The following is a 230,686-nucleotide window of genomic DNA, read 5'->3' as shown; positions in this document are numbered from 1 at the left end:
ATTGATCCGCATAGGCTAGAATGTGATAGTGAGTAGTGGTTGCTCCATCATCAATCAGTACAAAGTAACCTGTTTTAAGCTTACCTTGTTCATTTTCTAAATAGTATAGTTTATTGTTATTGATTGTGAAGTAAGTAGACGGAAGTCTAAGTCGTACACCTGGGTCTTCTAGATAAAGATCATTGCCAACTTTTTTGATTTCTGATCTAGTTGTCATCTCTGGAAGTGGTAATACTCTACGACCATCTGCTCCAAAGTAATATCGACCTGGCAGATTTTGGAAATTACGAATAACAGCTTTAGGATCAATTTCTTGTCCTTTTTCTTTATTATCCACTAAAGCTAAGGTTATATTTGCAACATGATCCCCATATTTGTCGGAAAACTTCTTGAACTCAGGTTTGACATACCAAGTGTTTTTAGCCACTATAACATCAGTAAATTTATTCCCATCATATTTTGCTTTAATCAGATATTCATATCCATCGCCTAAACGAACAATATCATCATGTTTATAAGGGCTATCTTGTAAAGTGAACATATGTCCATCCTTGCTGAGAATATAGCCTGTTCCATCACTAGAATTTACAACTCTATCAGAGGCCATTGCACCTGATTGTTCAAAATAATACCAATCACCATTTATGCACTCCCAACCTGTCATCATAGAACCACTAAAATGAAGATAGTACCATGTGTTGCCTTCTTTGTACCAGCCAGTACGCATAGCGCCACTATTAGCTAATGAGTACCAGGTGTTACCTTCCTTATACCAGCCAGTGCGCATGGCACCACTATTTGCGAGTGAGTACCAGGTATTGCCTTCCTTGTACCAGCCTGTGCGCATAGCACCACTATCTGCTAGTGAATACCAAGTATTGCCTTCTTTGAGCCAGCCTGTCTGCATTTTACCAGTGCTGTCAAAATGATACCATGAGCCAGCATTTTGTACCCATTTGTTTTTAGCGAGACTGCCATCTTGAGAAAGATTCCAGTCAGCACCATTTTTAACCCAAGTATCTGCAGCCTGTGCTTGGTTGATAGATAAAAGCAGACCAGCACCTATAAGCAAACCAAGAGTGAATAGTTTAGATTTTTTCATAGTTATTTCCTCCTGTTCTATAGTGAAATGAACATGACTTCCTAGTAAACAAAACTGTTCGCTTTTTTCTTTTTACTATGTCAGATAGTTTATTTCACAACAGAAACATTTCCTGTTGAACTGTCATATCTAACAGTTTCTCCATAAAAACCGGAAATTCCTTTTTCAATATAATCACGGAAATCATTAGGCAAAACTTTCATCTTCACGATTTCACCAGATTCATCTGCATAGCCCAAAATATGGTGATCTTTAGATAATAATCCGTCCATAAACATTGTAAAATATCCAGTTACAAGTTTACCATTATCATCATTGGCACCTCTTAGATAAAGTTTATTGTCATTAATTGTCAATCCAGATGAATCTAGACTAATAACTGGACTTGAGTTTTTAAGATAAAGTTCAGACCCAACTTTTTGAATAGGGAAGTGAGTAGTGAATTCTGGTAGATTCGCAACCTTACGTCCATCTGCTCCAAAGTAATACTTATTTGGTAAGTTTTGGAAATTCTTTATGACAGCTTTAGGATCAATTTCTTCCCCTGGTTTTTTATTATCAGTAATTGCATCTAAAGTATTTCGTTTTATATCGCCAATCTTTTGATAAGAAAAACGTTCATCAATAGGTTTGATATACCAGGCATTCTTTTCGATAACAACTCCATCTTTCTTATGAACAAGGTGATAGTCATAGCCATCAGACAAAGTAACGATATCTGTAATAACTGTATCATCAAAAGGATCTTGTTCAACCTGACTAGGGAGTTTGGTTAACATATAACCATCCTTACCAATGACATAACTTTCCCCATCGCTTGCTGGAACAGCTCTATCTGCTACCATAGCACCTGATTTTTCAAAGTAAGACCATTGACCATTTGCAGTTGCCCATCCTGTTGCCATAGCGCCACTGCCTTTGAGGTAGTACCAAGTAGACCCTTCTTTGTACCAACCAGTACGCATAGCCCCACTATTTGCGAGTGAGTACCATGTATTGCCTTCCTTGTACCAGCCAGTACGCATAGCCCCACTGTCTGCGAGCGAATACCATGTATTGCCTTCCTTGTACCAGCCTGTCTGCATTTTACCAGAACCGTCAAAGTGGTACCAAGAGCCAGCATTTTGCACCCATTTGTTTTTAGCTAGACTGCCATCTTGAGAAAGATTCCAGTCAGAACCATTTTTTACCCATGTATCTGCAGCCTGTGCTTGGTTGATAGATAAAAGTAGGCCAGCACCTGCAAGCAAACCAAGTGTAAGTAGTTTAGATTTTTTCATAGCCGTTTCCTCCAATTAGTAACAAATTATTTATGACATTTAAATTTTATTGTTACCAAACTCGTCTAGCTCCGTCAATAGATCCAATGTATTCATTGTTAGTTATGTTTACAAATTTTCTTACATAATTTGCGTGAACCACTTGGTTACCGCCAATATTAATTCCCACATGTTCAAGATTATTAAAGAAAATTAAATCTCCAGGTTTTTCATTACCAGTTACATCAATTCCTTGCTTAAATTGAGATCTAGTATCAGTTCCTAAGTAAATGTCAAAGTTTTTATATATGGCATGTGTAAATCCTGAGCAATCTACACCCTTATTCAAGTCTGCCCAACCCCCAACATATGGGATTTTATCTACAAATGTCTCTGCATACTCAGCAATTGCCTGACCTTTATTTTCTACGCAAACACCGTTAGATCTGAAGAAATAAGGTTTCCCATTAACTCTATTATAATCAGTTAGCATGGAACCGTCATTTGAAAGATAGTACCAATTACCATCTGGGTTAATCCACTCATTTGATTTCATCCAACCTTGATCATCAAAATAATACCATTTCTTATCTAAGAATTCCCAATGTTTAGCATACCCACCTGAAGTATATTTGAACCACCAGCGACCATCTGTTATCATCCAGGTTCCTTTATCATCTCTATTTTGATTAAATGCTATTTTTTCTTGATCGCCTTCTACTTGCGTTAATTCTCTAGGAGAAAATCCTACCAACTTAACTTGTTCTGCATCTTCAACCTTAATTTTACCTTCTTTAACAAGTTGATCAATTGCTTCTTTCTCGCTTGTATACTGTGAAGTTGTTTGTGATGTAGTCACTTTAGTGGTAGACGTTGTAGTTTCTGCATTAACTACATAAGTAGTTGATAACAAAGCTCCTGAAGTAAGTAATAAAGCTGCATAAGTAATATATTTTTTCATGACAAAAATCCTTTCTTCAAAATTCCTTAACGCTCTAGTGACCTTATTTTGATAATTTACGGAGACATGATTCTAACCTCCTTTTGGATTTTTTATATCCTTTGATAAATACTACATTACTTTAGTTATCTTTAGCTTCATTTTACTCCCCTATAAAATGAATGTCAACAAATAACATAAAACATTGTGAAAAAAATATTTTATCGTGCTAGAGGTACTTACTTCGCTTCTTTAATACTAAATTCAGCTACTTCTCCAATATTATTTTTACATAACTATTAAAAGTCTTCATGACCCACCAAGTGGTGCTGAAAGGCATAGACAGCCGCCTGGGTACGATCGCTGACTTCAAGTTTGGCTAGGATATTGGACACATGGGTCTTGACCGTCTTGAGAGAGATAAACAGTTCGTCTGCGATGCGCTGATTTTCATAGCCCTTGGCGATGAGTTGGAGCACATCTCGCTCACGCGCAGTCAACTCCTCATGAAGCTCCATATGATTGCGGTGGTATTCGACTTTTTTGCTGACCTCTTGCTCAATGACCAACTCTCCAGCAGCCACCTTACGAACAGCATGGAGTAGTTCGTCTGCACTAGAAGTCTTAAGCATATAGCCTCTAGCACCAGCGTTCAAGACCGGCATGATTTTTTCATTGTCCAAGTACGAAGTCACAATCAAAATCTTGGCTTCAGGCCATTCTTTGAGGATGGCCAAAGTCGCGTCAATCCCATTCATCTCAGGCATGACAATATCCATGACAATGACATCTGGACGCAATTCCAAGGCCAAGTCAATGCCTTGAGCCCCATTGGCCGCTTCCCCTACAACTTCCACATCATCTTGGAGGTCAAAGTAGCTTTTCAAGCCCAATCGGACCATTTCATGGTCATCTACTAGTAAAATTTTCATCTTTACTCCTTTATCATTCCTTATCTAGCAAGGGAATACGGATATCAACCGCCAGTCCTTGCTTTGGAGCTGTCAAGAGTTGAACCCTTCCTGCCATATCTTCAACCCGCTCCTTGATATTGCGTAGTCCATAACTCAAGTCATCTAAACTCCCTAACTGAAAACCAATTCCATTGTCCACCACCTTCAGCTGCAATTCAAGATCCGTCTGATAGAGGTAGACATCCAGACAAGAGGCCTGGGCATGACGGAGGGTATTGCTGATCAACTCCTGCAAAATGCGGAAGATATGCTCCTCAATCTTCTTAGGCAATTTCGTCACATTTTGCTTGAAACTAACCTTAAGATCACTCTTGTCCTCAAGCTCTTTTAGAAGAATTTGAATCCCTTCAACCAGACTCTTCTCTTCCAACTCAACTGGGCGCAAATGCAGGAGCAAGACCCGCAAATCCTTCTGAGCCGTTTCTAAAATTGCTGTGACACTCTGCAACTGGGTCTGCATCTTTTCTCTATCCAGTTTCAAAGCCTGCTGACTGATACCTGACAAAATCATGTGGGCCGCAAACAACTCCTGACTGACGGTATCGTGCAAATCCCGAGCAATCCGCTTTCGTTCCTTCTCAACGATTTCCTCTTCCTGAGTAAGACTGTGATTTTCAGCCTTTTGAAGCGCTTCTGTCAAGAGGTTAAGTTTCCCTGACAAGGACTTGAAACTGGCGTCCAAATCTGGATCTGAAACCTGAACCACTTCTTGCCCTGCCAATAAACGCTTGAGATTGGCCTGCATTTTTCTTAGAGAAAGCTCTTCCACACCTCGCCAAAACAGGGCTAAGAGACAGGTCATGGACATGCTGAATACTAACAACAAAAAGACAAATTTTTCTGTTTTTTCAACATCGTGCAAGAAAATTGACCAGTCAAAATCAAGGATTTCCAACAAACTATGAGACAGAAATAAGACAAACAGGAAGGAAGTGAGAGCAATAATTACATAGGCTTGTTTTTTCATCCTCTGACCACCTCCACATCCCCAATCATAGTAGTCAAGAAAATCTTGACACTCTTGTTACTCTTGAGATAGTCTCTTGTTTCTTGATGATAGTGTTCATTGCGGAGGGCTCGCTTGGGCTGGTTGAAAAAAGTCAAATCACCATAGAGACAATTAACGCTGAGACTGACTTCCACATCTACAGGTACAATGATTTTGGTTGTTCCTACCATCTTTCTGAGAATAATGACATTATCATGATTGGTTAGGATGACCCTCTCCAGATGAATGGTATCCTTGCCCATGAGACGAAAGAGATTGATATCATCAAACTGGCAAGTTTGATAACTTGAAAAATGATGGAGATTCCCAAACCAACGATTTTTCTCCTTCTTAACCGTCACCACCTCTTCAAACACCAAATTGGTCTGTTCTTTTTCCTGGTTCATCATCGGATAAATAAGAAAGAGGCTATAGATGACCGCAACAAAAATAGCTAGAATCACAAAAGGATTGAGCATGACGATGAAAAAGAAGAGAATGGTTGCCACCACCAAAAGAAGATTATTGCCCTCTTTACCAGTGTAATAGCGAATCAAAAGCAAAAAGAGGAATAAAATTAGCAGAAAACGCGAAAAATGCTCTGATACCATCAAAATCAGAGCTCCTGTCAGAAGACAGGCTTCGATAAATAAAAAGATTTTAAATTTTCTCATAGGTTCATCCTCTCCCTTCTATTTTATCACAATTCAAAAAAGTCACCTCAGTCTGAGGATGGAAAAAAAGGCGGTGGTTACGCCTTTTTCATCTGATCCTTTGCTTCTTTTAATTTTCCATAAAGAAGATAGTCTACTTTTTGTAGATCTGCTATGGTGGCACAGTTAAGGGCACACATGATCAAGCGTAGATCTGCTTTCCAGCCTTGGACAATGCCAATCACTTCTTCAATTGAATAGGTTTCAATCAATTCCAGAATTGTTCGAGACAGTCCTACAGCCTTGGCACCAAAGACCAAACACTTAATCATATCCAGCGGATTCCGAACGCCACCACTGACCAAGAGTTCAACCTTGTCTTTCCAGTCTTGGGCATTGATAAGGGCCTGCATAGTAGATTGCCCCCATTGATTGAGGTAGTCACGTTGACCACTGCGACGGTTTTCGATATAGGCAAAGCTGGTACCGCCACGACCTGATAGGTCAACAGTTCGAACACCCAATCCATAGGCTCTCTCGATGGTCTTCACATCCATTCCAAAGCCCACTTCCTTTAGGACAATAGGAACAGGGATTTGCTTGCTATAGTCTGCCAGATGCGATTGCCAGCTTCTGAACTTCCTTTCTCCCTCAAGCATGAGCAATTCCTGCATGACGTTGACATGGACTTGCAAGAGAAGAGGATTCATCTCTTCTACAGTCTGAAGTCCTAACTCGACAGGCTTGTCCAATCCAATATTGGTTCCAAGAAGGAGATTTGGATGGCTAGACTTGACAGAAAAAGAGTCATCTGTTGAATCTTTGAGAGCTGCGCTATAAGAACCCGTTACAAATAAAATTCCACAAGCTTCCGCCACTTGAGCCAGTTTTTGATTGATTTCTTTACCTTTTTCACTCCCACCTGTCATGGCATTGATATAAAAAGGAAAGTCCCACTTTCGACCAGCAAACTCTGTCGACAGATTGATTTCATCCAGGTCGTAAAGAGGCAAGGAAGAATGAATCAACTCCACCTCATCAAAGCTATTATAGGAACTTTTCTGCTCAAGGGCATAGCGGATGTGCTCATCCTTACGATTTGTCGTCATGTCCTATCCTTTCTTGATATAAGAGCTCAATCCCCAGATCGGCCCAACGGTTTTTTAGGGTTTCAGTTGATTGCTCATCAAAACTCAAGGCAATGCCACAATCACCACCACCAGCTCCGCTACTCTTAGCAACAGATTGCAAATCTTGACTAGCTTCTTTCAATTGTCTAAGCGAAGGAGTGTAAATATCTGTGCTCAAGCCTTCTAAAAGCTTGCTGGCTACTTCTACTTGCTCGATAATTTTTTCTGCTTTCCCCTGCTCCAAGGCTTCTACCAAAGAAACCACCATTTCTTTTGAGGAACTTAAAAAATTCTGATTGATATTTTGCTTGACTTGCTGGACCATGTGACTCGATACAGCCACTTCCTTGGTCCATCCCACTAGGAAATCACATTCTAAAGTTGGTTCCACTTGCGAAATTGAAAAGCCCCAATCACGCTCTAAAACAGTCGCCAAGTTTTCTTCTTCCAACCAAGCAGCCACCTTCTGGCGATCAAATGACTGGTAAAGAACCAATTCCTCTGCCACAATACAGGCAAGGTCCCCCATAGAACCATTGTCTCCGCGCTTGAGCAAGACCGCGCTAGCCAGCTTGAACAAGAGCTCCTGATCAACCAAAAGCTTATACAGAGCCAGCAAAGCCTTGACAACCAAGACAACGACGCTGCCACTAGAACCCAGACCAAACTTTTTCCCTTCTCGTTCCATTTTTCCTCGGATTTCCAAAGAAAAAGGTCGCAAGGTCTCCCCACGATAAACGAGGAAATCTTCCACTAAAGCAATTGTTTCTTGAATCAAGCTATAGTCAGGATTTGGCGTCAAATCCGCTGCGAAATCAAACATATCCGAATAGATACGATAACTATCAGAAAAAGCAATCTCGCCCTTCATATAGATGGGAATGGCCTTTATCAAGGCCAACTGCCCTGGCTCTAAAATAGCATATTCCCCTGCCCAATAGAGTTTTCCGCAAGTTTTAACAGCAATCATCTTGGCTCAAATCCTTTGTTTTTGACACAATCAAGCGATAACGCTGACCGAAGATTTCTGATAAATGCTCCAAGTCTTTCTCCTGACAGAGAACCTTGACATTGGGACCAGCATCCATGGTAAAGTAGCAAGCTTCTCCTTGCTCACGAAGCTGGCGGACAAAGTCCATGGCTTCATAGCTTGCATCCGTCAGATAAGAAAAGGCTGGTGATGCTGTTTTGGTCGTAGCGTGCATAGCCAGAGCATTTTCCTCCGTTAACTCCCCAACCTTGGCAAAGTCATTTTCTTTGAGGTAAACCAGCATATCCTGATAATCCTTCTCAGACTGACGTACCCAGTCGTCAAAGGTCGTCGAAGTTTCCACACAGAGTTTCATCCCGTCACGGCTAGAAATTGGTTTTTTCTTGTCCTCTAACACCAACATAATCATAGCTAGTTTCAAGTCTGTCTCTACAGGGTAAATTTCTCCGCTATCCTTATCCCAAGCACCTAGTGGTCCATAAAAACTCCGAGAGGAAGAGCCTGAGGCAAACTTAGCCTCCTGTGCCAACTGGATCCGAGTCAATCCAAGCTTGAAATAAGCATTACAAGCCTTGACCAAGGCAGACAAACCACTAGAACTTGATGACAAGCCCGCTGCCGTAGGCATATTATTTTGAGTATCAATTCGAACAAAGCCCTCACCAGCTGGACGGTAACGGTCAATAATCTTGCTCATCTTGACATGCTCCGCCTCACTCTGTAGCTGACCATTGATGTAAAAAACATCAGCAGTCGCATCCGTCGGTAGAGGCGACAGGGCCGTCTCTGTGTACATGTTTTCCAAAGTCAGAGAGATGCTGCTAGTAGCAGGCACCATCTCTTTTTCTTTTTTCTTTCCCCAATATTTGATAATAGCAATATTTGCGTAAGAACGTACTGTTACAGGCTCTCTATCCATGTCTGAACAGCTCCTTTCTCTTCTAATCTTTCTGCTAGTTCTTGAGCTTGAGTCAAATTGGTTGCCAAGGCTATGATACAGCCTCCTAGCCCACCACCGCTCATCTTGGCACCCAGAGCACCATGGCTAAGAGCCGTTTCAACTAGAGAATCCGCCTCAGGGCTACTAACACCAATTTCTTTTAGATGTAAATGCGCTTGACTAAGGATTTGTCCCAGTCCTTCAGCATCTTTTTGTGAAATCGCAACTTCTGCCTGCTGGGTCAATTCTCCCAAGGCATGCAAAAACGGTAGGGCATCCTTGCCCTTGTTTTGAACCACTTGAATAGCTTCACGAGTATGGCCATAAACACCCGTATCAGCAATCACCAAATAGGCAGATAAATCCATCTCAAGCTCTGTAAATCCTACATTCTTAATAAATCGAATAGGCTGGTCACTGAGACAGGTCTTAGCATCCAAACCACTAGGATTCATATGGGCAATCATTTCAGCCCGATTGACCAAGACTTCTAGTACATCATGAGGCAGTTCTGCCTGATAGTAGTCAAATACCGCACGAATGGCCGCTATGCTGATAGCTGCTGACGAACCCATTCCCCGCTTCTCAGGGATAGCTGAGTCAATCTCACAGCGAATGCAGGCTTCTGTGATATCCAAATACTCCAGTGAGGCATACACCGCCATGGACAAGGTATCCTCCTCATAAAGACGCCAAGGACTCGCTGCAGGAACTACCTTACAAGTCACCTCCACCTCCAAAAGAGGCAGGGAAATAGCCGGATAACCGTAAACGACTGCATGCTCCCCTATTAAAATAATCTTACTATGTGCCTGACCGACACCAATTTTTTTTGTCATTTTTTCCTTTTACTAGACGAAAAAGTCGTCTCATACTCAATGAAAATCAAAAAGCAAACTAGGAAGCTAGCCGCAGGCTGTACTTGAGTACGGTAAGGCGACGCTGACGTGGTTTGAATTTGATTTTCGAAGAGTATTATTTTTCCTACAAGTATTTATTCTCTCCTATCTATTTTATTATATTTTCACAAAAAAAGCGATTGTTTCCTTCACAATCGCCTCTTTCATTATTGAACCCATTCGCCATTATAATTGACAGAATAGCCATCTACAGTCGTATTCACTGCTAAAGCACCTGAGCTATAAGCGTAGTACCATTTACTGCCGACCTGGAACCAGCCAGTGACCATAGCTCCTGATGAACGAAGATAGTACCACTTGTTACCAAGGTATTGCCATCCAGTTTTCATATCACCATTTGACTGGTCTAAATAATACCAAGTTGAGCCTTCCTGATACCAACCAGTCACCATTGCTCCTGATGAACGAAGGTAGTACCACTTATTGCCAAGTTGTTTCCAACCAGTTTGCATGATACCAGTTTCTGAATCTAGATAGTACCAAGCTGAGTTATCATTGATCCAGCCTGTACGTCTTTCACCACCAAAGTAGTCTTTCCCTAAGTAAGCTGTTTTTACTAGGTAATACCAGTTGGATTGATCATAAAGCCAACCTGTTTTTAAAGAATGGTCTTGAGCAAAGTAATAATTTGCTAATTTAAGAACTTCTGGGCCTTCAAAGCCCTCACCATGTTTTTTACCAACATTTAACGAATCCTTAACTTCTAATTGTTTCCATCCAACAAATTCTTGTAGGACACCATCTTGTCCAAAGTAGTACCACTTCGGTTGAAGGGCAATTTCAAAAACTGGTCGATTATCAAATAAATCATCACGATAACCTGTCCCAGGGATTTCTAAGTATTGCCAACCAACTACCATTTCTCCACTATCACCAAAATAGTAGGTTTTACCGTCTATTTTATGCCAATAGATTGCTTTATGGTCATCTTTTATATAATATTTTCTATTATCTTTATCAACAAACTGTCCACCTATAGTATCCGCCAATACTGCACTTGTTGCCAGTAAGCTAAAGAAAAAAACTGATAATGCAATTTGCATCAATTTTTTTATGATTTTCATTAGACCTATCCTCCATAACTGATTGTAGCAAAGATTCAATTACATGTCAATATATAGAATTTCCTCAAAAAAGCAGTTACAAAACTGCAACTGCTTTTCTATTCTTGCATGGTGTAACCGACACCACGCACGGTTTTAATGTAGCTTTTCTGACCTTTTACATCCAGCTTGCTACGTAGATAACGGATATAGACATCCACGATATTCGTTTCGGTCGCACTTTCATACTTCCAGACACTTTCCAACAACTGCTCACGAGTCAGAACTTTCTTGCTTCCCATAAGAGTAGCCAAAAGGTCATACTCACGACGAGTCAGAGCAATCATCTCCTCGCCACGATAAACGGTATGATGTTCTACATCCATACGCAAATTGCGGTAAGATGTTGGAACCTTCATCTGACTACAGTGTTGGTCGATGAAGTCCCGACCTCGGAAAATCGCTGAAATACGAGCTACCAGATTATCAATAATTACTGGCTTATAGATGTAAGAAACGGCAAAGCGTTGGATTGTCTCAAGCTGGTCTTGCAATTCTTCACGATGATCCAAGACCATGATGACTGAAGCTGGCTTAGTCCGACTCAGCCTATCTGCAAAATCCTGGGCTGTCATATCCCCCAGACGAGCATTCAATAAAATCAAGTCATAGTCTGTCTGAAGAGCCATGGAGAGGGCTTTTTGCCCCTCCTCAACCTGATCAACTCGGTATTGCTCTTTTTGGAGTTCCAAACTTAAAAAATGAGCTAGATTTCGTTCTTTCTCAAGTAATAAAATCCGTTTCCCCATGGCAGACCTACTTATTTTTCGTCATACCAAGAGTAGTGGAAGGTTCCTTCTTTGTCTTTACGTTGGTAAGTGTGGGCACCAAAGTAGTCACGTTGCGCTTGGATCAAGTTAGCTGGAAGGTCAGCTGAACGGTAGCTATCATAGTAAGTAATAGCTGCTGAGAAGGTTGGCACTGGTACACCAGCTTGAACAGCAAGAGCTACGATATCACGCACTGCTTGTTGGTACTTAGCAGTAACATCCAAGAAGTATTCATCCAAAAGAAGGTTAGCAAGGTCTGCATCACGGTTGTAAGCATCTGTAATCTTTTGCAAGAAACGAGAACGGATGATACAGCCATCACGCCAGATAGATGCGATGTCTGCAAATGGCAAGTTCCAGTTATTTTCTTTAGAAGCTACACGCAATTGAGCAAAACCTTGTGCGTATGAAATGATTTTTGAGAAGTAAAGGGCTTGACGGATCTTTTCAATCAACTCAGCCTTGTCTCCTTCAAATTTGAAGGCAGCTGGTTTCGGAAGAACATTGCTAGCATGCACACGTTCTTCTTTGTAAGTAGAGATGTAACGTGCAAATACTGACTCAGTAATGAGTGACAATGGCACACCAAGGTCAAGTGATGATTGGCTAGTCCATTTACCAGTTCCCTTGTTACCTGCAGCATCAAGGATGTAGTCTACGATTGGTCCGTCTTGGCCTTCATCGTCTTTACGGCTCAAGATATCAGCTGTGATTTCGATCAAGTAGCTGTCCAATTCACCCTTGTTCCACTCAGTAAAGATTTCAGCCATATCTTCTGCAGAAAGGCCAAGCAAGTGTTGCATCAAGTCATAGCTTTCTGCGATCAATTGCATGTCACCATACTCGATACCGTTGTGAACCATTTTCACATAGTGACCAGCTCCATCAGGACCGATGTAAGTCACACATGGTTTGCCATCTTCTGGTGCTTTAGCTGAGATTTCTGCAAGAACATCCGCAACCAATTCGTAGGCTTCTTTTTGTCCACCAGGCATGATAGAAGGGCCTTCAAGGGCACCTTTTTCACCACCAGAAACCCCAGTACCGATAAAGTTGATACCTGAGTTTGCCAATTCTTCATTACGACGAATAGTATCTTTGTAGAAAGTGTTTCCTCCGTCGATCAAGATATCACCCTTATCAAGGTGTGGAAGAAGGGCTTGGATAGTAGCATCTGTACCAGGTCCAGCTTGAACCATGAGCATGATACGACGAGGTTTTTCGATTGAGTTTACAAAACTTTCAACGTCATAGCTTGGTACAAAGTTCTTTTCAGGATGGCAAGCAATTACATCTTCAGTTTTTTCTTTACTACGGTTGTAAATAGCAACTGTGTAACCACGAGATTCAATATTAAGGGCAAGGTTACGACCCATTACGGCCATACCTACGACACCAAAGTTAGCTTTTGTCATTTGACACTCCTCTTGTTTAATTTGTTTTATTTTATCATTTTTACTTTTGAAAAGAAAGAATTTTGTAACGACTGCTTAGTAGTCCAAGTCATCCGCATGTCCAGAACCATTTCCAACAAAGTATCCCGTCTTACAGTTAAGGGTAAAGAGATAGGTTCCATCTGGCTTGTAGAGGTTGTAATAACCATTGCCATTAACGATATTAACACGTTCAAGGATGTATTGGTTACCAGTGATATAACCACGTGAACGTGAAGTCGCTAGGATTTGTTCCAAGACGCCATCTGCAAAATCCCAGGCAGAGTTGTTACTGTCATCAATAGCAGACTGGTTATAAGAAACACGACTGGCACTTCTTTGAACAGCAACTCCTGCACTTGATACACCCATATTGACTTCACTGCGGGTACTTCTAGGTTCAGTTGATGCAGCATTTGAACTACTTGGGCTTGTTCCACTAGTAGTATTTTCACTTGCTTGACGAGAACTTGAGCTGCTAGATTCAGTTGAACTTGAGCTTGAACTTGAAGCACTTGTTTGTTGGCTCTTACCTAGACTAATAGCCTTATCTAGCAATTTATCTAGCTCCGTATTTCCAGTTTTAATGTCTGTAAATTTGGCATCCGATTTAGCTTTAGCATTGGTATCCAAGACACCATCCACAATAGCTGGCTTCTCAAATTGAGCATTGACATCTTGAATGGCCTTGATTTGAGTTGCTAGACTATCATACTTCGATTTGGCAAGGGTATGTTCGCGACTACCTTCTAGCTTATCAAGCAAAGTTTTAAGTTGGCTCAGTTTATCAAACTGGCTATTTTTCAAAGCCGTTTTGTTGCTATCTGTATAGAAGGCATCGTATTGGCTATTGAAATCTTCTAAAATCGGCTGAATATTCTGCTCACTAGACGATGATTGAGAAGTTTGAATTTCCTGTGTTGAGCGATTCACTTGACGGTAAACATAATAAGCAGTTCCAAGGATAAGAACCACTAAGGCTGCTAGAATAGCATACAGCACCCATTTCTTCTTACTGTTTCCATCTTCACTATCTGTAACTCGAGAACGTGTGAAGGCCTCTTCCGCTCCAACTAATTGTACCTCTTCCGCCTCAAATTCTTCAACAAGAGGAGCTTCTGAAACTCGTGTTAATTCTAAATCATCAAACTGATTCAATTCATCTTCTGGATCTGGAGAAGTTACTCCTGTTTCCTCACGAAGCTCTTGAAGCAAATTATCCAGAGTCTGAGTCTCCTCTACCTCTTCTTTTTCAACTAAATCATCCTTGCTAAACTGACGCGTTTCAAACTTATCTGCCTCAATTTCATCTTTATGTTGTTTCACATACTTGTCCAAGATAGAATCTCCAGGCAACACACCTGCTTCCACCTCTTCATTTTTTCGCATGGCTTCTCCAACTGTTAGCTCTTTAGCATCATCAAAATCAAATTGCGCTTCTTGGTGTTCTGCTTTATGACGATTCCGTCTTTTCTTACTCATGAGTTTTTCCTTCCTACTTTACTTCCTGACGTTTAACACGCTGACCAAAATATTGATACAAATCAACTTTTAAAGTTCCGTTGTACAACTTCCGTTTCTTATCCGCCTGACTACCGTACTTGGTCTCAAAGGCTTCATCACTGGTTAAGATAAACTTGCTCCACGTTTTCAGAGGAGCAAATACTTGACCCATCTCAGCATAAAGCTTGGTAACCCCTGCATCATCTGACAAGCGTTCACCATAAGGTGGGTTAGAGATAATCACTCCATTTATTTTATCAGAACGCAAATCCTGCAAGCGCATCTGCTTAAAGGTAATATCTCCTGCAACACCTGCTGCCTGAGCATTGGCCTTAGCAATTTCCACCATGCGTGCATCGATATCACAGCCCATGATATCCAGTTCCAGTTCACGATCCACTTTCTTAGCTGCTTCTGTGCGAACTTCTTGAATCAAGCGATCGCTAATCCAGTTCCATTCCTCAAAAGCAAAGGAGCGACGAAGACCAGGAGCCATCTTTCTAGCAATCATAACTGCCTCGATACAGAAAGTCCCCGAACCACATGTCGGATCAATCAGAGGCTTGTCTGGATACCAGTTAGAGAGTTGCAAAATAGCTGCTGCCATATTTTCCTTTATGGGAGCGCCACCTTTTTCCGTACGATAACCACGTTTAAATAGGCTAGTCCCTGTCGTATCAATCATGATAGTTGCTATATCTTTAAGAATAGAGACCTCAATTTTAAACTCAGGACCAGTTTCCATCAGAGGAACACCTTCTGGACGGGCATAGTATTTTTGCAATTTCTTGACAACGGCCTTCTTTGAAATAGCCTGAACACTGGGTTCATTGTGTAGTTTAGATTTCACACATTTAGCTTTTGAAATCGGAAATCGAGCTCCAAGTGGTAAATAATTTTCCCAATCTAGAGCAAAAACTCCCTGAAAGAGCTCTTCAAAAGTCTTAGCTGGGAACGTTCCTACGATAATTTTGATACGGTCTGCTGCCCGAAGCCAGAGGTTGGTTTCAATAATGGCTCTAACATCTCCTTGAAAACGAACACGTCCATTTTCAACCTGACAATCGTAACCCAACTCTCGCACTTCACGACCAACGACAGCTTCAAGACCTGCTGCCACAGTTGCAATTAAATTAAATTCTTTTTTCATGTTACAGTCTTGCAAGACCTTTCTATATGTCCACTTTAAAAAATGAGGTTGAGAAAATTTCTCAGCCCCAACCTATATGCAATTTTCTATAAGCCATGTTTTGTTCCAGAAGTGACTAGGACCACTTCCTTCGATAATCATCTGTCTACCACTAACAGCTCTAGCTGATAGCAGTCAGAATACTACGTTCGTTTCCGCGTACTCCATGCCCCGACCAAAATTTGGGTTGCTAGCTTGAGGGGTTTACCGCGTTCCACTCTCTCCGTTTCCAGAAAGACTCCGTCACTGTGGCACTTTCAAGCCTACTCTGGCCTATCCAAGGACTTAGCCATTTCAACTGCCGTAACGATTTCTCGTCCCTAGGCTTATGGTTTCGCCTAGCACAAACACTACAGGCATCACAGCCTGTGCTAGCATGGACTTTCCTCATGAGAAGCAACTCTCCTCACGCGATTATCCAAAAATTGCACACCTCAAATCACTACTTAGAAATCTGAGTTATCTAAAATTTGTTTACCAAACACTTCTTTTTCAAGACGATTCAAGCGTTTCAAAATATCAAAATTCGTCATAGAACTTGTAGTTGTCGCTTCAATAGGTTCTGCTTGAACTGGTGAAGGTTTCGGTTTACGAGCTAATTCTTCCTTCAAATCCGCAATTTCCTGACGAAGTGACTTGACCAAGGCAGCATAGGTTTCATAGTCCTTAATGACATCGTCTAAAAACTCATCAACTTCTACTTTACTATAGCCTCGGACTTCACGCCCAAACTCTTGTTCAAAAATATCTTTCGCTGAAAAAATAATACTTGCCATGTCTCTCTCCATTCTCGCTTGCTAGTATTATTATATAAAAAAAGCCAAACAAAAATCAAGGTCAAAGGCTTACTTTTCAGAAAAATTTTCTACTAGCTCATTTAAGTCTTCAAAGGTTAGCCTTTTTATGCGATAACCTTCCTGATTTTTCATCAAATTGTCCATAAATTTTAATTTGGTCTCATTTTCTGGATCATAGAAAAAATAAGCTAAGTCAGTATTTTCCAGCAAAAATCGTTGGTAGTCTCGTAGTTGCCCCATATGTTCATATTTAGGATAGGCATATTTGACAAAATCGACCTGCTTAAATTGGTCAAGTTTAAGCTGATTCGCTTCATTCCAATTTTCCCCGTGTGTTTCAAAATCAAAAATGGTCGCTAGGCTAAAATCATATTCGTCTTTCATTTCATTTGCGACATCAAACACCCAAGATTCAAATCCCAAGTTCCCTGTAAAGACCAGCCATTTAATCCCTTCTTCTGCTAAACTTTCTAAATCACGGCGAATGGCTTTCTTTATAATTTTTATCCTGATATCTTTTTCATTAAACAAACCCAAGTCAAAATTAGAATATCCCATAATTAAAGCTGTAGTCATTTTTACACCTTTCTTTCTATTTTTATGGTATAATAGAGTGATGTTATTGTACCAATAAGGAGAAATATGGTCAACTATCCTCATAAAATTTCATCAAAAAAAAGCCAAACATCCATTTCTCAACCAAAAAATTTCGCAAATCGAGGAATGACTTTTGAAAAGATGATTAACGCTACAAACGACTACTATCTGACGCATGGCATGGCAGTTATCCATAAAAAGCCAACGCCTGTTCAGATTGTTCGAGTAGACTATCCTCAACGTAGTCGAGCCAAAATTGTAGAAGCCTACTTTAGACAAGCTTCCACAACAGATTACTCTGGCGTATATAGAGGACATTACATTGACTTTGAAGCTAAGGAGACACGACAAAAGAATGCTATCCCAATGAAGAACTTCCATCTTCACCAGATTCAACATATGGAACAAGTTCTAGAACAGCAGGGCATTTGCTTCGTACTACTTCATTTTTCCTCTCAACAAGAAACTTATTTGTTGCCGGCACCTGATTTGATTCGCTTTTATCATCAAGATAAGGGGCAAAAATCAATGCCACTTGGATATATTCAAGAATACGGATATTTAGTAAAGCAAGGAGCTTTCCCTCAAATTCCCTATCTCGATATTATCAAAGAACATTTACTAGGTGGTAAAACAAGATGAATAAACAAACTATTCTGCGATTCTTAAAGTATATTGGAATCACATTCCTTACCTTATTTATCGCATTATTTCTATTAGGTGGAGGTGTCTTCCTCTACTTTGTTAGTAAGGCTCCAGCCTTATCTGAAAGTAAATTAGTTGCGACAACTTCTAGCAAGATTTATGACAATAAGAACGAACTGATTGCTGACCTTGGATCTGAACGTCGCGTAAATGCTCAAGCAAATGAAATTCCTACTGACTTAGTCAAGGCAATTGTGTCTATCGAAGACCACCGTTTCTTTGACCATAGAGGTGTTGATACTATTCGTATCATGGGAGCAGCATTAAGAAATCTACAAGGAGGAGGTCTACAAGGTGCCTCAACCTTGACACAACAATTAATTAAATTGACTTATTTTTCTACTTCAACTGCTGATCAAACCTTGTCACGTAAAGCTCAAGAAGCTTGGCTAGCCGTTCAACTAGAGCAAAAAGCAACCAAGCAAGAAATCCTAACCTATTACATCAATAAAGTCTACATGTCCAACGGTAACTATGGAATGCAAACCGCAGCCCAAAATTACTATGGAAAAGACTTGAAGGACTTAAGCTTGCCACAGTTAGCACTCTTGGCTGGAATGCCTCAAGCGCCAAACCAATATGATCCTTATTCCCATCCAGAGGCTGCTCTAGAGCGTCGTAACTTGGTACTTTCAGAAATGAAAGGGCAAAAATACATTAGTGCAGAAGATTATGAAAAAGCTATTAATACTCCCGTCACTGACGGTCTCCAAAGTTTGAAGTCAGCCAATAGTTATCCAGCTTATATGGACAACTACCTCAAAGAAGTAATCGACCAAGTTGAACAAGAAACTGGTTACAACCTTCTTACTACAGGCATGGAAGTCTATACTAATGTCGACAAAGATGTTCAGCAGCGACTTTGGGATGTTTATAACACAGATGAGTATGTCGCTTATCCAGATGATGAACTTCAAGTAGCTTCTACTATCGTTGATGTAACAAATGGTAAAGTCATTGCTCAGTTAGGTGCCCGTCACCAATCAAGTAATGTATCTTTCGGAATCAACCAAGCCGTTGAAACCAACCGTGACTGGGGTTCTACTATGAAACCAATCACTGACTATGCTCCCGCTTTAGAATATGGAGTCTATGACTCTACTGCAACTATTGTACATGATGTTCCTTATAACTATCCTGGTACTGATACTCCCGTCTACAACTGGGATAAAGGCTACTTTGGAAATATTACAATTCAGTATGCACTTCAACAGTCACGTAATGTCACAGCTGTTGAAACCCTAAATAAAGTTGGTTTAGATAGAGCGAAAACCTTCCTAAATGGCTTAGGTATCAATTATCCAAGCATCCACTATGCAAACGCCATTTCAAGTAATACAACTGAATCTAACAAACAATACGGTGCAAGCAGTGAAAAAATGGCTGCTGCTTATGCTGCCTTTGCCAACGGTGGAATTTACCACAAACCCATGTATATCAATAAGGTCGTCTTCAGTGACGGTAGTGAAAAAGAATTTTCAGATGCTGGTACACGAGCTATGAAAGAAACAACTGCTTACATGATGACCGAAATGATGAAAACTGTCTTAGCTTACGGAACAGGACGTGGAGCCTATCTCCCATGGTTAGCGCAAGCTGGTAAAACAGGTACTTCTAACTACACAGATGATGAAATTGAAAAACACATCAAGAACACTGGCTATGTAGCTCCAGATGAAATGTTTGTTGGTTATACTCGTAAGTATTCTATGGCTGTATGGACAGGTTATTCGAATCGTTTAACTCCTATCGTTGGAGATGGTTTCCTAGTTGCAGCTAAAGTTTATCGCTCAATGATAACGTATCTATCAGAAGATACTCATCCAGAAGACTGGACGATGCCAGACGGACTTTTCAGAAACGGGGAATTTGTATTCAAAAATGGAGCTCGCCCAATATGGACTGAACCCTCTACTCAACAATCCTCAACAGCTGAAAGTTCAACTACACAGGCAAGTACTACGGTAGGTCAACAACCCAATAATGCTCCAGCAACCGATCCTAATCAAGGACAAGCTGGTCAGACTGTTCAGCAAACACAACCAGTACAACCAACGCCACAAAATCCACCAGTTCAACAGCAACCACAACAGTAAGATAAAAGAAAATCCTGAGAATAAAGGCTCAGGATTTTTTCTTCAACAAAATAGGATCTGTCATATCTAAAAGCGGTGACCGGCACCAATTCATTTTCGATAAACCAAAAGAAGTTAGCGAACAACTAACTTCTTTTTATCTTATTTCACATGTTTTGCAAGTTCTTCTTGCGCTTTTTTATTGGATTCTGCTTTTTCTTTCATCCATTTATCTTGCGCTTTTTGATACTCATCAACTGTCACTGGTTTATCTTGTACATCAAGGTATTTATACAAGGTAGCTTCGGTCGTACCCTTGTTACCAGAGTATGCAAACGGAAGTGTAAATGGTACCATCTTAGACAACATTGGACGACCAGTTTTAGAAGTTGTTGGGATAATCAAAGCACTGTCGGTCAACCAAGCTTGGGCAGCAGCATATTTTTCATAACGTTTTGAAATGTCATTCACTTCTGCACCAGCTTCCACAACCATTTTTTCGTAGTCTTCCAAACCAACTTGCTTAGCCGCAGCGTTGTTTGTTCCAGAGTCAAATCCTAGGTAAGTCTTTGTACTTTCCCCTACAGATGGTTTGAGAATATCAAGGTAGGTAGATGGGTCAATGTAGTCTGGTCCCCATCCAACGTTATCTGAGACATCCCAATCTTGTCCAGCAGCCGTTTCAGCAAAGTAGGTAACATTGAGAACTTCATCTTTTTGAAGTTGTTGGATATCAATGACGACATTGTCAGTTCCTAATGTTTCTTCAAGTGATTGTTTAAAAGATTGGACACGTTGAACTTTTGTTGTATTGGTTTGGTCAACTGGCATATCCAAGTGGATTGGGAATTGAACGCCTTCTGCTTGGAGAGCTGTCTTAGCTTTAGCAAACTCTGCTTTCGCTTTTTCAGGATTGTAGAGTCCATCCTGAGCATCATCCAAGTTCACGTTGCTCCATTCGTCACCATAAGTCACCAATTTGTCTTTGACCATTTCGCCAAAGTTCTTTCCATCTGCCTGTACAAATGTAGGAGGAACAAACAAGTTACGAAGCAGTTTAGTTGCCCCATTCGCACCATTCACTTGAGAAGCATAGGCTTTTCTATCAAAACCAAAGGCAAGGGCTTGACGGAAATCTTTGTTTAGAAGAGCTTTCTTGGTTGAAGTCTTTTGTTCATCTGTAGTCTTAGAAGTGTACTTATAAGACTGGCGATCAATATTAGTACCTACTAAATAAGTAGTAGAATCTTGTGGTGTATAAACGATGTTGTCTTTAAACTCTTTTTCAAGTTCAGGATAACTTGCGCTTGTCGGGAAGAGACGAGCCATTGTAAAGCTTCCATCTTTGAAGTTTTCTGCAAGTTTTCCTGTATCTTGACCATCCCAGAATGAAAGTTTTACCTTATCAATGTGAACATTGTCCTTATCCCAGTAGTTTGGATTCTTTTCAAATTCTACTGAAGATTTAGCGACCAATGATTTCAACAAGAAAGGTCCGTTATAAAGGATACTGCTTGGATCTGTTGCTTTCCCAAAATCATCTCCTTTAGAGTTTAAAAACTCTTCATTAACTGGTGCTAAGACACCCATTGTTGTTTTAGAATTCCAAAAACTTTCAGGTTTGTTCAAAGTGTATTGAACTGTTTGATCGTCAATCGCTTTAATCCCAACTTGAGAGAAATCTTTAGTTTCCCCTTTAGCGTATGCATCCAAACCTTTAATTGAATCCTGTACCAAGTAAAGGGCTTCTGATTTCTTATCTGTCGCATACTTAAGTCCTGTTACAAAGTCTTGAGCTTTCACAGGCGCATACTCTTCTCCTTCAGATGTGTACCACTTGGCATCTTTACGGATTGTATAAGTGTAAGTCAAGCCGTCCTTAGATACAGACCAATCCTCAGCCATAGATGGCACAAAGTTACCATAGCGGTCATTTTCAAGCAATCCATCAATCACATTACTAGTAATGTCAGCAGTTGCTGCCTTACCAGTTGTCAAGTAGTTCAGGTTATCTGGATCTGTTTCGTAAACATAAGAAAAAGTTTTCTCACCTTTTGCACTAGACCCTGAGCCAGAGCAAGCAGCTAAAACACCTGTTGCTAATAAAGTTACTCCCGCAAGAGCCAATACTTTTCTTGTTTTCATAGTATTCTCCTTTGTTTTTCTATCCATTATAGACTATATTTAAAGTCCTGTCAATAGAATTTTCTGAATTTTAGAAAATTATTTTTTAAACAACAACTTTGCAATAATATGAATATTATCAAAAAAATCCCTCAACTACATTAGGTAGTCAAGGAATTATCGATCATATTTCTAAAAAGTAGCTGGTTAACAGTTCTAGGTGTTTAATCTAACTCATTTCTTACACACTGTAAAGCTGCTCCAATTACTTGGTGCATATCGTAATAACGATAATGTCCTAAACGACCACCAAAGATAACATTCCCTTGCTCATCAGCCAGTTTTTTATATGATTTATACAAATGATTATTACGATCATTATTTACTGGATAATAAGGCTCATCACCTTTTTCCCATGTTTTAGAATGTTCTTTAGTAATGATAGTCTTTTCTTGATTGCCAAACTCAAAATGTTTGTGTTCAATAATACGTGTATATGGAGTCTCTGCATCCGTATAGTTCACAACTGCATTTCCTTGGTAATTCTCCATATCCAAGGTCTCATTTTCAAAACGAAGACTACGATACTCTAGTTCACCCAACTTATAGTCAAAGAATTCATCAATCATACCCGTAAAGACAATCTTAGGAAACTCTTTTAGATATTGCTCTTTATTCGCAAAGAAATCAACATTTATTTCTACATCAATATTTTCATGATCCAACATTTTTTCAACTATTTGAGTGTAACCACCAATTGGAATCCCTTGATAGGTATCATTAAAATAGTTGTTATCGTAGGTCAGACGTACTGGCAAACGGCGAATGATAAAGGCTGGAAGTTCCGTAGTTGGCTTGCCCCACTGTTTTTCTGTATAATCTTTGATTAATTTTTCGTAGATGTCTGTACCTACAAGAGAAATAGCCTGTTCTTCCAAATTTTCAGGAGTTTTGCCATTTAAAACAGCACGTTGCTCATCAATCTTAGCCTGTGCTTCTGCTGGCGTTACAACTCCCCAAAGTTTATTGAAGGTATTCATATTAAAAGGAAGATTATAAATCTCTCCCTTATAATTTGCAACTGGAGAGTTTGTGTAACGGTTAAACTCTGCAAACTGATTTACATAATCCCAAATCTCCTTATCAGAAGTATGGAAAATATGAGCACCATACTGGTGAACTTGAATTCCTTCCTGTTCACGAGTATAGATATTACCCGCGATATGATTCCGTTTTTCAATGACTTTCACTTTTTTTCCTTTTAGGGCTGCTTCATGGGCAAATACTGCACCAAAAAGACCAGCACCAACGACAAGATAATCGTACATAACCCCCTCCTTTTATTTTTTAACAAACTGTTGTAGCAATTGTACAAGATGGATAACTTTAATCGATGTTACAATTGTATGTTTTACATCTCAAGTCCGTACTTCTTGTCCATAGGCTTCTGTCAAAAGAACCTTGCTTTCTTGCTTAGATTTTAAACCATCATCCACACCAAATACGATATGCGAATGAATATCAATCATTTTGTCTTATTTTCCTTCCATCACATCATTGATTGCAGCCTTGACTGACTCTAAACTGCTATCACTTATCTCCATCATGTAAAGGTTGCTATCAGGCATGGCATAGGATGGCAAATCCATACGCCCTGTTCCTTTAAGATCTTGCGAATTAATCTTATAAGTTCCACCACTCTCAAGTTGGGCATTGGCCATGTTCATCATGGTTTCAAGTGGCATATTAGTTTGCACGGAATCTTGTAGACCCTTTATAATACTGTCATAATTTTTCAAAGCTTCTGTCGAAGTTAACTTTTGCAGAATTGCAACAATGACTTTTTGCTGGTTACGACCACGATCTCGGTCTCCATCTGCCAATGAATAACGCTCACGTACAAAGCTAAGAGCTTGCTCCGAGTCAAGATGAACATTCCCTACAGGATAGAACTTCCCATTTGTATGAGCAGTAAATTCTTGATCATTATGAACATCAACTCCACCGAGAAGATCTATCAATTTCAAGAAAGAAGTGAAATTCAAACGAGCGTAATAGTTCAAGTCAATACCGTAGAGATTTTCCAGTGTATGAATGGAAGCATCTACTCCATAAATCCCCGCATGGGTCAACTTATCTTTTTGGTTGTTACCACCATCTGCAATTGGAACATAGGAATCACGAGGAGTCGTTGTCAAAAGAATCTTTTTCGTTTCGCGATTCACTGTCATAATGATATTGACATCCGAACGAGAAACCGAACTGATTGGACCGTAAGTATCAATTCCACTGATATAAACATTGAAACTGTCACCCTTGACATCTTTTGGAGTTTCAACCGTCTTGGTTAATTCTTTGGTATAGATTTTCTTAATTTTTGAAGCATAGTCAGGATATTCTGATTCGATAATGTTTTCAAAGACACTGTTTAGAATGATTGCCTTTGTATCGCCAGCTAACAAGCTCTTATAGGCCGCAAGATAGGATCTGCTTTCTTCGACTGTCAATTCCTTATTTTGACTAGCCTTAAGATCATTCATCAACTGTTGGATATTATCCTTATCCGTCCCAGTCGGCCCCGTTACACTGGTTACCTGACTGATATTATCAATTGAACTATCTGCTAATACCGCAATACTCATCGAATAATGTGAGTAGTTCGATGTCGCATTCAGGCGACTGGTAAATCCAATGAACTGCCCTACAGCAAAGAGAGAAGTTCCATTGATTAACACACCAAGCAGTAATAAAATCAGCGTTAGATTTTTAGCTTTCTTGGACCGAATTAAAAAGAAGCACAAGATGGCTAAGGCTACAATTAAGACAGCAACCACTATATTGAGATATCGGAAGGCTAGCATATTGTACTTGAAAATCAAAAACAATAAAAAGACTGCTAGTAATGCATAGATAGCTAGCAACCCCCAACTAATCAATATTTTTGTTTTACCCTTACGAGCTCGCTTCGAAGATCTACTCACGATATACCTCTATTATCAATTTTTATTTCATTTTATTATATCATAAAAAAATACACTTGCGGGGTAAATCCGCTTAGGTAAGGCATTTTAATCTTCTTTCCGAAACATTCTTTTTGACTTGCAACCAATTACATCAATAAATTTACTATATAAACATCAAAATAAGGTCCCTTACGGAACCTCGCTCATCTATTTGACATGATTTTCTGCTTCTTTTTGAGCTTTTTCGATTGCTTTTTTACTTTCTTGCTCCCATTTGGTCTTGGCTTCTTCATACTGTTTAGTTGTCACAGTATCTTTTTGCAGTTTCATGTACTTGTAGTTATTGCCATCACCCTTGATGCCGACCAGTGAATAGCCTCTTGTAAATGGCGTTACTTTGGTTACAGAAGCTGTTCCACCACTTGACATGGCTGACATAATCAGAGAATTGTCAATCATCCAAGCCTGTGCTTCAGCATATTTTTCATAGCGTTTGGCTACATCTTTATTTTCACTATCTGCATCTTTGAGCATCTTGGTGTAAGTATCAAGCCCCAAGCTAGCAATCTTAGCTTTATCTTCTTGAGCATCTAAACCAAAAATCTTGAGGTAGAATCCATCCTCTGCATTGAAAGGATTAAGATAAGTTGACGGATCTTGGTAGTCACCTACCCAACCATCAAAGTTCAAATCATAGTCACGATCAGCTGGTGTTGGCGCTAAAAAGGCTACATTATTAAAATCATCCGTTGAAAGTTGTTGAACATCAATGACAATGTTATCAGTACCCAAAACTGACTCAAGGGTCTGCTTAACTGAGTTCATTCCTGTCACAGCATTTTTACTTGTCTGATCAACAGCCACATCCAAGTGAATAGGGAAAGTCACACCTTGACTTGCCAATTCTTTTTTAGCTTCCGCAAATTTTGCTTGGGCTTTTTCTTTGTTGAAATAGGCATCCTGAGCATCTGCCAAGTTAATATATGACCATTCTGTGCCATAGTTGACCAATTTAGAAGCAACTACTTCTCCAAAAGTCTTGTCTCCAACTTGGACAAATGTAGGAGGCACTAGGGTGTTACGAAGGGTCTTGCTAGCTGCTTCTTCCCCATTTGACTGAGCAGAATAGGCTGTGCGGTCCAAGGCAAAGTTCACTGCTTGGCGGAAGTTTTTGTTCAAGACAGTTGTCTCAGTTGACTTCTTCTGTTCATCTGTCGTTTTAGCAGTGTGATTGTAGGCCTTACGGTTGACGTTGAAATTGAAATACCAAGAAGTCTTGTCCTGCAAGCTATAGACGATATTATCCTTATATTTCTCCTTGGTCTTAGCAAAGTTAGAACTATTCGGATAAACCCCAGCGATAGAATAAGCTCCACTTTCAAAGTTACGGATGGTCAATTCTTGGTCTGAACCATCAAAATAGGCCAATTTCACGTGTTCAATCGATACTTTGTCATGATCATAGTAATGCGGATTCTTCACATACTCGATAGATGATTTTGATGTGAAATCTTTTAACAAATAAGGTCCGCTGTAGAGAATGCTATCTGGAGATAGGGTACCAAAATCTTTCCCTTTTGAATTTAAAAACTCTTCATTTACCGGGAAAAGAATACTATTCGTTGTTTTTGAGTTCCAGTAAGGTTCTGGGCGTGCCAAAGTATACTCAACAGTCTGGTCGTCAATGGCCTTCACCCCAACCTTAGAGAAATCAGAATCCGCTCCTGTAATATAATCATTCAAGCCCTTAATCGAGTTTTGAATCAAGTCAATGGCCTGGGATTTATTGTCCACTGCATACTTGATACCTGTCACAAAATCTTGTGCCTTGACTGGGGCATATTCTTCACCATCAGCCGTGAACCATTTGGCATCTTTTCTCAATTTATAGGTATAAGTCAGACCGTCGCTCGAAACAGACCAGTCTTCTGCCAAAGATGGAACTAGGTTCCCATGGTTGTCATTTTCAAGCAAACCATCAACTAGGTTAGTAATAATAGCTGTATTATCAGCGTAGTAGTCTAATAAGTAGTTAAATGTAGTTGGGTTTCCACTAAAGGTTGATGAGTAAGTTTTTGTATCTGAACCTGATTGTCCGCAAGCAGTTAACAGCAAGGCAGCTGCAACAGTCAGACCTGCACTAAGGATACGCTTTTTTGTAGTCATCTTCTTTCTCCTTTATGTTAGTTTTTATAACATAGGTTTATTTTACCAAAATAGTGGGAATTTGTAAAGTTAATTGAATTTCTAGAATGAAAGTTTATAAACTTTAGTCATAAAAAAACAAAGGATTTCTGTCTTTCATACAGTCCTCCCTTGTTTTTATGCGATTTATCATTTAAATATCAATGAATTAACTGATAACCTAACGAAAGCAAGAATCTCATTCACGTTATTTTATGTGCTTTTCTAAATCCTTTTGATACTGAGCATTCGATTCCAGTTTTTCCTTTTGCCACTTTTTGAAGGCCGCATCATACTCTTTAGTTGTCACAATATCATTTTGAAGTTCCATTCCTTTAAAAATAAATGGATCCCCCTTAATACCGACCTGTGAATAAGCTTTGGTAAATGGAACAGTACGACTAACCATAGGAGAGCCCCCTGAAGAAGCAACTGGAATAAGAAGTGAACTATCAGTAACCCAAGCCTGTGCTTTAGCATACTTTTCGTATCGTTTATCAAGATTACTTGTCTCAGAAGCCGCATCATCCAAGAGCTTCTTGTATTCATCCAAGCCAACTTTTGCCACAACTTCAGGATCCTTGCCCTTTGTTATACCTAGATGTTTCAAGGCAGAACCCTTCTTAGCATCTAAAATATTGAGATAGGTTGCTGGATCTTGGTAATCTGGTCCCCAACCTGTTCCGTTCAAATCATAATCTTTTTGGGTTGGAACTTTAGCTTGAGAAGTAATACTTTCCTTCTCATTATCTGTCATTTGAAGAACATCTATAATCACATTCTCCGTTCCAAGCGTTTCTTCAATTGATTGTTTTAGCGAATTGGTTTGTTGCACCGCAACTACATCTGTCTGTTCTACTGGCACATCTAGATGAATCGGGAAACTCACTCCCTTAGCTTGCAATTCTGACTTCGCTTTTTCAAATGCAGACTTGGCCTTTGTTGGATTGTAAATTGTATCCTTACCATCTGTGAGAGTCACATCTTTCCACTGTTCTCCATATTTCAGTAGTTCATCCTGAGCCAACTGTCCGAAGGTCTTCCCAGCTACTTGAACGTAATTATCTGGCACTAGACTATTACGAATAATCTTATCCGCACCCTCTTCACCGTTTAATTGAGCTGTATAGGCGTGGCGATTGAAGGCAAAATTAATTGCTTGACGGAAATTTTTATTCAGCATGGCTTCTTTTGTAGAAAGCTTTTGTCCTTCATCTGTCTTGGCTGTTTTATTATATGATTGACGATTTACGTTAAAAGTAAAGTAATAACTAGTTGCTTCCTGAGGGCTATAAATAATCTGATCTCCATATTTCTCTTTGGTAGAAGCAAAACTTGAACTATTTGGGAAAAGTCTCGCTGTATTATATGCTCCTGTAGCGAAACTACGGATAAGGGATTCTTGATCTGATCCGTCATAGAATGTTAATTTTACATTATCAATCTTGACATTTTCCTTATCCCAATAGTTAGGATTTTTTTCATATTCAATCACAGATTTAGAAATCAAAGATTTCAAAAAATATGGACCATTGTAAAGAATACTTGATGGGGTTGGCGCTCCGTAATCCTTGCCTGTTGCATTCAAAAATTCTTCATTTACAGGGAGCATGGTTGCTGTTGTTACTTTAGAGTTCCAAAAACTTTCTGGTTTATTAAGGGTATATTCTACCGTATAATCATCAAGAGCTTTAACACCTACAGTTGAAAAATCATTGGTCTCACCACTAACATAAGCCTCCAAACCTTTGATTGATTTTTCAATCAAAGAAAGACCATCTGACTTAGCATCTGCTGCATGCTTCAGACCTGTAACAAAATCCTGCGCCTTAACTTCTGCATACTCCTCTCCTTCAGAAGTATACCACTTCACCCCCTTACGAAGTTTGTAAGTGTAAGTCAAACCATCGGTTGAAACAGTCCAATCCTCTGCTAAAGACGGAACAAGATTCCCATATTTATCATTCTCTAAAAGACCATCAACAACATTACCAATCACGTCAGAAGTAGAACTTTTACTCGTAACGCTATAATCCAAGGAAGACGGATCCACTGCATAAACATAAGAAAAGCTCCTCGGGGCATCTGCTTTCTTATCACTTTTACCACAAGCTGCCAAAAGAAGGGCCGCACTCAAGGTCACTCCCGCTCCTAAGAGCCACTTTTTCGATTGCATAAATAATCTCCTTCAAAATAGTATTTTCACTATTATACCCTATTTTATTATAAAAGCAAGAGCTTTTGACAGATTTTTTAGAAAATTCTAAAAAATCTATTTAAAAGAATTCTCTAAAAAACTTTTAGCAAAACCTCAAACTCTATAAGCTTGAGGTTCTCACTTTTTAGTCAGTCATTTCCACACAGAAAGCATCCCATGGAGCCAAGATTTGTCTTTCAAAGGCTTCCTGAACCGCGGTGTTTTCAATCAAAACAGATTTGACTTTTCCTTCTACGGTCAAGTCTTGCTCTTCATTGGACAAGTTAGCCACAACTAGAAAACGACGGTCTCCATCTTTACGGATATATGCAAAGACCTTGTCAGTTGTTTCCAAGAGTTCAAAGTCAGCTCGAATCAGCCAGCTATTGTCCTTACGGATTTGAACCAGTTTCTGATAAGTATAGAAAATAGAATCTGGATTTGCCAGTGCTTCTTGAACGTTGATTGCTTGATAGTTTGGATTCACTGCCAACCAAGGTTGACCTGTTGAGAAACCAGCGTTTTTGCTTTCATCCCATTGCATAGGGGTACGGGCATTGTCACGTCCAATGACACGGATACTGTCCATGATTTCTTCCATCGGAACGCCTTTTTCAAGAGCCTCACGCGCATAATTGAGGGACTCAATATCTTCTACTTGATCCAGTGTTTCAAAGGGATAGTTGGTCATCCCAATCTCCTCACCTTGGTAGATATAAGGAGTTCCTCTCATGAGATGAAGTAAGATTGCAAAGGCTTTGGCAGATTTTTCGCGGTATTCTTGGTCATTTCCCCAGATTGAGACAATACGAGGGAGGTCATGATTGTTCCAGAAGAGGGAATTCCAACCGTCCTCAACTCCTAACTCTGTCTGCCATTTGTTGAAAATCTCTTTTAACTTAGCGATATTCAGCTCTTTTTGATAGTGCCATTTAGGTTGCCCTTCCTGATACTGAAGACCGATATGTTCAAACTGGAAGACCATAGACAATTCTTGTCCCTTTGGATCTGAGTAGAACTTAGCAATCTCAGGCGTTGCTCCCCAAGTCTCCCCTACTGTCAAGAGATTCTTATCTCCAAAGGTCGCTTGATTCATTTCCTTGAGATAAGGGTGGAGCATAGGACCATTATTGACTACTTTCTCGTCAGGAATTTTCCCAATCATGTCAATGACATCCATGCGGAAACCGCCAATCCCTTTATCAATCCAAAAGTTCATCATCTCATAAATTTTCTGACGAAGTTTTTCATTTTCCCAGTTGAGATCTGGCTGTTTCTTACTGAAAAAGTGGAGATAGTACTGACCCGACTTTTCATCGTATTCCCAAGCAGATCCACTAAAGATAGAATCTAGGTCGTTGGGTTCATCTCGCCAAATATAGTAGTCACGTTCAGGGCTGTCAGGATTTTCACAGGCCTCGACAAACCAAGCATGCTCATCTGAAGTATGATTGACCACTAAGTCCATGATGATACGAATATCACGTTTCTTAGCTTCCGCGATCAGTTGGTCCATATCCTCCATGGTCCCGAAAATAGCCGCAATCGCTTGATAATCAGCAATATCATAGCCATTATCATCCATAGGACTGTCATAAACTGGAGAAAGCCAAATCGCTGTAATTCCTAACTTAGCTAGATAGTCTAACTTACTGGTAATACCTGGCAAATCGCCAATTCCATCTCCGTTGCTATCCATAAAGCTCTTAGGATAAACTTGATAGACTACGGCGTTGTGCCACCATTTTTCTTGCATCTTCTTACCTCATTATTTTAATAATCTATAGTCTATGATAGCGCTTTTCAGAGTTTTGTGCAAGCGTTTGCCTAATCTTTTTGATTCCTTTTTTAACTCCATAGTTTCCTAACTTCCAATTTTTTATTATAATAGAGGTCAGAGGTAAAAAAATGAAAAAACAAGCTTTTAGTTCTGAACAATATTTGAATCTACAGCGCGACCACATTTTGGAGCGCATTAACCAATTTGACGGCAAGCTCTACTTAGAGTTTGGTGGCAAAATGTTAGAAGATTTCCACGCCGCTCGTGTCCTTCCTGGTTATGAGCCTGACAACAAAATCAAGCTCTTACAAGAATTGAAAGAGCAAGTTGAGGTTGTGATTGCTATTAATGCTAGCAATATCGAGCATTCCAAAGCACGTGGTGACTTGGGCATTTCTTATGACCAAGAAGTTCTTCGTTTGATTGACAAATTCAATGAATTGGGAATTTTTGTTGGCTCTGTTGTCATCACACAGTACGCTGGCCAACCAGCTGCAGATACCTTCCGCAACCAACTTGAGAAAAACGGAATTGATTCTTATCTTCACTATCCAATCAAAGGATATCCGACGGATATGGATCATATCATTTCTCCAGAAGGCATGGGGAAAAATGACTACATCAAAACCAGTCGAAACCTGATTGTCGTAACCGCTCCTGGACCTGGTTCTGGAAAATTGGCAACCTGTATGTCCAATATGTACCACGACCAAATCAATGGTATCAAGTCTGGCTACGCGAAATTTGAAACCTTCCCAGTTTGGAATCTTCCCCTTCATCATCCAGTTAACTTGGCCTACGAGGCTGCCACAGCAGACCTTGATGATGTCAACATGATCGACCCCTTCCATCTCCAAACCTACGGAGAGACCACTGTCAACTACAACCGTGATATCGAGATTTTCCCAGTGCTCAAGCGCATGTTAGAACGTATCCTTGGTAAATCTCCATACGCTTCTCCGACAGATATGGGTGTCAACATGGTTGGTTTCGCTATTACAGATGATGAAGCTGCTGTCGAAGCTTCTAAACAAGAAATCATCCGCCGTTACTATCAAACTGTTCTTGATTTTAAAGCCGAAAAAGTTGGTGAAGCAGCTGTCAAGAAAATCGAGTTACTCATGAACGACCTCGGTATCACACCTGCAGACCGCAAGGTTGCTGTTGCTGCACGTCAAAAAGCAGAAGAAACTGGCGGACCAGCCCTAGCCCTTGAATTGCCAAATGGGGAAATCGTCACAGGTAAGAACTCAGAACTCTTTGGCCCTACAGCAGCTGCCTTGATTAACGCCATCAAGAAATCAGCTGACATTGTGAAAGAAGTAAAACTAATCGAACCTGAAGTGGTTAAGCCAATCCAAGGTCTTAAAATCGATCATCTCGGTAGCCGCAATCCACGCCTTCATTCAAATGAAATCCTGATTGCACTTGCTATCACAGCTACAGAAAATCCTGATGCTGCTCGTGCTATGGAAGAGCTTGGTAACCTCAAAGGAAGCGAAGCCCACTCAACCATCATCTTGACTGATGAAGACAAGAATGTCCTTCGCAAATTGGGTATCAACGTAACCTTTGACCCTTACTACCAATACGACCGCTTGTATCGTAAATAAAGATTTCAACCTCTCCACTCTTGGAGAGGTTTTCTCTCTATATCAGGAGCCAGCTTTGTGTTATAATGAAAGAAGAAAACTGAAAGGATTTACCATGTCAAAAGAAGTTATTGTTGAAAGTTTTGAACTTGACCACACCATTGTTAAAGCACCCTATGTTCGCTTGATTGGGGAAGAAACAGGACCAAAGGGAGACGTTATCTCCAATTATGATATTCGCTTGGTACAACCAAACGAAGACTCTATCCCTACCGCTGGCCTTCACACTATCGAGCACCTCTTAGCCAAACTCATCCGTACCCGAATTGACGGTATGATTGACTGTTCACCATTTGGTTGCCGCACAGGCTTCCACATGATTATGTGGGGACGTCACACTAGTGCTGAAATCGCAGCTGTTATCAAGGATTCGCTCAAGGAAATCGCTGAAACTACTACTTGGGAAGACGTCCCTGGTACAACCATCGAATCTTGCGGAAACTATAAGGACCACAGCCTCTTTTCTGCTAAAGAATGGGCAAAACTCATCCTAGAACAAGGGATTTCAGATGATGCCTTTGAACGCCATGTCATCTAAACACAAAAAAAGGAACCAGTTTTTTTCAGCTGGTTCCTTCTTTTTTATGCTCAAAATTCTGTCTTAAGCTTTCTCACGAATAACCAAACCACCGTCTTCCATATCTGCTTCTAGGTGTTTGGCATCTAGGTGATCCAAGTGGAAGTCTGTGACTTTGTCACGGATTTGTTGTTCAACCACACGACGGAGTGGACGAACACCCATGACTTCATCGTAGCCTTCTTCTGTGATATAGTCTTTAGCCGCTTGACTAACTGCTAAATCAATGTCTTTCTTAGCCAAGGTTTGGTTGACTTCAGCCAGCATCAAGTCCACAATTTTAGAAAGGTCTTCCTTAGTCAAGTGTGAGAACTCAATGACTGCGTTAAAGCGGTTGAGGAACTCTGGACGGAAGAATGGTTTCAAACGGTCCATCAATTCTGGTTTGTCCGCATCTTCTGTCAAGTTAGCTTCGTAACCAAAGCCTGCGTTTGAAGTTGCGATAATCACCGTATTCTTGAAGTTGACAGTGTTACCTTGACCATCTGTCAAACGACCATCGTCCAAAACTTGAAGGAGAAGGGTGATGACTTGAGGGTCAGCCTTTTCAATTTCGTCGAGAAGGACGATTGAGTATGGATTGCGACGGACGCGTTCTGTCAAGGTATTGTTGTTGTCATCGTAACCAACATAACCTGCAGTTGTACCAATCAATTTAGATACGGCTGTGCGGTCGCTGTATTCTGACATGTCCAAACGGATGATAGCATCTTTCGTTCCGAACATATCAAGAGCCAATTGTTTAGCCAACTCAGTCTTACCAACACCAGTAGGACCTACAAAGAGGAAGCTACCGATTGGACGGTTACCTTCATCAAAACCAGCACGGTTACGACGGATAGCTTTTGCTACTGCTTCAACGGCCTTATCTTGACCAATAACTTTCGTCTGCAAACGATGACCCATATCTTTCAAACGTTCGATGTCCGTAGCCCCCATTTGAGATACTGGAATACCCGTCATACGTTCTACAGATTCAGCCACATCGTTGACACTTGCAGTCACTTTCATATCTTCTGTATGGTTTTCGATTTTCTTTTCCAATTCTGCAATGCGTGTTTTATAGTTTAGAGCTGCTTCAAAATCTTCTGCCTCAACTGCTTTTTCTTGCTTGTCTTTTTCTGCCTCAATTTCACGTTCAACAGCATGAACATCTGTTACTGGATGCTGAGCTGCCAAGTGAGCCGCCGTAACATCGACAAGGTCGATAGCCTTATCTGGCAAACTACGTTGAGGAATATACTGAACAGAATAATCCACTGCTGCTTTTAAGACTTCATCTGGCAAAATAACATTGTGGTGTTGTTGATAGAGATCACGAATTCCTTGAAGGATTTTAAAAGTATCCTCTGCTGAAGGAGCATTGACCTTGACTTCGTTGAAACGACGAGCAAGGGCTGCATTTTTCAAGATAGTATTACGGTATTCGTCTTGAGTTGTTGCGCCAATCACTGTCAATTCTCCACGAGAAAGAGCTGGTTTCAAGATATCAGCAAGACCTTTAGATCCTTGACCATCACCTGTGCTACCAGCACCAAGAATTTGGTGAATTTCATCAAAGAAGAGGATGATATTCCCTGCTTCTTTTACTTCATTGACTAAGTTTTGAACGTTTTCTTCAAAGCTACCGCGGTATTGAGTACCAGCCTCAAGACCTGAGATATCAATGGAAATAATTTCTTTATTCTTAATGGCAGCTGGAACGTCACCGTTCACGATAGCTTGGGCCAATCCTTCTACTACTGCAGTTTTACCAACACCTGCGTCTCCAACTAAAACAGGATTGTTCTTGGTGCGACGAGAAAGAATTTCAGATGTTTCTTGAATTTCCTTGTTTCGTCCGATGACAGGATCCAACTTGCCCTCACGCGCTTCTGCAGTCAAGTTTCGACCCAGTTTAGCAAGGACACCATCTTGTTTCATACCTGAAGACTGTTGTTTCATTTGTCCATCAGTTTCTGCATTTCCTGGCAATTGACCAGTTGCACGATAGTGAGCAAATTCCTCAGGTGTGACTTCACGTCCATTAATCAAGTAACGGCGATTTTCAGAACTATATCCTCGCATACCACCCATCAATTGGTTAAATAAATCATCCATGTTGTTAAAATTATTAAAGTTGTTGTTCATATTCTTTACCTCTTTTTATTTACTTAGTTATGATTACTGATATTGACTATCTTTGACCTTTATCTTAAAAAATTTAGACTAGCTAGATTGCTACTCTACGTACTATTTCTGGTTTTTCTTTTTCAAGCAGGAGTAGACTATCTTTACTTCTGAAGATTTCTAGATTAAACATAGACCCCACCTCTTTCTATTTTACTTTAAACAAGTGTTTTAGTAAGGTTTTCATTTACCTTACGTTCATAATATACTACATTAGTCAGAAAAGGTCAAGGGTTTTGACTTTAATTGACCAATATTTTTTAAACAGCAAAAACACCCTGAAATATCAGGGTGCCATTCTTACATCAAATACAAAATTGCTAGGGTCAGGAGACTTGCTAGAAGCCCCACTCCCCAAAAGAAGAAGTCAACCTTCCACTCGCTCCAAGGATCTCCTTTACCAGACAATCCTCCAAGCTCAAAATGGTGATGCACAGGCGTCATACGGAAAATACGTTTACCACCAGTCATTTTGAAATAGCCGACTTGCATCATAACCGAAGTTGTTTCAAAGACATAAATAATTCCGATAATCAAGAGAGTCCATTCTTGGTGGAGAGCCATTGAAATAGCTGCCAGCATTCCACCGAGAGCCAAACTTCCCACATCTCCCATAAAGACCTTAGCAGGCTTATGGTTAAAGACAAAGAAACCGAGCAAACCACCAATCATGGCAAGAATCACTAGAAGGATATCCATCTGACCTTGCACATAGGCAATAACGCCATAGGCAGACAAACTAATCACAACGGAAATACTAGCCAGACCGTCAATACCATCTGTCAAGTTCACTGCGTTTGAAAAACCAACTAGCCAGAAAAGAGCGAAGACAATATAGAAAATCCCTAGATGTACTTGATAACCAAAGACAGAAAGCATATCGCCACCACGCTCATAGAAAAGGTAGAAAATGACGCCACCTAGAAGCTGAAGAGCCAATTTCTGTTTGGGATTAAGGCCCTCATTGATTTTACGGAAGACCTTGAGGAAGTCATCTAAAAATCCGATTAAACCATAAAGAACCAAGATAAATAAAATCATACCAACATTATTGCTGAGTTGATTACTAAATAGGGCGAAAAAGAAAGCAACTAAAACAGAAGCAATTAAGAAAACCAAACCTCCCATTGTAGGAGTCCCAGCTTTTGCCTGGTGCTGTTTAACATCCTCATGCATCTGCTGGCCTGTAATTTGCGCCTTTCTATAAAATTGGATAAAGGCTGGAATTCCTACCAAAGTTAGTAAAAATGTCACAATTCCAGCACTGATAGAAATAAACATATTAGTCTCCTAAAGTTAATTTAATTTTTTTAATGTTTTTGATAGCTGTATTAGTCCGAACATCTTGCTTCTGAACGACGGAACCTGAACCTTCAAATTCCAACTCAATATCCAACCATTTAGCAAAGGTTTCAGCAGTCTCTTTTTTCCAGCCATACATGTCTGGAATTTCTTCTACCTTATCCGATAAAAGGATAACTTGTTGGTTTGGTGCAAGATTGGTCCCTTCTTCTACAGAAGTCTCTTTAATCTTTGTTCCAGTACCTACAACGATTGGTTGCACAATATTTCGGCGTAAGGCTTCCGCCAAATCACCAGGTGAAATATCCTTAATGCTAGGCATTGCATAAGAAGATTCTGTCGTCACTTGATCTAAATTCTTGGCTGGAGATTGAAGATTCAGAGATTCTTTCATAGCTGAAGCTCTCTCAAGGATTGGATTAGTAAACTCCCCAAGCGGAATTCCTGAATAATGTTCAGGCTGTTGAACCGTTACATACAAGATAAAATCAGGATTTTCAGCAGGGTTCATAGCCACAACCGAGAAAATGTAGTTGGTAGAACCAACCAAGTAGCCTCCATTTTTCTCGTCAGCGATTTGAGCCGTACCAGACTTGAGGGCTACATTTTGTCCTGGAACATTGACAGTTGGTTTCCCTGTCTTATGATTATACATAGTTCCATATACTGGATCGGTACCGACTAAAACCATATGCGTTCGCGTCAAGCTCGCTGCATCTTTAGACACAGGATTTCCCACAACTTCTTTTTGTGATTTCCGAGCAGTTTGATCATTTGGATCATACAAGGCCGTAATAAATTTAGGCTCCAACATAACCCCATCATTGGCAATGGCTGTAAAAGCACGTAGCATCTGGGTCTGCGTTACAGAAATCCCCTGACCAAATGCACTCATGGCAATATTAACAATATTATCTGCAGGCAATTGACCTGAATACTCATCAGTCAGACCAAAACGCGTCGGAACCCCAAACTTAAAGCGGTTTAGATAATCCAACCAAGTAGCATCTCCCATTTTTTGTTCAAGTAGACTCATTCCAACATTACTGGAGTGAGCGAAACCTTGTAAGAAAGTCATCATCCCACCAGTCGTCAAACCATCATTAACATCCCAATCTCGAATTGTCGCATCCGCTATTTTTAATTCACTACTATTGAAGTATTCTCCACCTGGGAAGGTATTGTTATCAATAGAAGCTGCTAGCGTCATGACCTTCAGGGCTGATCCTGGTTCGTAATTACTTTGATAAAGAATATCACGCCAAACAAAGTCTTTGGTGATACCATCCTTAGTATCTGCATTAAAGGTAGGTCGTTGGGTGGTAGCAAGGATTTCACCGGTCTTTGCACTGACCAAGGTCGCGGTCATATACTTACCTTTTACTTTTTCTAGAAAGGCATCCATCTGAGTTTCCATGAAAGATTGGAGCGGGCTAGACAATGTTGTATAAACATCCTTGCCATCCACAGTTTGTTGCGACACCTGTTCTGTTCCTGGTACGATATTTCCTACACGGTCTTTTTCATAGGTAATAATACCGTCTGTCCCAGCAAGAATGGTATTTAACGAACTCTCCAGACCAAAAGTTCCTAATAAACTCTTACTGCCGTCCTCATTTTCATGAAGTTGGGCTAACCCAATAAAACTAGAAGCAAATTGTCCATTTGGGTAGCTTCTGTTAGGGCTAGTTGTAAAGTCTATTCCTTCCACACTAGCATCTTTCAAATCTTTTTTAATAGCCATCATATTGGCATAGGTAATCCCATTTCCTTTTGCACCAAAGGAAACCTGGGTCAGATTTGGTTGAGCCAATTGCTCTTTCACATAAGCTTCATCCATATCCAAATACTTATGGAAGACTTCAGCTACCTTATTAAACTGCGAATCCTCTACATAAAGAATTTTACCCGTTGCTGACTTGTATTTTTTATCAATAACAGCATAGACGTTATAAGAGGTCGCATCTTCAGCAATAGGCACTCCATTTCGGTCATAGATAGTCCCACGTTTGGCAGGAACTGTTCGGGTTGTTTGGTGAACCTTTTTAGCCTCTTTTACCAAGTCAGTACCAAATATATTACCTTTTGCGATAATATAAGCAAAATTGGCCAAAAAGAGGCCGAAAAGGGCAACAGCTAAAAAGCTGAGGTACTTGCCAACTATCCTACGGTTTTTTGCTGGAGACTTACGATTTTTTATCGCAAATCGGGTTATTTTTTCTGTCCATTTCATATCTTACTCCGCTGTTCGGATATTTTCATTATTCAATTTCAAATCTTTTTTATCTGCAATTTCTTTCAAGCGCTCGGAACGAATCAATTCATTCACTTCCTGCTTGGCATCGTCCAGCTCTGTCTTCTTCTCCTCTATCTGCGCATTGATTTTTGTCAAATCACTTTGCACTTGCAAGAGTCGTGTCTGCATAAAGATAATGCTCACTGCTAAAACGAGTGCCGTAAAAGCAATCGAAAGATAAAATGCCTTCTCTACACGTGAGAATTTTTTTATACGATTCTGCAAGAATTGACTGGTTGTTTCTTTCTTATCTACCATTTTTTCCTCTTACTTGTGAATTTTTCTTGCCACGCGCAACTTAGCTGAGTGCGAGCGGTTATTGGCTTCTAATTCTTCTGCACTTGGCAAGATTGGCTTACGGGATACCAATTCCATCTTGGGCTTGAGATCATCTGGGATGAAAGGCAAACCTTTGGGAACTTCCACTGTTGAAGCTTCCTTGAACAATTGCTTGGTCAAGCGGTCTTCTAATGAATGAAAGGTAATCACTGAAATTCTACCATCCAGAGCCAAGATCTCCATAGCCTGCTGGATGGACTCATCTGCAGCTCCCAGTTCATCATTGACTTCAATCCGAATAGCCTGGAAGATCTGCTTGGCAGGATGGCCCTTCTTCTTGAGCTCCTTAGCAGGCTTAGCCGACTTGATGATCTCTGCCAACTCAGTCGTTGTCTCGATTGGCTTGACTTCCCGAGCTTGTTCAATCTTACGGGCTATTTGTTTAGAGAATTTGTCCTCGCCATATTTGAAGAAAATACGAACCAAATCATGATAGTCATAGTGGTTCACCACTTCATAAGCTGTCAGACTAGCTTCCTGATTCATCCGCATGTCCAGTGGCGCATCCTTTTTATAAGAAAAACCACGCTCACGCTGGTCCAATTGAGGACTAGACACTCCCAAGTCATAACAAATTCCATCAATTTCCTGAACACCAGCTTCGCGCAAACGTGCCTGTAAATGACGGAAGTTATCCTTGATAAAGGTCACCATTCCCTTTTCAATGTAAGGTGCCAAACGTTTTTGCGCATTGTTAATGGCATTCTGGTCCTGATCAAAGGCATAGAGATGGCCTTTTTCACTCAATTTACTTAATAAATATTCGCTATGGCCTGCTCCACCCAAGGTCGCATCAACGTAAACACCGTCAGGTTTCACATCAAGCATATCAATGGTTTCGTGGAGTAAGACCGTTACATGATGAAATTCTTTTGTCATATCTTATCTATTTTACCACAAATCTGACTAGCTTGCACTAGTCAGACAAATAAGGCAAAAACAAGTAAGATTTCTTTAAGAAATATGTCAAATATGCTTGACATCCACTCCATAGAAGAATATAATATAGTCAAATATATACGACATGAATCAGAAAGGAGTCCAGATGAATCGTGTGAAAGAATTTCGCAAGGAACTGGGTATTTCCCAGCTCGAACTCGCCAAGGATATCGGTGTCTCGAGACAGACCATCAATATGATTGAAAACGACAAGTACAATCCAACCCTGGAACTCTGTCTCAATCTCGCCCGCAGCCTCCAAACTGACCTAAACAGTCTCTTTTGGGAGGATGATTTTTAAAAAAGGAGCCAACTCATGAAAAAAGAAACCTTCACTGAAAAACTCATCAAACGCACATACGGTATTTCTGGTCCCCTTGACGAATACAAACGGCGTGAGGCCGATCGTATCGGTAACCAAGTCTTTATCATCCTCTTTTATCTGATGATTTTCGGAAATCTTATTCCACTCCTTCTGGCCTATAAATACCCTCAAGAAGTGGCTCTAATCTATCCTCCTCTGATTCTAGTGATTGCCCTCATCGCTGCTGGCTATGTCACCTACCAAATGAAAAAAACAGGGATTACAGCTATTGATCCAGATATGCTGAATGAGAAAGAAAGCAAGCAACTATACTACCCAGGTCTTAAAGCAGGTTTGTTCTTTGGTCTATGGATGTTTTTTATAACTCCTCTTCTCAGTATACTCATAGGTGAAGGTCAGGACTATTTTCATTCTCTTCTCACTATAAGAAATGGTGTATCAAGCATTCTCGGTTCTATTTTCTTCGGAGCGAGCATACAGTTTCTCATCTCCCGTCGCATTGCAAAAACTAAGAAAGATCAAGATGAGGATTAGGAGGTGCCCTATGAAATCACTAGTAACTTTACTATTCAGTCATATTTTTGTCAGCATCTTTATTACCTTCGTCCTGTTTTCTGGACATATTACGCGTCCTTTCTTGATCATTTTCCTTTTATTTCTTCCTTTGCTGAACAAGGGACAAATACTTCAGAAAATCCAATCCAAAAAAATACGCCTTCTAAACGTATCTCTCTGTTTTATTCTCGTATCCTTCCCACAACTTTTAAGGCGTCCTGCAGATTGGAGATACCTAGTATTTATAACAACCTGTATCATTTTTAGCTTGATTTACTTCTATACTTTCTATCAACTCGTTAAAGAAGTCAATCAAAAACCACTCATTTAGGAGGTTACTAGCATGAAAAAAGAAGACTTAACCACTCGCCTACTTCGAAATCTCTTTCACATTCAGGGCCCTTTTGATGAATGCCGACAAGAGATTATCTACAAGGCTTGTGCCCGTTCTATGGTTCAAATCGTTTATTCTTCCTTCTTTCTCTTCTTGTTTTATCTGTTATTTGGACGCTTCATAGAAGTGGTTCGCTATGCTATGCCCTATGTTTACTCTGGACTCATTTTTTTCATTACTTTAAAAACCCAAAGAGCCGTCCAAGAGCTTCATCTTGAAAAGGATGACAAATCAGAAATCATCCTCAAGACCTACAGCAAAGCCCAAATCAAATTCCGAAGCTGGATTGTGTTTATCGGTATTCAGATCGGCTTCTTTACCTTACTCATCTTTCATAAAGTCTTCGTTCAGCAGATGTCCTTTTCAGATTTTGGGAAGTTGCTCATGCAATTCGATAAAAGTGGTCCTTTCCTAATGTATGGCCTGATTATCGGTAGCATTTTTGGAACTCTGACCTACGGATTTCTATCCCTACAGGAGGAGAAACCTCCTAAAAATACCAAACAGAAGGAGAAAAGCAAGCAATGACTTCACTATACGATTTTTCAGTCTTGAACCAAGACAAGCAAGAAACTTCACTAAATGCCTATCGTGGTAAAGTTCTCTTGATTGTCAACACTGCTACCGGATGTGGGTTAACCCCCCAGTACAAAGGGCTGCAAGAACTCTATGATCACTATCAAGATCAGGGGTTTGAAATCTTGGATTTCCCTTGCAATCAGTTTATGGGACAAGCACCAGGCAGCGCAGAGGAAATCAACACCTTCTGTAGCCTACATTATCAGACCACCTTCCCACGTTTTGCCAAGATCAAGGTCAACGGTAAGGAAGCAGATCCTCTCTATGTTTGGTTGAAAGAACAAAAATCTGGCCCACTGGGAAAACGAGTCGAATGGAATTTCGCTAAGTTTCTCATTGGTCGTGATGGGCAGGTCTTTGAACGCTTCTCTTCCAAAACAGACCCAAAACAAATTGAAGAGGCGATACAAAACCTACTATAATTCACAATCTCACTATGATTAGGTTTCCTTTAGCCTGATGAATAGTGAGATTTTTTGATGGGCTTTGACTTAAATAGAAAAACACCCCATGATATGAACCATGAAGTGTTGTAAAAATGATACATTCATAGCAGACAAGGCGCTACTGACTGCTATTCTTGACTCCTGAGTATGTATAGGTCCTATTTCTGGGACACGCTTTTTCCGTTACCACCCTAAAATAAAAGCTATGCTCCCGCCCATCCTTGGCATTTTCCTTGTTTAAGACAAAGTAGTTTTTCTGATTCATCGCCATGGTTCGTAGGATGTCATCAATCAAGAAAGTCAAGGGTACGTTCATGGCAGAGTATTTTTGAAAATCCTCTTCAAAACGAATATAGTCATCTGAAAAATAATTCATCTGCAGTTTGTTTTCATACAGCTCTTTTCTAGTCATAAACTTCCTCCTCCCACAGCCGAATTTCTAGGATATCTGCAACCTCTATCAACCTATATCCCTCGTTTGTCCTAATAGATAGAGTCTGATGTGATAACTCTCTCACCACACCGATGATAGTGATTTTCTGCTTCTTTTCCTTGACCACAAAGCATCCCTTAAGTTGGCCAACATAAATCTGAGAAAGCAAGTTCAGTTTCTCAATTGGGTTCAAATTTGTTGAAAAAACAACCCGATTTTTTTCTTCACTAAGCGAACTAGTATGTTCTGAAAGGTAAAACCCCATCCACTTCTGCATACCTGGATCTTGATAATCTCGCGCAGATTGAAAAGGTAAATAAGAACGATCAATCATTTTAATCCATCTAATCCTCCAGCAGAATGTCCCCCAATCAGCTTGCTTCTAGCAAGACTCCTAGAGGCTTCTTCCAGTGCATTGGCTCTTAAAAGGGAAGTGAAACCAAATTGTTCCCGAATGGAGTCAATGGCCGTCTGGAGCCTTTCTTCTTTTTCTAACTTGTCAACATCATCAAAGAGAGAGATCAATCCAAAGGACTCGTCTACAAAGCCTGAATAGTTTACTCCGACACTTCTGACTGCTCCAGAAGTGTATTTGTTATGAAATAGCTTCAAAACATAATCCGTTAAGACAGCTGTATTATTGGTCGGTTCGACCTTCATTTGTGTGTGAATAGACGGCCTAACCTCCTCTTTAGAGAAACCGACATAGATAGAGACAAGGGTTGTTTTCTTGCCAGACCTTCTCAGTCTAATAGCCACCTGCTCCGCCATTTCTCGGAGAATAATTTCAATATCCCGTAGCTTCACGTAGTCTCTCGGCAAGATTTGAGAATTCCCCAAGCCCTTGGATTTGGCTTTATAGGGCTTATGAACATTGCTCTCATCAATCCCATTGGCATGAAACCACAAACGCAGACCAGCCTGACCCAGAGCTTTCTTTAACTGGTCTGGATTGCTGGTTGCCAATTCCTTGATAGAAAAAATCCCCAGAGCATGCAAGCGTTTCTCCATCCGCCTGCCAATTCCCCAAAAGTCGGTCATCTTGGGAATGGACCAGACCTTCTCTTCCACATCCTGGTAAGACCAGTTGGCCCTCATGGTCGGAGTGTGCTTGGCCTCATTATCCAGAGCCAACTTGGCCAGTAAAGGATTGGCATTTGACATGCCTACTGTAGAGTAGATCCCTGTCTGCCTCCAAATATCCCTCTGAATACGAGCAGAAAGTATATCCAGCTTGTCTTTGCGAGAGAGACTCTTATCTGGGATGAAATAGTTGAGCGAACTAGTCAGGTCAATAAAGCCCTCATCGATAGAGTATGGATAAATATCATCTGGACTGCCATAATTCTGAAAGATTCGCTGAATTTCCATATTGACTGCGATGTACTCATCCATCCTGGGTGGCACAATCAAGGTCACTTGAGCCCAATCTTCGATGTAGCGAACATAGTCTGAGTCGGTAGGTAGCCCTTGCTTTCGAGCATTGTAATAGGAAAATTTGCGGGTCTTGATATCAAAAGGCAAATCATAGGCCCGACCAACATTTGACTTGCCAAAAATCTTCTTAAACAGGGGAGAGGAGGCTAGGATAAGACCAGTGGAATTATCCGCGCGACTCATGACACAAAGCGAGGTTTTCAGCGGATGCAATCCTCTTTTCACACACTCAACACTGGCATAAAAGGATTTCATATCGACAAAGGCAATGTCACTTTTGGGCTCTCTGGAATAATCAAAGTAGCCCATTGGCTATCCCTCCATCGGCACAAAGTTCCCAACGATAATCCCCACAATCCGAGGATCTTCCTCATAGGAGATGAAAATATCCTTGTATTTAGGATTGATAGAGACCAGACGCAATCCATTCTCCTCTCGATAGACCCGTTTGATATAGGTCTGGTTGTTGCAAACCACTGCATAAACCGCTCCATCATAGTCAAATCCTGTCTCTCGAATCAGAGCTACTGAACCATTTTGGTATTTAGGTTCCATGGAGTCCCCAGACACCCATGACGCAAAATCATGAGCCAACTCCTCATTAAAGTAAACCGTATCAAAATTCTGATCATCGTAGACTGAAGCCCCAATCCCTGCTGACATGCGTTCATAAACACGGTACTCGTAGAGACGCTCTGGCATAGCTGTTACTTTTTGAGCTTGCTCCTCTTGAGATAGGTTACGAGCATAGAGAACAACCTTCTCCTGCCCTTGCTTGGAGAGGCTATGGTAGAGACGGACAATCTCGATCTGAGTAAAATATCCTTTGGGTACTTTTAAAATGTTCTCTAGCTGGACTACCTTCTCCTTGGACGGTTCCTTGACTCCACGTTCCCAAGCTGAGTAAGCCTGGAAACTAATCCCAAGTTGCTCTGCAATTTCCCTCTGTGTCAGTTTTAACTCTTTCCTCCGAGCCTTTAATTTTTCTGGCTGATACATACTTCACCTCCTATTATGATGATTTAATGGACATTATCTCCCTTAGAAAGACTAATCGATGCTTGAATCCATATTTTTAAAACTCAACCAATTTGGTTTAGTTTTATTATATAAAAAAAGTAGACAAATGTCCACTAGGAAAAGCAGAAACATCGTGAGTTTTATACTCAATGAAAATCAAAGAGCAAACTAGGAAACTAGCCGCAGGCTGTACTTGAGTACGGCAAGGCGACGTTGACGCGGTTTGAATTTGATTTTCGAAGAGTATTAATCAAACTAAAAGGACCTAGCCCTATACAATACAGAACTAAATCCTTTGAATAAATAATTGATCTAGCTTTTAAAATCCCTACAGAAATTCCAGTTTTTCTCTATTTGATACCGGACATTAGTTTTTCAATACGTGGAACGTAGAAGAATAAGATAATACTGAATACAATCGTAATTCCTCCAACAATTCCATAGTAAGCGACTTCAGTTTCGCTTGTATAAAATTTTACAATTTGAGCATTGATAGCTTGAGCAGCAGCATTACTCAAGAACCAGATAGACATCATTTGTGCTTGGAAGGATTTTGGTGCTAGCTTAGTAGTGACTGATAGACCAATAGGCGAAATCAACATTTCCCCCACAATCACAATAGACCAACTCATAATCAACCAGAAAGGACTGACCTTAACATCTGTCCCAAAGAGCATCCCTGGTAACATCATCCACAAGAAGGATAAACCTGCTGCTAATAAACCGTAAGCAAATTTCTTAGAAGAGGACGGTTGCTTTTTACCCATTTTCCCCCACAACCATGCAAAAATCGGCACATAAATCATAATGAAAAGTGGAAGTTACGTTGAAAAATCACCTTTAAAAATTTGCTCTTGTTTAGTTTAAAAATGTTTCAAACCTTGAAACATACTTATCATATCCTCTCCTCTTCAATAAACAAAAAAACATCCCTATACCAAGCTTGTAGCTACTGCAATACAAGCCAATAAGCATAGAGATGTAAAACTGTTACACATTAAAAAATAATAATTAGCAATTAAAGAATAGAAATTGTGTACGAAATTTCTCAATTAGTTTTCGCTAGTAAATATCATTTCCAACAAACGCCCTCTCAATTCCTTATCCTGATGATGCAAGATATTCATTAAGTCATGAGAATTTTTGGCATTGATGAATTGATTTAACAATCTATCTTTTAATTCATATGGCAGAGAAGCCGTCTTTAGTAGTCTAAAAACTTCATCATTTAGGGATGTTGTTTTATTATCTTTACATTCAAATCTAGCTGTATCATTCTTATTTGGCAATTCAATCATCGACACATTCGTTCCTTTAAAATGAATTCTATGCCTTCTATTGCTTGGAACGATACTAGAATCGCCTTGTAATGCTAACTCTACCATGCCCATTTCCCAGTCGATTGATAATCTTGTTTTATATCTTTGACCATTTTGATCTTCAATCATTTCAAAAGAATGTTGTTTTCCTGGGAATACATACCAATCTACAACTTCAGGTAAATCAACACCCATATCTATCTCAGAACCAACCAAGGGAATGATTGCACCACTTTTTGCAAACACAGGAATAGTCGAAATGTCTCTATAAACACTTAAGTTCACACCACCTGTATATTTTTTTTCTGAAAAGAAGTCATACCATTCACCTTCAGGGAACCATACATCTACTTTTGCAGATTGGAACGCCAAATCCATCTTTTCTACAATGGGAGCCACCATCAGTTCTGTTCCAAAAAAGTATTGATTTGGAACATTATAACTCTCATCATTCTCTGGGTAGAAATAATACATTGGGCTGATTAATGGGGCACCTTCCTCGTGTGTCTTTACATTCATGGTATATAGATATGGAATCATCTGATGTCTCAAACGAAGGTATTTCTTCATAATCTTAGATGTTGTTTCTGAAAAAAACCAAGGTTCCTTACTATTAAAGGGACTTCTAGAACTATGTAATCGAGTTATCGGACTAAAAATACCAAACTGTAGCCATCTAGTTTGTAACTCTTCGTCATAATCCCCCAGCATGTGCCCACCGATATCATGGCTCCACCAACTATAACCGATATTTGATGCTGTCGCTGTAAAATAAGGTTGAAATCTTAACGAATCCCAACTAATAATGGTATCTCCTGAAAAACCAACAGGGTAGCGGTGACTACCCGGCCCTGCATATCTTGATAAAATCAAACCACCTTCTGCATTTTTACAACTATCCTGATAGTGATAATGGTTTAAAAGCCATAGTGGATCTAGCATACCTTGTGTCCCTTGTTGCCAGTCAATCCACCAAAAATCTACTCCTTGCTTTTCTAGCTCATAATGAACATCTTTAAAGTAGGATTCCCTAAAAGAGGGATTAAAAAAATCAAAAATGGCAGGTTCTTCTAATTCTACATTTAACCCCAATCGTTTGGCAACTCGAGGATAAGCTTCTTCATAAGCCCGTATACCATCAGCAGGATGGACATTTAAGGAGAGTTTTAACTTTTTATCATGAAGTTGTTGCAATAACTGTTCTGGATTTGGTATTAAGTTTTTATTCCAACTATATCCTGTCCACCCACTTCCAAAACGGGCTGGAATTTCAGTTATATGCCAATCCATATCTAACACACCGATAGATAATGGAATTTTCTCTGTTTCAAATCTGTCTATTAAATCCAAGTATTCATCCGACGTATAAGGCCAATACCTACTCCACCAATTCCCTAAAGCATATCTTGGCAATAAGGGTGTTGAACCAGTCAAATGGTAAAAGTCTCTGATTGCTCCTCTATAATCATGCCCATAGGCAAAGAAATAGAGGTCAATTTGATTTTCTCTCTCCATATAACCAGACTGTTCATCCCAAATAAATCCTTGAGAATCATCCAATAAGGCTATACCATTTCGGCTAATAATTCCATCTTCTAATGGGATTGCTCCATCTGCCTTATCCAGAGTCCGAGCTGTTCCTTTTAACGTTTCAATAGATTCACCAAAATACCAGCGACTACCATATACGGCAAAATTTCCTTTTAATTCTATAAATAGATTTTCGGCGTTAAATTCTCCTTTATTAAAGTGCAGATGAAAATAGTCCGTCATAATATCTAGTACGTTTGATGTCTCGATATAATCTAACGAAACTTGACCAAAATCTCTATTATAGATAAGTTGTGTAGTTCTATCCTCAAAACTTCCAGTTTGAGAGTATTCTAACCTTACTAACTTGTCTGTTAATACAGAGATTCGATAAAGCTCTCCCTTAAAAATTTTCAATTTGTTTCCCTCCTTTTAGTAAATTTCTTTACCTTATCAAACATTTTATTTGTTATCGTTACATTCATCAATCCGCAAAAAGCAAATCCCCCAAATGTAAATACGTAAATAGCTGTTAAAACTCGTTCTGGACTACTAAAACTCATATACAGTACAGAAATATTAAATAAAACCAACATGATAGCTTGTATTGGATTTAAAATACAAATTAATACGCTATTTACAATACTATTTTTTAGATTATCTTTAAATAAACCAATATAGGGAAAAACAACACTCATAAAAAGTATTATAACAAATAAAAAGGGCAACACTAACAATAAACTATACTCTGAAAGTAAACTTGAATAGCCCCAAAGACAATAGTTCACATATAAAAGTAATTCTATTAGGAGGATAAACAACCAAATAAAAGTTGATTGTTTAAAATTTTGTCTAAAGATCCGAAAATAATGATAAGCAATATCGGTATCTTTACCTTTTAAAATACGATACCACATTGTCGTAAGAGAAGTTAGTGATGCCCCAATTGTAACTATTGGAATACAACTAACAATAAATAGAGTATTTAAAATAATTAAATCTGTCAAAAAAGTTAAAATTCTAACCAGTTTTCCATCTAATGAAAATAATTTTTGCATAATAGATATCTCCATAAAATCGATTGCCTTAACTCTATATTTTATAATGTCAGTTGTACAAAAATATTACCTAAATTATTTAAAAAACATTTCCAAATTTCTTTAAAAATTAGAATAAAGGAAGCGAGATAATCTGATGTTATCAGTCTCGCTTCCTATAATTAGCTAGTCTCTTGTTCATACAACCAAGAGTTCATATAAAATATTACTCTTTTACTTCTTTTTGGTAACGATTATATGCTTCCTGTTGAATCTTCATAAATTCGTCCAATCCCATATTCTTAAGAGTTTCTTTGTATGAGTCCCATTCTTTTTCTATGCCGCCTTCAACTACCCATTTAGATGCTTGTTGTTTGACATAAGATTCAATACTCACATAGATTGATGATAATTTGTTAAGTTCTTCTTGTGAATAAATCACATTAGGGTAAGCTGGCAACGCAAATTGTTTCAAATCTTGGTCCATCTTCAATTTCAATCCATCACCTTGTGTTTGATCGATTTCTACGCGACTATTGATATCATCGCTTACGTATTTAGGACCAAAATCTCGAAGTGAATTAATCCATGCCCATTCATCAGCTGATTTACCATCTTTAGGAGGTAACACTTTAAACTTATCACCATTCTTTTCAGTAGCTATTCCAAATGATCCATAGAAATTTTGAATACTTGCTTCATCTGTATATAATTTATCCAACCATTTCAATAATTTAGCAGGGTTTTTGCTCTTATTTGTAATCAAAATTTCATTTCGACCATAGTTGTAATGATCTGGATCAGAAAAGACATATTGTTTACCATCCATACCTTTTAAAGCAGGTAGAGCAATATATTCACTTGAGTGTAATCCAAACGTTGCATCTGCTGTCCAACCACTAGAGACACCTACTCTAGATACTCCCTTATCCATACGTTTTGCTACACTCATAGAGGTATCTTCTGTAAAGATTTCCGGATCAATCAAACCTTTTTTATAAGATTCGTGCATTGCTGCAATCCCTTGTTTATAGCTTTCTTCTGTACGAAGGTAGACTGGTTTTCCATCTTTTACAGACATTTCATATGTATTATCTGCCCCTAAACGATTATTGAACGGAAGAATATATGAGAATGTTGGATCAAAGTTTCCTGCTCCGAATGGAATTTCATCAGAAGTGTCTCCATTTCCGTTCGCATCTTTATCCTTAAATTCTTGTAGTACTTTTACTAAATCATCATAAGTTTCTGGAACCTTTAATCCTAAATTATCCAGCCACTTTTTATTAATAAATAGCTGATTAGCTACAGTAGGACGCATCGGTAATTTTTTAGGTAGACTGTAGATATGACCATCTGGTGAAGTAATCATAGCTTTAATCTTAGGTTCTTTCTCCATAGCCTTAGTTAAATTTGGCATGTTTTCTTTGATTAAATCTTCCAATGGAATAAATAAAGATTGGTTCTGAGCAATTTCTGAATCTGTAAAAGCATTTGAACCTAAAAATGCATCTGGTAAATCTCCACTAGCAACCAACACAGATTTCTTATCTGCCCAATCTGCAGCTACAAGTGTATCCCATTTAACATCGATACCTGATTCTTTGGCAGAATCAGTTAGAAAACCTTTATGATAATCTTCCCCCCAGTCAGACCAACGAACAGTTGTGATTTTATAAGAATCTTCTCCAGACTTATCATCCTTATTCGCATTATTAGAATTTGCACAGGCTGTTAAGCCAGCAAGTGTAACTGTTCCTAAGAACAAATATGTAAATGATTTATTTTTCATGTTTTTCTCCTATTCTTTCAACGCGCCAATCATTACGCCTTGATTAAAATATTTTTGAACAAAGGGATATAGCAACATTATCGGAGCGGTTGAAATAACAATTGCTGCATATTTCATCATATCGGCTTTGATACGAAGATCTGATGCAACTTCTCCTGTTGCTTGCGATTGTAACATTTGATTACTAATTAGTAAACGTCGTAAAATTAATTGCAATGGTTGTAAATTTTCATTCGTTAAATAAATTAAAGCATTAAACCACGAATTCCAAATACCAACTGCGGTCCAAAGTCCAATAACTGCTATAATAGCTTTTGATAAAGGAACGACTATCTTAATAAAATAACGAATTGTACCACATCCATCAATTTGCGCAGCCTCCCACATCCCGTCTGGAATACTATTATTAAAGAAAGTTCTAGCAACAATAATATTGTATGATGAAACCGCAAAAGGTATTACCATTACCCAAAATGTATCAATTAGGCCAACATTCTTTACTGTTAAGTAGGTAGGAATCAAGCCACCTGATACGAACATAGGGATTATGTATAGAATACTCATCCATTTTCTACCAACTAATTCTTTTCTAGATAAAGCATAACCAGCTGGAATATTGACTACTAAAGCAACTAAGGTACCAACAACAGTATATAAAATGGTATTTAGATAGCTACGTAAGAATAAAGGTTGTTGAATAAGACGTAAATATCCATCTAATTTCCATTCTCTAGGAATAAACCATACCTTTCCATTTGCAACATCTGAAGGATTACTAAAAGATGCAATCACTACAAACCATAACGGATAAACAATTAACAGGATAAGGAAAATTGCTAAACCATAGGTAACTATATCAAATAATAATTCAGAGTTTGTTTTTCTTGATTTATGAAACCATTTCACCTTGAGCACTCCTTCCTTTAAAAAAGACCCGTTCTAGTATATCTTTTCGAGAACCAGTTAACAGATAACAAAATTATTAGATTGACTACGGTGTTAAATAACCCTATAGCTGTCGAATAACTATACTGAAAGTTCACCATACCAACTTTATAAACATAGGTCGAAATTATCTCACTTCCTGCTAAATTAAGTGGATTCTGTAGTAGTAACACTTTCTCAAAACCTACACTTAATAAACTACCTGCTCTTAATATTAGTAAAATCATAGCAGTTGGCAAAAGTAATGGTAATTCTATATGCCTAATTTTTTGTAATCTAGAGGCACCATCCATAGTTGCAGCCTCATAATATGTAGGATCAATTGCAGAAAGCGCTGCTAGATAAATAATACTATCCCAACCAATATGTTGCCATACATCACTCCAAACATAAACACCTGCAAAATTACTAGGTTTTGATAAAAAATCTGGAATAGTAATTCCAACAGACTTAAATACATTCGCTAACAAACCACTAGTAGGAGATAAAAATAATATAATCATCCCACACATAACCATTGTAGAGATAAAATGGGGTAAGTAAGTTGTCACTTGAAATATTTTTCTAAATTTCCCAACTCTTAACTGATTACTAATTATAGCTAGTATAATAGGCAAGGGGAATCCTACTACAATACTATAAAGTGAAATTTTTAATGTATTGAACATAGTTGTCCCGAATTGGAATGATGAGAAAAACTGAGTAAAGTACTTAAATCCTACCCACTGACTAGCAAATATCCCATTGGCTGGTGAATAGTCTTTAAATGCAATAATTAGTCCCAACATGGGAATATAGGAAAACAAAATTAATAGCAATATTGAAGGAAAAAGCAATATATATAACTGAACTGCCCCCCAAAAGTTAGACAGAAAAAATCTAACTTTTGGGGGGCTTTTATTATGAAATTAACTTATGATGATAAAGTTCAGATCTATGAACTTAGAAAACAAGGATATAGCTTAGAGAAGCTTTCAAATAAATTTGGGATAAACAATTCTAATATTAGGTACATGATTAAATTGATTGATCGTTATGGAATAGAGTTCGTCAAAAAAGAAAAAAATCGTTACTATTCTCCTGAATTAAAACAAGAAATGATTGATAAAGTCCTACATGAAAACTGGTCTCAAGATAGAGTTTCTCTCGAATATGCTCTCCCAAATCGTGGTATGCTTCCAAATTGGATGGCACAATACAAGAAAAACGGGTATACTATTGTTGAGAAAACAAAAGGGAGACCATCTAAAATGGGACGTAAACCAAAGAAGAAACCCGAAGAGATGACAGAGTTAGAACGACTTCAAGCAGAAAACGAGTATCTGAGAGCGGAGAATGCTGTCCTAAAAAAGTTGAGAGAACTCCGCTTGAAGGAGGAAAAAGAGAAAGAAGAAAGACAGAAATTGTTCAAGAATTAATCACTGATTTTTCGTTAGATATTCTTCTAAAAACCATTAAACTCGCTCGTTCGACCTACTACTATCATTTGAAACAGCTAGACAAACCAGATAAGGATCAAAAGCTTAAAGCTGAAATTCAAGCTATTTTTACCGAACAAAAAGGAAATTACGGATATCGTCGAATCCATTTAGAATTAAGAAATCGTGGTTATGTGGTCAATCATAAAAGAGTTCAACGCTTTATGAAAGTGCTCAATTTACAAGCTAGAATCCGCAAGAAACGCAAGTATTCTTCTCATAAAGGAGATGTTGGCAAGAAAGCAGACAACCTTATTCAACGCCAATTTGAAGCAGCTAAACCAATGGAAAAGTGTTATACGGACGTGACAGAATTTGCCATTCCAGCAAGCGCTCAAAAGCTTTACTTATCACCAGTTTTAGATGGCTTTAATAGCGAAATTATCGCCTATAATCTTTCAACTTCACCCAACTTAGAACAAGTAAAAACAATGTTGGAACAAGCATTCACAGAGAAGCGCTACGAGAATACGATTCTCCATAGTGACCAAGGCTGGCAATATCAACACGATTCTTATCATCAGTTTCTAGAGGGTAAGGGAATTCAAGCATCCATGTCACGTAAAGGTAACAGCCCAGACAACGGCATGATGGAATCTTTCTTTGGCATTATGAAATCGGAGATGTTTTATGGTTATGAGAAGTCATTTGAGTCGCTCAACCAATTGGAACAAGCCATTGTAGACTATATTGATTACTACAACAATAAACGAATTAAGGTAAAACTAAAAGGACTCAGTCCTGTGCAATACAGAACTAAATCCTTCGGATAAATTAATTGTCTAACTTTTTGGGGTCAGTACAAACGGAATACTATGCTTTAATTTTATTTTATGAAGTTGAGATACTACTTTCATTTTTTTCCTCCTATCTGATTTTCTACGATTATTTTACACCGTATAGAATTCCCTTAATATAACTTTTTGGACTAGGTTTATCAATTTTTCAGTTTATCATTTCTAAGAACTATTACTTTTCCGACATCTCGATAAAACATATCTGTTTTGTACATGATATCGTATTTTCAAAGTGATATAATTTAAATACGAGGCTAGTATATGAAATTAAATCGCGAGTTATCAAAAAAACATTCTATTCATTTTTTCTTTAAACTCCTACTTGTACTACTATTGATAAATATTTTAATCAATATTGCTATGAGTAACATAACCAGAAATTTTATTAAAAACCAAAATATAGTACACCTACGTAGTTCAATTGAAATTTATGCTGATTCTGTTAATGAGAAATTGCATTCTGTAGAACGCTTTATGTACTCAACAATAACGCATAATGAATCTTTAGAGAAATTAAATCATGTACAAACGTTTCTTGAGTATCAAGAAAATCTTAAAAAAGTTCAAACTAGCTTTACAGAGTTTGAATATCAAAATGAAACTCATATGACATTCTTATTAGAAACCGATAGTACTGATCATTTTATAAATGTCTCCAATCTTTATATTCCATATGAAGATTATCTACTGTTAAAATCAAATCTAAAATCATTGCGTAGTGATATAAGTGACCGTAAATGGAAAAATGTAACTACTAAAAACAGCGAATACTTAGTTAAATCTGTTCATTACGAAGGAAAAATCATTTATGCCGTCATATCTTCAGAAGATATCCTAAAACCTCTCAATAAACTTAATATTGGTAATAATGGCAAACTCTCCCTAAAAGAGCCTAACAATATACCGTCCGCTAATTACCTAATTCATGCCCAAAATGAAAAAACGCATTTACCCTTCGATATTTATGTTTTAGTCGATTATGCCGAAGTCTTTAGAAATATCACACTCTTAGAAGTATTTTTATCAGCCGTTCCTATCATTATCACAATTTTATCAATCATCATTATCCTGTATATTCGTCAGTGGATGATTAAACCTATAACAAGACTCACTGAACGGCTCTCTCAATTTGGGGGCTCCATCCCCCCTTCTGAATTTTTTATATCTGAAGGTATACTAGAAATTGATAAGGCAAATGATAAACTTAATAAAGTAATATTTGACATGCAAGAATTAAAAATACGGGAATACCATTCACAACTAGAACTTAAGAAGATAGAACTTAATTATCTTAAGAACCAAATTCGTCCGCATTTCTACTTAAATATGTTATCAATGATTCATAGTATGCTTCAAACAAAAAACTATAAGGAAATTGAAGAGTTAACTATCCTAACTTCAAATTATCTCCGTCATTTATTTATGGCTAATCAAGATTTTTCAGAACTTAAAGATGAAGTTCAGCATATTAGAGATTATTTAGAAATACAACGAATTCGATATGGAAATAGCATCTACTTTTCACTAGACTACAATGATGACCTACAAAATACTCTTGTTCCATCGTTACTGTTACAAACATTTATTGAAAACACAATCAAACACGGTTTTTCATTTCAGGATTTATTTACAATTTTGCTATCGATAAAAAAAGTAAAAACTGAGAACTCAGATTATATTCAGATTTGTATCGAGGATAATGGTCCAGGTTTCTCTGAAGAAATTTTATCAAAACTAAATCAGAAACAGTCTCTAATAACAGAAGATGGACATCATATCGGGATCACAAACACCATCGAACGTTTAAATCTTCTCTATCCCAACGACTATACTATTACATTTAAAAATAATGAAGAAGGTGGGGCTAAAATTCTTTTACTCATTCCATACAAGATTATAGACGGAGGTTATAATGAACATCTTATTAGTTGATGACGATCGTTTTATCATTGAAGCTTTACGAGAGAAAATAAATTGGGATAAACTACACATTGACATTGTTTATGTTGCCTATAGCCTCTCTCAAGCTCAAAATATTATTAGAGAGCATCCTATTGATCTCATGATAAGCGATATAGAAATGCCTCAAGGCAGCGGCCTCGAACTCTTATCTTGGATTAGAAATGAAAAATATGATATAAAAACAATTTTTTTAACTAATTACGCCGACTTCAACTATGCTCAAAAAGCAATTGAATTGCAAAGCTTCGAATACTATCTAAAACCCATTAACTTTGAAAAATTAGAATTTATTATTCAAAAAGCCATTAGTAAAATTGAGAATCATAACTTAAATGGAAAAAATGATTCGCTTTTACAAATAGAAGATAATTTCTGGTATGATTACCTTAGAAAACCTCAAATTTCTCGCATTGATGAACTAGAAAACATAGCGAGCAAACAAGATTTTATTCTTAAAAAACACCAGTATTTTTTCCTTGCAGTTTTAACAATTAATCTTAATGAAGAAGATTATTCTATAGAAACTCCATCATGGACTTCTCAACTAAAAAGAGAACTTCAAAGAATTTCACAACCTTCTTATAAACTGATAAGTTTGTTTAAGATGGAAAGCCAGGTTGATCAATATGTTTGTCTTTTTAGAGTAGACTCATCAAAACGTAGTGACAAATTAGCATGTGAGATTCATTCTCAAATTTCTAATAACTTTAGTAAATGCTCCAACATTATATATAAGAGTTGCCATAAAATATCCGATGTTTTATTTCATACTAAAGAACTCTACACTTATAATGAACAATATGTTTCTTATTGGGATACTATTACATGTGTTCCACATAGTTTTCCAACTTCTTTCAAAACAGAAACTCTTTCAATTGCGTTTTTAGATAGCTTAAGCGAATATGAATTAAGAGAAAAAATTAATTCACTCGTCTATAATTCTCAAATCCCTACTTTCACGCTACAACAAATTTTACTAGATTGGACTCAACAAATAGGAATATATCTAGATCAAAAAGGAATTTCGGCACATAAATTGTTCCAAAACAGCACTCATGATTTCTTATTCCAACGACGCTTTCATTCAATTGAATCTTTTCAGGATTACTTTGATTATTACTGGTCACATGCTAAGAAATTTGCAACAAACATTGAAAACCAGAAAAATAGTATTCAACGCATTGTCGAATACATAGATCATCACTACTATGAGGATATAAATCGTTCTATATTAGCAGATATGGTTTACCTCAGTGCAGATCATTTAGCTAGAATTTTTAAAAAAGAAACTGGAGAAACTCTTGTTAAATATATAACGGATAAGCGCATTAATGCTGCTAAATCTCTCCTATCTCAAACCAATATCTCGATATCACAAGTATCTTGTCAAGTAGGGTATGATAATTATTCTTACTTTACTAAAATTTTTAAACAAAGGACTGGACTTTCTCCTGGAGATTACCGTAAAACATATCAAAATAAAGTGTAAGCAATCTAAATCATTGAAATGATAAGTAAAATTCAAGGTCTATAGTAATTTTTGAAATTCTACAGTTTTTCCAAAGATAAGTTAAATGATAATTTTTTAGATTATCATCAGCACAATATCTTTCAGTCCAACATAGCTCCAAAAATTTCTTTAAAATTGTTGATAAGGCAACTTCTTAAAAAGAGCAACAAAAATATGAACTAGCAAAGTTTGGCATCATCAGTAATCCAGAATAATTTGTTTTTACATATATCGACACAAAAGGAAACATCAACAAGGCTTTACATGCTGACTATCTAAACAATAAAATGAAAAATATCAGAAAGCGATATAAAGAACTAGCACATGTTGTACCTCATAAACTGCAACATACAGGAGCGACACTTGCAAAACAAGCAGGACTCTCACTCGAAGCTATTTCAGAAGCTTTAACTCACAGTGATAAAGAAGTAACTAAGACTTATGTCAACACTTCAAATGTCATTCCAATGGCTGTTGGAGAGATTGCTTATCGCAATCTTAAAAAGTAATGGTGTGAACTTTACTAAAAATCATCAAAAAAACACCCCATGGTGTGAACCATGAAGTGTTGTAAATGCTGTATTGTAGCTGGTTCTTAACGTTTTGAGAACTGGCTAGCTTTACTAGCTTTCTTAAGATCTGGTTTTTCTACATTATGATATTTATGGTAAATTATCACTAAAATCAAGTTCTTTTAAGAGATAAATCCTCAATTTTTACATATATAATCCTTTTAAAAATCAAGAGGTTATTACTTTTTAGTTTTCGGAGCTTATGTAGTTGAGAAAGAAATACAATAAAATTAATAATACAACATCCCCTAACAATTACTGACCGTTAGGGGATATTTCTATTCACCGAATATATTTTACATTCTTGTATTCATTAACTCCGTCAAAGATCATTCTTCGTCTTCTTTTTTACTTAAAATGAAGAAGCCTAATCCAAAAAGAATTGAACTTGTTGCTACAGATAAGAGTCCTAAACTATTTGCCGTACCAGTTTTCGGCAAGGTTGTTTGAGTTTCTTTCTGTTTCACTTCATCTTTTTCTGGTTGAGCATGTGTTTCATTTGTAGGAACATGAAGAGCATCTGGAGTCTGTTCAGGTTTCACATTATCATTTGTTTGAGTTACTCCTGAAGAGGTAACTTTTCTAAAGATATGTGTAACTACTTCTCCATTTTCATCTACTTCAGTTCTTACAAATTCATAACCTTCGATTTCACCATGTTCAAATGCTTCATTTTCCTCACCTAATACTTTAGGAGTTTTCGCATCTGCTGGTTTCAACTCATTACCGTTTTCATCAAGCCATTTAGTAATAATCAGTTTAACTTTTGGTAATTGAGCTGGTTCTGGAAGTTCACCATTTATAGCAATGTTTCCATTAAACTCTGAGAACTCATGAGTTGGTGCATCCGGTGTACTTGTTCCACCCATAAACTCAGGAATATCTACACTTGGTGGTATGATGAGGTTTCCATTTTCATCTACACCAGTCGATCCAATTGGGTCTGTGTATTCTGGCACTTCACTTATTGGTGCATCCGGTGCGTTTACACCTCCTGTGAAGTCTGGTGCTTCTACTATTGGTGGTACGATGAGATTTCCATTTTCATCTACTCCAGTTGAACCAATTGGGTCCGTATAGTCTGGAATTTCGTTTGTCGGTGCATCCGGTGTGTTTACGCCTCCTGTGAAGTCTGGTGCTTCTGGTTGTATTTCTGGTGTGCCGTTAGCATTTATTTGACGGACATTGACTTTCACTTCAACTTCTTCGCTGGTGCCATCTGGGTAAGTTACGAGTACTGTTCCTGGATGATCGCCTTTTTCTGTTGTTGATGGTGCTCCATTTTTCCATTCGAATCTTGTGTTTGGTGGTAACTTATCGATATTGCCGATGCTATTTCTTGCTTCTGGCACTGTTCCGTTATCCACTGTTTGTGCTTTTGGTTGTGGATCGTATTCATCTTTTTGTGGCGTTACTTCGACTGTTACTGTCACTTCTTCCGTACTCTTATCTGGGTAAGTGATTAATACTTTTCCTGTCTTACTTCCTGGTTTACTTGTATCTGGTTGTTCTGACCAGCTATATTTTGTTCCTTTTGGTAAGTCATTTGTATTAATACTTTTCTCTGGATCTGGTACTTCGTTATGTCTTACTTTTTGGTTCGGTTGTTTTGCCGTTGGGTTAAACGTTTCTTTTTGTTCTTTGACCCTTACTGGTACTTCGACTTCATCTTCCGTTCCATCTGGATAATGCACTAACGCTACTCCTGGATGACTTCCTGGTGTACTTACATCTGGCGTTGTCTTCCATGTAACAGTTGTTCCATCTGGTAAGCCTGTTTTGTTTACACTTGTTTCTGGATCTGGCACATGACCATTGTCCACTTCTTGCGCGATAGCTGTTGGTGTGTATTCATCTTTTTGTGGCGTTACTTCGACTGTTACTGTCACTTCTTCCGTACTCTTATCTGGGTAAGTGATTAATACTTTTCCTGTCTTACTTCCTGGTTTACTTGTATCTGGTTGTTCTGACCAGCTATATTTTGTTCCTTTTGGTAAGTCATTTGTATTAATACTTTTCTCTGGATCTGGTACTTCGTTATGTCTTACTTTTTGGTTCGGTTGTTTTGCCGTTGGGTTAAACGTTTCTTTTTGTTCTTTGACCCTTACTGGTACTTCGACTTCATCTTCCGTTCCATCTGGATAATGCACTAACGCTACTCCTGGATGACTTCCTGGTGTACTTACATCTGGCGTTGTCTTCCATGTAACAGTTGTTCCATCTGGTAAGCCTGTTTTGTTTACACTTGTTTCTGGATCTGGCACATGACCATTGTCCACTTCTTGCGCGATAGCTGTTGGTGTGTATTCATCTTTTTGTGGCGTTACTTCGACTGTTACTGTCACTTCTTCCGTACTCTTATCTGGGTAAGTGATTAATACTTTTCCTGTCTTACTTCCTGGTTTACTTGTATCTGGTTGTTCTGACCAGCTATATTTTGTTCCTTTTGGTAAGTCATTTGTATTAATACTTTTCTCTGGATCTGGTACTTCGTTATGTCTTACTTTTTGGTTCGGTTGTTTTGCCGTTGGGTTAAACGTTTCTTTTTGTTCTTTGACCCTTACTGGTACTTCGACTTCATCTTCCGTTCCATCTGGATAATGCACTAACGCTACTCCTGGATGACTTCCTGGTGTACTTACATCTGGCGTTGTCTTCCATGTAACAGTTGTTCCATCTGGTAAGCCTGTTTTGTTTACACTTGTTTCTGGATCTGGCACATGACCATTGTCCACTTCTTGCGCGATAGCTGTTGGTGTGTATTCATCTTTTTGTGGCGTTACTTCGACTGTTACTGTCACTTCTTCCGTACTCTTATCTGGGTAAGTGATTAATACTTTTCCTGTCTTACTTCCTGGTTTACTTGTATCTGGTTGTTCTGACCAGCTATATTTTGTTCCTTTTGGTAAGTCATTTGTATTAATACTTTTCTCTGGATCTGGTACTTCGTTATGTCTTACTTTTTGGTTCGGTTGTTTTGCCGTTGGGTTAAACGTTTCTTTTTGTTCTTTGACCCTTACTGGTACTTCGACTTCATCTTCCGTTCCATCTGGATAATGCACTAACGCTACTCCTGGATGACTTCCTGGTGTACTTACATCTGGCGTTGTCTTCCATGTAACAGTTGTTCCATCTGGTAAGCCTGTTTTGTTTACACTTGTTTCTGGATCTGGCACATGACCATTGTCCACTTCTTGCGCGATAGCTGTTGGTGTGTATTCATCTTTTTGTGGCGTTACTTCGACTGTTACTGTCACTTCTTCCGTACTCTTATCTGGGTAAGTGATTAATACTTTTCCTGTCTTACTTCCTGGTTTACTTGTATCTGGTTGTTCTGACCAGCTATATTTTGTTCCTTTTGGTAAGTCATTTGTATTAATACTTTTCTCTGGATCTGGTACTTCGTTATGTCTTACTTTTTGGTTCGGTTGTTTTGCCGTTGGGTTAAACGTTTCTTTTTGTTCTTTGACCCTTACTGGTACTTCGACTTCATCTTCCGTTCCATCTGGATAATGCACTAACGCTACTCCTGGATGACTTCCTGGTGTACTTACATCTGGCGTTGTCTTCCATGTAACAGTTGTTCCATCTGGTAAGCCTGTTTTGTTTACACTTGTTTCTGGATCTGGCACATGACCATTGTCCACTTCTTGCGCGATAGCTGTTGGTGTGTATTCATCTTTTTGTGGCGTTACTTCGACTGTTACTGTCACTTCTTCCGTACTCTTATCTGGGTAAGTGATTAATACTTTTCCTGTCTTACTTCCTGGTTTACTTGTATCTGGTTGTTCTGACCAGCTATATTTTGTTCCTTTTGGTAAGTCATTTGTATTAATACTTTTCTCTGGATCTGGTACTTCGTTATGTCTTACTTTTTGGTTCGGTTGTTTTGCCGTTGGGTTAAACGTTTCTTTTTGTTCTTTGACCCTTACTGGTACTTCGACTTCATCTTCCGTTCCATCTGGATAATGCACTAACGCTACTCCTGGATGACTTCCTGGTGTACTTACATCTGGCGTTGTCTTCCATGTAACAGTTGTTCCATCTGGTAAGCCTGTTTTGTTTACACTTGTTTCTGGATCTGGCACATGACCATTGTCCACTTCTTGCGCGATAGCTGTTGGTGTGTATTCATCTTTTTGTGGCGTTACTTCGACTGTTACTGTCACTTCTTCCGTACTCTTATCTGGGTAAGTGATTAATACTTTTCCTGTCTTACTTCCTGGTTTACTTGTATCTGGTTGTTCTGACCAGCTATATTTTGTTCCTTTTGGTAAGTCATTTGTATTAATACTTTTCTCTGGATCTGGTACTTCGTTATGTCTTACTTTTTGGTTCGGTTGTTTTGCCGTTGGGTTAAACGTTTCTTTTTGTTCTTTGACCCTTACTGGTACTTCGACTTCATCTTCCGTTCCATCTGGATAATGCACTAACGCTACTCCTGGATGACTTCCTGGTGTACTTACATCTGGCGTTGTCTTCCATGTAACAGTTGTTCCATCTGGTAAGCCTGTTTTGTTTACACTTGTTTCTGGATCTGGCACATGACCATTGTCCACTTCTTGCGCGATAGCTGTTGGTGTGTATTCATCTTTTTGTGCACGAACATTTACAGTTACATTCACTGTATCTTTTGAGCCATCAGGATATGTTACAGTTACTACTCCTGCTTTATCTCCAGGTCCTGTTGTTGTACTTGGAGTTGTTGCCCATGTATAGGTTGTTCCTGCTGGTAATCCATTTTTATTAACACTTGTTCCTGCATCTGGTTTTACATCATAACTCACCGTTTGTTTTTGCACATTAGGAGTTGCAGTATATTTCGTTGTCATTGATTTGACGGTAATCGTAAATTGTCTTTGACTAGGATTGTCTGCATTATCTGTTACTTGAATAGTTGCAGTATAAGTTTTACTATCTTGTCCAACAGGTAATTTTGTTACTTCTTGAACTCCATTTTTAAATTTAATTGTCTTAGTCGCATTGTCATATACTAAGAAATCTGGTAAGCCCGTTACCGTTGTTGATTTAACACCAGTTCCTCCTGTATTATCAGTAGCTGCAACTTTTATAGAAGGTAATGTTCTATCCAATGCAATTAAATCCCAATTTTGTCTATCACTTGGTGTTGTGATCGTTGGAGCTGTTATGTCTTTTACTTCTAAAGGTATGTCAACTGGATCTGTCGTATTATCTAAATAAGTAACAGTCGCTTTAATCGTTTGAGTTCCTGCATTTGCTGTACTAATCGTTCCAGCAGTAACGGATTTCACCTTACTATTACCGTTATTACTAATAGCAACTGCTGCTTTTAAGTCATTATTTGTAATCGGAACATTTTGATTTCTAACGATTTTATTTCCTGTAGGAGCATATTCATCGCTTAACTTACGAACACTTACAGTTACATTCACAGTATCTTTTGAAGTATCTGGATAAGTGACTTCTACTACCCCAGATTTGTTACCAGGGCTTGATGTATCTGGTTTTGTTTTCCAAGCATATGTTGTCCCTGATGGTAATCCTGTTTTATTGATATTTGCTTCTGCGCTTGGTTCATCTTTATAGCTAACTGTTTGTGTTTGAGAATTTGCAGTTGCTGTATATTTGAAAGTTTGTGGTTTCCATACAAAACGAATACGTCCTGGTGCTCCATTATCATTCGCATGACCTACATGTTCATAGTTCGCATTTCCAGCCGGATCTTCGGTGTATAAATAACGAGTAATTGATTTTTCACCGGTAAATGGTTGATTATTAATATTCCCACTCACCGTAATTGTCGCCGGTTGTGCATCTGAACCTGTAGTTTCAGATTTAATCTTAGTTGCTGTTAGATATAAACCATCTGGGCTTCCTCCACCTAAATAGCTACTATCTTCTTGTCCTAATCCCTGTCTATTATCTGCTGCAAATGCTAAGTAAACTTTAGAAACTTTTCCATTATTATCTTTTGCTTTTAAAGTAATATTATTGTTTTCATGTGAATATAGATAAATTTCTTGATTACCAGGATTATCATACGGAATTTCTACTGTCGGTCTAATATTATCAACAATCTCAACAGGAATATCGACTGTTTTCATCGTCGTATTTCCACGAAGAATTTCAATTTGTTTATGATGAACCGTTGGTCTTGAAGTATCTACAGTAGATCCACCTTTCCAACGAATCGTCAGATCGGTCGCAGGTGCTGTTCCATTTGATAAAGTGATATAACTTCTAGCATCACCAAGTTCACCACTTTGATGTTGATTAATACGTTTGTCTTGTTTTCCTACAAAATCTAGCACTGTATATGGTGTCGATACATCTTTAACGGCTCCATTTTGATAAGTTACTGTAACAACAGCATTTCGTGTTCCCGATTGTTGTAAATTAAATGGTGTTTTCCATGTTACATCAACAGTTGATGGAAGTTCATTTCCTGTTTTTGACTTCACTAGATTTCTAGGATTTTTGTAAAAATCGTGTGGGTCACCGTATAATGCCGTAATACTTTGATGTTTTGCTATTGCATCATTCTGTGCATTTGTTTGGATTGTTTTAGGTGCAAATCCATCTTTAAAGTGAATCGTCATTGTTGCACCGTCAGCAGAAACTTCAGCATGATCATAGTCTACATGCACTGGTCTTTTAACTACTCCCGGGTGTGCAGCCTCAAACTTTTTAATTAAATCCGTTTTTTCGGCTTCCGTTAAGTGACGGACATCATCTACATAAGTTGGTGTTGCCAAATCATTAACCGTATTACGCTCACTTTGAGCTTTTACATGAAATGTATAAGTAATACTATTTTCTGGGTTCTTTCTTCCTGCAGCGATAGTTACTCTATAATCACCCGGTTCAACAGCTTCTCCCGTTTTATCATAACGCCCAAGCCACCCTCTGATTACCGCTTTAACTTCAGGATTATTAACAGGCCATGCACCAGATGTAATATCCTGAAAGTCTTCCTTTCCAGTACGAGGATTTTTATAAGCAACTCTCAATGTTATACCTTTAAGCTTATCTAAACCACTAATAACACCTACAGTTTTTAAATAATATGGTGTTCCATCTTCCTCTCCTCTCTTTTCTCCATATTGATACTTATATAAAGGTTCTCCTGGACCTCTTTGACCTAAAACTCTCATAAATGAGTATATCTCATCAGAATTATAATACGTCAAATCAGTTCTATTTTCTTTAACTAACCCAGCTTCTCCTCTTCCATGCTGATTTTGCGTAGGTAAAAAGTATACCGCCCTAAACCCACTCTCACCATTCCCAGCAATCGGTTGTCCATTTCGTGGGTCACGTTTACCAGAATGAGCTCTTGTCATTCGGTTGGCTACTTTATTTCGAAGGCGTGTGACTTCTTTTAGGAGCGACTCTACCTCGTCCTCCCTGTTACTATCTTCAGAAAGTTTTTCAGCTGTTTTAACTAATTCTTTCTCAGTATCGCTGAACTCATAATTTATTTGATTAGCTAAACTATGAATTTCATTTACAGTTTCTGTTACTTTTGTTATTTTTTCTTTGCTTAAATCTGATTTCTCTTCTTTTTGAGGCTCAGCTTTTTCTCTAGACTCTGAGGCTTTTTCTTTTTCAGGTTTATCCTCTAATTTTTCAAAAGATTCTTTAAGAGCTTTCTCTTCTTTATCTACCTCTTCTTGACTTACTGTCGGACTTTCCATCAGTTGTTGTACGCGCGACAAAGAAAGATTCAATTTCTCTACTGAATCTATAGTTTTTTTGCTTAAGTCTATATTCTTAATTTTTTCTATTAATTCGATTAAAGATCGTTTATTAACCTCTGTTTTAGCTACATCCTCTTTTTTATCGAGCTCATCAGATTTTTTTGATAATGGAGAAGTGACTCCCAAATTAATCTCATTATCTTCCTGCTTAATTACTTCCTCTTTAGATGTTTTACCTTTATCCCTATCTTCTCCATCTTCTGCCGAGTTCATTGATGTAACAACTGAAGATGCCACTTCATCTGCTCTGACAACTTGTGTTTGTTGCAATCCTATTGCACCAGTTGCTAAAAAAAGAGTACAGCCAAAAAGAAAATGCTTCCCTTTTTTTACCATTCTCCAATTCTTTTGATTTATTCCTTTACGATTAAATAACATAACAGAAACCCCTTAATAAAGCATTAATTAATACAGTTCATTATATCAAATTATTCAAAATTACTCTACCCTTTTCTTCCATATTTTATTTTAATGGATTGAATCTAGAGTGGTAAACTGCAACTTCTAAAATATTGCTAGAAATTTATTTGAATTTCCCAATCAGTTTATTCATATTTTACTTCATTCCACTATAATTCTGTAGAGTATCTAGTATTGATACCGAAGCAGAGTCACAAAGTATTAATTAAATATATTTTTAAGTATAACTTAACATTACTCAAACCCACTATGAATACATTAAATTTATAAAATGTAAACTAGGTCCCCACTCCCAAATCTCTCCTCTAAAGAAACACCTTTTTACGTATACCGCTTAGCATAATTATTGAAAAATTCTATACTATTTATCGATTTAATACTTTATGAAATATTCAGAACCTAGATTGTCAAATTAAGTTAGATTTTGTACTGACCCCAAAAAGTTAGATAATTAATTTATCCAAAGGATTTAGTTCTGTATTGTACAGGGCTAAGTCCTTTTAGTTTTACCTTAATTCGTTTATTGTTGTAGTAATCAATATAGTCTACAATGGCTTGTTCCAATTGCTTAAGCGACTGAAACGACTTCTCATAACCATAAAACATTTCGGATTTTAAAATGCCAAAGAAGGACTCCATCATACCATTATCTGGGCTATTGCCCTTACGCGACATAGATGCTTTAATTCCCTTACCCTCTAGGAACCGATGATACGAATCGTGTTGGTATTGCCATCCTTGGTCACTATGAAGAACAGTATTCTCGTAGTGTTTCTCTGTGAAGGCCTGTTCCAACATCGTTTTTACTTGTTCTAAATTAGGAGAACAAGAAAGATTAAAAGCAATAATTTCGCTGTTAAAGCCATCTAAAACAGGCGATAAATACAATTTCTGCGTGCTATTTGGAATGGCAAATTCTGTCACATCTGTGTAGCACTTTTCCATTGGTCTCGATGCTTCAAACTGGCGTTGAATGAGATTCTCTGCTTTCTTGCCAATCTCTCCTTGGTAGGAAGAATACTTTCGTCTCCGACGAATTCGAGCTATTAAACCAAGGAGCTTCATCAGACGTTGAACTTTCTTATGATTCACTACAAAACCACGATTTCTTAGTTCAAGAGTAACTCTCCGATAGCCATAATTTCCTTTATGGTCATTATAAATGGCATGAATTTCGGTTTTAAGCTCTTTATCTTTGTCAAGTCCATCTAGTTTCTTCAACTGATAGTAGTAAGTTGAGCGAGGTAAACGAGCCGCTTCAAGAAGTAAATCTAGTCGAAATCCTCCTGAAGCCATTTCTCTAATTGTCTCTGCCTTTCTTGCTGTATGGCTTCGTCCCTGTCTTCCAGCTCTTTTAACTTTTTTAAGTAAGCAACCTCGGTACGTAAGCGTTCATTCTCCTCTTGGAGTCGCTCTAGTTCTGTCATTTCCTTCCAAGTTTTCTTCCGTTTACGTCCCATTTTAGGTACTCTCCCTCTTGTTTTCTCAACAATAGTATACCCGTTTTTCCTGTATTGTGCTAGCCAATTAAGAAGTATCGTACGACTTGGGAGGCCGTATTCAAGAGAAACTCTATCTTTAGTCCAGCCTTCATGTAAGACTTTATGAATCATTTCTTGTTTTAAATCAGGAGAATAGTAACGATTTTTCCCTTTTTTGACGAACTCTATTCCGTAACGATCAATCAATTTAATCATGTACCTAATATTAGAATTGTTTATCCCAAATTTATTTGAAAGCTTCTCCAAGCTATAGCCTTGTTTTCTAAGTTCATAGATCTGAACTTTATCATCATAAGTTAATTTCATAATAAAAACACCCCAAAAGTTAGATTTTTTCTGTCTAACTTTTGGGGTGCAGTTCAAAAATTTTTAACAGCGTTTCCTTATTTTAAAATTCTCATATGTCTTTCTTTTTTATGGTTAGCATCATAGTATTCCAGCATCGCATGATACAAACGAGCCTTCGTTTTATCTTGTTGTTTAATTCCATGAAGAAATAATTCTGCTCGCTTTAATTTCAATATGTATTCACATATCTGATCAAAATCCTTATCCATATTACTTTTGAAAATAAACATCTTTTTCCTCCATCACATCAACTATTTTTTGCATCAAAATAGACATATCCATTTTGTTTTCATAGCTTATTCTCCCAACTACAGTTGCAAGACGGGCTATAGAATTGATATTCTTTCCGACTTGTTCCAACTCTTCTGTTAAAGGAACTAAACCTTCAAAAGAGACTTTTTGGATGTTCAAATCTGTTCGTATTAATTTTTGTCTAGCAAACTCAGAAAAATTACGAATATTTTCCTTCCTCATACAATCATTTAATTTTTTATTTTCTTCTTCCGTCAAAAACACCTGTTTCAACACAGATTTTATTCTCATGGTCCTATCACCTCGTTTTCTTATTTAGTCGTTTTACAAGTTCTTTCACTTGTTTACTTGTCTTCTTTTCATATTCTATCATCAGCTCAACGCAGTAGTGAAATATCCTTACATTATCCAAATCCTCACTTTGTTCTGCTATTCTTTCTAACTGACGTAAGTTATTGATAATTCTTCTAACTTGAAATATAAAGTCATGATAAGATTCAAAATCAAATTGAAGATAAATAGGCGAGCTCTTAAATAACATTTTTCTGGCATAAGAGGAAAAACTTAGATGATTTGTCATTTCAATCAAGTTATTCACTATTTCATTTTGCTCCTCAGTGATGTAACATTTCTTTAGAACAGTCCTATATCTACTCATTTATCATATACTTCTTTCGGGCATTTTCATGGGCAATAGCTTTGCACTCCAGCATACGTTCCTGCTTTAAATTCTCCATAGACTTAAATAAATACGCCAAAGGAGACGTCGCATCCTCAGGAATCCGTTCAATCATGCTAATGACTTCATCACTAGTTACATACCCACTAGCCAAATACTTGCCTATCTTCATCTTCTGAGCATGTGTTAAAGTGTAATTGTTAGGATACAAAAATCTATCATTGTACTTATAAGAAATGGATTCTAACAAAGAATAATATTTGGGTGGAATATAAGTTTCAGGCTTTCTAGAACTATTATCCAGTATATTCTCAATCTCTTTCTTATTCTTACTCTTGTTCTTAATCTCTTGCGTTACATTATCATTTTCATCCGTTACTGTAACGTTACAGTCTAAAACGAGTTGTGGCTCGCCTGTAATTAGTGCTTTTTGTTTTTGTCTATGACGAGCAACACGTTCCCTAGTTTGTTTTCTAATCTTTTCTAGTCCATCTATATTCTGATGTTTCTCCCATTTTGGAATGGTAATAGCGCCATCTATGATTTCTATCATGCCAAATTCTTCAAACATGCTGAGAGCTAATTTTACAGATGTAGCCTTTCGCCTAAACACTGTTGAAAGCATCTCTTCTGTGTAATAAACCTTGTTCCCTAGACTTAATATGCCACTATTATTTTGCTTTCCTGCAAGCACCAGAATTTTAAACCATATTACAATAAGAGTATCTCCTTCTGGCATTGATTCTATTAGCTGAATTTTTTCATCATCAAATATATCTGTTGTTATCTTGATCCACTGAACACCATTCATACGAGTACCTATCTTTCATATTGCTTCAACCATCGTGTTACTGCTCTTTTATCGTATAAAGTCACTCCATCAATCACCATGGTTGGCATTCCTTCTTTCGTCCATTTTTGGATTGTTGTCGTAGATACATCTAACCACCTAGACAAACCTGACATACGAACCATAGGTTTATAAAGTTCTTTATCTTCAAATACTCTTGCTACAGCATTTGAAATCATCTCATCATAGTGAGCACGTAATTGCTTCTCTAATTCTTTAGGAAGCTGGACAACTAAAGTAGTTTCCGACATAAATTCACACCTCATTTCTAAATTAAATAAGCTCCGAAACCATTTAATTTGTTATTCATTTTGAATTATATATCCTTTTTGAATTTTTGTCAAGCTTTTTTATTCAAAAAGAATAAAATGTGTTATAATGATAAAAAGGAGGTTCTTATGACGAATCATATTACTAAACTGATAGAAAATAGCGGAAAAAAATTGACAGAAATTAGCGAAGCTACAAATATAGCCTATCCTACACTTTCTGGATACAATCAAGGAATCCGCAAACCTAAAAAAGATAATGCTGAAAAATTGGCAAAATACTTTAATGTTTCCGTCGCTTACATTATGGGACTTGATAGCAACCCACACGCTCCATCAAATCTTAAAATTGTTACAGATAGTTTCAAAACATCTAAAATTGGTTCTGTGACACCTTTTAAAAGCGATATGGAGAAGTTAAAGAAGAGCATCGAATTTGGCGAAAGGGCATTAACACTACCACTTGATGATAGTTTTTCAGATGAATTTCGTCATATATTCTCAGAATATCTAGCTGAGAAAAACAAACGTTTTATGTCTGAGTTTATAGATTATATGAATCACCAAAATAAAGATTCTAAAGTTTGGCAGAGCTGGATTAAAACAGACGAATACGCTATCCGCCAAGAAGATAGAAAAAATAGATAGACACTCATTTCTCAATTACATAAGCTCCGAAAACTTAGATACGGAGAAAAAATGTCTATACACAAATACAAAACAAAAAAAGGAATCCTATACTATGTCAGCTTTTACATTGGCTTAGATGCTTATGGAAAGAAAAAAAGGCACTTAAAGAGAGGGTTCAAAACCAAAAAAGAGGCAAAATTGTACGAAGCTCGTTTAGAAGCTGGTGTCGTTGCCCCCACAGTAAGTACCGACAAACCTAACCCCAAAGTCACTTATAAAGAACTTTATCAAGAATGGTTTAATGCCTATGTTGGTACCGTTGAAGAAACAACTTCTTCCCAAACTAAGAATATCTATCGAATACATATTCTACCAATATTTGGCGATAAATTTATTGACCAAATCAGTCCTTTAGACTGTCAAAACTTTATTACACAAAAATCTCAGACTTTCAAAAATATCAAACAGATAAAATCCTATACCTCAAAAATTTTTGATTTTGCAATCAACATGAACTACATTGATCGAAATCCAATGAAGAATGTTATCATGCCTAAAATCAAAAAAACTAGATCAGATAATTTTTGGTCACTGGAGGAATTACATCATTTCCTTGATATAGTGAAAGAAACCGAGCCATTTAAACATTTTGCTTTATTTAGACTGCTTGCATTTAGTGGACTACGAAAAGGGGAGTTATACGCTTTAAAATGGGCTGATATTAACTTTGACAGCAATCTATTGAACATAGATAAAAGTCTAGGAAGAATTGACGGTAAAGCGATTGAAAAGAGCACAAAGAATGAATCTTCAGTTCGTACAATCTATCTTGATGATGAGACAATCGATATTATTAAGCAATGGAGAAATTTCTATCTGAAAGAACAATCTCAGCTTCCTCTTACAAAGCTGAATATTAGTGATGAATATATGTTCTCTTACATATCAAGTAATGACAAAATTGAACCTTTGCATGCTGATTACATTAATAACGTACTGAATCGAATTATTAAAAAGCATAAATTAAAACCAATTAGCCCACATGGGTTTAGACATACACATGCAACACTTATGTCTGAAATTGGAATCGATCCTTCTAATACATCAAAACGTCTCGGTCATGCAAGCAGTCAGGTGACATTAGATGTCTATACTCACACCACAAAAACTGGTGAGAAAAACTCTATTGACAAATTTGCAGACTATCTCAATAAAGCAAAATAAATCATGATTTTAAAAATTTAGAAGAGGTTATCAGAAGGTTATCACAAAGCTATTTGAGCTCAAAAATCGACAAAAAAGCACTTTGCAAAATTTTTGCAAAGTGCTTTGAAACGTTGATATAATCGTGTTGATTAACGTTTTGAGAATTGTGATGCTTTACGAGCTTTCTTAAGACCTGGTTTCTTACGTTCAACTTTACGTGAGTCACGTGTAAGAAGTCCTGCGCGTTTCAATGAATCGCGGAAGTCTGGGTCTACTTGAAGAAGGGCACGAGCGATACCGTGACGGATAGCTCCTGATTGACCAGCGTATCCACCACCTACAACGTTAACGAAAACGTCGTATGAACCTACAGTTGAAGTAACTGCGAACGGTTGGTTGATGACAAGACGAAGGTCAGCGTGTGGGATGTACTCTTCAACATCTTTTTTGTTAACAGTGATTTTACCAGTTCCTGGAACAAGGCGAACGCGTGCAACAGCGTTTTTACGACGTCCAGTACCTGCATATTGTGCTTGTGACATACTTTATTGTTCCTTTCCTTAGATAAGTCCTGAAATATCAAGAACTTCTGGTTGTTGTGCAGCGTGAGTGTGCTCAGCTCCAACAAATACTTTCAACTTCATACCTTGAGCGCGTCCAAGAGTATTGTGTGGAAGCATACCTTTAACTGATTTCTCAATCAAACGTACTGCATTTTTAGAACGAAGTTCACCTGCAGAGATTTGTTTCAATCCACCTGGGTGGTTTGAGTGAGTGTAGTAGATTTTATCAGTTGCTTTTTTACCAGTCAATTTAACTTTTTCAGCATTGATAACAATTACAAAGTCACCTGTATCAGTGTGTGGTGTAAATGTTGGTTTGTTTTTTCCGCGAAGTACGCTAGCAACTACTGCAGAAAGACGTCCAAGTGGTACATCAGTTGCGTCAACTACGTACCATTTACGTTCAACTTGGCCTGGTTTAGCCATAAATGTTGTTTTGTTCATGATTTCTCCTATATATAGTTCGATTTTTGTTTACGGTGATGGGTGTTCCTTCCCATCGAAAAGTATTTGGAAGGTTCCGGGGCCTTTCAAATGGGGTAAACAATACCGCCTACTATCATACCAAATTTCACCCCTAAAAGTCAATAGATATGAAAAATATTTTTCTAAATTCCACTCTTTTTGTCTCTAAAAAACCTCGCTTTCGCGAGGCTCTTCTATTTATAAGATAAGGCACGTTTAAAGGTTTTCCAAGGACCTAAATCATCTGTCTGCAAAACGAGACTAGCATACATACGTCCGATAAAGACTGTTGCAGTTACTGCAAAAGCAATCGTAATCGCAAGCGAAATCCAAGCTTCTAACCCATTTGCATAGCCATTAATGGCTCTAAATGGCATGAAGAAGGTCGAAATAAAGGGAATATATGAACCAATCTTCAAGATGAGATTGTCACCAGCTGCACCTAGAGCTGTCACTCCAAAAAAACCACCTATAATCAAAATCATCAAAGGCGACAAGGCTTTTCCTGAGTCCTCAGGACGAGAAACCATAGAACCTAGGAAGGCTGCTAAAACAACGTACATAAAGAGGCTAACCAAGACAAACAATAAGGTGTTGAGCGAGAAAGCCTCTCCTATATGGTTTAAAATACCAGATTGTGCCAAGATTGGTAGGTCTTTAAAGAGAAGAATGGCAGCAAGTCCACCCACGACGTAAATGCCAATATGGGTCAAAATCACAAGAAGCAGAGCCAGCATGCGAGCGTAGAAATAATGACTAGCTCGGATACTAGAGAAGACCACCTCCATGATTTTGGTTCCTTTCTCGCTAGCCACTTCCTGAGCAGTGACACTAGCATAGGTAATCAAAATCATATAAAGGAAGAAACCAAGCCCTGCGGCCGCAATGGTTTGAACAATTTTTTTATTTTCCTTAGATTCATCAATCTTCTCAGTAAAATCAACGGTTTGACTCAGGCGTTTTTCCTGTTCTTGAGACAAATTAGCTGCCGAACGATTGAGTTGGTATTGCAGTTCGTTGAGCTTATTGGTTACTGCTAGCTTGATGCCTGTTTCAAGAGAAGTTTCACCATGATAGACGGCCTTGAGGACACTGTCCTCTTGGTCAATGGTTAGGTATCCCTTGATTTTCTCATCTTTGATAGCAGCTTGGGCACTGGCTTCATCCTGATAATCAAAATTGAGACCATTGCTACCCTTGAGCCCATCTTCCACAGATGGCACAGTTGTTACTACTGCTATCTTACTATTCTTGGCCATAGAAGACCCTTGGAGATAACCAATTCCTACAGATAAGGCTAAAAAGAGGAACGGCGAAATCACCATAAAGAAGAAACTCCACGATTTGACATGTCGAAGATAGGTTTCCTTGATTACAACCCACATATTTCTCATACTTCCACCCCTGATTCTAGTTTAAAGATTTCATCGATTGTTGGCGCTTGCTGGTCAAAGGTTGCGATATATTGCCCTTGAGTCAAGATTGGGAAAAGTTCCCTTCCAGCACTCTCATCCTCTAAGATCAATTTCCAACTGCCTTGCTTGGTCAAGCTCACCTGTTTGACATGAGGAAGTTTTTCCAATTCTTCCTTGCTTCGTTCACTTGAAACAAAGAGACGCGTTTTCCCGTATTGGTTGCGGACATCCTGAACTGGTCCATGCAAGACCACACGACCATCTCGAATCATCAAAATATCATCACAAAGTTCCTCGACATTGGTCATGACATGATCAGAAAAGATAATGGTTGCCCCACGTTCTTTTTCTTGAAAAATGACTTGCTTGAGCAATTCTGTATTGACTGGGTCCAATCCACTGAAAGGCTCATCCAAGATAATCAAGTCTGGTTCATGAATCAGAGTAATGATGAGCTGAATCTTCTGTTGATTTCCTTTTGACAGACTCTTGATTTTATCTGTCAGCTTCCCTTTCACTTCCAACCTCTTCATCCATTGAGGGAGTTTTTCCTTGATTTCCTTAGCATCCATGCCCTTTAGAGTCGCCAAATAACGAACTTGTTCAAGGACTGTCAATTTAGGCATGAGACTGCGTTCTTCAGGTAGATAGCCAATCCGAGCGTAGGTCTCCTGACGAATATCCTGACCATCCAGACTAATTTCTCCTTGATATTCTAAAAACTTCAAAATACTGTGGAAAATCGTTGTTTTCCCAGCACCGTTTTTCCCGACTAATCCCAAAATACGACCTGGTCGCGCTTGAAAGTCAATACCAAACAAAACTTGCTTGGGTCCAAAACTTTTCTCTAGACTTCTTACTTCTAGCATCTTTCACCTCCGAAATGTCTTGCACTCATTATACTCCTTTTTGATAGCCTTTACAATGATTTTTGTCCATTTTATCATCCTCATTTTAGTAAAAAATCTTAGGGTACTTTGAGTTATGAATACATTATACACTGGTAAACTCCAATTTATCTTCTCTGTTCCTCAACTGTCTATTTTTGATCCTGAATTGTTATTTGAAAAGCAAAAATCCACCCCGAAGGATGGATTGATAAGTTAACGCATTTCTGCATTGACTTTTTCTTCAAGAGACGCTTGGATTTTTTCCATGTAGCGTGCGACTTCTTCGTCCGTTAAGCTGTCTTCTGGATTTTGGAAGGTCAAGCTATAGGCCATTGACTTCATACCAAGTCCCAATTTTTCACCTGAGAAGACGTCAAAGAGTTTGATATCTGTCAAACGTTTCACGCCGGCAGCTTGGATAGCGTCCACAACTTCTTGGTGAGTCACTTCTGCCTTAAGGAGAAGGGCAACGTCACGGCTAACTGCTGGGAATTTGGTGATTTCCACAAATGGAGTAGCAGGTTGAAGGACCACTTCGATTGCTGAAAGGTTGAGCTCAGCTACATACGTTTCTGGAATATCGTAAGCCTTAGCAGTGACTGGATGCACTTGGCCAAGGAAACCAAGAACTTGGTCACCGAGTAAAATCATAGCTGTACGTCCTGGGTGGAGGCTAGCGATTTCAGATGTTGCCGTATAGGTTACTTGGAGGCCCAAACGAGCAAAGAGGGCCTCAAGGATTCCTTTAGCATAGAAGAAATCAACTGGAACTGCTGCTGTTTGGAAATCTTTTTCAGCAACCAAGCCTGTCAAGGCAAAGGCAAAGCTATTAATCTCATTTGGAAGTTCTTCTTTTGGATTGCCTGTTTGTTCAAAGACTTTTCCGATCTCGTAAAGGGCCAAGTTTTTGTTCTTACGAGCCACGTTGTAGGCAACAGTATCAAGAATACCTGAGATCATATTTTGACGGAGGACAGAACGGTCCACTGTCATTGGCCACATGAGTTCAGTAAGGTTACTTGGTTGAGCCGTAAACTCAACTGCTTTTTCAGGCGTTGTCAGAGCGTAGGTGATGATTTCTGTCAAACCTGCCCCTTCAGCAATGGTACGAACTTGACGGCGGAGTTTTTGTGTCGCAGTCAATTCACCAGCTGTTCCATCATCTTTTGGAAGACTAGTTGGCAAGCGGTCATAGCCATAGATACGAGCGATTTCTTCAAAGAGGTCTGCCTCGATAGTGATATCCCAGCGACGACGTGGGACGCTGACTGTAAAGCTGTCTGCATTGCCAGAAAGACCAAAGCCAAGACGACGGAAGACGTCTTCTACATCAGCGTATGAAAGCTCAGTTCCGAGGACACGGTTAACATCAGCAAGAGTTGAAGAAACTTCCACATCAGAAGTATCAAGTTCGCCCGCTGAAACGATACCTTTACGCACCGTCGCACCTGCAAGCTCTGCAATCATGCTAGCTGCCGCATCAAGAGCTTCGTTAACAGTTGCCACATTGATACCTTTTTCAAAGCGAGAAGATGACTCAGAACGAAGGTTGAGACGACCGCTTGTCTTACGGATAGATTTGCCATTGAATACTGCCGCTTCAAGGACAACACGACTAGACTTTTCAGAGATTTCTGTAGTTTGTCCACCCATGACACCTGCAAGAGCTACTGGTTTGTCTGCGACAGTGATGACTAGGTCATTCACGTCCAAGTCACGTTCTTCACCATCCAAGGTCACCAATTTTTCACCAGCACGCGCTTCACGCACACGGATGTCAGTCCCTTCAAAGGTATCCAAGTCAAAAGCATGCATTGGTTGACCAAAGTAAAGCAGGATGTAGTTGGTCACGTCCACTACGTTATTGATTGGACGGATTCCTTCATTCATGAGAAGGTTTTGCAACCATTGTGGACTTGGTGCGATAGTCACATTATCCAAGATACGAGCGGCATAGTAAGGCGCTTTGTCTGTCTCAATGCCCACAGAAAGAGCATCTGCTGCAGCTTGGTCAGTTTCTGAAAGAGTAAATTCTTTAAAGTTGACTGCCTTGTCATAGATAGCTGCCACTTCGTGAGTCACTCCACGCATAGAAAGGGCATCCGCACGGTTGGGTGTAATAGAAAGTTCGATGATTTCATCATCCAAGTCTAGATATGAGAAGACTTCCTCACCTGGAACGGCATTTTCTGGCAAGATTTGGATGCCATCTCCGAATTCCTTAGGTACAACTGAGTCAGAAATTCCCAATTCACCAAGTGAACAGATCATCCCAAGTGACTCAAGACCGCGGATTTTCCCTTTTTTGATCTTGTAATTGTCAGCGATGCGAGCTCCTGGAAGAGCCACCATAACCTTGATACCAGCACGCACATTTGGGGCACCACAAACGATTTGACGGGCTTCTTCTTCGCCAACGTTAACCTGACAAACATGGAGGTGAGTTTCTGGCACATCTTCGCAAGACAAGACCTCACCGACGACAATTTTTGAGAGACCAGCAGCAGGTGATTCGACACCTTCTACCTCGATCCCTGTAGTTGACATTTTTTCAGCCAACTCTTGTGATGGCACAGCAATGTCCACCAATTCTTTTAACCATTTATAAGATACAAGCATAATTTAGTTCTCCAGAATGACAGTTGCCACTCTGGTTCTTTTCCTTTCCTATCATTTCAATAGAAGAATCATCTTCTTACCTTAATTTCTTTCTCAGTAACCAATCTGTATCTACTTTTTGACCAACCATAAAATGATGTTGGCTAAATTTTTCAAAACCATATCGATTATAAAACGCTTGAGCTTTTGTATTATGCTCCCAAACACCTAGCCAAGCCCAAGAAAAACTATTTTTGGTAGCAAGTTCAAGAGCGAATTCAAACAGTTGCTTACCTAGTCCAAATCCTTGGAATTTTTGTAGCACATAGAGGCGTTGAATTTCAAAAGCATCCTCTAATTCTCTCTCAGTCTGAGCACTTCCCCAGTTGACTTTGAGAAAACCAGCTATCTCCTCTTCATGCATAATGAAATAGGTTTCGGATTCTGGCTTTTCCAACTCAGTTGACAAAACTCTCAGACTATAAGCCTCTTCAAAGTATTCCTGTAACTGCTCTTCTGTATTATCATGAGCAAATGTTTCACGAAAGGTTTGTTTGGCAATTTTGGCCAACACCCCAACATCTGCCAGTTCTACTTTTTTAATCATTATTTAAACTGTTCTGAGAAGCGGACATCTCCTTGGTAGAATCCACGGATATCGTTGATTCCGTAACGGAGCATAGCTACACGCTCTTGTCCAAGACCAAAGGCAAATCCAGAGTAGACCGTTGCATCAATTCCACTCATTTCGAGAACACGTGGGTGAACCATACCAGCACCCATGATTTCAATCCAACCAGTTTTCTTACATACGTTACATCCTTCACCACCACATTTGAAGCACGAAACATCCACCTCAACAGATGGTTCTGTGAATGGGAAGTAAGAGGGGCGCAAACGAATTTGACGCTCTTCGCCAAACATTTTTTGCACAATCAACTGAAGGGTTCCTTGAAGGTCTGCCATAGAAATGTTCTTCCCAACAACCAAACCTTCGATTTGGTGGAATTGGTGACTGTGGGTCGCATCGTCTGTGTCACGACGGAAGACACGCCCTGGTGAGATCATTTTCAAAGGGCCTTTAGAGAAATCATGAGCATCCATAGCACGCGCCTGCACAGGAGATGTATGAGTACGGAGCAAGATTTCTTCAGTGATATAGAATGTGTCCTGCATATCGCGGGCTGGATGATCTTTCGGAAGGTTCATACGTTCAAAGTTATAGTAGTCTTGCTCCACTTCAAAACCATCCACGACTTGGTAACCCATACCAATGAAAATATCTTCGATTTCTTCACTGGTTTGTGTCAAAACGTGGCGGTGACCCGTCGCAACAGGGCGACCTGGAAGTGTCACATCGATACTCTCGCTAGCCAGTTGAGCTGCGACTTTCTTTTCTTCCAATAGTTTAGCTGTTTCTTCAAAGGCTGCTGTCAAGACATCACGAGCTTCATTGACGTGTTTCCCGATAATCGGACGCATCTCAGCAGAGACATCTTTCATCCCTTTGAGGATTTCAGTAAGTGAACCCTTTTTCCCAAGGACAGAAACACGCAAATCTTGCATCTCTTTTTTATTTTCAGCAGTAATCTGCTTCAAGCTAGCCAGCGTTTCTTCACGAAGCGCTTTTAATTGTTCTTCAATAGTTGACATAATTCCTCCATCAGTCTCTCGTAGATAAAAAGAAAACCACATGCCAAAAACTCCACTCGGAGCGTTGACACGCGGTACCATCCGTTTTTATCTGACAAGTCAGACCTTCATTTCTAAATCCATGCACAAGTGAATTCACCCAGCTTTCATATAGAGAGCTTGCAGTCACGGCTCTCCTCCCTGATATACTTCCCTTGAGTTACTAGTCTTGCAGATTTCTATTCAATTACTACATAGTTTATCAGATTTTGAGTTAAAAAACAAGTTAGATTAGATTAATTTCAATACAAAACTCATTCCTTTTTCTGTTGCTCCATTTTCCACAAATCCAAGCGACTTGAAACACCTCCTAGAAGCATGATTGTAGGTGTAGATTTCCTTGACTCTCAATTCTTTCCATCCTTTTACTCGAGCCAATTCAATCAAAGCACTTAGAATCTTTTTTCCAAGTCCTCGATGTTGGTAAGCGGAATTCCCAATCACAATGGGGAGATTATCCTGAGATAGTGTAACATCCCCAATTGGAAACCATTCTCCCTTCTCCTTGACTTCAATCCAAAAAAGTTCACCATGCTGATCCAAATGGGAATACATAGCTTCCAAAGTTTCTTGACTATAAGGTTTCTTCACACCATCTACGAGGTGAACTAAGTTCACATCCTGATACCAAGCAAAAGCTTCTTCACAATGATTGACCTTATAATAAGGAACAAGACGCAGTGCATTATCTATTTGTAAAATCCGTTTCATCTGCTTTCCTTTTCAACAAAAGAGTTGCTGCTTGATTAAAACCATCACACCAGTTATACCATTTTGCTTCATACTCATCTTGAGCTAAGATATGATTTTTTAAATCCAGAACAGAGTAAATTTTTCTTTCTTCGCAGGCTTGCGCATAGAGATGATATAGTTCATCACCACCATCTCTATCCCACTCAGCAGAAATCGTATCCCGACCTGCCAATAAAGCCTGATAAGCCCTGTGATGCCCATCTGTAATCAACAAGCAATCTCCAAAGGCAAGAATACTGATTGGATCGACTTGGATTCTTTCTGCCGACTGGTAAAGCATCTGAATATCTTGTAACTTCTTTTCTGATAAGTATAGTTGAGTCGGATGAAGATCTGCTATATTGACTTTCATTTCTTTCTCCTCAAAGGAATTTGATACTCACTTCTGCTTGCCTTTAAATCGCAATTGGAAGCGGAACTTATCATAAAAGGGAAACTCGATAAACAAGACTCCCAAGCCCACACAGAGACTGGCAAGGACGTCTGATGGGTAATGAACTCCCAGATAGACCCTTGATACCAACACACTGACTAGGTAGAGGCCAAGGACGATTTGTACGATTTTTCTCCAGACCGGATCTTTAATCCGCTGACTAAGAATAACAATCAGAGAGCCGACCATCAAGGTTACAGCCAGAGAATGGCCGCTTGGGAAGGAAAATCCCTTCTCCTCAACCAAGTGTAAGATATCTGGCCGTGGGCGCTGGTAGATATTTTTAAAGGTCACGATTAAAAGACCTGCCAAAGCCAGATTTCCCAGCATGAAGAAACTTTCTATCTTCCACCGCTTACGATAAAAGACAAAAGCTGTAATGACAACCCAAGTGACAATCACTGGAATATCAATCAAGCGTGTGATGGCCCTAAAAAGAATAGTCAAGTAATCTGGCAAGTCTCCTCGAACAGCAGTCTGTATCGGTTGGTCAAAACCGACCAGCGTTTCAGGGTAAAATTTGACCATATAGCCAAGAATAACGAAAAGTAAAAGGGCAAAACTGCCCTTCATCAAAAATGTTTGTTTATCTTTCATAATGTTTTAAGGTTGGTTTCAAGAGGACATACAACAACCAGAATGAAACGGCAAAGATAACACCTTCAATCAAGTTAAAAGGCAACACCATAGTCATTAGGTAGTTGGAAAGTCCCAAAATTTTTCCAATATCAAAGTTAGCAAACTTAGCGTACAAAGGAACAGCATAAACATAGTTGAGAACCAACATAGCCACGGTTAAACCAATAGTCCCAGCTAGAGAGCCTAGTAGGAAACGAAGGGTTGTCCGTTCCTTTTTCCAAATCAAAGCAAAGACGATGACAAAAACTCCCAAAGCTACGATATTCATTGGCAAACCAATGTAAGTATTCACTCCCTGGCTGTTAAGAAGCAACTTCAAGAGTGAGCGAAGCAAGAGAATTCCTAGAGCAGCAGGCAAATCCATGACCACCAGACCCACAAGGACTGGCAAGATACTAAATTCGATCTTGAGGAAGGACGCCGCTGGCAAAAGCGGAAAGTCAAAGTACATCAGCACAAATGAGATGGCTGATAAAATCGCAATGGTCGAAAGTCGACGTGTGTTTGTCATAACAGGTTCCTCCAATTTTCTATAAAATCAGAAGAAGTTAGAAAGGATTTCTCTATCTATTCTCACTTTTTATATCCCAAAAGTTCCCTCTCACTCTATTAAAGAAAATAAAAGCAAGCGGTTACAATCTAGCTATAAATCTATCAGAACAGACAAAGCTATTCTTTCGTCTTCTCCCATCCAGACTATACTGTCGGTTGTGGAATCTCACCACATCAGCTTGCGCTCGCGGACTTATTTAACTAAGATATTTTAGATTTATCTAGGCGTCGCAGTCGAAGATAATACTTAAAGTATATCGAGACAAGACAACGACGAGAAAGCTAAAATAGATCGTCAAATTTACCGCCGGTCGGGAATTTCACCCTGCCCTGAAGACTCTTTTATCATAACAAAAAACGCTTGCAAGCGCAAGCATTTTGTTCATTTCATTTTCATTTTTTATTTCAATTTATCCACTTCATAGGTATGAACAAGCTCAAGACCTGCAAAGTTCTGCTGGCGGAGAGCCTCATAGACAATCATGCAGACGGTATTAGACACATTGAGACTGCGGACATGTTCATCATTCATAGGAATACGGAGAGCTTTCTCAGGATGTTCTCGCATAAAGTCCTCAGGCAAGCCCTTGTCTTCACGTCCAAATAGAAAATAATGGTCTTCGTTAATCGATAAATCCACATCAGAATACACTTTCTCAGCAAATTTAGAAATCAGATAAAGTTTGCCCTTCATCTGAGACATGAAATCCTCCAAACTCTCGTAAAAATAAATTTCTAGCTTATCCCAATAATCCAATCCAGCTCGCTTCATCTTGCGGTCGTCAATAGGAAAGCCCATTGGCTTGATGATGTGGAGGGGAGAATTGGTCGCAGCGCAAGTACGCGCGATATTGCCTGTATTTTGTGGAATTTGTGGTTCAAATAATACAATGTGATTTGTCATGACTTGCTTCCTTTCACCATTGCAAAAAAATAGCCACACTGCCCGGAGTCAAGCTCAGCAAACAGCGTGGTTAAGGCATCGTTAACTTACCTCACAACAGGTTTGAAGTAAATCAGCGAAACTACTTTCTTAGTATAACACTTTCAGAATCATTGTCAATAGAAACGACTTGATTTTTTCAATTTTTTCAAGCTATTTCTTGGGGTTTCTAGGAGAAAATTCTTAAATATCTGCAAAAATTGCTTACTCTTTTATACCTATCTGTGGACTGGGAATGATGATATTATGACCTCGTTATTTCAAATACTGCTGTATGAAGCCACTCATTATGAATTTGTAAGTCATTTTCTATAACCCTACTAAAGATGAAGCCATTTTTTAAAAGCACCCTCTGAGAGGCTAGATTACCTGTTGCCGTTCCTGCAATGATTCTATTGAAACCATAAGTCGTGAAGGCTTTTTCTAAAACGAGTTTAACCGCTTCGCTGGCATAACCTAAATTGCTAACATTTTCCCCAATCCTATACCCAAGCTCTGCTGTTTTTCGATTATTCTCTAAAACACTCAAATTGATTCTTCCGACCATAACTCCTTGTGCATCTCTAATAAGATGCATGTAGACATCATGATTCTCTTGTTCCCTTAACAATTCCCTCGTAATTTCTTTAAAACCTTCTAAATCAAAATAGTTAGCTGGTCTAGGAGGTAAATTCCGCTCAAAATACTCTTGATTCTCTTTTTCAAAAAAATAGACGTCTAAACTATTTTCTTCAGACAACAGCTCTAAACTTATCATTGTAAATCATCTCCCGTCATTATATACATTCAATATTTTCCCATGTTTATACAAAATGAAATTAACACGATTTAAATTAAATACTTTTACTATTTTATATCGTCTCTACATTGTGACACTGAACTTAGTTAAAAATGATTATATTTGAATAACTTTGATTTTGTAGTGTAAATTCTACTGTAAAATATACAAACTAATTCATATTTTGTCAAAAAGTTTCAAGCATACAATTATTAACTTTATTTCTCATACAATCTATCAATAAAAAGTTATAGAATAATTTCTCTTTACTTATCTAATGAAAACTTTGACAATACTATTTCCAAGGGTTGTAAAATCGTCCGTGATTCTGCAAGATAAATAGTAAACTAGCTACTAAAAACAAGGCTGCCAAGAACAAGGTAAGATAGTCTCCTTTTTTCAAGGCCTGATAACTATACCAAGTGCGTTTTTTCTCTTTCCCAAAGCGGCGAAGTTCCATGGCGGTCGCAATGGTATCAATGCGTTCTAGCGAGCTAAAAATCAAGGGAGTGATAATGCGCAGATTGCCTTTGATTCGTTGCATAAGAGAAGCTTTCTTGGATAATTCCATCCCACGCGCTTCCTGAGACATCTTGATAGTAAAGAATTCTTCCTGCAAATCTGGAATATAGCGCAAGGTCAGGCTGACTGAATAGGCAATCTTGTAAGGCACACCAATTTGATTTAAACTAGAAGCAAACTGACTAGGATGAGTTGTCATCAAAAAGATAATAGCCAGAGGAATGGTGCAAAGGTACTTAATGGCCAGATTTAGCAGATAAAAGAGCTCTTGACTGGTCAGAGTGTAGGCACCGATTCCCTGCCAAATCACACTTCTCTCTCCGTAAAGTCCAACCCCATACTCGGGAGAAAAGAGATAGACCATCAAAACGTTTAAAACGGCAAATACCGTCGCAAAAACGGCTACAAAGGAAACATCTTTAAAACGGATTTCTGACAAATAGAGGAGAAATACCGAAAAGATGGCAATCAGAACAAGCAATCTGGTATCATAGCTAATCATGGCCGCCAATGACACGAGAATGAAAAAGAGGAGTTTCCCAGCTCCTGACAAGCGATGAATCACAGTATCTCTATGCTGGTAACCGATTAATTTAGCTTGCATCCTTCTCTCCTTTCTTTGTAAAATGCCGTTAAAGCAAGTGGATCCACGTCGAGTTTCTTAGCCAAGTTGAAGATTGAAGTTTCTTTTAGGTTGGCTTTTACTAACAACTCAGGATTACTCAAAAGACTAGCTGGATCAGTATCGGCAATCAATTCCCCATCCACCATGACAAGAGCTCGGTCTGAATAATCCAGCATCAATTGCATATCATGCGTAATCATGACAATGGTATGACCTTTTTGATGCAACTCTTCGAGAAATTCCATAATCTCAGTATAATTCTTCTGGTCTTGACCTGCTGTCGGTTCATCTAAGAGGATAATTTCAGCTCCCAAGACCAAAATCGATGCAATAGTAACACGTTTTTTCTGACCAAATGACAGGGCAGAAATAGGCCAATTACGGAATTCATAGAGACCACAGATTTTCAAGGTTTCATAGACTCTCGTTTCAATTTCCTGCTCGTCCACACCTCGCAAACGAAGTCCCAGAGCCACCTCATCAAAAATCATATTGGTTGAAATCATTTGATTAGGATTTTGCAGCACATAGCCTACTCGTTCCGCCCGCTCTGCAACAGAATCTCCTTTGATATCCTGTCCTTCCCAAAGATAGCGGCCTTCAGTCTGAATAAAGCTACTTAAGGCCTTGGCAAGGGTTGATTTCCCAGCCCCATTTTTCCCGACAACGGCAATCTTTTCACCCTTTTTAATATCTAAATGAATGGACTTTAAAATCGGTCTATCATCATAAGAAAACGACACGTCCTCTAGTCTAAAGAGCGACTGCAATTCTGGGGTTTCTTTTGCCAGTTCATTCTGCAACTGAACCTGACCTTTTGAGATAGACAAGTTATCCAGATTTGCTAACTGTTCTTCCTTGGCTAAATCCACACCCAATTGACGGAGAGTGGTTAGATAAAGGGGTTCGCGAATTCCATTTTGGGTCAATAAATCAGTCGCTAGTAACTGATCAGGACTCCCATTAAAGAGGATACGGCCATCATTTATCAAGACAATCCGATCCACAGGACGATGCAGAACGTCCTCCAAACGGTGCTCAATAATAAGGGTCGTCGTCCCCTCTTCCTTATGAATATGGTCAATCAATTCGATAATATCCTGACCTGACTTGGGATCCAGATTGGCGAGTGGCTCATCAAACAAGAGAATCGGACTCTCATCAATCAAGACACCAGCCAGACTGACTCGCTGCTTTTGTCCACCTGACAAATCCTGGGGACGCTGAGCTAGTAAAGGGATAAGGTTCAGCTTTTCAGCCCATTTATGAACACGACTTTTCATGTCCTCTAGAGCTGTTACATCATTTTCCAGAGCAAAAGCCAAATCCTCTGCCACAGATAAACCGATAAACTGCCCATCTGTATCCTGCAAAACCGTGCTGACCAGATGAGACTTATCATAGATACTCATATCAAAGGCCGCTTGCCCCTTGATCAAAAATTCTCCAGACGTCTGACCCTTGTAAATATTGGGAATAATTCCATTCAAACATTGACCCAAGGTCGACTTACCTGACCCAGATGGCCCAACAATTAAGACTTTCTCTCCCTTATAAATAGTCAAATCCACCCCTTGCAAGGTTGGTTCTTGTTGTGTTTCATACTGGAAAGAGAAATCCTTCCACTCAATTATAGCTTCTTTCATCTTACTCTCTTCATTCGCTTCTTAGACTTCTATTTTATCATAAATCGAACCCTTCTTGCAGACTCTTCTCTTAAAATCTTAGTGCCAAAAAGATTCCTATCCTAGCTTGCTTGCCTGACTAGTCTATAAACATCGAAAAAGACCGGTTGCCCAGCCTTTTCCCTTATATTAATCCTTTTTCAAACTTCCTGAACGAGTCTGCGTACGTGAATAAGCTAGCAAGAGAAGAGTCCCCGCGATAGCAATAGTCACAGCGTTTGCAATACCTGCAACAATCCCTTGGGCAAATACTTTTTCTGCTGCTTCTTGATAAATCACAACATCTCCAAGTGGTGCTAAGACACCCCAAACAAGAGCATTTGCAACAATCTGAATGAGGTTAAAGAAGACAATATCCTTCAACTCAAAAACACCCTGTGTTACTCGAATGTATTTTCTAAAGAGACCTACAGCTAGACCAAAGAGACCACTAGCAATAATCCAAGTCCACCAAAGACCGTAGCCAGCAAGAGAGTCCTTCACTGCATGACCAATTAAACCAACAAGTAATCCCACTAGAGGGCCAAAAATGATAGACAAGAGGCTCTGTACCGCATACTGAAGCTGGATGCTTGTATTTGGAACAGGTGTCGGAATGCTGATCATCCCGATGACAACAAAGAGCGCAGCTCCAACACCGATAGCAACAACTTGTTTAATTGATTGATTTTTCATCTATATTCTCCTATTTTATGATTCTATTTTCTTTATTTCAATGGTCCAAGATGAACCGACACCCACATTGTAAGCTTTGGCAAAGGAACCTTGGTTGATAGCCAGACCTAAACGATAGAGAGAGTTGATGTAAAGGATGGGTTGCCCAATTCTCACATCTGCAAATGATTTGCCATAGACAACCTGATTTTGATAAACCAGCATATCTGCATGATAGATAGTCACTTCAAAACGGTCACCAAATTCTGGTTCCAGTTTGTAAAATTCTTCTCGCGTGATAGAGGTCCAAAGCGAACCAAAACGCACATCCAGAATATCAATAGCTCCCTTCACCAGATGATCTTCAATGATGGTTTCTACGACTGGAAGCTCCACAATCTGATCCACACTGAGCTCTGGTCCCACTTCCTCAAAAGAAATGTGACCACTGGCCAGTTTAGCACCAGTATAGGCATAGACATCACGACCGTGGAAGGTATAAGAATGCTCTGTATTTTGACGTCTATTGGCCACTTCAGAAATCTCACGAATAGCTACAATGCCAACGTGTTTCTTGATAAAAGAAAGAGTCCCATTGTCTGGCGTAACAATATATTGATTTTTTGCAGTCTTGGCAACCACACTCTTACGTTTCGAGCCGACACCTGGATCGACAACCGATACAAAAGTCGTTCCCTCAGGCCAGTAATCCACCGTCTGAAAGAGACGGTAACTCCCCTCAAAAATATTATAAGGCGTAATATCGTGCGTCAAGTGATGAATTTTTAAGGTTGGAGACTCTTCTAAAGCCACTCCAATCATAGCCGATACCGCACCATCTACCAAACCAAAGTCTGATTGTAATACCAGTAAATTATTATTCATTTTGTCTCCCCGTATGTCCTTTATCATACCATATTTTCTAGAAAGTAGCTAATAGCTATTTCAATTGGTTAGGGTATAGTTTTACCTTATAGCAAATTTCCTACTAAAAACTCTGGTGATTAGCTAGTAGGTGCATTTTTTCTTGAAAAAAGGTATGATAGTTACATAATGAAGAAGTAGGTTTTATTATGAAAATTATCCTTGTCGGAGGGGGAAAAGTTGGTTCTGCCCTCTGTCGCTCCTTGGTTGCAGAAAAGCATGATGTTTTGCTGATTGAGCAAGACGAAGCTGTCCTCAATCATATTGTTAATCGCTTTGATATCATGGGTATCCTTGGTAACGGGGCCGATTTTACCATCCTTGAACAAGCCAGTGTCCAGGATTGTGATATCTTTATCGCCCTGACTGAATACGATGAAGTGAACATGATTGCAGCCGTTCTAGCCAAAAAAATGGGAGCTAAAGAGACCATCGTTCGGGTGCGGAACCCTGAATATTCTAACTCTTATTTCAAGGAAAAGAATATTCTCGGTTTTTCTCTTATCGTTAACCCTGAGCTCTTGGCTGCCCGCGCCATTGCCAATATTATCGACTTCCCAAATGCCCTGTCTGTCGAACGTTTCTTTGGAGGACGGGTCAGCTTGATGGAATTCACTGTTAAATCTTCCAGCGGTCTTTGCCAAATGCCCATTTCTGATTTTCGGAAAAAATTCGGTAATGTCATTGTCTGTGCGATAGAGAGGGATCATCAAATTATCATTCCAAGCGGTGACATGACTGTACAGGATAAAGATAGAATCTTTGTCACTGGTAACCGTGTTGATATGATGCTCTTCCATAATTATTTCAAATCACGTGCCGTGAAGAGTCTTCTTATTGTTGGAGCTGGTAGAATTGCCTATTATCTACTAGGTATCCTCAAAGACAGTCGTATCGATACCAAGGTTATTGAAATCAATCCTGAAATCGCTAGCTTCTTTAGCGAGAAATTCCCAAATCTCTACATCGTTCAAGGAGATGGTACCGCAAAAGATATCCTGCTGGAAGAAAGTGCTCAAAACTATGATGCCGTTGCGACTCTAACAGGAGTCGATGAGGAAAATCTGATTACCTCTATGTTCCTTGACAGGGTAGGTGTACAAAAAAATATCACCAAGGTCAATCGTACCAGTCTCCTCGAAATTATCAATGCGCCTGATTTTTCAAGTATCATCACACCTAAAAGCATCGCTGTAGATACAATCATGCACTTTATTCGTGGTCGGGTTAATGCCCAGTATTCAGACCTTCAGGCTATGCACCATCTAGCCAATGGCCAAATCGAAACCCTGCAATTCCATATCAAGGAAGCTAATAAGATGACTGCCAAACCTCTTTCTCAACTCAAACTGAAAAAAGGGATTCTTATTGCGGCCATCATTCGAAAGGGCAAGACTATTTTCCCTACTGGGGAGGATATGTTGGAAGTTGGAGACAAGCTCCTAGTAACAACTTTATTGCCAAACATCACCAAGATTTATGACTTGATCGCGAGGTAAGAAATGAATAAAAGTATGATTCGCTACCTCCTTTCAAAATTACTTTTGATCGAAGCTGTTCTTCTTTTAGTTCCTGTGTCTGTCGCTGTCTATTACCGTGAATCGAGTCAAGTCTTTACGGCCCTCTTTTCAACAATAGGGATTCTCGTATTACTAGGCGGTTCAGGAATCTTACAAAAGCCAAAAAATCAACGGATTTATGCCAAGGAGGGAATCTTGATTGTTGCCCTCTGTTGGATCCTTTGGTCCTTCTTTGGTGGTCTCCCCTTTGTCTTTGCTAGACAAATTCCCAGCGTTATCGATGCCTTTTTTGAGATTAGCTCTGGCTTTACAACTACTGGAGCAACTATTCTGAATGATGTTTCAGTTCTCAGCCGTTCCCTCCTCTTTTGGCGAAGTTTTACCCACTTAATTGGAGGAATGGGAGTGCTTGTTTTTGCACTTGCTATTATGGATAATGCCAAGAATAGCCACCTAGAAGTGATGAAGGCTGAGGTTCCTGGCCCTGTTTTCGGTAAGGTTGTATCCAAACTCAAAAATACTGCCCAGATTCTCTATCTCCTCTACCTTGCTCTCTTTTCCCTCTTTGTCATCATCTATTATCTAGCCGGCATGCCCCTTTTTGATAGTTTTGTCATCGCTATGGGGACAGCGGGTACAGGAGGCTTTACCGTCTATAACGATGGAATCGCCCACTATGGTAGCTCACTGATTACTTATCTGGTTAGTATAGGAGTTTTGGTTTTTGGGGTAAATTTCAATCTCTACTACTACCTCATGCTCCGTCGCGTCAAAGCCTTCTTTGGTGACGAAGAACTTCGTGCTTACTTGGTCATCGTGCTGGTTTCTACAGGCTTGATTAGCCTCAATACCCTCTATCTCTACCCAGGATTTTCCAAGAGCTTTGAAATGGCCTTCTTCCAGGTTTCCAATATTATTACAACGACTGGTTTTGGTTACGGAGACATTACCAACTGGCCCCTCTTCTCCCAGTTTATCCTTCTCTTCCTCATGGGAATCGGTGGTTCTGCTGGTTCAACCGCAGGTGGACTCAAGGTTATTCGAGGCCTCATCCTTTCAAAAATTGCCAAAAACCAAATTTTGTCAATTCTATCGCCCCACCGTGTTTTGACCCTCCATGTTAATAAAACGGTGATTGACAAAGATACCCAGCATAAGATTCTCAAGTACTTTGTCATCTATTCTATGATTTTGCTATCCCTTATCTTTATTGTCAGCCTAGATAGCAATGATTTTCTAGTCGTTACCAGTGCTGTCTTTAGCTGTTTCAATAATATCGGACCTATTCTAGGAACCACTTCTAGTTTCTCAATCTTTAGTCCTATCTCAAAAATTCTCCTCTCCTTTGCAATGATTGCAGGGCGCTTGGAGATTTATCCAATCCTACTTCTCTTTATGAAGAGAACTTGGTCTAAGAGATAAAATACAACCACACCTTGTATCTAACAAAGTGTGGTGTTTTTATTATGTGACTATTAGTCCGTCTCGCTCCGTTAGGTGAGAGACAAAAAAACCACCCGCTATGCGGGTGCGAGTCGAAGGTTATACCAAAAAAACTCCGAACGCGATACAATAAAGGTGTTCAAGCCAATTGTAAAGCGAAAGGAGAAAAATATGGCACAAAAGGCTCATAGTTTATCGCACACAAAGTGGCACTGTAAGAATCACATTGTGTTCACCCCTAAGTATAGACGAAAAGTTATATATAATCAATATCGAAGTAGTTTAGGCGAAATATTTCATCGCTTGTGTAGTTATAAAGGAGTTGAAATTATCGAGGGTCACTTAATGCCAGACCATGTACACATGTTAGTAAGTATTCCACCAAGGATAAGTGTTTCGAGTTTCATGGGTTATTTAAAAGGAAAAAGTGCACTCATGATGTTTGACAAACACGCCAATCTCAAGTACAAGTTTGGGAATCGACATTTCTGGGCGGAAGGTTATTATGTAAGTACAGTAGGGCTTAATGAAGCCACAATTAAGAAATATATACAAGAACAGGAAAAGCATGATATAGCACTAGATAAATTAAGTGTAAAAGAATATGAGGATCCCTTTAGGGATAGTGGTAAGTAATACTAAAGCCTCTTTGAGAGGCAAGTGACGAGTCAAGAGCAATAAGGCTTGAACAAAGTGAAAGCCAGCGTCTTTAGGCGCTGGCTGGTAATTTGGGCTTATAGCCCTGGGACAAACCACCCGTTTGACGGGTGGTCATGATTTTTAAATACTCCTCGCAACTCAACAAGTATCTTTGAATCTCGGTCAGATATTTTAGTGCCTGACTTATACTCAATGAAAATCAAAAAGCAAACTAGGAAGCTAGCCGCGGGTTGCTCAAAGCACCGCTTTGAGATTGCAGATAAAACTGACGTGCTTTGAAGAGATTTTACCCAAAAACCCTCAGTCGACTGACCGAGGGTTCCTTATTTCATTATTCAAGAACTTGATTAGCTCAACGCATCCAAGGCATCATCCATTGAAAGAACTTCGTGGAAGACACGTTGTGTCAATTCAGTTTTTTGTTCTGGAGTGAGGTATTTAGTGTTTACACAGTATCCAGAGATACGTACGATAACGTCTTCACCTGACATGATCTTTTCGTAAACATCGTTCAAGTCCATAACGTTCAAGTTAACGTGTTGTCCACCGTTTTCGAAGTAACCATCAAGGATTGTTACCAAGTTATCAACTTGTTCGTCACGAGTCTTACCAAGAGCGCGTGGAGAAACTTGAGTTGTCAATGAGATACCGTCAGCTGCATAACCAAAGTCAAGGCTAGCAAGTGAGTTCAAGTTTTGCAACCATCCACCTTTAGCTTTGTTAGATGGGTTAGCACCTGGTGAGAAGAATTCAAGTTTAGACAAGTTCACAGAACCATCTTCGTTGAGGTATACACCTTTGTGGACTGGTGAGTTACCAGTTTGTTTAGAGTAAGCAACGTTAGATGTGATTGTCAAAAGTGATACAGTAGCTTCTGCGTCTTTGTAAAGTTTGTGGCTACGTAGACGAGTTGTGTAAGCTTCAATCAACCATTCTGCCAATTCGTTTGAACGAGGATCATCTTCACCCCAACGTGGGTATTCACCGATTGTTTCGTAATCGTAGATGTAGCCATTTTCGTCACGGATTGGTTTAACTGTAGCGTATTTGATAGCTGACAATGTATCAACAGTGTTAGCAAATCCACAGATACCGAATCCCATGTTTGCACGTTGTTTAGTTGGCAAGAAGGCCATTTGAACAGCTTCGTAGTTGTACTTATCAGTCATGTAGTGGATGATGTTCAAAGCATCTACGTAAGTGTCAGTCAACCAGTCAAGAGATTTTTCAAAGTTTTCTTTAACTGATTCGAATTCAAGAACTTCGTCACGAATTGGTTCGATGTCAAATACTTTGTAGTCTTTGTGAACATCGTCGTAACCACCGTTCAAACCAGTAAGAAGAGCTTTCAATACGTTTACACGCGCACCGAAGTACTGGATGTTGTGGCGTTGTTCTTCATTTTCTGGGTCAAGTGGAGACACACAGCATGAGATACAGCTCATTTCACCATATCCGTCTTTGGCCATTGTTGTTACACCTTCGTATTGGATAGAAGAGTGTTTGTGGCTCATGTGCATACAGTAGCGACGGAAGTTGTATGGCAATTTATCAGTCCAAAGAACTGTCAAGTTTGGTTCTGGAGAGTTACCGATGTTGTCAAGAGTGTTCAAGAAACGGTAGTCCATCTTAGTAACACGGTGACGACCGTCGTTACCCATACCAGCCATAGAAGTTGTGATGAAAGTTGGGTCACCTGAGTACAATTGGTCATAAGCTTTTGTACGAGCAAATTTAACTGTACGAAGTTTCATAACGAAATCATCAACGAATTCTTGGATTTCTGATTCAGTAAATGTACCACGAGCAAGGTCACGTTCTGCAAAGATGTCCAATACGATTGGCACACGTCCTAGAGATGTAGCAGCACCGTTGATAACACGGCAGACAGACATGAAGGCGATGTTAACCCATTGGATTGCTTCTTTAACGTTCATCGCTGGTTTGCGAACGTCAACTCCATAAAGATCACCCAAGCGAACAACTTGTTGCAATGCTTGATATTGAAGATTGATTTCTTCACGAAGACGGATTGTTTCTTCATCAATTTCTTCGATTGCATTCCAGTCGTTTACTTTTTCTTGCATCAAGTAGTCTGCACCGTAAAGAGCAAGACGTGCGTAAACACCGATGATACGTCCGCGTGAGTATGCATCTGGAAGACCAGTTACAGTGTGAGCGTGACGAGCGCGACGGATGTTTGAAGTGTAAGCACGGAAGATACCGTCGTTAACTGTTGTTACGTATTTTGTAAAGATTTCGTGAACAGCTGGATCTGGTTCGTATCCATTTTCTTTCAAAGTAGTTTCAGCCATACGGATACCACCTTTTGGCATGAAGTTCAATTTGAAGAGTTCGTCATTTTGGATACCAAAGATAACTTCATTTTCTTTATCGATAAATCCTGCTGGAATGTCAGCAATAGATGTTGGACGAGTGTCCATTGGGAAACGAGTTTCTTCGTAGTGAGCCTTAGTTTCTTCTACAATTTTTTTGATGTGAAGTGAACGTTCTGTTGGTCCTGCAAGGAAGCTTTCGTCTCCATCGTAAGGTGTGTAGTTAGCTTGTACGAAGCGTGATACACTTGCTTTTTCTTTCCAATCTACGCCTTTGAAGCCTTCCCAAGCTTTATCAAAAATATCTTGTGCTTCAACAACTGTCTTAACAACCATGTTAATGTCCTCTTTTTTCTTTCTAGTAACAGTCATCTGTTACATTCATGAGACAAGTATACCATACAGTAACCGATTTCAACAAGCGAAAAATCCCTGTTTTTACACTTTCTTTTCTAAAACAGTCTATATTTTGCCCCAAACTGTATTATATTTTTGAAAAAATAAAGTCCTTTTTTCTTTTTTTCAGAAAAAAGGGTATAATAAAAGAAAATAAGTAGTAAAAAGGTGCTAGGTATGTTGATTTTTCCTTTGTTAAATGATTTGTCAAGAAAAATCATCCATATTGACATGGACGCCTTTTTTGCTGCGGTAGAAATCAGGGATAATCCTAAACTCAGAGGAAAACCTGTCATTATCGGCAGTGACCCTCGGCAAACAGGTGGGCGTGGTGTCGTTTCCACTTGTAGCTATGAGGCACGAGCTTTTGGTGTCCATTCTGCCATGAGTTCCAAGGAAGCCTATGAACGTTGTCCTCAGGCTGTCTTTATCTCAGGGAATTATGAGAAATACAAAGCTGTGGGACTCCAGATTCGAGATATTTTTAAGCGCTATACAGATTTGATTGAACCTATGAGTATTGACGAAGCCTATTTGGATGTAACAGAAAATAAACTCGGTATCAAGTCAGCAGTCAAAATCGCTAGCCTCATTCAAGAGGATATCTGGCAAGAACTCCATCTAACTGCTTCTGCTGGCGTTTCTTACAATAAATTCTTAGCTAAAATGGCTAGTGATTATCAAAAACCACATGGTCTGACAGTGATTCTACCTGACCAGGCTGAGGACTTTCTAAAACAAATGGATATTTCCAAGTTTCATGGAGTAGGAAAAAAGACAGTGGAAAGACTTCATCAAATGGGTGTTTTTACCGGCGCTGATCTACTTGAAGTTCCTGAAGTGACCCTAATAGACCGTTTTGGAAGACTGGGCTATGACCTTTATCGAAAGGCTCGAGGTATCCACAATTCCCCCGTCAAATCCAATCGTATTCGTAAATCAATCGGCAAGGAAAAAACCTATGGAAAGATTCTCCGTGCCGAAGAAGACATCAAAAAAGAGCTGACTCTCCTATCAGAAAGAGTCGCTCTCAATCTCAGTCAACAAGAAAAAGCTGGAAAAATTGTCATTTTGAAAATCCGCTACGAGGACTTTTCAACTCTTACTAAACGAAAAAGTCTGACCCAAAAAACACAGGATGCTAGCCAGATAAGCCAAATAGCCCTGCAACTCTATGAAGAGTTAAGCGAGAAAGAAAGAGGTGTCCGTCTGTTGGGAATTACCGTGACTGGATTTTAAAACCTTGAAGAGTTGCCCCTTCAAGGTTTTTCTTATACAAATAAACGGACAAAGCTATAAAGCAATAAGATGCTACCAAGTACGATGCGGTATTTACCAAAAAGGGTAAAGTCGTGTTTTTTTACATAGCTTGTCAAGAAGCGAATAGCCACCATGCTAACTGCAAAAGCTACTCCCATAGCGACCAAGAGCAAAAACAATTGCCCAAAACTCAAGAGCTGTCCTGCTTTTATAAATTTGAAAATCTTTAAGGCACTGGCTCCAAACATAACAGGAATTCCAAGATAGAAGGTAAATTCTGTCACAACAGAACGACTAGTTCCATTCAACAAACCACCGACAATCGTTGCTCCAGAACGGCTTGTCCCTGGTAAAAGGGCAAGAACTTGGAAGAGTCCGATATAGAAAGCTGTCGTATAAGGAAGCTTGTCCAACTCTGTCACACTTGGCTCTATAGCACGCGCTTTATTGCGCTTTTCCAAATAGATAAAGGCAATCCCATAGATAATCAACATGAGAGCAACTGAAACCATATTATGGAAGTGAGTATCAAACCAATCATCAAATTTAAAGACGGCAAGTAAAGGCAAAGTGGCAACCAAGACCTTCAACCACAGTCTCCAAGTCTTACGAACTTCCTGCTTGTCTTTACCCGGTTTAAAGGGATTGAGCTTATTAAAGTAAATCACCATAACCGCCAAAATCGCACCAAGCTGAATCACGACATTAAACATGGACATAAAGACTTCATTTTGATTTTGGTATTGGATAAATTCCTCTGCTAAAATCAAGTGACCTGTACTGGAAATCGGCAGCCATTCCGTAATTCCTTCAACAATCCCAAAGAAGATAGATTTTAAAATTTCAATAAGATACATAGATTACTCCTTTTTCTATCTTCCATTATAGCATATTTTTTCAGCCAGTGATAGCTCTCTTTAAAAGGCGCCGATACTGCCACCGCCTCCGCCTCCAGAGAAGCCTCCGCCAGAACTTCCACTTCCAGAAGATACGGAGTAGGTACTTGCTGTATTTGCGACACTGGCATAATGGCTCATTTGCGCGCTTGAATGATAAAACATACTATGCCAACCATAAGCTACATATAGATTGATATCTGGATTTTCCACTTGGATATGATGAACCTTCATCAAATGGCTGACCTTGTCCGCATAGCCAAATAAGGTTGCATAGACCAAGAGGCGATTCCAGACCACAATACTTTCCAATTCAGCCTGATCCAATCGTGCAATCTCACGCAACATATTTTCAAAACTGGTCCAGAGATAGTATACTTCTGCTCCTGCTTCATTTAGGACACCATCACGATTATCTAGTCGAAGCTTCCAATAATAGAAAACAGCCAAAACCAAACCTAGAAAACCAAGTATTGGCAAGGGAATGTAAAGATAGCCATAAACATCCAAACTGTACAAGAACAAACCAAATCCAATAAATAGGGGCAAGATAGTCAAGACCCCCATACCCACTTGCAAGGCCTTTTCCCCACCAGTCAAAGGACGATAGTAATTCGGAAGCCCCCAGAAGGTAACCCGATTTCTCACTCCTTCTTGCATCTGGTTCAATACTTCTTCAAAAGAAGATTTGAGCTGACGCCCCTTTGCTTGAATCCGTTTTTCATCAGAGACTTTTGCTCTACGATAAAGACTATCAGATACCTTGTAATCCGCAAACAAATTGGAAAGAATCTCTTCTTTTTTGCCTGAAAAGGCCAGATTTAGGCAGTCTTTCTCAAAACTTGACAAACCATCTTCTTTTACTAGCCTCAAACCAACTGCATCTCCTTCTGAAATGATAGAGACATTCCCACGGTCTATCACATCTAGCAAGGTAGCTTGAATAAGTTGGTCAAAGGTGAATTTTCCAGCTCCCTTGACCAAGGGACTCACTTCCTCCAAGGAGGTCGAGTAGACTGCCTCTGATAAAACCATAGGCTCTAATTCCATTGGTGGTTCATAGATACGATGATTTTTGGCATATTTGACCGAAGGAGTGGTCTTTCTTCTATAAATAAAATAAAAGCAAATACTCAATAACAAGGAGATAGAAAGTATCGAAGGGAAGACCCAATTAACGAGTTGTTTACTTTGCTCTTTTTCTTTAAAAATCGAGTCTTCTATCTTATTAAACTCTTCTAAACGATTCCCTTTCAATCCCTGATCCCTAGCGCTAGCAAAATCGGTCCGAGGCCAATAGGCATGTAACTCAACTCCACGTTTAGCCGGAAGATTGTCTAAACGGATAGTATAATCAAGGTTACTCTTTTCAACCGTTCCCTCTCTAAAAAGTTTCCCTGTATGGAAAAAGAGTTTTTCAGCCCCCTTGTCTCCCCTTACATGAAATTCAAACTTCCCAATAGCCCCTGAACTATCTGTCAGAGGTTGCCAATTTAATTCAGCGATATCATCATAAAGGAAAAGCAAATTCTTTAAGTTCCAGATAAGGTCAATTTCAACTGTGTCGCCTTCCTGGCCTGGATTATAGACTTTAACAGTATAACCATCTGCTCCTTCTATCACTTCGCTAGTAACGTCTGCTAGTTCAGCACCATTTTTCGCAGCCTGAACCTTTGGATGAGGATCAATGTCAAATCCACTAGGCATCTTGCCTGCACGTCCAAGTCCCACGATTTGACCCTTAAAGTCCTCCTCAAACTGGTAAACTATCTTCTGTCTAAATTCTGCTGTATTGTCTGCATGAATATACAAATCACCTTGATAAGAGTTTATCTTGAAATCAATGGCAAAAACAGAGAATGGCAGAAGACAAAACAAGCCTAACACCAGTAAGAAAAAAGTTTTTTTCATCAACTAAGCCCCCTTTTTATCTTTGCTATCATTATATCATTTTTTCTCAAGTAAGGGCTTACCTATATTGAAAAATAGAGTTTTTTTCGATAAAATAGGAGACAGTTATTTTTTAATAGATTAGAAATAGGAGAAATCATGAGAAAAATATACTTATCTATTTTCACAAGTCTCTTGCTGATGCTGGGACTTGTCAATGTTGCCCAAGCCGATGAATATTTACGCATCGGGATGGAAGCAGCATATGCTCCCTTTAACTGGACTCAGGACGATGATAGCAATGGAGCTGTCAAAATCGATGGGACTAACCAGTATGCTAACGGATACGATGTTCAAATCGCCAAGAAAATCGCTAAGGACTTAGGTAAAGAACCTTTAGTTGTTAAAACCAAGTGGGAAGGTCTAGTCCCTGCCCTTACTTCTGGTAAGATTGACATGATTATCGCAGGTATGAGTCCAACTGCAGAACGCAAACAAGAAATTGCCTTTTCAAGCAGTTACTACACTAGTGAACCAGTTCTACTAGTCAAAAAAGATTCTGCCTACGCAAGTGCTAAATCTTTGGATGACTTTAACAGTGCGAAAATCACTTCTCAACAAGGTGTCTACCTTTATGACTTGATTGCACAAATCCCAGGTGCTAAAAAAGAAACAGCCATGGGAGACTTCGCTCAAATGCGCCAAGCTCTTGAGGCCGGTGTCATCGATGCTTATGTTTCTGAACGCCCAGAAGCTCTGACTGCCGAAGCTGCTAACTCTAAGTTTAAAATGGTTCAAGTAGAACCAGGTTTTAAAACTGGAGAAGAAGATACAGCTATTGCCATTGGACTTCGTAAAGATGACAATCGTATTAGCCAAATCAATGCCAGCATTGAAACCATTTCAAAAGACGATCAAGTTGCCTTGATGGATCGTATGATCAAGGAACAACCTGCCGAAGCTACAACAACTGAAGAGACTAGCAGTAGTTTCTTTAGCCAAGTCGCTAAAATTCTTTCTGAAAACTGGCAACAACTTTTGCGTGGTGCTGGTGTCACTCTTTTAATCTCTATCGTCGGAACTATCATAGGTCTCATTATCGGCCTTGCCATTGGTGTTTTCCGTACTGCTCCTCTATCTGAGAATAAAGCCATTTATGGCCTACAAAAACTAGTCAGCTGGATCCTCAATGTCTATATCGAAATTTTCCGTGGTACACCAATGATCGTTCAATCGATGGTTATCTACTATGGAACTGCCCAAGCTTTCGGTATCAACCTTGACCGTACACTGGCTGCTATCTTCATCGTTTCGATCAACACCGGTGCCTACATGACTGAAATTGTTCGTGGTGGTATCCTAGCAGTTGACAAGGGACAATTTGAAGCCGCAACTGCTCTTGGTATGACTCATAACCAAACCATGCGTAAGATTGTTCTACCTCAGGTAGTCCGTAACATCCTACCAGCAACTGGTAATGAATTTGTCATCAATATCAAAGATACATCTGTATTGAACGTTATCTCTGTTGTCGAACTTTATTTCTCAGGAAATACCGTGGCAACACAAACCTATCAATACTTCCAGACATTTACAATCATCGCCGTGATTTACTTTGTCCTCACCTTCACCGTAACACGTATCCTACGCTTCATCGAACGCCGCATGGACATGGATACCTATACTACAGGTGCTAACCAAATGCAAACGGAGGATTTGAAATAATGCCACAAGCAATCCTTGAAATTAAACACCTCAAAAAATCCTATGGACAAAACGAAGTGCTAAAAGACATTTCTCTCACTGTCCACAAGGGAGAAGTTATCTCTATCATCGGAAGCTCTGGAAGCGGAAAATCAACCTTCCTACGCTCCATTAACCTCCTTGAAACGCCAACTGATGGACAAATCCTTTATCATGGACAAAACGTCCTCGAAAAAGGCTATGACCTCACGCAATACCGTGAAAAGTTGGGGATGGTGTTCCAATCCTTTAACCTCTTTGAAAATCTTAACGTACTTGAAAACACAATTGTCGCTCAGACAACTGTCCTTAAACGCGAACGTACAGAAGCTGAAAAGATTGCCAAAGAAAACCTAGAAAAGGTCGGCATGGGAGAACGCTACTGGCAAGCCAAACCAAAACAACTCTCAGGTGGTCAAAAACAACGTGTAGCCATCGCTCGTGCCCTTTCAATGAATCCGGACGCCATTCTCTTTGATGAACCAACATCAGCTCTCGATCCAGAAATGGTTGGAGAAGTCCTCAAAATCATGCAAGATCTGGCTCAGGAAGGCTTGACTATGATTGTCGTAACCCACGAAATGGAATTCGCCCGTGACGTCTCTCACCGTGTTATCTTTATGGATAAGGGTGTGATTGCTGAAGAAGGCAAACCAGAAGACCTCTTCACCAATCCTAAAGAAGACCGTACAAAAGAATTCCTTCAACGCTATCTCAAATAAAAAGAAAAGGCTGCATCAACCGTGCAGTCTTTTTACTAGCCAAAAAATGAAAAGGCAGACCCTATTCAAGAATCCGCCATTATCCAAAGATTAATCTTCAAATTTTTCATGATTTTTTTCATAGAAATCAATTAAACCTAGAGCCGTTTCAAACGAAATATTTTTTACTTTTGCACGCCCCTGCGCTAGAGCAATGATAGACATTTCACGCGCATTCGTTTCTTTAGAGATACGGTAGCCTGTGATTTTCTTATCACGAACCCAGCCAACAACTGATTCTACTTTTTCAAAGTTTGACTTAGCCATGTCTTTCTCCTATTTTCTTATTTACGATATTTAATTGTATACGCTTTTATGCTTTTTGTCAATAAAAAAACATATATTCAATAAAATAAACGCCCTTATTTTTACTTGCTATCTTATTAAAGCTTATAATATATAGGTTTTTCATTGTCGAAAACAATTTTTATAGTTCTTTAAAACAACTGTATTATTAAATCTTATTTATGTGATAATATTCATATTTGACAGATGCTGATTCTCGATAATCTAGACATATTCTAATCTTATTTCATATTATTTATTCCACTGTAAAACAAAAAAATTTGACAAAATAATCTTCTGCTCTAAACCATTTCTAACGAGTATTTTTCTCCTTTTAGACTTTTTCATGTCTGCACCAGCATTCAATCATTTGGTCAACTTGTACTATTTATTTACTTTATCAAGTTTACTTTTTATTTCTCCTACCCATTAAAAGGCGAGTAGCTAGGAAACCGTAGTATTCTATGTTTCATTTTTTCTACGGTCTTCATCTTACGAGTATCCCGTCACTCTTCTCAGTTAACTCAGTATAAGGCTTCTCATTAGTATTGATTATTTTTTCTAATCCCTATTATATTTAGCCAAATTTCAGATTAGCTATATATAAAATAGTAGATTTCAAAAAACTCCTTACATATAACAAGTAATTTTACTCCCTTACTATAAACTGAATCAAAAAACATAGGTACTATAATGAGTTATGATAGAAATAGCGTAATCGATTTCCTAAGTCCATAGGAATCGCCCCCTTTCTTCATCTTCATTATAGCACCTATACATCAATTGTGCAAATAATATGATATTTTTTTATTAGTCCTCAGACAAGCATATTATAGAGCGTTTCGTTACCATTTAAGTTAATATAAGCTGGATCAAAACCTTCCATTCGACGAATCAAGCCTGCATAATCATGCTTATCTGCCAAGGCAATCCCAATCAATACTGGGCCTGTCCCCTTGCTAGCTCGCTTAATATACTCAAAACGTGTGATATCATCATTTGGCCCCAAGATATCATTTACAAACTCACGCAAAGCCCCCGGACGCTGTGGAAAATTAACCACAAAGTAATGCTTGATCCCATCATAAATCAAGGCACGCTCTTCCATTTCCGGCATACGGTTGATATCATTATTTCCTCCAGAAATGATACAACAAATGGTTTTCCCCTTGATATATTCAGCCAAAACCTCTAAAGAAGCGATACTAGCCGCTCCAGCAGGCTCAGCTACAATCCCTTGCTTAGAGTAGAGGTCAATCAAGGTTTCAGAAATCAATCCCTCATCGACACCTACTAAGGTTTGAACATGTTGACGAGTTGCTTCATAGGTCAACTGACCTACCTTTTGTACAGCAATCCCATCTGCAAATTTGTCAATTTCTTTGAGCTTAACAGGTCCACCAGCTTCAAAGGCAGCCTTCATAGAACGCGCTCCATTAGCCTCTACCCCAATGACTTCAATCTCTGGACTTGTTTCCTTGATATAGGTAGAAACCCCAGCAATGAGACCACCGCCGCCAACAGGAACCAAGACAGCATCAAAATCAATCGATTCTTTTCGAGCTTCTTCTAAAATCTCATAAGCAACTGTCCCTTGACCTGCCTGAACATGGGCATCATCAAAAGGATCAATAAAGGTACGATTTTCAGAAACTGTAAATTCTTGAGCTGCTTTGGCTGAGGCATCAAAGGTATCTCCAACTAATTTAATAGTCACGAAGTCCCCACCAAAAAAGCGAACTTGACCAATCTTTTGTTGCGGAGTAGTAATGGGCATAAAGATAGTAGCAGGAATCTTCATTTCATTACAAGTATAGGCAACTCCCTGCGCATGATTTCCCGCAGAAGCACAGACTACCCCACGCTCACGTTCTTCCTTGCTGAGCTGGGAAATGGCATAATAGGCACCACGGATCTTAAAAGAACGAACACGTTGTGCATTTTCTTTTTTCAAATAAATCTTAGCACCATACTTCTCCGATAAATAATGGTCATAATCAAGCGGTGTATTAACGACCACACCATTCAAGACCTTATGAGCCTTGATGATATCTTTTGAACTTAACATCTTTTTCTCCTAGACTATTTCATACTATCACAATTCATCCTCTTAAAAGAGAGATGAATTGATTATAAAAGCGAGTTAGTCCCCCAACTCGCCTTCACCTTAATTTCTATCAATTAGTTATAGATTTTGAATGCATCATCGTCATTTTTACCAACAAATGGCATTGCTTTACGCAATTCTGCACCAACTTTTTCAATTTCAAGGTTAGCTGCTTGTTCACGGTAAGCAGTCAATTTTGGACGTCCAGCTTTATAGTCATTTACAAAGTCATTTGCAAATTTACCATTTTGGATGTCTGCCAAGACAGCTTTCATATTTTCTTTAACTTGCTCAGTAATCACACGTGGACCTGATACATAGTCACCGTACTCAGCAGTATTTGAAATAGATTGACGCATTTTCTTGAATCCACCTTCGTAGATCAAGTCAACGATCAATTTCATTTCGTGAAGAACTTCAAAGTAAGCCAATTCTGGAGCGTAACCTGCTTCTGTCAAGACTTCGAAACCTGCTTCGATAAGGGCAGTCAAACCACCACAAAGTACAGCTTGTTCACCAAACAAATCTTCTTCAGTTTCTTCTTTGTAAGTTGTTTCAAGAAGACCTACACGGGCTGCTCCAACACCTTTACACCAGTCCATAGCAATGTTTTTCGCATTTCCTGTTGCATCTTGGTATACTGCATAAAGAGCTGGAACACCAAATCCTTCTTCATAAGTACGACGCACCAAGTGTCCTGGTCCTTTAGGAGCACACATAAAGACATCTACATCCGCAGGAACTTTGATAAACTCAAAGTGGATATTGAAACCATGAGCAAATCCAACTGCATTTCCAGCTTCCAAGTTTGGAGCGATTTCTGCTTCGTACAATTCTTGTTGGATTTCGTCTGGTGCCAAAATCATGATAACGTCAGCCAATTTAGTAGCTTCTGCTACTGTGTAAGTGTCAAATCCATCTTCTTTTGCTTTGTCAAAAGATTTACCTGGACGTACACCGATGATGACATCGCGACCTGAATCACGCAAGTTTTGAGCATGCGCATGTCCTTGCGAACCATAACCAATAACGGCGATTTTTTTACCGTCAAGTGCTGCTACTTTAACATCTTTTTCATATTCCATTTGAACTGCCATAGTTTTTCTCTCTTTTCTATTATTTATTGCCTTTTAGGCTGGTTTAACAAATTTAAAATATTTTTATACTCAATGAAAATCAAAGAGCAAATTAGGAAGCTAGCCGCAGGCTGTACTTGAGTACGGCAAGGCAAAGCTGACGTGATTTGAAGAGATTTTCGAAGAGTATTAATCGCGGGTAAATCCAGTTGCACCAGTTCGAGCAATATTGCGAATACCGTATGGTCGAATAACTCGCAACAGAGCTTCACTCTTTTCAGCATTTCCTGTCATCTGAATGGTAATCGAGCTTGGTGCTACATCTACAACTGTTGCACGGAAAGGTTGAATAATCGCTAGAATCTCAGCTCGCTTCTCAGCTGGCGCTGACATCTTAACCAAAATTACCTCGCGCTCCAAATGAGGCTTGTCTGTAATATCACGAATGCGAATCACATCAATCTGACGATTGAGCTGTTTGATAATTTGCTCCACCTCATCATGTGAAGCAACATCAATAATAATGGTGATACGCGATACATTCGGATCTTCTGTTGCTCCAACAGAGATACTTTCGATATTAACCTGACGACGAGACAGGACACCGGTAAAGCGATTGAGGACTCCTGATCGATTCTGTAGTTTTGCTGTTAACATTCTACGCATGGAACTTCACCCCCAACATCTCATGATTACTCTTACCAGCTGGTACCATTGGTAACACCTGTTCCTTACGAGAAATATCTACCTCGATTAGCATAGGAACATTCTCAGTGATCACTTCAAGGTCTTGAGCCAAGGTCTCAGGATTGTCAAACTTATAGTTTTTAATGCCATAAGCTTGTGCCATCAATTGGAAATCAGGAAGGGTATCAAAGACTGACTCAGATGTTCTACCTTCATAGAAGGATTCCTGCCATTGGCGAACCATTCCAAGTGAGTGGTTATTCAGCATAACCACCTTGATTGGCACCTTGTAAATGTTCAAAATAGCCAATTCCTGGTTAGTCATTTGGAAACCGCCATCCCCAACAAACAAGACTACTTCCTTATCTGGGTTAGCAATTTTAGCCCCGATTGCTGCTGGAATTCCAAATCCCATCGTTCCCAAACCACCTGAAGTCACTAACTGACGTTCATTTTGGTAAGGATAATACTGGGCTGTCCACATTTGGTGTTGACCAACGTCTGTTACCACAATGGCATCTCCATTCGTCAACTCACCGATGCGTTCAATAACGGCTTGTGGTTGAACCACACGCTCTTTCTTGTCATAAGAACGAACACGGTTCTTGTCTTTAGTGACTTTCTCAATCCATTTCTCAGTATTATTATGAATTGTTGGTTCGGCCAGCAACATTTGCAAGGCTTTCTTAGCGTCTCCAACTACAGGAATATCCGCACTGATAATCTTGCCAATCTCAGCTGGGTCAATATCAATGTGAGCAACCTTAGCATTCTTAGCGAAGGTCTTAGGATTCCCCGTCAAGCGGTCATCGAAACGGCAACCAATACTAATCATAAAGTCCGCTTCTGTCATGGCAATATTAGCTGCGAATGACCCGTGCATGCCTCCCATTCCAAGGAAGAGTGGATGACTCGTTGCAATCGTTCCTTGTCCCAAAAGACTGGTTACCACTGGAATTTGATAGCGTTCTGCAAATTCATTTAATTCTGCAGCTGCTTCAGCATAACTAATTCCACCACCAGCTAGCAAGACTGGCTTTTTAGCCTTGGATAATTGCTTCAAGATTTTCTTGATTTGCATATCATTTGGCTCAAGAGTCGGTTGATAGCTTGGTAGGTTCACTTCTGGTGAATAGATGAAGTCCGTTTCTAAAGCAGATACGTCTTTAGGTAGGTCAATGACAACTGGCCCTGGTCGACCTGTAGTTGCGATATGGACAGCTTCCGTAATGATTCGAGGGATATCAGCTGTCTCACGAACTTGATAATTGTACTTAGTGATTGGCATGGTAATTCCCACGATGTCTGCCTCTTGAAAGGCATCCTTCCCAATCCCCGCTCGCGCCACCTGACCTGTAAAGACCAAAAGGGGAACGCTATCGCTCATGGCATCTGCAATTCCTGTAATGGCATTTGTTGCTCCCGGTCCGCTAGTGACGACGGCAACACCCAACTTTCCAGTTGATTTAGCATAACCTTCAGCTTCATGCAGACAGCCTTGCTCATGGCGTCCCAGAATGTGGCGAATGCCTTTAAAATTATATATCGCATCATAAAAAGGCAAGACTGCACCACCAGGATAACCAAAGATGGTATCAATTCCTAAATCACGAAGTGTTTCCAAAACTAGGTCCGACCCCGTCTTAGGAGATTCTAAACTGATTTTCTCCATTGTTCCCCTTTCTCTTCTCTTAAAAATAACTTGTTACTATCATACCATTTTTTCAAAAATTTTCAAGACAAAAGAAGAAATTTTCTGAATTTTCTATTTTAACGTTTATTTATGAATGTTATTTTTGTTTTTATTAAAAAGATACCGATTTCATTATTCAAAAAGAAAAAAGAACTGATTTCTCAGTTCTTCATTAATCTTATTCCACACTAAATAGGTATGGGTAAACAGGTTGTTGACCTTGATGAATCTCGACTTCAACATCTTCGAACTCTTCTGCGATTTCTTGAGCAATTTCATTGGCAAGTTCTTCGCTTCCGTCTTCACCGACATAGAAGGTTACGATTTCACTATCTTCATCCAACATATGTTTCAATGTTTCTGTCAAGGTTTGGTGCATGTCAGGGTTTGACACAAGAATTTTCCCATCAACCATACCAAGATTATCGTTTTCATGGATTTCTAAACCATCAATGGTTGTATCACGAACGGCTGTTGTGACGCTTCCGCTAACGACATCTCTAAGGGCTGCAGTCATACGCTCTTGATTTTCTTCAATTGACTTGCTTGGATCAAAGGCAAGAAGACTTGTCAAACCTTGAGGAAGAGTACGAGTCTCTACCACTACTGCTGGTTGCTCCAAAACTTCTGCTGCAGATTGAGCTGCCATGAAGATGTTTTTGTTGTTTGGCAGGAAGATGATGTTACGAGCGTTGACCTGTTCAACAGCCTTGATAAAGTCTTCTGTTGAAGGGTTCATGGTTTGACCGCCTTCGATAACATAATCCACACCTTGAGAACGGAAGATATCTGCTAGACCTTTACCAGCAACGACAGCAATCAAAGCATATTCTTTTTCTTCAGCTGGTTTGCTAACTTGAGCAGCTTCTTTTTCAACCTGTGCTTCGTGTTGGTTCCGCATATTGTCAACTTTCACCTTGACCAAGCTACCATATTTGAGACCTTCTTGCATAACAAGTCCTGGATCTTCTGTATGGACATGGACTTTGACGATTTCATCATCATTGACAACAAGGAGAGAGTCCCCGAGTTCATTCAAGTAGTTACGGAATTCGTCGTAGTCAAAATCTTTGGCATAGGTTGGACCTTGCTTAAGAGCTACCATGATTTCAGTACAGTAACCAAACGTGATATCCTCAGTCGCTACGTGACCAGCTACAGACTTATGATGTTCAGCATTAATCATTTCACTCATGTTAGCCGGAGTCGCTACAAAGTCCTCAGATGCAATATATTCACCAGTAAGGGCTGAAAGGAAACCTTCGTAGATGAAGACCAGTCCTTGACCACCTGAATCCACAACGCCAACTTCTTTCAATACTGGAAGCATGTCTGGCGTTTTAGCTAGTGCTGTTTTAGCACCTTCCAAGGCTGCGCGCATGACTTCAACAGCGTCATCTGTTTGCTCAGCTTTTTTCTTAGCACCGATAGCAGCACCGCGAGAAACTGTCAAAATCGTTCCTTCAACTGGTTTCATAACTGCCTTATAAGCAACTTCCACACCTGATTGGAAGGCAAGGGCCAAGTCTTGACCTGTTAACTCGTCTTTATCCTTGATGGCTTGTGAAAATCCACGGAAAAGCTGAGACGTAATAACTCCTGAGTTTCCACGCGCACCCATCAAAAGACCTTTGGCAAGAATGCTCGCTACCTCGCCAACTGTAGAAGCTGGCTTGTCTGCAACTTCTTTAGCTCCATTTTCAATGGTCATTCCCATGTTTGTTCCAGTATCTCCATCTGGAACTGGAAAGACGTTTAATGAATTGACATATTCAGCTTGCTTATTCAAACGAGTTGATGCAGCCTGCACCATTTCTTGAAATAAGCTAGTAGTAATTTTTGACACGGTTATTCTCCTACAACTTTGATATTTTGAATGTAGACATTTACAGTCTGAGCGGTAATTCCAAGTTGATTTTCCAAACTAAACCGAACACGCTCTTGAATGTTTTTTGACACTTCGCTAATCTTTGTTCCGTAGCTCAACACGGTATATACATCAACTGCAATACTGCCATCTTCGGCTGCCTTCACGACGACACCTTTGGAATAATTTTCCTTACCTAGAAGGGCTTGGAAATTATCTTTGAGGGCATTTTTACTAGCCATACCGACCACACCAAAAATCTCAGTTGCTGCTCCACCTACGACGGTTGCAATCACTTCATCTGTTAGTTCGATTTGACCATCTTTTGTATTAATTTTTACAGTCATCCTTTTTACCTCAACTAGTTGATACTCTATTTTATCATATTTCAGCCCAAGTGTAAAAGCAGAATACTGTATCAGCGGATATTTACTCTATTTTTCAAATGATTTTATACCTGCAGTAAAAGAAAAAAGACCCTAAGGTCTCCTTACTTTTATTATTAAACGCGTTCAACTTTACCTGATTTCAAAGCACGAGCTGAAGCCCAAACTTTTTTAGGTTTACCATCGATAAGAACAGTAACTTTTTGAAGGTTTGGTTTTACGGCACGTTTTGTTTGGTTCATCGCGTGTGAACGGTTGTTTCCTGATACAGTCTTACGACCTGTAAAGTAACATACTTTAGCCATTTGTGTTTTCCTCCTATTAGATCTAATATAGCGGATGTGCTAGCACCACATACTGTACTATGTTATCACACTTTCTCTGTTTTGGCAAGGGGATTGAAAGATTTTTTTATTTAACGTAAACAACTCCTAATTTCCCAAAAGCCACATCTCCACGGATAATCAAGGTTTTGCTGGTTGGCGCTAGAGGAGTATCTGCCTTGGCTACGCCACAGAAAGTTTCTACCTTTAAATCAACTCCCCAATGTTTAGGAACATAGATAACTGCATTCCCAAAACCGACTTCCACTTTCAGAGTTGCGCTATCTCCTAAAATCTCTGCATTGTCATAATAGATTTTGGCATTTCCAAAACCAACTTCTACTTGGTCGTCTACCAATTCTTGATTTTGCTTGTAGAAAGTCCCAGTCCCAAAAGCAACTTCCTTATCTGTAAGAATGGTCTTTTTACCATCATACCACCATTTTTTCCCATTCCAAGTTCTGTTAGAATGAGTGAGTGCGCTGACACCCATTACGATTAAAATACTTGCCCAGAACAATGACTGATTAGGAATTGGTAAAATGCCATAAAAGTGGTTAGCAATCATTAAGGCTACTAGAGCTGTAAAAGAGGCTGAAGTTAAGTGACGACGCAACAAAGCTCCAACTGATTGATAGGCAAAAAATGCAATACCAAGCAAGGGCCAAATTTGCCCACCGAATGAAGGGATTCCAAAATTTCCTTGTAATAATATTAAAGCTGCCAATACTAGCAACACAATACCAAATGCTTTCTTTTTCATGTTCTTACCTCATGTTTCTTAGATTTTCTTTTAGGAGGGATTGGTAATGTCGTGAGACATGAACCTCCTTATGGGTCTGATAAAAGGAAATGGTGCCCGTTCCTGAAAAGGACTTGTCCACCGAGTAAACCTGACGGATATTTGCGATAGTTGACTTGGATACTCGACTAAAATAGCGAGGCAGGATCGACTCTAACTCATAGAGTTTGAGCCGAACTTCGTAGGCATCTTTCTGGGTATGGGCATAAATCTTGCTACCTTCCGTCTCAAAGAAGAGAATTTCCGACAAATCCAGATAATATTCACCTGTTCCCTTATAAAAAATCAACCGAGGAGACTTGGATTCTTGCAAGAGCCGCTGTAAATCCGCAATCTCATCTGTCAAAGCCGCTGCCTTGATGACAATTTCAGTTTCCTCTAAATTGCTGTCAATTTCGATTCGTAACTTCATTCCATCTCCTTTCTGACTCTACTATATCAAAGCTAAAATAAGAAAACAAGAGCAAAAAAGCAAGTGGTTACTTTAGACCCGTAAGTGGTTGTAAGGCTACCCTAACTTACAGGTCAACATAGAAAGAAAATCACCCCCCACACAAGAGCACACATATAGCCAACCACTACATCCTTGGGATAATGCACGCCACCTAGAACTCGCACAAGGCCGAGGAGGGCTGACAAGACCAACAAGATAACCCCTACAGATAAACTAGCATGTAAGCAAGCCATGGAGATAATGGTTGCTGAAAAGACATGACGGCTGGGCATAGACTGACCAGGACTATCTCTGTCAAGCAAGGGTTTAATATCCCATTCCTCATAAGGCCTAGGAGTATTGATTTTCTTACGAAGAAGGGACAAAATAACAAAGCCTGATGCAGGGACAAACACATAGATCCAGACCTGTTTCTCAAGTCCTTGTTGGAGATAGACAGTTGCTAACAAGGTTAGATAAATTATAGGCATAACTACCGTCATAAAGCGATTGAAAGTTCTTAACAAGCTCAGAAGAAAGGGCCTATTTTCAATGTTAGCAGCAATGTAGTCATACCATTCTTGATAATTTTTCATATATTTTCTCATCACTTACTCAAATTTTGCTTACAGGGAAGCACTTGTCTTCTAGTATAGTGCAGAAAAAGAAGGCCGTCAAGCCTTCTTTCGATTTATTCTTCTGCTTCGTCTTCTGTAAATTGACTGTTGTAGAGGTCAGCGTAGAAACCAGCTTGCGCCATCAGCTCATCATGATTTCCTTGCTCGATGATATTTCCATCTTTCATAACCAGAATAAGATCAGCATTTCGGATAGTAGACAAGCGGTGGGCGATGACAAAGGAAGTTCTTCCCTCCATCAAACGGTCCATGGCTTTCTGGATTAATTCTTCCGTCCGTGTATCAACCGAAGAGGTCGCTTCATCTAGGATTAGGAGTGGTGCATCTTTCAGCAAAGCGCGAGCAATGGTCAAGAGTTGCTTTTGTCCGACAGACAAGGTCACTGTATCGTCCAAGACGGTATCGTAACCATCTGGGAGGGTCATAATAAAGTGATGAATCCCTACAGCCTTGCTGGCTTCAATCACGCGCTCATCGCTAATATCCTTTTGGTTATAGATAAGATTGTCTCGGATAGTGCCTTCAAAGAGCCAAGTGTCCTGCAAGACCATTGAAAAGGCATCATGCACTTCCGAACGCTTCATCTCCTTGGTATCCACACCATCGATACGGATGCTTCCCTTATCAATCTCATAGAACTTCATCAAAAGATTGACAATAGTTGTCTTCCCAGCTCCGGTCGGTCCGACAATGGCAACCTTTTGACCTGCATGAGCAGTCGCAGAAAAGTCATTAATGATGGTTCGCTCTGGTGTATAACCAAAGGAAACTCGATCAAAGACCACTTGCCCTTTCATATCGCTCAGCTGTCTTTCTTTATGAGATTCATCTTCCATTTCCTCTTCACCTAAGAATTCGAAGACACGTCCCATGGCTGCGCAAGTTTGCTGAAGACTGGTAATCCCTTGAGCAATTTGGGAAAGGGGCTGAGAAAAGATACGAACGTAGGCCATAAAGGCAACGATAATCCCGATACTAATCTGCCCATTCAGAGCCAAAGCTGCACCAACAATAATCACCAAGGCATAGCTAAAGTTCCCAATAAACATCATAATCGGCATCATAATCCCTGAAATAAACTGAGATTTCCAGATACTATCATACAGACGATGGTTTAATTTCGCAAACTCTTCTTTCGTGCTCTCGATAGCATTGTAGCTGGTCACCACATTATGACCAGAGTACATTTCTTCCACATAACCATTGACAGCTGCCAAATCCTGTTGCTGACTTTTAAAGAATCCCTGTGATTTGCCCATAAAGACAGACACGAAAGCAAAACCAATAAGAGTTGAAACAACCGTCACCAAAGCTAAAATCCAGTTCATACCAAACATGGTTACTAAGACAGCCACGACCAGTAAGCTAGATGAAAGAACTGTTCCTAGACTTTGATTGAGGGATTGGGCTGCAGTGTCAACGTCATTAGTCACACGAGACAAGGTATCTCCTTGAGAATGCCCATCAAAATATCCTAATGGAAGGCGATTGATTTTCTCTGCAATAGCTCTTCTCAAACGCTCTGAAAAACGTTGAATAGCTGTTGTAAACAGAAAGGCCTGCAAATAATTTGATAAAAGTCCAATCACATAGATGACGGCCAAAAAACCACCAATAGCTGCAACCGCCGCGACATCCACACTTGTTTCCAAACCACTGGCAATAATATTAGTCATTTCCTTGATACGGGTTGGACCATATACAGTAATGATATTGGATAAGATTGTTGCTAGAAAGGCGATTAGAAGGGCAAACTGGAGGCCTGCAAGATAGGGTTTACTCTGTTTCCAGAGAGACATTTTCTTATTTTCCATGTTCCAATTCCTCCTTCGATAGTTGTGAATAGGCAATTTCTTGGTAAACTTCGTTATTAGCTAGAAGTTCCTTGTGGGTGCCTTGTCCCACGACTTTTCCTTGATCCAAGACCAAAATCAAATCTGCATCCATAATCGTTGAAATACGCTGTGCAACGATAAGCTTGGTCATAGACTTGGTTTTCTCTGCTAGCTCTTGGCGTAGGACACGGTCTGTCTTGTAGTCCAAAGCTGAGAAGGAGTCATCAAAGATGAGGATTTCTGGCTTCCGAGCTAAGGCACGCGCAATTGCCAGACGCTGTCTTTGACCACCTGAGAAGTTGGTTCCTCCTTGGGCCACTTCTGACGATAAGCCCGCTTCCTTGTCTTCGATAAAGTTCTTAGACTGGGCCAACTCCAAAGCCTGCCACATAGCCTGTTCACTAAGTGGTGTTTCTTGACTGTGTCCAAAGTCCAAATTGCCCTTAACATCACCTGAAAAGAGAACCGCTTTCTGAGGAATATAACCAACCTTGTTGCGCAAATCTTTCAAGTCATAGTCTTGAACATTGACACCATCCACCAGAATTTCTCCTTCTGACACATCGTAGAAACGTGGAATCAGATTGACCAGAGTTGATTTACCAGAACCTGTTGACCCAATAAAGGCCACTGTTTGACCAGCTTCTGCTTTAAAGCTGACATGCTCGATAACCGCCTCCGAATTTGCCGCATAGCGGAAGGTCACATCCTTAAACTCGACCTGACCTTTGAGATTTTCATCAGCCAGCTGCGCTTGAGCAGGATTTTGGATAGAAGAATGTAAATCTAGAACCTGGTTAATCCGCTTGGCAGAGACCATGGTTCGGGGAAGAACGATGAAGAGCGCCCCCATGAGAAGGAAGCCCATGACAACCTGCATGGCATAAGACATGAAAACAACCATATCACTAAAGAGAGGCAGGCGCGCCGTCGGAGCAGCATCGTTGATTACATAGGCTCCAATCCAGTATATCGCCACACTCAAACCACTTGAAATTCCCATCATGATAGGATTCAAAATGGCCATGAGACGGTTGACAAACAAATTCAAGCGTGTCAATTCATCATTTGCTGCTGCAAATTTTTCATTTTGGTAATCCTCTGCATTGTAGGCACGAACGACGCGAATACCTGTTAAACTCTCACGAGTGATACTGTTCAGTTTATCTGTCAACCCCTGAATCAAGGACTGTTTTGGAAAGGCTAGCGTCATCAAAACAGTCGTCATCAGGACGTTGACAATCACTGCCACAAGTACGGCCCAGAGCCAGTATTCTGAATGGCCTAAAATCTTCCCGATAGCCCAGATAGCCATAATCGGACCACGCGTAACTACTTGCAAGCCCATGGTAATCAACATTTGAACTTGAGTAATGTCATTGGTAGTACGCGTCAAGAGGCTAGGAATAGAGAATTTCTTAATCTCTGTCTGCGAGTAATCCAAAACTCGGTTAAAAATATCACTTCTCAGCCTACTAGTATAAGAAGCGGCCACTCTGGACGAAAAAAATCCAACTGCAACTGCGGATAAGAAGGCTAGAAAGGACATTCCCACCATCATACCTGCTGGTTGCCATAACTCATCCAAGTTGGTTCTTTGACTTCCTAGTAAATTCGTAATTTTCGAGATATAGGTCGGCACTTCTAACTCTAGATAGACCGAAAAGCAGGTAAAGAGAATGGCTAGTAAAATCATCCCCCATTCTTTCCTACTAATTCGTTTGGCTAATTTCTTCATTCTCTCCTCCTATTCCCTTGATATTTGCCTGTAGTTGACCGAGAACTTTCTCAAAAATCAGTAATTCATCTTCATCAATGTCTGCCATCAACTGGTTGTCAATGCGTTCAAAGAAGGCTTTAACCTGCTTCATTTGAGAACGCGATTTGTCCGTCAGACGAACAAACTTAGCCCGCTTATCGCTAGAACTCGCTTCCAATTCCACCAAACCATTTTGCACCATACGCTTGACTAGATTACTAGCAACAGACTTGGTAATATTGAGTTCTTGTTCAATATCCTTGATGAGCGTTAATTCTTGTTCATGCTCACGCCAACCTAAAAAACGCAGAACTTGTCCTTGAGGTCCACCCATAAATTCAATACCACAACGTTTGGCTTCCTTTTGTACCATCAGATGTACCTGGTGGCCGAAACGTTTTAAAACTAACATCGGTTTATCCATACTAACTCCTTTCTAACTATCACATTTAGTTCTCCTAGGAACTAAACAAGTTTCCATGAGAACTATTTTACCACTTTGAAAAGGGATGTCAAGAAAAAGTTTCCTAGAGAACTATTTTTCTTGATTCAAAAAATCCCAAGTGATTTTTTCACTTAGGATCATGTTCACTAGGTTAAATTAGAATCCGTCTACGTTTGTGTAGATCTTTTGTACGTCTTCGTCGTCTTCAAGAACGCTGTAAAGTTTTTCAAAGGTTTCAAGGTCATCGCCTGACAATTCCACTTCTGACTGAGGAATCATTTCCAATTCGGTCACTTGGAATTCTTCAATACCTGACTCACGAAGGGCAACGATAGCCTTGTGAAGGTCAGTTGGAGCTGTGTAAACTGTGATTGTACCTTCTTCTGCTTCTACATCATCCACATCCACATCTGCTTCAAGCAATTGCTCAAAGACTGCATCGGCATCTTCACCTGCAAATACGATAACACCCTTGTTGTCGAAGAGATAAGAAACCGAACCTGAAGCACCCATGTTTCCGCCGTTTTTACCAAAGGCTGCACGGACATTAGCCGCTGTACGGTTAACGTTTGAAGTCAAAGTATCAACAATCAGCATAGAACCATTTGGTCCAAAACCTTCGTAACGTCCTTCTGTAAAGGTTTCGTCTGTGTTTCCTTTAGCCTTGTCCAAAGCTTTATCGATAACGTGTTTTGGCACTTGGGCTTGTTTAGCACGGTCGATAACGAATTTCAAAGCTGAGTTTGATTCTGGATCTGGATCACCTTTTTTAGCTGCTACATAGATTTCTACACCAAATTTTGCATATACTTTAGAGTTAGCTCCATCTTTAGCCGTTTTCTTGGCTACGATATTGGCCCATTTACGTCCCATTAGGAATCTCCTTTTTTCACATTTTAATCTTTCTTATTATAACACAAGTTTTTTCGATTTTCACTAGAGGAAATGGATTTTATTCAGCAAATCGAGCTATGATGACACTTTTGTTGCCAAGATGGCCTTACCTTCTTTTATCAAGGGGTGACGAAACAGTGAGAAATACAGTTGGATAGTCATGGCAACCCAGATAAGGGGTTCGCAAAGGATAACTCCCTTATAGCCCGCCCAAGGGATAATCAAGCACACAAAAGCAATTTTCCCAATTAGTTCGATAAAGCTAGAAACCAGAGGAAGGATTTTTTGCCCCAAGCCCTGCAAACAATTGCGATAAATTAACAAGAGACTCAAAATAGGATAAAAAGCTGAGCTGATTTGCAGATAGAGACTGCCATTTCCTACCAAGTAGCTATCCGTCGAACTAGCTAAGAAGGAAACCAAGGCTGGACTGGCAAAAAAGAGGAAGATACAAACAAAAACTGCCCAGGATATACTTAAACGACTGCCGATTCTAAGACCTTGGACAATGCGGTCTGGGCTCTTAGCACCTAAATTCTGCGAAGCAAAGGTCGTCATCGAAGCGGAAATAGCGGTCATGGGAAGAAGGGCGAAGGCCATAATGCGTCGAGCTGCTGTTTGAGCACTAATAATCACGGCTCCAAAGGTATTAACAGAAGACTGTAAAATCACACTACCAATGGACACAATTGAACTCATCAAGCCCATAGCCAAACCTTGCTCCAAGAGATCGGCGTATAAGGCCTTGTCCCATTTGAAATGCTTGAGTTGAGGGAGTAGCTCAGGCACACTCTTACGGATATAATAAAAGCAAAGAACCGCTGATAAACCCTGCGAAATGATGGTAGCAAGTCCCGCCGATTGAACTCCAAGATGCAATTGCGTAATAAAATAGAGATCCAGAACCACATTGACCAGAGCAGAGAAAATCAAAAAACCAAGCGCAGCCAGACTGTCCCCAATAGACCGCAACAAGCCTGCAAAAAGATTATAAGCAAAGCTGACACCAACACAGGTTACAATCATAGAAATATATTGATAAGACTGAGGAAGGATTTCTGCAGGAGTATCTAGGTATTGCAAGAGAGGATACAAACCAAGAAAGCCCAGCAGCATAACTACAACACTCAAAAGAGCACCTAAAATCCAGGTGGCTGCTACTGCTTCCTTAATTTTTATAAAATTCCGAGCCCCGTAATAACGGGCAATGACAATTCCCATGCCATTACCAACACCAAGAGTAAAACCTACAATCAGGTCAAAAATCGCTGTCGTCGCTCCTACTGCAGCCAAGGATTCTTGACCAAGAAATCGCCCAACAATCAAGACATCAGCAGTATTATAGAGCTGTTGAAAAATATTTGATAGCAAGATTGGAAAGGCAAAACTCAAAAGCGAGGGAAGAATCGGACCATGTATCAGGTCCACTGTTCGTTTTTTATTCATAAGGCTATTATATCAGCTTTCTAGAGGAGCGACAAGAAACAGCAAACTATAAATGATCTAAAAACTTGAATCAAAAACCAAAAAAGCAGTGGATTCCTCCACTACTTTGACAGCTTATTCTTCAATTTCGATTTCAAGCTCATCGCCTAGGTCAAGAGTTACTTCTTCATTCACAGAATCTGCTTGAACTGCTTCATCTTTTTTAGTTTCAACACCTTCTACAGAAGCTTCCTCTCCATCAATCAAACCAAATTGAACACGGACTTGATGGTCAATCTCATCAAAGACTTCTGGATTATCTGCCAAGTATTTCTTAGCATTTTCAGAACCTTGCCCAATTTTCTCATCCTTATAAGAATACCAAGCTCCTGCTTTTTTGATGATATCCAAATCGCTTGCGATCTTCAAAAGTTCACCAGTCTTAGAAATCCCTTCTCCGTACATGATTTCCACGAAGGCTTCCTTAAATGGTGGAGCCACCTTGTTTTTCACGACCTTAATCTTAGTTTCTTTACCGACGTTGGTGTCTTTTTGGTCACCAGTTCCCTTGATTTGCGTACTTCCACGAACATCCAAACGGACTGATGCGTAAAATTTCAGAGCACGTCCACCAGGAGTTGTTTCTGGATTTCCAAACATGACCCCAACTTTTTCACGTAATTGGTTGATAAAGATGGCAATTGTTTTGGTTTTATTGATAGAAGCACCTAGCTTACGCATGGCCTGGCTCATCATACGAGCCTGCAAACCAACGTGGCTATCTCCGATATCTCCATCAATTTCTGCACGAGGTACAAGGGCAGCAACTGAGTCGACCACGACAAGATCTACAGCACCTGAGTCAATCAATTTTCCTGCAATCTCAAGACCTTGCTCTCCTGAATCTGGTTGAGACAAGAGCAATTCGTCAATGTTGACACCAAGGGCCGCAGCATAAGCTGGATCGAGGGCATGTTCCGCATCGATAAAGGCTGCAATTCCACCTTCTTTTTGCGCTTGCGCAACTGCATGAAGAGCAACCGTTGTCTTACCAGATGACTCTGGTCCGTAGATTTCGATGATACGTCCCTTAGGATAACCACCTGAACCAAGGGCAATATCAAGAGCCAAGGAACCGGAGCTCATCACTTGCACCTTTTGCTCAGCACGTTCACCCAAACGCATGATTGAACCCTTACCAAAGTCTTTCTCAATCAATTTAAGAGCGTCATTCAAGGCTTTTTCACGTTCTGCCCCGAATTTTTTTGAAATTTCATCTAATTTTTTTGGTTTTTTCGCCATTCTATTCTCCTACATTCTAATGGTCCTCAGACCTATCTACTATTATATCAAAAGTTAGTCACTTAATAAAGCCTTGCGAACTAGGTTAAAGGCATGCATAACCGCAATGTGACGTACATCTGCTCGACTTCTACCTCCAATATTAACCTTGATGACCTTAGTTCCATGCTCCTGTGCCAAGCCTATGAAGACTGTTCCAGCCGGGTGTCCTTCGAGGCTATCTGGTCCTGCCACTCCAGTCAAACTAAGGCCAAAATCTGACTGGGTCTTGCTTCGTGCCTGCTCAGCCATCTTCTGAGCTGTAAATTCAGATACCACACCCTGTTCTTCCAAGTCCTTGACAGGAATATCCAACATCTTTGATTTTTCCTCCAGGCTATAGGTCACGAAACCACCCTTAAATATACTTGAAGCTCCTGAAAAATCCGCCACAGTAGCTTGGAAAAGCCCTGCCGTCAAACTCTCTGCAGCCGTGATAGTTTTCCCTTGTTTTTTCAGTTCTTCTACCACAATGCTGGCCAAGCTAGCCTCCTCTCCATAACCATAACAGAGGTCTCGTAAAGAAATTCCTTCGAAAGTCTGGCAGTCCAAGATTTGATTTCCCAAGATATCCAGCGCTTGATTCGCCTCTTCTTGACTGCTAGCCTTTGTTGACAGACGCAGAGTGACTTCTCCTGTCTTAGCATAAGGGGCCAAGGTCGGATCTGTTTGATTATCAATCAAATCAGCCAAAATCGTCACCAGCTGACTTTCGCCAATTCCAAAGAAACGAAGAACTCGGGAATACAACTTGCTCCCTGTCATCAACTTGGGTAGAAGTTGGTTTAAGACCATAGGTTTCATTTCACTTGGTGGACCTGGAAGGACGACATAGGTCACTCCATCGACTTCCAATATTCCTCCCACAGCCAGTCCTGTTTCGTTGGGCAGCGGAGTCGCTCCTTCTACAATTTGAGCTTGTCTTTCGTTATTCGATGTTCGGGCATAGTCTGGTCGCTGGGCAAAAAAGACATCCAACTTCTCCTGTGCCTGAGGATCGAAGACTAATGCTTTCCCTAAGAATTTAGCCAAAGTTTGTTTGGTCAAATCGTCCTCAGTTGGCCCCAAACCACCTGTTAAAATCACCAGATTGCTCCGTTGACTGGCAATTTCGAGCAAAGACAAGAGACGAGCTTCATTGTCTCCTACAGCCGTCTGAAAATATACGTCTACCCCAATCTCTGCTAGTTTTTCCGATAAAAACTGAGCATTGGTATTGACAATCTGCCCTGTCAAAATCTCTGTTCCAACAGCAATGATTTCTGCTTTCATGTTTCCTCCTACCTATCTATTCGTATTTTTTTGAAAAAATCGCAGGAAATTTCCCACGATTAATTTTTTATTTGTATTAAAAAACGAACTATTCTACTTCATTTGTTACAAAAACACCTTGTTGTTGATTCTCCCCATCACCAACAGGCACCCGTCCAAACAAATCTTCAAATAAGACAACATTTGTTTCAAGCTGAGTGACTTCTTCTTGCCCCAAAGAACGTCGCAGTATATTCTGCATTTCCAACATATGCTCTCTTGAAACAATCTGATAAGAAATACCTTGCAACATCTCTCCTTCGCCCTTTAATTGTTGAGATTCAATGGTTTTAAATGAATCTTTATAGCCCAACAAGCTTGGAATACTTTTCGCAGATAAATCAATATTAGTCTGCATATTAGTGCTTAAAGCTTTTAAGATAGACTGATAGTGACTAACGCTATTCAAACTAAGAACTTTTTCAACAACCTTTTGAATGACTTCACGCTGACGCTTCTGACGTCCGTAGTCTCCTTCTGGGTCTTGATAACGCATGCGGGAATAAACAAGCGCTTCTTCTCCATTTATTGTCTGTTCTCCAACACCAATAGAAATGGTGTTAAATTCTTCTTGGTCACTGATAGAAATTGGGAAACCTAGTGTATTATTAACCGTAATCCCCCCCACTGCATCTACCAATTGTTGCAATCCTTGCATATTAACCATAATGTAGCGATCGATATGGATATTCATCATCTTTTGAATGGTTGAAATAGCTAACTCTGCACCACCACCAGCATAGGCAGCGTTTAACTTCGCTTCCTCAATCTGGCCATCTTTATGCTGAATTTTAGTCAGGATGTCACGTTCCAAACTCAACATCATGGTTTTCTTAGTATGTGGATTCACCGTCAAGAGAATCATGGAATCACTATTTCCCTCCCAAGGGTCCGTTCGTTCCACGTTTCCAGTATCAACCCCCATCAAAAGAATCGTTAATGGTTCAGTCGCCTCAATAACATTGGTTTCTTCTCCAATTTTTTTATAGGTTTTTGATAAGGTTTGTGTACCTTGCTGATAAATAGTATAAGCAAAAACACCCACACCCAAAACCGTCACAGCTAGAAAAGCTAGCACCATTCCAATAATTTTTTTAACCATATTTCTATTAATCTATCAGCCTACCCATCAGGTAAACATCGATAAATTCCCCTTCTTCTATGTACGCACCGCGCTCTTGTCTACCTTCAATTACAAAGCCATGTTTTTGATATAGATAAACTGCAGCCTGATTACGAGTTTGGACAGTAAGTTGAAGTCGACGAAGAATGCCACTAGCCTGTGCCCATTCTATGACTTCTTCAAGTAACAAACTCCCCAGTCCATTATTCCAATACTTCTTACCAATCACAATAAAGAGATCTCCAATATGACGAACTCTCTTGCGTTGATCAGCTGTGATATTTACAAGACCAGCAATTTCATCATTCAGCAAGGCCAGTAAAGTGATTTGATTTTCCGAGTGAGCCTGTTTATCCAAAAACAACTCCATCTCAGTATCTGTCATCAAAATGCCATTCCTGTCCAGACTGGTAAAATCTGTTTCTACACTGACACGATTTAAAAATGTCACTAATTCAGCCGCATCACTAGGTTCTGCTTCTCTAATGAGCAATTCATACTCCATGTTGAAGCTCCTCTAAGAGTTTTTCTGCACGCAAACCCTTTGCTTGGAAATGTAATCTGCGACCGTCTTCTTCTTTTAGAATTTCCAATTCTAAATAATTATCTGGCAAGGCATCACCTAAAAGATGTCCCCACTCGATGACAGTTACCCCACCACCAAAGAGAAACTCATCCAAATCAATAGAATCCGCATCTCCCTCAATACGATAAACATCTAGGTGGTAAAGCGGAAGACGACCTTCATACTCTCTTACGATAGTGTAGGTTGGACTCTTAATCATCTGGAAAATCTGTAACCCTTTAGCTAGACCTTTTGTAAAGGTCGTTTTGCCTGCTCCAAGTTCTCCAGTTAGAATTAAAACATCATTCTTTTCTAATAAGTAGCCCAAACGTTCACCTAAGGACTGTAACTCTTCTTCGTTTTTAGTGTACATGTTTCTATTATACCAAAAAGTTGTTCTTTGTCGAGATATTATCTGTGAATTCCATATTATGAATTGTAAAAACTTCGGTCAGTTCTTATTTTGATTTTAAAATAGAAATAGTAAGAAGACAACTAATAAGATATCTCTCATCAAATGGCTGTAAAACGAAACTTCCCAGCGAATGACTTTTGGCACCAACAGTCCTAAAAATAGCATTCCCAAGGTAATATAAAACGTCATGGATAATAGCATCCAAGGATTTCTGAGAAAGATTAGAATAGCTAGTCCACTAATAAAACAGATTTCCTTCTTACCCAAAATCTTTTTCAATCCATTTACATACTTCTGAATCGGTAGAAAAACTAACAAATCAATACCAAATAAGAAAAAGAAACTTGGTAGAAAGGCTTCCACAAACCCTTCTACGGATGTATTTCCTGCAAGGATATGGTCTATGACAATTAAAGCTAAACCCAAAATGTTTACTAAGAGCAAGAGACTATACAAGAATTGTTGCTTATCTTCCTTAAAAACTGAATAAGATTGATTTCGCTGTCCACTATAGTAGTTTAGCCCTGCACCAATACTGGCAAGGAGCAACATGCCAACTAAATAATAGAAGCAGTTTTGATTTAACATCAAAGCCCAAGTCGATAAACTTAAACAAGAACAGCTACTAAGACCAAAAAACGTCAGCAATAACAAAACACGAATTTGCTTTTTCATTTTTTCCATCATTCTTCCTCCCTTACTTGCTCTTATTATAAGCTAGAAATTCTCATCATTGCTAGAATATTTCTCAACTGTCAGTTTTCTACTCTAAAATGCAAAAAAGTTTGATGCAAGTAACCCTTACATCAAACTTTTACTACTTTCCGTCAAACCAAAGAGCAATTTCTCGCTTAGCTGACTCTTCTGAATCTGAACCATGTACAACATTTTGGATAGGTTGATTTTCACTAGCAGCTTTTGCAAAATCACCTCGAATCGTTCCTGGTAAAGCTTCTTCTGGACGAGTCGCACCCATCATAGTCCGCCAAGTTTCGATTACTTTGGGACCAGAAATGATACCTACAAGAACCGGTCCTGAAGTCATAAATTCACGAATCGGTGGGTAAAAACCTTGACCAACCAAGTCCTGATAGTGCTGGTCAATTAACTCTTCTGAAATCTTTGAACGCAACTCCAATTTTTCGATTGTCAATCCACGTTGTTCGATGCGTTTCAACACCTCACCCACTAATCCTCTTTTTACACCATCTGGTTTAATGATAAAAAATGTTTGTTCCATACTTGTCTCCTTTGTCAGCTTCTTTCTTTTATACTCTTCGAAAATCTCTTCAAACCACGTCAACGTCGCCTTGCCGTAGGTATGGTTACTGACTTCGTCAGTTCTATCCACAACCTCAAAGCAGTGCTTTGAGCAACCTGCGGCTAGTTTCCTAGTTTGCTCTTTGATTTTCATTGAGTATTATTTTACCACATTTCATGGAAAAATTGAGAAAGTTTTCAGAAAAGAGAAAGAGAACCCGAAGGCTCTCTCATTCTCTTTTATTCTACTGTTTCTTCCACAGTTTCAACGGCAGTATCCACAACTACTTCTGTTGTTTCTTCATTCCCTTCTTCCTCTACTGGAGGATTAAGGTATTCTTCTTCGTTGATAGCTTGTGGTTCAAGGTTACGGTAACGGGCCATACCAGTACCAGCTGGGATGATCTTACCGATGATAACATTTTCTTTAAGTCCAAGGAGATGGTCTTTCTTACCACGGATAGCCGCGTCAGTAAGGACACGAGTTGTTTCCTGGAAGGAAGCCGCTGACAAGAAACTATTTGTTTCAAGTGAGGCTTTGGTAATTCCCATAAGAACTGGGCGACCTGTCGCTGGAACTCCACCTGCTATAAGGACATCTTTGTTAGCATCTGTAAAGTCATTGATATCCATAAGGGTACCCATGAGAAGGTCTGTGTCACCTGGATCCATGACACGGACTTTACGGATCATTTGACGAACCATTACCTCGATGTGTTTGTCACCGATTTCTACCCCTTGGCTACGGTAAACTTTTTGTACTTCACCGAGAAGGTAAGTTTCAACTGACAAGACATCACGGACTGCAAGGAGACGTTTTGGTTGGATAGAACCTTCTGTAAGAGCAGCACCACGCGCTACTTGGTCTCCAACTTCGACACGCATACGAGCTGTAAATGGAACGACGTATTCACCTTCGCCAGTTTCACCCTTAACAAAGACTTTCTTAGTACGAGTTGATGCATCTTCTTCGATAGCAGTAACTTGTCCTTTAACCTCTGTGATAACCGCTTCCCCTTTAGGATTGCGGGCTTCAAAGATTTCTTGGACACGAGGAAGACCCTGAGTGATATCGGTATTTGAGGCAACCCCACCCGTGTGGAAGGTACGCATTGTAAGCTGTGTACCAGGTTCCCCGATAGATTGGGCAGCGATTGTACCAACTGCTTCACCAACTTCAACCGCATCACCAGTCGCCAAGTTGATACCGTAACAATGACGGCAGACACCATGACGAGTGTTACATGTAAATACAGAGCGGATAGTCACTTCTTCCACACCAGCGTTGACAATTTCACGCGCCTTGTCTTCTGTAATCAACTCATTTGGACCGATAATAACTGCACCAGTTTCTGGATGTTTAACAGTTTTCTTAGTGTAACGACCGTTGAGACGTTCTTCAAGAGACTCGATCATCTCTTTTCCTTCTGCGATAGAGCGGATCAAGAGACCACGATCTGTTCCACAGTCGTCCTCACGGATGATAACGTCTTGGGCAACGTCAACCAAACGACGAGTCAAGTAACCTGAGTCGGCTGTCTTAAGGGCCGTATCGGTCATACCTTTACGGGCACCGTGAGTTGAGAAGAACATTTCGAGTACTGACAAACCTTCACGGAAGTTTGAAAGGATTGGCAATTCCATGATACGTCCGTTCGGAGCAGCCATCAGACCACGCATACCGGCAAGCTGTGAGAAGTTTGAGATATTACCACGGGCTCCAGAGTCCATCATCATAACGATTGGGTTCTTAGGATCTTGGTTGGCAATCAAACGTTTCTCAAGTTTTTCACGGGCAGCACGCCATTCAGCTGTAACAGCATTGTAACGCTCGTCGTCTGTAATCATACCACGACGGAATTGTTTTGTGATTTGTTCTACACGTTTGTGTGATTCTTCAATGATTTCAGCCTTGTCATCAACGACTGGGATATCGGCAATACCCACTGTCAATCCTGCAAGAGTTGAGTGGTGGTAACCGAGGTTCTTCATACGGTCAAGTAGGGCAGAAGTTTCTGTCGTACGGAAACGTTTGAAGATTTCAGCGATGATATTTCCAAGGTTTTTCTTCTTGAATGGAGGGTTAAGTTCAAGATTGCTGATAGCTTCCTTGATATCTCCACCAAGTGGCAAGAAATATTTAGCTGGAACGCCTTCTGTCAAGTTGGCATTGTTTGGTTCTTGCAAGTATGGTAGACCCTCTGGCATGATGTCGTTGAAGAGGATTTTACCAACTGTTGTAAGCAAGACCTTGTGTCTTTGCTCTTCTGTCCATGGTTTGTTGAGGCTGTCTGTTGCGATACCAACACGTGAGTGGAGGTGAACATAACCATTACGGTAAGCCATAACGGCTTCGTCACGGTCTTTGAAGACCATTCCTTCACCTTCACGGCCAGCTTCTTCCATAGTCAAGTAGTAGTTACCCAAAACCATATCCTGAGATGGGGTAACAACTGGTTTACCATCTTTCGGGTTCAAGATGTGCTCAGCAGCGAGCATGAGGATACGAGCTTCTGCTTGGGCTTCTTCTGAAAGCGGTACGTGGATGGCCATTTGGTCCCCGTCAAAGTCGGCATTGTAGGCTTCACAGACAAGTGGGTGCAAGCGAAGGGCCTTACCATCAATCAAGACTGGCTCGAAGGCTTGGATACCCAAACGGTGAAGGGTCGGTGCGCGGTTAAGAAGTACTGGGTGTTCTTTGATTACTTCTTCAAGGATATCCCAGATACGCTCGTCTCCACGTTCCACCAAGCGTTTAGCCGCTTTGACGTTTTGCACGATATCACGTGCAACGATTTCTCGCATAACGAATGGTTTAAAGAGCTCAATCGCCATTTCACGTGGCACACCACATTGGTACATCTTAAGCGTTGGACCAACGGCGATAACGGAACGTCCTGAGAAGTCAACACGTTTACCGAGCAAGTTTTGACGGAAGCGTCCTTGTTTACCTTTAAGCATATGGCTCAATGATTTCAATGGACGGCTACCTGGTCCTGTGATTGGACGACCACGACGACCATTGTCAATCAAAGCGTCAACCGCTTCTTGAAGCATACGCTTCTCATTTTGAACAATAATACCTGGTGCATTCAACTCAAGCAAACGAGCCAAACGGTTGTTACGGTTGATAACACGGCGGTAAAGGTCATTCAAGTCAGATGAGGCAAAACGGCCACCATCCAACTGCAACATTGGACGAAGATCTGGTGGAATAACCGGAAGGATGTTGAGAATCATCCATTCAGGTTTGTTTCCAGACTTGTAAAAGGCATCCAAAACATCCAAACGACGGATAGCTTTGACACGTTTTTGTCCAGTAGCTGTTTTCAACTCTTCTTTGAGTTCAGCAATTTCTTTTTCAAGATCTACTTGTTTTAGAAGGTCTTGGATAGCTTCGGCACCCATCTTGGCAACGAATGATCCATAACCATACTCACGCAAGCGCTCACGGTATTCGCGCTCTGTCATGATAGACTTGTGCTCAAGTGGTGTATCCTTAGGATCAATCACCACATAAGCCGCAAAGTAGATAACTTCCTCGAGGGCACGAGGGCTCATATCAAGGGTCAAGCCCATACGGCTTGGAATCCCCTTGAAGTACCAGATGTGAGATACAGGGGCTTTCAACTCAATGTGCCCCATGCGCTCACGACGAACTTTCGTACGCGTTACTTCAACCCCACAACGGTCACAAACAATCCCTCTGTAACGAATGCGTTTGTACTTACCACAAGCACATTCCCAGTCTTTTGTAGGACCAAAGATAACTTCATCAAATAGTCCTTCACGTTCTGGTTTCAAGGTACGGTAATTGATTGTTTCAGGTTTTTTGACTTCTCCATAAGACCATGAACGGACTTTACTTGGAGAAGCTAGGGTTATTTGCATACTTTTAAAACGATTTACATCAACCACTATTTCTTCCCTTTCTATTCTAAGTGAACTGCTTATTCTTGTTCAGCAGCTTCTTCTGTTGCTTCCGCTTTTGTTGCTTTTTCAGCTTCTTCAGCTTCAAAGGCTGCTTTAGCCTCTTGTGCTGCTTTTTCGCGGGCTTTTTCAAGGTCATCTACGTGGATGACATCTTCGTCCATTCCTTCATCCAAGTCACGAAGTTCCACTTCTTGGTCATCTTCATCTAGGACACGCATGTCAAGACCAAGAGATTGCAATTCTTTGACAAGAACTCGGAAGGATTCTGGAACACCTGGTTTTGGAATTGGTTTTCCTTTTGTAATGGCTTCATAAGCTTTCAGACGTCCATTGATATCGTCAGACTTGTAAGTCAAGATTTCTTGAAGGACATTTGAGGCACCGTAGGCTTCAAGAGCCCAAACCTCCATCTCACCGAAACGTTGTCCACCAAACTGAGCTTTCCCTCCGAGTGGTTGTTGGGTAACGGTTGAGTAAGGTCCGACTGAACGCGCGTGCAATTTATCATCAACCATGTGGTGGAGTTTGATCATGTACATGACTCCGACAGAAACACGGTTATCAAATGGTTCACCAGTACGTCCATCGTAAAGGATCGTTTTGGCATCGCTATCCATACCTGCTTCTTTAACAGTTGACCAAAGGTCTTCAGAACTTGCTCCGTCAAAGACTGGTGTTGCGATGTGAATACCAAGAGTACGAGCAGCCATACCAAGGTGAAGCTCCATAACCTGACCGATATTCATACGTGATGGCACCCCAAGTGGGTTCAACATGATATCGACTGGAGTTCCATCTGGAAGGTAAGGCATGTCTTCTACAGGAACGATACGAGAGACAACCCCTTTATTTCCGTGACGTCCGGCCATCTTATCTCCGACCTTGATCTTACGTTTTTGAGCGATGTAGACGCGAACCAGCATATTAACACCTGATTGCAATTCATCTCCATTTGCACGTGTAAAGATCTTAACATCACGAACGACACCATCAGCACCGTGTGGTACACGAAGAGAAGTATCACGCACTTCACGAGATTTATCTCCGAAAATAGCGTGCAAGAGACGTTCTTCAGCTGAAAGGTCTTTCTCACCCTTAGGTGTTACTTTACCTACAAGGATATCACCTTCTTTAACCTCAGCACCGATACGGATAATACCCATTTCGTCAAGGTCTTTAAGGGCATCTTCACCAACGTTTGGAATTTCGCGAGTGATTTCTTCAGGCCCAAGCTTTGTATCGCGTGTTTCTGATTCGTATTCTTCAAGGTGAACAGATGTGTAGACATCGTCTTTCACCAAGCGTTCGCTCATGATAACGGCATCCTCGAAGTTGTAACCTTCCCAAGTCATGTAGGCAACGATTGGGTTTTGTCCAAGCGCCATTTCTCCATTTTCCATAGAAGGTCCGTCAGCAATGAAATCGCCTTTTTCAACGACATCGCCAACTTTTACGAGAGTGCGTTGGTTGTATGCAGTACCTGAGTTTGAACGACGGAATTTTTGGATGTGGTAAACGTCCAATGAACCATCTTCACGACGAACTTCTACCTTGTCAGCATCTGCATAGGTAACTTTGCCGTCATACTGAGCAATCACAGCAGCTCCTGAATCGTGGGCTGCTTGGTATTCCATACCAGTACCAACGTAAGGTGCTTTTGGATTAATCAATGGCACAGCCTGACGTTGCATGTTGGCTCCCATGAGGGCACGGTTGGAGTCATCGTTTTCCAAGAAAGGAATACATGCTGTCGCAACGGCAACTACCTGTTTTGGTGATACGTCCATGTAGTCAACAACATTAGCTGGATACTCTTGGTTGACCCCTTGGTGACGTCCCATGACAACTTTCTCAGCAAATGTTCCATCTTCATTCAGACGAGAATTAGCCTGTGCTACAGTAAATTCATCTTCTTCATCGGCTGTCAACCAAACGATTTCGTTCGTAACAACACCTGTTTCACGGTCAACCTTACGGTATGGTGTTTGAACAAAACCATACTTATTCAAGTGCCCGTAAGATGACAAGTTATTGATCAAACCGATGTTAGGTCCTTCAGGTGTCTCGATTGGACACATACGACCGTAGTGAGTGTAGTGCACGTCACGCACTTCATATCCAGCACGGTCACGTGTCAAACCACCAGGTCCTAAGGCTGATAAACGGCGTTTGTGAGACAACTCAGAAAGCGGGTTGTGTTGGTCCATGAACTGTGACAACTGTGATGAACCAAAGAATTCTTTAACCGCAGCTGTTACAGGACGGATATTGATAATTTGTTGTGGTGTCAAGACTTCGTTATCTTGAACAGACATACGTTCACGGACATTACGTTCCATACGAGAAAGTCCAAGACGTACTTGGTTAGCAAGCAATTCACCAACCGCACGGATACGACGGTTCCCAAGGTGGTCGATATCATCTACACGGCCAAGCCCTTCAGCCAAGTTGAGGAAGTAGCTCATCTCGGCAAGAATATCTGCAGGAGTGACGATACGAACCTTGTCATCTGGATTAGCATTACCAATAATAGTTACAACACGGTCTGGATCAGTTGGAGCAACAACCTTGAATTTTTGAAGAACAACTGGCTCAGTCACAACGGCTGCATCATTTGGAATGTAGACAATCTTGTTCAAGTCGCCATCCAAATGGCTTTCAATACTTTCAATCACGCTACGAGTCATGACTGTTCCAGCTTCTACCAAGATTTCGCCTGTTTCAGGGTCTACCAATGGCTCAGCAATAGTTTGGTTAAGCAAACGTGTTTTAACATTGAGTTTTTTATTGATTTTGTAACGACCGACAGCTGCCAAGTCATAACGACGTGGGTCAAAGAAACGAGCTACAAGCAAGCTACGTGAGCTTTCAGCAGTCTTAGGCTCACCTGGACGAAGGCGTTCGTAAATTTCTTTCAAGGCTTCGTCTGTACGAGAGTCCATTGGGTTCTTGTGGATATCTTTTTCAACAGTGTTGCGAACCAATTCGCTATCACCAAAGATATCAAAGATTTCATCATCACCTGAGAAACCAAGCGCACGAACCAATGTCGTAAATGGAATCTTACGAGTACGGTCGATACGAGTGTAGGCGATATCTTTTGAGTCGCTTTCAAGTTCCAACCAAGCTCCACGGTTAGGGATAACAGTTGAACCGTAGCCCACTTTACCGTTTTTATCAACTTTATCGTTAAAGTAAACACCTGGTGAGCGGACCAACTGAGATACGATGATACGTTCACCACCATTGATGATGAAAGTACCCATTTCAGTCATGATTGGGAAATCACCAAAGAAAACTTCTTGGGTTTTGATTTCGCCTGTTTCTTTATTGATCAAGCGGAAGGTTACAAAAATTGGTGCTGAGTAGCTAGCATCGTGAATACGAGCTTCTTCTAGCGTATATTTTGGTTCCTTGATTTCATATCCAACAAATTCCAACTCCATTGTGTCTGTGAAGTTTGAAATTGGCAATACATCTTCAAACACTTCCTTCAGACCATGGTCTAGGAAATCTTTGAATGAGTCAGTTTGAATTTCAATCAAATTTGGTAAGTCAAGAACTTCTTTGATTCTTGAAAAACTACGACGGGTACGATGTTTCCCGTATTGAACGTCATGTCCTGCCAAGATGATTCTCCTTTGTAAATAAGTTCCAAGCCTTGTCAATCAGGCTTTTCTAATCGTCATATGGTTTTAAAAACCCCTATCACCGTGTCCTCTTGATGAATTTTCAGAATCTTTAAGTCTTTGTTACAAGTACTCAAAATCCTGAAAAAAAGCACAAAAAGAGCAGCTAAATCTGACTTTTTCAGAAGATTTAACTGCTGTGAGCCTTGTCTGGACAATATTTCAGACAAAACCTACGACAAATGATTATTCATATTATACCCTATTTAGCTAGATTTTTCAAGGGGATTGACGATTTTTTGACAAAATCTTTTCCTATAAAAAAGATTGGCTGAATCGTAACAAAATTTGTTGCGATTTTTCTTTTAGTTTAATTTTAGGAAAACGCTTGCATCTTATTTTACTAAGTGCTATACTGATAAAGAAATTCATTTATAGGAGATTGATTATGAAAAGAACACCATCTCACACTGAGAAAAAAATGGTTTACAGCATCCGTTCTCTCAAGAATGGAACTGGTTCTGTCCTTATTGGAGCAAGCCTTGTTCTGCTTGCCATGGTTACACCAACTATCTCAGCCAACGAAAATACTACAAGCAATAAGGGAACTAGTAATGAAACTACTACTGCCCTTGCACAACCTCTTACTGATGCAACAAACATCGCTGGCAAGAACGAAAGCGATTTTTCTTCACCTGATAGTGCAAACGCTTCCCTAGAGAAAAAAGAAGAAAAACCTGAAACAGAGGCAACCACTCCTGCTGCAACCCCAGCCGATTCAGCACCACAAACCGGACAAGATCGTTCAAGTGAACCAACTACTTCTACGAGTCCAGTAACGACTGAAACTAAGACAGAAGAGCCAATCGAAGACAACTACTTCCGCATCCATGTCAAAAAACTCCCTGAAGAAAACAAGGATAGTCAAGGACTATGGACTTGGGACGATGTTGAAAAACCATCTGAAAATTGGCCTAACGGAGCCTTGTCCTTCAAGGATGCCAAAAAAGATGACTATGGCTACTACCTAGATGTCAAATTAAAGGGAGAACAAGCCAAGAAAATTAGCTTCCTCATCAATAATACAGCTGGGAAAAATCTAACCGGCGATAAATCGGTAGAAAAACTGACACCAAAGATGAATGAGGCTTGGTTGGACCAAGATCACAAGGTTTTCTCTTACGAGCCACAACCTGCAGGAACTATTCGCGTCAACTACTACCGTACAGATGGCAACTATGACAAAAAATCTCTCTGGTACTGGGGAGATGTGAAAAATCCAAGTAGTGGTGAATGGCCTAACGGAACAGACTTTACGGCTACAGGCAAATATGGTCGCTATATCGATATTCCACTCAAAGATGCAGCTAAAGACCTTGGATTTTTATTACTAGACAGAAACAAACAAGGAGACGATGTGAAAATCCGTAAAGAAGATTATAAGTTCACAGATTTAAAAAATCATAGCCAAATTTTCCTAAAAGACGATGATGAATCGATTTACACAAATCCATACTATGTCCATGATATCCGTATGACAGGAGCCCAACACGTAGGCACTTCTAGCATTGAGAGTAGTTTTTCAACACTTGTCGGTGCTAAAAAAGAGGATATCCTCAAACACTCCAACATCACTAATCACCTAGGAAATAAAGTAGCTATCACCGATGTTGCAATCGATGAAGCTGGTAAGAAAGTGACCTACAGTGGAGATTTCTCGGACACAAAACATCCATATACTGTTAGCTACAATTCCGACCAATTCACTACCAAAACAAGCTGGCGACTTAAAGATGAGACATACAGCTATGATGGCAAACTTGGAGCTGACCTAAAAGAAGAAGGAAAACAAGTTGATTTAACCCTTTGGTCACCAAGTGCTGATAAGGTTTCTGTCGTTGTCTACGACAAGAATAACCCTGAAAAAGTGGTTGGAACTGTCGCTCTTGAAAAAGGGGAAAGAGGAACTTGGAAACAAACTCTAGATAGCACAAACAAACTCGGAATCACAGATTTCACTGGATACTATTATCAATACCAAATCGAACGTCAAGGTAAAACTGTTCTTGCACTCGATCCTTACGCTAAGTCCCTCGCTGCTTGGAATAGTAACGATGCTAAGATTGACGATGCCCATAAAGTGGCTAAAGCCGCCTTTGTAGATCCAGCCAAACTCGGACCTCAAGACTTGACTTATGGTAAGATTCACAATTTCAAGACTCGTGAAGATGCCGTTATCTACGAAGCTCATGTGCGGGACTTTACTTCAGATCCTGCCATTGCAAAAGACTTAACCAAACCATTTGGTACCTTTGAAGCCTTTATTGAAAAACTAGACTATCTCAAAGACTTGGGTGTAACCCACATCCAGCTCCTTCCAGTCTTGTCTTACTACTTTGTCAACGAATTGAAAAACCATGAACGCTTGTCTGACTATGCTTCAAGCAACAGCAACTATAACTGGGGATATGATCCTCAAAACTACTTCTCCTTGACTGGTATGTATTCAAGCGATCCTAAAAATCCAGAAAAACGAATCGCAGAATTTAAAAACCTCATCAACGAGATCCACAAACGTGGTATGGGAGCTATCCTAGATGTAGTGTATAACCATACAGCCAAGGTCGATATCTTTGAAGATTTAGAGCCAAACTACTACCACTTTATGGATGCTGATGGGACACCTCGAACTAGCTTTGGTGGTGGACGTTTGGGGACAACCCACCATATGACCAAACGGCTCCTAGTTGATTCCATCAAATATCTAGTTGATACCTACAAAGTGGATGGATTCCGTTTCGATATGATGGGAGACCATGATGCCGCTTCTATCGAAGAAGCGTACAAGGCCGCACGCGCCCTCAATCCACACTTAATCATGCTTGGTGAAGGTTGGAGAACCTATGCAGGTGATGAGAACATGCCTACTAAAGCTGCTGACCAAGATTGGATGAAACATACCGATACAGTCGCTGTCTTTTCAGATGACATTCGTAACAACCTCAAGTCTGGTTATCCAAACGAAGGTCAACCTGCCTTTATCACAGGTGGCAAGCGTGATATCAACACCATCTTCAAAAATATCATTGCTCAACCAACCAACTTTGAAGCTGACAGCCCTGGAGATGTTATCCAATACATCGCAGCCCATGATAACTTAACCCTCTTTGACATCATTGCCCAGTCTATCAAAAAAGACCCAAGCAAGGCTGAGAACTATGCCGAAATCCACCGTCGTTTGCGACTTGGAAACCTCATGGTCTTGACAGCTCAAGGAACTCCGTTTATCCACTCTGGTCAGGAATACGGACGTACTAAACAATTCCGTGACCCAGCCTACAAGACTCCAGTATCGGAGGATAAGGTTCCAAACAAATCTCACTTGTTGCGTGATAAGGACGGCAATCCATTTGACTATCCTTACTTCATCCATGACTCTTACGATTCGAGTGATGCTATTAACAAGTTTGACTGGACTAAGGCTACAGATGGAAAAGCATATCCTGAAAATGTCAAGAGCCGTGACTATATGAAAGGGTTGATTGCTCTTCGTCAATCTACAGATGCCTTCCGACTTAAGAGTCTCCAAGATATCAAAGACCGTGTCCACCTCATCACTGTCCCAGGCCAAAATGGTGTGGCAAAAGAGGACGTAGTAATTGGCTACCAAATCACTGCTCCAAATGGAGACATCTACGCAGTCTTTGTCAATGCGGACGAAAAAGCTCGCGAATTTAATTTGGGAACTGCCTTTGCCCACCTCAGAAATGCTGAAGTTTTAGCAGATGAAAACCAAGCAGGGCCAGTAGGAATTGCCAACCCGAAAGGACTTGAGTGGACTGAAAAAGGCTTGAAATTAAATGCCCTTACAGCTACTGTTCTTAGAATCTCTCAAGGCGGTGCCATCGTTGCCCCAGCTGTGGAAGAAAAACCAGAATTTGACCTTTCTAGCTTAAAACAAGAACAAGGGCAAAATAATAGCCAAGGCCATATTTCAAACCCAGTAATCAAATCTGAACATCAAGAACCAGCTCCACAAACTAAACCTGATTCTGCAAAACCAGATGCAAAAGTAGCCGATGCGGAAAATAAACCTAGCCAAGCTACAACTGATTCACAAACTTCACAACCAACACAAGAAGCACAAGCATCATCTGTAAAAGAGGCGGTTCAAAACGAATCGGTAGAAAACTCTAGCAAGGAAAATAAACCTGCCCCCCTAGCTAAACAAGCTGAACTTCCAAATACAGGAACCAAAAACGATCACAAACTCCTGTTTGCAGGAATTAGTCTCCTCACCCTTCTAGGTCTCGGTTTCTTACTAAAAAACAAAAAAGAGAACTAAACTAGCCCTCCTATAGAACAATCCCCCAAGCCTTAACGCTCGGGGGATTGATTTTTGCCCTGATAAGCCTATCTATCAAATCATATATTCTACACTATAGGTCGCATCCGAAAGAATTCGTGCCAAAAATTGCTTGGTTCGTTCTTCCTGTGGGCGACTAAAGAAATCATGGGCATTATTTTCTTCAACAATTTTCCCGCCATCCATAAAAATGACATGATTGGCTACATCTCTAGCAAAACCCATCTCATGTGTCACTACTACCATAGTAACTCCTTCTTTAGCTAACTGTTTTAAAACATCTAAAACATCCCCTACCAACTCTGGATCCAAGGCTGACGTTGGCTCATCTAATAAAATGACCTCTGGTTTCACAGCGATGGCACGCGCAATGCCGATTCGTTGTTGCTGGCCTCCAGAAAGCTGAGAGGGATAGTAATCTTTATAAGCTAGTAAACCAACTTTTTCTAAGGCAGCTTCCGCACGTTTGGTTGCTTCTTCCTTAGGAATTTTCCGAGCAATAATCAAGCCCTCCAAAATATTTTCCAAGGCCGTTTTATTAGCAAATAAATTATAATGTTGAAAAACAAAGGCAGTCTTCTGGCGAATTTCTAAAATATCTTTTTTGGTCAATTTGCCAAGATCGTATTCTTTATCAGCAAGCTTCAAAGAGCCACTATCGGCTTTTTCTAAATGATTGAGACATCTGAGAAAAGTCGTTTTACCTGATCCAGATGGCCCCAATATTACAACCACATCCCCTTGGTTGACCTTGAGATTAACATCTTCTAGGACTTGTCTGTCTCCAAATTTTTTTGCAACATGTTCTACTTGTAACATTGTCTCCTCCTATGCTAAACCTGTACGGGGCACCACTTGTCCCTGTTCTCTTCGAATATAGCGTTTCTCTAAGATTGAAAAGCCCCATTGAATCAATCCGCAAATAAGAATGTACTGTAAAAAGATCACAAAATAGGATTCAAAATACTGATAACCATAAGATGCTTCAACACGGGCAATAGCTGTAATATCCTTAATGGTCATCACAAAGACCAAAGAGGTTCCTTTTACAATATTTATAACTAGATTAGCCAGATTGGGCAGGGCTGATCGCAAGGCCTGTGGAAAAATAATCCTCACATAAGCTTGACTAGTGGTTAAGCCAATCGCTTGTGCAGCTTCTAATTGTCCCTTATCCACAGTCAAAATAGCCGAACGTAAGATTTCTGATAAACTACCTGTCGTCATCAAACTATAGATAATAAAAGCATAATAGATCGGATTGAGTTTAAAGATATCAACATCACTTCCTATGCTTTTGAGAAATTGATTGAGCAAACTCGGAAACAAACTATAAAAGAAAAGAATCAGCAAAATCGGAGGTGTTGCTCTTATAAAAGCTAGATACACGAGAGAGAAAGTTCGAACACCTTTGACTTTATATATTTGTCCCAGAGCTAAAAACAAGGCTGGTAGAAAACTTAAGACCATGGCTACAATCATGATAATCAAGGTGGTCGGTACCCCTTTTAAGGTCTCTAAAAAGGTTTTTGCAATATAGTCTAAATCCATATCCTATCTCCCTTTCGTTTCCAAAGATTTTTCTAACAAGCGACTCAAGAAGGAAACAGCCAAGGCTACACCCCAATAAAGAATGGCAACCGCTGTATAGGTTTCAAGAGAGTAATTCCCCAAATTACGACTGATTAAGAGATTCCCAGCCCCCATGACATCTACAAAACCAATCGTATATGCTAGGGCAGCATCCCGCATCAAATTTAGAATAGCGGTCGTCATATTTGGAAGAGCCACTTGAAAAGCCTGAGGAAAAATGATTCTCCAAAATGTCTGACTGGGTGTCAGACCAATACTGACTCCAGCCTCCATCTGACCTTTGGGGATTGCCTGATAAGACGCCTTAAATACTTCTGCAATGATAGCCGCAAATAGCAAGACCATGGTGAATAAGACGAAGACCGTCTTAGACCAGTTGTTGATATCTAAATTCAGCCACCATTTTAAAAATTCAGGTAAACCATAAAAAACTAAAAACAGTAAGACAATGGGGGGAGTACAGCGAAGAGTGAAAATATAGCCCTTAGAAAGACCTGCAAAAGTCTTATCTTCTCCCACTTGAGCCCAAGCCAATAAGCCACCGAAAAGGGAACCAAGAATTGTAGTAAAAAAGAGAATGGACAAGGTCATAGGAAGAGCCTGCCATAAGGTGGGTAAAAATTGGAACACTCTTGAAAAATCATATGAAACCATGTAAACCTCTTTCTAACATGCCTGCTTGCTTATCTAATCTTTATCAACGTAACTAAAGACATCTTCTTTAAAGTATTTTTGAGAAAGTTTAGCTAGAGTGCCGTCTTCTTTTAATTCTTTAATAGCTTTTTCATACTCTTTAGCAAACTTCTCGCCCTTTTCATCACGGTGAATCAATGGATAGGTTGGGATTCCTTTATAAGGGAACCAGCTAAGTTTGTCCGCATATTGGTGGTAAGAACCATCCTCTGCTGTCACTGCTTTTTCAAAAGACAACTTGATGTCAAAGAAAGCATCATAACGTCCTTCTAAAACCCAAGCATAAGCATCTGCCACTTTGAAGGATTCAGCAGCTGTCAACTCAATTGATGTATCTTTATGCTTGTCATTATAGCTATTGATAACATTCCACTGGGCATTTTGAGGAGAGATGGGTACTAATTTTCCTTTGTTTTTGGCGAAATCATCAATATTCTTGTATTTGGCTTCATCTTCTTTTCTGACAGTAAAACCAATAATGCTGGCTCCTACTGGCTCAGATGGAATAATGAATTTCTTAGCCCGTTCATCTGTATACCAAGCACCTTTAGTTCCAATATCGTACTTGCCAGACTCAAGTCCAATCAAGAGATCATCATCACTAGTTCCAGTATACTCAAATTTATAATCTGCTAATTTCTCATCAACCGCCTTTAAAACAGCGACTTCATAACCATCTGATCCCCCTTTTTCGTCAATAAAATCATAAGGGACATAGTTTTGAGTATGGGCAACTTTTAAAGTTGTTACTTGTCCAGACGAAGCTGCATCTGCACCTTTAGCAGATGCTCCCGCCAAAGTTCTACCAACAATCGTTGCTCCAAGAACTGCCACAACTGCAACTCCACCAATAATCCATGTTTTCTTACTCATATTCTTCTCCTTTATTTAGCTAATGCTTCTCTCACCCACTGGATACGCTCAACTGCAATATCGCTCGGAATGGTACAATCTGCCCCAAGTATGAGGCCATCTTTACCTGTTTCTTCTATCAAGCGTTTGGTTTCAGCTTGAATTTCTTCCTTACTGCCTCGATAGAGAAGGCCATCTTTACCATTTTCAAATCCTCCCAGAACAGCACGACCCTTGAAAATCTCACGACCTTCTTTTAGGCTAATTCCTTCTGGACCAACTGCCCAGTTAAAAACATGAGCTGGATAGTCGGCAAAGATATGAATATCGTTTCGAGCTCCTTCATAGCCACAGATATGAAGGATATTTACCCCACCAACCGACTTAGCTGCATTTAAAACAGTCAGTTCACTCGGCGCAATAATCTCCTGATAGTCTTCAACAGAAACACGCGCATCCTGAATACTTTGCACACTGAGATAGATACCGTCTGCTCCTGCATCTTTAATAATAGCTTGACTCAAGCTAGCGATATCTTGCGCAATTACATCAAGTACTTTTTTCAATTTCTGAGAATCTTGAACTAAGAAATCTGCAATGAGATCATCTCCGCCAGACACTTCTCCAAGTAACCATTTGAGGTAGGTCACAGGCGCAAATATATTGTAAATGGCAACAATATCTTCCGTAAACTCCTGCTTAATCTTCTTCACTAATTCTACCTGCTCTCTAATCCACGGATGATCTTCACCCAGAGGTTCAATCTCTGCCAACTCTTGGAGTGACTTTCCTTTGGCAATAACTGGATTTGGATAAGCAAAATAGCCATCACTCATCAACTTGATAAAGTCTGGATGTAGGTCACGGATAAAACGTTTGTGACCTTGTATATTCTTTTCAATAATCACTGGATTTGAAAATCCCTTTAACCATTCCTCTTCTGATGTAAAGTGGTGCCAAAAACCTACAGGTACACGGTCAACCACTTCTCCTCTAAATGCTTTTAAAACCCATTCTCTTTTTTCTGACATCTCTATTCTCCATTTCTTTCTTTTTCGACTAATAAAACACTGGCAATATCATTGGTTTGAATAAAGGGAAGACTTCCCTTCTGAAAATCCTGAATTCCATGACATCTTGGCCCTTCCTTACAAGCAAGTCCCTTTGTAAGACTGATCGCAAGTAAGATGACAAAGCCGAGGGCCGTCCCTACCAATAGCCACTTTTTTCTTTTCATAAGGTCCTCCTATTATAAAACAGCAGCCTGACGAATCCAGTCCAATCTTTCTAATTCAAAGTCATCTGGAACTGTGCAATCCGCTCCAAGAAGAACTCCTCTACTTCCAGCCTCAGCTAACAAGCGTTTGGTTTCCTCTTGTAGTTCAGCCTTGCTACCTCCATAAAGCAGGCTCTGCTTCCCATTTTCAAAACCACCCAGGACCGCTTTACCATGAAATAGCTCCTGACCTTGAGGCAAATTGACTGCTTCATGGTGGGTTGCCCAGTTGAAAACCTGGGCCGGATAATCTTTGAAAATAGTCACATCGTTACTGGCACCTTGGAAACCGCAGATATGCAGGATATTGACCCCACCTGCCTGATTGGCAGCTTCTAAAACCTTTATGTTGCTTGGCTCAATATAGGTTTGATACAATTCTGCTGTGATGCGTTGATCCTGAATTTCTTGTGTACTGAGGTAAATCCCATCTGCTCCACCATCCTGAATGATTGCCTTGGTTAGGATAGCGATATCCTCAGCTATTACATCTAAAATCTCCCTGAATAGCTCTGGATTTTCAAGTAATAGATCAGCAACCTCCTTATCACCTCTAGAAGTTTCTGTACGAAACCACCGTTTCAGGTAGGAAATCGGAGAAAAGATATTGTAGAATGAAGCAATCTCCTCAGTGAAGGTTGCTCGAATGGCTTGTACTACTTCTACTTGTTGCTGAATCCAAGGATGATTTTCATCAATTGACTCAATAGAAGCCAACTCCTGAATACTTGTAACAGAAGGACTATAGACATTACTTGGATAAATGAAAAAACCGTCACTCATTATTTTGACAAAATCAGGATGAATTCTATCAACGTACTTCCGATGTCCCTCTACACTTTTTTGAAAGATGCGTGGATTATTTAAACCTTGTCCTTTTTCCTCCAGCGTTACAAAATGGAACCAAAAGCCAACAGGAACCCGTTCCACTTCTTCTCCTCGGATGGCTCTAAAAACTAGTTCTCTTTTACTTGTCATACTTTACTCCTCCCATTTGGATTGAAACCATCTTACCACTCCTTTTGACCTTTTCCCAATATATATTGACTATCGACTTGATTGATATTGTTTATATCAATAACGAAAAAATCTCTGGAAAGCTTGATTTTACTAGCTTTTCAGAGATTCTTTTTTGTTTATTGCTTTTTTAAAATAGTTGTTATATAGATTTTTTATCAGCCTGATTAGGATTTTTTATTAAGCCTCTTTCATGGCAAAGTATTCCCGTACTTTGGGTGCCACTTGCATTCCGAATAGTTCAATAGCTCTCAGAACCTGGTCATGGGGCATGGAACCAAGCGGTAGATGGAGCATGAAGCGGTCCAAACCTAAGTCTTCAATCATACGAATCAATTTTTCGGCCACCTGATCTGGATTGCCCACAAACATAGCACCATTTGGCCCAACTTGCTCCAAATATTGCTCATAACGCAATTCCTGCCAGTGCGGACGATCTTTAGAAATAGCATCCACCACTTGCTTGGTCGGATGGAAATAATATTTCACCGCCTGCTTGCCATCCTCAGCAATCCATCCCCAAGAATGAGCTCCAACCTTTAGTTCCTGACTGGCATAGCCCGCTTCGCTCCCAATCTCACGATAAGCCTGAATCAACTTTTTAAAATAACGCGGATTGCCACCAATAATAGCATAAACAATCGGTAGACCAGCCTGAGCAATCTTCACAGTTGATTCGACATGACCACCTGTCGCTATCCACAAGGGCAATTTGTCCTGAACTGGACGAGGATAAACTTCTTTGCCAGAGATTGTTTGGGTCAATCGACCTTGCCAATCTAGTTTTGTCTTTTCATTGACTAATTGAAGCAAGTCTAATTTCTCATCAAAAAGAGCTTCGTAGTCTTTCAAATCATAGCCAAACAAGGGAAAAGATTCCGTGAAAGAACCCCTTCCGGCCATAATCTCCGCACGTCCATTTGACAAAGCATCAATAGTGGCATACTGTTGGAACAAACGAATCGGATCCATGCTCGAGAGAATGCTGACTGCACTGGTCAAACGGATTTTCTTGGTATTGACTGCCCCAGCTGCCAGAACAATCTCTGGAGCAGATATCGCAAAATCCGCTCGATGGTGCTCACCAATCCCATACACATCCAAACCAACCTTGTCAGCCAGTTCAATCTCTGCCAGCAACTGGCGAATGCGTTCGGCATGACTGTAAGTCTGTCCAGTCCCTTCAAGCTCCGTTGTTTCCCCAAATGTTGAAATTCCCAATTCTACCACAGTAATTCTCCTTGTCTATTTCGGTCCTTCATTTTGACAAATTATTCTAACACTCAATGAAAATCAAAGAGCAAACTAGGAAGCTAGCCGCAGGCTGCTCAAAACAGTGTTTTGAGGTTGCAGATGGAAGCTGACGTGGTTTGAATTTGATTTTCGAAGAGTATAACACGAATCTTGAGTACAAGCAACCAATTTGCTCACAAGAAAAAGCCTAGATAACTAGACTTTTTTAGCTTATTCTACCGTTACTGACTTAGCAAGATTACGTGGTTTATCCACATCGAGGCCACGGTGGAGTGTTGCAAAGTAAGCGACTAATTGCGTTGGCACAACCATTGAAATTGGTGAGAGGTAAGGGTGTACGGTCGTAAGGACGATATCGTCTGTCTCTTTAGCAACATTTTCTTCTGCGATAGTGAGGACTTTGGCACCACGGGCTGCCACCTCTTGGATATTTCCACGAGTGTGGTTGGCAAGGACTGGATCTGACAAGAGAGCCAAGACAGGCGTTCCTTCTTCAATCAAGGCAATAGTTCCGTGCTTGAGTTCTCCTGCCGCAAAGCCTTCACACTGGATATAAGAAATCTCTTTGAGTTTAAGGCTTGCTTCCATGGCTACGTAGTAATCTTGACCACGTCCGATGTAAAAGGCGTTACGAGTTGTTTCAAGTAGCTCACGAACCTTGGCTTCAATGGTTTCTTTCTCTGAAAGAGTTGATTCGATAGACTGAGCTACAATTGACAATTCATGAACCAAATCAAAGGCTTGCGCTTTGGCATTGCCATTTGCTTCTCCTACTGCTTTTGCAAGGAAGGCAAGGACTGCGATTTGCGCTGTATAGGCCTTTGTTGATGCCACGGCAATTTCAGGACCTGCATGAAGGAGCATGGTATGGTTGGCTTCACGTGAAAGAGTTGAACCTGGTACGTTTGTTACTGTCAAGCTTGGGATTCCCATTTCATTAGCCTTAACCAAAACCTGACGACTATCCGCTGTTTCACCAGACTGGCTGATAAAGATGAAGAGTGGTTTCTTGCTGAGAAGTGGCATACCGTAGCCCCACTCAGATGAGATTCCAAGTTCAACTGGTGTATCTGTCAATTCTTCCAGCATCTTCTTAGAAGCAAATCCTGCGTGGTAAGATGTTCCAGCTGCAAGGATGTAAATACGGTCTGCCTCTTGAACGGCCTGGATGATAGCAGGATCTACCACTACTTGACCAGCCTCATCTGTGTAGGCTTGGATGAGTTTACGCATAACAGTTGGTTGCTCATCAATTTCCTTGAGCATGTAGTAAGGATAAGTTCCCTTACCGATATCAGATAAGTCTAGCTCAGCAGTGTAGCTAGCACGCTCACGACTATTACCTTCATAGTCTTGAACTTCCACGCTATCCGCCTTGACGATTACCAACTCTTGGTCATGAATTTCCATGTATTGGTTGGTCTCACGAATCATAGCCATAGCATCTGAGCAGACCATGTTATAGCCTTCTCCAAGACCAATCAAAAGTGGTGATTTATTTTTAGCTACGTAGATGACTTCAGGATCTTGTGAGTCAACCAAGGCAAAAGCATAAGAACCACGTATGATATGAAGAGCTTTTTTGAAGGCTTCAAGAACTGAGAGACCTTCTTCTTCCGCAAATTTTCCAATCAAGTGAACGGCTATTTCCGTATCTGTTTGCCCTTTGAAGTGGTGACCTGCAAGGTATTCTTCCTTGATTTCAAGGTAGTTCTCAATCACCCCATTGTGCACCAAAACAAAACGTTCTGTCTCAGAGCGGTGTGGGTGAGCATTATCTTCCGTTGGTTTCCCATGAGTTGCCCAACGAGTATGTCCGATACCAGTTGTTCCCTCAACACCAGCTGTTTTAGCAGACAATTCTGCGATACGACCTACAGCCTTGACTAGGTGATTTTCAGCACCACCTAGGACAAAAATTCCCGCAGAATCATAGCCACGGTATTCGAGCTTTTCAAGCCCTTGAATCAAAATATCAGTTGCATTTGTGTTTCCAACAACACCAACAATTCCACACATAGTATATACGACACAGACCAGCTGTGCTTTCTCCTTAAAATTGGTATAGTCTAATTCCTCTTTTATAGAATCAGCAAAAACAGTATATACTTGTTTCTTTCACTTGTCAAGAGTAAAAATTGGTATAGTTCAAATTACTCTCCTGTAAGCAAAAGACTCTGACCAATTAGGATAATCAGTCAGAGTCCTTTTTAAAATCCATTATTATCGCTTAATTCCTTGAACCAGTGCCCTGATTTCTTCAGACGACGTTCTTGCGTTTCCAAGTCTAATTCGACCAAGCCATAGCGATTTTTATAACTATTGAGCCATGACCAACAGTCAATAAAGGTCCAGATTAAGTATCCTTTACAGTTGGCTCCATCTTCAATAGCACGGTGAAGTTCACGAAGATGACCTTTTACAAAGTCAATACGGTAATCATCTTGAATCATTCCATCTTGACGGAATTTTTCTTCCCCTTCAACACCCATACCATTCTCTGTCAACATCCACTCAATATTGCCATAATTTTCCTTGATATTTTGGGCAATGTCATAAATCCCTTGCTCATAAATCTCCCAGCCACGATGAGGATTGATTTTACGTCCAGGCATCACATAAGGCTCGTAAAAATGTTCTGGCAAGAGTGGACTCTCTGGATGCTTAGCAAATCGAGGTGCCATAACACGCAAAGGTTGATAGTAGTTGACACCAAGGAAGTCCACCGTATTGTCACGAATAAGATCCAACTCCTCCTCTGTAGCATCAGGCAAGAGACCGTATTCATGCAAGATTTCTACTAACTCCTGTGGATAAGTACCCAAAACGGACGGATCTAAGAAAGATTGGGCCTGAAAGAGGTCCGCAATACGAGCTGCCTTGACATCAGCAGGATGCTGGCTACGTGGATAAGCCGGTGTCAAGTTGAGGACAATCCCAATCTTGGAATCAGGCAAGAGTTCATGACAAGCCTTAACCGTCCGACTGCTAGCCAATTGTGTATGATAAGCTACTTTAACGGCTGCCTCTGCATCCACCTTATGTGGATAATGGGCATCGTAAAAATAGCCAAATTCTACTGGAACGATTGGCTCGTTAAAGGTAATCCATTGATCCACTAAATCTCCATAAGTCTCAAAACAAAAACGAGCATAGTCTTCATAGGCTGAGACAGTCGCCTTATTTTCCCAACCATCACCATCCTCTTGAAGGGCAAAAGGCAAATCAAAATGATAAAGATTCACTAAAAGACGAATCCCTTTGGCCTTAATAGCCTCAAAAACCTTACGGTAAAAGTCTACACCTTGAGGATTGACTTCCCCACGCCCTTGTGGAAAAATCCGTGACCACTGAATAGAAGTCCGAAAGGCCGTGTGACCAGTTTCTAACAGTAGCTCAATATCCTTTTCCCAGTTTTCATAAAAGGTTGATGTTTTATCTGGACCAATCCCATTATAATAACGATTTGGCTCCACTTGGTACCAATAATCCCATAGATTATCTCCCTTACCGTCACCAGCTACACGTCCTTCTGTTTGTGGTCCAGAAGTAGAGGATCCCCAGACAAAATCCTTTGGAAATCTTAGCATACATTTACCTCTTTATCTACTCATTTTTCCCATTATATAGAAAAAACAAGGTAAAAACTAGTTACATTTTTTCCTTGTTTTTCTTCTGATTATAGTTTTTATTTCTTGCTGAGAATTTCAAGCGTTTCAAGCAAGTTATCTGCATGAACTTCGATGGTATCACCAGTCGCTTTAATCTTCACTTCTACGATACCATCAGCTGCTTTCTTCCCAACAGTGATACGGATTGGCAATCCAATCAAGTCACTATCGCTGAATTTAACACCAACACGTTCGTTACGGTCATCTGTCAAGACTTCGTAACCAGCTCCCATCAAGCTTGCTTCAAGCTTTTCTGTCAAGGCTTGCGCTTCATCATCCTTGACATTGACAGTGATCAAGTGCACATCAAATGGTGCCAATTCTTTAGGGAAGTTGATTCCCCAAGCGTAACGGTATTCACCTTTTGGCGTTTTGTTAACAAAGAGGCGAGCGTGTTGCTCCATCACTGCTGAAAGGAGACGGCTGACACCGATACCGTAACATCCCATGATAATTGGCACAGCACGGCCATTTTCGTCCAAAACATCTGCTCCCATACTTGCTGAATAGCGAGTGCCGAGTTTGAAGATGTGACCAATTTCGATACCACGCGCAAAGTTAAGGACACCTTGTCCGTCTGGAGAAATTTCACCCTCACGAACTTCACGGATATCCACATATTCTGCAGTAAAATCACGGCCTGGGTTCACACCAGTCAAGTGGTAGCCATCTTCGTTAGCACCGACAACTGCATTGCGAACATCTTGCACTTTACGATCTGCAATAATTTTAATATTCTCTGGCAAAGCAACTGGGCCAAGTGAACCAAATCCTGCTTGAACAACATTTGCCACTTCTTCTTCGCTAGCAACGTCAAAGAAATCTGCTCCCAAGTGGTTTTTCAACTTAACTTCATTAAGCTGATCATTTCCAACTAGAAGGGCGGCAACAAGCTCACCGTCTGCCATGTAGAAGAGGGTTTTAATCGTTTGTTCTTCTGGAACGTTGAGGAAGGCGGCAACTTCATCGATTGTTTTAACATCTGGTGTTGCAACACGAGTCACTTCTTCTTCAGCAACGACACGGTTGCTTGGTTTGTACTCGTTTGTTGCCATTTCCAAGTTAGCAGCATAGCTAGACTCACTTGAGTAAGCAATGGTATCTTCACCAGAAACCATCCATTTAAGCAATTCTGCCTTGATTTCTTCTTGCACTTCTGCAGGAATTTCATCAAATGAGGTAACTGACTTGTCCAAAACAACCCATCGGTCAAGGTCTGTACGAGCAGGTGTAATAGCCATAAATTCTTGGCTGTCCTTACCACCCATGGCTCCACCGTCACCGATGATAGCCTTGAAATCTAAACCACTACGAGTGAAAATACGCTCATAAGCAGCCTTGTACTCATCGTAAACACTGTCCAAGCTATCATAGTTAGCGTGGAAACTGTAAGCATCTTTCATGATAAACTCACGTGTACGGAGTAGTCCATTACGTGGGCGTTTTTCATCACGATACTTAGGCTGGATTTGGTAAAGGTTAAGTGGCAATTGCTTGTAAGACTTAACAGAATCACGGACAATAGCTGTAAAGGTTTCTTCGTGAGTTGGACCTAGGATAAAGTCTGATTTTTCACGGTTTTTTAGTTTGTAAAGATCCTCACCATAAGTTTCGTAACGACCTGATTCGCGCCACAATTCTGCACTGAGAAGGGCAGGAGCCAACATCTCAACGGCACCAATCTTATCAAATTCTTGGCGCATGATATTTTTGGCTTTTTCAATCACACGGTTGGCAAGTGGTAAGTAAGAATAAACACCTGCTGAAACTTGGCGAACATAACCAGCTCGTAACATAAGAGCATGGCTGATAACTTGAGCATCGCTTGGCATTTCGCGAAGCGTTGGGATAGGCATTTTACTTTGTTTCATAATATTCCTCGATTATCTAAAAAAGAGTCGCATAATGTCATTCCAGGTCACAGCAATCATCAAGACAACCATGATGACCACTCCGGCCAAGGTGACATAGGTTTCAATTTCTTGTTTTAATGGTTTGCGGCGAATGGCTTCCAGGATATTGAGCACAATCTTACCACCATCCAGGGCTGGAATCGGAATAAGATTAAAAATCCCAATATTGATGGAAATAATTGCCAAGAAGTACAAGACATTCTCAATTCCATTTTTAGCAGCATCACTACTTGCCTTAAAGATGGCAACAGGTCCACCTAGCTTGTTCAAATCCGGTTGGAAAATCAGATTTTTCAGAGCTGATAAAATTCGGAGGGCCGAGTCAGCAGCAGTTGTAAAACCACCTACAAACATAGATACAAAATCTGACTTAATCCCCGGTTGAACACCTAGAAGGTAACGGCCTTGACTTTCTTCCGGAGTAACCGTAACTTGTTTGTCACTCCCCTTTTCAGAAATAGTCACATCCAAGGTCGGGGCCGTCTTATCTTTGGTTTCTGATTCCACAGCCTGAATCAAGCTTTCCCAGTTGCTAACCTCATGTGAGCCAATCTTGGTAATTTGTGCCGTTTCTGGTACTCCCACCTTAGCCAAGGCCCCTTGGGGCATGACATGGAACTGGTTGGTATCAACATCTCTGACACCACCCTGCATAAAGATTAAAATCCAAAAAACAACGACACCTAAGATAAAGTTGTTCATAGGACCTGCAAAGTTGGTAATCAGTTTCCCCCAGATAGTCGCATTTTGATATTGAACATCTAAAGGTGCAATCCGAACCTCAGTACCATCTGCTTCCACAACCGTTGCATCGTGATCCACTCCAAATGTTTTTTCTTCTTCCAGAACCAAACCCTTGATAAAGAGCTTGTCTTCAAAGTCAAACTGGGTCACCTGCATAGGAAGAGCTGTTTGATCCAATTTTTTACCTGAGAGATTGATGCGTTTAACCTTACCATCATCAGTAAGCGTCAAACTGACAGGAGTTCCTGTCTTGATTTCAGTCGTATCATCACCCCAACCGGCCATGCGAACATAGCCACCCAGAGGCAAGATTCGGATGGTATAGGCTGTTCCATCCTTGCCAATATGAGCAAAGATCTTGGGTCCCATGCCAATGGCAAATTCACGCACTAGAATCCCTGATTTCTTGGCAAAGTAGAAGTGTCCGAACTCGTGCACCACTACAATAATCCCAAAAACCAGAATAAAGGTTAAAATTCCGAGCATAGTATTTCCTCCGTCTTTTGATTAAAAGAGTCCAAACAAGTGCATGATTGGAAATACAAGCAACATACTATCGAAACGATCCAAAACACCACCATGTCCAGGGATAAATTTCCCAGAATCCTTGACACCAAAGTGACGCTTGATCGAACTTTCTAGTAAATCACCAAATTGTCCAGCAATACTAAAGAAAATAGCAAAGACTGACATCTTGTAAATTCCATACGGAAGAGCAACTGTACTGTCAACTATCATAAAGATAATAGTTACTAAAATCGCACCTAAAATACCACCCAAGGCACCCTCAAAGGTTTTATTTGGAGAAACTGTCGGAGCTAACTTTCGTTTACCATAGTTCATCCCAACAAGATAGGCACCACTGTCTGTCGCCCAGACGATGCACAAGGCCAATAGAGCCTTATCTAAACCTGCAACGCGAGCATCTAGTAAAGCATTAAATCCAAAGCCAACATAGAAACTCATAGCAAGAGGGAAAACAGCATCCTCAATCGTATAAGACTTGCTAAATACAGTCGTTCCTAACATGATTGAAATCAATACACTATAAGCCACCACATTCCCATCAACTGGCAAAAAAGTCAGGTAATTCTCCAAGGGAATGGTCAAGGCAAAGGTTGCAAAGAGGGTCAAGAGGCCCTCCATCGTCATGGTCTCTAGACCTCTCATCTTCAAAAGTTCATGCATGGCTAGCATGGCTATGATTCCAATTGCTATCTGAAGCAAGAGGCCACCAATCATTAAAATTGGTAGGAAAATAGCCAGGGCAATCCCTGCAAACAAGGTTCTTTTCTGTAAATCCTGTGTCATATTTCCTCCTAAACTCCTCCAAATCGGCGATGACGACGATTGTAGGCAAGAATGGCTTCCTGCAAGGCCGCCTCGTCAAAATCAGGCCACAAGGTATCCGTAAAATAGAGCTCACTGTAGGCTCCCTGCCATGGAAGGAAATTACTCAAACGCAATTCTCCACTAGTACGGATAATCAAGTCTGGGTCTCGTAACTCCTTAGGCAAATGCTGGGTGAAGAGATAGTTGCCAATCAATTCCTCTGTGATGTCACCTGGGTTGATTTTGGCATCTAACACATCCTGGGAAATCAACTTAAGAGCCTGTGTAATCTCAGCACGTCCACCATAGTTGAGGGCAAAATTAAGAATCAAACCTGTGTTGTTCTTAGTCAATCCCTCAGCCTTGGTCAGAGCTTCAAAGGTTTGCTTAGGCAGGCGGTCCGTTTCCCCAATCATTTGAATCTTAACATTATTCGCATGCAATTCTGGGACATAATTATCATAAAACTCTACTGGCAAGTTCATGATAAACTTAACTTCCTGATCTGGACGGGTCCAGTTTTCTGTAGAAAAAGCATAGACCGTAATAACTTTAACTCCTAGTTTGTTGGCTGCCTTGGTCACAGTTTGCAATGCTTCCATGCCCGCCTTGTGTCCAAAAACTCGCGGTTGCATACGTTTTTTAGCCCAACGGCCATTGCCATCCATGATGATGCCGATATGAGCAGGAACCTGTGTCGGAACCTCTACTTCCACAGCCTTATCTTTCTTAAAAAATCCAAACATGATCTTATTCCTATTCAAAAATCTATCGTTTCATTATACCATATTTCCCTATTTTCTTCTATCACTAAGCTATTTATACTCTTCGAAAATCTCTTCAAACCACGTCAGCTTCACCTTGCCGTACTCAAGTACAGCCTGCGGCTAGCTTCCTAGTTTGCTCTTTGATTTTCATTGAGTATTATTCTCAGGCACCAAGCCCATTTTTCAAAAAAATAAGCCGCCTGATTGGGCGACTCTATTTTTTATAGGGAGATTATTATGAAAAAGTTTTAGGAGTTTAAGTTAAGGTCTTCTTAACTTATGGACTTAGTATACACTTCCTAGCTTAAAGTTTCCTTAAGTATTTTTAAAAATCAAATTTTTCCATTTTTCCTGCCAATTTTTCTTGGATAATCGTGTTTGATAGAGAGCCATTCGGTCTTCATTTTCTAAGAAATGAGGAGTGGGACGAACTTGAAAATTCAAAATATCCTCCAAACCATAAGGTGCATAGAGTTCAAAATCAGATTCTTCATTCAAGCGTAGTCCAACAGCCGTACATCGTTCTGGATACTTACTCATAGCATCACAAGAGCTGCTATAGGGAGCAGTATGAGGGCTGTGCTGGTGCATATAGACCTGATTTTTCAATTCCCACTGGTACTGAGGAAAGTCCTCTCGCAGTTTTTTCTCTAGGGACAGGGTTTCCTCATAAGAAATATCCGGATCAAAGAAAATCACATCTACATCTGTTTCACAGTCAAAAGGGGATTTGTCTGACAAGAGATTCCAGATAAAATTTCTGACAGAACCTGCTGCCAACCACGAGTCTTTTAAGCCAAGATCTCGAATGATAGTCAGAATAGCCATCATATCTGGATTTTTTCTAAAAGCCTCTAGAATTTCTTGCTTATTTTTCATTGTACTCATACCCCAAATGCTCATATGCCTTAGCAGTCGCCACCCGTCCAGACCGTGTCCGCATGATAAAACCTTTTTGAATCAAGTAGGGCTCATACATGTCTTCAACGGTCTCACGCTCTTCTGCTATGTTAACAGAAAGAGTTCCTAGACCAACAGGGCCACCACCGTACATCTCAATCATGGTCTGAAGGATTTTCTGGTCCACATAGTCCAGACCTTCATGGTCAACATCCAGCATAGTCAAAGCCTTATCGGTAATAAGATCATCGATAACCCCATTCCCCATAATCTGGGCAAAATCGCGCACGCGCTTGAGGAGACGATTGGCAATACGAGGGGTTCCACGACTACGCAAGGCCAGCTCGGATGCTGCCTCATGAGTGATTTCCATCTCAAAAATATCTGCCGTCCGCTCAACAATTTCTGTCAAGTCAGCATGAGCATAATACTCCATATGCCCCGTAATCCCAAAACGTGCCCGTAGTGGATTTGAGAGCATACCAGCCCGAGTCGTCGCACCAATCAAGGTAAAAGGTGGTAACTCCAAATGAACACTGCGACTGCCTTCACCAGCCCCAATCATGATATCAATGTAGAAGTCCTCCATGGCACTATAAAGCACCTCTTCCACCGACATGGGCAAACGATGAATCTCATCAATAAAAAGGACATCCCCAGGCTCTAAGTCATTCAAAATCGCTACCAGATCACCGGCTTTTTCAATGACTGGACCCGAAGTCTGCTTGAGATTGACACCTAGTTCGTTGGCAATAACAAAAGCCATGGTTGTTTTTCCCAAGCCTGGAGGCCCGAATAAGAGCACATGATCCAGCGCTTCATCCCGCATTTTGGCGGCTTCGATAAAGATTTGGAGCTGGTCCTTGACCTTGTCCTGCCCAATATATTCACGTAAGTACTGAGGACGTAGCGTGCGTTCTACTAACTCCTCATCCCCTATTATCTCATTATCTAAAATTCTACTCATGGCTCTATTATATCAAAAAACCAAGCCACAAACAAAAAAGCCACCCGATTGGGTGACTCCCGACTTTAGCACTTTATTCTACATCACTGCTTCATCGCCTGCCATAGGAAGTAAGATAGTCCATGATGGAATTAGTACTCAAAACTATCATCGGACCAATTGTGGTCGGTGTCGTTCTTCGATTAGTCGATAAATGGCTAAACAAGGATAAATAGTGTCAAAAAAGACCTCAAGCTTATTTGGACGTGAGCTTGGGGTCTTTTCTAGCCTATGATATAGAACTAGTACTCAATTCCTTTTTATTATCCCATAGTTCACAAAATTTGTCAAAACTTTACATTCTCAGCTTCTCAAGCTTTAACCGCTTTACAACAAGACTTTCAAGTTTAAGAGAAAGTTAGGGATTCTATCAATTTCATAGAAATTTTGATTTAGTAAACGAAGAGACAATCTTACATGTCACTCCTCATTTAATACGCCACTACTGGACAAGCAAAATCATTATTACAGCAGTTCCAGTCCTTCAATTAACAGTCACTTACAAGCAAATTGAGTTTGAAGTAGCTGAAGTAACAACAAACCTATTTCTTAGTCATATTTCCTAAAAAAGTCCCCGCCAATTCCCCGACCAAAATCCGAAAATACCGGAAATTATCGGAAAATTATTTTTAGAATAGTCCTCAAAATCCTGAAATAGAGCCAAAAAACTCCACCTGATTGGGTGGAGTTAAGGGAGATTATTATGAAAAAGAAAAGTTTAGGATTTTATTAAATAAAGTTAGGAGGTCTTTATTTAATAACCATATGGTACAAGACGAAGCTTAAAACTAGCTTAACTTTTCTCAAATTCTACCATTTTGCAAAAAATTTCTATCAGCATCTATCCACCCCACAAAAAAAGCCACCTGATTGGGTGACTTCATTAGGAGATTATGATGAAAAAAAGTTTTAGGATTTCATTAAATAAAGTTAGGAGGTCTTTATTTAATGGTTATATAATACTAGACCATCCTTAAACTTTGCTTAAGAAAAACAAGTTTTGTTATTTTTCTCTATTCACCCAAGTCATCCCTATACAATTATAGGTGGATAAGATTTCAAAGCCCATAGAACGATAGAATCTCAAGGTTCTTTCTGTCTGTTCTGTCACCAGCTGGACTTGATAGACATCTTTGTAAGCCTCTAAAGCCTCTTTCATTAGGGCACTACCAATCCCTTGACGCTGATAGATAGGTAAAACGATTAAATCTTGAACCAATACTGATGAGAATCCATCTCCAACCAAACGAATCAAGCCCACCACAGTATCATCATCAAGCGCCACATAAATCGCTAATGAATGAGATAAGGCCTGCTCCAGCATCTCTGGTTGATGGGTATAATTTGTCCAACCGACAGCCTGATAGAGATGCAAAACATCCTCTAACTTGACAATTTCTTGCTTTTTAATAGTGATCATGTCAACACCTATTAAAGCTCTCTTAAGCTCTTGTACTGTCGTCCATTTTTATCAAAATTTTCAGGAGCCAACCATGCTTCCAATCGAGCTTTGACTTTGGGCCAGTCCTTATCAATCATAGACAACCAATCCGTATCACGAGTACGCCCCTTATATACGACTGCCTGGCGGAAGGTCCCTTCATAGACAAATCCCAAACGCTCCGCAGCTCGTCTGGATGGCAGATTAAGAGAATCACATTTCCATTCGTAGCGACGATAGTTAAGCTCCTCAAAAACATAGCGCGCCAAGAGATAGTGAGCTTCTGTCCCTATTCGTGTTCCCCTGAGCTCTGGAGAAAAAGTGACCGCTCCCACTTCTATCACTCGGTTATTTTGGTCAATGCGCATGAGAGAAAAAGTTCCCAAAGTCTTACCAGTTTCCTTGTCTACAATCGCATAGTAAAAGCGATCCTTACGAGCCAACATCTGGTTTAAAAGGCTAAGCAGCTCCTCCATATCTGCCACTGGTTCCTGAAAGAGGTAGGTCCACATCTCCCGAGGAGTATCTGGACCATAAACAGCTAATAAATCCTCTACATGCTTTTCCACCGAAAGAGCCTCTACCCTAGCATAACGCCCTTCTAAGAAATCAATAGAAGGCAGTGCACCGGGTGTATAACCTTCCATTGACTCACCAATCATCTGACCATATTCATTTACTGGCATAGCTTTCTCCTTATTTTTATACTGAAAATACTATATCATAAATTACTCTAAATGGAAACTAGCACTCTCCTCTAACTTCATACTAAACACTACACTATTTATCCGTCTTCTTTCTTTTATCCTCCAAGGCTTGATTAATTTGTTGTGTGAGTTTATGAGTCCGCCAGATTTGATACAGCCATATCAATCCATAAATTAACAAGAAAAAGAACCAAAGCAAAGGGCTCCATAAAACTGAACCCCAGCCAAAAAATAGAGAGGTCAATACTAAGACAGTAGCTGTAACTAATAAATGAACTCCTACACGTATACTAAAAGCAAGAAACTCTAGCTTTTCAAGTATTAAAGTCAATACCCCCATAATTCCACCCATTAAAAACAGAGCTAGAATATTTTTTACCATTGGTGTAGGATAGGTAACGCTTGGATAACACTGCGCTAATAACATCATACTCAAATAAAAGAAGGAAGCCGTGCGCATTCCCGATACAAAATAATCAATTAATCGTTTCATGATTTTCTCCTATAAACCTAGATAATTCATTAAGGACTTAACGTATTTCCGACTCACACTAGATTTGATGCCCCGAGTCATTTTAGCCATCATGTTCCCTGAAAAACTATCTGATAACGATTCTAAGTGGTCAATGTTTATAATTGAATGACGTGATATCTGTATAAAGTTACGCCGATTAATCCGATTCTGAAAGTTTATCAATGTTTCCTTCGTTTTATAAATCCCGTCTACCGTATAAATGGTTAATAAATTCTTATCAATATCAGCTAGAATAATATCCTCAATCTTAACCATAACCAGATAATCATCCGCTCGAATAGGAATGGCCACCTGATTGGTCGTTGAAAATTGTTCTAAATACTCCATAACTTCCCTTGCTTGGTCAGTTAACTGAGCTGCCTGAATTACAATATGTGGGTCCTTTTCTGAAAACTCTGTCTTCATTTCAAAACGAATCTTCATTTTCTCTCCAATATACCTTTATTTTCTCTTGCTAAACACTTTAACAAATAAAAGCCAAAGAAGAATAGCGACGAAACTGATAATAACCACTATAAAGTATGTCTCTTCCTTTGTCAATAGTTCTTGCCAGTTGATTTGGATTCCCATTTTTTCTTGAAATTCCTGTAACAGACTGCTATTTCCTGTAAATGCAGTTTCTAAACGCTCTTTCATTAAAATTTGTCGATAGAGAGAAGCAATATAAGTTGCAGGGGTACACTTCATGATAATTTGTGCAAAATCAGGTAATACTCCAATGGGGATATAAGTTCCTACCAAAAATCCAGAAGCAGTCCCCACTATAGTTGCCAGTTTGCCAAGACTATCTACAGATTGAAAACGGTAAATCAAAAGAATATTTACCACACTTGAAAGCAGACTGCTTAACAGCATAATCAAAGTAATTTCCGGTAAATAACTGATAACTGGACTTTCTCTAAAATAAAGGCTCATAACAGCAAACATAAACACCTGCATGACAAAAGAAATGATAATACTGCTGATTAGATAGGACACCTGTAAGCCCCAGCTACCTAAATCTGTCAAGAAAAGATCTTGATCTACTTGATTTTCACGATCCTGTACCATTTGTGTAAGAGCCGTAAAACTGGTTGTAATCCCAGTCACAGCCAAGGTCCCACCCATCAGCCAGTTATTTAAAAGCTTCGTATTTTCAGGGAGTTGGGTCCAAGCATCCGTCAAGTTCTTCTGCAAAAAAATGATATAAAGCAGGAAGGAAATCAATGCCCCCAATAATGAGAAAAATACTCCTGAACGATTACGAAAATATAAGATAAAATTCCGTTTCAATAAAGCTAACATTAGCGAACCTCTCTTCCTGTAAGTGCAATAAAGGCATCATCCATGGTACCTGGGCGAAACTCAAAATAATCAATTTCTTCTCGAACTTTTGCCAAAAATTCAATAGCTTCCAGTGACGTTCTTGGATAAAAAAGATATTCCAACTTATTTTCTTTCTCTACTACCATTCCAGTCCGTAGCAATTTTTCTAAATCGGTTATTTCTTTAAAACGAATTTTTAGGATATTAGATGCATACTGACTTTTAATCTTAGTCGCAGAACCTTGCGCAATCACTTTCCCATGATCAACGATATAGATCTGATCCGCTTCATCCGCTTCATCCAAATAATGAGTCGTTAAGATAATAGTCATCCCTTCATCCTTTTGTAGTCGATACAGAAGATCCCAGATGGATTTGCGAGTCTGAATATCAAGACCTGTCGTTGGTTCATCCAAGAAAAGAATATCTGGTCGCGAAAGAAGAGCACGCGCAATATCAACCCGACGTTTTTGTCCACCTGACAAAGTCCCATATAGTTGTTTCTGGAAAGCAGTCAAGCCCAGTTGATGGATCAAATCATCCACACGACTTGCTGCAATCTCCTTATACTGTTGAGCACGAATCGTGAGATTTTCCCTAACCGTCAACATCTCATCCAGTACACTAGCTTGAAAAACAACTCCGATTTTCGTATTTGGCGCATAGCGAATCTGACCTTGTGTCGGCTTTTTCAAACCGATTAACATGGAAATGGTGGTTGATTTTCCTGCACCATTGGGTCCCAAAATAGCATTGAAACTTCCTTTTTCAAACTCTAACTGAATATCATCGACAGCCATATGAGTACCGTACCGTTTAGTCAAATGTTTAGCTTGTAAAATCATATTTCTTCCCTCCTTTTATCTCACTAGTTTAACAAAAATAATGACAGAAAAATCGACTTTTGAGATAAGTGGTTAAAATGAAAGGTTAAGTGGTGAGATGATTAGGGTTAAGTTAAAGTAGAGAAGGCTACAGCCATTTTTCTCCTACCGAATTGCTAAATGAAGCTTAAAAACACTTACAAGAACACATTATATTTTTAAATATGCGCTATAAAAGAGATGTTTTACCGCATCTGGCCGAAAAATTCAAGAATCGGTAGTATTATTCTCGCCAAATCAAACAATAAAAAATTAACTAGAAATCATGACACACAATCCCTTCTATCAAAATGAAACTGCTGAATATGATATGATTGAATTTGAAGCAAGTAAGTATTGTCTTGAATTTGAAACTTCCATTAGCCAAATTTTTAACGACAAGTAAATCCATTAGGAAATAATCTATGAAAAGAATTTTCAATACAAGCAAAAAACAGCTCTTTTTATCCGAGAAGAGCTGTTCTATTTTATGAAAGAGAAAGTCACTAGTAACTCTTGTACTTCTCTCTACGTTTTTACTGTTTGAGTTCAAATTTATCTTGTTTGAGCAATTACTTTTGTAGACTGGACTACCAACCAGAACTGTGTTTTTATCTTAGTTGGGACTATTATAGTACGGTTCAACACTGTCTACAAATTTTTCAGATGTATATCAAAAAAATTTATCGTAGTAAACCACGAGTCTACACTTTCTTTCATTAATAAGTGCCAATCTTTTCGATAACGATGATTCGGTTGATAAGCAACCGTCAACATATGCCCTGTTTCATGGTATTTTTTAAACAAAATGGATTCCCCTTTATAATGTGAAATGATATCATCTATCGCGGATGATGCATTCCATATTTCATCAACATCGCTTCCTAGTAATAATAAAGGGGAGGAAATTTTACTCAAATCAATCTGAGCCCTACTATCTTCAGGAATATGTTTTCCAAAAAACTTGTTTAACAAATAATCTCCTAACTGAAATTTTTGATAAGGAAGTTCCTTTTGTAAATATGTCCAAGAAGATGAATTAGAATTGAGTTTTCCCTTTATTCCCTCAAATATTACATTTGAGGGAGAATTGAGTACTAAACATTGCACATCATCCAAAATACTTTGTCCAGCCAGAACAAGCTCTGCTCCTTTAGAGCGACCATATATTCCTATTTTTGTATTATCAACTTGAGGATGATGGTATAGAAAATCTTTCGCTTCTTCCAGACATTCTATTGGAATTCGTTCTAAATTTTGGGGTAATCCCTCTAAACCAAAATAAGCTATTGCAAGACAAATATAGCCTCTTGAAGATAAAAGTTGGGCAATATTCTGAGCTTTTTCAATTCTTCCCTCACTACCGCTAACAATAATCACGGCTGGCGCCCTTCTTAATTTTTCATCATAAAATAATCGACCTTGAAAATGCTTATCATAAATATCTTGATACCTTATTCCCAGATTCATATAACGCCTTACAAAACTTTGCTTCGCGACCACATCTTTCCCCAGCCTGATTTTAATTTCAACACCAAAACAATCTCGTAATGGAATTCTATCAAGAGAACTCGGTAATCTCCTTTTCCTATTCTTCAACGGTTTCGCATTAAAGAATAATCCCATTTCTGAAACTCCTTTATAAGATCCCGAAATAGATGCTGTCTGAGAGGTATCAATCATACCGTCCTGATCAGATAAAAAAATTGCGGTTGATTTCCATATAACATCATGATCTAAAAGCAAGGGAGCATTTATACAGTAATAATCAGACAGGTACATTTCTACACAATACATTGCCCTTGGTTCTAAACCATTAATAGCAATATAAAAAGATTCATCCGCTAAATCTGTTTGTGAAATCAGTTCTATGTTTACAGTCATATCTTCTCCTTTTTGTTAATTCACTTAACAATTATATTTGAAATTTACCGTGACTTTTACCACGGTAATTCTCCCCACACCTTTTCAATATCATCCATCAATTTCACAACTGTTTTAAGTTCCACCTCGCTATAGTTGTTTAAAACTAAAAAGATTGATTTTTCAATATATGCTTGTTGCTCCTTATGGATTTTAAAAATTTCGATGCCTTTTTCAGATAATCTCAAATATTTATTTTTCCCATTATTCGGATCAAAATCAAAAACAACTAAATTTTTTTGAATCAATCTCCTAACACTTTGAGTTATTGCACTTCTTGAAACTTCTAATAATTCAGATAATTTTACTAGATTTAAGGGCTGATTTTCCCCAATCACAACAATCAAATGTACCTCATTCAAAGTAATGGATTTGTCAACACCACTTTTATGTTGATTTTTTTTTAACTGGTCAAACGCTAAAATAAATCTATTGAAACGATTATTAAATGCAATAAATTCTTTTTTATCCATAATCTCTCTTTTCTTTGTTAATCATATTAACAAAACAGAAACTTCCTGTCAAATAAAAAATCCTCCAGATTCTACTCTGAAGGATTCTTATCTTATTTCACAACAATATTAACCAATTTATTCGGTACCGCAATTACTTTTACGATGTCCTTACCGTCAATTTCTGCTTTGACTTTTTCATCAGCTAGAGCAATCTCTTGCAATTCTTCTCGTGATAGGTCTTTAGCGACCATGAGTTTGGCACGGACTTTACCTTTGATTTGGACGACAATTTCGATTTCGTCTTCAACCAATTTGCTTTCGTCCCAAGTTGGCCAAGCCACATAAGAGATTGACTCACCTGTTGCTGCAACTGTTTGCCAGAGCTCTTCTGCCAAGTGAGGCGCAAATGGTGCAATCAATTGGATAAAGCCTTTGGCGTAGTCTGCATAAAGCTTGTCTTCCTTGTTAGCTGCATTGACAAAGACCATAAGTTGGGCAATGGCTGTGTTGAATTTGAGGGATTCGATTTGTTCTGTGACAGCTTTAACAGTTTCGTTGTAAACTTTGTCAAGAGCGCCATTGTTTTCCGCAGCTATTTCTTTACTTGTAATCAAGCGGTAAACACGGTCAAGGAACTTACGGCTTCCTTCCAGACCTTCTTCTGACCAAGCAATCGAAGCATCAAGTGGTCCCATAAACATTTCATAAACACGAAGGGTATCGGCACCGTATTGTTCCACCACATCGTCAGGGTTAACCACGTTCTTGAGCGATTTAGACATCTTAGCTGGCGCTTGCTCTAACTCTTCACCTGTTTCTACATGGAAGAAGGAACCGTCACGTTTTTCAACCTTGTCAGTCGCCACAAGAGCCCCACGGTGGTCACGGTAGCTGGTTCCCAAAATCATCCCTTGGTTAAAGAGTTTTTGGAATGGTTCCTTAGTTGGAACAACACCGAGGTCATAGAGGAATTTGTGCCAGAAACGAGCATAAAGCAAGTGAAGAACGGCATGCTCTGCACCACCCACGTAGATATCTACTGGCAACCATTGTTTGAGGAGCTCCTCATCGGCCAATTTCTCAGTATTGTGCGGGTCAATATAGCGGAGGTAGTACCAGCTTGAACCTGCCCATTGTGGCATGGTGTTGGTTTCACGACGACCCTTGACACCATCTTCACGAGTCACTTCAAGCCAATCTGTCAAATTAGCTAGTGGACTTTCACCAGTACCTGAAGGACGGATATCCTTGGTTACTGGCAAGACAAGTGGCAATTCATTTTCAGGAACAGCTGTTGAAGTTCCGTCTTCCCAATGAATGATAGGAATTGGCTCACCCCAGTAACGTTGACGGCTAAAGAGCCAGTCGCGGAGACGGTAGGTCACCTTCTCTTGACCACAGCCTTTTTCTTCCAACCAAGCCACAATCTTAGCAATTGCGTCTTCTTTGTTGAGTCCATCTAGGAAGTCTGAATTAACGTGAAGGCCATCTTCTGTGTAGGCAGCTTCTGCTACATTTCCACCTTCAAGTACTTCTACGATTGGAAGGTCAAATTGTTTGGCAAATTCCCAGTCACGTTGATCGTGGGCAGGCACAGCCATAACGGCACCTGTTCCGTAACTAGCAAGAACATAGTCGGCAATCCAGATTGGAATTTCCTTACCATTGACAGGGTTGATGGCATAAGCACCAGTCCAAACACCAGTTTTTTCTTTGGCAAGGTCTGTACGAGCCAAGTCAGACTTAAGGCTAGCTTGGTGTTTATAGTCTGCTACTGCCTCTGCTTGCTCTGGACTTGTGATAGCGTCAACCAAATCATGTTCAGGAGCCAAAACAGTGAAAGTCGCACCGAAAAGGGTGTCCGGACGAGTGGTAAAGACTGTGAATTCCTTGTCTGTTCCCTTAACTTTAAAAGTTACATTAGCACCAGTTGATTTCCCAATCCAGTTGCGTTGCATGTCCTTGATAGACTCCGGCCAATCTAGTTCATCTAAATCATTGAGCAAGCGCTCTGCGTAAGCCGTGATTTTGAGCATCCATTGGCGCATTGGCTTGCGGACAACTGGATAGCCTCCACGCTCAGAAGTTCCGTCAGGAAGAACCTCTTCGTTGGCGATGGCTGTTCCCAATTCCTCAACCCAGTTTACTGGCACTTCCGCTTCATAGGCCAAGCCTTTTTCGTAAAGCTTAGTGAAAATCCATTGGGTCCACTTGTAGTAGTTTGGATCTGTTGTATTGACTTCACGATCCCAGTCATAAGAAAATCCAAGCGCATTGATTTGGCGTTTGAAGTTGGCAATGTTCTCAGCTGTAAATTCTGCTGGGTCATTACCTGTATCCATAGCGTATTGCTCTGCAGGCAAACCAAAAGCATCCCAACCCATTGGGTGAAGGACATTGTATCCTTGCGCACGTTTGAAACGGCTGAGGATATCCGTTGCGGTATAACCTTCTGGATGTCCTACGTGCAGACCCGCTCCAGACGGATAAGGAAACATATCAAGAGCATAAAACTTAGGTTTTGATGCATCTGTTCCTGTCTTAAATGTATGATGTTCTGCCCAGTAGCCCTGCCACTTAGGCTCAATTTCTTTATGATTGTAAAAACTCATGGTCTCTCTCCAATTTTGTGATGTTACTATTATACCATTTTTGAGGGAATTTGAAAGACGAGAAATGTTCTTTTGGGCTTGTATGCCAAGAAAGACTGAATCGCAAATCCAGCTTATTTAGCAGTATAAAAAATTAGCTAGCACTTGAAATTAACTTATATCGATTATTTGTCTCTTCCATCTTTTTCCCCCTAACGCCTTTGACTCATATTCCCCGTTTTAGATTTCTTTAAGGTTTTTATTATATCCTGTAGAACTCTACAATTTAAAAACATTAACAATCTAGGTAGAGAAAATGTTCGTAAAAAGGAGATTCTTATGAAAAAACTACTATTCTTTCTCTCTTGTGGATGGATATTTCTTACTTTATCAGGATGTTCTTCAACAACAGAAGCGGAAACTAGCACTGAAAAAGATTCAGATAGCACTTTGGTTGTCTACTCGCCTAACCCTGAAGACCTTATCGAAGAAACAGTCCCAGCCTTCGAAGAAAAATATGGTATTAAGGTTGACTTAGTACAAGCCAGCACGGGTGAATTGTTCAAAAAAGCTGAGGCCGAAAAAGAATCCCCAGTAGCCGATGTCATTTTCGGAGGCTCCTACGCCCTCTTCTCTTCTAACGAAAATCTTTTTGAACCTTATATTTCCCAAGAAAATGACCAGATAATCCCTGAATATCAAAATAAAACAGGATTCTACACACCTTATACACTTGATGTTAGTGTTATCATTGCCAATTCAGCTCTTACAAAAGATATTAAAATTGAAGGCTACAATGATCTACTCAATCCTAAATTAAAAGGAAAAATCGCAACTGCTGATCCAAGTAATGCTTCTAGCGCTTTTGCTCAATTAACAAACATGCTTGTAGACCAAGGTGGATACGAAAATGAACAAGCTTGGACCTATGTGAAAAATCTATTTACCCTAGTAGATGGAAAAATTGCATCTAGCTCTTCAAATGTTTACAAAGCTGTCGCCGATGGGGAAATGGCTGTTGGACTCACCTATGAAGACCCTGCCTTAAAACTCTTAAATGATGGGGTTGATGTAAAAGTCATTTATCCAAAAGAAGGAACCGTCTTTTTACCTGGTAACGCAGCTATCATCAAAAATGCCAAACACATGGAAAATGCCAAGAAATTTATCGATTTCCTCCTTTCTCAAGAAATCCAAGATAAGCTAGGAACTGAAACAACAATCAGACCCATTCGTAAAAATGCTAGAACCAATAAAAATATGAAGGCTATGACAGAAATCAATATTGCCACTGAAGATTCCGATTATGTCATTAAAAACAAATCTGCTATTCTTAAAAAGTACAATGATATTTTTACAGATATCCAATCTAAACAGTAAAAGAGGTTCACTATGAGTGAGATCAAAATTATTAACGCCAAAAAAATCTACCACGATGTTCCTGTTATTGATAATTTAAATATTACAGTTCCCAAAGGAAGTCTCTTTACCATCCTTGGTCCTTCAGGGTGTGGGAAAACGACCCTTCTTCGTATGATTGCAGGTTTCAACAGTATCGAAGGCGGAGAATTTTACTTCGATGATACAAAAATCAATAATATGGAACCCAGCAAACGCAATATCGGCATGGTTTTCCAAAACTACGCTATTTTCCCACATTTGACTGTTCGAGACAATGTTGCTTTTGGTCTCAAGCAAAAGAAAGTCCCTAAAGAAGAATTGGTACAACAGACCAATAAATATCTTGAACTCATGCAAATTGCTCAATATGCGGATCGAAAGCCCGATAAACTTAGTGGTGGACAACAACAACGTGTCGCCTTGGCACGTGCCTTAGCTGTTAATCCAAGTGTTCTCCTCATGGACGAGCCACTTAGTAACCTAGATGCCAAACTTCGCTTGGATATGCGTCAAGCTATTCGAGAAATCCAACACGAAGTGGGTATTACAACTGTTTATGTGACCCACGACCAAGAAGAAGCTATGGCTATTTCAGACCAAATTGCTGTTATGAAAGACGGAGTCATCCAACAAATCGGTCGACCAAAAGAACTCTATCATAAACCAGCTAATGAGTTTGTGGCTACCTTTATCGGACGCACAAATATTATCCCTGCCACTCTTGAAAAACGGAGCGACGGCGCTTATATCGTCTTTTCAGATGGCTATGCTCTTCGAATGCCAGCTCTTGATCAGGCTGAGGCACAAGCTATTCATGTAAGTATTCGTCCTGAAGAGTTTATCAAAGATGAATCTGGAGATATTGAAGGAACTATTAGCGATAGCGTCTATCTTGGACTGAATACTGAATACTTCATCGAGACAGGTTTTGCCTCAAAAATTCAAGTTAGCGAAGAATCAACTTTTGAAGAAGATCTACAAAAAGGCGATCGTATTCGTCTACGAATCAATACTCAAAAATTAAACGTCTTTTCTGCAGATGGTTCACAAAACCTGATAAAAGGAGTCAACCATGGAACGTAAAAAACTAAATATTTGGACAGCCTCCTCTTTCTTCATCTTTCTTACCTATCTTGTCTTTCTGGTTTATCCTATCGTTACCGTGCTCAAGCAAGCACTCATACATGAGGGACAATTTTCACTAGCTAATTTTGTCACTTTCTTTAGTAAAGCCTACTACTCTGAGACACTTGTCAACAGTTTCAAGGTTTCCATTACCGCTACTGTCACTTCCTTAGTTGTAGGAACCCTATTAGCTTATCTCTTTTCCATGTATGACTTCAAGGGAAAGAAATTTCTACAAATATTGATTATCATTGCTTCCATGTCAGCTCCTTTCGTGGGAGCCTACTCCTGGATTCTCTTGCTGGGACGAAATGGGGTCATCACAAAATTCATGACAAATACTCTTCATCTTCCAGCTATTGATATTTATGGATTCAAAGGAATTGTACTTGTCTTTACACTGCAACTATTCCCACTGGTATTTCTATACGTTGCTGGGACAATGAAAAGTATTGACAATTCTCTACTTGAAGCTGCTGAAAGCATGGGTTCCTTCGGATTTAAGCGTATCGTAACGGTTGTTTTGCCTCTCCTAGTTCCAACCTTACTAGCAGCTGCCCTACTTGTATTTATGAGAGCATTCTCAGACTTTGGAACGCCTATGTTGATTGGTGAAGGATATCGGACTTTCCCGGTCTTGATTTATACCCAATTCATTAGCGAGGTTGGAGGAAATTCTGCTTTTGCATCTGCTTTAGCAATTATGGCGATTATCATTGCCTTAGCAATTTTCCTTATCCAAAAATACATTTCAAATCGCTACAGTTTCAGTATGAATTCGCTCCATCCAATTGAGCCTAAAAAAACTACAAAAGGAAAAATGGCTGCCATTTATGCGACAGTCTACGGAATTATCTTGTTCTCTGTTCTACCTCAAGTCTACTTGATTTATACTTCTTTCCTAAAAACATCAGGTATGGTATTTGTCAAAGGCTATTCTCTAAACAGTTACAAGGTAGCTTTCAATCGTATGGGATCTGCTATTTTCAATACTATTCGTATCCCTTTGATTGCCTTAGTTCTAGTTGTCCTATTCGCAACATTTATCTCCTACCTAGCCGTTAGAAAACGGAATGTGTTTACAAACTTAATTGACAGCCTCAGTATGGTACCTTATATTGTACCAGGAACCGTTCTAGGGATTGCCTTCATTTCTTCTTTCAATACCGGTCTATTTGGAAGTGGATTTCTTATGATTACAGGGACTGCTTTCATCTTAATTATGTCTCTATCTGTCAGAAGATTACCGTATACTATTCGCTCATCTGTTGCTAGCTTGCAACAAATAGCACCAAGTATTGAAGAAGCCGCTGAAAGTTTAGGAAGTAGCCGTCTCAATACCTTTGCCAAGATTACAACTCCAATGATGCTATCTGGTATTATTTCTGGAGCTATCCTATCTTGGGTCACAATGATTTCAGAGCTCTCTACCTCTATCCTCCTCTACAATGTCAAAACAAGAACAATGACTGTAGCTATTTATACAGAGGTTCTTAGAGGAAATTACGGTGTTGCGGCAGCCTTGTCAACTATCCTGACTATTCTAACAGTGAGTTCATTACTCTTATTTATGAAAATCTCTAAAAGCAATAGCATTACACTTTAGTTTTCCCCATCAAAAACAGCCGAAAGGATTACCCTCGGCTGTTTTTTCTTATCTTGATATTCCTATCAAATCCTCAGTTCCTAGCAAGCAAGTCCAGACTGATTAAATAGAGGCTTCCTCCATCTTCTGCTGGCCTAACTCCCGGTAACTACGGTCGCCGACGACTTCAACGCTAAACTGCCCATCCTCATATTCAAGGATCGTCACGCTACCATTATCTAGACCATGCGGATGCATACCATTAATCAGATAAACAATGGTTCCAATGGTCATTCCGTGGCTCACGACAAGAGCATTGCCCCCACCTTGTTCTTCCATTTCTTTAGCAATCGCTTCAAAACCTTCCTTAATTCGGCCACTGAGTTTTTCCCAGCCTTCAGCCCAACCAGCTGTATCGACCTCTACCAAACCCTCAGCCAGTTCAGCATAAGATAATTGGTGAACGTGGTCCACATTAAAGATACGAGGAATAATGCCCATGAAAAGATCACCATCATAAGCTCCGTCAAAGCTACCAAAACACCATTCTCTGATACGCTTGTCCATACGATAAGGGATTTTCTCCTGCAGGCCAAGTTCTTCAAGAATGATTCCCATTGTCTGAATGGTGCGGCCAGAATCACTGGAATAAGCGCGCTCAAACTGTAGACCAGATTCTCGCAAACCGATTCCTAATTCTTGAATCCCTCGTTCACCTTCAGCTGTTAAGGGAGTATCGCTCCAACCTTGCGCGCGACCAATCGTGTTAAACATGGTCTTGCCATGACGTACCAAATACAATCGTACTTTTACCATTTTCCGTCCTCCATTTGCTTCTATTATATCATGGATGATAAAACAAAAGCCACCCTTACAGGCGACTTTTGCAGGAGATTATTATGAAAAAGTTTAGGAGTTCTATTAAATAAAGATATTAGATGAAAGTCAAATTCAAACTAAATCAGTGTTATCTGTTTCAAATAATATTAGGAGGTCTTTATTTAATGATTATAGTATACACATCAAACCTTAAATAGAGCTTAAAATTTCTCCTATTTTCTTAATTTTTAAAACTATGAATTGGTGCTGGGATTTGTCCTCCACGAGAAATGAAATCGACAGACGAAGCCCCATTGACTTTCATAACAGGTGCAGTTCCTAATAGGCCACCAAACTCAATCATGTCGCCTTCTTTTCCTTTAGGAATGATACGAACAGCTGTTGTTTTCATGTTAATGACACCAATTGCAGCTTCATCTGCAATCATAGCCGCAATGGTTTCAGCAGGTGTATCCTCCGGAATGGCAATCATATCCAATCCAACGGAACAGATAGCCGTCATAGCTTCTAGTTTTTCCAGATTAAGAGAGCCATTTTGCACTGCAGCAATCATTCCTTCATCCTCTGAAACAGGGATAAAGGCACCAGACAAACCACCAACTTGGTTGCAGGCCATAACTCCGCCCTTCTTAACTTGGTCATTCAAGAGAGCCAAGGCAGCCGTCGTTCCATGCGTACCAACTGTTTCTAGTCCCATTTCCTCAAGAACACGTGCTACAGAATCTCCAACCGCAGGAGTTGGCGCCAAACTCAAGTCCACAATACCAAACTCCACACCCAGTCTCTCACTAGCCATCTGACCAACCAATTGACCGATACGAGTGATTTTAAAGGCAGTCTTCTTGACCGTTTCTGCTACTACGTCAAAGCTCTCTCCACGAACTTTTTCCAAGGCACGTTTCACCACACCAGGACCAGAAACTCCGACATTGATAATAACATCTGCTTCACCAATACCATGGAAGGCACCCGCCATAAATGGATTATCCTCAACAGCATTAGCAAATACAACCAGCTTAGCAGCCCCCATATCAGAAAGATTTGCCGTTTCCTTGATAACTTGTCCCATATCTGCAACAGCGGTCATATTGATACCAGACTTGGTTGAGCCGATATTGACTGACGAGCAGACCTTGTCCGTTTCAGCCAAAGCGCGAGGAATAGAATTGATAAGAATCTCATCTCCCTTTTGATAACCTTTTTGTACCAAGGCAGAGAAACCACCAATAAAGTCCACTCCAATCTCTTTCGCAGCCTTATCAAGCGCTTTTGCCAGAACCACATAGTCTGTCGCATCTGTCGCTGCTCCAATCAGAGAAATAGGAGTCACCGATACACGCTTATTAACGATAGGAATTCCCAACTCAGCCGCAATTTCATCACCAACAGCCGCTAAATTAGCTGCCTTGCTCGTAATCTTTTGATAAATTTTCTCCGCAGCACGATTGATATCTGGATCAATACAGTCTAATAGGGAAATCCCCATGGTAATAGTTCTGATATCGAAGTTTTGCTCCTCAATCATGGCGATGGTTTCAGTAACTTGTCTAATATCCATGATAACCTCCTAGATATTAAACATAGCTTCGAAAATCGCTGCACTCTGAATATTGATTTTTACATTCAAAGTTTGCCCAAAGCTTTCAAATTCATTACGAAGATAGGTAAAATCTTGCTTTTCATCGCTAGAGACGACAGCCATCATCGTGAAATATTCATCCAAAACAGTTTGAGAGATATCATCAATATTTAAACCCAATTCTGCAATTTTACCAGAAACACCTGCAACAATTCCAGACTTATCTTTACCAACAACAGTTATAATCGCTTTCATAAGCAAACTCCAATTCTTCTTTTAATAGGAAACCTGAACATTAAACAGGATTCTTTTCAATAGTATAGCATAATTCTAACTAAAATACTCAAAAACGCCTGCTTACGAAGTTGTTCTTAAGAAAAAAACAATTTCGTAAACAAGCGTCTACTATCCCAACTTATGATGAGTGTTCCCGCTAGGACCGAAATCCTAGCGGTAGACCAGAGCTAGACTAAGAGCACAAGACTCCATCATCATAACACTCAACAAAATTGATGATTTTATACTAATTCGATGATCGCCATTGGCGCTGCATCACCACGACGTGGTTCAGTTTTAAGGATACGAGTGTATCCACCGTTACGTTCAGCATAACGAGGTGCGATTTCTGAGAACAATTTTTGAAGTGCTGTAGTAGAAGTGTACTTATCAGTTGCTTCATCATAGTTTTCAGATGCGATTTCATTACGTACGAAAGCAGCTGCTTGACGACGTGCATGCAAATCACCACGTTTACCTAGAGTAATCATTTTTTCAACAGTTTTACGGATTTCTTTAGCACGAGCTTCAGTTGTCACGATTGATTCGTTGATCAAAAGGTCAGTTGTCAAATCGCGAAGCATTGCTTTACGTTGTGAGCTAGTGCGTCCTAGTTTACGGTAAGCCATGTATTCCTCCTTTATTTATCTTTTAATCCAAGACCCAAATCAATGAGTTTGAGTTTCACTTCTTCCAAACTCTTGCGTCCAAGATTTCGTACTTTCATCATCTCTGCTTCAGATTTTTCTGTCAAATCATGCACAGTATTGATACCGGCACGTTTCAAACAGTTGTATGAACGCACAGACAAGTCCAGTTCCTCAATCGTACGATCCAAAATACGGTCGTCAGATTCAGTATCAGCTTCTTTCATCACTTCAGTTGACTTAGCAATCTCAGTAAGATTTGTAAACAAATCAAGATGTTCTGTCAAAATACGTGCTGAAAGCCCTAAAGCATCTTCTGGAATAATTGTTCCATTTGTCAAGATTTCAAGGGTTAATTTGTCAAATCCATCATTGCTACCTACACGAGCAGGTTCCACTTGATAGTTGACTTTTGTAACTGGTGTATAAATAGAATCTACAGCAAGTGTTCCAACTGGTGCATTATCCTTTTTATTTTCATCAGCAGGTACATATCCACGACCACTGTTAACAGTCATAGTCGCTTTTAGAGAAGAACCTTCACCGATTGTAAAGAGATAATGATCTGGATTTACAATTTCAATATCGCTATCTGTCAAAATGTCACCAGCTGTTACTTCAGCAGGACCTTCAACATCTAGTTCGATGATTTTTTCGTCTTCAACGTACGATTTCACTGCAATTCCTTTAATGTTCAGAATGATTTGCATCACGTCTTCACGAACACCTGGAACTGTGTCAAACTCATGTAACACACCATCAATGTTGATAGATGTCACAGCTGCTCCTGGTAGAGAAGCTAGAAGTACACGACGAAGAGAGTTACCAAGAGTTGTACCGTAGCCACGTTCAAGTGGTTCGATTACAAACTTGCCATAATCTTTATTTTCATCAATTTTTGTTATATTTGGTTTTTCAAACTCGATCATTTAGTTACTCCCTCTTAAACGAAAAGCAGTGTAATGCGATGATTATACACGGCGACGTTTTGGAGGACGAGCACCATTGTGTGGCACTGGAGTCACATCACGAATTGCTGTTACTTCAAGACCAGCGGCAGCAAGCGCACGAATAGCTGACTCGCGACCAGAACCTGGACCTTTTACAGTAACTTCAACTGATTTAAGACCGTGTTCTTGTGCAGATTTAGCAGCAGCTTCAGAAGCCATTTGAGCAGCGAATGGTGTAGATTTACGAGAACCTTTGAAACCAAGAGCACCAGCTGATGACCAAGCAATTGCATTACCATGCACATCAGTAATCATAACAATAGTGTTATTAAATGTAGCGTGAATATGAGCAATACCAGATTCGATATTCTTTTTCACACGACGTTTACGTGTTGGTTTAGCCAAGACTTTTACCTCCTATATTATTTTTTCTTACCAGCGATCGCGACAGCTTTACCTTTACGAGTGCGAGCGTTGTTTTTAGTGTTTTGTCCACGGACAGGAAGTCCACGACGGTGACGGATACCACGGTATGAACCGATTTCCATCAAACGTTTGATGTTCAAGTTTACTTCACGACGAAGGTCACCTTCAACTTTGATTGCATCCACTTCACGACGGATAGCATCTTCTTGATCTGATGTAAGATCACGTACACGAACATCTTCTGAGATTCCAGCAGCAGCCAAAATTTTCTTAGATGTTGCAAGTCCGATACCATAAACATAAGTCAATGAGATTACTACGCGTTTGTCATTTGGAATGTCAACTCCAGCAATACGAGCCATGTTTTCTCCTTTCTATCTTATCCTTGACGTTGTTTGTGTTTTGGATTTGCTGGGCAAATTACCATAACACGACCATTACGACGAATAACTTTACAGTATTCGCAAATTGGTTTGACCGATGGTCTTACTTTCATTTCTTATCCCTCCAAGTTTTTCGATTATTTAAAGCGGTAAGTGATACGTCCACGTGTCAAGTCATATGGACTCATTTCGACAGTAACACGATCTCCCGCTAAAATACGAATATAGTTTTTACGAATTTTACCAGAAACTGTTGCTAAAATCTGATGTCCATTTTCAAGTTCAACCGTAAACATTGCATTCGGCATTGTATCAACTACTTTGCCTTCAACTTCAATCACATCGTCTTTTGCCACGCAAAAGCACCTCCATAAATTTCGATTCGATGCCTCTAGACACAGAGACAACAATTATAAGTCAGACTATCTCAGTATAACATTTGTAGCGGATTTTTGCAAGTGTGAAAAACGCTTTATTTCAAATTTGTCAATACTTTTTCGATATCTGAGAAGACATCATTGATATCTTGATTACCTTCGATGTCATGAACCAAACCTTTGGCACGGTAGTGAGCAATGATTGGTTCCCCTTGAGCAATATTCACATCCAAACGACGTTTCACTGTCTCAGGTTTGTCATCTTCACGTTGGTAGTAATCTTCTTCTTTATAGTCAACTGGTGGGTTAAAGACCTTGTGGAAAGTTTCTCCAGTTACGCGGTGGATAATACGACCACTCAAACGTTCCAAGAGGCTGTCTGGATTTACTTCAATGTTGATGACACCTTCTAGTTCAATGCCAAGTTCAGCCAATGTTTTGTCCAAGGCATGAGCTTGTTCAATTGTACGTGGGTAACCATCCAACAAGAATCCTGTTTCTTTAATATCATCTTGTGAAAGACGTTCTTTTACGATCCCATTTGTAACTTCGTCAGGAACCAATTCACCCTTGTCAATGTATGACTTGGCAAGAACACCCATTTCAGTTTGATTTGCCATAGCAGCACGGAACATATCACCTGTTGAGATATGTGCAACATGGAATTGTTCTACGATTTTTGCTGCTTGAGTTCCCTTACCTGCACCAGGTAAGCCCATAATCAAAAGATTCATGATTAGATCTCCTTATTTTATTTTTAAATAGAAGCAAAAAGTCTTTTCACCCCTATTTAAAAACAAAATAGAAGAGGGGAGACCAAACTCTCACTAATGTTAGAGTTAAACCTCCACTCCCTCAGCATTTACTGATTCTGTAAATACTTTTATTCTGTTCTGTCCATGAAACCAACATACTTACGTTTCAATAGGTAACCTTCCAATTGTTTGATTCCTTCAATACCTGTAGAGATAATGATCAAAAGACTGGTTCCTCCAAAAGCAACTGCTTCTGAAAGTCCGAAAACATCTTTTGCTACAATCGGTAAAATGGAAATCACACCAAGGAAGAGGGAACCAACCGTTGCAAGACGACGAAGAAGCTTAGACATATATTCTTCTGTACCTTTACCAGGACGAACTCCGTGGATATAGGCACCGCTCTTTTGTAGGTTCTCTGCTGCTTTTTCAGGATTAATCTGTACAAACGTATAGAAGAATGTAAAGAGAATAATCAACAAAGCATACATGGCAATCCCAGTTGGTGAAGTTGTTGCCAGCATTTCTTGTGCTGTTCTTACCCAAGCCCAATCATGACCTGTAGCGCTCAAAAACTGAAGAATAGCCGCAGGCGCTGCAGTAATCGAACTTGCAAAGATAACAGGGATAACTCCAGCAGGGTTTACCTTCAAAGGAAGGTAAGAGCTAGATGGAGCACCTTGTGCAACCTTAGTATATTGGATTGGAATTTTGTATTCTGCTTGTTGAACATAAGTTGTAAAATAAATGATCAACAATACAGTAATAATCAAAATGATTACGAAAATGATAGATGAGTTGATACGGCTACTTGGGACATTCACAAAGTAGTCCACATAGATGCCCTGAATCATCTCTGGAATTGAGGCAACAATCCCGGCAAAGATAATCATAGAAACACCATTCCCGTATCCCTTATCTGTAATTTGCTCTCCCAACCAAGTCACAATCATACTACCAGCTGTTAAGATGATACCAATCATGATAAAGACTTGTGGAGTAAGAGCTGTTTTCAACAATTGAGCTCCAGCCAAAGTATTAAAACCAGCTGTAATCCCGATAGATTGCACAAAGGCTAGAACAAGAGCAATATAACGAGTAGCTTGATTTAATTTTCTTCGACCTACTTCCCCTTGTTTACCCCACTCTACAAACTTGGGTAAAATATCCATTTGCAAGAGTTGGACAACGATAGAAGCCGTAATGTAGGGACTAACACCAAGAGCAAAAACTGAGAAGTTTTTCATGGCATTCCCTGAGACCAAACTCAACATGTTTAAGAAGGATAATCCACTTAAAGCATTCAAGCTATTGGCATTCACACCAGGAACTGTAATGCTAGTTCCGATACGAAAGACCAAAACGATAAAAATTGTAAATAAAATTTTTGATCGAACCTGCTTAACTTTAAGAGCTTCTCTTAATAATTTAAAAAACATAGGTCACCTCTCTTAGATGACTTCTACTGAACCACCTTTAGCAGTGATAGCTTCTTCAGCTGATTTAGAGAATTTAGCTGCTTTCACAGTCAATTTCTTAGTCAACTCACCGTTACCAAGAACTTTAACACCTGATTTTTCAGCTTTAACAATTCCTGCTTCGATAAGAACAACTGGAGTAACTTCAGCACCATCTTCAAAGACGTTCAATTGGTCAAGGTTCACAATTGCGTATTCTTTAGCGTTGATGTTAGTGAATCCACGTTTTGGAAGACGACGGAACAATGGAGTTTGTCCACCTTCAAAACCAAGGCGAACTCCGCCACCGCTACGAGCTTTTTGACCTTTTTGACCACGACCAGATGTTTTACCGTTACCTGATGAAGTACCACGACCAACGCGGTTACGTACTTTACGAGAACCTTCTGCAGGTTTCAATTCATGAAGTTTCATTTTTATTTTCTCCTCTTTTGTAAAATGCTAGCGCCGATAAGGGAGAAAAGGTTGTCTCCCCCATCAACTCGCCTATACGACGTCATCATAGATGACTATATCTAGTTTTAGGGGATGGTATAGTGCACATCCCCTAAAAATTCATTAGTTTACTTCTTCAACTGTTACCAAGTGAGATACTGCTGTGATCATACCACGGATAGCAGCGTTATCTTCTTTAATAACAGAGCTGTTCAATTTGCCAAGTCCAAGTGCTACAACAGTTTTACGTTGTGATGGAATGCGTCCGATTGGAGACTTAGTCAAAGTAATTTTAATTTGAGCCATTTTATCCCCTTTCTTATGCCAAATCAGAAACTGAAATACCACGAAGGGCAGCAACTTCTTCAGCGCGTTTCAATTGTTTCAAACCTTCAACAGTTGCACGAACAATGTTGATTGGAGTGTTAGAACCAAGTGATTTAGATGTAATATCTGCCACACCTGCCAATTCCACAACGGCACGAACTGCACCACCAGCGGCAACTCCAGAACCTTCTACAGCAGGTTTCAACAATACTTTAGCTCCACCGAATTCTGAAAGAACTTCGTGTGGGATTGTTGTTCCAACCATAGGAACTTCGATCAAGTTTTTCTTAGCATCATCTACTGCTTTACGGATTGCTTCTGGAACTTCTTGAGCTTTACCAGTACCAAATCCTACGCGACCGTTGTGGTCACCAACAACAACAAGAGCTGCGAAACGAAGACGACGTCCACCTTTAACAACTTTTGTAACACGGTTGACAGCAACTACGCGTTCTTCTAATTCAACTGCATTGTCTTTAAATGCCATTTTCTAGTGTCCTCCTATTAGAATTTCAATCCGTTTTCACGAGCTGCATCAGCCAAAGCTTTCACACGTCCGTGATATAGATATCCACCGCGGTCGAACACCACTTCTGAAATACCTTTAGCGTTTGCACGTTCTGCAACGAGTTTACCGACAGCAACGGCTTGTTCAGTTTTAGTTCCTTTTGAAACTTCTTTGTCAAGAGTTGAAGCACTTGCGAGCGTTACACCCGCTACGTCATCAATCACTTGAGCGTAGATGCCTGTATTAGAACGGAATACGTTCAAACGTGGGCGATCAGCAGTTCCAGAGAGTTTTCCGCGAACGCGACGGTGGCGTTTTTGGCGGAGTTTGTTTTTATCTGGTTTTGAAATCACAGTTTTCACCTCTTTAGTTTTAAATCGTGTGCTATGCACAAAGTTGGAAAATAGGTTGGTGGTTGAGAATCAACCACTCAACATTATTTACCTGTTTTACCTTCTTTACGGCGAACGAATTCACCAACGTAACGGATACCTTTACCTTTATATGGTTCTGGTGAACGAAGGCTACGTACGTAAGCAGCTGTTTGACCAACTACTTCTTTTGAAATTCCGCTAACAACGATTGTTGTTGGGTTTGGAAGTTCAAAAGTAATTCCTTCTGGAGCTTCAACTTCGTCTGGATGAGATTTACCAACAGCCAAAACAAGTTTAGATCCTTGAAGTTGTGCACGGTAACCAACCCCGCGCATTTCAAGTTCTTTCTTGAATCCTTCTGATACACCAATAACCATGTTGTTCAAAAGGGCACGAGTAGTTCCGTGGATAGTTTTCATCTCTTTTGAATCGTTTGGACGGTGAAGAGTTACTTCAGTACCTTCCACACGGATTTCAATATCTTTTGAGAACTCACGAGTAAGTTCTCCTTTAGGTCCTTTTACAGTTACAACGTTGTCATTGTTAGTGATTTCAACACCAGCAGGCAACACGATAACTTTATTACCAATACGTGACATGTTTATTTTCTCCTGTTAGATTGTCAGGCCAGAACGGCCAGTTTTCACGGGGGCTAAATCGATTTCTCGATTTAAAGGAACATTTAGGTTTCAATTTCAAAGTGAATCTAGGCATCGTCTCGCAGGCATAACTTTAGGTTAGGCAAGAGACGATAACGAAGAGTCACAAAGAAATTGAGAGCTAAATATTACCAAACGTAAGCGATAACTTCTCCACCAACATTCTTTTGGCGTGCTTCTTTATCAGTAAGCAAACCTTCAGAAGTTGAAAGGATAGCAATTCCAAGTCCGTTAAGAACTTTTGGAAGGTCTTCACGTTTTTTGTAGACACGAAGTCCTGGTTTAGAAACACGTTTCAAGTTAGTGATAACTTTTTCACCGTTTGGTCCGTATTTAAGAAATACACGGATGATGCCTTGTTTGTCATCTTCGATGATTTCAACGTTTTTTACAAAACCTTCGCGTTTAAGGATTTCAGCAATCCCTTTTTTGATGTTTGATGCAGGTACTTCAAGTACTTCGTGTTTAGCTTGGTTAGCATTACGAATACGAGTTAGGAAGTCTGCGATTGGGTCAGTCATAACCATTTTGTTTTTCTCCTCTTACTAGTAGTTTGCAAGTTGCACTTGCTAGTTAATGATTGAGCTAGGCTCAGAATATGTTTCTAGGTTTCAATTCCTAAGTGAGTCTAGGCATCTGCTTGCAGGCATAACTTGAGTTAGGCAAAAGCAGATAACGACGAATCACGACGGGATTGAAAGCTAGAATTACCAAGATGCTTTTGTTACACCAGGAATTTGTCCTTTGTAAGCTAATTCACGGAAGCAAACACGGCAAAGTTTAAATTTGCGGTAAACTGAATGTGGACGACCACATTTTTCACAACGAGTATAAGCTTGAGTAGAGAACTTCGCTGGACGTTTGTTCTTAGCAATCATTGATTTTTTAGCCATTAGATTTACCTCCTATATTATTTTGCAAAAGGCATTCCAAGGCCTGTAAGCAATGCACGTGACTCTTCGTCAGTGTTAGCAGTTGTTACGATAACGATGTCAAGACCACGAGTTTTGTCAACGTCATCGAAGTTGATTTCTGGGAAAATCAATTGTTCTTTCACACCAAGTGTGTAGTTTCCGCGTCCATCAAATGATTTTGTTGGAACACCGTGGAAGTCACGTACACGTGGAAGTGAAACTGAAACCAATTTATCCAAGAATTCGTACATACGTTCACCACGAAGGGTAACTTTTGCACCGATCGCAACACCTTCACGAAGACGGAAGCCGGCGATTGATTTTTTAGCTTTAGTGATAAGTGGTTTTTGACCTGAGATAAGTGCCAATTCTTCAGCAGCTTTTTCAAGGCTTTTAGCGTTTGATACAGCTTCACCAACACCCATGTTCAAAACGATCTTATCTACTTTAGGCACAGCCATCACTGATGAGTAGTTGAATTGTTCTGTCAAAGCAGGAACTACTTCATTAAGATATTTTTCTTTTAAACGATTTGCCATTATACTTCTCCTTTCCTTCGTGATTAATCAAGCACTTCGCCTGATTTTTTGTTGTAGCGAACTTTTTTACCGTCTACAAATTTGTAACCAACACGACCAGCTACACCATTTTTGTCCAAAACTTGAACGTTTGATACGTGGATAGCTGCTTCTTTCTCGATGATACCACCTTGAGGAAGTTCGTTAGTTGGACGTTGGTGTTTCTTAACGATGTTAACACCTTCAACGATAACTTTGTTTACTTTTGGAAGGGCAGTAAGGACAACAGCTTCTGTTCCCTTATCTTTACCAGCGATTACGCGAACTTTGTCGCCTTTTTTTACAAACATTAGGTTTCTCCTTGATTTTTCTTACGCCCATAAGGGCACCCTGGAGGTAAATCCAGGGGACTAGTTTGTTTCTAAAAATTAAAGTACTTCTGGAGCAAGTGACACGATCTTCATGAAGCCACCTTCACGCAATTCACGTGCAACTGGGCCAAAGATACGTGTTCCGCGAGGAGTTTTATCTTCACGGATGATAACTGCTGCGTTTTCGTCAAATTTGATGTATGAACCATCAGCACGACGAGCACCTGATTTAGTACGAACGATAACTGCTTTAACAACGTCACCTTTTTTAACCGCACCACCAGGAGTAGCTTGTTTTACAGATGCCACGATAACATCACCGATGTTTGCAAATTTACGTCCTGAACCACCAAGAACTTTGATAGTCAAGATTTCGCGAGCACCGCTGTTGTCTGCGACTTTCAAACGAGTTTCTGTTTGAATCATTTCAGTTTTCTCCTTTCAGGTTTGATTAGATGATGACCGCTTCTTCAACAACTTCTACAAGACGGAAACGTTTTGTAGCTGAAAGCGGGCGAGTTTCCATGATACGTACGATATCGCCTTCTTTGGCAACATTGTTTTCATCATGAGCTTTGTATTTTTTAGAGTAGTTAATACGTTTACCATAGACTGGGTGGTTACGTTTTGTTTCAACTACAACTGTGATTGTCTTGTCCATTTTGTCAGATACAACACGTCCAACAAGAACTTTACGATTATTGCGTTCCATTGAAATTTCTCCTTCCCTAGTCTATTATTTCGCTTCAGATTGAACTGTTTTGATACGAGCGATTTGTTTTTTAACTTCTTTCAAGCGAGCTGTTTGTTCCAATTGACCAGTAGCAGCTTGGAAACGAAGTTCAAACAATTCTTTTTTCAATTCGTTTTCGCGCTTCGCGAGTTCTTCTTGAGAAAGACCACGAAGTTCTTTAACAAATTCTTTTACTTCATTAAGTTTCATGCCTTCTCCTTATTCTGCTTCACGTTTTACGAATTTACATTTAACTGGCAATTTGTGGCTAGCAAGACGAAGCGCTTCGCGAGCGATCTCTTCAGATACACCAGCGATTTCGAACATCACTTTACCACGTTTAACTGGTGCTACCCAACCTTCAGGTGCCCCTTTACCAGATCCCATACGCACACCGATAGCTTTAGCAGTGTATGATTTGTGTGGGAAGATTTTAATCCAAACTTTACCACCACGTTTCATGTAACGAGTCATGGCGATACGAGCAGCTTCGATTTGGCGGTTAGTGATCCAGTGGCTAGTTGTAGCTTGAAGACCGTATTCACCGAATGCTACTTCTTTTCCACCTTTTGCTTCACCGCGCATTTTTCCACGGAATTCACGACGGTGTTTAACACGTTTAGGTACTAACATTGGTTATTTACCTCCTTTAGTGTTTTTGCGAGCTGGAAGAACTTCACCACGGTAGATCCATACTTTAACACCAAGTTTACCGTATGTAGTATCTGCTTCTTCCCAAGCGTAATCGATATCTGCACGAAGTGTGTGAAGTGGAACAGTTCCTTCAGAGTATCCTTCAGCACGGGCGATATCTGCACCGTTCAAACGACCTGATACTTGAGTTTTGATTCCTTTAGCTCCAGCACGCATTGCACGTTGGATTGCTTGTTTTTGTGAACGACGGAAAGCAACACGTTGCTCCAATTGACGAGCAATTCCTTCACCTACAAGGTGAGCATCCAAATCAGGTTGTTTGATTTCGATGATGTTGATGTGTACTTGTTTTCCAGTCAATTTGTTAAGTTTTGCACGGAGTGCATCAACGTTAGCACCACCTTTACCGATAACCATACCTGGTTTAGCAGTGTGAAGTGAAACGTTAACTTTGTTTACTGCGCGTTCGATTTCGATAGTTGAAACTGCTGCGTCAGCAAGTTCTTTTTGAACGAATTTACGGATTGCAAGATCTTCATGAAGGTAATCCGCGTATTCTTTTTCAGCATACCATTTGGCATCCCAATCACGGATGATGCCGACACGCATACCAATTGGATGTACTTTTTGACCCACGATTTTACCTCCTTATTTTTCTGCAACAGCTACAGTGATGTGAGCTGTACGTTTGTTGATTGGTGAAGCTGAACCTTTCGCACGTGGACGGAAACGTTTCATAGTTGGTCCTTCGTTTGCGAATGCTTCAGATACTACCAAGTTAGCTTTATCCAAACCAAAGTTGTTTTCAGCGTTAGCTACAGCTGAGTTCAAAACTTTCAAGATGATTTCAGCAGCTTTGTTTGGAGTGAATGTCAAGATTGCGATTGCATCGGCTACGCTTTTTCCACGGATGTTATCAAGAACAAGACGTGATTTACGAGGTGAAACACGTACTGTACGAGCCATTGCTTTAGCTGAAGTAATTTCTGCCATTTATGTTCTCCTTATTTTCTACGTGTTTTCTTGTCGTCTGCAGCGTGACCTTTGTAAGTACGAGTTGGTGCAAATTCACCAAGTTTGTGACCTACCATGTCTTCTTGGATGTAAACAGGTACGTGTTTACGACCGTCATAAACTGCAATAGTGTAACCAATGAAACTTGGGAAGATCGTTGAACGACGTGACCAAGTTTTAATAACTTTTTTCTTTTCGTCGTTAGCTTGAGCTTCAACTTTTTTCATCAAATGCTCATCGACGAAAGGTCCTTTTTTAAGACTGCGTCCCATTTTTATATTTTCTCCTTTAAATGTTGTACCACAGCGGCTTGCGCTCACATGTAGCGCTACCGAGCTGGCGGATTTACTAGTTGCTTAAGCGACTAGTTTAATATTATTTCTCGTTGCGACGACGAACGATAAGTTTGTCAGATTTCGCTTTCTTGTTACGAGTTTTAAGACCAAGAGCAGGTTTGCCCCATGGAGTAGATGGTGCTTTACGACCAACTGGTGCTTTACCTTCACCACCACCGTGTGGGTGATCGTTAGGGTTCATTACAGAACCACGAACTGTTGGGCGGATACCTTTCCAACGGCTACGTCCTGCTTTACCAAGGTTTACAAGTCCATGTTGTTCGTTTCCGACAACACCAACTGTAGCACGGCAAGTTCCAAGAATCATACGAACTTCACCTGATTGAAGACGAACAAGAACGTATTTGCCTTCAGAACCCAATACTTGAGCAGATGCACCAGCAGCACGTACCAATTCACCACCACGACCTGGTTTCAACTCGATGTTGTGGATCAAAGTACCAACTGGGATGTTAGCAAGTGGAAGTGCGTTTCCGACTTTGATATCTGCTTCTGGACCTGAAACGATACGTTGACCAACTTCAAGACCTTTTGGAGCGATGATGTATGCTTTCACACCGTCAGTGTAGTGTACAAGAGCGATGTTTGCAGAACGGTTTGGATCGTACTCGATTGTTTTAACAACTGCTTCAACGTTGTCTTTGTTACGTTTGAAGTCAACCAAACGGTAGAAACGTTTGTGTCCACCACCTTGGTGACGAACTGTGATACGACCGTTGTTGTTACGACCAGCCTTGCTCTTCAATGCAACAAGCAATGATTTTTCAGGAGTGCTTGTTGTGATTTCAGCGAAATCCAAAGAAGTCATATTACGGCGACCGTTTGTTGTTGGTTTATAAACACGAATTCCCACGATATTTCCTCCTTAGATTATTCAGCTTCAGCAGCAAACAACTCGATTGCTTTAGAATCAGCTGTAAGTGTGATGATAGCTTTTTTAGTTTTGTTAGTAAAACCAGTGTAACGTCCAACACGTTTAGCTTTTGGTTTTACGTTGATTGTGTTAACATTTGCAACTTTAACACCTTCGAAAGCAGCTTCAACAGCTTGCTTGATCAAAAGTTTGTGTGCACGAGTGTCAACTTCAAATACATATTTTCCTGCTTCAAGTTGAGCCATTGAGCTTTCAGTGATTACAGGTTTTTTGATAACATCATACAAATTCATTATGCAAGAACCTCCTCGATTTTAGAGATAGCTGCTTGAGTAACAAGAAGTTTGTCACTATTTGCGATGTCAAGAACACTTGCAGTTGTAGCAGTCGCAACTTTCACGTTTGGAAGGTTACGAGCTGAGAGAGCTGCGAATTCGTTTCCTTCTTCAAGAATAACAAGGACTTTAGAATCGATGCTCAAAGCTGCAAGAACTTTTGCAAATTCAGCAGTTTTTGGAGCTGTAAATTCAAGAGAATCAACGGCTACAAATTTATTTTCAGCAACTTTTTCTGAGTAAACAGATTTAAGCGCAAGGCGACGAACTTTTTGAGGAAGTTTGTACGCATAGCTACGTGGAGTTGGTCCGAAGACGATTCCACCACCACGCCATTGTGGAGAGCGGATAGAACCTTGACGAGCACGTCCAGTTCCTTTTTGACGCCATGGTTTGCGTCCGCCACCTGAAACAGCTGAGCGGTTTTTAACTGCGTGAGTTCCTTGACGAAGGCTAGCACGTTGGCTGATGATCACATCAAACACAACAGATTCATTTGGTTCGATACCAAAGATTGCATCATTAAGAACAACTTCGCCCGCTTGTTTACCAGTTTGGTCGAATAATGTTACATTTGCCATTTTGACTGTATTCCCCTTTCCTTATTATTTACCAGCTTTAACTGCTGACTTGATAGTGATAAGAGATTTCTTAGCACCTGGTACGTTACCTTTGATAAGGATAACGTTCTTTTCTGGAACAACTTGTACAACTTCAAGGTTTTGAATTGTTACGCGGTCGCCACCCATACGTCCTGCAAGGTTTTTACCTTTGAATACGCGGTTAGGTGCAACAGGTCCCATAGAACCTGGACGACGGTGGTAACGAGAACCGTGAGCCATTGGTCCACGTGATTGTCCGTGGCGTTTGATAACACCTTGGAAACCTTTACCTTTAGAAGTACCAGTTACGTCAACAACGTCTCCAGCTGCGAATGTTTCAACTGTAATTTCAGCACCAACTTCCAAGCCTTCAACGTTTTTGAATTCACGAATGAAGCGCTTAGGAGCCGTGTTAGCTTTCGCTACATGTCCTTTAGCAGGTTTGTTGCTCAATACTTCGCGTTTGTCATCGAAACCAACTTGGATAGCGTTGTATCCGTCTGTTTCAACAGTTTTAACTTGAAGAACAACGTTTGGAGTTGCTTCAATAACTGTTACAGGGATCAATTCGCCAGCTTCAGTGAAGATTTGAGTCATTCCCACTTTTTTCCCTAAGATTCCTTTTGTCATGAGAAAATAGTTCCTTTTCTATATTTTTTATTCAAAAAGTTTTTAACGAGCGTTTTTTATGCTCAAGGTATCAAGCTTTAGATTAAAGTTTGATTTCTACGTTTACACCACTTGGAAGATCCAATTTCATCAAAGCATCAACTGTTTTTTGAGTTGGGTTAACGATATCGATCAAACGTTTGTGTGTACGCATTTCAAATTGTTCGCGAGAGTCTTTATATTTGTGAGTCGCACGAATGATTGTGTAGAGGCTACGTTCAGTTGGAAGTGGGATTGGACCCGCAACTTGTGCACCTGTACGAGTAGCTGATTCTACGATTTTTGCAGCCGCTGTGTCAAGCGTACGGTGTTCGTAAGCTTTCAAACGGATACGGATTTTTTTGTTTGCCATCTTTTTCTCCTTTTCGTCTATTTAAGATAATAGGCTAGCTCCACAAGAAAACCGACGCGGCGTTGCGTGGCAATGCAACCGAGCGTGTCGCAACCTCTTGCATCAAAGCTAAGGCTGTAATTTACAGCACCATAATAGAATAACACAAAGCCCCTGCGATTGCAAGGGATTTGTTACTGTTTTTTAAAATTTTTAACATGAAAATGTTTTCTTTTTTGATAGGTCATTTATTTAAGTATTTTATAGAAGAAAGTTACTCTCTCTTCACCTGTTCATAGCTTTCTTTTCCATCATTGAGCTTGTCCCAAATCACTACTTGCCCACTTTCTAGCGATTTTTGCACATCGATAATTCGTTGATTGGAAGAACCTCGAAACTGGAGCATAAGATTTCTCTTAGTTCGATCGTATCGTCCATCGACAAGAATGTCAATCAATGATAAGAGTTCCAGTTTATCTGGAGTTTCCAACATCATTTCTTCCCATGTATAGCCCGTCCAGGACCAGATATCTTTATCTGGCAATTCCTTTCGGATGCGTTTAACCAGAGGCAAGAGAATCCCAGTATTGAGAAAGGGCTCCCCTCCCAGCAAGGTCAATCCTTGAACATAAGGTTGAGCAAGGTCTGCCATGATCTGTTCTTCTAATTCTGCTGTATAGGGAATGCCAGCATTGAAGGACCAAGTCGCTACATTATAACACCCCTCACAGTGAAACATGCAGCCTGATACATAGAGAGAGTTACGCACGCCTTCTCCATCCACAAAGTTAAAGGCCTTGTAGTCGATGATACGCCCTTGACTGAGCTCTTCACTTTTCCATTCTTGTGGTTTTGGATTATTCATTCGCTACCTCTATCCAATAACGCTCGACTCCATTACGAACATCCTCAATGAGACCTCCATTTGCTAAAATGACTGCTCTGCTAGCAGGATTATTTACGCTACAGGTCACAAGAGCTTTCTTGATGTTCTTTTCCTTAGCAACTTGCAAGCCCTGACGGAGAGTTTCCTTAGCATAACCCTTGCCTCTTTCTGATGGACGAATGGAGTAGCCAATGTGGCCACCTTCTTCTAGTAAAAAGTTACTGAGGCGCAACCGGAGATTAAGAAATCCAATTGCTTTACCTTTCACAGAAAAAGCTACTAACTGAATTGCGGGAACCCATCCTTCAGTCAAATTAATCCCCATTTCCTGATTCTGATTACTTTCCAACCACTCTTCATACACAAAGTTCTCTGTATCCCAAAATCCTCCATCATGGGCTGATTGGCTCTTTTCAAACTCTGCCATCATCTCTAAAACTGTTTCTTTATCTGCTAATCTTGGTCTACGTAGTTCCATCCTTACCTCCCACTAAGAGAAAAGCGAGAGCTGACTCTCACTTTTATTTCTTCTTATTCTTATTTAAAAATTGTTCTCTGAGGTTGAGCAAGCGTTCTTTTTTACCAGCTCCACCTTTAGAGTGTTTCTCGTGATAACGGGTCACTTGTGCACGCCCCTTATCGTCTAATTGATATTTTCCCATTTCACTTCTTTCTAATTTGTTACTTGATGCCCAGCTATTTTAATCGTTGAACCATTCATATGTTTGACACGCGCTGCGATTTCCTTGTGACGTCCATTAACCATCGGACGCGCTTGAGGATTGCCTAAATAGCCACAAGTCCGTTTAACAACGTCTACTGTTTTAGGGTCGCTATTCCCACAGTTTGGACAAGCAAATCCTCTCTCAGTTGGTTCAAAATCCCCTTCAAAGTCACACTTGTAGCAACGGTCTATTGGAGTATTGGTCCCAAGATAGCCCACACGGTCATAGGCATAATCCCAAACAGCTTCCAGAGCCTTTGGATTTTGCTGAAGGACTGGATACTCACAATAATGGATGAAACCACCTGACGCACCTGCTTCCGGATAGACTTTCTCAAAGTCTAATTTTTCAAACGGTGTTGGATTTTTACGAACATCGTAGTGGAAAGAGTTGGTGTAGTATTCCTTGTCTGTAATATCAGGAATAGAGCCAAACTTGTCTGTATCTAGTCGGCAGAAACGGTCTGTCAAACTTTCGGACGGTGTTGAGTAGATAGAGAAATGGTAGCCATATTGGTCAGACCACTCTTCTACACGGCGTTTCATATCACGAATGATATCCAGCGTGAATTCCTTAGCATCTGGATTGCTTTCCCAACTATTTCCAAAGAAGACAGTAGCCACTTCATACAAACCGATATAGCCCAGCGAAACGGTTGCGCGACGATTCTTAAAGAGCTGGTCAACACTTTCTTCTTTACCTAGACGATGGCCAAAAGCACCGTACTGATAGAGGATAGGAGCATTCGCTGGTGTCGCCTCTTTAGTGCGTTCGACACGATAAACAAGAGCATCTTCAGCGATATTCATCCGCTCGTTGAAGATTTCCCAGAACTTATTCATGTCGCCCTCAGACTCAAGAGAAATACGAGGCAGGTTAACTGTCACAACACCCAGGTTCATACGACCTGAATTGACTTCTACACCATTCTCATCCTTCCATCCTTGAAGGAACGAACGGCAACCCATAGGAACCTTGAAAGAACCTGTCAACTCGATAATCTTATCGTAAGACAAGACATCTGGGTACATCCGCTTGGTTGCACACTCAAGAGCCAACTGCTTAATGTCGTAGTTGGGAGTCCCTTCTTCTAAGTTGAGTCCTCTTTTAAGCGTGAAGATAAGTTTAGGGAAGATAGCTGTGCGGTGTTCTGAACCAAGTCCCTTGATTCGGATGTTCAAGATAGCTTTTTGAATTTCACGCTCAAAACGATTGGTTCCCAGACCAAAACCTAGTGAAGTAAAAGGTGTTTGACCATTTGAAGTGAAGAGGGTGTTGATTTCATACTCAAGAGATTGCATAGCATCATAGATGTCTTTTTGCGTTTTCTTCCAGGCATAATCTTCCCGCTTTTCAGGCAAGACCCATTCTTCCGCATCCTTAAGGTGTTTTTGATAATTCTTCTCTGCGTAAGGCGCCAAAACTTCATCGATACGGTCAGCTGAACAGCCACCGTACTGGCTAGAAGCAACGTTGGCGATAATTTGAGAAATCTGAGCTGTCGCAGTCTGGATAGACTTGGGACTTTCTACCTCTGCATTTCCAATCTTAAAACCATTTTCCAACATACCTTTAAAATCAATCAAACAGCAGTTGGTCATAGGGGTGTAGGGACTGTAGTCCAAATCGTGATAGTGGATATCCCCCTTTTGGTGGGCATTGGCTACGTGCTTAGGAAGCATTTGCAGTCCGATTGATTTCCCAACAATCCCTGCTGTCAAATCACGCTGAGTGTTAAAGACATCACTGTCTTTATTAGCATTTTCATTGACAACTGCCTGGTCTTTGTTAAGAAGCTTATGGATACTAAAGTTAATATCTGTCGCTTTTGAGCGCTCAAAATCCCTTTGTGTCCGATAAGTAATATACTCCTCAGCCAGCGCATATTCTTTGGCTTCAAGCAGTTCATGTTCTACGATATTTTGAATTTCGTAAATCTTAACCCCCTGTGGAAAGCGACTATGAATTTCTGTGACAATTCGCTCGGTCAGAGCATTTAGGCGCTTTTCGACTAAGGGTGTCACATCCATAACCTTGTCTGCCGCCTTGTGGAGAGCCTTGTCAATCTTGTCCACATCAAATACAACACGTCTCCCATCTCGTTTCTCAACGAAGAGAGTTGGCAAAATTGTAATTTTTTCTTCTAGTGCAATCATATGCATGCTCTTTTCTAAAATGTTCTTTCTAAAAAGTATTATACCACTCTAAAAAGAAAAATCAATATCTTGTGTTAAAAATCCTAAAATTTTTAAAAATACACAAGATATTGATTTGATTATTTAATTTTATAGACTTTAAACTCTGAGTAATCAGTCTTTACTTGTTGGTAATTTTCTTTCAAAATTGTTTCCACTTCAGACCAGACTGCTACCTTATCATTCACCACAATCACCTTAGGTTGGTTTTCTTTCAAGTCATTGATTAAACTAGTTTTATTCTCTTCTGTATTCGTATAAAGAAGAGGTGATGGGAACATGGATCCAGCCAAACGCTGGCTTTCTTTATACATCTGAACATGTGAATCCCAAATATAGATTTGGTCACCATCACTCGTCTCTTGTTTGACTCTATCTACCACTTGATGTTGTTCTCTATAAGAAGCTGGATGCAAGACAAAACGAGCTACAAAAGGAATTGCAATCAGATAAACCACCACTAGGATCGGTAAGTAGAGATTCCCTTTCATGAATTTTTTCCATAGAGTAGGAACTTCCTCTCTTCTCCGACGACGATCTCCTCTAGCTGAATGTTTCCCACGAATACTGGTCATCAAAAGAAGGAGTAAAAATGGAAGGATTAGAATCAAACGCGAACCGTGAAGAGGTTCTTGAGAAAAAAGCAACAAGGCTAATACAAATAAGAAAGTAAAACTAGCTGGTACTGAAATAACATATAATCTTGATGCCTTTGATTGGAACAATCCTAGAAAAACAAGGAAGAGAGCTCCTAAACCAAAGGTCAACAAACCATAGAATACAACATTATCCATTAGTTGAGGATTCAAGACCTGAAGGGAATCAATCGGATATAAAAGACTCCCTAGAGCCTCTCCAAAACCACCTGAAGCAAGAACATAATATCCTACTGGGTAAAAGATGAGAGAAAAGCCAAGTGCTGCTGCAAAAAACTGATAAACTCCATGAGCAAGGCGGCCATGCCCAACATTAAAGACAAATAAACCAATCGTTACTACTGCAATAAAGAAAAGACTTGTAAGAGGCTCTATGAAAAATGATAGGGCCAAGAAAATCCCCAGACGTAGAAATCCCTTGTCATGGTTAGGATTTGATAGATAAGCTGCTATGAACGAAAATCCTGCAAACAGAAATGGCAAAGCTAAAATCGTAGCATATCCTCCTCCAAAACCGAGACCGGATACCAAAATATAAAATATGGTTAAGAGTTGCTTGGCTTGTTCCCTTTGTCCCGTCAGATAGTCAGTTGAAGAAAAGAGGAAATAACCTCCTCCTAAGAGGGCTAGCCATTCTACCAAGGCAAAAAGAATGCCTCCTTGGGTGATGTAAAGTAGCAAGTAATAAATAAGACCGTGACTAGCATAATAGCTACTGTAGAGCTGTCCTCCCTGATGCCAAGCCCACCCTATATACAAATCCTGCGCCTGAGAGGGACTTACCATATCTAAAAGTAAAGGTATCACCACAGAAAAAAACGTTGCAATCGTACTTCCAATGATGAGTCTGAAAAACGGGAAAGCTACCTGTTCTTCTTTTTCTACATGAGATTCAAGGTTCCTATCCAATCTATTTTCAATTTCATTACTCTGTATCGTTTCGGATACTTCTTCGATTCTGCCATATACAGCCATGTCGTTTCTCCTATTCAATTTATCTGTCTTAGTATATCAAAAAGACCTAAAATTGTCAGCTTGCGATGGCTGTTTGAGTGATTTTTTGCATAGTTTCACAAAGGTTTCAATTTCCCGAAATCGGTGTAAATGCGTCTGTTTAAATGACATGATATAATCCAATTCTTTCTGAGTCAGCATCATTCCCCCTCTATCTTTCTATTCGTAAAAGGCAAGAAAAATAGGACTGGGTTGTGTCCTAAGTCCTAGATTTCTTATAAGATTGGGGCAAATAACTGGGCAATTTCCTTAATCAATTTTTGATACCAGCTATTTTTTATCGTATGAGGGAAAATTTCTTGAGATACTGAAAAAATCTCCTGAAAATCTTTTTGAATCTCTGTGATTGATGCCGTTTTATATAGCAAAACTGCATCTTCATAGTGATGAAGCAAACTTCTATAATCTAAATTAATCGTTCCAACTGCAGCAAAGTCCTTGTCCACTAGGATTTGTTTACTGTGGATAAAGCCTGGACTATACTCAAAAATCCTGACTCCTGCTGACAAAAGATCCGGATAGGCTCCTCTTGTTATGAGCTGGATTAATTTTTTATCCGGAATGAAAGGAGTCACGATGCGGACATCAACACCCCTCATGGCTGCATTTTTAATACTCTCAGTTAAATCATAGTCAATAATCAAATAGGGTGTTGTGATATAGACTGAATCAGTAGCCTGATTAATCAAACTTTGATAAACTTTTTTCCCTACTTGAGTACGGAAGATGGGCTTGGGTCCACTACCGTAAGGAATGCAGAGCCCTTGGCCAGAACAAGGCTGATTTTCCAGGTGATACTGGTCAAAATCGCTGATTTCCCCACGATTGATGTACCAAGTCATCAAAAAAAGACGGGTTAGAGCCTTGACACCAGGGCCATCTATGCGAATCCCACTATCCTTCCAATAGCCAAAACGTTCTACATGATTGATGTACTCATCGGCTAAGTTAATGCCTCCTGTATAAGCTACCTGACCATCTATGACAAGGATTTTCCGATGGTCCCGATTGTTGTAAGCCACCGTCAAGCGAGGAATCACCTTGTTAAATTTATGGGCTTCAATTCCTCGACTACGAAGCTGAATAGTATAATCTCCAGGCAAAGTCGCCATACAGCCGATATCATCATAGAGCATCTTGATCTCTACACCCTGAGCTGCCTTTTGCTCTAGTATATCTAGTATGCTATTCCACATTAGACCTTCTTCGACAATATAGTACTCTAGAAAGATAAACTTTTCAGCTTTCTTGAGGTCTTCCAACATATGTTGCCACATGCTTTCACCCGAAGAAAAGAATTGTGAATCGGTTCGATCATATACATCGGCATTGCTATCCATACTCAACAAAGATTTGATAACTCCGTAAGCCGCCTTATCCTCTTCCTTCAATTTCTGGCGGAGAGCTTTACTGTTATCCTCCCGAAAATGCATAGAACCAAGTTTGTCCAACTGCTTGATTTCTTTTTTGGACAATCGCCTTTCACCAAACATCAGATAGAGCAAAGGACCAATGACAGGAACAAAAGTTACCACTAACCACATCACTTTGCTTTCAGGCGCCATTGAACGATTGACAATCGCTACGATAGTCGCCATACTCATAAAGATTAAGACAATAACCCACAGAATAGGAGCCATACGCCCTAAGTAAAGAAAGAGACCAAAAACAAGAGAAAGTTCAAGCAGCATAATCGAAAGACTGAAGCCATACTTGGACATTAATAATTGAAATTTTCTATATTTCATATCCCCTCCTTGATATTTTGATACTCAATGAAAAGCAAAGAGCAAACTAGGAAGCTAGCCGCAGGTTGCTCAAAACACTGTTTTGAGGTTGCAGATGGAAGCTGACATGGTTTGAAGAGATTTTCGAAGAGTATGAATGCTAAAAACAGGTAATTAATATTAGTATAACGCAGGTATTCGGTAGAAGGCAAGTATTTATAATCATTTTTCTGAGTAAAAGCAAAAGAGACTGACAAAACCAGTCTCCTTCTAGTCTATTTTGATAAAACAATGCGATCAGATGCTTCTCTGTCCATATCGTCAATAATCATCTGATTGCCATTGATTGCATAAATCTTGACATCATCCCCAATAATCATGCGTTGATTAGCAGCATCAAAGCTAACCTGCTTGATTTCTTGTTCCCCATCAGTTTCCACCTGTGTCCAGGTGCCCGTTGTACCAGTTACCACTAAAGTGATACGGTCTCCTTCGTCCTGACCGGTATAAGTTCCATCAATATCAGTTGGTTGAGCCTCAGGCGCATTTTGTGAAGAACTTGTTGCTGACTGGTTGCTATTTTCTGTAGAAGATGAAGCAGCAGATTGTGATTGCTGAGTTTGTTGTGTTTGCGATTGAGCTACTGGTTGTTGAACTTGTTGAGCTCTTTGTGAACAAGCTACTAAGAGACTAAGACTTGCTAGAGAAGCAAGAGAAAGTGTGAATCTTTTTAATTTCATGATGAATTTCCTTTCTGCTACCAATTTACAGAATTTTTTCCTTCTAACTAGTAGTTTCCCTAGTATAACAAGTCCAAAAAAGGAGGTCAATTCATCTGCTCATGGGCCAGCAAGTAGCCCCGTACTTCTGAGATAAAATAGAGAGACCCTGTAACGAACAACAAATCCTGGGCATCTGCTCTTGCTTCAAAATCGCTAATAAATTCTCGGTAAGAAGGAACTATATCGTAACCTGTTACATCTGTTTCATCCAAAGAACCTTGATAGTCAAAGCCTGTCACCTTGAGTTCCACCTGAGGCAAATTCTCAGTCAGGTAACCCAACATCCCTTGATAATCCTTCCGTTTCAAGGCTCCAAATAGAATTTGAGTCCGATATCCTTCCTGCTCTTTTTCTTTAATAAATTCAACCAAGCGAATCAAAGCAGGGAGGTTATGAGCACCGTCCAAGTAAATCTGAGGACGAATACGCTCCAAACGCCCAGCCCAATGGGTCTTCTCCAAAGCCTGTCTTACAACCTGTTCATCAACAGCTTCCTTTCCTTCTCTCATAAAGAGAAGAAACGTTTGTAGCGCCAAGGCCGCATTTTCCTGCTGATAAGCTCCTTCCAAGCCTATTTTCAACTGTGAAAGGTTAGCCAAAGAGCTTGAAAAATCCCCATTCAGCATTGAAAAATCTTGTCCTGCCTGATAAAGGTCAACAGCTAAAGAGTCTGCTTTTTTCTGACAAACAAGCCTAGCTTCTGAAGGCAACTTAGCAATCACGGCCTTTTTACCAGCCTTAAAAATACCAGCTTTCTGCTCTGCAATTGCTGCTATACTGTCACCCAGAGTCTCCTGATGGTCAAGTCCGATGGAGGTGATGACAGCAATCTCTCCAATTACCACATTGGTTGTGTCAAGTAAGCCACCAATTCCCACTTCTAATAAAACCAAATCCACCTCTTGCTCTCTAAAATAAAGAAAAGCAATCAAGGTCAGCAATTCAAAAAAGGACAACTGATCATGGGTTTGCAGAAGCATTTTCTCCATCTCCTTGACCTGATTAGCCAAACGGATGAAGTCTGCATCAGCTATTGGTTGCCCGTTAATGCAGATTCGATCATTGATAGAGACGATATGAGGGGAAGTAAAGGTCGCAACTTTTTTGTCATGCCCCATAAATAACTCCCTCATAAAAGCAATGGTAGATCCTTTTCCATTAGTTCCTGTTACGTGGATAATAGGATAAGACTTCTCGGGATTCCCCAACAAATCCACCGCTTGTTGCATTCGTCCCAAACCTGATCGAAAATTCAAACCAATCCGACTATGAAGCCATTCTTCTACTTCAAACATATACATCTCCTTAATTACAGGTTCAATCAACTGCCTCAATAAAGTCTCATAACTAACAAAAACGAGGCCAGGATTTTCGTCCCGACCTCTTACCTGGTTAGCTAATAACTAGCTACTATGAATATTAGCTTGGGGTAAAACATCCACTGGATGTGCCTGCGTTTCTAATTTCTAGCGCAGGGCTAAAAACGTCCACTGGACTTACCAGCTCTCTCTTATTACAAAGAGCTGGGCTAAAAACATCCACTGGACGTTCCAACTCTTCCCAATTTCTGGGAGTTGGGCTGATACAGTCTCCCAGACTTACTGACGGTTTTTATTTTTAGCGTCAGGCTAAAAACGTCCCCCGGACGTTTTTACTCCTCCATAAAACTATTGAAGACTTCTTCAATCATGTTCCATTCGTCTTCTGAGTCTTCTGGGATTGGTTGCAATTCACCTTCTGTTCCATCTTCGTTTTCGATGAATGAGTAAGCTTGAATTTCAACTTGTCCGTCTTCGTCTTCTTCTGCGTTAACTGGTACTAGAAGAACATAGTTTTTCCCAAATTCTTCTTTTCCGTCAATCGTCAAAAGGATTTCAAACAAGGTTTCATTTCCTTGCTCATCTACTAGTGTAATTAATTCACGTTCTTCGTGGTCGTGGTTATGATCGTGTGACATAGCCTCTCCTTTGTATTAAAATTTTCTATCTAAATAATTTTGTAAAATCAGCTGAGCTGCTAACTTATCAATGACTTTCTTGCGCTTGTTTCGGCTAATATCTGCTTGCTCGATCAACATGCGCTCTGCAGCAACTGTTGTCAAGCGTTCATCTTGATAGTCTACTGGTAAACCAAAAAGCTCTTCTAGCTTTGCTCCGTAGGCTTGACTAGCTTCCACGCGCGGTCCGCTTGTATTGTTCATGTTTTTAGGCAATCCCACTACAAATCGTTCCACCTTGTAAGCATCAACCAACTCCTTAACGCGGTCAAAACCAAATTGGCCTTGTTCCTCATTGATTTGGATGATTTCAAGTCCTTGAGCTGTAAAACCCAGCGGATCGCTAATAGCCACCCCTACCGTTTTTGAACCGACGTCTAATCCCATAATTCTCATAGGTTATAGATCGACTCCTTGTCCTTTAAGGTAGTAGCGGACCAATTCTTCAACGATTTCATCGCGCTCATACTTACGGATTTGATTTCGTGCATTATTATAACGAGGAACGTAGGCAGGGTCTCCACTCAATACGTAACCTACGATTTGGTTGATTGGGTTGTAGCCCTTATCGTTCAACGAAGCATAAACATCAGTCAGAGTTTCGCTAATTTCTTTTTTATTGGAATCGTCCAATTTAAAACGTACTGTTTCTTCAGTAAATCCCATTCTAACACCCTCTTTCCTTAGAATAGTACCATTATAGCATAATTCCTTACGTTCTACAATTCAGGCAGTCTATTTATTTGGATTTTCTATTGTTCTGTCGCGCCATTTGCCAATCTATCTGAAATATATTTGCTTGGTTCATTCTTCAAGAGATTTTCTAAACCAATGTTCTTCAAATATTCTAACTGAGAAGCCTTCTTGACATCCAAAACTTGAAAATCAAAACTAGTCGTTGTTTGAAGTTCAGTTGCACTCAATAGTTTGGTTTCAAGCTTAAATCCTGCTAATTTACGAGCTTCTATGATGGCCTCATCCTTCTCCTCTGCCTCGAGAAGAGCTTTTTGAGTTTCTTCCACTCCGTGTTGGTCAATATAAGTTTTCAACTCATCAGAGACTGGACGCTTTTGTTGAATGCTTAAGCTCAAAAAAGTCTTGTCCTTGTATGTAATGGTTTGGGTTTGCTGACTACCATCATCTGACTTGGGCAAGACCAAAGTCTTGGTCACAACTGTATTCTTCTCGGCATTTTCAATAACTGGCAATGCCGACTGAAGCGTATCCTTTTCTGTTTTTGTAGCTGTTCCAGTTTCTTTTTTCTGTCCGCAACCAACCAGGACAAAAAGGAAAGCTAGACTAACAAGAGCTATTTTTTTCATTTCTTTCTTCTTTCTTTTTGAGATTAATACTCAATGAAAATCAAAGAGCAAACTAGGAAACTAGCCGCAGGCTGCTCAAAGCACTGCTTTGAGGTTGCAGATAAAACTGACGAAGTCAGCTCAAAACACTGTTTTGAGGTTGTGGATAGAACTGACGAAGTCAGTAACCATACCTACGGCAAGGCGATGTTGACGCGGTTTGAAGAGATTTTTGAAGAGTACAAAATAGAATAAGACTGGGAGTTGCTCCCAGCCTTGATGTTTATAGAGCTGCACGCAAACGTGCTTCTGCATTTTCTACATTACGGACAGAGCGTGGTAGGAAGGCACGAATATCGTCTTCCTTATAGCCAACTTGCAGGCGTTTTTCATCCACAAGGATTGGGCTCTTTAAAATTCTCGGTGTTTCCATAATCAGATTGAGGACTTCATTGACACTCAAATCTTCAATATCCACTCCAAGGGCTTTGGCATAGCGATTTTTAGACGAAACGATGCTGGCTATTCCGTTATCTGTTTTTGTCAGAATATCCAGTAATTCTTCTCTCGTAATTCCTTCTTTACCAAGGTTTTGTTCTTTATAACTTAACTGGTGGGCATTGAGCCAGGTTTTTGCTTTTTTACAGCTAGTACAACTTGAGACTGTATAAATTTTAATCATGTACCTACCCCTTTCGCTACATGTTACTATCAGTTTAGTCTATTATACCATAAAAAACATCCGACTTGCGACCTATTTTTAAATTTTTTTGACTTTTTTCGTCATTTTCGTACTTTTTTCTTGACAAAATGAAATTTACAGCCATTCTTGATATTTCTTGATATAGATTTTTTTCACAATTGTCACGCTAATCATATACAAAATAATGATGAAAAGTAAAAAGATGAAATAAATCGGTTTTAAAGGAGTTAGATGAAGTAGGATTGCGAGTGGACTGTAGGGAAGGAAGGTCACAAAGGCTGCAGCCAATAAGGTTGTCACAAGGACTAGCCAAGCTGGACGACTTTGTAAAAAGGGAATTTTAGCTGAACGCAGCATATGGATAACCATGGTCTGTGACCACATGGACTCGATAAACCAACCTGTCTGAAACAAGACAATAAAACCTACGGCAGACTCTGCCCCATGAACATAAGCTTGACCTGTTGTCATGGGTACAATGATAAAATAAAGCAAACTGAAGGTCAAAATATCAAAGGCAGAAGAGATAGGTCCCATCCAAATCATGAAACGTGTGATGGACTTAGCTTCCCAGGTATGCGGATTTCTCAAAAAATCTTTATCCACCTTGTCAAAAGGCAAGGCAATACAAGACAAATCATAGACTAGATTTAGGATAATCAAATGGACTGGTGCCATTGGTAAAAATGGCAAAAAGATTCCAGAGACCAATAGGGATAAGATATTTCCAAAATTAGAACTCACTGTCATTTTGATATATTTAGTCATATTGGCATAGACCTTACGACCTTCAACAAGTCCTTTTTCAAGCACCATGAGATCCTTATCAAGTAGGATAACATCAGCCGTTTCTTTGGCAATATCTACTGCTGTATCAACAGAAATCCCCACATCTGCAACTTTCATAGAAGGAGCATCATTGATCCCATCTCCCATATAGCCTACAGCATGACCATTGGCCTTAAATTGCAAAATAATCCTCGCTTTTTGGTCAGGAGAAAGTTTGGCAAATACTGTTACCTCCTCTACTGCTTGGGCCAATTCTTGATCACTCATCTGATCAATTTCAGATCCTAACAGTATCTGATTGATATCCAAACCAACCTTTTCACAGACTGCTTGAGTAACTTTTTCGTTGTCTCCCGTCAAAATTTTTGTTTGAACTCCATGTTCTAACAGAGCCTTAATTGCTGGTGCTGCAGATGGTTTAGGAGGATCTAGGAAGGCTAAATAACCAGTTAGAATCATATCCCCTTCATCATCAACTGTATAGGCATGGCCTTCCCTCAAACCTGACTTATAGGCCACTCCCAAGACACGCAAACCTTGTTGATTTAGTTGTCTGACTTCTGCTAAAATTTCTTCTCTAATAACATCTGTCAAGGGAGTAATCACTCCTTGGTATTCCGCATAACTGGAAATCGTCAACATCTCCTCTAGGGCACCCTTGGTTACCAAACTAACAACTTCGTGTTCATCCTTAACGATAACACTCATCCGTCTACGTTCAAAATCAAAGGGAAGCTCATCTATTTTTTGAAAAGTTTGAGCCAGATTTTGCAAGAGGGCGTGTTCTTTTGCTTCCTTTTCAGTCCGTTTGATGATGGCTCTGTCCATCAAATTTTTCAAGCCCGTTTGAAAATAAGAATTGAGATAAGCTCGTCTCAAGACGGTCAAATCCAAGCGTCCGTGGATGTCCAAAGGATATTCAAGGACAATTTCGTCTTGGGTTAGAGTTCCTGTCTTATCTGTACACAAAATATCAATCGCCCCTAAGTCCTGTATGGCATTGAGTTTCTTGATAACCACTTTTTCCTTGGCCATAATGATGGAGCCTTTTGCTAGACTGGCCGTGATAATCATAGGAAGCATCTCAGGTGTAAGCCCAACACCAACACTCAAAGCAAATACGCCAGCTTCCAACCAGTCGCCATCTGTTAAACCATTGGACAAGAAAACGATGGGCACCATGACCAGCATCAAACGAATCAAGAGCCACGAAATACTATTCATTTCTCGCTCAAACGAAGTAGGCTCGTCATAGGTGTTCAAAGTCTGCTCAATGGCCCCCATCATGGTATCATCACCAACCGCCAAAACCACGGCCTTAGCACTACCAGACAAGACATTGGTTCCCATAAAGGCGAGCGCTTCTGCTTCCAGCAGACTATCAGATTGTTGAACTGTTGCCTTGGTCAAGGCCAATTTTTCAACCGATTCACTTTCACCTGTCAAGCCCGACTGTTGTACAAAGAAATCGCGCGACTCAAATAAAAGAAGATCTGCTGGAATCATGTCTCCAGCGCTTAATTTAACCACGTCACCTACTACCAAATCATCGATAGGTACTTCTTGGATTTCTCCTTGACGAATGACAGTCGCTGTGTTGACAATCATTTTTGATAGATTGGTCGCAGCCTTATCACTACGGAGTTCTTGGACAAAGCGTATGCCACCAGAAATGAGGACTAGGACAACGATGATAATGGAAGTTGTCGGATCTTCTTGACCTGGTTTTGCCAACCAGACATTGGTCACCAAGGAAATCATGGCGATGACCAGCAAGATGATGGTAAAAGGATTGATAATGGATTCGTAAATCTTTTTGAGGATACTGTCTTCTTGACCCTTTGTGATGGTATTTTCGCCATATAGGTCACGATTTTTCTCCACCTGCTCCTCAGTCAAGCCTGTTAGACTTGTCTTATAAAAAGATAGAGTTTCGTTTAAAGATGTATGAATAGCTGTTGCTAATCTTTCTTTTGTAGTTTTCATTGGTTTCTCCTATCTGTATGAATGATGTGTTTCATACACAGAGACCAATCACTTTATAAGGGTAGAACGACACAAATCAGCGATTGGCTGTGTATGTGCGGTTCCGGGTGATCGTCAATTTGCATCGTCTATCTCCTTTCTTTGATTTAAACAGTAGAAAATCCCACCATAAAATGGCAGGATTAAAAAACTAATTATCTGTTTTTCGTTCAAGCTTTAACTCCATAGGGCAATGTAATGAGCTTAGTCTTGGCCTTCGCGACCAGGACTGTTGACCAACGAGTAGTGTCTCCACTGCTTTGCGGTAGTCATCCGTATCCCTATGGTAGCCTCACCTACCGTTTTCGTCTTTCAGTATAAACCTTTAAAATTTAAAAGTCAATCATCTGAGTTGTTTAATTCTTAGATAACTATCAACTCTTTTGGAGCTAGGGTCAACAATTCACAACCTGTCTCTGTAATCAGGATATCATCCTCAATACGAACGCCATATTTGCCTTCGATGTAGATACCTGGTTCATCGGTCAAGGCCATACCTGCCTTAATAGTTTCTGTAGAAGTTTGGCTAAAGTAAGGCTCTTCATGAATATCCAGCCCAATACCGTGTCCGATACCGTGGGTAAAGTAGTCGCCATAGCCTGCTTCAATGATAATATCACGAGGAATTTTGTCAAAGTCACGGAAACCTAAGCCAGCCTTAGCTTGGTCAATCAAGGCTTGGTTGGCTTTGAGAACCGTATTGTAAATCTCTGCCTGCTCATCACTGACGTGTCCCAAGTAGATAGTCCGGGTCATATCACTGACATAGTGGTCATAAAGGCAACCGAAGTCCATAGTAACGGCTTCTCCTAGTTCCACTGGTTTGTGCATAGGATGAGCATGAGGTTTGGAAGAGTTGATACCACTAGCTAGAATAGTGTCAAAAGATAAGCCAGATGCTCCCAACTCACGCATACGGAAGTCAAGGAAGTTGGCAATTTCAATTTCAGTTTTTCCTGGCTTAATAAAGTCAAGCGCATCGCGGAAAGCTTGGTCTGAGATAGAACAAGCCTTGCGAATCGCTGCAATCTCTGCCTCATCCTTAATCATTCGAAGACCTTCAACAAACTGAGTTTGTGGAAGCAAGTCAATTCCTTCAAAGGCTACCTGCATACGGTGGTAATAAGATACTGAAATCTCATCCTCAAAACCGATTCGAGACAAGCCCATATCCTTAACAATGCCTGCAATGACAGCCAATTCATCACGATCAGCCACAATCTCAAACCCACTGGTTTCTTGCTTAGCTGCAATGATATAGCGAGAGTCTGTCACCAAGACCTGACGGTCACGGCTGATGAAGACTGTTCCGTTTGAGCCCCAAAAACCAGTCAAATAATAGACGTTTTTAAGGTTGTTGATGATAATGCCATCTAGTTCTTTTTCTTGCATTTTAGCTAGAAATGCTTGTACACGTTTATTCATGTTTTAATTTTCCTTTCAAATAGTGTCCTGTGTAGCTAGCTTCGTTGGCCGCTACTTCTTCTGGAGTTCCTGTTGCGATGATGGTTCCACCACCGACACCACCTTCAGGTCCCAAGTCAATAATATGGTCTGCCGTCTTGATAACATCCAGATTGTGCTCGATAACAAGGACTGTATTGCCATCGTCTACAAAGCGAGCCAAGACTTTAAGTAAGCGAGCAATGTCCTCAGTATGCAACCCTGTCGTTGGCTCATCCAGAATATAGAATGACTTGCCTGTCGAGCGTTTGTGGAGTTCACTAGCCAGCTTCATACGCTGGGCTTCTCCTCCAGAAAGGGTGGTAGCTGGTTGCCCTAGCGTCACATATCCCAGTCCCACATCCTTGATGGTCTGAAGTTTACGTTGAATTTTCGGAATATGTTGGAAGAATTCTACCGCATCGTTGACGGTCATATCCAAGACCTGCGAGATATTTTTTTCCTTGTAATGAACTTCTAGGGTCTCACTGTTGTAGCGGGTTCCATGGCAGACTTCACAAGCCACATAAACATCTGGCAAGAAGTGCATCTCAATCTTGATAATCCCGTCACCTGAGCAGGCTTCACAACGACCACCCTTGACATTGAAACTGAAACGACCCTTCTTGTAGCCTCGAATCTTGGCTTCGTTTGTCTGGGCAAATAGGTCACGTATATCGTCAAAAACTCCTGTATAGGTAGCAGGGTTAGACCTTGGCGTTCGTCCAATAGGACTCTGGTCAATATCAATCAAGCGGTCTACATGCTCAATCCCTGTTATGGTCTTGAATTTACCAGGTTTGTCTGAATTACGGTTGAGCTTCTGGGCAATAGCTTTTTTGAGAATGCTGTTGATGAGGGTCGATTTCCCTGAGCCCGACACCCCTGTCACTGCGATGAATTTTCCTAGTGGGAAGCGAGCTGTGACATTTTGCAGGTTGTTCTCTCGCGCTCCTGTCACTTCGATAAAACGACCATTTCCTGTACGGCGCTCTGTTGGCACTGGAATGGCACGTTTGCCTGACAAGTACTGGCCTGTGATAGACTTGCTGTTGCGAGCCACCTGTTTGGGTGTACCTGCAGCAACAATCTCCCCACCAAAAACACCCGCACCAGGACCAACGTCAATCAGATAATCAGCCTCACGCATGGTATCTTCGTCATGTTCCACTACTATGAGAGTATTGCCCAAATCACGCATCTTTTTGAGACTGGCAATCAGACGATCATTATCCCTCTGGTGAAGACCGATTGACGGCTCGTCTAGAATATAAAGGACACCTGATAGGTTAGAACCAATCTGGGTTGCCAAACGAATACGCTGACTTTCCCCACCTGAAAGGGTTCCTGCCGAACGTGACAGAGTCAGATAGTTAAGACCCACGTTATTAAGGAAGGTCAAACGATCCTTGATTTCCTTGAGAATGGGACGAGCAATAATAGCTTCATTTTCAGATAGAGTCAACTGACTCACCAACTCCAAGTGATCTGCGATAGACAGGTCTGAAATTTCTCCGATATGTGGTCCTTGCTGACCACCCACACGGACAGACAAGGCCTGATCATTAAGACGGTAACCATGACAGGTTCCGCAGGTCAGCTCATTCATGTAAAGGCGCATCTGGGTGCGGGTGTAGTCACTATTGGTTTCATGGTAACGACGTTTGATATTATTAACAACTCCCTCAAAAGGAATATCGATATCGCGCACGCCACCAAATTCATTCTCATAGTGGAAATGGAATTCCTTACCATCAGATCCATAGAGAATCAAGTTCTTATCTTCTTCTGACAAATCTTCAAAAGGATTATCCATATCCACTCCAAAGGCTGTCATAGCCTGCTCTAGCATGTTTGGATAGTAGTTGGATGAAATAGGATTCCAAGGAGCCAAGGCTCCCTCACGCAAGGTTTTGCTGGCATCTGGCACTACCAAATCAGTATCCACCTCCAGCTTGATACCCAAGCCGTCACACTCACTACAAGAACCAAAAGGAGCATTGAATGAGAAGAGACGTGGCTCTAACTCTGGAACAGTAAAGCCACAAACTGGACAGGCATAATGCTCAGAGAACAACAACTCAGAGTCGTCCATAGTGTCGATAATGACATAGCCTTCTGCGATACGAAGGGCAGCCTCAATGGAATCAAAGAGACGACTACGAATGCCCTCCTTGATGACAATACGGTCAACCACGACATCAATATTGTGTTGCTTGCTCTTTGACAATTCTGGCACTTCGGTCACATCATAGACTTCCCCATCCACACGGACACGAACATACCCATCTTTCTGAACCTTCTCGATAACACTCTTATGTTGGCCTTTTTTCTTGCGGATGACAGGGGCCAAGATTTGCAAGCGCTGGCGTTCAGGTAACTCCAAAACCTTATCAACGATTTGCTCCACAGAAGAAGCCTTGATAGCTCCATGCCCGTTGATACAGTAAGGCGTCCCCACACGCGCGTAGAGGAGACGCAGATAGTCATTGATTTCAGTCGTGGTTCCCACTGTCGAGCGAGGGTTTTTACTAGTCGTTTTCTGGTCAATAGAAATAGCTGGGCTGAGGCCATCAATAGCATCTACATCAGGCTTCTCCATATTTCCCAAGAATTGACGAGCGTAGGCTGACAAACTCTCTACATAGCGACGTTGACCCTCCGCATAGAGGGTATCAAAGGCCAGACTGGATTTCCCTGAACCTGATAAGCCTGTTACGACGACCAACTTGTCTCGTGGAATCTCCACATCAATATTTTTTAAATTATGGGCACGCGCCCCATGAATGACAATTTTATCTTGCATCTTTGTTCTTTCTAGTCCATTATTGCTTACCATTATACCAAAAAAAGTGAGATTCTATTACCCAAAAAGCTGATTTTGTAGTATAATAGTACGGTGTGAAAAAATCTGAAAAATGAGAAAGGATAAGGGATATGAAACAAGTTTTTCTCTCTACAACAACTGAATTTAAAGAGATCGATACGCTTGAACCGGGTACTTGGATCAATCTCGTTAATCCGACTCAAAATGAATCACTCGAAATCGCTAACGCCTTCGATATTGATATTGCCGACCTCCGAGCACCGCTCGATGCGGAAGAAATGTCTCGTATTACGATTGAAGACGAGTATACCCTGATTATCGTTGACGTGCCAGTTACAGAAGAAAGAAATAACCGCACCTACTACGTCACCATCCCTCTTGGTATTATCATCACCGAGGAAACCATTATCACTACGTGTTTGGAACCACTACCAGTCCTCGATGTCTTTATCAACCGTCGTTTGCGTAATTTCTACACCTTCATGCGTTCGCGTTTTATCTTCCAGATTCTTTATCGCAATGCAGAGCTTTACCTAACAGCCCTTCGTTCAATCGACCGTAAGAGTGAGCAAATCGAAAGTCAACTGCATCAATCAACTCGTAATGAAGAATTGATTGAGCTCATGGAATTGGAAAAAACCATCGTCTATTTCAAGGCCTCCCTCAAAACAAATGAGCGCGTGATCAAGAAATTGACCAGCTCAACCAGCAATATCAAGAAATACCTTGAGGACGAAGACCTGCTTGAAGATACCCTGATTGAAACCCAACAGGCCATCGAGATGGCAGATATCTATGGAAATGTCTTACACTCTATGACAGAGACCTTTGCCTCTATCATTTCTAACAACCAGAACAACATCATGAAAACCTTGGCCCTTGTGACCATCGTCATGTCTATCCCAACCATGGTCTTTTCTGCCTACGGGATGAACTTTAAGGATAATGAAATCCCCCTAAACGGCGAGCCAAATGCTTTTTGGTTAATCGTCTTTATCGCCTTTGCTATGAGTGTCTCGCTCACTCTCTATCTCATCCATAAAAAATGGTTCTAAGAGGAGTTCCTATGTCTCAGATTGATCTACAAAAATTAACTAAGAAAAACCAAGAGTTTATCCACATCGCTACCCAACAATTCATCAAAGATGGAAAAACAGACGCTGAAATCAAGACTATTTTTGAGGAAGTTATTCCCCAAATCCTTGAAGAGCAAGCCAAGGGTACGACTGCTCGTTCCCTCTACGGCGCACCAACCCATTGGGCTCATAGCTTCTCTGTCAAGGAGCAATATGAAAAAGAGCATCCAAAAGAAAATGATGATCCAAAACTCATGATTATGGACTCAGCTCTTTTCATCACTAGCCTCTTTGCCCTCGTCAGCGCCCTCACAACCTTCTTCTCAGCAGATCAGGCTATCGGTTACGGTTTGATTACCCTCCTGCTAGTTGGACTGGTTGGTGGATTTGCCTTCTACTTGATGTACTACTTCGTTTATCAATACTATGGACCAGATATGGACCGCAGTCAACGTCCACCTTTCTGGAAATCTGTACTAGTTATCCTAGCTTCTATGTTCCTTTGGTTGCTTGTTTTCTTTGCAACAAGCTTCCTACCAGCTAGCCTTAACCCAGTACTTGCTCCATTGCCACTGGCTATTATCGGAGCAGTTCTCCTAGCCCTTCGCTTCTATCTCAAGAAACGCTTGAACATCCGCAGCGCAAGTGCAGGACCAACACGTTATTAAGAAAAGGAAAGAGCTATGGCATATAGTCAATCTTTAGCTCAGCAGATTCGAAAAATTCTAGCGCTCAAACTTCCTCCCCAAATTTTCGAAGAAGAGCTAGAAGAAAAGAAGCTGTTTGGTGGCCTGGCCTTTATGATTCGTGGTAAAATGGTCCTTACTGTCAGTTCCAGAAAGGATGAACTGGTTATGGTCAGAATTGGCAAGGAAATGGAGAAGCAAGTTCTACCCCGAACAGGAGCTCATACTACATTGATGAGGGGGCGCCTTTATCATGGGTATATAGACTTAGATATAGAAGGCCAAAAAGAATTGCCTTACTGGATTGATTTGGCTCTCTCCTATAATCAAGAGTTGACCAAGTAACTCATATCTAGCGAGATTACTGATTAGAAAACGAAAAGCAACTGCACCAGCGGTTGCTTTTTCACTTGCTTGCCTACAAGCTTCCCTCTACCCTTTTCCCTATAGTTTTCTCCCATCTTTTATGATAAAATAGGCTCAATCAATTTCTAGGAGGAAGAAATATGGTTTCTACTATTGGTGTTGTTAGTTTATCTAGTGGCATTATCGGAGAGGACTTTGTCAAACACGAAGTGGACTTGGGTGTCCAACGTCTCAAGAACCTGGGACTCAATCCTACCTTTTTGCCTCATTCGCTAAAAGGATTAGACTTTATCAAGGACCATCCTGAAGCTCGTGCAGAGGATTTGATTCATGCCTTTTCTGATGATAGCATCGACATGATCCTATGCGCCATCGGTGGAGACGATACCTATCGCTTACTACCTTATCTTTTTGAAAATGACCAACTACAAAAGGTTATCAACCAAAAAATATTTCTTGGCTTCTCAGATACAACCATGAACCATCTCATGTTGCATAAACTAGGTGTTAAAACTTTTTATGGTCAATCCTTTTTAGCAGACATTTGTGAATTGGACAAAGAAATGCTAGCCTATAGCCTTCACTACTTTAAAGAATTGATTGAGACAGGAAGAATCTCAGAAATTCGCCCTAGCAATGTTTGGTATGAGGAACGAACTGATTTTAGTCCCAAAGCTCTGGGGACACCTCGTGTCAGTCATACAAATACTGGTTTTGAGTTGTTACAAGGAACTGCCCAGTTCGAGGGGAAAATCCTCGGTGGTTGCCTCGAATCCCTCTACGATATCTTTGACAACTCTCGATACGCAGATAGCACGGAGCTCTGCCAAGAATACAAACTTTTCCCTGACTTGTCAGACTGGGAAGGAAAGATCCTCTTGCTAGAGACAAGCGAAGAAAAGCCTGAGCCGGAAGACTTCAAAAAGATGTTACAAACTTTAAAGAACACTGGTATATTCAAGGTCATCAGCGGACTCTTGGTCGGGAAACCTATGGATGAAACTTTCTATGACGACTATAAAGAGGCACTATTGGATATCATTGACAGCAATATTCCAATTGTCTATAATCTGAATGTCGGCCACGCAACTCCGAGAGCAATTGTCCCCTTCGGAGTCCATGCCTATGTAGATGCACAGGAGCAAGTCATTCGCTTTGACTATAACAAAAAATAAATAGTGTCTCTATTTTTGTGCTTTTGTATTCGTTTTCGTTACAATTTGTATCTGAATTTATTGCATTTCGCTAATTTCTATGATATCCTTTTGAAGGAGGTGTATATGACAAAACAAAAAATTAATCGAATCGTAGGTTCTATTGGTGCCTTTATTGGAATCATAGTATTTATTGCCTACATACCTCAAATTATCGCTAATTTACAGGGAAATAAAGCTCAACCATTTCAACCTTTATCAGCTGCTATATCTTGCTTAATCTGGGTTATTTATGGATGGACAAAGGAACCTAAGAAGGATTGGATACTAATCATTCCAAATTCAGCTGGTGTTATTTTAGGTGGAATCACTTTTTTGACTTCACTCTAACCAATCTAATAGTATATATAAAAAGCTGGGAAAAATTGAACTGCCCCCCAAAAGTTAGACAGAAAAAATCTAACTTTTGGGGGGCTTTTATTATGAAATTAACTTATGATGATAAAGTTCAGATCTATGAACTTAGAAAACAAGGATATAGCTTAGAGAAGCTTTCAAATAAATTTGGGATAAACAATTCTAATATTAGGTACATGATTAAATTGATTGATCGTTATGGAATAGAGTTCGTCAAAAAAGAAAAAAATCGTTACTATTCTCCTGAATTAAAACAAGAAATGATTGATAAAGTCCTACATGAAAACTGGTCTCAAGATAGAGTTTCTCTCGAATATGCTCTCCCAAATCGTGGTATGCTTCCAAATTGGATGGCACAATACAAGAAAAACGGGTATACTATTGTTGAGAAAACAAAAGGGAGACCATCTAAAATGGGACGTAAACCAAAGAAGAAACCCGAAGAGATGACAGAGTTAGAACGACTTCAAGCAGAAAACGAGTATCTGAGAGCGGAGAATGCTGTCCTAAAAAAGTTGAGAGAACTCCGCTTGAAGGAGGAAAAAGAGAAAGAAGAAAGACAGAAATTGTTCAAGAATTAATCACTGATTTTTCGTTAGATATTCTTCTAAAAACCATTAAACTCGCTCGTTCGACCTACTACTATCATTTGAAACAGCTAGACAAACCAGATAAGGATCAAAAGCTTAAAGCTGAAATTCAAGCTATTTTTACCGAACAAAAAGGAAATTACGGATATCGTCGAATCCATTTAGAATTAAGAAATCGTGGTTATGTGGTCAATCATAAAAGAGTTCAACGCTTTATGAAAGTGCTCAATTTACAAGCTAGAATCCGCAAGAAACGCAAGTATTCTTCTCATAAAGGAGATGTTGGCAAGAAAGCAGACAACCTTATTCAACGCCAATTTGAAGCAGCTAAACCAATGGAAAAGTGTTATACGGACGTGACAGAATTTGCCATTCCAGCAAGCGCTCAAAAGCTTTACTTATCACCAGTTTTAGATGGCTTTAATAGCGAAATTATCGCCTATAATCTTTCAACTTCACCCAACTTAGAACAAGTAAAAACAATGTTGGAACAAGCATTCACAGAGAAGCGCTACGAGAATACGATTCTCCATAGTGACCAAGGCTGGCAATATCAACACGATTCTTATCATCAGTTTCTAGAGGGTAAGGGAATTCAAGCATCCATGTCACGTAAAGGTAACAGCCCAGACAACGGCATGATGGAATCTTTCTTTGGCATTATGAAATCGGAGATGTTTTATGGTTATGAGAAGTCATTTGAGTCGCTCAACCAATTGGAACAAGCCATTGTAGACTATATTGATTACTACAACAATAAACGAATTAAGGTAAAACTAAAAGGACTCAGTCCTGTGCAATACAGAACTAAATCCTTCGGATAAATTAATTGTCTAACTTTTTGGGGTCAGTACAAATTTCTCAGCTTTTTATATATTCTCAGATATGCTAGTTACCTGTACACACTAGTGACCGCTTTTCCATTCACAATCATTCTCGTGGTCATCAACTAGGCCTGCTGCCTGTAGAAAAGACAAAACAGCGACTGGGCCTGTGAACTTGAAACCTCGTTTTTTGAGGTCTTTGGCCAATTTTTCAGACAAAGCGGTTTTAGCTGGGGCTTGGCGGTAATCGGGAACATCGTTAACGATCGTTTTTCCCTCAACAAAAGACCAAAGATAGGCATCAAAAGAGCCATATTCTTCCTGTAGTCGTAGAAAGGCTTGGGCGTTAGCGCGTGTAGCAAAAATCTTGGCTCTATTTCGAATGATGGCTGGATTCTCCAACAAGGCTTCCAATTCGGTGTCATTCATGTCTGCCACCGCTTGAATTTGATAGCCATAAAACGCTTCTCGGAAAGCTTGTCGTTTGTTGAGCACCGTTTCCCAAGACAGGCCTGCCTGATAGGTTTCCATGCACAATAACTCAAACAATGCTTTGTCATCACGGAGGGGCTGACCCCACTCCTCATCATGATAGGCGATATAGAGCGGATTGGTCATCTTGACCCATGAACAACGTTTTGTCATGCTCTGCTCCTATTTGACCAACATTTTAAGGGCTGACTTGATATAGTTCTCAGCTGTATCTGTCGTTCCTTCAAAGAATTTCTTGATTTTCTTGAGCTCAGTTGCCTTGTAGCCAAGCGCCAGCATGGCTTCCATAGCTTCTTCCAATTCTTGGTTTTCAGCACTTGCTTGAACTGCCACCTTAGCAGGAAGGTCATCTCCTGCAACTACTACCTTGCCTTCCAAGTCCAGCACCATCTGCTGGGCTGTTTTCTTGCCAATTTTAGGGAACTTGGTCAAGTAGGTGATGTTATTGGTTTCGATGGCTTGAACCAGGCCAGCATTGTCATCAGCAGCAATAATAGCAAGAGCTGACACAGGACCAATCCCAGAAACCGAAATCAGACTGAGAAAGAGCTTTTTCTCGTCCTCTGAACGAAATCCATAAAGCAGCTGAGCATCCTCACGCACGACCTGATGCACATAAATTTGAGCTTCTTGATTGACCTGTCCTGAATAGGCATATGGATTGGCCACATGCAGGATATAACCGATACCGTTGGTTTCAAGAACAATGTATTTAGCAGTGATTTTGGTAATGATTCCTTTTAAATATTCGTACATAGTTTTCCTTTTATGCTCAATGAAAATCAAAAGCAAACTAGAAAGCTAGCAGCAGGTTTCTCAAAGCACAGCTTTGATATTGCAGATAGAGCTGACCTAGTTTGAAAAGATTTTCAAAGCGTATTCGTTTAATATTTCCCCAACTCACGAAGACTGGTGTGATTTTCCTGAATACGTCGGAACATCTTTTCCATATCCGACTTTGTAAAATGCACCAAAACAGGACGTCCGTGAGGACAGTTATAGGGATTGTCACATTGAGAAAGCTGATAGAGGAGTTGTCTAGCTGAATGATCATCAATACGATGATTGGCCTTGATAGATCGCTTGCAAGACATCATGATAGCCAGCTCTGCTCGGTATTTCTTGATAGAAACTTCCTTGGTCAAAAGGAGCATGTCGCACATCTCATAGATACCTGACTCAATCTCTTCTTCTGCCATCCAAATAGGATGTTCACGTAAGATAAATTGGTTTTCTCCGTACTCTGCTAGAAAGACCCCAACTTCCTCCAAAAGTGCCATTCTTTCCTTAAGACGCAGGGCATCATCCGCAGGAAATTCAAAGATATAGGGCACTAGGAGTTGCTGCTGGCTCTGGTCAACATTGCCAATGCTCTCACGATACTCCTCGTACTTGACCCGTTCCTGCGCCGCGTGCTGGTCTATGATATAGAGCCCATCTCGCCCTTGGGCAAAGAGATAAGTCCCGTGCATTTGCCCGAAAAACTCCAACTCTGGAAAGCTGGATGATTCTTCTCGCTCCAGCTTATCATAGGCCTTATCAAGGCTAGCTAGATCTAACTCTGGATGGTCTAATTGATCGTAGTTAGCTGGCTTTCTCTCTGCAAAATGCAGTTTTGCTGGCTTGGTCAATTGGTCCAAGGTTTCTTTGGCAAACAGGGTTAAATCCTGTCCTGCATCAGTCAATTCTACCTGATAATCAGCTACTTCAGCTTGACTAGGTCTTGTCGGCTCTGTTTTCTCATAGTAGAGCGTATTTTCTTTGAGTGGGAGAATAGTTTGCTCCACCTTCTCACGATTGCGCACGGTCGATTTGGCAAGATTTTCCAAGGCATCAGGTATCAAAGTTTGCTCCTTAAGACTATTGGAAATAGCTTCTGAGACCAGCGTCATCAGTTCTTTTTCCTTGGAAATCCGCACCTCTTGCTTGGTTGGATGAACATTGACATCCGCTAGATAAGGGTCTATATGGATGTGAATGACAGCCAGTGGAAAACGGCCTACCATGAGCTTACTACCATAGCCGTCAAGAATAGCACGATTGAGTAGGAAATTCTTGATATAACGGCCATTGATGAAGAGACTGATATAGTTGCGGTTGGCTCTAGTTAACTCAGGCAAGGACACAAAACCAGAAATTTCGAAATCTAAGTCAGAGTTCTCAATTTCAATCATCTTCTTAGCACTCGCCAAACCGTAAATCCCTGCGATAGCTTGGCGCAGTTGACCAGTCCCAGCTGTCCGCGTCATTTCCTTGCCATCACTGATCAAACTAAACGAAATCTCAGGATGGGCCAAGCCCAGACGGTTGACAATATCAATGATATGAGACAGCTCCGCTTGCTGACTCTTCATATACTTGAGGCGGGCAGGCGTGTTGAAAAAGAGGTCCTCCACACAAACCTTGGTTCCCACAGGACTAGTCGCTGGGATGACTTCCTCAACTTCACCCCCACGCGCAACTAGCTTGGTTCCGTGACTTGCACCCTCAACTGCTGTCAAAAGAGTTAAAACGCTGACGGATGCGATAGACGGCAGAGCTTCACCACGAAAACCAAGCGTCCGAATTCGAAAGAGGTCTGCTTGATTTTTTATCTTACTAGTCGCATGACGACGCAAGGCCAATTCCACCTCATCGTGGGCAATTCCATGACCATTATCTGTGATTTGAATCTTCTTGAGACCAGCTTCCTCAATCTCAATGATAATCTGACTAGAGCCCGCGTCAATGGCATTTTCTACCAACTCTTTGACCACACTGGCAGGACGTTCAATGACCTCTCCTGCCGCGATCTGGTTTGCCAGCACCTCTGGCAATTCAATAATATGAGACATCTTTCAGCCCCTTTCTGTATCTATTTTCCTAGAAATTGATTAGTGCTATTATACCATATTTCAGAAAGGACAGAAAAGCTCCACCACATAGGAGCCAAATCCATCCACATAAACAAAGCCCCTTGCAAGGGGCTGAAAAATAGTGTTTAATAAAGGTGTACAAGAAGTGATCACAATTTTGTATGAAAAACAAGGAGAGAAATTTATGAAAGTAGAACTACAGATTAGTGAAACTTACGAAGAGGAAAGACTGATTGTGCAAGCACCTCAAGAAACCGAAAAAGTCCAGAAAGTCATCGAGTTCGCAGAAAATCTGGACCAAAAAGAAACAATCAAAGGAAAGATTGATGATCAGGTCTATCTAGTTGAGATTGGTAAGATACAACGCTTCTATATCGAGAATCGGAAGGTCCTAGCAGAAACGGCGAGTCAGACCTACAACATTGATTTACGGCTCTATCAGGTTCTTGAACTTTTGCCAAGCAATTTTATCCAAATTTCCCAATCAGAAATCATCAATATCAACTCCATCTCTCATCTCAAGCTCACGCCCAACGGTCTGGTAGAAATTTTCTTGAAAAACAAAAGCTTCACCTACTCTTCACGCCGTTACCTAAAAACCATCAAGGAGAAATTAGAACTATGAAAAAACAAATTTTCCACGACGCAGCTGCTGGTGTCCTCATCGGCCTCATCCTCTCTATCATCTTTTCACTTATGTATTCCCCAAATACCTACGCACCACTGAGTCCCGAGTCTCTCATCGGCCAAGTGATGGCTCAACATCAGGTTCACGGTGCCTTGGTCTTGCTCTACTGCACACTTATTTGGGCAGCTATCGGTATTCTCTTCAACTTTGGGAAGCGATTATTCAGCCGTGACTGGAGCTTGCTCCGTGCGACTCTGACCCATTTCTTCCTCATGCTGGCTGGCTTTGTCCCACTAGCAACCCTAGCAGGTTGGTTTCCCTTCCACTGGATCTTCTATCTCCAGCTCATTATCGAGTTTGCGATTGTCTACCTCATCATTTGGGCTATTCTCTATAAAAGAGAAGCTAAAAAAGTGAACCATATCAATCAACTCTTGAAGCATAAAAAGTAAGAGTGCTGATAAAACCACTTGGAATAATAAAAAGTCAAGCCTAAGCTCAACTTTCCAACTCATACAAATCTGCGATAATAGCTGCGACACGTTTGATATCTTCCAGCATGCCTCGCATTTCAAAGTCAGCCAATACAGGGAAACCAAAACGTTGACTGTATTGCTTGGCTGTCAGGCAGTATTGATTATTAAAGTTACGATTTCCTGAGCCAACCACGCCAAAACACTTACTAGCATTGTCTCCATAGGCGATAAAATCCCCCACTGGTGTTGTCAAAATCTCGACATCTCCATTATCTACGCCATTCCCACCTTCCAGGTAGGTCGGCAAAAAAGCGACATAGGGATGCTCCATTTCATAAAAATCTTGGCCGTCCTTAACCAAATCCTTGATATGAATCTTTTGAACCTCAATTCCCTCGTACTGGGACAAGAGATAGTCTTTCAAGCGGGTCACAAAACTCTCAGTATTGCCACTCAAACTGATATAAACTAAAGAAATTGTCTTCATATGTACCTCCATGATTTTATTTTTAATCGAAAAACAACTACCAAGATTGTATCTTGATAGTTGTTTTTTGTCAATACTTAGGCAAGTTCTTCTGTTTCCTCTTCTTCTGCCAAGGCTTTTTGCTGGCGCCATATCTTGTAGAAGACAAGGGCTAGGAAGAGAACATTGATGACGATATAGAAAATGCTAACAGCTTTTGAACCAATACTCATTGTCAAACGCATGGTCTCATCTTGAAGCAACTGCACAGCGTCTTGCAAAGTCACATAGGTATAAATTGAACCAATAATAGCTAACAAAACATAGCCAACATAAGTATAGTTTGCATATTGCAAATTCTTACGAACAAGGAAGACAATAGCTACTACCACTAAAATAGCAGACAGCACAATCAAGGCAACATTAAAAATAGAATGAGATGCTTCTGCTACTCTATAGCTGTAATTAATGCTATCTTCTACCTGCTGAGCACTGACCCCTGCAACTTGTTTTTGAGCAGCACGAAGGACTTCTTTGCTAGGTAAGGGCTTCAAAAGTTCAAACAGAGACGTAGCTGAAATAAGAGCAGACAAGATTAGCAAGACCCATAGATAAATCGGTTTCTTTTTCATAATAGAACCTCCTGATATTATTATCGATATTATAGCACTTTTTGTAAAGGGATACAAATATTATAGTGTAGTTTCTACCTGTTTTCGATAAGCTTTTGGCGATTTTCCGCACAATTTTCGGAAAACTTTATAGAAATATCCAACGTTACTGTAACCAACCGCATAACAGATGTCTTCGATGCTGTCACTGGTTGAAAGCAAGAGCTGTTGGGCGGCCTTAATGCGTTGTTTGTTTAGTAATTCTGCGAAGGTCGAATTGGTTTCACGCTTGATTAACTGCCCTAGATAGACAGGATTGATAAAGAGATCCTTACTAATATCCTTGAGGGAAAGTTCTTTCTGATAATCACGCCCAATGACTTCTAGCACACTAACCACATTTTCATTCATCCGGTATTGTCCAAAGAATCGGGTCAGAGTTTCCTTGATATAAGGAACCAGTTCATCGAATGATTGAATAGCATGAATGGTTTTGACAATGTCCGTCATATCATCAGCTTTGAGATGTTCAAACAAATGAAAGACATCCATGACAAACTGGATAAAAAGCTGTTTGGTAATCGGAACACGCGGCGTATTTTCAAGAACCACCTTCTCCAAGAGGTTCAACTCTTCTACGATTTGATTGAGATTCCCCTGAATGATAACCCTATAAATCGGTTCGTAGTAGGTAAATAGACTCTGAGACTGTTGTAGATTTACAGAGCCGTAAAAGAGGGCTTTCTCAGCATTCAGCTTCCAGCGTTCAAAGTGTTCTTGATAGGGAGCTTCAAAGGGAGTAACGACTAAACCATCTAGGGGTTGATCAGAAATAAAAATCTGCCAGTCTTGACCCAATACATAGTAGGGAATGGTGAAGGAGCCTTGTTTTTCCTTGGATAGACCTATCCACCAATTCTCCTTACCTCCTAGATAACTAACAAACCCAGCCTCGTCTAAATCTTGACTGAGGGTCTGACTTTTCTTCCCTCTCTCGCCGAGCTGACCTGCAATCTTCTCCAGCAGATTTCCCAACTCTACCTTATCAACAGGCTTAACCAAATAGTCCACCACACTAAGGTTCATTGCTCTTTTTACATAATCAAACTCCTGATAACCTGAAAGCAGGATATAGGCTGCATCTGGTAAGATTTCTTTCATCTCCCGAATCATATCAAGCCCTGTTTTGTCGGGCATATTGACATCGGAAATGACCACATCGACAGGATTTTCCTGAACATATTCTAGGGCTTCATCGGCATGACTGGCTGTTGCGACGACCTCCATATCCCACTTATCAAAGGGAATCAAACGTTTCAGACCTTCTGTCACCATGTACTCATCATCTACTAATAATACTTTATACATTTTCTCCCTTTCTACTCATCTTGAATTGTAATACGATACTGAACACCTGCTTGCTCCGCAGACTCTATAGTAATGGCATAGCGGTCCCCAAAATAGAGCACAAAACGCTCATGTACATTGACAATCCCGATAGACTGCTTTTGATCACTGTAACTGGCTTGGTGTTCAAAATGTCTCTGCCTTAATTTTTCTCGGATATTTGCCAGTTTTTCAGCCGACATACCACGGCCATTATCGACCACTAAAATTTCCACAAAACCATCCTGTTTAAGAGCCTTGATACTAATCACATTATCTGTCCGTCTATGGTCAACACCATGCGCGAAATAGTTTTCTACCAGCGGTTGCAAGGTAAACTTAGGAATTTTCATATTCTCTAGCTCTGGGTCTATCTTGAAACCATAGGCAATGGACTTGGGATAGCGAACCATGCAGAGATAGCTGTATTTACGACAAAATTCTAATTCCTGTTTGAGAAGGGTCTCTCTTTCGTCGGAAATATTGTTACGCAAGAGACTACTGAATTCATAAATGATATCTGCCAACTCATCTTGACTCTGCATGACTGCGTACATACGCAAGAACTCCAGAGTATTGTACATGAAGTGAGGATTGATTTGCGCCTGCAGGGCTCGCATATTGGCATCTTTTTGACTGAGTTCTAACTGGTAAATATCATGGATATTCTTTTCCAATCGATCCAACATATCATTGGTGGTCTCTGCGATTAAGAGCAATTCCTGATCCTTTTCAAGCGTATCAATGCGAAGACCTTCTTGTCCTTTGGCAATAGCTTGGATGGAATCCACCAGGTCCACTACCTGCTTTTGATAATTAGCAAAAGTCTTCCTCAAAGTCAGATAGAGAATGACAATAAAGAGAAGGCTCAAGCCCACAATCAAAGCAGAGCTAGCCACTGTTCCTTGTAAAACAAAGTTTTTAGGAACTGCCACCTGAACCTGATATCCATGAGAGGTAAAACCGACAAACCAGTTCTCATGTTCCCTATTGACCCTCTCACCAATATGAAAAATCTCCGTATCAAATGGTGATGTCACAGTCACAGCCATCGGGATATGACCTCGGGTATTGTCAATGGCATGATATAAGACTTCTGGATCCAAGGAGATGTAAATCACTCCTATAGATTGATCCGTTGCTGGGTCCAGAACTGGAATGCCAAAACTATTGGCCTCTGGTTTAAAGGCCTCAGCAGGCAAGACATGACCACTTCTTTTATCCCTTGTTGAAACATAAACTTCTTTAAAATCCTGTAAGACGATTGCAACACCCGTTATAGAGTCATTTTGGACATAAAGATCATCAATGTTTTCATACAGAGAAATAGAAGTTGACGAAGCTGCTTGATGCTCCAACAGCCAATAAAAATACTCAGAAGTTGACAAGCTAAAGTACTTATAAACCCCTTGTATCCGGTCTTGATTGGCTACTAAATCTTGCGCCAGTTGGGCTGATTCCCGATAATAATACTCCACCTCATCGACTGTTCGAGTGGTTACACGCTGGGCTACTCTTTGAGCTTCCTTTTCCCGTGAATCCCAGTCAGCGTAAGAGAGTAAGATTGCAAAACTCGCAATAATAATCATCATAACTGAACTGTAGGTTCTCAGAAGCGTATGTAGCCAAAACTGCTTCATTCTATTTTGTCGCCAATTTTTCATGGATACTTTCATAGACCGGTTCCAATATATCACTGATAAAGAAATGCCACATCCCAATTCCTACAAAGAAGAGAAGAGCAGGCATATAGTAGCCAATTGCCACAAGTAGCACTGTCCCAAGGAGAACCTTGGCCACAGCTGCTAGACTCATAAAAATGCCAATCAAGGATAGTTTGAGACTATTTCGATAGGATAAGTCAAAATAAACTTGTAGTTTCAAGGACACTGTATAGGCCAAAAATAGCAAGGCAACTACTAGAACATTCAAAAATGTAGCAATCAAATGAACAATAGTCTGATGAGGCAATTGCACCAAGAGATACAAGCCATAGACTAAAACTAGATCCACGCCTAAAAAACTATAAAAGATCAGGTTGCTTGAGACAAAATTTTGCTTGTAAAGAGACCAAGCCTCCTTCAAACTGTATTCCCGAAAGCTATAACCATGTTCTGCATATAGGCTCATCAAGGTGGCACTAGCCGGTGCTAGACCAAGGATAATCCCTCCCACCAAGGTTAATAGCCAAAAGAAGGCTGTCGCAATCATCCCTAAAAAGAAACGATTAAAGACAAAGTCTAAAAATCTCCCCATGATATCCCCCTAAAAATAACTATGAAACTATTATATCATATTTCAAGCGTTTTCAAAAACTTCTAGTATCCATTTACAATCCCACCAAACCGTGGTACAATGAGAATTGTGAAAAAATTATCAGGAGACAATTCATGAAAAAATCTATCTTAACTACACTTCTTTTTGCAGTTCTTTACTTCCTCTGCATGGGGATTGGTGTCCTTTTGGGCAATCTCTTTGACCAAGCTGGAAACATGTTTTATGCGCCTGCCTTTACTGCCCTTGTCGGCGGTAGCGTCTATATGATCCTAGTCGCAAAAGTTCCGCGATTTGGAGCCATTACCACTATCGGCCTTGTCATCGCCCTCTTTTTCTTGGGAACTAAACACGGTGCCGGTGCCTTCCTTCCTGGAATTATCTGTGGCCTGCTAGCAGATGCAGTAGCTAACCTCGGAAAATACAAGGACCAAACTAAGAATTTCCTTTCTTTTATTCTCTTTGCCTTTAGCACATCAGGACCAATCCTACTTATGTGGATTGCCCCCCAAACCTATATGGCTACTCTTCTATCAAGAGGAAAATCCCAAGAATATATCGACCGTATCATGGTCGCACCAAATCCTGGAACCATCCTTCTATTTATCGCTAGTGTTGTCATCGGAGCCCTAGTGGGGGCCTTAATTGGACAAGCCTTGAGTAAAAAATTTGCACAGAAAATCTAATCAATAAAAAAGAGCCACACGGCTCTTTTTTATTTATGGCTCAATTTCTTAGTCAGGAAATCTCCCAAGAATTGGATTGCAAAGATAATCAAAATGATAATGATGGTTGCCAAGATAGTTACATCGTGATTGTAGCGGTTAAATCCATAAGCGATGGCCACGTTACCGATACCACCAGCTCCAACCGCACCAGCCATAGCTGTTTCCCCAACAAGGGAAATTAAGGTCACAGTCGTCACACGGATCAAATCTGGAAGACCTTCTGATAGGTAAACACCTACGATATCCCAGAATGTCGCTCCGCTCGCTTGAGCCGCCTCAATAACACCACCATCCAATTCAGCTAAGACAACCTGCACCTGACGGGCAAAGAAGGCAAAGACTGCAAAAGAAAGTGGGACAAGGGCTGCATTTGGCCCGATACTAGTCTTAACAATCAAGTGAGACAGTGGCGACAAGATTGCCAAGAGAATGATAAAAGGAACCGCACGGAAAATAGAAGTAATCTTGTCTAGAATCCAGAAAACAACCTTATTCTCTAAAACACCACCTGGCGCTGTCAAGACAAGGAAGAGACCTGCTACTAGCCCCAAGAAGCCTCCGATGATGAAGGAAAGAACTGTCATATAAAGAGTTAGGTAGATGGCTGTCCCCCAGCCTGCTTGACCAGCCCAGCCCATTTTATAGACATTTGGTAAATAGGTTTGAATCAATGATTCCATCTTACTGTCCTCCCTTCAATACTTTTAGTTGTACGCCTGCTTGACGAATGGCTTCTTGGGCACCTGCTAGCGCTGTTTTTTCACCTGACAAGACCACAACCAATTCTCCTACAGGAGTGCCATCGAGGATTTCAATATTTCCATAGAGGATATTAGCCGTTACTTGGTAATGCTTGTACAATTCATTCAAAAGTGGCTCGTCTGTTGAAGCTCCAGCGTACTTGAGTTGCACCAAAAGACTGTTTTCAGACAAATGTTGCACGATTTCTTGCTTCTCGATTTTGACCATGGCTTCGTCAATACCTGTGGCTGTTGAGATAAAATCTTGAGTCAAAGGTTGTTTAGGATCTGAGAAGATTTCAAGGACACTGCCCTCCTCAATCAAATGACCATCCTGCATAACTGCCACACGATTGGCAATATCTTTGACAATCTGCATTTCATGGGTAATCAAGACAACAGTTAAGCCTAATTTTTGGTTCAAATCTTGCAACAAGGCCAAAATCTGCTTGGTTGTCTTAGGGTCAAGGGCAGAAGTTGACTCGTCTGAAATCAAGATTTTTGGATCATTTGCCAAGGCACGCGCAATGGCTACACGCTGTTTTTGCCCTCCAGATAGTTGTGAAGGGTAGTTTTCAGCACGGTCTGCCAAGCCAACCAAGTCCAACAACTTAGCTACTTTAGCCTTCTTTTCTTCCTTGCTGAGTCCAGAGTGTTTAAGGGCAAAGGCTACATTCTCCTCTGCAGTCTTCTGACTCATCAGGTTAAAATGCTGGAAAATCATCCCGATATCTTGACGTTTACGACGCAACTGCTCTGCCGTCAAGGTCACCTTACCATCAAAAATCACATCGTCGTCAATGGTAATTTTCCCTGCAGATGGTTTTTGCAAGAGGTTAATCACCCGTACAAGGGTTGATTTCCCTGCTCCAGAATATCCAACAATTCCGTAAATATCCCCTTCTTGGATGTGAATGGTCACATCCTTGACCGCTGTGATGGTTCTCTTCTTTTGGTGAAAAGTCACATCGATCTGATCTAACTTGATAATGTCTCTACTCATAGCTTCTAATCAGCTCCTCTACTAATTCAATATGGGTATAGTAATCGGCGATTCGCACGTTCTCATCTCCACCGTGGTCTCGGCTATTGGCATTTCCTAGACCGAAGGCCACCATTGGCACCTCTAGGGCATCAAAGACCGTATGCATAGGGCCTGTCCCTGCTGTTGTCGGCAAGACTGAAACGCCCTGTGGATAGAATTTCTTGGCCAACTCGATTACATTGAGAATGGCTGGCGCGCTCATATCACTTCGATAGCTCATCTCTCCCAAGGTATAGTATAATTCTACCTTATCAAAGCCATTTTTGTCTAGCTGTTTCCGAATTTTTTCCAGAACATCATGCGGTTCTAGACCAGGAACCAAACGAACCTCTAGCTTAGCACTGGCTTCTGCTGGCAAAATCGTTTTAACCCCTTGTCCTTGGTAACCTGACTGAATCCCTTCGATATTGAGAGCAGGTTCAAAAAAGAAACGTTTTAGAAAGGCTGCGCGGTCCTCTTGCAAGAGAGGCAATTCCAAACCATAAATCTGGCTGATTTCCCCTGGATTTCGTTGGGCGTAAGTATCCACCAAGGCCAATTCCCGTTCATTTGGTTCTTGCACTTCTTCGTATAAGCCTTCAACCAAGATACGGCCATCTGCAGCGCGAAGAGACTGTAAGGCTTGGAGGAGATACCAAGGAGCTGATTCCACAACCCCACCATAACTAGAGTGGATATCGACATCCGCACTTTTTACCTTGGCATCAAAGGTCACAATCCCCTTATTTCCACCAGAAATTTCCAGCTGTTCCAAAGCATTTTTGGTTCCTTGTTCCCAAACTAACAAATCTGCTCCACGGAGTTTATCAGCGTGCTTTTCCAGATACTTATCTAGGTCTGTCGAAGCGGATTCCTCCGCTCCCTCCATGATAAAACTGATATTGACAGGCAAATCATCATGGTGCTGCATGTATTTTCTCAAAGCACTCAAACGAGCTGTGATATGACCCTTATCATCGTCAACCCCACGCCCATACATGAAGCCATTGCGCACTGAAAGAGTAAAGGGATCCTCTGTCCAGATCTGATCCCCATCCGCTGGCACAGTGTCATAGTGGTTATAGAAAATCAGAGTCTTAGCATCTGGACGCGAACTCTTGAAATGCGCCATGACAAAGGGAGCCGTATAAGTCTCATCAATCTCCACTTCAGCCCCAACACGTTTGAAAATCTCACCCAGATAGTTAGCAACTTCTTTGAGCCCCACCTGTTGGGCAAAGACCGACTTCTTAGAAATCAAGGTACGCAAAACCTCAAAATAATGCTGGGCCACATGATCCTTTTCAAATTTTTCAATCTGTTCTTGTTCGCTAGGAAAAACCATATTCTCTCTACCTTTCTATGAACCTATAGTCTTCTTTACAATCCATGCTCTATACAAAAGCAAGAGGTGGAATTTTCTCTCCCACCTCCCTGTTTCTTATTACCAAACTGGTTGATCCAAACCGTCTGATGTTTCTTCGATAACTTTTTTCACGTCATCTGTGTGGTAAGCTGCGATCACTTTCTTGATAGCATCAGCCTTAGGTGATGTTTCCCAATCTTTTTTCGCAACGATGATGTTGTACCATTGTTTTGAATTTTCATCAGCTTGTTCTTTGAAAAGTGCTTTCTTGTAGTCCAATTTTGCTTCTGTAACGAAGGTATTGTTTACAACGGCAGCGTCAACTGATGACAATGAACGAGCTGTTTGGCTAGCATCCAATTCAGTAATTTTCAAGTTCTTTGGATTTTCTTTGATGTTAGCAACTGTTGCAAGAGCAGTTCCTGAAACATCCAATTTAATCAAACCAGCTGATTGAAGCAAGTAAAGCGCACGGCTTTCGTTTGTAGCATCGTTTGGTACAGCGATTTCTCCGTTTGCTGGGATGTCTTCTACTTTAGTGTACTTGTTGTCACTTCCATTCAAACCTGAGTAAAGGCGAATTGGAGAGATGTAAGTATCTGCAATCGCTACAAGGTCTTTCCCGTTTTCTTTGTTCCAGTTGTTCAAGAAGTTATAGTGTTGGAAAGCGTTCAAGTCTACTTCTCCATCAGCAGTTGCCTTATTTGGTTGTGAGTAGTCTGTGAACTCTGTAAATTCCAAAGTAATACCGTCTTTTTTAACTAATTCTTGAACTTTATCCCAACGAGCTTCTTCAGAACCGCTACGGTTAACAGTTGCGATTTTGATAGTTGTTGCATTATCTGCTTTCTTTTCTGAGTTTCCGCAAGCGACAAGAGCCAAACCTGCGACTGTAGCAAGAGCTGCTACACCAAGCCATTTTTTGATTTTCATGATTCTTTCTCCTTAAAAATAATACCGTACTAGTATCTCACAATTTGTTTGATTTCACAAATTGTTATTAGATAATCAGATATATAGTTTAAAACTATATACTTAAAAATTGAGAAATCACCCACCTGATTCAGAATGGATGATTTCAAGAAATTATTTAATATCAGCTTCTGCTGGTAGATAAGTGTCTCCAAAGAATTGTTTAGACAATTTTTCAAGAGTTCCGTCTTTGTAGAGTTCTTGGATACGTTTGTCTACAAATGTTTTCAACTCATCTTGACCTTTAGCAAGAAGTGGGTAAACATAAGGTTGTTGGTCGCTTGGAAGTTCGATCACTTTCAAGTTGTCCAAACCTTGGTCCTTGATGACTGTTTCAACACCGATTTTATCAAAAATCTTGTAGTCAAACTGGCCATCGCTCAAGCGTCCCATGATTTGTTGGAAGTCTGCTTTAGTATACTTTAGGACAGTTGGATTATCTGAATGTTGTTTGTTGTAGTCTTCTAGCTGTTTAGCAGAAGTTGTCCCTTGAACAACTTCTGTTGATTTTCCACCGATATCATCAAGCGATTTGATGCTAGGGTCATCTTTTTTCACTACAAGAACGTTAGGGTTTTTAGCAGTTGGAGCTGCATAAAGGTATTTTTCAGCACGTTCTTTAGTGTAGCTGATGTTGCTAACAGCCATATTGTAACGGTCGGCATCAAGTCCTGCAAAGACTCCTGACCACTCTGTCTTCTCAAACTTGACATCATACTTGTCAGAGTCTTTAAAGATAGCGCGAACCACTTCAATTTCGTAACCAGTCAATTCGCCATTTTCTTCATAGTTGAATGGTTTTGGTGTAGCATTAGTTGCAACGATAATTTCTTTCTTGCTAGCTGCTTCTCCTTCTTTCTTAGCACCACCTGAGCAAGCTGCTAACACACCTGCAGCAACAAGGCCTAAGGCAGCAAGAGATGAGTATTTAACGATTTTTTTCATGTCATTTCCTCCAAAATAGAATACCTTATAATCTTAACAGAAAAAGAGCATTTACGCCATTATATGATATCTATCTCTGTGATAGGTTTTCTTTATGGCTAATTTATACTCAATGAAAATCAAAGAGCAAACTAGGAAGCTAGCCACAAGCTGTACTTGAGTACGGTAAGGCGACGCTGACGTGGTTTGAATTTGATTTTCGAAGAGTATTAAAAGACCAAACGCAAGACTGCAGTTAAGACCACTCCAAAGAGAACTGTTCCAACTAGATTGCGGTAGCGAAAGGCTACCCAAGCCGTTGGAAAGACTGCTAAGAAGTCCAGCCATTTGATTTGAGGAAGACTCCCAACCTTGCCTGTCACTACGCTTGAAAGAATCAAGGCAAAGATAATAGAAACAGGCAAGAATTTCAAAAAACGCTCAACGATTGCAGGCAAGCCCTTATACTTGACCAAGATGAAGGGAATCATACGGGGAATCCAAGTCACCAAGCCAGAGAAAATAACTGCTAATAAAAGATACTTACTGACCATCTAAAACCACCCCCATTGTACAACCTAGCAAGGTCGCAAACAGAACAGCTAGCGACTGAGACACCACTGTTAAGAGTAAAAAGAAGGACACCGCAACAACTGCTAGGATAATGAGCAGATTGCGGACAGGAATCCGTCTTTGCATAATCTGGAATTGCGAAGCAAAAATTCCAATGAACATCCCAACCAGGGCAAAATCCAAGCCAAAGATTTCTGGATTTGGCAGCAGACCACCCAGAGCCGTTCCGACAACTGTTCCCACAAACCAAGCCACATAGCTGTTGAGATTGTTTCCGTGCATCCACATAGGATTGACCTTGTCTGTATGGGCTAACTCGCCCATCAAAACGCCATAAGTCTCATCCGTCAAGAGACTAGACATACCGATATTTTGCCAGAGACTGGTATGACGGAAATAGGTTGACGCATGCAAACTCAACAAAAAGAGACGCAAATTAATCAAAAAGACCGTCATAGCAATAGCTGCCACAGGTGCTTGAACCGCAATCAGTGCCAACATGGCAAACTGGGCGCTCCCAGCATAAACAAAGAGGCTCATCAAGCCCATCTCAACAGGTGTCACATAGGGCGCACCAATAATCCCACAGGCCAAGCCAATACTGACATAACCAAGGGCCGTTGGCATGGCCGCCTGCGCCCCCTCCCAAAATCCTTTTTCTTTCATCTTTCTCCTCATATTGTCTTAATAATACTCAATGAAAATCAAAGAGCAAACTAGAAAGCTGGCCACAGGTTGCTCAAAACATTGTTTTGAGGTTGCAGATAGAAGCTGACGCAGTTTGAAGAGATTTTCGAAGAGTATAAGTAGGCTGAAAAGGCTCCAGCCATAGCATGGACTATTATAACACATTCAGGAAAGAGAAAAAAGTCTGCTGATTGTAATCAGACAGACTCCATTTTATTCTTATTTAATCTTGAAGAATTGAACAATTGCCACAATACCTTGATAAATAAAGACAAAGGCAATGGTGTAACTAATATAGAGACCGGTCATCAATGGGTGTCCCATCATGATTAAACCTGCTACGATTCCTAAAATCCCCATCCAAACTAGAGGGGTACCTACCGATTTATCCGTCTTACGAACCTTGAAACCAACGATAGTTTTTGTAATACCATTTGTCAAGGCCCATAAAGAAATGATAAATGGTACAAATGTTACCATTTCAATAAAGCTACCTGAGAACAAGGTAAGAGCGAGGATGAGGGTAACAATTCCTCCAAATAAATTCCAGCCATGCTTTTCTTCTGATTTGAAGTATTGTACAATCTCAGAAATCCCTTGAACTGCAAATACAAGTGCAAACCAGAAAGTCATGGAAGCCAAGCTAATAAGAGGATGTGCAAACATATTAAAACCTACAAAAACTGCAAAAATACCCGCAATTAGTAACAACCATTTCCAAATTTTCGACATTATTTTTCTCCTTTTTTAGAGGAATCTTCCTCTAGTATTCCATAAATCATCATATCCAAAACCTGTGATAATTGATGTTCATATCCTGAAACCAAGTCAGGCAAACTGCTATCTGACGAAACAGTTAAATAATAGGAACGAAACATATCCTGAATCAATCGCAGATAGTCCATAGCTCGTTTCTCATCAATATGCTCTTTCAGTTTGGATTCTGATATAAGTTTTTGACAAACTTGTTCATTCAAGTCCAAAAAGATAGCTTTCTGTGGTGCAATGTCTGCTTCCAATTCTTCTGGTGTCGCAATCATTGCCTCAAAGAAAATGTGGCTATGTTCTGGGTATTGCTGATAAAATTGGTGACGTCTTTCCATATAATCAGCTAAGGAGGGCACTTGACCTTCCACCCCCAGAAACACTGCCAAAGCTTTCTCAAAACTCTCCTGAAAACAAGTTAGATAGAGGTCTGATTTCCCTGAAAAATTATGATACAAAACTCCTTTGGAAATACCATCCACTTTACAAAGTTCATTGATGACAAAACCTTGATAGCCTTTTGTAGCAAATTCAAACAAAGCAGCGGTAATGATTTTCTCTCTTCGTAGTCTTGTTTTTTCTTCTTTTCTCATGTATTTATCTCTACATTTTTTAATTATAAACCGATTGGTCTGAAATGTCAAGCAACTTTCTCAAAAATTTAACAGTCTGCTGATTGTAGCCATCATAAACAGACTGGAATCCAGTCTCAAACATATAATATACACATTCTTCGCTAAATGTTTTCACGGATATTCAAGAGTATGATAAAGGCAGCTAGAAGAAATAGCAATAAAACAAAGCTAACTGCCAGAGTTCCAAAGCTAGTAGCAATGGTTACCAAAGCTATTGTAAATAAGCTAGGTAAAACAACTGTAATGGCACCGATAGAGGATTGAACTGCTCCCATTGACTCCTCAGGTATTTGTTTAAAAATGAGTTCCTGTAATCGAGGAGAGAGGATACCTGCGAAAAAGGCATCCAAGGCACTAAAGATAAGAATCCAGTCAAAACGAACTGCCACAAAGCCAACTAAAAGGAGTAATTGGATAATAAGCGAGGCATATAGGGCTAGTTTTATGGAGATTGTATTCTTCAGATAGCCACTCACAAGGCTTCCGACAATAAGGGCTGACAATTCAAGGGTGGATAACAAGGCAAGAGATTGACCTGTTTGTAAATTCAAAAAGGGCTGATTCCTCAAAAACAGAGTAGAAACAGGAACTGTAACATTTATCACTGCTTGACTAATAGAGATAATAAACAAAACCAAGAGCACCTTATTCATATTCCATATCAATTTTGATGATTGGAGCAGATGCTGGCAAAAGGATTTTACAGAGAGTCCTTCTTGATAGCTAATCGTTTTTTCTACTTTCAAGAGGTCTGTTTTTATGAAAAGAATACCTAAAAATGCGATTAAAAAGGTCAGAGCATTCAGTATGGAAATAGACTGGATAGATAGAATACCTAGTAAGACTCCTCCTAGAATATTACTGATTGTTTTCACTAAACTAACAGTTGACTGTTTAAATCCAATAGCTTCTGCCAGATGGTCTTGCCCAATAATTCTAATGAAAATCGGAGTGAGCATGGCGCCTGAAAAATAACTCAATGTGTCAGATAAGAGGTTAATCAGACAAATAAATGCTACTAATAACAAGGAAAAGGACTGCCCTGAAAGTGATAAAGAAACGATAGAGTAAAGCAAAAATTTTGCAAAACTAATCATTGTATATTTTAGGACACGATGATGTTGAAAATCCGCCAAAACTCCCAGAAAGATTTGCAGAACTTGAGGAAGGGTTTCTGAAATCGTGATCAGTAAAATCGCCAAAGGGGCAAAAGATGCATCTGCCACATAATTCAAAAAGGCCAGATAAAAAATCGTATCCCCAACCGTTGAAATCCACTGGTTGATGGTTAATTGCCTAAAATTTCTATTTTGAAGAAATACTTTCATCACAACTCCTTTTAAAGTTCCAGTGTATAGAAAACAAGACTTGGTTTAATATTGAACTCCAAGCCTTGCTCATATTCAGATTCATCCATTATATGATGTTCATGCCGTATTTTATAATAAATCATATCTTAAAAATACCAGACCACACTATTCCCTGCTTGTATTTAGCTTCTTTCTTTTGGACAAATTTTGCTAAATCCAACAACTCTGTCGGCGGTTCACCTTTAAAGCTCAACAATTCTTTAGAGACGGCAAAAGAAAGACGTACAGCTAACAAATCTTCATTAGTACTAGAGAACTGTTTTGCTGTTTCCAGCAATTGCTTCCTAAATTCTTCCGTCAAGCTAATTTCTTTATTATTGTATAGGGAATGAATTAACATTTGTAACTGACTTTGTTTTTCCATCGTTTACCTCATTTTATCTAGGACGCCAAGTTTCACTTTTAGTCCAGCCATTTACAGTATGCTCATAATTAAACATATACTGTACGAATTCCCATCTATAAACCACTTCTGCGACTTAGGATCTGCTTGAAGTGCTTTACAAGGATAGTATAACACGAAAATTAGCTTATTTTAGAAAATCGCATATTTGATATTTTTTCTTATAGAAATTTCAGATTTGCAATTGTTGACTACTCAATAAGTTCTTTGTATTGCTTCAAACGCAATTCGAAGAGGGCTAGCAATTGTGGATTTTCTAATACTTGCAGAGATTGGATAAATCTTTCAATCTCTTTTTGATTGCTTCCTTTGGTTTGAAGGAAAATCTTCATTTTCTTTAAAAACTGCCACAATACTTTTTCAAAAACATCGTATGGACGAAGCATGCTCTCTAGCTCAGCTTCAAAAATTGGGATATAAGAGAAAAGTTTACGCTCCATGAGTTCTGATATAATATTCAGAAATCCACTTTTCATATACAGTCTATTATGTACCAACTCTTTAAATTCCTTGGATTTTTCAAGTAACGAGGTTGATAAAAATATCAAATCTTGGTTGCTCAAGAAGGGCATGGTATTGCAAAAGAGATAGAGTTCAAACCAGGTCCAAGACTCAATAGCATAGAGGTAGGTGGTCAAAAATTCGCTATCCTCCTCTGCTAGCGGATAGCTTTTATCTAAGGAATGGATGGCATCTTTGATTACAATAGCATTCAAACGACGATAGGTCTCTGCCATCTGTTCTTGCTTGACCTCCTCTAATAGTTGCTCTAAACCAGCTATATCTTGGTGGGCAAAGCGATCCACAACCTTTCTACCAATTTGCATATGTAGGGATTCTTGATAATTGTTGAGCTTATGACCAAACTCATCGAAGGTCACATTAATCCCTTGGATGGCTAGAATCAGCTTGTCCGCAGATAGCATAGACTGTCCTAGTTCAAACTTGGACAACTGAGAGGCTGTTAGTCCAGCACAAGCCACATCTGACTGCTTGAGCTTTCTCGCCAAGCGCAATTCCTTGTAAAATTCTCCCAATTCCATTCTCTCAATCATCTTGCCACCTCCTAGATTTTGCATATTATATCATTATTTTTATAGTTTTGTCAAAATATTCTGACACCTTAGCAAGTGAAAAAGCCAGCCTTAAGCTGACTTCTTATTCTATGGTATCAAAAGCGAGACTTGGTTTGGCATTTAGGCCCAAGTTTGCAAAGTTTTCTTTGTTCCACTCGCTGACGCTGGCATAGGCAATCATACCTGCATTGTCTCCACAGAGGCGCAGAGGTGGGATGATAACCTTGACATCTGTGATTTCAGTTGCTAGGCGTTCTCTGAGACCTTTATTGGCTGCCACACCACCTGCCACGACAAGGGTCTTAACAGGATATTTCTCCAAAGCCTTCTTGGTTTTAGCCATAAGAATATCCAGTACAGCTGCTTGGAAGGAAGCACACAAATCCTCTGTAGACAGACTTTCTCCCTTTTGCTCAGCATTGTGATGAAGATTGATAAAGGCAGATTTCAAACCAGAGAATGAAAACTCCAGATTATCTTCCTTAATCATGGCACGAGGAAAATCATAAATATCCTGTCCCTGATGAGCTAACTCATCAATCTCGCGACCTGCTGGATAGGTCAAGCCCATGACGCGACCGACCTTGTCATAGGCCTCACCAACCGCGTCATCTCGCGTTTCCCCAACAATCTTGTAGTCACCAGCCTCAGAAACATAAACCAACTCTGTGTGCCCACCGCTGACCAAGAGGGCTAGCAAGGGAAACTCCAAAGGCTCCACGCTCTGAGCTGCCATAAGGTGACCAGCCATGTGGTTAACGGGAATCAGCGGAAGTCCATGTGCCCAAGCAAAGGCCTTAGCAGCTGATAAACCAACTAGTAAAGCTCCCACCAAGCCAGGTCCATAGGTAACCGCCACAGCTGTTACATCGTCTTCGGTAATCCCTGCTTCTGCCAACGCCTCCTCGATGCAGGCTGTAATGATCTCGACATGGTGACGACTGGCTACTTCTGGCACTACGCCCCCGAAACGTTTATGACTCTCAATTTGACTAGCAATGACATTGGACAAGAGCTCGTCGTCGTTTTTCAAGACGGCAACACTGGTCTCATCACAGGATGTTTCAAATGCTAAAATATATCTATCCTTCATCTATTTCTCTCTTCATGATGATGGCGTCCTCGACTGGGTCATGGTAGTAGGCCTTTCGCTCAGCGATGACCGCCATCTTTTCTTTCTTGTAAAATGCTTGCGCTCGTTGATTTGACTTTCTGACTTCGAGGAAAATCTCCTTATCTGCCGGCAATGTCGCAAACAAGGCCGAGGCAATTCCCTGACCCTGATAGGCTCCTTTAACAGCAATTTGCAGGACTTCTGCCTCAAAGATATTTTCCTGTACAGCTAGAAAACCAATCACTTCTGCCCCATCATAAGCCAGAGCATACCAAGTCTGGTCTTGGGACAGGTCTGCTTGGATTTGTTCCAGCGTCCAAGGACTGACTGGGTAAACAGCTGCCATGACAG

General features: G+C 40.2%; 218 protein-coding genes, 1 other RNA gene, 3 pseudogenes and 2 riboswitches (2 of these 224 only partly in view). Of the genes and pseudogenes, 36 read left to right on the top strand and 186 right to left on the bottom strand.

All coding sequences use genetic code 11. From position 1 onward, the window contains the following. The 18 genes from RN80_RS03745 to RN80_RS03660 all read right to left on the bottom strand — a co-directional run. Positions 1-1,102: the 5' portion of a cell wall-binding repeat-containing protein gene (locus RN80_RS03745; protein ID WP_060627605.1), read on the bottom strand. The gene continues 143 nt to the left of window position 1, outside the view; only the first 1,102 of its 1,245 coding nucleotides appear in the window; it begins with the start codon at positions 1,100-1,102; the stop codon falls past the left edge of the window. An 89-nt stretch (positions 1,103-1,191) separates the two neighbouring features. After that, positions 1,192-2,382, bottom strand: coding sequence for an N-acetylmuramoyl-L-alanine amidase family protein (locus RN80_RS03740; protein ID WP_060627603.1), 1,191 nt, complete (start codon positions 2,380-2,382; stop codon positions 1,192-1,194). A gap of 52 nt (positions 2,383-2,434) precedes the next feature. Further along, positions 2,435-3,322, bottom strand: coding sequence for a C40 family peptidase (locus RN80_RS03735; protein ID WP_060627601.1), 888 nt, complete (start codon positions 3,320-3,322; stop codon positions 2,435-2,437). A gap of 278 nt (positions 3,323-3,600) precedes the next feature. Beyond that, positions 3,601-4,233, bottom strand: coding sequence for a response regulator transcription factor (locus RN80_RS03730; RefSeq protein WP_060627598.1), 633 nt, complete (start codon positions 4,231-4,233; stop codon positions 3,601-3,603). A gap of 13 nt (positions 4,234-4,246) precedes the next feature. After that, on the bottom strand, positions 4,247-5,242 hold the full coding sequence (locus RN80_RS03725) for an envelope stress sensor histidine kinase LiaS (RefSeq protein WP_060627596.1): 996 nt from the start codon (positions 5,240-5,242) through the stop codon (positions 4,247-4,249). Beyond that, entirely contained in the window at positions 5,239-5,937 is a 699-nt protein-coding gene (liaF, locus tag RN80_RS03720; RefSeq protein WP_060627594.1) for a cell wall-active antibiotics response protein LiaF, read from the bottom strand. Before liaF ends, RN80_RS03725 begins: the two co-directional genes overlap by 4 nt. Before the next feature lie 77 nt (positions 5,938-6,014). After that, a complete protein-coding gene (gene fni / locus RN80_RS03715) occupies positions 6,015-7,025 on the bottom strand; it encodes a type 2 isopentenyl-diphosphate Delta-isomerase (RefSeq protein ID WP_060627591.1) in 1,011 nt (336 codons plus the stop codon). Continuing rightward, positions 7,009-8,016 (bottom strand): phosphomevalonate kinase, encoded by a 1,008-nt coding sequence (locus tag RN80_RS03710; protein ID WP_060627589.1) that lies wholly within the window; start codon positions 8,014-8,016, stop codon positions 7,009-7,011. Before RN80_RS03710 ends, fni begins: the two co-directional genes overlap by 17 nt. Next, on the bottom strand, positions 8,003-8,956 hold the full coding sequence (mvaD, locus tag RN80_RS03705; RefSeq protein ID WP_060627587.1) for a diphosphomevalonate decarboxylase: 954 nt from the start codon (positions 8,954-8,956) through the stop codon (positions 8,003-8,005). The genes RN80_RS03710 and mvaD overlap by 14 nt, the downstream gene beginning before the upstream one ends. Continuing rightward, positions 8,938-9,816 carry a mevalonate kinase gene (gene mvk, locus RN80_RS03700; RefSeq protein ID WP_060627584.1) on the bottom strand — a complete coding sequence of 293 codons (879 nt, stop codon included), beginning with the start codon at positions 9,814-9,816 and terminating at the stop codon, positions 8,938-8,940. The genes mvaD and mvk overlap by 19 nt, the downstream gene beginning before the upstream one ends. Before the next feature lie 227 nt (positions 9,817-10,043). Further along, positions 10,044-10,961, bottom strand: coding sequence for a PspC-like choline-binding domain-containing protein (locus RN80_RS03695; protein ID WP_060627582.1), 918 nt, complete (start codon positions 10,959-10,961; stop codon positions 10,044-10,046). A gap of 98 nt (positions 10,962-11,059) precedes the next feature. Beyond that, the gene (locus RN80_RS03690) at positions 11,060-11,749 is read right to left on the bottom strand and encodes a response regulator transcription factor (RefSeq protein ID WP_060627580.1); all 690 of its coding nucleotides are present in this window, start codon (positions 11,747-11,749) and stop codon (positions 11,060-11,062) included. 11 nt (positions 11,750-11,760) lie between these two features. Then, positions 11,761-13,185 carry an NADP-dependent phosphogluconate dehydrogenase gene (gene gndA / locus RN80_RS03685; RefSeq protein WP_060627577.1) on the bottom strand — a complete coding sequence of 475 codons (1,425 nt, stop codon included), beginning with the start codon at positions 13,183-13,185 and terminating at the stop codon, positions 11,761-11,763. Between the two features lie 75 nt (positions 13,186-13,260). Further along, on the bottom strand, positions 13,261-14,685 hold the full coding sequence (gene mapZ / locus RN80_RS03680) for a cell division site-positioning protein MapZ (RefSeq protein ID WP_060627575.1): 1,425 nt from the start codon (positions 14,683-14,685) through the stop codon (positions 13,261-13,263). A 13-nt stretch (positions 14,686-14,698) separates the two neighbouring features. Beyond that, positions 14,699-15,856, bottom strand: coding sequence for a THUMP domain-containing class I SAM-dependent RNA methyltransferase (locus RN80_RS03675; protein WP_060627573.1), 1,158 nt, complete (start codon positions 15,854-15,856; stop codon positions 14,699-14,701). A gap of 84 nt (positions 15,857-15,940) precedes the next feature. Beyond that, positions 15,941-16,321: RNase P RNA component class B (gene rnpB, locus RN80_RS03670), an RNA gene on the bottom strand. Between the two features lie 20 nt (positions 16,322-16,341). Then, positions 16,342-16,671 carry a cell division regulator GpsB gene (gene gpsB / locus RN80_RS03665; protein WP_060627571.1) on the bottom strand — a complete coding sequence of 110 codons (330 nt, stop codon included), beginning with the start codon at positions 16,669-16,671 and terminating at the stop codon, positions 16,342-16,344. Between the two features lie 69 nt (positions 16,672-16,740). Further along, a complete protein-coding gene (locus tag RN80_RS03660) occupies positions 16,741-17,268 on the bottom strand; it encodes an SLOG family protein (RefSeq protein WP_060627569.1) in 528 nt (175 codons plus the stop codon). Between the two features lie 66 nt (positions 17,269-17,334). Between RN80_RS03660 and recU the strand changes: the two genes are divergently transcribed. Together recU and pbp1a are read left to right on the top strand one after the other, a co-directional pair. Continuing rightward, positions 17,335-17,931: a Holliday junction resolvase RecU gene (gene recU / locus RN80_RS03655; RefSeq protein WP_000248751.1), complete on the top strand. Its 597-nt coding sequence runs from the start codon at positions 17,335-17,337 to the stop codon at positions 17,929-17,931. Continuing rightward, the gene (gene pbp1a / locus RN80_RS03650; RefSeq protein WP_060627567.1) at positions 17,928-20,090 is read left to right on the top strand and encodes a penicillin-binding protein PBP1A; all 2,163 of its coding nucleotides are present in this window, start codon (positions 17,928-17,930) and stop codon (positions 20,088-20,090) included. The genes recU and pbp1a overlap by 4 nt, the downstream gene beginning before the upstream one ends. A gap of 141 nt (positions 20,091-20,231) precedes the next feature. Here pbp1a and RN80_RS03645 read toward each other — a convergent pair whose 3' ends face one another. The 7 genes and pseudogenes from RN80_RS03645 to RN80_RS03620 form a co-directional block, all read right to left on the bottom strand. After that, the gene (locus RN80_RS03645) at positions 20,232-22,214 is read right to left on the bottom strand and encodes a peptide ABC transporter substrate-binding protein (protein WP_060627565.1); all 1,983 of its coding nucleotides are present in this window, start codon (positions 22,212-22,214) and stop codon (positions 20,232-20,234) included. A gap of 203 nt (positions 22,215-22,417) precedes the next feature. Beyond that, a complete protein-coding gene (glf, locus tag RN80_RS03640; RefSeq protein ID WP_060627563.1) occupies positions 22,418-23,521 on the bottom strand; it encodes a UDP-galactopyranose mutase in 1,104 nt (367 codons plus the stop codon). A gap of 93 nt (positions 23,522-23,614) precedes the next feature. After that, a pseudogene (locus RN80_RS09650) lies at positions 23,615-23,722 on the bottom strand (CpsB/CapC family capsule biosynthesis tyrosine phosphatase); the annotation flags it as partial. Positions 23,723-23,728: 6 nt separating this feature from the next. After that, entirely contained in the window at positions 23,729-25,174 is a 1,446-nt protein-coding gene (gene cpsA, locus RN80_RS03635; protein ID WP_049544888.1) for an LCP family glycopolymer transferase CpsA, read from the bottom strand. Positions 25,175-25,363: 189 nt separating this feature from the next. Then, positions 25,364-27,322, bottom strand: coding sequence for a peptide ABC transporter substrate-binding protein (locus tag RN80_RS03630; protein ID WP_060627561.1), 1,959 nt, complete (start codon positions 27,320-27,322; stop codon positions 25,364-25,366). A gap of 226 nt (positions 27,323-27,548) precedes the next feature. After that, complete coding sequence (locus RN80_RS03625; RefSeq protein ID WP_049544886.1) at positions 27,549-29,516, bottom strand: peptide ABC transporter substrate-binding protein; 1,968 nt, start codon at positions 29,514-29,516, stop codon at positions 27,549-27,551. Between the two features lie 166 nt (positions 29,517-29,682). Continuing rightward, positions 29,683-31,293: a glycoside hydrolase family 13 protein gene (locus RN80_RS03620; protein WP_060627559.1), complete on the bottom strand. Its 1,611-nt coding sequence runs from the start codon at positions 31,291-31,293 to the stop codon at positions 29,683-29,685. A gap of 152 nt (positions 31,294-31,445) precedes the next feature. On the opposite strand from RN80_RS03620, the gene RN80_RS03615 reads away from it, so the two are divergent. Then, the gene (locus tag RN80_RS03615) at positions 31,446-32,930 is read left to right on the top strand and encodes a DUF1846 domain-containing protein (protein WP_060627557.1); all 1,485 of its coding nucleotides are present in this window, start codon (positions 31,446-31,448) and stop codon (positions 32,928-32,930) included. A gap of 94 nt (positions 32,931-33,024) precedes the next feature. Continuing rightward, positions 33,025-33,507 (top strand): S-ribosylhomocysteine lyase, encoded by a 483-nt coding sequence (locus RN80_RS03610; protein WP_000032562.1) that lies wholly within the window; start codon positions 33,025-33,027, stop codon positions 33,505-33,507. A 63-nt stretch (positions 33,508-33,570) separates the two neighbouring features. Here the strand turns inward: RN80_RS03610 and RN80_RS03605 are convergent, their stop codons facing one another. From RN80_RS03605 to rsmH, 5 genes are all read right to left on the bottom strand, one after another. After that, positions 33,571-35,676 (bottom strand): ATP-dependent Clp protease ATP-binding subunit, encoded by a 2,106-nt coding sequence (locus tag RN80_RS03605; protein WP_060627555.1) that lies wholly within the window; start codon positions 35,674-35,676, stop codon positions 33,571-33,573. 339 nt (positions 35,677-36,015) lie between these two features. After that, on the bottom strand, positions 36,016-36,996 hold the full coding sequence (gene mraY / locus RN80_RS03600; RefSeq protein WP_060627553.1) for a phospho-N-acetylmuramoyl-pentapeptide-transferase: 981 nt from the start codon (positions 36,994-36,996) through the stop codon (positions 36,016-36,018). Position 36,997: 1 nt separating this feature from the next. Beyond that, a complete protein-coding gene (gene pbp2x / locus RN80_RS03595; RefSeq protein WP_060627551.1) occupies positions 36,998-39,250 on the bottom strand; it encodes a penicillin-binding protein PBP2X in 2,253 nt (750 codons plus the stop codon). A 3-nt stretch (positions 39,251-39,253) separates the two neighbouring features. Then, positions 39,254-39,571, bottom strand: coding sequence for a cell division protein FtsL (gene ftsL / locus RN80_RS03590; RefSeq protein ID WP_000227824.1), 318 nt, complete (start codon positions 39,569-39,571; stop codon positions 39,254-39,256). 9 nt (positions 39,572-39,580) lie between these two features. After that, positions 39,581-40,531 carry a 16S rRNA (cytosine(1402)-N(4))-methyltransferase RsmH gene (rsmH, locus tag RN80_RS03585; protein WP_060627549.1) on the bottom strand — a complete coding sequence of 317 codons (951 nt, stop codon included), beginning with the start codon at positions 40,529-40,531 and terminating at the stop codon, positions 39,581-39,583. Positions 40,532-40,697: 166 nt separating this feature from the next. Here rsmH and RN80_RS03580 point away from each other — a divergent pair, with 166 nt between their 5' ends. From RN80_RS03580 to RN80_RS03560, 5 genes are read left to right on the top strand one after another with little or no spacing between them, the layout of a single operon-like run. Then, positions 40,698-40,892: a helix-turn-helix transcriptional regulator gene (locus RN80_RS03580; RefSeq protein ID WP_001082470.1), complete on the top strand. Its 195-nt coding sequence runs from the start codon at positions 40,698-40,700 to the stop codon at positions 40,890-40,892. 15 nt (positions 40,893-40,907) lie between these two features. Beyond that, positions 40,908-41,450: a DUF3278 domain-containing protein gene (locus RN80_RS03575; RefSeq protein ID WP_060627547.1), complete on the top strand. Its 543-nt coding sequence runs from the start codon at positions 40,908-40,910 to the stop codon at positions 41,448-41,450. 10 nt (positions 41,451-41,460) lie between these two features. Further along, complete coding sequence (locus RN80_RS10100) at positions 41,461-41,802, top strand: hypothetical protein (RefSeq protein ID WP_060627545.1); 342 nt, start codon at positions 41,461-41,463, stop codon at positions 41,800-41,802. Positions 41,803-41,814: 12 nt separating this feature from the next. Continuing rightward, positions 41,815-42,393 (top strand): DUF3278 domain-containing protein, encoded by a 579-nt coding sequence (locus RN80_RS03565; RefSeq protein WP_000711244.1) that lies wholly within the window; start codon positions 41,815-41,817, stop codon positions 42,391-42,393. Then, positions 42,390-42,866 carry a glutathione peroxidase gene (locus RN80_RS03560; RefSeq protein WP_045612268.1) on the top strand — a complete coding sequence of 159 codons (477 nt, stop codon included), beginning with the start codon at positions 42,390-42,392 and terminating at the stop codon, positions 42,864-42,866. The genes RN80_RS03565 and RN80_RS03560 overlap by 4 nt, the downstream gene beginning before the upstream one ends. 142 nt (positions 42,867-43,008) lie before the next feature. On the opposite strand, the gene RN80_RS03555 is transcribed toward RN80_RS03560, so the two are convergent. The 10 genes and pseudogenes from RN80_RS03555 to RN80_RS03510 form a co-directional block, all read right to left on the bottom strand. Continuing rightward, positions 43,009-43,302, bottom strand: a complete 294-nt coding sequence (locus tag RN80_RS03555; RefSeq protein WP_060627543.1) for a DUF5960 family protein — start codon at positions 43,300-43,302, stop codon at positions 43,009-43,011. Beyond that, entirely contained in the window at positions 43,295-43,657 is a 363-nt protein-coding gene (locus RN80_RS03550; RefSeq protein WP_060627538.1) for a hypothetical protein, read from the bottom strand. The genes RN80_RS03555 and RN80_RS03550 overlap by 8 nt, the downstream gene beginning before the upstream one ends. Beyond that, complete coding sequence (locus RN80_RS03545; protein WP_060627536.1) at positions 43,654-45,069, bottom strand: Y-family DNA polymerase; 1,416 nt, start codon at positions 45,067-45,069, stop codon at positions 43,654-43,656. The genes RN80_RS03550 and RN80_RS03545 overlap by 4 nt, the downstream gene beginning before the upstream one ends. Before the next feature lie 3 nt (positions 45,070-45,072). Next, a complete protein-coding gene (locus RN80_RS03540; RefSeq protein WP_060627534.1) occupies positions 45,073-45,759 on the bottom strand; it encodes an XRE family transcriptional regulator in 687 nt (228 codons plus the stop codon). A 371-nt stretch (positions 45,760-46,130) separates the two neighbouring features. Continuing rightward, positions 46,131-46,598 (bottom strand): annotated as a pseudogene (locus tag RN80_RS03535) (POT-type proton-dependent oligopeptide transporter); the annotation flags it as partial. 234 nt (positions 46,599-46,832) lie between these two features. After that, positions 46,833-49,046 (bottom strand): glycoside hydrolase family 31 protein, encoded by a 2,214-nt coding sequence (locus tag RN80_RS03530; RefSeq protein WP_060627529.1) that lies wholly within the window; start codon positions 49,044-49,046, stop codon positions 46,833-46,835. After that, complete coding sequence (locus RN80_RS03525) at positions 49,043-49,687, bottom strand: DUF624 domain-containing protein (protein ID WP_060627527.1); 645 nt, start codon at positions 49,685-49,687, stop codon at positions 49,043-49,045. The genes RN80_RS03530 and RN80_RS03525 overlap by 4 nt, the downstream gene beginning before the upstream one ends. Positions 49,688-49,892: 205 nt before the next feature. After that, positions 49,893-51,458 carry a type 2 periplasmic-binding domain-containing protein gene (locus tag RN80_RS03520; protein WP_050283608.1) on the bottom strand — a complete coding sequence of 522 codons (1,566 nt, stop codon included), beginning with the start codon at positions 51,456-51,458 and terminating at the stop codon, positions 49,893-49,895. Between the two features lie 9 nt (positions 51,459-51,467). Further along, the gene (locus RN80_RS03515; RefSeq protein ID WP_000870790.1) at positions 51,468-52,364 is read right to left on the bottom strand and encodes a carbohydrate ABC transporter permease; all 897 of its coding nucleotides are present in this window, start codon (positions 52,362-52,364) and stop codon (positions 51,468-51,470) included. Positions 52,365-52,381: 17 nt separating this feature from the next. Next, positions 52,382-53,275 (bottom strand): ABC transporter permease, encoded by an 894-nt coding sequence (locus RN80_RS03510; RefSeq protein ID WP_060627525.1) that lies wholly within the window; start codon positions 53,273-53,275, stop codon positions 52,382-52,384. 30 nt (positions 53,276-53,305) lie between these two features. Here RN80_RS03510 and RN80_RS09645 point away from each other — a divergent pair. The 4 genes and pseudogenes from RN80_RS09645 to RN80_RS03485 form a co-directional block, all read left to right on the top strand. Next, positions 53,306-54,654 (top strand): IS3 family transposase gene (locus RN80_RS09645; protein ID WP_155455657.1). Its coding sequence is split into 2 segments (ribosomal slippage): positions 53,306-53,747 and positions 53,747-54,654, totalling 1,350 coding nucleotides; the frame shifts between segments, so codons are not numbered across the junction. A gap of 285 nt (positions 54,655-54,939) precedes the next feature. Next, positions 54,940-56,610, top strand: a complete 1,671-nt coding sequence (locus RN80_RS03495) for a sensor histidine kinase (protein WP_060627523.1) — start codon at positions 54,940-54,942, stop codon at positions 56,608-56,610. Beyond that, entirely contained in the window at positions 56,591-58,129 is a 1,539-nt protein-coding gene (locus RN80_RS03490) for a response regulator transcription factor (protein WP_060627521.1), read from the top strand. The genes RN80_RS03495 and RN80_RS03490 overlap by 20 nt, the downstream gene beginning before the upstream one ends. A 179-nt stretch (positions 58,130-58,308) precedes the next feature. Then, positions 58,309-58,659 (top strand): annotated as a pseudogene (locus RN80_RS03485) (tyrosine-type recombinase/integrase); the annotation flags it as partial. 392 nt (positions 58,660-59,051) lie between these two features. Here the strand turns inward: RN80_RS03485 and RN80_RS09910 are convergent. The 6 genes from RN80_RS09910 to RN80_RS03445 all read right to left on the bottom strand — a co-directional run bounded on the left by RN80_RS09910 (position 59,052) and on the right by RN80_RS03445 (position 70,766). Continuing rightward, positions 59,052-66,842, bottom strand: coding sequence for an SIALI-17 repeat-containing surface protein (locus tag RN80_RS09910; RefSeq protein ID WP_155455665.1), 7,791 nt, complete (start codon positions 66,840-66,842; stop codon positions 59,052-59,054). 498 nt (positions 66,843-67,340) lie between these two features. Next, a protein-coding gene (locus RN80_RS09590; protein WP_155455683.1) for an IS3 family transposase occupies positions 67,341-68,692 on the bottom strand; the annotation gives its coding sequence in 2 pieces (ribosomal slippage) (positions 67,341-68,251 and positions 68,251-68,692; 1,353 coding nt in all). A gap of 77 nt (positions 68,693-68,769) precedes the next feature. Continuing rightward, a complete protein-coding gene (locus RN80_RS03465; RefSeq protein WP_000469564.1) occupies positions 68,770-68,964 on the bottom strand; it encodes a hypothetical protein in 195 nt (64 codons plus the stop codon). Then, positions 68,945-69,277, bottom strand: coding sequence for a hypothetical protein (locus RN80_RS03460; RefSeq protein WP_001220782.1), 333 nt, complete (start codon positions 69,275-69,277; stop codon positions 68,945-68,947). Before RN80_RS03460 ends, RN80_RS03465 begins: the two co-directional genes overlap by 20 nt. 359 nt (positions 69,278-69,636) lie before the next feature. Beyond that, positions 69,637-70,476, bottom strand: coding sequence for a phage replisome organizer N-terminal domain-containing protein (locus RN80_RS03450; protein ID WP_060627515.1), 840 nt, complete (start codon positions 70,474-70,476; stop codon positions 69,637-69,639). A gap of 8 nt (positions 70,477-70,484) precedes the next feature. Beyond that, on the bottom strand, positions 70,485-70,766 hold the full coding sequence (locus tag RN80_RS03445; RefSeq protein ID WP_000005472.1) for a hypothetical protein: 282 nt from the start codon (positions 70,764-70,766) through the stop codon (positions 70,485-70,487). A gap of 147 nt (positions 70,767-70,913) precedes the next feature. Between RN80_RS03445 and RN80_RS03440 the strand changes: the two genes are divergently transcribed. Both RN80_RS03440 and RN80_RS03435 read left to right on the top strand, forming a co-directional pair. Then, a complete protein-coding gene (locus RN80_RS03440) occupies positions 70,914-71,432 on the top strand; it encodes a helix-turn-helix domain-containing protein (RefSeq protein ID WP_000181350.1) in 519 nt (172 codons plus the stop codon). 51 nt (positions 71,433-71,483) lie between these two features. Further along, entirely contained in the window at positions 71,484-72,638 is a 1,155-nt protein-coding gene (locus RN80_RS03435; RefSeq protein ID WP_000022152.1) for a site-specific integrase, read from the top strand. Between the two features lie 131 nt (positions 72,639-72,769). Here RN80_RS03435 and rpsI read toward each other — a convergent pair whose 3' ends face one another. The 17 genes from rpsI to RN80_RS03350 form a co-directional block, all read right to left on the bottom strand. Then, positions 72,770-73,162 (bottom strand): 30S ribosomal protein S9, encoded by a 393-nt coding sequence (gene rpsI / locus RN80_RS03430; RefSeq protein ID WP_000075973.1) that lies wholly within the window; start codon positions 73,160-73,162, stop codon positions 72,770-72,772. An 18-nt stretch (positions 73,163-73,180) separates the two neighbouring features. Continuing rightward, positions 73,181-73,627, bottom strand: a complete 447-nt coding sequence (gene rplM, locus RN80_RS03425; protein ID WP_001044624.1) for a 50S ribosomal protein L13 — start codon at positions 73,625-73,627, stop codon at positions 73,181-73,183. 215 nt (positions 73,628-73,842) lie between these two features. Then, positions 73,843-75,042, bottom strand: coding sequence for an ABC transporter permease (locus RN80_RS03420; protein ID WP_060627512.1), 1,200 nt, complete (start codon positions 75,040-75,042; stop codon positions 73,843-73,845). Continuing rightward, positions 75,039-75,932, bottom strand: coding sequence for an ABC transporter ATP-binding protein (locus RN80_RS03415; RefSeq protein WP_000895279.1), 894 nt, complete (start codon positions 75,930-75,932; stop codon positions 75,039-75,041). Before RN80_RS03415 ends, RN80_RS03420 begins: the two co-directional genes overlap by 4 nt. Before the next feature lie 234 nt (positions 75,933-76,166). Next, the gene (gene pheT / locus RN80_RS03410; RefSeq protein ID WP_060627510.1) at positions 76,167-78,572 is read right to left on the bottom strand and encodes a phenylalanine--tRNA ligase subunit beta; all 2,406 of its coding nucleotides are present in this window, start codon (positions 78,570-78,572) and stop codon (positions 76,167-76,169) included. Between the two features lie 76 nt (positions 78,573-78,648). Continuing rightward, a complete protein-coding gene (locus RN80_RS03405; protein ID WP_033681280.1) occupies positions 78,649-79,158 on the bottom strand; it encodes a GNAT family N-acetyltransferase in 510 nt (169 codons plus the stop codon). After that, a complete protein-coding gene (gene pheS, locus RN80_RS03400; protein ID WP_031237702.1) occupies positions 79,158-80,204 on the bottom strand; it encodes a phenylalanine--tRNA ligase subunit alpha in 1,047 nt (348 codons plus the stop codon). The genes RN80_RS03405 and pheS overlap by 1 nt, the downstream gene beginning before the upstream one ends. Before the next feature lie 270 nt (positions 80,205-80,474). Beyond that, complete coding sequence (locus RN80_RS03395; protein ID WP_025171450.1) at positions 80,475-80,924, bottom strand: GNAT family N-acetyltransferase; 450 nt, start codon at positions 80,922-80,924, stop codon at positions 80,475-80,477. A gap of 4 nt (positions 80,925-80,928) precedes the next feature. Continuing rightward, on the bottom strand, positions 80,929-81,348 hold the full coding sequence (locus RN80_RS03390) for a chromosome partitioning protein ParB (protein WP_060627508.1): 420 nt from the start codon (positions 81,346-81,348) through the stop codon (positions 80,929-80,931). A 27-nt stretch (positions 81,349-81,375) separates the two neighbouring features. Beyond that, positions 81,376-82,026, bottom strand: a complete 651-nt coding sequence (locus RN80_RS03385) for a phosphatase PAP2 family protein (RefSeq protein WP_060627506.1) — start codon at positions 82,024-82,026, stop codon at positions 81,376-81,378. Next, positions 82,016-82,579 (bottom strand): ECF transporter S component, encoded by a 564-nt coding sequence (locus RN80_RS03380; protein ID WP_060627504.1) that lies wholly within the window; start codon positions 82,577-82,579, stop codon positions 82,016-82,018. Before RN80_RS03380 ends, RN80_RS03385 begins: the two co-directional genes overlap by 11 nt. Positions 82,580-82,743: 164 nt before the next feature. Then, positions 82,744-82,962, bottom strand: a riboswitch (FMN riboswitch). 58 nt (positions 82,963-83,020) lie between these two features. Beyond that, the gene (locus RN80_RS03375) at positions 83,021-83,524 is read right to left on the bottom strand and encodes a tRNA (cytidine(34)-2'-O)-methyltransferase (protein ID WP_049550544.1); all 504 of its coding nucleotides are present in this window, start codon (positions 83,522-83,524) and stop codon (positions 83,021-83,023) included. A gap of 283 nt (positions 83,525-83,807) precedes the next feature. After that, positions 83,808-84,320: a GNAT family N-acetyltransferase gene (locus RN80_RS03370; RefSeq protein ID WP_060627502.1), complete on the bottom strand. Its 513-nt coding sequence runs from the start codon at positions 84,318-84,320 to the stop codon at positions 83,808-83,810. Between the two features lie 316 nt (positions 84,321-84,636). Beyond that, positions 84,637-85,467 (bottom strand): energy-coupling factor transporter transmembrane component T family protein, encoded by an 831-nt coding sequence (locus tag RN80_RS03365; RefSeq protein WP_060627501.1) that lies wholly within the window; start codon positions 85,465-85,467, stop codon positions 84,637-84,639. Further along, entirely contained in the window at positions 85,452-87,134 is a 1,683-nt protein-coding gene (locus RN80_RS03360; RefSeq protein WP_060627499.1) for an ABC transporter ATP-binding protein, read from the bottom strand. The genes RN80_RS03365 and RN80_RS03360 overlap by 16 nt, the downstream gene beginning before the upstream one ends. Before the next feature lie 168 nt (positions 87,135-87,302). Next, complete coding sequence (locus RN80_RS03355; protein ID WP_000795927.1) at positions 87,303-87,848, bottom strand: ECF-type riboflavin transporter substrate-binding protein; 546 nt, start codon at positions 87,846-87,848, stop codon at positions 87,303-87,305. A 15-nt stretch (positions 87,849-87,863) separates the two neighbouring features. After that, positions 87,864-88,712 carry an SAM hydrolase/SAM-dependent halogenase family protein gene (locus RN80_RS03350; RefSeq protein ID WP_044791862.1) on the bottom strand — a complete coding sequence of 283 codons (849 nt, stop codon included), beginning with the start codon at positions 88,710-88,712 and terminating at the stop codon, positions 87,864-87,866. A 188-nt stretch (positions 88,713-88,900) separates the two neighbouring features. On the opposite strand from RN80_RS03350, the gene trkA reads away from it, so the two are divergent. The 3 genes from trkA to tnpA all read left to right on the top strand — a co-directional run bounded on the left by trkA (position 88,901) and on the right by tnpA (position 92,350). Further along, positions 88,901-90,250 carry a Trk system potassium transporter TrkA gene (gene trkA / locus RN80_RS03345; RefSeq protein WP_060627497.1) on the top strand — a complete coding sequence of 450 codons (1,350 nt, stop codon included), beginning with the start codon at positions 88,901-88,903 and terminating at the stop codon, positions 90,248-90,250. Between the two features lie 3 nt (positions 90,251-90,253). Then, positions 90,254-91,693 carry a TrkH family potassium uptake protein gene (locus RN80_RS03340; protein ID WP_060627495.1) on the top strand — a complete coding sequence of 480 codons (1,440 nt, stop codon included), beginning with the start codon at positions 90,254-90,256 and terminating at the stop codon, positions 91,691-91,693. A 192-nt stretch (positions 91,694-91,885) separates the two neighbouring features. Then, positions 91,886-92,350, top strand: coding sequence for an IS200/IS605 family transposase (gene tnpA, locus RN80_RS03335; RefSeq protein WP_060627493.1), 465 nt, complete (start codon positions 91,886-91,888; stop codon positions 92,348-92,350). 371 nt (positions 92,351-92,721) lie between these two features. On the opposite strand, the gene pflB is transcribed toward tnpA, so the two are convergent. Beyond that, entirely contained in the window at positions 92,722-95,046 is a 2,325-nt protein-coding gene (gene pflB / locus RN80_RS03330; protein ID WP_060627487.1) for a formate C-acetyltransferase, read from the bottom strand. A gap of 237 nt (positions 95,047-95,283) precedes the next feature. Here pflB and dinB point away from each other — a divergent pair, with 237 nt between their 5' ends. Then, positions 95,284-96,345, top strand: a complete 1,062-nt coding sequence (gene dinB, locus RN80_RS03325) for a DNA polymerase IV (protein WP_060627485.1) — start codon at positions 95,284-95,286, stop codon at positions 96,343-96,345. Positions 96,346-96,377: 32 nt separating this feature from the next. Here the strand turns inward: dinB and RN80_RS03320 are convergent, their stop codons facing one another. Both RN80_RS03320 and RN80_RS03315 read right to left on the bottom strand, forming a co-directional pair. Beyond that, a complete protein-coding gene (locus RN80_RS03320) occupies positions 96,378-97,223 on the bottom strand; it encodes an undecaprenyl-diphosphate phosphatase (protein ID WP_060627483.1) in 846 nt (281 codons plus the stop codon). Between the two features lie 60 nt (positions 97,224-97,283). Further along, complete coding sequence (locus RN80_RS03315; protein ID WP_060627481.1) at positions 97,284-99,173, bottom strand: DUF2207 domain-containing protein; 1,890 nt, start codon at positions 99,171-99,173, stop codon at positions 97,284-97,286. A 138-nt stretch (positions 99,174-99,311) separates the two neighbouring features. On the opposite strand from RN80_RS03315, the gene RN80_RS03310 reads away from it, so the two are divergent. Both RN80_RS03310 and RN80_RS03305 read left to right on the top strand, forming a co-directional pair. Continuing rightward, the gene (locus RN80_RS03310; protein ID WP_060627479.1) at positions 99,312-100,877 is read left to right on the top strand and encodes an ABC transporter substrate-binding protein/permease; all 1,566 of its coding nucleotides are present in this window, start codon (positions 99,312-99,314) and stop codon (positions 100,875-100,877) included. Further along, a complete protein-coding gene (locus tag RN80_RS03305) occupies positions 100,877-101,617 on the top strand; it encodes an amino acid ABC transporter ATP-binding protein (RefSeq protein WP_049542555.1) in 741 nt (246 codons plus the stop codon). Before RN80_RS03310 ends, RN80_RS03305 begins: the two co-directional genes overlap by 1 nt. Before the next feature lie 90 nt (positions 101,618-101,707). Here the strand turns inward: RN80_RS03305 and RN80_RS03300 are convergent, their stop codons facing one another. The 25 genes from RN80_RS03300 to rpoB all read right to left on the bottom strand — a co-directional run bounded on the left by RN80_RS03300 (position 101,708) and on the right by rpoB (position 131,888). Further along, positions 101,708-101,923, bottom strand: a complete 216-nt coding sequence (locus RN80_RS03300) for a capsule biosynthesis transcriptional regulator (RefSeq protein WP_001130036.1) — start codon at positions 101,921-101,923, stop codon at positions 101,708-101,710. An 835-nt stretch (positions 101,924-102,758) separates the two neighbouring features. Then, entirely contained in the window at positions 102,759-104,009 is a 1,251-nt protein-coding gene (gene ilvA / locus RN80_RS03295) for a threonine ammonia-lyase IlvA (protein ID WP_000952975.1), read from the bottom strand. A gap of 113 nt (positions 104,010-104,122) precedes the next feature. Further along, positions 104,123-105,145, bottom strand: coding sequence for a ketol-acid reductoisomerase (ilvC, locus tag RN80_RS03290; protein ID WP_000290683.1), 1,023 nt, complete (start codon positions 105,143-105,145; stop codon positions 104,123-104,125). 168 nt (positions 105,146-105,313) lie between these two features. Next, on the bottom strand, positions 105,314-105,790 hold the full coding sequence (ilvN, locus tag RN80_RS03285; RefSeq protein WP_001253803.1) for an acetolactate synthase small subunit: 477 nt from the start codon (positions 105,788-105,790) through the stop codon (positions 105,314-105,316). Continuing rightward, positions 105,783-107,483, bottom strand: a complete 1,701-nt coding sequence (locus tag RN80_RS03280) for an acetolactate synthase large subunit (RefSeq protein ID WP_060627477.1) — start codon at positions 107,481-107,483, stop codon at positions 105,783-105,785. The genes ilvN and RN80_RS03280 overlap by 8 nt, the downstream gene beginning before the upstream one ends. Positions 107,484-107,682: 199 nt before the next feature. Next, positions 107,683-109,350 carry a DAK2 domain-containing protein gene (locus tag RN80_RS03275; protein WP_060627476.1) on the bottom strand — a complete coding sequence of 556 codons (1,668 nt, stop codon included), beginning with the start codon at positions 109,348-109,350 and terminating at the stop codon, positions 107,683-107,685. Positions 109,351-109,352: 2 nt separating this feature from the next. Beyond that, positions 109,353-109,718: an Asp23/Gls24 family envelope stress response protein gene (locus RN80_RS03270; RefSeq protein WP_000216437.1), complete on the bottom strand. Its 366-nt coding sequence runs from the start codon at positions 109,716-109,718 to the stop codon at positions 109,353-109,355. A 155-nt stretch (positions 109,719-109,873) separates the two neighbouring features. Further along, positions 109,874-110,062: a 50S ribosomal protein L28 gene (rpmB, locus tag RN80_RS03265; protein ID WP_001140948.1), complete on the bottom strand. Its 189-nt coding sequence runs from the start codon at positions 110,060-110,062 to the stop codon at positions 109,874-109,876. Between the two features lie 106 nt (positions 110,063-110,168). Continuing rightward, a complete protein-coding gene (locus tag RN80_RS03260) occupies positions 110,169-110,843 on the bottom strand; it encodes a LiaF transmembrane domain-containing protein (RefSeq protein ID WP_060627473.1) in 675 nt (224 codons plus the stop codon). 4 nt (positions 110,844-110,847) lie between these two features. After that, a complete protein-coding gene (locus tag RN80_RS03255; protein WP_000776607.1) occupies positions 110,848-111,294 on the bottom strand; it encodes a LytTR family DNA-binding domain-containing protein in 447 nt (148 codons plus the stop codon). Between the two features lie 113 nt (positions 111,295-111,407). Further along, complete coding sequence (locus RN80_RS03250; protein ID WP_060627471.1) at positions 111,408-111,911, bottom strand: phosphatase PAP2 family protein; 504 nt, start codon at positions 111,909-111,911, stop codon at positions 111,408-111,410. 95 nt (positions 111,912-112,006) lie between these two features. Beyond that, a complete protein-coding gene (locus tag RN80_RS03245) occupies positions 112,007-113,767 on the bottom strand; it encodes an ABC transporter ATP-binding protein (RefSeq protein WP_060627469.1) in 1,761 nt (586 codons plus the stop codon). Further along, complete coding sequence (locus RN80_RS03240) at positions 113,757-115,526, bottom strand: ABC transporter ATP-binding protein (RefSeq protein WP_060627467.1); 1,770 nt, start codon at positions 115,524-115,526, stop codon at positions 113,757-113,759. The genes RN80_RS03245 and RN80_RS03240 overlap by 11 nt, the downstream gene beginning before the upstream one ends. Next, the gene (locus RN80_RS03235) at positions 115,501-115,971 is read right to left on the bottom strand and encodes a MarR family winged helix-turn-helix transcriptional regulator (protein WP_060627465.1); all 471 of its coding nucleotides are present in this window, start codon (positions 115,969-115,971) and stop codon (positions 115,501-115,503) included. The genes RN80_RS03240 and RN80_RS03235 overlap by 26 nt, the downstream gene beginning before the upstream one ends. A 177-nt stretch (positions 115,972-116,148) precedes the next feature. Continuing rightward, complete coding sequence (locus RN80_RS03230; protein ID WP_000532882.1) at positions 116,149-116,865, bottom strand: YebC/PmpR family DNA-binding transcriptional regulator; 717 nt, start codon at positions 116,863-116,865, stop codon at positions 116,149-116,151. A 96-nt stretch (positions 116,866-116,961) separates the two neighbouring features. Beyond that, a complete protein-coding gene (locus tag RN80_RS03225; RefSeq protein WP_060627463.1) occupies positions 116,962-118,332 on the bottom strand; it encodes an MATE family efflux transporter in 1,371 nt (456 codons plus the stop codon). 114 nt (positions 118,333-118,446) lie between these two features. Beyond that, complete coding sequence (gene recA, locus RN80_RS03220) at positions 118,447-119,613, bottom strand: recombinase RecA (RefSeq protein ID WP_060627462.1); 1,167 nt, start codon at positions 119,611-119,613, stop codon at positions 118,447-118,449. A gap of 54 nt (positions 119,614-119,667) precedes the next feature. Beyond that, positions 119,668-120,924 carry a competence/damage-inducible protein A gene (locus RN80_RS03215; RefSeq protein ID WP_060627460.1) on the bottom strand — a complete coding sequence of 419 codons (1,257 nt, stop codon included), beginning with the start codon at positions 120,922-120,924 and terminating at the stop codon, positions 119,668-119,670. Between the two features lie 88 nt (positions 120,925-121,012). Beyond that, positions 121,013-122,065, bottom strand: a complete 1,053-nt coding sequence (gene lytR / locus RN80_RS03210; protein WP_060627458.1) for a glycopolymer--peptidoglycan transferase LytR — start codon at positions 122,063-122,065, stop codon at positions 121,013-121,015. Positions 122,066-122,072: 7 nt separating this feature from the next. Further along, a complete protein-coding gene (locus RN80_RS03205; protein ID WP_060627456.1) occupies positions 122,073-122,591 on the bottom strand; it encodes a GNAT family N-acetyltransferase in 519 nt (172 codons plus the stop codon). Continuing rightward, positions 122,581-123,024: a tRNA (adenosine(37)-N6)-threonylcarbamoyltransferase complex ATPase subunit type 1 TsaE gene (gene tsaE / locus RN80_RS03200; protein ID WP_060627454.1), complete on the bottom strand. Its 444-nt coding sequence runs from the start codon at positions 123,022-123,024 to the stop codon at positions 122,581-122,583. Before tsaE ends, RN80_RS03205 begins: the two co-directional genes overlap by 11 nt. A gap of 96 nt (positions 123,025-123,120) precedes the next feature. Then, positions 123,121-123,750: a hypothetical protein gene (locus RN80_RS03195; RefSeq protein WP_060627452.1), complete on the bottom strand. Its 630-nt coding sequence runs from the start codon at positions 123,748-123,750 to the stop codon at positions 123,121-123,123. Between the two features lie 133 nt (positions 123,751-123,883). Further along, the gene (ndk, locus tag RN80_RS03190; RefSeq protein ID WP_060628748.1) at positions 123,884-124,306 is read right to left on the bottom strand and encodes a nucleoside-diphosphate kinase; all 423 of its coding nucleotides are present in this window, start codon (positions 124,304-124,306) and stop codon (positions 123,884-123,886) included. A 260-nt stretch (positions 124,307-124,566) separates the two neighbouring features. Then, positions 124,567-128,244, bottom strand: coding sequence for a DNA-directed RNA polymerase subunit beta' (gene rpoC / locus RN80_RS03180; protein ID WP_060627450.1), 3,678 nt, complete (start codon positions 128,242-128,244; stop codon positions 124,567-124,569). 32 nt (positions 128,245-128,276) lie between these two features. Next, complete coding sequence (rpoB, locus tag RN80_RS03175; RefSeq protein ID WP_042751730.1) at positions 128,277-131,888, bottom strand: DNA-directed RNA polymerase subunit beta; 3,612 nt, start codon at positions 131,886-131,888, stop codon at positions 128,277-128,279. A 448-nt stretch (positions 131,889-132,336) separates the two neighbouring features. Here rpoB and RN80_RS03170 point away from each other — a divergent pair, with 448 nt between their 5' ends. After that, positions 132,337-136,233, top strand: a complete 3,897-nt coding sequence (locus tag RN80_RS03170) for a pullulanase (RefSeq protein ID WP_060627448.1) — start codon at positions 132,337-132,339, stop codon at positions 136,231-136,233. Between the two features lie 75 nt (positions 136,234-136,308). On the opposite strand, the gene RN80_RS03165 is transcribed toward RN80_RS03170, so the two are convergent. The 16 genes from RN80_RS03165 to ruvB all read right to left on the bottom strand — a co-directional run bounded on the left by RN80_RS03165 (position 136,309) and on the right by ruvB (position 153,233). Further along, positions 136,309-137,073, bottom strand: a complete 765-nt coding sequence (locus tag RN80_RS03165) for an amino acid ABC transporter ATP-binding protein (protein ID WP_033686287.1) — start codon at positions 137,071-137,073, stop codon at positions 136,309-136,311. Between the two features lie 9 nt (positions 137,074-137,082). Continuing rightward, the gene (locus RN80_RS03160) at positions 137,083-137,805 is read right to left on the bottom strand and encodes an amino acid ABC transporter permease (protein WP_033686286.1); all 723 of its coding nucleotides are present in this window, start codon (positions 137,803-137,805) and stop codon (positions 137,083-137,085) included. Between the two features lie 3 nt (positions 137,806-137,808). After that, the gene (locus tag RN80_RS03155; protein WP_004256697.1) at positions 137,809-138,501 is read right to left on the bottom strand and encodes an amino acid ABC transporter permease; all 693 of its coding nucleotides are present in this window, start codon (positions 138,499-138,501) and stop codon (positions 137,809-137,811) included. Between the two features lie 33 nt (positions 138,502-138,534). After that, positions 138,535-139,413 carry a transporter substrate-binding domain-containing protein gene (locus RN80_RS03150; protein WP_060627446.1) on the bottom strand — a complete coding sequence of 293 codons (879 nt, stop codon included), beginning with the start codon at positions 139,411-139,413 and terminating at the stop codon, positions 138,535-138,537. A gap of 11 nt (positions 139,414-139,424) precedes the next feature. Then, on the bottom strand, positions 139,425-140,423 hold the full coding sequence (locus RN80_RS03145) for a uroporphyrinogen decarboxylase family protein (protein WP_060627445.1): 999 nt from the start codon (positions 140,421-140,423) through the stop codon (positions 139,425-139,427). Between the two features lie 2 nt (positions 140,424-140,425). Next, on the bottom strand, positions 140,426-140,629 hold the full coding sequence (locus tag RN80_RS03140; protein WP_060627444.1) for a hypothetical protein: 204 nt from the start codon (positions 140,627-140,629) through the stop codon (positions 140,426-140,428). Positions 140,630-140,641: 12 nt separating this feature from the next. Then, positions 140,642-141,646, bottom strand: a complete 1,005-nt coding sequence (locus tag RN80_RS03135) for a uroporphyrinogen decarboxylase family protein (RefSeq protein WP_060627442.1) — start codon at positions 141,644-141,646, stop codon at positions 140,642-140,644. 219 nt (positions 141,647-141,865) lie between these two features. Then, positions 141,866-142,915 carry an LLM class flavin-dependent oxidoreductase gene (locus RN80_RS03130; protein ID WP_060627440.1) on the bottom strand — a complete coding sequence of 350 codons (1,050 nt, stop codon included), beginning with the start codon at positions 142,913-142,915 and terminating at the stop codon, positions 141,866-141,868. 234 nt (positions 142,916-143,149) lie between these two features. Continuing rightward, positions 143,150-144,958 (bottom strand): glutamine--fructose-6-phosphate transaminase (isomerizing), encoded by a 1,809-nt coding sequence (glmS, locus tag RN80_RS03125; RefSeq protein WP_060627438.1) that lies wholly within the window; start codon positions 144,956-144,958, stop codon positions 143,150-143,152. Positions 144,959-145,149: 191 nt separating this feature from the next. After that, entirely contained in the window at positions 145,150-146,529 is a 1,380-nt protein-coding gene (gene bglA / locus RN80_RS03120; protein WP_024057399.1) for a 6-phospho-beta-glucosidase, read from the bottom strand. Between the two features lie 98 nt (positions 146,530-146,627). Then, entirely contained in the window at positions 146,628-148,481 is a 1,854-nt protein-coding gene (locus RN80_RS03115) for a proline--tRNA ligase (RefSeq protein ID WP_060627436.1), read from the bottom strand. 12 nt (positions 148,482-148,493) lie between these two features. Continuing rightward, complete coding sequence (rseP, locus tag RN80_RS03110) at positions 148,494-149,753, bottom strand: RIP metalloprotease RseP (RefSeq protein WP_060627434.1); 1,260 nt, start codon at positions 149,751-149,753, stop codon at positions 148,494-148,496. 21 nt (positions 149,754-149,774) lie between these two features. Further along, positions 149,775-150,578, bottom strand: a complete 804-nt coding sequence (locus tag RN80_RS03105) for a phosphatidate cytidylyltransferase (protein ID WP_000189860.1) — start codon at positions 150,576-150,578, stop codon at positions 149,775-149,777. A gap of 8 nt (positions 150,579-150,586) precedes the next feature. Further along, the gene (locus RN80_RS03100) at positions 150,587-151,345 is read right to left on the bottom strand and encodes an undecaprenyl pyrophosphate synthase (protein WP_060627432.1); all 759 of its coding nucleotides are present in this window, start codon (positions 151,343-151,345) and stop codon (positions 150,587-150,589) included. Between the two features lie 336 nt (positions 151,346-151,681). Beyond that, entirely contained in the window at positions 151,682-152,254 is a 573-nt protein-coding gene (locus RN80_RS03090) for a nucleotidyltransferase family protein (protein ID WP_060627430.1), read from the bottom strand. Next, positions 152,235-153,233, bottom strand: a complete 999-nt coding sequence (ruvB, locus tag RN80_RS03085) for a Holliday junction branch migration DNA helicase RuvB (RefSeq protein ID WP_080998486.1) — start codon at positions 153,231-153,233, stop codon at positions 152,235-152,237. The genes RN80_RS03090 and ruvB overlap by 20 nt, the downstream gene beginning before the upstream one ends. A gap of 122 nt (positions 153,234-153,355) precedes the next feature. Here ruvB and RN80_RS09575 point away from each other — a divergent pair, with 122 nt between their 5' ends. Continuing rightward, positions 153,356-153,448 (top strand): type I toxin-antitoxin system Fst family toxin, encoded by a 93-nt coding sequence (locus RN80_RS09575; protein ID WP_000970382.1) that lies wholly within the window; start codon positions 153,356-153,358, stop codon positions 153,446-153,448. A gap of 827 nt (positions 153,449-154,275) precedes the next feature. Here the strand turns inward: RN80_RS09575 and RN80_RS03080 are convergent. From RN80_RS03080 to leuS, 9 genes are all read right to left on the bottom strand, one after another. Further along, positions 154,276-154,692, bottom strand: a complete 417-nt coding sequence (locus RN80_RS03080) for a GNAT family N-acetyltransferase (RefSeq protein ID WP_049499492.1) — start codon at positions 154,690-154,692, stop codon at positions 154,276-154,278. An 11-nt stretch (positions 154,693-154,703) separates the two neighbouring features. Next, on the bottom strand, positions 154,704-155,399 hold the full coding sequence (locus tag RN80_RS03075; protein WP_060627429.1) for a GNAT family N-acetyltransferase: 696 nt from the start codon (positions 155,397-155,399) through the stop codon (positions 154,704-154,706). 94 nt (positions 155,400-155,493) lie between these two features. Beyond that, complete coding sequence (locus RN80_RS03070) at positions 155,494-155,913, bottom strand: DUF3021 domain-containing protein (protein WP_060627428.1); 420 nt, start codon at positions 155,911-155,913, stop codon at positions 155,494-155,496. Between the two features lie 9 nt (positions 155,914-155,922). Beyond that, positions 155,923-156,378, bottom strand: a complete 456-nt coding sequence (locus RN80_RS03065; RefSeq protein ID WP_049543950.1) for a LytTR family DNA-binding domain-containing protein — start codon at positions 156,376-156,378, stop codon at positions 155,923-155,925. Positions 156,379-156,396: 18 nt separating this feature from the next. Then, entirely contained in the window at positions 156,397-157,239 is an 843-nt protein-coding gene (locus tag RN80_RS03060; protein ID WP_060627426.1) for an ABC transporter permease, read from the bottom strand. Then, positions 157,239-158,105, bottom strand: a complete 867-nt coding sequence (locus RN80_RS03055) for an ABC transporter ATP-binding protein (RefSeq protein WP_060627425.1) — start codon at positions 158,103-158,105, stop codon at positions 157,239-157,241. Before RN80_RS03055 ends, RN80_RS03060 begins: the two co-directional genes overlap by 1 nt. A 669-nt stretch (positions 158,106-158,774) precedes the next feature. After that, positions 158,775-160,007, bottom strand: a complete 1,233-nt coding sequence (locus tag RN80_RS03045; RefSeq protein WP_045612351.1) for an acyl-CoA thioesterase/BAAT N-terminal domain-containing protein — start codon at positions 160,005-160,007, stop codon at positions 158,775-158,777. Positions 160,008-160,063: 56 nt separating this feature from the next. After that, positions 160,064-160,519 (bottom strand): MarR family transcriptional regulator, encoded by a 456-nt coding sequence (locus RN80_RS03040; RefSeq protein WP_045612352.1) that lies wholly within the window; start codon positions 160,517-160,519, stop codon positions 160,064-160,066. A 92-nt stretch (positions 160,520-160,611) separates the two neighbouring features. After that, on the bottom strand, positions 160,612-163,113 hold the full coding sequence (gene leuS / locus RN80_RS03035) for a leucine--tRNA ligase (RefSeq protein WP_045612354.1): 2,502 nt from the start codon (positions 163,111-163,113) through the stop codon (positions 160,612-160,614). Between the two features lie 318 nt (positions 163,114-163,431). Here leuS and RN80_RS03030 point away from each other — a divergent pair, with 318 nt between their 5' ends. From RN80_RS03030 to RN80_RS03020, 3 genes are read left to right on the top strand one after another with little or no spacing between them, the layout of a single operon-like run. Next, complete coding sequence (locus RN80_RS03030; RefSeq protein WP_045612356.1) at positions 163,432-164,472, top strand: ABC transporter substrate-binding protein; 1,041 nt, start codon at positions 163,432-163,434, stop codon at positions 164,470-164,472. A 12-nt stretch (positions 164,473-164,484) separates the two neighbouring features. Continuing rightward, on the top strand, positions 164,485-165,576 hold the full coding sequence (locus RN80_RS03025) for an ABC transporter ATP-binding protein (protein ID WP_045612357.1): 1,092 nt from the start codon (positions 164,485-164,487) through the stop codon (positions 165,574-165,576). Continuing rightward, positions 165,566-167,224 carry an ABC transporter permease gene (locus tag RN80_RS03020; RefSeq protein WP_060627424.1) on the top strand — a complete coding sequence of 553 codons (1,659 nt, stop codon included), beginning with the start codon at positions 165,566-165,568 and terminating at the stop codon, positions 167,222-167,224. The genes RN80_RS03025 and RN80_RS03020 overlap by 11 nt, the downstream gene beginning before the upstream one ends. 102 nt (positions 167,225-167,326) lie before the next feature. Here RN80_RS03020 and RN80_RS03015 read toward each other — a convergent pair whose 3' ends face one another. The 44 genes from RN80_RS03015 to RN80_RS02790 form a co-directional block, all read right to left on the bottom strand. Next, positions 167,327-168,019 (bottom strand): histidine phosphatase family protein, encoded by a 693-nt coding sequence (locus tag RN80_RS03015; RefSeq protein ID WP_060627422.1) that lies wholly within the window; start codon positions 168,017-168,019, stop codon positions 167,327-167,329. Positions 168,020-168,263: 244 nt separating this feature from the next. Further along, the gene (locus tag RN80_RS03010) at positions 168,264-169,601 is read right to left on the bottom strand and encodes a PFL family protein (RefSeq protein ID WP_060627421.1); all 1,338 of its coding nucleotides are present in this window, start codon (positions 169,599-169,601) and stop codon (positions 168,264-168,266) included. A 9-nt stretch (positions 169,602-169,610) separates the two neighbouring features. Then, complete coding sequence (locus tag RN80_RS03005; protein WP_060627419.1) at positions 169,611-169,877, bottom strand: ACT domain-containing protein; 267 nt, start codon at positions 169,875-169,877, stop codon at positions 169,611-169,613. A gap of 263 nt (positions 169,878-170,140) precedes the next feature. Beyond that, complete coding sequence (rplQ, locus tag RN80_RS03000; protein ID WP_000331493.1) at positions 170,141-170,527, bottom strand: 50S ribosomal protein L17; 387 nt, start codon at positions 170,525-170,527, stop codon at positions 170,141-170,143. An 11-nt stretch (positions 170,528-170,538) separates the two neighbouring features. Continuing rightward, on the bottom strand, positions 170,539-171,474 hold the full coding sequence (locus RN80_RS02995; protein WP_000568988.1) for a DNA-directed RNA polymerase subunit alpha: 936 nt from the start codon (positions 171,472-171,474) through the stop codon (positions 170,539-170,541). Between the two features lie 42 nt (positions 171,475-171,516). After that, a complete protein-coding gene (gene rpsK, locus RN80_RS02990) occupies positions 171,517-171,900 on the bottom strand; it encodes a 30S ribosomal protein S11 (RefSeq protein WP_001118385.1) in 384 nt (127 codons plus the stop codon). 17 nt (positions 171,901-171,917) lie between these two features. Beyond that, positions 171,918-172,283, bottom strand: a complete 366-nt coding sequence (gene rpsM / locus RN80_RS02985; RefSeq protein WP_000090781.1) for a 30S ribosomal protein S13 — start codon at positions 172,281-172,283, stop codon at positions 171,918-171,920. A gap of 17 nt (positions 172,284-172,300) precedes the next feature. Continuing rightward, positions 172,301-172,417, bottom strand: coding sequence for a 50S ribosomal protein L36 (gene rpmJ, locus RN80_RS02980; RefSeq protein ID WP_001808836.1), 117 nt, complete (start codon positions 172,415-172,417; stop codon positions 172,301-172,303). Positions 172,418-172,441: 24 nt separating this feature from the next. Beyond that, entirely contained in the window at positions 172,442-172,660 is a 219-nt protein-coding gene (gene infA / locus RN80_RS02975; RefSeq protein WP_001029883.1) for a translation initiation factor IF-1, read from the bottom strand. Between the two features lie 116 nt (positions 172,661-172,776). Next, positions 172,777-173,415, bottom strand: a complete 639-nt coding sequence (locus RN80_RS02970; protein ID WP_001050436.1) for an adenylate kinase — start codon at positions 173,413-173,415, stop codon at positions 172,777-172,779. Positions 173,416-173,564: 149 nt separating this feature from the next. Continuing rightward, positions 173,565-174,875 carry a preprotein translocase subunit SecY gene (gene secY, locus RN80_RS02965; RefSeq protein ID WP_000465403.1) on the bottom strand — a complete coding sequence of 437 codons (1,311 nt, stop codon included), beginning with the start codon at positions 174,873-174,875 and terminating at the stop codon, positions 173,565-173,567. A 12-nt stretch (positions 174,876-174,887) separates the two neighbouring features. Then, positions 174,888-175,328: a 50S ribosomal protein L15 gene (gene rplO, locus RN80_RS02960; RefSeq protein WP_060627415.1), complete on the bottom strand. Its 441-nt coding sequence runs from the start codon at positions 175,326-175,328 to the stop codon at positions 174,888-174,890. Positions 175,329-175,472: 144 nt separating this feature from the next. After that, complete coding sequence (rpmD, locus tag RN80_RS02955) at positions 175,473-175,655, bottom strand: 50S ribosomal protein L30 (protein ID WP_000057241.1); 183 nt, start codon at positions 175,653-175,655, stop codon at positions 175,473-175,475. Positions 175,656-175,668: 13 nt separating this feature from the next. Next, complete coding sequence (gene rpsE / locus RN80_RS02950; RefSeq protein WP_000874202.1) at positions 175,669-176,163, bottom strand: 30S ribosomal protein S5; 495 nt, start codon at positions 176,161-176,163, stop codon at positions 175,669-175,671. Positions 176,164-176,180: 17 nt separating this feature from the next. Then, on the bottom strand, positions 176,181-176,537 hold the full coding sequence (gene rplR / locus RN80_RS02945) for a 50S ribosomal protein L18 (protein ID WP_000624044.1): 357 nt from the start codon (positions 176,535-176,537) through the stop codon (positions 176,181-176,183). An 83-nt stretch (positions 176,538-176,620) separates the two neighbouring features. Continuing rightward, complete coding sequence (gene rplF / locus RN80_RS02940) at positions 176,621-177,157, bottom strand: 50S ribosomal protein L6 (protein WP_000086624.1); 537 nt, start codon at positions 177,155-177,157, stop codon at positions 176,621-176,623. A gap of 188 nt (positions 177,158-177,345) precedes the next feature. Further along, positions 177,346-177,744 (bottom strand): 30S ribosomal protein S8, encoded by a 399-nt coding sequence (gene rpsH, locus RN80_RS02935; protein WP_000245504.1) that lies wholly within the window; start codon positions 177,742-177,744, stop codon positions 177,346-177,348. A 180-nt stretch (positions 177,745-177,924) separates the two neighbouring features. Next, entirely contained in the window at positions 177,925-178,110 is a 186-nt protein-coding gene (locus RN80_RS02930) for a type Z 30S ribosomal protein S14 (protein WP_001085697.1), read from the bottom strand. A 17-nt stretch (positions 178,111-178,127) separates the two neighbouring features. Continuing rightward, positions 178,128-178,670, bottom strand: coding sequence for a 50S ribosomal protein L5 (gene rplE, locus RN80_RS02925; RefSeq protein ID WP_000013542.1), 543 nt, complete (start codon positions 178,668-178,670; stop codon positions 178,128-178,130). Positions 178,671-178,693: 23 nt separating this feature from the next. Then, on the bottom strand, positions 178,694-178,999 hold the full coding sequence (gene rplX / locus RN80_RS02920) for a 50S ribosomal protein L24 (protein WP_000497691.1): 306 nt from the start codon (positions 178,997-178,999) through the stop codon (positions 178,694-178,696). Between the two features lie 78 nt (positions 179,000-179,077). Next, on the bottom strand, positions 179,078-179,446 hold the full coding sequence (gene rplN, locus RN80_RS02915; protein WP_000616545.1) for a 50S ribosomal protein L14: 369 nt from the start codon (positions 179,444-179,446) through the stop codon (positions 179,078-179,080). A 25-nt stretch (positions 179,447-179,471) separates the two neighbouring features. After that, positions 179,472-179,732, bottom strand: a complete 261-nt coding sequence (rpsQ, locus tag RN80_RS02910; protein ID WP_000440801.1) for a 30S ribosomal protein S17 — start codon at positions 179,730-179,732, stop codon at positions 179,472-179,474. A 24-nt stretch (positions 179,733-179,756) separates the two neighbouring features. Then, positions 179,757-179,963, bottom strand: coding sequence for a 50S ribosomal protein L29 (rpmC, locus tag RN80_RS02905; RefSeq protein WP_000772918.1), 207 nt, complete (start codon positions 179,961-179,963; stop codon positions 179,757-179,759). A 9-nt stretch (positions 179,964-179,972) separates the two neighbouring features. Continuing rightward, the gene (gene rplP, locus RN80_RS02900) at positions 179,973-180,386 is read right to left on the bottom strand and encodes a 50S ribosomal protein L16 (RefSeq protein ID WP_000960946.1); all 414 of its coding nucleotides are present in this window, start codon (positions 180,384-180,386) and stop codon (positions 179,973-179,975) included. Between the two features lie 3 nt (positions 180,387-180,389). Next, on the bottom strand, positions 180,390-181,043 hold the full coding sequence (rpsC, locus tag RN80_RS02895; protein WP_060627414.1) for a 30S ribosomal protein S3: 654 nt from the start codon (positions 181,041-181,043) through the stop codon (positions 180,390-180,392). 12 nt (positions 181,044-181,055) lie between these two features. Next, positions 181,056-181,400, bottom strand: coding sequence for a 50S ribosomal protein L22 (gene rplV / locus RN80_RS02890; RefSeq protein WP_000818137.1), 345 nt, complete (start codon positions 181,398-181,400; stop codon positions 181,056-181,058). 11 nt (positions 181,401-181,411) lie between these two features. Beyond that, complete coding sequence (gene rpsS, locus RN80_RS02885; protein WP_000533766.1) at positions 181,412-181,693, bottom strand: 30S ribosomal protein S19; 282 nt, start codon at positions 181,691-181,693, stop codon at positions 181,412-181,414. A gap of 103 nt (positions 181,694-181,796) precedes the next feature. After that, positions 181,797-182,630, bottom strand: coding sequence for a 50S ribosomal protein L2 (gene rplB, locus RN80_RS02880; protein WP_000512911.1), 834 nt, complete (start codon positions 182,628-182,630; stop codon positions 181,797-181,799). A 17-nt stretch (positions 182,631-182,647) separates the two neighbouring features. Beyond that, on the bottom strand, positions 182,648-182,944 hold the full coding sequence (locus tag RN80_RS02875; RefSeq protein ID WP_001055347.1) for a 50S ribosomal protein L23: 297 nt from the start codon (positions 182,942-182,944) through the stop codon (positions 182,648-182,650). Beyond that, complete coding sequence (rplD, locus tag RN80_RS02870; RefSeq protein ID WP_000024547.1) at positions 182,944-183,567, bottom strand: 50S ribosomal protein L4; 624 nt, start codon at positions 183,565-183,567, stop codon at positions 182,944-182,946. The genes RN80_RS02875 and rplD overlap by 1 nt, the downstream gene beginning before the upstream one ends. A gap of 24 nt (positions 183,568-183,591) precedes the next feature. Next, positions 183,592-184,218: a 50S ribosomal protein L3 gene (gene rplC, locus RN80_RS02865; RefSeq protein WP_000160197.1), complete on the bottom strand. Its 627-nt coding sequence runs from the start codon at positions 184,216-184,218 to the stop codon at positions 183,592-183,594. A gap of 82 nt (positions 184,219-184,300) precedes the next feature. Then, entirely contained in the window at positions 184,301-184,609 is a 309-nt protein-coding gene (rpsJ, locus tag RN80_RS02860) for a 30S ribosomal protein S10 (protein WP_001284513.1), read from the bottom strand. 253 nt (positions 184,610-184,862) lie between these two features. Beyond that, positions 184,863-185,453 (bottom strand): anaerobic ribonucleoside-triphosphate reductase activating protein, encoded by a 591-nt coding sequence (gene nrdG / locus RN80_RS02855; protein WP_060627412.1) that lies wholly within the window; start codon positions 185,451-185,453, stop codon positions 184,863-184,865. Then, positions 185,446-185,952, bottom strand: a complete 507-nt coding sequence (locus tag RN80_RS02850) for a GNAT family N-acetyltransferase (RefSeq protein ID WP_060627411.1) — start codon at positions 185,950-185,952, stop codon at positions 185,446-185,448. The genes nrdG and RN80_RS02850 overlap by 8 nt, the downstream gene beginning before the upstream one ends. Positions 185,953-185,995: 43 nt before the next feature. Next, the gene (locus RN80_RS02845) at positions 185,996-186,136 is read right to left on the bottom strand and encodes a hypothetical protein (RefSeq protein WP_000521618.1); all 141 of its coding nucleotides are present in this window, start codon (positions 186,134-186,136) and stop codon (positions 185,996-185,998) included. Between the two features lie 11 nt (positions 186,137-186,147). After that, positions 186,148-188,355 carry an anaerobic ribonucleoside-triphosphate reductase gene (nrdD, locus tag RN80_RS02840; RefSeq protein ID WP_060627410.1) on the bottom strand — a complete coding sequence of 736 codons (2,208 nt, stop codon included), beginning with the start codon at positions 188,353-188,355 and terminating at the stop codon, positions 186,148-186,150. A 119-nt stretch (positions 188,356-188,474) separates the two neighbouring features. Beyond that, on the bottom strand, positions 188,475-190,025 hold the full coding sequence (locus tag RN80_RS02835) for a hypothetical protein (protein WP_060627409.1): 1,551 nt from the start codon (positions 190,023-190,025) through the stop codon (positions 188,475-188,477). 254 nt (positions 190,026-190,279) lie between these two features. Beyond that, on the bottom strand, positions 190,280-191,812 hold the full coding sequence (cls, locus tag RN80_RS02825; protein WP_060627408.1) for a cardiolipin synthase: 1,533 nt from the start codon (positions 191,810-191,812) through the stop codon (positions 190,280-190,282). A 254-nt stretch (positions 191,813-192,066) separates the two neighbouring features. Continuing rightward, the gene (locus tag RN80_RS02815; protein WP_060627406.1) at positions 192,067-192,531 is read right to left on the bottom strand and encodes an SP_0198 family lipoprotein; all 465 of its coding nucleotides are present in this window, start codon (positions 192,529-192,531) and stop codon (positions 192,067-192,069) included. Between the two features lie 86 nt (positions 192,532-192,617). Further along, on the bottom strand, positions 192,618-193,868 hold the full coding sequence (locus RN80_RS02810) for a folylpolyglutamate synthase/dihydrofolate synthase family protein (RefSeq protein WP_060627405.1): 1,251 nt from the start codon (positions 193,866-193,868) through the stop codon (positions 192,618-192,620). A 356-nt stretch (positions 193,869-194,224) separates the two neighbouring features. After that, entirely contained in the window at positions 194,225-194,530 is a 306-nt protein-coding gene (locus RN80_RS02805; RefSeq protein ID WP_000017620.1) for a DUF1292 domain-containing protein, read from the bottom strand. A 15-nt stretch (positions 194,531-194,545) separates the two neighbouring features. Next, positions 194,546-194,965, bottom strand: a complete 420-nt coding sequence (ruvX, locus tag RN80_RS02800; RefSeq protein ID WP_033609357.1) for a Holliday junction resolvase RuvX — start codon at positions 194,963-194,965, stop codon at positions 194,546-194,548. Positions 194,966-194,968: 3 nt separating this feature from the next. Next, positions 194,969-195,235, bottom strand: coding sequence for an IreB family regulatory phosphoprotein (locus RN80_RS02795; RefSeq protein WP_000507059.1), 267 nt, complete (start codon positions 195,233-195,235; stop codon positions 194,969-194,971). 86 nt (positions 195,236-195,321) lie between these two features. Further along, positions 195,322-195,891: an SP0191 family lipoprotein gene (locus tag RN80_RS02790; RefSeq protein WP_060627404.1), complete on the bottom strand. Its 570-nt coding sequence runs from the start codon at positions 195,889-195,891 to the stop codon at positions 195,322-195,324. A 33-nt stretch (positions 195,892-195,924) separates the two neighbouring features. Between RN80_RS02790 and RN80_RS10090 the strand changes: the two genes are divergently transcribed. Next, positions 195,925-196,125, top strand: a complete 201-nt coding sequence (locus RN80_RS10090; protein WP_049502622.1) for a hypothetical protein — start codon at positions 195,925-195,927, stop codon at positions 196,123-196,125. Positions 196,126-196,153: 28 nt separating this feature from the next. On the opposite strand, the gene spx is transcribed toward RN80_RS10090, so the two are convergent. The 4 genes from spx to uvrA form a co-directional block, all read right to left on the bottom strand. Next, entirely contained in the window at positions 196,154-196,552 is a 399-nt protein-coding gene (gene spx, locus RN80_RS02780) for a transcriptional regulator Spx (RefSeq protein WP_000591165.1), read from the bottom strand. Positions 196,553-196,687: 135 nt separating this feature from the next. Next, on the bottom strand, positions 196,688-199,348 hold the full coding sequence (mgtA, locus tag RN80_RS02770) for a magnesium-translocating P-type ATPase (RefSeq protein WP_060627403.1): 2,661 nt from the start codon (positions 199,346-199,348) through the stop codon (positions 196,688-196,690). Between the two features lie 194 nt (positions 199,349-199,542). Next, a riboswitch (M-box (ykoK) riboswitch) is annotated at positions 199,543-199,693 on the bottom strand. Positions 199,694-199,750: 57 nt separating this feature from the next. Then, positions 199,751-200,812 (bottom strand): M24 family metallopeptidase, encoded by a 1,062-nt coding sequence (locus RN80_RS02765; protein ID WP_049543967.1) that lies wholly within the window; start codon positions 200,810-200,812, stop codon positions 199,751-199,753. Next, positions 200,805-203,636 (bottom strand): excinuclease ABC subunit UvrA, encoded by a 2,832-nt coding sequence (uvrA, locus tag RN80_RS02760; protein WP_060627402.1) that lies wholly within the window; start codon positions 203,634-203,636, stop codon positions 200,805-200,807. Before uvrA ends, RN80_RS02765 begins: the two co-directional genes overlap by 8 nt. 131 nt (positions 203,637-203,767) lie before the next feature. On the opposite strand from uvrA, the gene RN80_RS02755 reads away from it, so the two are divergent. From RN80_RS02755 to RN80_RS09565, 6 genes are all read left to right on the top strand, one after another. Beyond that, positions 203,768-204,712, top strand: coding sequence for a magnesium transporter CorA family protein (locus RN80_RS02755; RefSeq protein ID WP_000815623.1), 945 nt, complete (start codon positions 203,768-203,770; stop codon positions 204,710-204,712). 11 nt (positions 204,713-204,723) lie between these two features. Beyond that, on the top strand, positions 204,724-205,401 hold the full coding sequence (locus RN80_RS02750) for a DUF1129 domain-containing protein (RefSeq protein WP_060627401.1): 678 nt from the start codon (positions 204,724-204,726) through the stop codon (positions 205,399-205,401). Between the two features lie 15 nt (positions 205,402-205,416). Next, the gene (locus tag RN80_RS02745) at positions 205,417-205,764 is read left to right on the top strand and encodes a hypothetical protein (protein ID WP_000331824.1); all 348 of its coding nucleotides are present in this window, start codon (positions 205,417-205,419) and stop codon (positions 205,762-205,764) included. A gap of 161 nt (positions 205,765-205,925) precedes the next feature. Continuing rightward, the gene (locus RN80_RS02740) at positions 205,926-206,960 is read left to right on the top strand and encodes a S66 family peptidase (RefSeq protein WP_049487390.1); all 1,035 of its coding nucleotides are present in this window, start codon (positions 205,926-205,928) and stop codon (positions 206,958-206,960) included. Positions 206,961-207,065: 105 nt separating this feature from the next. Then, positions 207,066-207,329 (top strand): SemiSWEET family transporter, encoded by a 264-nt coding sequence (locus tag RN80_RS02735; RefSeq protein WP_000166114.1) that lies wholly within the window; start codon positions 207,066-207,068, stop codon positions 207,327-207,329. 92 nt (positions 207,330-207,421) lie between these two features. Further along, a protein-coding gene (locus tag RN80_RS09565; protein ID WP_155455657.1) for an IS3 family transposase occupies positions 207,422-208,770 on the top strand; the annotation gives its coding sequence in 2 pieces (ribosomal slippage) (positions 207,422-207,863 and positions 207,863-208,770; 1,350 coding nt in all). Positions 208,771-208,851: 81 nt separating this feature from the next. Here RN80_RS09565 and RN80_RS02720 read toward each other — a convergent pair. The 3 genes from RN80_RS02720 to mutL form a co-directional block, all read right to left on the bottom strand. Next, positions 208,852-209,415, bottom strand: a complete 564-nt coding sequence (locus RN80_RS02720; RefSeq protein WP_060627400.1) for a DNA-3-methyladenine glycosylase I — start codon at positions 209,413-209,415, stop codon at positions 208,852-208,854. 9 nt (positions 209,416-209,424) lie between these two features. After that, positions 209,425-210,018, bottom strand: coding sequence for a Holliday junction branch migration protein RuvA (gene ruvA, locus RN80_RS02715; RefSeq protein ID WP_060627399.1), 594 nt, complete (start codon positions 210,016-210,018; stop codon positions 209,425-209,427). Positions 210,019-210,146: 128 nt separating this feature from the next. Continuing rightward, a complete protein-coding gene (mutL, locus tag RN80_RS02710; RefSeq protein ID WP_060627398.1) occupies positions 210,147-212,096 on the bottom strand; it encodes a DNA mismatch repair endonuclease MutL in 1,950 nt (649 codons plus the stop codon). Between the two features lie 205 nt (positions 212,097-212,301). Between mutL and RN80_RS02705 the strand changes: the two genes are divergently transcribed. Next, on the top strand, positions 212,302-212,742 hold the full coding sequence (locus RN80_RS02705) for a LytTR family DNA-binding domain-containing protein (protein ID WP_060627397.1): 441 nt from the start codon (positions 212,302-212,304) through the stop codon (positions 212,740-212,742). Further along, positions 212,739-213,197 (top strand): DUF3021 domain-containing protein, encoded by a 459-nt coding sequence (locus RN80_RS02700; protein WP_060627396.1) that lies wholly within the window; start codon positions 212,739-212,741, stop codon positions 213,195-213,197. The genes RN80_RS02705 and RN80_RS02700 overlap by 4 nt, the downstream gene beginning before the upstream one ends. 46 nt (positions 213,198-213,243) lie before the next feature. Here RN80_RS02700 and nrdI read toward each other — a convergent pair whose 3' ends face one another. The 5 genes from nrdI to RN80_RS02675 form a co-directional block, all read right to left on the bottom strand. Continuing rightward, the gene (gene nrdI / locus RN80_RS02695) at positions 213,244-213,708 is read right to left on the bottom strand and encodes a class Ib ribonucleoside-diphosphate reductase assembly flavoprotein NrdI (RefSeq protein WP_049543128.1); all 465 of its coding nucleotides are present in this window, start codon (positions 213,706-213,708) and stop codon (positions 213,244-213,246) included. Between the two features lie 77 nt (positions 213,709-213,785). Then, positions 213,786-214,319: an ABC transporter permease gene (locus tag RN80_RS02690; RefSeq protein ID WP_060627395.1), complete on the bottom strand. Its 534-nt coding sequence runs from the start codon at positions 214,317-214,319 to the stop codon at positions 213,786-213,788. A 60-nt stretch (positions 214,320-214,379) separates the two neighbouring features. Then, positions 214,380-215,666, bottom strand: a complete 1,287-nt coding sequence (locus RN80_RS02685) for a response regulator transcription factor (RefSeq protein WP_060627394.1) — start codon at positions 215,664-215,666, stop codon at positions 214,380-214,382. A gap of 11 nt (positions 215,667-215,677) precedes the next feature. Continuing rightward, positions 215,678-217,348, bottom strand: a complete 1,671-nt coding sequence (locus tag RN80_RS02680; protein ID WP_301280308.1) for a sensor histidine kinase — start codon at positions 217,346-217,348, stop codon at positions 215,678-215,680. Then, positions 217,326-217,940, bottom strand: a complete 615-nt coding sequence (locus RN80_RS02675) for a YesL family protein (protein WP_060627393.1) — start codon at positions 217,938-217,940, stop codon at positions 217,326-217,328. The genes RN80_RS02680 and RN80_RS02675 overlap by 23 nt, the downstream gene beginning before the upstream one ends. A gap of 134 nt (positions 217,941-218,074) precedes the next feature. Here RN80_RS02675 and RN80_RS02670 point away from each other — a divergent pair, with 134 nt between their 5' ends. Then, complete coding sequence (locus RN80_RS02670; RefSeq protein ID WP_060627392.1) at positions 218,075-218,644, top strand: MptD family putative ECF transporter S component; 570 nt, start codon at positions 218,075-218,077, stop codon at positions 218,642-218,644. 29 nt (positions 218,645-218,673) lie between these two features. Here the strand turns inward: RN80_RS02670 and RN80_RS02665 are convergent, their stop codons facing one another. The 14 genes from RN80_RS02665 to rimI form a co-directional block, all read right to left on the bottom strand. Beyond that, positions 218,674-219,366, bottom strand: coding sequence for a methionine ABC transporter permease (locus RN80_RS02665; RefSeq protein WP_000444642.1), 693 nt, complete (start codon positions 219,364-219,366; stop codon positions 218,674-218,676). Between the two features lies 1 nt (position 219,367). Further along, a complete protein-coding gene (locus RN80_RS02660; protein WP_060627391.1) occupies positions 219,368-220,429 on the bottom strand; it encodes a methionine ABC transporter ATP-binding protein in 1,062 nt (353 codons plus the stop codon). Beyond that, the gene (locus tag RN80_RS02655) at positions 220,422-221,795 is read right to left on the bottom strand and encodes a M20 family metallopeptidase (RefSeq protein ID WP_060627390.1); all 1,374 of its coding nucleotides are present in this window, start codon (positions 221,793-221,795) and stop codon (positions 220,422-220,424) included. The genes RN80_RS02660 and RN80_RS02655 overlap by 8 nt, the downstream gene beginning before the upstream one ends. A 99-nt stretch (positions 221,796-221,894) precedes the next feature. Continuing rightward, on the bottom strand, positions 221,895-222,749 hold the full coding sequence (locus tag RN80_RS02650) for a MetQ/NlpA family ABC transporter substrate-binding protein (protein WP_060627389.1): 855 nt from the start codon (positions 222,747-222,749) through the stop codon (positions 221,895-221,897). A 153-nt stretch (positions 222,750-222,902) separates the two neighbouring features. After that, entirely contained in the window at positions 222,903-223,733 is an 831-nt protein-coding gene (locus tag RN80_RS02645; protein WP_004254995.1) for an amino acid ABC transporter substrate-binding protein, read from the bottom strand. Positions 223,734-223,942: 209 nt separating this feature from the next. After that, positions 223,943-224,266 carry an AzlD domain-containing protein gene (locus RN80_RS02640; protein WP_000253937.1) on the bottom strand — a complete coding sequence of 108 codons (324 nt, stop codon included), beginning with the start codon at positions 224,264-224,266 and terminating at the stop codon, positions 223,943-223,945. Continuing rightward, entirely contained in the window at positions 224,256-224,951 is a 696-nt protein-coding gene (locus RN80_RS02635; RefSeq protein ID WP_000659743.1) for an AzlC family ABC transporter permease, read from the bottom strand. Before RN80_RS02635 ends, RN80_RS02640 begins: the two co-directional genes overlap by 11 nt. Positions 224,952-225,191: 240 nt before the next feature. Further along, positions 225,192-225,704 carry an HdeD family acid-resistance protein gene (locus RN80_RS02630; RefSeq protein ID WP_000036821.1) on the bottom strand — a complete coding sequence of 171 codons (513 nt, stop codon included), beginning with the start codon at positions 225,702-225,704 and terminating at the stop codon, positions 225,192-225,194. Next, entirely contained in the window at positions 225,704-226,330 is a 627-nt protein-coding gene (locus tag RN80_RS02625; RefSeq protein WP_001224323.1) for a TetR/AcrR family transcriptional regulator, read from the bottom strand. The genes RN80_RS02630 and RN80_RS02625 overlap by 1 nt, the downstream gene beginning before the upstream one ends. Before the next feature lie 143 nt (positions 226,331-226,473). Next, entirely contained in the window at positions 226,474-227,700 is a 1,227-nt protein-coding gene (locus RN80_RS02620) for an MFS transporter (RefSeq protein WP_060627388.1), read from the bottom strand. A 121-nt stretch (positions 227,701-227,821) separates the two neighbouring features. Further along, positions 227,822-228,106 carry a bacteriocin immunity protein gene (locus RN80_RS02615; RefSeq protein WP_004254985.1) on the bottom strand — a complete coding sequence of 95 codons (285 nt, stop codon included), beginning with the start codon at positions 228,104-228,106 and terminating at the stop codon, positions 227,822-227,824. Between the two features lie 230 nt (positions 228,107-228,336). Next, on the bottom strand, positions 228,337-229,200 hold the full coding sequence (locus RN80_RS02610) for an XRE/MutR family transcriptional regulator (RefSeq protein WP_060627387.1): 864 nt from the start codon (positions 229,198-229,200) through the stop codon (positions 228,337-228,339). Positions 229,201-229,303: 103 nt separating this feature from the next. Beyond that, on the bottom strand, positions 229,304-230,314 hold the full coding sequence (tsaD, locus tag RN80_RS02605) for a tRNA (adenosine(37)-N6)-threonylcarbamoyltransferase complex transferase subunit TsaD (protein WP_060627386.1): 1,011 nt from the start codon (positions 230,312-230,314) through the stop codon (positions 229,304-229,306). Next, on the bottom strand, positions 230,304-230,686 hold the 3' portion of the coding sequence (rimI, locus tag RN80_RS02600) for a ribosomal protein S18-alanine N-acetyltransferase (protein ID WP_060627385.1). It continues 55 nt past the right edge of the window; the window shows 383 of its 438 coding nt (coding positions 56-438); its start codon lies off the right edge, out of view; the stop codon is at positions 230,304-230,306. Before rimI ends, tsaD begins: the two co-directional genes overlap by 11 nt.

Origin of the sequence: Streptococcus mitis (assembly GCF_001281025.1) — a bacterium.
Taxonomy (GTDB): Bacteria; Bacillota; Bacilli; order Lactobacillales; family Streptococcaceae; genus Streptococcus; species Streptococcus mitis_AK.
This window is presented reverse-complemented; position numbering and strand designations above follow the sequence as displayed.

Coding starts and splice junctions, on each gene's coding strand:
- RN80_RS03740 (WP_060627603.1), bottom strand. CDS start 2,382: ATGAAAAAATCTAAACTACTTACACTTGGTTTGCTTGCAGGTGCTGGC.
- RN80_RS03735 (WP_060627601.1), bottom strand. CDS start 3,322: ATGAAAAAATATATTACTTATGCAGCTTTATTACTTACTTCAGGAGCT.
- RN80_RS03730 (WP_060627598.1), bottom strand. CDS start 4,233: ATGAAAATTTTACTAGTAGATGACCATGAAATGGTCCGATTGGGCTTG.
- RN80_RS03725 (WP_060627596.1), bottom strand. CDS start 5,242: ATGAAAAAACAAGCCTATGTAATTATTGCTCTCACTTCCTTCCTGTTT.
- liaF (WP_060627594.1), bottom strand. CDS start 5,937: ATGAGAAAATTTAAAATCTTTTTATTTATCGAAGCCTGTCTTCTGACA.
- fni (WP_060627591.1), bottom strand. CDS start 7,025: ATGACGACAAATCGTAAGGATGAGCACATCCGCTATGCCCTTGAGCAG.
- RN80_RS03710 (WP_060627589.1), bottom strand. CDS start 8,016: ATGATTGCTGTTAAAACTTGCGGAAAACTCTATTGGGCAGGGGAATAT.
- mvaD (WP_060627587.1), bottom strand. CDS start 8,956: ATGGATAGAGAGCCTGTAACAGTACGTTCTTACGCAAATATTGCTATT.
- mvk (WP_060627584.1), bottom strand. CDS start 9,816: ATGACAAAAAAAATTGGTGTCGGTCAGGCACATAGTAAGATTATTTTA.
- RN80_RS03695 (WP_060627582.1), bottom strand. CDS start 10,961: ATGAAAATCATAAAAAAATTGATGCAAATTGCATTATCAGTTTTTTTC.
- RN80_RS03690 (WP_060627580.1), bottom strand. CDS start 11,749: ATGGGGAAACGGATTTTATTACTTGAGAAAGAACGAAATCTAGCTCAT.
- gndA (WP_060627577.1), bottom strand. CDS start 13,185: ATGACAAAAGCTAACTTTGGTGTCGTAGGTATGGCCGTAATGGGTCGT.
- mapZ (WP_060627575.1), bottom strand. CDS start 14,685: ATGAGTAAGAAAAGACGGAATCGTCATAAAGCAGAACACCAAGAAGCG.
- RN80_RS03675 (WP_060627573.1), bottom strand. CDS start 15,856: ATGAAAAAAGAATTTAATTTAATTGCAACTGTGGCAGCAGGTCTTGAA.
- gpsB (WP_060627571.1), bottom strand. CDS start 16,671: ATGGCAAGTATTATTTTTTCAGCGAAAGATATTTTTGAACAAGAGTTT.
- RN80_RS03660 (WP_060627569.1), bottom strand. CDS start 17,268: ATGACTACAGCTTTAATTATGGGATATTCTAATTTTGACTTGGGTTTG.
- recU (WP_000248751.1), top strand. CDS start 17,335: ATGGTCAACTATCCTCATAAAATTTCATCAAAAAAAAGCCAAACATCC.
- pbp1a (WP_060627567.1), top strand. CDS start 17,928: ATGAATAAACAAACTATTCTGCGATTCTTAAAGTATATTGGAATCACA.
- RN80_RS03645 (WP_060627565.1), bottom strand. CDS start 22,214: ATGAAAACAAGAAAAGTATTGGCTCTTGCGGGAGTAACTTTATTAGCA.
- glf (WP_060627563.1), bottom strand. CDS start 23,521: ATGTACGATTATCTTGTCGTTGGTGCTGGTCTTTTTGGTGCAGTATTT.
- RN80_RS03630 (WP_060627561.1), bottom strand. CDS start 27,322: ATGACTACAAAAAAGCGTATCCTTAGTGCAGGTCTGACTGTTGCAGCT.
- RN80_RS03625 (WP_049544886.1), bottom strand. CDS start 29,516: ATGCAATCGAAAAAGTGGCTCTTAGGAGCGGGAGTGACCTTGAGTGCG.
- RN80_RS03620 (WP_060627559.1), bottom strand. CDS start 31,293: ATGCAAGAAAAATGGTGGCACAACGCCGTAGTCTATCAAGTTTATCCT.
- RN80_RS03615 (WP_060627557.1), top strand. CDS start 31,446: ATGAAAAAACAAGCTTTTAGTTCTGAACAATATTTGAATCTACAGCGC.
- RN80_RS03610 (WP_000032562.1), top strand. CDS start 33,025: ATGTCAAAAGAAGTTATTGTTGAAAGTTTTGAACTTGACCACACCATT.
- RN80_RS03605 (WP_060627555.1), bottom strand. CDS start 35,676: ATGAACAACAACTTTAATAATTTTAACAACATGGATGATTTATTTAAC.
- mraY (WP_060627553.1), bottom strand. CDS start 36,996: ATGTTTATTTCTATCAGTGCTGGAATTGTGACATTTTTACTAACTTTG.
- pbp2x (WP_060627551.1), bottom strand. CDS start 39,250: ATGAAATGGACAGAAAAAATAACCCGATTTGCGATAAAAAATCGTAAG.
- ftsL (WP_000227824.1), bottom strand. CDS start 39,571: ATGGTAGATAAGAAAGAAACAACCAGTCAATTCTTGCAGAATCGTATA.
- rsmH (WP_060627549.1), bottom strand. CDS start 40,531: ATGACAAAAGAATTTCATCATGTAACGGTCTTACTCCACGAAACCATT.
- RN80_RS03580 (WP_001082470.1), top strand. CDS start 40,698: ATGAATCGTGTGAAAGAATTTCGCAAGGAACTGGGTATTTCCCAGCTC.
- RN80_RS03575 (WP_060627547.1), top strand. CDS start 40,908: ATGAAAAAAGAAACCTTCACTGAAAAACTCATCAAACGCACATACGGT.
- RN80_RS10100 (WP_060627545.1), top strand. CDS start 41,461: ATGAAATCACTAGTAACTTTACTATTCAGTCATATTTTTGTCAGCATC.
- RN80_RS03565 (WP_000711244.1), top strand. CDS start 41,815: ATGAAAAAAGAAGACTTAACCACTCGCCTACTTCGAAATCTCTTTCAC.
- RN80_RS03560 (WP_045612268.1), top strand. CDS start 42,390: ATGACTTCACTATACGATTTTTCAGTCTTGAACCAAGACAAGCAAGAA.
- RN80_RS03555 (WP_060627543.1), bottom strand. CDS start 43,302: ATGACTAGAAAAGAGCTGTATGAAAACAAACTGCAGATGAATTATTTT.
- RN80_RS03550 (WP_060627538.1), bottom strand. CDS start 43,657: ATGATTGATCGTTCTTATTTACCTTTTCAATCTGCGCGAGATTATCAA.
- RN80_RS03545 (WP_060627536.1), bottom strand. CDS start 45,069: ATGGGCTACTTTGATTATTCCAGAGAGCCCAAAAGTGACATTGCCTTT.
- RN80_RS03540 (WP_060627534.1), bottom strand. CDS start 45,759: ATGTATCAGCCAGAAAAATTAAAGGCTCGGAGGAAAGAGTTAAAACTG.
- RN80_RS03525 (WP_060627527.1), bottom strand. CDS start 49,687: ATGCAAAAATTATTTTCATTAGATGGAAAACTGGTTAGAATTTTAACT.
- RN80_RS03520 (WP_050283608.1), bottom strand. CDS start 51,458: ATGAAAAATAAATCATTTACATATTTGTTCTTAGGAACAGTTACACTT.
- RN80_RS03495 (WP_060627523.1), top strand. CDS start 54,940: ATGAAATTAAATCGCGAGTTATCAAAAAAACATTCTATTCATTTTTTC.
- RN80_RS03490 (WP_060627521.1), top strand. CDS start 56,591: ATGAACATCTTATTAGTTGATGACGATCGTTTTATCATTGAAGCTTTA.
- RN80_RS09910 (WP_155455665.1), bottom strand. CDS start 66,842: ATGTTATTTAATCGTAAAGGAATAAATCAAAAGAATTGGAGAATGGTA.
- RN80_RS03465 (WP_000469564.1), bottom strand. CDS start 68,964: ATGTTTATTTTCAAAAGTAATATGGATAAGGATTTTGATCAGATATGT.
- RN80_RS03460 (WP_001220782.1), bottom strand. CDS start 69,277: ATGAGAATAAAATCTGTGTTGAAACAGGTGTTTTTGACGGAAGAAGAA.
- RN80_RS03450 (WP_060627515.1), bottom strand. CDS start 70,476: ATGAATGGTGTTCAGTGGATCAAGATAACAACAGATATATTTGATGAT.
- RN80_RS03445 (WP_000005472.1), bottom strand. CDS start 70,766: ATGTCGGAAACTACTTTAGTTGTCCAGCTTCCTAAAGAATTAGAGAAG.
- RN80_RS03440 (WP_000181350.1), top strand. CDS start 70,914: ATGACGAATCATATTACTAAACTGATAGAAAATAGCGGAAAAAAATTG.
- RN80_RS03435 (WP_000022152.1), top strand. CDS start 71,484: ATGTCTATACACAAATACAAAACAAAAAAAGGAATCCTATACTATGTC.
- rpsI (WP_000075973.1), bottom strand. CDS start 73,162: ATGTCACAAGCACAATATGCAGGTACTGGACGTCGTAAAAACGCTGTT.
- rplM (WP_001044624.1), bottom strand. CDS start 73,627: ATGAACAAAACAACATTTATGGCTAAACCAGGCCAAGTTGAACGTAAA.
- RN80_RS03420 (WP_060627512.1), bottom strand. CDS start 75,042: ATGAGAAATATGTGGGTTGTAATCAAGGAAACCTATCTTCGACATGTC.
- RN80_RS03415 (WP_000895279.1), bottom strand. CDS start 75,932: ATGCTAGAAGTAAGAAGTCTAGAGAAAAGTTTTGGACCCAAGCAAGTT.
- pheT (WP_060627510.1), bottom strand. CDS start 78,572: ATGCTTGTATCTTATAAATGGTTAAAAGAATTGGTGGACATTGCTGTG.
- RN80_RS03405 (WP_033681280.1), bottom strand. CDS start 79,158: ATGATTAAAAAAGTAGAACTGGCAGATGTTGGGGTGTTGGCCAAAATT.
- pheS (WP_031237702.1), bottom strand. CDS start 80,204: ATGTCAACTATTGAAGAACAATTAAAAGCGCTTCGTGAAGAAACGCTG.
- RN80_RS03390 (WP_060627508.1), bottom strand. CDS start 81,348: ATGAAAGTCAATATAGCAGATCTTCATCCGACTCAACTATACTTATCA.
- RN80_RS03385 (WP_060627506.1), bottom strand. CDS start 82,026: ATGAAAGATAAACAAACATTTTTGATGAAGGGCAGTTTTGCCCTTTTA.
- RN80_RS03380 (WP_060627504.1), bottom strand. CDS start 82,579: ATGACAAACACACGTCGACTTTCGACCATTGCGATTTTATCAGCCATC.
- RN80_RS03375 (WP_049550544.1), bottom strand. CDS start 83,524: ATGACAAATCACATTGTATTATTTGAACCACAAATTCCACAAAATACA.
- RN80_RS03370 (WP_060627502.1), bottom strand. CDS start 84,320: ATGATAAGTTTAGAGCTGTTGTCTGAAGAAAATAGTTTAGACGTCTAT.
- RN80_RS03365 (WP_060627501.1), bottom strand. CDS start 85,467: ATGCAAGCTAAATTAATCGGTTACCAGCATAGAGATACTGTGATTCAT.
- RN80_RS03360 (WP_060627499.1), bottom strand. CDS start 87,134: ATGAAAGAAGCTATAATTGAGTGGAAGGATTTCTCTTTCCAGTATGAA.
- RN80_RS03355 (WP_000795927.1), bottom strand. CDS start 87,848: ATGAAAAATCAATCAATTAAACAAGTTGTTGCTATCGGTGTTGGAGCT.
- RN80_RS03350 (WP_044791862.1), bottom strand. CDS start 88,712: ATGAATAATAATTTACTGGTATTACAATCAGACTTTGGTTTGGTAGAT.
- trkA (WP_060627497.1), top strand. CDS start 88,901: ATGAAAATTATCCTTGTCGGAGGGGGAAAAGTTGGTTCTGCCCTCTGT.
- RN80_RS03340 (WP_060627495.1), top strand. CDS start 90,254: ATGAATAAAAGTATGATTCGCTACCTCCTTTCAAAATTACTTTTGATC.
- tnpA (WP_060627493.1), top strand. CDS start 91,886: ATGGCACAAAAGGCTCATAGTTTATCGCACACAAAGTGGCACTGTAAG.
- pflB (WP_060627487.1), bottom strand. CDS start 95,046: ATGGTTGTTAAGACAGTTGTTGAAGCACAAGATATTTTTGATAAAGCT.
- dinB (WP_060627485.1), top strand. CDS start 95,284: ATGTTGATTTTTCCTTTGTTAAATGATTTGTCAAGAAAAATCATCCAT.
- RN80_RS03320 (WP_060627483.1), bottom strand. CDS start 97,223: ATGTATCTTATTGAAATTTTAAAATCTATCTTCTTTGGGATTGTTGAA.
- RN80_RS03315 (WP_060627481.1), bottom strand. CDS start 99,173: ATGAAAAAAACTTTTTTCTTACTGGTGTTAGGCTTGTTTTGTCTTCTG.
- RN80_RS03310 (WP_060627479.1), top strand. CDS start 99,312: ATGAGAAAAATATACTTATCTATTTTCACAAGTCTCTTGCTGATGCTG.
- RN80_RS03305 (WP_049542555.1), top strand. CDS start 100,877: ATGCCACAAGCAATCCTTGAAATTAAACACCTCAAAAAATCCTATGGA.
- RN80_RS03300 (WP_001130036.1), bottom strand. CDS start 101,923: ATGGCTAAGTCAAACTTTGAAAAAGTAGAATCAGTTGTTGGCTGGGTT.
- ilvA (WP_000952975.1), bottom strand. CDS start 104,009: ATGTTAAGTTCAAAAGATATCATCAAGGCTCATAAGGTCTTGAATGGT.
- ilvC (WP_000290683.1), bottom strand. CDS start 105,145: ATGGCAGTTCAAATGGAATATGAAAAAGATGTTAAAGTAGCAGCACTT.
- ilvN (WP_001253803.1), bottom strand. CDS start 105,790: ATGCGTAGAATGTTAACAGCAAAACTACAGAATCGATCAGGAGTCCTC.
- RN80_RS03280 (WP_060627477.1), bottom strand. CDS start 107,483: ATGGAGAAAATCAGTTTAGAATCTCCTAAGACGGGGTCGGACCTAGTT.
- RN80_RS03270 (WP_000216437.1), bottom strand. CDS start 109,718: ATGACTGTAAAAATTAATACAAAAGATGGTCAAATCGAACTAACAGAT.
- rpmB (WP_001140948.1), bottom strand. CDS start 110,062: ATGGCTAAAGTATGTTACTTTACAGGTCGTAAGACTGTATCAGGAAAC.
- RN80_RS03260 (WP_060627473.1), bottom strand. CDS start 110,843: ATGAAAAAGAAAGCATTTGGTATTGTGTTGCTAGTATTGGCAGCTTTA.
- RN80_RS03255 (WP_000776607.1), bottom strand. CDS start 111,294: ATGAAGTTACGAATCGAAATTGACAGCAATTTAGAGGAAACTGAAATT.
- RN80_RS03250 (WP_060627471.1), bottom strand. CDS start 111,911: ATGAAAAATTATCAAGAATGGTATGACTACATTGCTGCTAACATTGAA.
- RN80_RS03245 (WP_060627469.1), bottom strand. CDS start 113,767: ATGGAAAATAAGAAAATGTCTCTCTGGAAACAGAGTAAACCCTATCTT.
- RN80_RS03240 (WP_060627467.1), bottom strand. CDS start 115,526: ATGAAGAAATTAGCCAAACGAATTAGTAGGAAAGAATGGGGGATGATT.
- RN80_RS03235 (WP_060627465.1), bottom strand. CDS start 115,971: ATGGATAAACCGATGTTAGTTTTAAAACGTTTCGGCCACCAGGTACAT.
- RN80_RS03230 (WP_000532882.1), bottom strand. CDS start 116,865: ATGGGACGTAAATGGGCCAATATCGTAGCCAAGAAAACGGCTAAAGAT.
- RN80_RS03225 (WP_060627463.1), bottom strand. CDS start 118,332: ATGAATAAAAAACGAACAGTGGACCTGATACATGGTCCGATTCTTCCC.
- recA (WP_060627462.1), bottom strand. CDS start 119,613: ATGGCGAAAAAACCAAAAAAATTAGATGAAATTTCAAAAAAATTCGGG.
- RN80_RS03215 (WP_060627460.1), bottom strand. CDS start 120,924: ATGAAAGCAGAAATCATTGCTGTTGGAACAGAGATTTTGACAGGGCAG.
- lytR (WP_060627458.1), bottom strand. CDS start 122,065: ATGGTTAAAAAAATTATTGGAATGGTGCTAGCTTTTCTAGCTGTGACG.
- RN80_RS03205 (WP_060627456.1), bottom strand. CDS start 122,591: ATGGAGTATGAATTGCTCATTAGAGAAGCAGAACCTAGTGATGCGGCT.
- tsaE (WP_060627454.1), bottom strand. CDS start 123,024: ATGTACACTAAAAACGAAGAAGAGTTACAGTCCTTAGGTGAACGTTTG.
- RN80_RS03195 (WP_060627452.1), bottom strand. CDS start 123,750: ATGGAAAAAATGAAAAAGCAAATTCGTGTTTTGTTATTGCTGACGTTT.
- ndk (WP_060628748.1), bottom strand. CDS start 124,306: ATGGAACAAACATTTTTTATCATTAAACCAGATGGTGTAAAAAGAGGA.
- RN80_RS03170 (WP_060627448.1), top strand. CDS start 132,337: ATGAAAAGAACACCATCTCACACTGAGAAAAAAATGGTTTACAGCATC.
- RN80_RS03165 (WP_033686287.1), bottom strand. CDS start 137,073: ATGTTACAAGTAGAACATGTTGCAAAAAAATTTGGAGACAGACAAGTC.
- RN80_RS03160 (WP_033686286.1), bottom strand. CDS start 137,805: ATGGATTTAGACTATATTGCAAAAACCTTTTTAGAGACCTTAAAAGGG.
- RN80_RS03155 (WP_004256697.1), bottom strand. CDS start 138,501: ATGGTTTCATATGATTTTTCAAGAGTGTTCCAATTTTTACCCACCTTA.
- RN80_RS03150 (WP_060627446.1), bottom strand. CDS start 139,413: ATGAGTAAGAAAACATGGATTATTGGTGGAGTTGCAGTTGTGGCAGTT.
- RN80_RS03145 (WP_060627445.1), bottom strand. CDS start 140,423: ATGTCAGAAAAAAGAGAATGGGTTTTAAAAGCATTTAGAGGAGAAGTG.
- RN80_RS03140 (WP_060627444.1), bottom strand. CDS start 140,629: ATGAAAAGAAAAAAGTGGCTATTGGTAGGGACGGCCCTCGGCTTTGTC.
- RN80_RS03135 (WP_060627442.1), bottom strand. CDS start 141,646: ATGACAAGTAAAAGAGAACTAGTTTTTAGAGCCATCCGAGGAGAAGAA.
- glmS (WP_060627438.1), bottom strand. CDS start 144,958: ATGTGTGGAATTGTTGGTGTTGTTGGAAACACAAATGCAACTGATATT.
- bglA (WP_024057399.1), bottom strand. CDS start 146,529: ATGCTAAGATTTCCAAAGGATTTTGTCTGGGGATCCTCTACTTCTGGA.
- RN80_RS03115 (WP_060627436.1), bottom strand. CDS start 148,481: ATGAAACAAAGTAAAATGCCTATCCCAACGCTTCGCGAAATGCCAAGC.
- rseP (WP_060627434.1), bottom strand. CDS start 149,753: ATGCTCGGAATTTTAACCTTTATTCTGGTTTTTGGGATTATTGTAGTG.
- RN80_RS03105 (WP_000189860.1), bottom strand. CDS start 150,578: ATGACACAGGATTTACAGAAAAGAACCTTGTTTGCAGGGATTGCCCTG.
- RN80_RS03100 (WP_060627432.1), bottom strand. CDS start 151,345: ATGTTTGGATTTTTTAAGAAAGATAAGGCTGTGGAAGTAGAGGTTCCG.
- RN80_RS03090 (WP_060627430.1), bottom strand. CDS start 152,254: ATGAGTACAATGAAAAATAAGCAAGAAATTCTAGAGGCTTTTAGAAAA.
- ruvB (WP_080998486.1), bottom strand. CDS start 153,233: ATGAGTAGAATTTTAGATAATGAGATAATAGGGGATGAGGAGTTAGTA.
- RN80_RS09575 (WP_000970382.1), top strand. CDS start 153,356: ATGATGGAATTAGTACTCAAAACTATCATCGGACCAATTGTGGTCGGT.
- RN80_RS03080 (WP_049499492.1), bottom strand. CDS start 154,692: ATGATCACTATTAAAAAGCAAGAAATTGTCAAGTTAGAGGATGTTTTG.
- RN80_RS03075 (WP_060627429.1), bottom strand. CDS start 155,399: ATGCCAGTAAATGAATATGGTCAGATGATTGGTGAGTCAATGGAAGGT.
- RN80_RS03070 (WP_060627428.1), bottom strand. CDS start 155,913: ATGAAACGATTAATTGATTATTTTGTATCGGGAATGCGCACGGCTTCC.
- RN80_RS03065 (WP_049543950.1), bottom strand. CDS start 156,378: ATGAAGATTCGTTTTGAAATGAAGACAGAGTTTTCAGAAAAGGACCCA.
- RN80_RS03060 (WP_060627426.1), bottom strand. CDS start 157,239: ATGTTAGCTTTATTGAAACGGAATTTTATCTTATATTTTCGTAATCGT.
- RN80_RS03055 (WP_060627425.1), bottom strand. CDS start 158,105: ATGATTTTACAAGCTAAACATTTGACTAAACGGTACGGTACTCATATG.
- RN80_RS03045 (WP_045612351.1), bottom strand. CDS start 160,007: ATGACTGTAAACATAGAACTGATTTCACAAACAGATTTAGCGGATGAA.
- RN80_RS03040 (WP_045612352.1), bottom strand. CDS start 160,519: ATGGATAAAAAAGAATTTATTGCATTTAATAATCGTTTCAATAGATTT.
- leuS (WP_045612354.1), bottom strand. CDS start 163,113: ATGAGTTTTTACAATCATAAAGAAATTGAGCCTAAGTGGCAGGGCTAC.
- RN80_RS03030 (WP_045612356.1), top strand. CDS start 163,432: ATGAAAAAACTACTATTCTTTCTCTCTTGTGGATGGATATTTCTTACT.
- RN80_RS03025 (WP_045612357.1), top strand. CDS start 164,485: ATGAGTGAGATCAAAATTATTAACGCCAAAAAAATCTACCACGATGTT.
- RN80_RS03020 (WP_060627424.1), top strand. CDS start 165,566: ATGGAACGTAAAAAACTAAATATTTGGACAGCCTCCTCTTTCTTCATC.
- RN80_RS03015 (WP_060627422.1), bottom strand. CDS start 168,019: ATGGTAAAAGTACGATTGTATTTGGTACGTCATGGCAAGACCATGTTT.
- RN80_RS03010 (WP_060627421.1), bottom strand. CDS start 169,601: ATGGATATTAGACAAGTTACTGAAACCATCGCCATGATTGAGGAGCAA.
- RN80_RS03005 (WP_060627419.1), bottom strand. CDS start 169,877: ATGAAAGCGATTATAACTGTTGTTGGTAAAGATAAGTCTGGAATTGTT.
- rplQ (WP_000331493.1), bottom strand. CDS start 170,527: ATGGCTTACCGTAAACTAGGACGCACTAGCTCACAACGTAAAGCAATG.
- RN80_RS02995 (WP_000568988.1), bottom strand. CDS start 171,474: ATGATCGAGTTTGAAAAACCAAATATAACAAAAATTGATGAAAATAAA.
- rpsM (WP_000090781.1), bottom strand. CDS start 172,283: ATGGCTCGTATTGCTGGAGTTGACATTCCAAATGACAAACGCGTAGTA.
- rpmJ (WP_001808836.1), bottom strand. CDS start 172,417: ATGAAAGTAAGACCATCGGTCAAACCAATTTGCGAATACTGTAAAGTT.
- RN80_RS02970 (WP_001050436.1), bottom strand. CDS start 173,415: ATGAATCTTTTGATTATGGGCTTACCTGGTGCAGGTAAGGGAACTCAA.
- secY (WP_000465403.1), bottom strand. CDS start 174,875: ATGTTTTTTAAATTATTAAGAGAAGCTCTTAAAGTTAAGCAGGTTCGA.
- rplO (WP_060627415.1), bottom strand. CDS start 175,328: ATGAAACTTCATGAATTGAAACCTGCAGAAGGTTCTCGTAAAGTACGT.
- rpmD (WP_000057241.1), bottom strand. CDS start 175,655: ATGGCTCAAATTAAAATTACTTTGACTAAGTCTCCAATCGGACGCATT.
- rpsE (WP_000874202.1), bottom strand. CDS start 176,163: ATGGCATTTAAAGACAATGCAGTTGAATTAGAAGAACGCGTAGTTGCT.
- rplF (WP_000086624.1), bottom strand. CDS start 177,157: ATGTCACGTATTGGTAATAAAGTTATCGTGTTGCCTGCTGGTGTTGAA.
- rpsH (WP_000245504.1), bottom strand. CDS start 177,744: ATGGTTATGACTGACCCAATCGCAGACTTCCTAACTCGTATTCGTAAT.
- RN80_RS02930 (WP_001085697.1), bottom strand. CDS start 178,110: ATGGCTAAAAAATCAATGATTGCTAAGAACAAACGTCCAGCGAAGTTC.
- rplE (WP_000013542.1), bottom strand. CDS start 178,670: ATGGCAAATCGTTTAAAAGAAAAATATCTTAATGAAGTAGTTCCTGCT.
- rplX (WP_000497691.1), bottom strand. CDS start 178,999: ATGTTTGTAAAAAAAGGCGACAAAGTTCGCGTAATCGCTGGTAAAGAT.
- rplN (WP_000616545.1), bottom strand. CDS start 179,446: ATGATTCAAACAGAAACTCGTTTGAAAGTCGCAGACAACAGCGGTGCT.
- rpsQ (WP_000440801.1), bottom strand. CDS start 179,732: ATGGAACGCAATAATCGTAAAGTTCTTGTTGGACGTGTTGTATCTGAC.
- rpmC (WP_000772918.1), bottom strand. CDS start 179,963: ATGAAACTTAATGAAGTAAAAGAATTTGTTAAAGAACTTCGTGGTCTT.
- rplP (WP_000960946.1), bottom strand. CDS start 180,386: ATGTTAGTACCTAAACGTGTTAAACACCGTCGTGAATTCCGTGGAAAA.
- rplV (WP_000818137.1), bottom strand. CDS start 181,400: ATGGCAGAAATTACTTCAGCTAAAGCAATGGCTCGTACAGTACGTGTT.
- rpsS (WP_000533766.1), bottom strand. CDS start 181,693: ATGGGACGCAGTCTTAAAAAAGGACCTTTCGTCGATGAGCATTTGATG.
- RN80_RS02875 (WP_001055347.1), bottom strand. CDS start 182,944: ATGAATTTGTATGATGTTATCAAAAAACCTGTAATCACTGAAAGCTCA.
- rplD (WP_000024547.1), bottom strand. CDS start 183,567: ATGGCAAATGTAACATTATTCGACCAAACTGGTAAACAAGCGGGCGAA.
- rplC (WP_000160197.1), bottom strand. CDS start 184,218: ATGACAAAAGGAATCTTAGGGAAAAAAGTGGGAATGACTCAAATCTTC.
- rpsJ (WP_001284513.1), bottom strand. CDS start 184,609: ATGGCAAACAAAAAAATCCGTATCCGTTTGAAAGCTTACGAACACCGT.
- nrdG (WP_060627412.1), bottom strand. CDS start 185,453: ATGAATAATCCAAAACCACAAGAATGGAAAAGTGAAGAGCTCAGTCAA.
- RN80_RS02850 (WP_060627411.1), bottom strand. CDS start 185,952: ATGGAACTACGTAGACCAAGATTAGCAGATAAAGAAACAGTTTTAGAG.
- RN80_RS02845 (WP_000521618.1), bottom strand. CDS start 186,136: ATGGGAAAATATCAATTAGACGATAAGGGGCGTGCACAAGTGACCCGT.
- nrdD (WP_060627410.1), bottom strand. CDS start 188,355: ATGATTGCACTAGAAGAAAAAATTACAATTTTGCCAACTCTCTTCGTT.
- RN80_RS02835 (WP_060627409.1), bottom strand. CDS start 190,025: ATGGCTGTATATGGCAGAATCGAAGAAGTATCCGAAACGATACAGAGT.
- cls (WP_060627408.1), bottom strand. CDS start 191,812: ATGAAATATAGAAAATTTCAATTATTAATGTCCAAGTATGGCTTCAGT.
- RN80_RS02815 (WP_060627406.1), bottom strand. CDS start 192,531: ATGAAATTAAAAAGATTCACACTTTCTCTTGCTTCTCTAGCAAGTCTT.
- RN80_RS02810 (WP_060627405.1), bottom strand. CDS start 193,868: ATGTTTGAAGTAGAAGAATGGCTTCATAGTCGGATTGGTTTGAATTTT.
- RN80_RS02805 (WP_000017620.1), bottom strand. CDS start 194,530: ATGTCACACGATCATAACCACGACCACGAAGAACGTGAATTAATTACA.
- ruvX (WP_033609357.1), bottom strand. CDS start 194,965: ATGAGAATTATGGGATTAGACGTCGGTTCAAAAACGGTAGGGGTGGCT.
- RN80_RS02795 (WP_000507059.1), bottom strand. CDS start 195,235: ATGGGATTTACTGAAGAAACAGTACGTTTTAAATTGGACGATTCCAAT.
- RN80_RS02790 (WP_060627404.1), bottom strand. CDS start 195,891: ATGAAAAAAATAGCTCTTGTTAGTCTAGCTTTCCTTTTTGTCCTGGTT.
- RN80_RS10090 (WP_049502622.1), top strand. CDS start 195,925: ATGAAAATCAAAGAGCAAACTAGGAAACTAGCCGCAGGCTGCTCAAAG.
- spx (WP_000591165.1), bottom strand. CDS start 196,552: ATGATTAAAATTTATACAGTCTCAAGTTGTACTAGCTGTAAAAAAGCA.
- mgtA (WP_060627403.1), bottom strand. CDS start 199,348: ATGAAAACTACAAAAGAAAGATTAGCAACAGCTATTCATACATCTTTA.
- RN80_RS02765 (WP_049543967.1), bottom strand. CDS start 200,812: ATGAATAAACGTGTACAAGCATTTCTAGCTAAAATGCAAGAAAAAGAA.
- uvrA (WP_060627402.1), bottom strand. CDS start 203,636: ATGCAAGATAAAATTGTCATTCATGGGGCGCGTGCCCATAATTTAAAA.
- RN80_RS02755 (WP_000815623.1), top strand. CDS start 203,768: ATGAAACAAGTTTTTCTCTCTACAACAACTGAATTTAAAGAGATCGAT.
- RN80_RS02750 (WP_060627401.1), top strand. CDS start 204,724: ATGTCTCAGATTGATCTACAAAAATTAACTAAGAAAAACCAAGAGTTT.
- RN80_RS02745 (WP_000331824.1), top strand. CDS start 205,417: ATGGCATATAGTCAATCTTTAGCTCAGCAGATTCGAAAAATTCTAGCG.
- RN80_RS02740 (WP_049487390.1), top strand. CDS start 205,926: ATGGTTTCTACTATTGGTGTTGTTAGTTTATCTAGTGGCATTATCGGA.
- RN80_RS02735 (WP_000166114.1), top strand. CDS start 207,066: ATGACAAAACAAAAAATTAATCGAATCGTAGGTTCTATTGGTGCCTTT.
- RN80_RS02720 (WP_060627400.1), bottom strand. CDS start 209,415: ATGACAAAACGTTGTTCATGGGTCAAGATGACCAATCCGCTCTATATC.
- ruvA (WP_060627399.1), bottom strand. CDS start 210,018: ATGTACGAATATTTAAAAGGAATCATTACCAAAATCACTGCTAAATAC.
- mutL (WP_060627398.1), bottom strand. CDS start 212,096: ATGTCTCATATTATTGAATTGCCAGAGGTGCTGGCAAACCAGATCGCG.
- RN80_RS02705 (WP_060627397.1), top strand. CDS start 212,302: ATGAAAGTAGAACTACAGATTAGTGAAACTTACGAAGAGGAAAGACTG.
- RN80_RS02700 (WP_060627396.1), top strand. CDS start 212,739: ATGAAAAAACAAATTTTCCACGACGCAGCTGCTGGTGTCCTCATCGGC.
- nrdI (WP_049543128.1), bottom strand. CDS start 213,708: ATGAAGACAATTTCTTTAGTTTATATCAGTTTGAGTGGCAATACTGAG.
- RN80_RS02690 (WP_060627395.1), bottom strand. CDS start 214,319: ATGAAAAAGAAACCGATTTATCTATGGGTCTTGCTAATCTTGTCTGCT.
- RN80_RS02685 (WP_060627394.1), bottom strand. CDS start 215,666: ATGTATAAAGTATTATTAGTAGATGATGAGTACATGGTGACAGAAGGT.
- RN80_RS02680 (WP_301280308.1), bottom strand. CDS start 217,348: ATGAAAAATTGGCGACAAAATAGAATGAAGCAGTTTTGGCTACATACG.
- RN80_RS02675 (WP_060627393.1), bottom strand. CDS start 217,940: ATGGGGAGATTTTTAGACTTTGTCTTTAATCGTTTCTTTTTAGGGATG.
- RN80_RS02670 (WP_060627392.1), top strand. CDS start 218,075: ATGAAAAAATCTATCTTAACTACACTTCTTTTTGCAGTTCTTTACTTC.
- RN80_RS02665 (WP_000444642.1), bottom strand. CDS start 219,366: ATGGAATCATTGATTCAAACCTATTTACCAAATGTCTATAAAATGGGC.
- RN80_RS02660 (WP_060627391.1), bottom strand. CDS start 220,429: ATGAGTAGAGACATTATCAAGTTAGATCAGATCGATGTGACTTTTCAC.
- RN80_RS02655 (WP_060627390.1), bottom strand. CDS start 221,795: ATGGTTTTTCCTAGCGAACAAGAACAGATTGAAAAATTTGAAAAGGAT.
- RN80_RS02650 (WP_060627389.1), bottom strand. CDS start 222,749: ATGAAAATCAAAAAATGGCTTGGTGTAGCAGCTCTTGCTACAGTCGCA.
- RN80_RS02645 (WP_004254995.1), bottom strand. CDS start 223,733: ATGAAAAAAATCGTTAAATACTCATCTCTTGCTGCCTTAGGCCTTGTT.
- RN80_RS02640 (WP_000253937.1), bottom strand. CDS start 224,266: ATGGTCAGTAAGTATCTTTTATTAGCAGTTATTTTCTCTGGCTTGGTG.
- RN80_RS02635 (WP_000659743.1), bottom strand. CDS start 224,951: ATGAAAGAAAAAGGATTTTGGGAGGGGGCGCAGGCGGCCATGCCAACG.
- RN80_RS02630 (WP_000036821.1), bottom strand. CDS start 225,704: ATGTCGAAAATTTGGAAATGGTTGTTACTAATTGCGGGTATTTTTGCA.
- RN80_RS02625 (WP_001224323.1), bottom strand. CDS start 226,330: ATGAGAAAAGAAGAAAAAACAAGACTACGAAGAGAGAAAATCATTACC.
- RN80_RS02620 (WP_060627388.1), bottom strand. CDS start 227,700: ATGAAAGTATTTCTTCAAAATAGAAATTTTAGGCAATTAACCATCAAC.
- RN80_RS02615 (WP_004254985.1), bottom strand. CDS start 228,106: ATGGAAAAACAAAGTCAGTTACAAATGTTAATTCATTCCCTATACAAT.
- RN80_RS02610 (WP_060627387.1), bottom strand. CDS start 229,200: ATGATTGAGAGAATGGAATTGGGAGAATTTTACAAGGAATTGCGCTTG.
- tsaD (WP_060627386.1), bottom strand. CDS start 230,314: ATGAAGGATAGATATATTTTAGCATTTGAAACATCCTGTGATGAGACC.